Consider the following 213,830-nt stretch of genomic DNA (forward strand, 5'->3'; position numbering starts at 1 on the left):
CTATTTTTTTCCTCTTCTCCAGTCGCTAAATTATCCGTCACCCGACGTGAAGCACGATAATCCATGTTGACAAATAAATTCCGATAGAAAGAAGCATTCTCTCCAGTTAGCACTTCGACAATCATTTTGGAGAAATAGACATCCATGGCTTCGATTAAATCACCATTTTCCGCAATAATTTGTTTCTCTAAATCTCGTTCACTATTTTTTCTTAATGTCGCAAAGTAATAAAAATACAAATCTTCTTTGTTCTCAAAATATTGATAAAAGCTACCGCGAGGAATTTCCGCTAATTTAACAATATTTGCAATTGACGCTTCTTGTAAAGAATGGCGCGAAAATTCAATTTGCGCAGCATCTAATAAGCGTTGTTGCTTTTCTTCTGGCAAATGAAAAAACGTATTCGTAGGCATATTTGTGTTCCTCCCTTTTATGACACATTGTCATATGACACCATGTCATTATAGCACTCTCTATTCAGAATGCAAGTTTTTTACAAAAAAAATCAAGCACCTAGCAAGACAAAATTGATGTTAGATTCTGTCTCACCAGTTGCTTGATTAATAATAGTGTTTGATGCATTCTTGTAACAAGCCAGCGACCTCTTTTATAGGTCCATTGGCATCTATTCGTTGATAATTAGGATATTGTTCCAATTGGTTTTTGATAAGAATTTCTTGATCATAAAGGTTTAAACGTTCTTCAATAATTTTAGGATCAGATTCTCGTTGTTTTAAACGTTGATAAATATTTTCTTTTGAAACGTCAAAAAAAACTGGAATGACGGACTCGCCGAAACGCTCAAAGACCGCTTGAAAGCCTGGAAAAGTTAACGCATTATAGGCTGGATGCTCTTTCGTTGTTTCAACGATGGCAGCTACACCGACACCGTAATAGTTTCCATGGTAAAAATCATACTCCACTAACTGATTGGTTTCAATCAAGGCTTGAAAACTTGCTTTTGTTTCAAAATAGTAATCCACGCCATCCACTTCATCCAATCGTTTTTTCCTCGTAGTATGCGAGATAACTTTATAGTTTTTCGGAAAAACCTTACTTGTAATTGCGGTCTTGCCAGAACCACTCGGACCCATAATAACAAAAAATGGATGTTGTAATTGCTTAATCATTAGAAACGCTCCTCTCAGTTGTTTCTATTATAACGTATTGTGCACTATTTTGAAAAATTGACAAAAAAGAGCTTGGGCCAAAAATCACTTTGGATTTTTGGCCCAAGCTTAAAAATTAATAAACGGCGGGAACAGAAGCAACAACCTACTACGCTTATCTTGTTTTGTTTAATTACAATAACTAGTCTAAGTTTTGTCCATTAGTTTCGATAACTTGTTTGTACCAATTAAACGATTTTTTTTCATAACGGTTTTTAGTACCATTTCCTTCATCGTCTAAATCAACGTAAATAAACCCATACCGTTTACTCATTTCACCTGTGGAAGCACTGACTAAATCGATACAGCCCCACGGCGTATAGCCCATTAAATCGACGCCGTCTGCAACTGCTTCTGCCATTGCTTCAATATGACGACGTAAATAATCAATCCGATAGTCGTCTGCCACATAGAAATTTTCGTCTACTTTATCAATTGCACCTAAGCCGTTTTCCACAATAAATAAAGGTTTTTGATAACGATTATATAATTCATTTAGGGCAATTCGTAACCCTTCGGGATCAATTTGCCAACCCCATTCACTTGCTTCTAAGAAGGGATTTTTAACGCCGCCTAAAAGATTCCCATTTGCTGTATCGTTGGTAGTACCAGTAACATCGACAGCAGTCGACATATAATAACTAAAGCCAATGTAATCCACTGGGTATTCTTTTAATAATTCTAAATCTCCTTCTTCAATAACTAAGTCTTTCACAGCATATTTTTGATACATGCGTTCTGCGTATGCTGGATATTCACCACGAACTTGAACATCTGTACAATAATAATTAAACTCTTGGTTTTCAATCATTGTAGCAACTTGATTGACTGGATTCGAATCAATGCCATACGTTGTTGCATAAATAATCATACATCCAATTTGTAATTCTGGATTTAATTCATGGCCAATTTTTACAGCTTTACTACTTGCAACAAATTGATTATGCCATGCTTGGAAAATGTTTTGATAATCATTGGCTCCATTGCTTTTCACCAATCCTTGACTAAGTGCTGGGAAATGGAAAGCTGAATTAATTTCATTGAATGTCATCCAATAGTTAACTTTTTGGTGGTAACGTGTTAAAACAGTTTCCGCAAAACGTTCATAAAAGTCAACTAATTGACGATTTTTCCACCCGCCGTATTCTTTCGCTAAATGCAGTGGCATTTCATAATGAGAAATCGTAATTACTGGTTCAATGTTATAGCTTAAACATTCATCGATAACCGCATCATAAAATTTCAAGCCGGCTTCATTCGGTTGTGTTTCATCTCCTTGTGGAAAAATACGCGACCACGCAATTGAAAATCGATAACATTTGAAGCCCATTTTAGCAAACAACGCAATGTCCTCTTTAAAGCGATCATAGTGATCAATTCCTGTATGATTAGGGTAGCGATATTTCGTTTCGTCAATCGTCCAATCAAACGCTTCATCTCCTAAAATAGCGAAACGTTGTTTTCCTCCAGGCATCGCATCTGCCACAGATAACCCTTTACCATCGGCTAAGTAAGCCCCTTCTAATTGATTGGCTGCGGTTGCACCGCCCCATAAAAATCCTTTTGGAAATTTTGTCGTTGTTGTCATACTTGTTCCTCCTCCAATTGTCTTTTATTTAATAATGGCTAAAAAGTCTTCACCATGTAACACGTCTGTTTGGTTCATATCCAAAACATCTAAATAATCATTCGTATTCGTTACCACAATCGGTGTAACTACTGGATAACCAGCTTCTTTAATGGCAGCAATATCAAAAGTAACCAGCAAATCTCCTTTTTTAACAGAATCACCTTGTTTCACTGATAATTCAAAGCCTTTACCATCTAATTCGACCGTATCCATGCCAATATGCATTAATAATTCAACGCCCTCTGTTGTCGTCAAGCCAACAGCATGTCCTGTCGGAAATAATGTGGTGATTTCACCATCTGCGGGTGCATACAGTTTGCCTTCAGTCGGCTCAATTGCAACACCTTTTCCTAAAGCACCTGAAGCAAAAACAGGGTCTTGTACTTTTTCTAGCGGTAAAATTTCACCTTGAAGTGGACTTGCTAAAATAATTTTGTCTTCTTGATTCGTTTTTACAGGTGCCACCATCTTATCAGTTGCTGTTTTTTCAGTTACTGTTTCTGGATTAGGTTGATCTTCAAAACGTAAGACAAACGTTAAGACAAACGCAATGATAAAGGCAATTCCGGCACCAATTGCACCAGTAATCATCGGTGCAGTATCTTTTGTCTCTGCAGGAATAAACCCAGGTAAGCTCAACATACTAACCAAGCCAAACGTAAAGTTTTTCACGTGATTCATAGCCACAAATGCACCACCGATACCGCCACCAATACAAGCTGCAATAAATGGTTTTTTCAATGGTAAAGTCACACCATATACAGTTGGTTCAGTAATTCCAAAAATAGTTGTAATGCTTGAAGACAAAGCCAAACCTTTTAATTTCACATTTTTTGTTAGGAAAAAGACAGCTAAAGCAGCCCCGCCTTGTGCAATAACGGCTGGTAATAACATTGGTACCATCGTATCGCCACCTTGTGTTAAGTTTAACATCATAATTGGTACAAAGCCCCAATGCATACCAAACATTACCAAGACTTGCCACAACGAACCCATTAATAACCCTGCGATAATTGGACTAAAAGCGTAAATTGCGTTGTATCCTTGTCCCAACCAATCGCCGATGACCGTCCCGATAGGACCAATAGCTAAGAAGGTAACAGGTGCCATAATAAGGAAAACAGCTAACGGAACGCAGATAATTTGTAGAAAACTCGGAATTACTTTTTTGAAGAAACGTTCTACATAACTTTGTGCAAAAACAGCCAAAATAATTGGTAAAACCGAAGAAGTATAGCCACTTGGCCCAATAATCACTGGAAGACCAGCAAAGCTAATTGTTTTGCCTGCTAAAGCAGTAATGCTGGGATGAACTAAGGCCATCGCCAAAGCAACCGCTAAAAAGGGATTAGTATTGAATTTTTTAGCAGCCGTAAACGCTAACATAATTGGTAAGAAAGTAAATAAGCCATCTGCAATCGAAAAGAGAACAAGATATACGCCTGAAGTGTCAGCTAACCAGCCCATAGTTACAGCTAATGTTAAGAAGCCTTTTAGAACCCCAGCGCCGGCCATTGCACCTAAAAACGGTGTAAAAATAGAAGAAATAATATCAATTAAACGGTTAAAGATATTTCCGCCACTTTCTTTTTCTCTATTATCAGAATCATTACCTAGTCCACTGTTGGCCATCAAATCCTTATAGACATCACTAACGTGACTGCCAATAACCACTTGATATTGTCCTGCACTTTGAACTACCTGAATAACATCTGGGTCAGCATTCAATGCAGCAGTATCTGCTTTATTTTCATCTTTTAATTTAAAACGTAAGCGTGTAGCACAGTGAACAACACTATTAACGTTGCCTTCGCCCCCAACAGCTTTTAACACACGTGCTGCAATTTCTTGATTTTTACTCATCTCTAGATCCTCATTTCCATTAATTTTTAATATCAAAAAAACCTACATTGAAAAAGAGCCAGATCCTTCTCTTCACAGCTGCGCAGTCTGCGAAAATCGTTATCGGTTTTTTCAATCTAGGTTTTGCCTGCATTATCAGTAACAATCCGCGATTATTGGTTGTTATGCTTTTTTATCATTGACCACTCTTTGGATATGAATGGTTAAATAAATCATTTCCGCTTGATCAATTGGTCGATCATAGCTTTTTAATAAATACTCATTAATACGTTGGACCGCTTGAAACGCCTTAGGATACTTTCCTTGGACCAAAGCAAAAAGAAATTCGTCCTCCTCATCATGCGCTTCTTGTTTTAAATAACGTTGCGCAAAATATTGAAGATGTGTAACAATTCGTTGATAGTTCAATGAATCTTCATCAAACACCTGTCCAAAGTAGCGACTAATAATCGTTAAAATATCACGAACCATCTTGGTTGCTTCCATGGTAACTTCCATATTGCCATTTCCTTGTTCAGCATTCACAATATGAAAAGCAATGAAGCCCGCTTCATTTTCTGAAAATTGAACCCCTAGCTTTTCAGCAATAATCGCTAATGCTTGCTTTGCGATTTCAAATTCTTTAGGATAAAATTTGCGTGTTTCGAATACAAGAGGATTCGGAATATCAATTCCTTCTTTGGCTCGAAGTAACGCATAGTGAATATGATCCGTTAAAGTTAAATAAATATTTGATGAAAGCTCAATCGCTAGCGTTGTTTCTGCTAAATCAACGATTTGTTTGACGACTTCTACTTCTTTGGTGGGGACGTCTTCAAACAGCTGCTGGAATTGCCCTGCCATAGCGGAGTCCTTTAACACGAATTCCTTTTCAACATAATCTGGATTGATCGTGTCTCCAATCTTCTTTTGAAAGGCTAAGCCGCGTCCCATATAAACAATTTCTTCGCCTTGCTCATTTCTTGAAAGCACGACATTATTATTTAAAACTTTTTCAATCCTCATGATGAATGCAACCTCACTTTTTTATAAAAAAAGCCCAGAATCCCTCCACTGATTGTGTTAATGGAAGACTCTGGTTTTGCCTGCAAAGCAGTAACAATCCTTATTTACAAAGTAATAATAGCATGCTTTTTTTTAATATGCAAGCCTTTCCAAAAAAATATTTTTATTTATTTTTTACTCTGTTGATCCATTTAAAAAAAAAGTTTACTAAAAGTAAAAAAAAGACTTGCTTTCTCTTACTTTTTATTAGTAAAATAGAGATGTTGAATTTTTAAACTATTTATTTTAAGGAGATTACACAATGTCAAAATTATTAGTTGTTAAAGCACATCCATTAACAAAAGAAGAATCACGCTCAGTTCGTGCGTTAGAAACATTTTTAGCTTCATACCGTGAAACAAATCCATCAGACGAAATCGAAATTTTAGATGTTTATGCCCCAGAAACAAACATGCCGGAAATCGATGAAGAATTATTATCTGCTTGGGGTGCACTTCGCGCTGGCGCAGCATTTGAAACATTAAGCGAAAACCAACAACAAAAAGTGGCTCGTTTTAATGAATTAACTGATCAATTTTTATCTGCAGACAAAGTAGTAATTGCTAATCCAATGTGGAACTTAAACGTACCGACACGCTTAAAAGCTTGGGTAGATACAATCAACGTTGCTGGAAAAACATTCCAATATACTGCAGAAGGACCAAAACCTCTAACAAGTGGTAAAAAAGCCTTACACATCCAATCAAATGGCGGCTTCTACGAAGGAAAAGATTTTGCTTCTCAATACATTAAAGCGATTCTAAACTTTATTGGCGTTGATCAAGTTGACGGATTATTCATCGAAGGAATCGATCATTTCCCTGATCGCGCGGAAGAACTTTTAAATACTGCCATGACCAAAGCAACTGAATACGGTAAAACATTCTAAATTTTCCGAGTGATTTACATCAAAAAGAGACAAGCAGTTCGTTCACTGCTTGTCTCTTTTGTTACGTAGATTCTTGTTGATCTGGCTTATCTTCATCATACAAACCGGAAACGATTTGGTACCACTCAAAAATGTGTGTAATTATCACCTTAGCTGCGGCATAAACAGGAATTCCTAAAATCACCCCGACAATCCCAAATAGTTTACCAGACGTTAATAAAACAACCAAAATGGTGACTGGATGAATGGATAACTGACTGCCTAGGACAAGTGGTGAAATAAACCGACCTTCGACCGTTTGCTCAATGGCAAAAACAATCAAGACTTTAATTAACAAAGCTGGCCCACTGACAATTCCTAAAAAGACTGCTGGAATCATGGCTAAAAATGACCCTAAATAAGGGATTAAATTTAAAAAGCCTGCTGCAATACCTAAAGTGACTGCATAATCTAAGCCAATGACAGAAAAACCAATCATAAACATAATTGCCACTGCGAAAGCGACAGTTAACTGTCCTCTAATATAAGAAGAGACTTGATCATTGACTTCTGCAAGAACTTTTAAGGTTGGTTTACGCATCTTCACTGGTAAAAACTTTATTAAATATGGCGCTAAGTTTTTGCCATCTTTCAGTAAATAAAATAGAATAAACGGCATCGTAATGATGGCGACAAAGATCGTAGCCACCGCCCCAAAGAAATTACCAATTCCTTGTACTGTGAACGTTGAGACGTTTTTAATGATGGTACCTAACGAGCTGACAACTTTATCGCCTGCCGCTTCAAGTTGTTCTCTAAATTGCGCGAAAAGTGGATCACTTAATATTTCCTGCGATTTTTGATCAATTGTATCAATATATTGAGGAAAATGATTCACAAAGCTGACAGATTGCTCACGAATTTTAGGAACGATTACAATACCACCCCAAATGAGTAGTGCCACAATTAAAATAAATAGGCCGATAATACTCCAGACACGTGAGATTTGTTTTTTCTCTAAATAATCGACAATCGGATTTAATAAATAATATAAAATCCCCGCCATAATTACTGGTAAGCCGACAACGCCAAAAAACTGCCAAACGGGCTTAAATAAATAAGAAACTTTCGTAAAAGTTAGAATAATTAACAGCACCAATAAGACAATCAGTAAGGCTGTTACTACTTGATTATTTAAAAACCAACGCCAAAACCAAGACAGGCGTTTATCAGTCGTTTGTTTTTTATCCATTGATTCACGCTCCATTTACTAAATAATCAATTGTTGTTCCAATGGTTATCTTTGGTAACTGATGGGGCGTTAAATAAACACCATTTCGGATAACATCATCCTCATCGGTTGGTGCATCAGCAAAGATTAAAGTGCTGTGAGCGATACTTTGCAAGTTACTATTGGCAAAAGAACCCACTTTTGTGATTGTATAGTTTGTATCGCCAATTTTCAGATGATCTCCTTCTGCCAAGGTAACTTGGTCTTTTTCTGGGAATGATTGAATAACTGCATGTTGCTTCAAGGTATCGGTAGCAGTTTCACCAAAAAGAATAATCATTTTTTCTGAATCATCGATTGCATGTTTGCCTATTTCTGTTACGGTTGCTTGCATCTTCCATACCACTCCTTCATTATCTTACTTCTATTATTATAGCATAGAATAAAATAGATATTCAGGAAAAAGAAAAGGCGATGAACAATCGTCAATTGACTTTTGTTCACCGCCTTAAAATAAGTTTTTATTTAAAGAAGTTCATAATATGAGTCCAAATTTTTTCATCAAAGACATCCATTGGATTCCCATTTCCAATCAAACCATAACCAATCATTGTTCCCACAACAAATAAGATAATGACTAACGAAATGACCACTAGAATTTTCAATAATGTTACTAAAATATAACGAAATGAACTCATACGTTTGACTCCTTTAGATTACTGTCGTTGCTTGTTTTTCTTCAATTTTTTCATCATTGACACGTTCAACGTTCGCGCCTAATTTTTGAAGTTTTTTATGGAACTCATAATAGCCACGATCTAAATATTTCAAATTAGAGACACGTGTAATGCCATTTGCACGTAACCCTACTAAAATCAATGCGGCAGCTGCCCGTAAATCAGTGGCTTCCACTGCTGCTCCTTGTAACTCGTTGCCACCATTAATAACGGCAATGTTGCCGTCAATTTTTAAGTCAGCGTTCATTCGACGCATTTCCTCTAAGTGTTGGTAACGATTTTCAAAGACTGTTTCTGTCACGATGCTTGTTCCTTCAGCAAACATTTGGATCGCTGTCATTTGCGCTTGCATGTCTGTTGGGAAACCAGGATGCGGCATTGTCTTAACATCTGTTGGTTTTAGATGTTTTGGTCCAATTACACGGATGCCGTTTTCTTCTTCTTCAATGATTGCACCCATTTCAGTTAATTTAGAAATTAGCGGACGATTATGTTCAGAAATTGCTTCTTCAATTAAAACATTGCCCTCAGTCATTGCTGCAGCTACCATGAACGTACCTGCTTCAATTCGATCTTGAACGATTGAATGCTCTACGGCATGTAATTTATCGACGCCTTCGATACGCATCGTTTCTGTTCCAGCACCGATAACATTGGCACCCATTTTGTTTAAAATGTTTGCTAAGTCAACGATTTCAGGTTCACGAGCAACGTTTTCAATGATGGTTGTTCCTTTCGCACGAACAGCAGCCATCATAATGTTTTGCGTAGCGCCGACACTTGGGAAGTCTAAGTAAATAGTGTTACCGATTAGTTCATCCGCAATTGCTTCAATGTAACCATTTTTTTGGATGATTTTTGCACCTAATGCTTGGAAGCCTTTTAAGTGTAAATCAATTGGTCGTTTTCCAATGGCACAGCCACCTGGCATTGCCACTTTGGCATGGCCATTACGAGCCAATAAAGGTCCCATTACAACGATAGAAGCACGCATTTTACTAACGTACTCATAGTTTGCTTCGATCCCTAAAGGTTGTGTTGCGTCTATTGTTACTTCATTCGCGTCTTCATCAAAATCAATGGCTACATTCAAATGCTTAATTACTTGATTCATTGTAAATACATCAGATAAAATTGGTACATTTTTTAAAGTAGTAACGCCTTCTTCAGCTAAAAGAGTAGCTGCTAAAATTGGTAAAACAGCGTTTTTGGCGCCTTCAATTTTTACAGTTCCTTCTAATTTTGTATTACCACCATGAACAATAATTTGTTCCATTTTGTTCCCCCCAAAAAAATGAGAATAGGTATTCCTATTCAAAATCTTTACTATTATACCATTATTCAACTAAAAATTGTACCTTTTTTTATTTTTCAATTTTTAAGGAAAATACACAATGAAAAGATTTCGACAAAGCGCAATCAATTCTAAAGCAAACGAGCTAACTGTGTATCCGATAGCGATGGCGAAAAATACCATCAACATTCTGATTTGCGGTGTAAATTGGGTTTTGAAAAATTGCTCAATACGCAATGATTGCAACGCCCAAAAACTTATGTAAATGAACATAAGATGACTAACGATTCGAACAATAGCATCTACTCCATAGTATTGCATAAGGAGCCTCCTTTTTTCTAACGTAGGAACATTTTATCACAAAATAATAAAAACCGATAATTAATCCACTTGAAATGCCAAAATTTGACACTATTTATTAAAAAATACGAAGAAATAGAGTTTAAGGCACCTGACTCAATAGCAAGCGCCTTAAACTCTACAAAAGTGACTGAATCCTTCAGCCTTTTTTACCCATGTTTCGATACGTTGATCCGGTTGATTGCACGATGCAAAGCAACAGTCGCACGACGTAGTTGATCGCGGTCGTCTTTTGCTTTGGCTTCTTCAATTAAACGTTCTGCTCGTTGTTTTGCTCGTTCAGCACGAGGTACATCGATATCTCGTTCACGTTCAGCACTATCGGCAATAATAGAAACGACATTATCACGGACTTCCATGATACCACCATTTACAGCTACCCAGTCAACATGTGTATCTGAATCGGTCCGTTTGATGCGGACTTCATCAATCGCTAGCGGAACGATGATTGGCGCATGTTTTGGTAAAATACCAATCTCACCATCTGTTGTTTTCGCCACAACGATTTTTGCATGGTGGTCATAAACTAGACCATTCGGCGTTACTACATTCACAGTAAGACTATCCATTGTGTTTGCCGCCTTTCTAGTAGTTTAATTGTTTCGCTTTTTCGATGGCATCTTCAATTTTACCGACACTACGGAAGGCTTCTTCTGGCAGATTGTCATGTTTACCTTCAAGAATTTCTTTAAAGCCACGAACTGTTTCCGCAACTGGTACATAAGAACCAGGTTGACCTGTAAATTGTTCAGCAACGTTAAAGTTTTGAGATAAGAAGAATTGAACACGGCGTGCGCGACCAACAAGTACTTTTTCGTCATCTGATAATTCGTCCATCCCTAAAATAGCGATGATATCTTGTAATTCACGGTAACGTTGTAAAATATGTTGCACTTCGGTAGCCACTTCGTAGTGTTCTTCTCCAACAATTTCAGGAGCCAAGGCACTAGAAGATGAAGCTAACGGATCTACCGCTGGATAAATCCCTTGTTCGGTTAATTTACGTTCCAAGTTAGTTGTTGCATCCAAATGGGCAAACGCTGTTGCTGGCGCTGGATCGGTATAGTCATCGGCTGGAACATAGATTGCTTGAATAGAGGTAATTGATCCTTTTTTCGTTGAAGTAATCCGTTCTTGTAATTGTCCCATTTCAGTCGCTAAGGTTGGTTGGTAACCTACGGCTGACGGCATCCGACCTAAAAGGGCAGAAACTTCTGAACCGGCTTGGGTGAAACGGAAAATGTTATCAATAAATAATAGCACGTCTTGTCCTTCCACATCACGGAAATATTCAGCAATCGTTAACCCAGTTAAGGCCACACGCATCCGTGCACCTGGTGGTTCGTTCATTTGACCAAAAACCATGGCTGTTTTTTCAATAACGCCTGAATCTTTCATTTCATAGTACAGGTCGTTCCCTTCACGTGTCCGTTCACCAACACCAGTAAAGACGGAAATCCCTCCATGTTCTTGGGCAATATTATGAATTAATTCTTGAATTAAGACGGTTTTACCAACACCGGCACCACCGAAAAGTCCGACTTTACCACCTTTTAGATAAGGCGCTAATAAGTCAATAACTTTAATCCCTGTTTCTAAAATTTCATTACTGGTACTTAATTCATCAAATGCTGGCGCTTTTTTATGAATCCCACTACGTTCAGCATCTGCAGGGAATGGCGCTTCTAAGTCAATTGTGTCTCCTAAAACGTTAAACACACGACCCAATGTATCTTTACCAACAGGAACTGAAATTGATTTTCCTGTATCGATAACTTCCATTCCACGTTGTAAACCATCTGTCGATTCCATGGCGATAGAACGAATCACTCCATCACCTAGTTCTAAAGCGACTTCAAGTACTACTTTTTGTTTTGCTTCGCCATTTTTATAAACGACTAAAGCGTTGTTAATATCGGGTAAGGATTGATCTAATGAAAATTCCACGTCAACAACGGGACCGATTACTTGAACAATCTTTCCTGAACTCATAATTTCTTTCCTCCAGTCTTCATAAAGTCACACGCTTTGAACGTTTTTATAAACGTTCAAACGTAAGACTAGATTATTCTAGTGCAGCTGCACCAGCAACAATTTCTGTAATTTCTTGGGTAATCGCCCCTTGACGAGCACGGTTATAAGAAATTGTTAAATCGCTAATAATATTTTGCGCATTGTCAGTGGCTGTTTTCATGGCGGTCATCCCAGCAGCATGTTCTGCTGTTTTCGCATCAATGATCGCCCCATAAATTAAGCTTTCTGCATATTGTGGTAATAATTGATCCAAGATTGCTTCAGGTGAAGGCTCTAAAAGATATTCTTGTTCGTAAGAGGTCGCCTCTGATGGATCTAAATCAGTAATTGGCAACATTTTTTCCACACGAAACTGACTCGTTAGTGAGTTAACGTGGTGATTATAACAAACATACAATTCATCAAACACTTCGTTTTGGTACATAGTCGTTGCCGTTGTCACAATCTTACGGACTTCTTCAAACGTTGGTTGATCCGTTAAGCCTCTTAGCTCATAGGAAACATCGATTCCGCGTGCTTTAAAGAAATCCGCCCCTGTACCACCAATAGCGATTAAGGCATATTCTTTATTAGAATCATGGTCTTCTTGAATCATACTCATGGTTTGTTTTAAGATTGAGCTATTGTAGCCACCAACTAACCCTTTGTCAGAAGTGATAACGATATAGCCTGTTTTTTTGACAGGTCGTTGTGCTAACATCACATGATAGTTCCCTTCACTAAGAGAAGATTGTTCTGTTTCACGTAATTCACTTAACTGAGCAGCTACTAAATGCGTAACGACACTACGAATTTTTGAAGAATATTCTTGAAAGCTTTTAGAGGCGCCTTCTGACTTGGTCAATTTGGCTGCAGAAACCATTTGCATCGCTTTGGTAATTTGGCTTGTCTTTTTTGTTGATGCAATGCGTTGTTTGATTTCGTTTAATGAAGCACCCAATGTCGCTCACCTCTCTTATGCGTTATCGATTTTTTCTAAAGCTTCTTTGGCTGAATCTCCGCTGTTGTTTGCCGCTGCAAACATTTCAGAAAACTCTGTAATCGCTGCATCTAATGCATCAGTATCTGGTAAGTCTTTCGTTGTACGAATGGTTTCCAATAAGTCTGCATGTTTGCCATCAAAATAATCGAATAAATCTTGTTCAAAGTGTAAAATTTTATCCACGCTCACGCTATCTAAAAAGCCGTGTGTTAACGCATATAAAATTAAGACTTGTTTTTCTACAGGCAGTGGCGCATGTAGTTTTTGTTTTAAAATTTCTACCGTACGACGACCACGGTTTAATTTAGCTTGTGTTGCCGCATCTAAATCAGAGCCAAATTGTGTAAAGGCTTCTAACTCACGGTAACTAGCTAAGTCTAAACGAAGCGTTCCGGCAACTTTTTTCATTGCTTTGATTTGCGCTGATCCTCCGACCCGAGAAACAGATAACCCAGCATCAACGGCTGGACGAGTGCCTGCATAGAACAAGTCGCTTTCTAAGAAAATTTGTCCATCAGTGATTGAAATAACGTTTGTTGGAATATAAGCAGAAATATCGCCTGCTTGTGTTTCAACGAATGGTAAGGCTGTCATTGAACCACCACCTAATTCATCACTTAATTTAGCTGCACGTTCTAACAAACGTGAGTGTAAATAGAAGACATCCCCTGGATAAGCTTCACGACCTGGTGGACGGCGTAATAGTAGAGAAAGTTCACGATAAGCCACGGCTTGTTTTGATAAGTCATCAAAAATAATTAAGACATGTTTGCCGTTATACATGAATTCTTCACCCATTGCAGTTCCTGCATATGGTGCAATGTAAAGTAATGGTGCTGGTTGTGAAGCCCCTGCAGTCACAACGATTGTATAATCTAAGGCACCAAATTTACGAAGTGTCTCTACTTGGTTACGAACAGTAGATTCTTTTTGACCAATCGCTACATAAATACAAATTACATCTTGTCCTTTTTGGTTAATAATTGTATCAATTGCAATCGATGTTTTCCCTGTTTTACGGTCTCCAATAACCAATTCCCGTTGTCCACGACCAATTGGTACTAGGGCATCAATGGCTTTTAAGCCAGTTTGCATTGGTTCAGCAACAGATTGACGTTGCATAACACCGGGAGCTGTTGCTTCCACAGGACGTGTTTTGTCTGTTTTAATTTCGCCTAAACCATCTAATGGTTGACCTAATGGATTAACAACACGGCCAATCAAAGCTTCCCCGACGGGTACTTCCATGATTTTGCCTGTGCGTTGTACTTTATCTCCTTCACGAATGGTTTCAAAATCGCCAAGGATAATAATCCCTACATCATTTGTTTCTAAGTTTTGTGCCATTCCGTATGAACCGTTTGAAAACTCAACAAGTTCTCCACTCATGGCATTTTCTAAACCGTGGGCGCGGGCAATTCCGTCACCGACGTAAGTGACTGTTCCAACTTCTTCAACAGCAAGCTGTTGTTGATAGTTTTCGATTTGTTCTTTAATCAAGGCACTGATTTCTTCTGCTTTGATAGCCATTCAATTCACCTCTTTGTAGTCCTAAAGATTATTTTAATAACTTCTGCTGCATATGTTCTAATTGTTTGCGGATGCTGCCATCGATTACTTGATGGTTTGCTTCAATAACCACTCCGCCGACAATTGACGGGTCAATTAAATTGACTAAATGCGCTTGTTCATACCCTAATAATTGGGCAGCTTTTTCTTCCATTGCTTGATGTTGTTCTTTTGATAAAGGAATGGCTGTTGTCACTGAACCCAAAATTAGTCCTTGGTGCTCATCATAACGTCGTTCATATTCATCAATCATCAAGAGCAGATCGTACATGCGACGATATTCGTAAACCACTCGCAAAAAGTTTTGCATCATTTCACTAAAACCTGTTACTAGTTTTTCCATGATGCTGTCTTTTTCATAAGGCTCTAAGCGATCATCACTTAAAATATCGCCAATACCAGGTACTTGGTGATAGACTTCGCGAAGCGTCAATAATTCTTGATAAATTGCTTCAGCTTGGTTCTTTTCAACTGCCAACTCAAACAAAGCCTTGCCGTAGCGTTTACCAACTGTATATTTATCTAGTTTCATTTGCTTTACCTAAACTTTCAATATAAGAATCAATCAATGCTTCATGTGCATCTGGTGTTAATTCTTTATTTAAAATTTTGGCTGCAATTTGAAGAGAAAGATCTGCCACTTCATTTTTTACTGAAGACAATGCTTCTTCACGTTCTTGAGAAATATCTGTCCGAGCTTTTTCGCGTAAGCGAGTAACTTCCGCAGTTGTTTCTTTTAATGTTTTTTGGCGAGTCTGTTCTCCACTTTCTTTCGCGTTTTTAATAATTTCAGCTGCTTCTGATCTGGAAGAAAGTAATTGTTGTTGACGTTCTTTTTCCATTTTCGCTGCTGCTACGCGAGATTGTTCTGCAGAGTCTAAATCGTTGGCAATTTTTTCTTCACGTTGTGTCAAAATATCTACGATTGCTCCCCATGCATATTTCTTTAATAAGAGCATCAAGATTAAAAATGCACCACTGACAACAATCATCGTGCCTAGTGTGGTACTAGGAGCCGTTTCACCGACTACCAATATAGTAAGTAGCATGAAGTCTCAACTTCCTTTCTTGCAAAAATCGATTTAGCTTCTTCAACTGCTTTATCACCAGCTATTGAAAAGGCTAAAGATAGAAGAAAGCAGTGACGGTCCCGATAATAATCAGCGTCCTGCCTCCATTTTATTGCTTATCTGAATAAAAGTAATAAAGAAACAACGACACCTAAAATTGGCACAGCTTCGATTAAAGCGACCCCGATAAACATTGTTGTTCTTAATTGACCAGACATTTCTGGTTGACGAGTCATTGACTCGATTGTTTTTGAAATAACTTGTCCGTTACCGATAGCGGCTCCGATAGCTGAACCGAAAATTGCAATTGCTGCTGCGATAAAATTTAATCCTTCCATTGTGTAAAATCCTCCTAAAAGATAATTTTTGTCCTTCGTATTTCTTGATTATTCTTCTGTTTCAATTTTGTGTGACATATAAACCATTGAAAGTGTCACAAAGATAAACGCTTGGATACATCCAATAAAGATTGAGAATGCTACCCAAATCATTTCTAGCGGAATTGCTAGTGGGATAACCCATAATCCAACGCTTGCTACGGTTCCAGCAATCAAGCCCAAGAGAACTTCGCCGGCAAAAATGTTTCCGTACAAACGCAAGCCTAATGTTAATAGATTCGTGAATTCTTCCATTAATTTTACCGGTAGTAAGAAACCAACGGGTCTTAAATAACTATTAACTAGATAGCCTTTAAAACCAAAGCGTTTCATACCAAAGAAGTGTGTTAAGACAATCATCATCATCGCTAACGTTAAGGTTACGATTGGATCGGCGGTTGGACTTTTCCAAACGCTGAGATCGTCGCCCACAACGATTTTTGTAACGAGACCCAAGATGTTTGAAACAAGCACAAACATGAACAGGGTAAACGCCATTAAATGAAAATTGCTCACTTCTTTACGAGGTAAATTGTCTGTAATGATTCCACGAATAAAATCTACTAACCATTCGATGACCGTTTGTTTGCCTTTAGGTCGTAGCTTCATATTTCTCGTACAAGCATAGACAAAGGCGAAAACAATGATACACGTCAACAGCACCATCAAAACAATGGTTCCATCAAACCAAATTGGTCCGATATTGAAGAGTAATTTCTTCTCTTCCAAATCAATTCACCTCTTTTCCAACAATCTTTCAGAAGTTTCATCCTACTCCTGAGTGATAATCCCTGGCAAAGCTATCGTACCACCACTTGTTGATAATTTACAAATAGTTTACTTTTAAAATTTCATGTGTTGAAAATTGGTTGGAAAACCTTTTCCATAAACCAATCTAATGCAGGGTGGTACTGCTTTCCGAAGCGATTAAAAAATGAATCATTTACATTCATTTACTCAACACTTACCAGATTTTACACCTAATCCGAAGAAAGGCAAGCAAATATGCGAAAAAGAATAAATTTACATTTTTAACGTCGGTTATTTTTTAATGTTCGGCTGATTTGTCGGTCAACTTCCTTACGTTTCAAGTCTTCACGCTTGTCGTACTGCTTTTTCCCTTTAGCTAAACCAATCAAAACTTTGGCATAGCCGTCTTTAATATAGACCTTCAAAGGTACTAATGTGATACCTGTATTTTTGGTTTCGCCGATTAACTTATTAATTTGTTTTTTGTGTAATAATAATTTTCTGGTACGTAATGGGTCATGATTAAAAATATTGCCCTGTTCATATGGACTAATATGAACATTATACAAAAAGGCTTCTCCGTTTCGAATTCGTGCAAAACCATCTTTTAAATTGATACGACCATTTCGAATAGATTTGATTTCTGTTCCTTGTAAAACAAGCCCAGCTTCAACCGTATCGATAATTGAATAATCATGTCTAGCTTTGCGGTTTTGTGCGATTAATTTTCCTTCCCCTTTTGGCATAAGCGACCTCCTCTACTTCTTCTTTTTCCCTTTTTTATTTTTTTGTTTCATTGCTTCTTTATAAAAAGGTTGTTTTTTGCCTTTGCCTTTTTTCTTATTTTTCTTTTTCTTACCATCAAATGATTCATCTTTTTTATTTCTTCGTTGATTATTTGAACGAGTTGAAGAATTGGCTTTACCTTTTTTACGTCCTTTTGGTCCTTCGACTGGTGCGACTTCCTCAGCTGAAATCAATTCAAAATCAACTTCTCTTGTTTCTGGATCAGCTTTTTCAACACGGATTTGAACTTTCTGACCAATTTTCAAAGTCATTCCCGTCCGTTCACCAACTAACGCCATATGATTTTCAATAAAGTGGAAATAATCTTGTTTTAAGTTGTTCACGTGAATCAAGCCTTCTATTGTATTAGGCAGTTCCACAAAGATACCAAATTTTGTGACTGAGCTGATAATCCCGTCATACGTTTCTCCCACTTTATCTACCATAAATTCGGCTTTCTTCATGGCGTCCACTTCACGCTCTGCATCAACTGCGCGACGTTCCATACTTGAACTATGATTGGCAATTTCTGGTAATGCTTCGTTCCATTTTTCTTGATTTTTTTCAGATTGATCTTGGCTATAGCTGCGAATCAAACGATGCACAATTAAATCTGGATAACGACGTATTGGTGAAGTGAAATGCGTATAATATTCAGCAGCCAACCCATAGTGTCCGTAGTTGTCTTCTGAGTATTTCGCTTGTTGCATACTTCTTAGCAACATCGTATTGATAACCACTTCTTCCGGCTTATTTTCAACTTGCTCTAAAACTTTTTGTAAATCTTTCGGTGAAATGTTTTCTTTTGTTCCTTTAACAAGAATGCCAAGTACTGCAGCAAAGTCAAAGAAACGTTGCATTTTTTCTTCTTTTGGTTGTTCATGAATCCGATAAATGAATGGCAGTTTTAAGTCATGATAATGACGCGCCACAGTTTCATTCGCTGCCAACATAAAGGATTCAATTAATCGTTCACCCACGCCACGCGTGCGTAAAAGAATATCTTGGGGATGACCATTTTCATCAACTAGGACTTTGGCTTCACGATCTTCAAAAGAAATCGCACCACGGCGCATACGCATCTCTTCTAATATATGGTGCAGCTCGCCCATCTCTTTAAACATGGGAACTAGCTCTTTGTAGCGTTCTAACGTTTCAGGTTTTTGCTCTTCTAAAATTTCATTGACTGCTGTATAGGTCATTCGCTCCGTTGTTTGGATTACACTTTGGAAAATTTCATGCGAAATAACCTCTCCTTCTGGTGTAATTTCCATCTCACAACTCATGGTTAAACGTGGAACATGTGGGTTTAGCGAACAAATCCCATTTGATAATCGCTGCGGAATCATTGGCACAACACGGTCTGTCAAATAGACACTTGTGCCACGTTCATACGCTTCCATATCCAATTGGCTTCCTTCAGTTACATAATAAGAAACATCTGCAATATGCACCCCTAAAAAGAAATTGCCATTTGCTAACTTTTGTACCGTTACTGCATCATCTAAATCTTTCGCATCTTCTCCATCAATCGTCACAATCAACTGATCACGTAAATCCCGACGACCGACTAAATCGCTTTCTGCAATAGTTTCTGGTACTTGGTCCGCTTCAGCCAAAACTTCGTCAGGAAATGCTGTGGGAATTCCATGAGCCACCACGATTGATAAAATATCCATTCCTGGATCATTTTTATGACCAATCACTTGTTTGACTAGTCCTTCCATACTCGTTGGATATTCTTGATCTGGATAATAGGTAATTTCAGCAATGACAATGCTACCATCTACTGGCTTAATCCCTTCAGGTGCAATTGATACAGTATACTGATTCAATTTCTTATCTTTGGGAATCATGTAGCCATACAGTCCCATTTCTGCCATTTCTTCTTCACTATATGCCACAAATTCTCCGACAACTTGGCTCACTGCTCGCTCTTTAATTTCTTTGACTTTACCTTCTGCGCCGCGATCTGAAAAAGGATCCGCATGTTGGATCACGTCGATTAAAACCGTGTCCCCATCCATTGCAAAGTTCGTTGCCTCTTTAGGAATGTAAACATCTGGTTCTTCAGGATCGATGGTTACAAAACCAAAGCCTCGTTCATTTGCACGAAACGTTCCTTCTATTAATAAGTCTTTCATTGGTAACAGGACTTTGCCTTTTTTGTTGAAACTAACTGACTTTTCTCGTTCCATTTGTGCAATGGTTTGCACTAAAATTTTAAAATCTGAACTTTTTTCTAAATTCAAGCCTTGTGCAATTTCTTCCATTGAAAAGCTTTTCTTTTTTTGGCTTTCCATGAAATGTAAAATTTGCTCTTTAATTGTTTGTTTTGTCATTATTTCTCCTCATTCCAAGGTAGTGTTGCTAAAAATTGCACCACATCTTGCTCTAATTGTTTGTGTTCTCCACTCACCGTAATGACATGTCCGCTGTTTGGGTACCATTGTAAGGTCACACGTGCTTGTGTTAGCGCTTGGGCCGTTTGATAGACGCCCATTGGCTCAATCATTTCATCTTTGCCAGCTTGCGCTAAGAAAAGAGGTGCGTGGATTTTGTTTAGTTTGTCAGCCGTCTGACTAGCAATCGTTTCAATCGCTCCTAATTGTTGTTTGACTCGTTGCTCAATCGATTGCAACCGGCTTTGTTGTTCCTCTGCAGGAACTTCTGCGATTTTCATCACATTTTCTGCGTATAATACGAAATTTTCTGGGACTTTATTTTCGACAGGGTAGATCGGTGAACAGAAAAATCCACCACCAATTAATCCTGTTAATTGTTCCGTTAATGCATGCATACTGAAAATCCCGCCCATTGATAAACCAAAAATGGCAATTTCTTGGTAACCTCTTTCTCTCAAAAAAGCGACTGCTTCTTGTGTATCTTGCCACCATTGTTCCGTTGTTTGATCTAAAATATCTTCAGGAACTAGCGTGCCGTGTCCTGAAAAATTAGGCGAATAGACAGTATAATTTTCTTTTTCTAAACGTCTGCTTAACATCCGTACATCATTACTGCTGCCAGAATAAGCGTGTAATAAAAGGACCGCCCGTTTTCCTTTTTCTGAAAATAACGGCTTCGGTAAATTGATTTTTTTTGCCACTTCGCTCACCTCAGCTTCATTCTATCATATTCTCAAAAGAAAACCTTCCGAAATGATAAGTTTCAAAGACTTTTTCAGAAAGAAAAAGAACAGAAAAATAAGTGTCCGCACTCATCTCTCTGTTCTAAACTTGTCATTTTAAAAGATTACGTACTTATTTTGAAGATAAGAACGCCAAAACAAATAATAAAATCATCCAAATTGCGCCAAGAACTGCTGTTGAGCGTTGCATAACAGCTTCAAAACCGCGCGCTTTTTGCTTCCCAAATAATTTATCTGCACCGCCAGTGAAGGCACTTGCTGCACTGTTTTGTTTGCTTGGTTGCATCATAACAGTAATGACGATTAAAACAGATAAAATGATGACCAACGTTAAGATTAGATTATACATGCGTTAATTCTCCTTTTTATACAAATATGCGAAATTCATCTACTTTAATGTAGCATATTTTATCTGTAAACACCAGTGAAATTTAATGTCTTTCCTTATTTGTCTCTAATAGCAACAGCCGCAAGTAGGAATCAGATTTCTACTTGCGGCTGTTGCTAACTTATTTTTTATTTTCTCAATACGTCTCCGTATTCAGGTTTAGTATCAAATTCTTTTTTGGCAAATGGACATAGCGGAATAATTTTTTTATGCTCTTTTCTCGCTTTTTCAACACCGGCTAAAACAAGTTTTTCAGCTAATTTTTGTCCACGATAAGTTGGATCAACAAACGTATGATCAATAATCATCATGCTTTCGCCAGCATCTGACCAAGTCATTTCACCAATTTCTTGGTTTTCATCGTTATATAGAGCAAAACGATTGTTTTCTTCTTTAATTTGCATATTCGTTCCCTGCTTTCCGAATATATTTTAGAGCACCACTTGGACATGAATCTACCACAATCATGTCATTTTCAACACTTCCGTTATCTGGAATAATCCATGGTTTCCGACCAACTTCAAAGACTTCTGGATTTCCACGAACACAATTACCAATATGTTCACAAATATCTTTATTATAAAAGATATCAATTCCTTCCCCAGTATATTTACGGTAGCCTTCTTTTAATAGTTGTTCTTCCGTGACTGGTTGCCCATCTATTTGGTTTCCTTTCATTGCACAATCTCTCCCCTGTAACTTATTAATATTAAAAACGTACCTTTATTTTACCACTAAGCTGGACATTCAGGCAATTAATTGTTCCACCTTACTTGCCAATTCGACGAGCTCGCAAAGCAGATAAGATTGACACAGTGTCCACCACTTCTTGTAGCATAGCCCCGATTAGCGCTGGAATAATCCCGGTACTAGCAATTAGCATTAGTAAAACGCAGATAAAAATTCCGATTAATACAGATTGTTTGGCAATTTTCATGGTATCTTGGGCAATTTCGACCGCTTGGCTGACTTTACTTAAGTCATCTTTTAAAATAACAACGTCAGCAGTTTCACTAGCCGCAGTAGCTCCATGAGCGCCCATAGCAATACCTACGTCTGCAGCAGCAAGCGAAGGTGCATCATTTACACCATCTCCTACCATGATGACTGGATGATTTTCTTTAGGCAATTCTTTTAGAATAGTTAATTTATCTTGTGGTAAACATTCCCCATGTACTTCGGTAATTCCTACTTCTGCAGCAATCGTTTCTGCGACGGATTCTTGATCCCCCGTCAGCATTAAAATTCGTTGAAGATGTAATTGGTGTAATTTTTCCATAGTCTCTTTTGCTTCTGGTCGTACTGTGTCTGTAAAAGTAATTCGGCCTAAATATGTGCCATTACGTGAAATATGAATGGTCGTTTTATCAATTTTTTCAGTTGTTTGAGACTCTTGTGTCACAAAATTCTTTTTACCTACCCGTATCTCAGCACCATCCACAAATGCCTTCACGCCAGCACCAGAAACTTCCGCTAGATCTGTAATATTTTTTAATGGGACATCTTGCTTTCTGGCATAAGCAACAATTGATCTAGCTAAAATGTGACTTGATTCTTGTTCCACGCTTGCTGCCAATCCCACTAATTCAGCAGCAGTTATTTCAGCATTGATTGGTTGGACTTGATCAACAGAAAGTTGTCCTTGCGTAATCGTGCCTGTTTTATCAAACGCAATCGTTTTTGCAGAAGCTAATTTTTCGACCATCGTTCCCGATTTAATAACGACCCCATGACGACTTGAACGACCCATCCCTGCCACTAAAGCAATTGGGGCAGATAGAATTAAAGGACACGGCGAAGCAACAACTAAGACTTCCGCAAAACGCGTCGGACTTTTTGAAACAAACCAAGCAACACCTGCAATTAGGTAGGCAACTAGTGTAAAAGGTACCGCATAGCGGTCTGCTAAACGTACAAAATGAGCTGGACGTGCCGCAGATTCTTTCACTAAGTTCACAATTGTTTGATATTGACTGTCGGCTACAGTTTTTTCAGCAACCATTTTCAAAGAGCCATCACCATTCACGGAACCCGACATTAATTCATCCCCAGGATTTTTTTCAATTGGTTTTGATTCTCCTGTTAATGAAGATTCATCGACTGTTGATGTCCCGGTTTTTACCAAGCCATCAACTGGAACTAGTTCCCCTGGTTTTACTACTAATTCATCGCCAACATTGATTTCCTCAACAGAAACATCTTCTAAATTTTCGCCATTCAAGCGATGAGCTTTTTGTGGCGAGTTATCCAATAATGACTTCAGCTCTTGGTTAGCTTTTCCAGCGGCATAGTCTTCTAATGAATCACCACCAGTCAACATAATTAAAATCATCAAACTGGCCCAGTATTCTCCCACAGCTAAGGTTGCAACGATAGCGGTAATCGCTAAAATATCGACACCATATTTTCCTTCACGTAAGGTTTGAATCATTTCCCAGAACATCATTAACGCCATTACAGAACCTGTTATTAAAATAATGCCATACGCCCAATTCGGCTGATGTAAAATAAATTCAAATAATAATGCCAAAACTCCTGTTATAATTGTAATCCCCAATTTTGTTACATGCTTCATCTCTTTTTCTCTCCCATCATTCACTTTACATTATTGAGCGTACCTTTTCTGTTTTGAAAAAGAAAGTGAAAACGCCTAAATGAAAACGACTTTCATTATCATAGGATAGTTGCTGTAGCAACGTTTACTTTCTGAAAAGTAGTTATGTAAAAAAAACACAGACCATCGTTCATTCGCCGATGGTCTGTGTTTTTATTTCCAAAAATCATCAAAAATTGTAATGGGTAAATGCCGTTTGTGTTGTCCTTTTTTATACCAGTTTTCAATTGTTTGTTGATCTGTTTCCGAGACTTTTTTGCCTTCCAAATAGTCATCAATGGCATCATACGTGACACCTAAGGCAACTTCATCTGCAACTAACGGTTTGTCATCTTCTAGATCAGCTGTTGGTATTTTTAGATACAAGGCTTCTGGTGCCCCAAGTTCTTTCAGCAAAGCTTTTCCTTGGCGCTTATTTAAACGAAATAACGGTAAAATATCCGCTCCGCCATCGCCATATTTGGTGAAGAAAGCTGTCACATTTTCGGCTGCGTGGTCTGTGCCAATTACTGCGCCAGCATTTTCGCCAGCTACTGCATATTGTGTAATCATACGTTGACGTGCTTTCATGTTTCCTTTATTAAAATCGCTAATTTGAACGCCAGCGTTTTCTAGCGAACCAACCATTGCATCCACTGCTGGTTTAATATCCACTCGTAAAGAAACATCTGGCTGGATAAAGGCTAGCGCGGCTTGTGCATCAGCTTCATCTGCTTGCTCACCGTAAGGAAGGCGAATCGCAATAAATTGATACGACATATCTCCTGTTTCTTCGCGCATTTCAGTCATCGCTAATTGTGCTAAGCGCCCAGCTAATGTTGAATCTTGTCCGCCACTAATTCCCAAGACAAAGGTTTTTAAAAAAGGATGTTTAGTTAAATAAGCTTTCAGAAAATCAATACTTTTACGAACTTCTTCTTTTGGATCAATTGTCGGTAAAACACCTAACTCTTGAATGATTTTTTCTTGAAGTGTTGTCATTTCTAGGCCTCCTTATTCACCGTTTCCGTTAAATGTTTAACGTCTTTACGCACTTTTTCCAATAAATTCATTTTGTGGTTCCAACAATCTGTTGAAAGGTCCACCGGATATTTCTGCGGATTCAAGTCCCGCTTGTATTCTTCCCAAAGTGAATCTAAATTTTCTTTTGCATATTGTTTAATTTCATCTAAAGTTGGTAATTCATACACACGTTTTCCTTCAACGAAAATATCTTGGAGTACTGGCCGTGCTTCAAAATCACGGACATACTTATTAATAAAGGTATGAACGGGATGGAACATATAAATTTCTTCTTCTTGGCGAGGATCTTCGTTCCAAAGTGTCACATAGTCCCCTTCTGACTTTTTATCAGATTTACGTGTAATGCGCCAGACTTGTTTTTTCCCTGGTGTTGTCACTTTTTCAGCATTGCTAGATAGTTTAATGGTATCTTTCATTTGACCATCTTCACCTTCAATTGAAACTAATTTAAACACCGCTCCTAAAGCCGGTTGATCATAGGCGGTAATCAGCTTGGTACCCACGCCCCATACATCAATTTTTGATTTTTGCATTTTTAGATTCAAAATCGTATTTTCATCTAAATCATTCGATGCATAAATTTTTGCTTCAGTAAAGCCAGCTTCGTCCAGTTGTTCACGAACTCGTTTAGAAATATAAGCCATATCGCCACTATCAATCCGCACACCTAGGAAATTAATTTTATCACCCATTTCTCGAGCTACTCGAATTGCGCTTGGCACTCCAGCTTTCAAAGTATCATACGTATCAACAAGGAAAACGCAATCCCGATGTGTTTTGGCATACGCCATGAATGCCTCATAATCATTTCCATACGACTGAACCAATGAATGGGCATGAGTCCCACTAACCGGAATACCAAAAATTTTACCAGCACGAACATTACTTGTCGCGTCCGCCCCACCAATATAGGCGGCTCTTGTGCCCCAAATGGCAGCATCTAATTCTTGTGCCCGGCGTGTTCCAAATTCCAATAAAGGATCATCGCCTATCACGGATTTAATTCGAGCCGCTTTTGTCGCAATTAATGTTTGGAAATTCACCATATTTAGCAAGGCAGTTTCTACCAATTGACATTGTGCCAAAGGACCTTCAATTTGAATTAACGGTTCGTTATTAAAAACCAAATCCCCTTCTAAAGCAGAGCGTACAGTACATTTAAATTCAAAATTTGCTAAATACGTCAAGAAATCTTCTGGATATTCTTCAACTTCTCGGAGATATGCAATATCAGATTCTGTAAACGTTAAATTTTCGAGATAATTGACTAAACGTTCTAAACCTGCAAAAATTGCGTAGCCATGATTAAAGGGCATCTCTCTAAAGTAACATTCAAAAACAGCATGTAAATCTGCTCTCCCTAATTCCCAGTATGTTTGCATCATATTGATTTGATACATATCTGTATGCAATGTCAAACTATCATCTGCATATGTATAGTCCATCGTTTTCTACCTCTATTCTTTGTATTAAAAACTTGTTTATATTATAACAAAAAAATTTTTTTTAGCCTAAAATCTGCTTAGACCTCTTTTTCTTTAAAAATGAAAAATTTACTGAAGAAATAATTTAAAATCACTACTACAACTTGTGTAATGATTTTCGCCCAAAACGATGAAAAATGAATGCCATCAATTAGGAGAATCATTAAACCCATATCAGCCACAAAAGATAAAATTCGGTACCAATAAAATAAGCCCATTTCTTTAAAAAAACCAGCTATGCTTTCATGCTTACTTGCGAATACCCAATATTTATTCGTGAAAAAGGCAAATAGAACAGATAAAAACCAACTAATTGTGTTACTTATCTTGTAATCCAACCCTAACACATTTTGACAAACAAAAAACACAACTAAGTTAACGACAGTCGTTGCACCACCAAAAAATAAATAAGCCAGTACTTCTCGGTATTTACGAAATAATTCTTTCAATTTTCACGCATCCTTTCAACTAATCATTTTATCAAACTTCGGCAAGAAAACCTATCTATTTTGTGTAAAGACACAATTCTCTTGCTAATTTTACTATTTATTAAGTATTTATGAAAAACATAGTAAGAGAAGAGGAGAAGTTCATCCATGGATGAACTTCTCCTCTTCTCTTCTCTTCGTCTAATAATATATGACTCCATCAACCAATAAGTTAAATCAGCATTAGTCCTTTAGCTTAGGAAGTGCTATCGTTTGTCCTTCGGTTAATACAGAATACGTTAAGTCATTTGTCTGCTTGAGGGCGGTTAAGGAATAGCCCGTTTTTTTTGCAATTTTTGCGAGTGTCTCTCCTCTTTTTACTTCATAATACTCAGTAGACTCTGTTTTTGAGTCATTCGCTTTACCATTTGATTGCTCTGCTGTTTTCAAAGCATTAGTCACCGATTTACTGATTATTAGTGATTGAAGTAACGCTTGTTCTTTCGGTTCTAGAGAAGTCGCCGCTGTATGCTGAGGAATCGTGATCTTTTGGCCAATATAAAACATTTCTTGAGTCTTTGAATTTTGCTTTAAAATGGCTGTTGCTGACACACCAAACGTCTGGCTAATGGTGGCGAGAGAATCTCCTTTGCTTACTTCATAGATGACTGCTTCTTTTTTTAGCTGTTCTTTGACTGCTTCCTTATCAAACGAAGGTTTCTTTTCTTCTGCCAAATTAGTCACTACTGGTTTCTTCTTTTCTTGATCGTATTCAGTTAATTGATAGGTTTCAATCAACGCGTTTAATTTTTTATCGTAATATGTATCCGTTGCATAACGACCTGTTAAAAATTTTGTTGCCTGCTGATAATCCGTCGTGTTTGCTTTCAAAACGCCGTGATAAAACGTCGGATTACCCGCCAGCCCATTGATAATTAATTTACTATAGTCTGTTAATGACTCTTTATAAGATGGATACTGACGAAAATCGGCATGAATGGTGGTCATCTTCCCTTTACCATCATCTTCTTGTGTGGGAAAGCTGACACTTTGACCTTGATAAGCGCCTTTAATGCCAAACAAATTATAATTAGGCGGCGCTGCTAACGCACTATTGCCCGAGCCACTTTCTAAAATAGCTTGAGCTATCATGACAGAAGCGTATAGATCATGTCGCTGACCAATAACTCGTGCTTCTTCACCGATTTTTCTAATAAACTCAGAAGTAGAAGCATTCTCTTGGACAACAAAATTTGCCTCGGCTTGTTGTTGAATTCCTGCTTGCTTTTCCTTTTCTTGACTATTGTCTACCTCTGAATGTACCAACGGCTCTTTGGTCTTTTCAGTTAATGTAGAATTTTGTGGTTCCTGATTATGAGGTGACTTCTCAGTGAGCGCTTTACGATCTTCAGATATTGGTTGATCATTTTGTAACGATTCGGTTGGTTTAGTACTAGCAATTGTCTTTTCTTGTGGCGGTAAACTATTTTCAGATTCTAATGGTTCCACATTATTTTCCTGATGGTCACTGCTGTCATTTTGTGTTGAACTTTCTTGTTGTTCAGACGAACTTATTATTGTTTCGTTCAGCGTTGAAGAAGTAAGGGTTCCTTGGTCTTGATTGGCTTGGTCCGCTCTTTTTTCTTCCAGCGATAGCTGTCGACTTTCGTCCCTCGTTTCGGTCTCTTCTTGAGCGATTAATGGTTCCGAATTGTAGTAACTGGCGCCCGCATAAATCCCTAAAATTCCAATACATACCAACTTCAAATATCTTGCCTTTCTTTTTTTCATCGCATTTCTCCTTCATTTACCTCTTTATTTCTGCTAATAACTGCTCTATCTGTTGGTACGTTCCTGTTGATTCATTCTTGATTGTCAGCATTTGTTCACAATAAGCTTGGTACTCTCTTGCCACTTGCTTCATGCGTGTTAAAGTTGCTAAACGTTGTTCCATTTCTTCATGAACTGTTGCAACTTGTTGTTTGGCTTGACTAATTGTTTCTTTTGCTTGACGTTTGGCTTCTAATAACACTTCGCCAATTTCTTTTTGAGAAAGCGTAACGGCTGTGTCTAAATTCTCTTCACTGGTCTGTCTCTGTTGCATCTTTTCTTCAGACAATTGTTTCTGTAAAGAAGTGATAGTTGTTTCTTTATCACTTAATGTTTCTTTAACATGTTTAAGTTGAACATCTTTTTCGACTACTTGTTTTTGTAATGCTTCCACTTCATTGGTTTGCATTAATAATTGCTCCGTTAGCTTTTTAATGGATTGCTGATATAGTTGATTTTCTTCTTCTAGTTTTTCAACAAAAGAAAATGACTCTTCTGACAGTTCAGTCGGCACTTGTTGCTGGACCTGTTTTACTTTTGCGGATTGCTCTTTTGCATAAACGAACTCGTCATCAAAGATTGCTTCTTCTGTTACCGTTGGTTGTGCTTTCATCGATTGTTCATTTTCAAAATCCGGCATCTTCTCATACTCCTCATCTTCATTGTTTTTGGTCAAAAATTGCCACATTTGTTTCTCCTCCTTCGTACCTTTTACACCGTTAACATATAGCCTTTTGAGCGAATTGTTTTGATATATTGTGGTTTGTTCACATCTTGTTCAATTTTTTTACGCAAATGGAAAATCACATTAGCGACACGATATTTTCGTTCATTCGCAGTATCTTTCCAGACATTTTTGTAGAGTTCTTCATATGTAATTGTTTGTCCTGCGTGTTTGTATAAATACTCTATTGTGAAAAATTCCAATTTTGTTAAAAGAATTTCTTCTCCACTTCCCAAGCAAACACTCAAATTTGGCGCAATTAAATACAATCTCTCAGAAAGATTCTTAGTAACTGTTTGTTCCTCGTTTGCAATAGCTAATTTAGGATAAAAACGTCTTTTTACACGTTGCAATAAATTACTCATGCTTAACATGCATTCTTGACGATCATAAGAATGATCAAAAACGCCATCTGCACCTAATTGTAAATAAATAATTCGATTGACTTTACTAATTACTTCTGTCCGAGAAAATAACCAAATCGGTAAATCTGACTGCTTGCGAATCGTCATTAATAACTCACAACAAGTATTTACTTGCTGGTGGTCAGTAACTTCAATCACTAATCCATCAATATGGTGCAAATGAAGAAGTATATTTGTTCCTTGGATGATCTGACATTCTACTTGATTACTAACAAACCAATTTTGACAGTATTCTTTTGTTTCAATTGTCAAAGGAACGACACCAATTGTATATTTTTCCATTTTCCCACCTCAATCTTCCTAATATTCCCCTTCAAAATATAATAATTTTTATTTATATTCTATTAATAAATAAAAATTACCAACTACTAGTTTTCAAAAAATGATTGTTATTACTAAATTTTATCGAATAAAAACAAGGCTGTCTAGCTAAAACGAAGCCTTTAAATTATCATCTTTTTTGTTAATTGAGTAAATATTTGAGAAAACACCATAAGCAAAGATATTATTTAGATTATTTATTCTTTATGTAAAAAAAAAGCTTACGATTTTTCAATCGTAAGCTTTTAGAATACTTTTTTATTTTTACATCATACCGCCCATGCCCATTGATGGATCCATCATAGGAGCTGGTGCAGCTGGTTCTGGTTTGTCTGCAACAACTGCTTCAGTTGTTAATAATAAAGCTGACACAGAAGCTGCATTTTGTAAGGCAGAACGAGTTACTTTTGTTGGGTCAACAATACCGGCTTCAACCATGTTTACCCATTCACCGTTAGCTGCATTGAATCCGATACCTAAGTCAACATTTTTTAGTTTGTCAACAATCACTGATCCTTCATAACCAGCATTTTCAGCGATTTGACGGATTGGTTCTTCTAATGCACGAACGACAATCTTGATCCCTGTTGCCACATCGCCTTCAGCTTCTAGCGCAGCGACTTTACCAATTACATTGACCAGTGCGGTACCACCACCAGAAACCATGCCTTCTTCTACAGCGGCACGTGTTGCGTTTAATGCATCTTCAATTCGTAATTTTAATTCTTTTAATTCTGTTTCAGTTGCAGCACCGACTTTAACGACAGCAACCCCACCAGCTAATTTAGCTAAACGTTCTTGTAATTTTTCACGATCAAAATCAGACGTTGTTTCGCCGATTTGGTTTTTAATTAAATGAACGCGGGCATCAATGGCTTCTTTTGAACCAGCACCTTCAACAATTGTTGTGTTATCTTTGTCGACAACTACTTTGCTAGCATTTCCTAAGTTTTCAATAGTTGTGTCTTTTAACTCTAACCCTAAGTCGTCAGTGATTACTGTACCACCTGTTAAAATAGCAATATCTTCAAGCATCGCTTTGCGGCGGTCACCAAATCCTGGCGCTTTTACTGCGACAACATTAAATGTACCACGGATTTTGTTCAATACTAATGTTGGTAGAGCTTCCCCATCAACATCATCCGCAATGATCAATAGTGGACGGCTTTGTTGTAGAATTTGTTCTAATAAAGGTAAGATATCTTGAATATTTGAGATTTTTTTGTCGGTAATTAAGATATATGGATTTTCTAAAACAGCTTCCATTTTATCGTTGTCAGTAACCATGTATTGAGATAAATAACCGCGGTCGAATTGCATTCCTTCAACCACATCTAATTCTGTTTCAATCCCTTTTGATTCTTCAATGGTAATTACGCCGTCGTTACCAACTTTTTCCATTGCATCGGCAATTAATTGGCCGACTTTTTCAGAACCTGATGAAACAGCAGCGACTTGTGCAATCGCTTCTTTTGAATCAACTACAGATGAAATATTGTGTAATTCTTCTACTGCTGTTTTTGTTGCTAATTCAATCCCACGACGAATACCTAATGGGTTAGCTCCAGCAGTTACGTTTTTTAAGCCTTCACGAACAATGGCTTGTGTCAAAACAGTCGCTGTTGTTGTTCCGTCACCAGCAATATCATTCGTTTTAGAAGCAACTTCTGAAACTAATTTTGCGCCCATGTTTTCAAAATGATCTTCTAATTCAATTTCCTTAGCAATTGTTACTCCATCGTTAGTAATCAATGGTGAACCAAATGATTTTTCTAAAACAACGTTACGACCTTTAGGGCCTAATGTCACTTTCACTGTATCTGCTAATACATCTACTCCGCGTAGCATTGCTGCACGTGCATCTTCTGCAAATTTAATCTCTTTTGCCATGATTTCTTCACCTCATAATTTTTTTCTTCTATTATATTATTCTGTAAAAGTTGTTTATTATTCAACAGTGGCAATAATGTCTTTGGCTGATACAATTAAGTATTCTACGCCTTCGTATTTCACTTCTGTTCCTGAATATTTTTCAAACATTACTGTGTCACCAATTTTTACTTCCATCGGAACTTTTGTGCCATTTTCAAGCACACGACCTTCACCTACTGCGATAACTTCACCTGTTTGTGGTTTTTCTTTTGCAACGGATGCAAGAACAATTCCTCCAACAGTTTTTTCTTCTTCTTTCGCGACTCTAATTACGACGCGATCGCCTAATGGTTTTAACACAATAAATCCCTCCAAATAAAAAGTTTTCGCTTATTTTAGCACTCGATACATAAGAGTGCTAACTCACACTATTTATAATACTCATTTCACTCTAAAAATGCAAGTCTTTTCTCTCTTTTTCTTGTCAATTATAAGATACGCATTTTTTATTGAGTATTCTTTTTTAATGGAATGTTTTTCCAATCCTTTAATTCATGGTAAAATAAATTGACTACGATTGGAGGCGAATAAAATGAAACAACGTTTACTTACAGCACTAATAGCAACCTTCGTTTATTTTGTGATAGCGAATTTAGGAAATCTTGTTTTCAGTGTCACAGAAGGAATTGTTTCGACACTTTGGGAATCTCTTTTCTTTTTCTTATTCGTTTTTCTTTTATTAGGATATCGCAATAATCGTAAAAAATAATTATAGAAAGGATTAACCATGACCTTAAGAAAATCAAGTTTATTTATTTTAGTCACATACATTATCGCTTTTTTCGGGCCGTTACTTTTTTCGGGTATTTCCCCCAATGCAGCGATTAATGTGACAACTGCTCTCTACATTATTGGCGCCCTTGTAATGATTGGCATCTTTTTAAAAACAACAGAACCTTCTCCTTTAGAGGAAACAGCAACCTTGAAATCACCTATTTTTATTTTTTTACTAGGTGTAAGTGGGATTTTCATTGCCATGCTGATTCAAGGGGTTACTTTTGCCATTGAAGTAGCCATCACAGGAGAACAAGCTACTTCTCAAAATACACAAGCTATTGTAGCGGTGATTTTGGCAAATCCTTTATTTATTTTGGCAACTACTATCGGTGGTCCGATTATGGAAGAATTCGTCTTTCGTTATGCATTTATCCATTTAATCCAGCCTTTTACAAATTTCTGGATTGCGGCTACTGTTAGTTCGGCGATTTTTTCACTCGCACATGCCGATGGTCACTTTTTTGTTTATTTCTTTATGGGATTTTTCTTTGCTCTTTTGTACAAGCAAACTGGAAAAATTTGGACCTCAATTATTGCCCATTGTGGCATGAATACGATTGTGATTATTGTTCAACTACTTTTGCATAATGGTACAATTCAATAAGAAAAGGGCCTTCGTCTAAACGACTAGGCCCTTTTCTTTTGCTTATTCTTCTTCGTCAATCAATTCGTTGTCATGATGTAAGAAATAAATTAATGTTTGTAATTCGTTGGTTAAGTCAACATTTTGAATTAATACTTCAGGTGGCGCTACTAAACGCGCAGCCGTAAAGTTTAGGATTCCTTTAACCCCTGCTTCGGCAAGTTTGTTCACAACTTCTTGCGCTTTGCGAGCTGGAATAGTTAAAATAGCTACTTCGATTTGTTGAACACGGATTTGTTCCATCATATCTTCCATTGGATAAACCGGAATACCGTCAACAATGCGTCCCACAATATCTTCATTCACATCAAATGCGCAACTTACACGAATACTGTTGCTTTGATGGAATTTGTACTTTAATAAAGCACTTCCTAAATTACCAACCCCGATTAATGCGACATTGGTTAACTCATCTTCATTCAATGTTTTTGCAAAAAAGTTCATTAAGTTTTCAACATCATAGCCGTACCCACGTTTACCTAATTCACCAAAATATGAAAAGTCACGACGAATAGTCGCACTGTCTACTTGTACCGCTTCACTTAATTCAGTTGATGAGACTTTATTTTTTCCTGTATCATGTAACATTCTTAAGTAGCGATAATATAAAGGAAGGCGTCGCGCCGTTGCTTTTGGAATAACTTGATCTTTCACAATTGGACCTCCAATACTTTCACTTAAATCTTATCCATTAACATAATAGCAGTTTTTCACAATAAAAAGCAATTCTATGGCTCAAAAATAGCATTTTTCTTCAAAAGTTTGTGATAAAAGGTATAAACCTTCACAAAGCATTTTTTGATACGTGCTATTTTAGCAGATTTTATGCTACACTAAGGGCAATGAATTTAGAAATGAGGACTACTGATGATTTTATTACAAGCAAATCAAGTTGCCCGGCATTTTGGCTCGGAAACATTGTTTGAAAACATACATTTAGAAATTGCAACAAAAAGTCGGATTGCCTTAGTTGGTCGTAATGGTGCTGGAAAATCGACTTTTTTAAAAATCATTGCAGGCATTGATGCTCCCGATAGCGGAACCATTGCCAAAAATAAAACCGCTACGTTAGGTTATTTAGCTCAAAATACCGGCTTAGAATCAGATAAAACCGTTTGGGAAGAAATGACAAAAGCCTTTGCTGACATCCTAGAAATGGAACAGCGTATGCGAGAATTAGAAACTAAAATTAGTGAAATGGAGCCAACCACTTCCGTTTATGAAGGAATTTTAAAAGAGTACGATCAATTGCAACATACGTTTTCTGAAAAAAATGGCTACGGCTATGAAAATGAAATTCGCTCAGTCCTTCACGGCTTTGGCTTTGATGAATCCTTTTACACGAAAGATATTCAAACCTTATCTGGTGGTCAAAAAACCCGGCTTGCATTAGCGAGAATGCTTTTACAAAAACCAGATATTTTAATTCTGGACGAGCCTACAAACCACTTAGATATCGAGACGCTTTCTTGGCTGGAATCTTATTTGCCAAGCTATGCCGGCGCCCTATTGATTGTTTCCCACGATCGTTATTTTTTAGATAAGGTAGTTAATGAAGTTTATGAACTGAGTCGCAAAAAAATGACTCACTACAAAGGAAACTATTCCAAATACTTAGAGTTAAAAGCAGAACAATTAGCCAGTGAATGGAAAGCGTATGAAAAGCAACAAGAAGAAATCAATAAGTTAGAAGATTTTGTTGCCAAAAATCTGGTTCGTGCATCTACAACGAAACGTGCACAAAGTCGCCGAAAAGTACTAGAAAAAATGGACCGTTTAGACCGACCTCAAGGAGATGAAAAATCGGCGCATTTTCTTTTCGATAGTGAAAAAGTCTCGGGAAATGTTGTTTTACAAGTCGAAGATGCCGCCATTGGTTACGACCAAGAACATATTTTATCCGAACCTATTCATTTGGATATTCGTCGCAAAGAAGCCATTGCCTTAGTCGGACCGAACGGAATTGGTAAATCTACTCTCTTGAAATCAATTATTGATCGCATTCCTTTCATTAAAGGAAGTAAAACTTTTGGCACCAATGTTTCTGTAGGTTACTATGACCAAGAGCAAGCCAATTTACATGGCAATAAAACGGTCTTAGCGGAATTATGGGATGAACACCCAACCACACCTGAAAAAGAGATTCGAAGTATTTTAGGCGGCTTTCTCTTCAGTGGAGACGATGTTGAAAAAACGATTCCTTTATTAAGCGGTGGCGAAAAAGCACGTGTGGCATTAGCAAAATTAGCGATGGATCGTGACAATTTCTTGATTCTCGATGAGCCAACCAACCACTTGGATATCGATAATAAAGAAGTTTTAGAAAATGCGCTGATTGATTATGAAGGAACCATCCTCTTCGTTTCCCATGACCGTTACTTTATCAATCGAATTGCAACAAAAGTTGTTGAGCTTTCTGAAAAGGGCAGCAAACTTTATTTAGGCGACTATGATTATTATTTAGAAAAGAAACAAGAGGAAGAAGAAATCGCTGCCCTCTTAGCTAATGAAGAAGCGGCGAAAAAACCCGAACCAGTTACAGCCAAAAATACCTTTTATCAAAACAAGGAGCAACAAAAATTACTCCGTACTTTGCAAAGAAAAATAACACAAGTCGAAGAAAATCTTGCTCAGTTAGATACGACAATTGCACAATTAGAAGCACAAATGAGTCAACCAGACATTCTAGAAAATCATGTTGAATTGCTGGCTTTAAACCAACAATTAGATGACGCTCGTCAGCAACAAGATGAACTACTTGAGCAATGGGAAAATTTCAGTTTAGAATTAGAAGAAATGGAAAATAACAATTAACGGAGGGATTCACTATGGCTTCCAAAAAAATCAGTTTAACGAAGCCCAAATATCAACAAATCGCCGTTGATGTTGCGGAAAAAATTGCAGAAGGCAAATTACATGTTGGAGATAAAATCCATGCCCGTTCCACCCTAGCTAACCAATACCAAGTGTCGCCAGAAACAGCTCGCAAAGCCATTATCGTTTTAGTCGATTTAGAAATCGTTAAAGCCAAACACGGCAGCGGCTTCTATGTGGCATCAAAAGAAAAAGCGCAGGACTTTGTGACACAATATCAAGACGTTCAAACGATTGCTGAAATTAAAGAAGAATTGCTAGATAGCGTAGCGAAACAAAAAGAAGAACTTACTCATTTTTCTAGCATTCTAGATACTCTTGTTGAACAAACAAAGCGTTTTGATTCTTTCAATCCAATGAATCCTTATTCATTAGTTTTAACAGAAGAAGCTGCTTATCTTGAGGCGACGATTAGCGAAATGAATTTTTGGCAAAACACTTCGGCAACGATTATCGCTATCAAACACAAAGAAGAGCTTTTGGTCTCACCTGGTCCATATGCAAAGATTTCGTTGAACGACACACTTTATTTTGTTGGACATGACGAATCAACCTTACAACGTGTCCAAAATTTCTTTTATCCTTAAACAAAAAAGTGACTACTTATCTTGCGGTAAATAGTCACTTTTTTTATTTATTATTTCTATTTTTCATAAAAAACCACTATAAAACCTAGTTAAAATACTGTTTTTCTTCATTTTCAGAAAGATTTTCATCTAATTTGACAAAGTGACAACTTTATAGTAGTCTGATGTAGTCACTTTTTTTAATGAGGAGGAACAATGATTTGCCAAAAGTAAAAGTAAATCACCTTACCAAGATTTTTGGTAAGAAAACCAAACCGGCACTTGAAATGATTCGTGCCAACAAAAGCAAAACAGAAATTTTAGAAAAAACGGGTGCCACAGTCGGTGTTTATGATGTAAATTTCGAAGTTGAAGAAGGCGAAATTTTCGTTATTATGGGGTTATCAGGAAGTGGGAAATCAACATTAATTCGTTTATTAAATCGTTTGATTGAACCAACTTCAGGAAATATTTATATTGATGGACAAGATATTTCTTCTTTAGATAAAGAAGGATTACGTGAAGTACGTCGAAATAAAATGAGCATGGTTTTCCAAAACTTTGGTCTTTTCCCCCATCGAACTATCTTAGAAAATACGGAATATGGTTTAGAAATTCGTGGTGTTCCTAAAGAAGAACGCCAAGCAAAAGCTGAAAAAGCCTTAGAAAATTCTAGCTTAATTGCTTTTAAAGACCAATTACCAAGTCAATTATCTGGTGGGATGCAACAACGTGTCGGCCTTGCTCGTGCCTTGGCTAACGATCCAGAAATTTTATTAATGGACGAAGCGTTCTCTGCTCTTGATCCGTTAATTCGTCGTGAAATGCAAGACGAACTATTAGATTTACAAGAAAATGTCAAAAAAACCATTATCTTTATCACACATGATTTGAATGAAGCTTTACGAATCGGCGACCGGATTGCCTTGATGAAAGATGGTCAAATTATGCAAATTGGGACTGGAGAAGAAATTTTAACCAACCCAGCCAACGAATATGTGCGAACCTTCGTGGAAGATGTGGATCGTTCAAAAGTCTTAACTGCCCAAAATATTATGGTACCTGCTTTAACTACTAACATTGAAATTGATGGCCCAACTGTTGCTTTAAAACGGATGCGTCAAGAAGAAGTGAGTATGTTACTTGCCGTGGATAAAAAACGCCAACTAAAAGGCGTGGTACGCGCAGAAAAAGCTTTAGAAGCGCGTAAAAACGGGACTTCTCTTGTAGAATGTGTGGATCCAGAAATTCAAACAATCGATAAAGATATGTTAGTGAATGATATTTTCCCACTGATTTATGATGCACAAACGCCTCTTGCCGTGACTGATAACGGCAAACTATTAGGCGTGGTCATCCGTGGTAGCGTACTTGAAGCACTTGCAGAAACAGAGGTGAACGAACATGAATAAGTATCAATTACCTGTCGCGTCTTGGGTTGAAAGTTTTACTGATTGGTTAACTTCAACATTTGCTGGATTATTCAGCTTTTTACAAACAATTGGTCAAAGTGTAATGGACAACATTACTGCCTTACTAACAGCCGTACCACCACTTGTGCTGATCGTGCTATTAACGATTGCTGCTTTCTTTATTTCTAATAAAAAAATTGGCTTAAGTTTATTCACATTTATCGGCTTAATGTTTATCTATAACCAAAACTTATGGAACGATTTAATGAGTACCGTTACGTTAGTTTTACTTTCTAGTGTTATTTCCATTATCATTGGTGTGCCACTAGGGATTTTAATGGCGAAAAGCGAAAAAGCCAAAAGTATCATTACACCGATTTTGGACTTCATGCAAACAATGCCTGGTTTCGTTTACTTGATTCCAGCCGTTGCATTCTTCGGAATTGGTATGGTTCCTGGGGTCTTCGCCTCTGTTATCTTCGCTTTACCACCAACTGTTCGCTTTACGAATTTAGGAATTCGCCAAGTACCAAATGAACTTGTTGAAGCAGCTGATTCTTACGGTAGTACTGGCTGGCAAAAATTATTCAAATTAGAATTACCTTTAGCCAAAAACACGATTATGGCTGGTGTTAACCAAACAACCATGCTAGCTCTATCAATGGTAGTTATTGCTTCAATGATTGGTGCGCCTGGATTAGGACGTGGCGTCCTTTCTGCTTTACAACGTGCGCAAGTCGGGAACGGTTTCGTAAATGGTGTGGCTTTAGTTATTTTAGCGATTATCATTGACCGTTTTACTCAACATTTAAATAATAAAAAAGCAGCCCCTAAAGCAGCTGGTGCCACCTCTAAAAAGAAAAAATACGGGATTATTGCAGCGGTTGTTGTAATTGTCGCTGGCTTAGTTGGTGCTTCAATTTTTACAACAACAAATGATAAGCAAATTTCCCTTTCTTATGTGGAATGGGATACCGAAGTAGCCTCCACACATGTTGTTGCCGAAGTCTTAAAAGATATGGGGTATGATGTTAAAACGACTCCTTTAGATAACGCAATTATGTGGGAATCTGTAGCTAAAGGTGAAACAGATGCCATGGTTGGTGCGTGGCTGCCAGGAACACACGCAGAGCAATATAAACAATATAAAGATAAATTAGACGACCTTGGTGAAAACCTTAAAGGCGCGAAGCTAGGAATTGTCGTCCCTTCTTATATGGATGTTGATTCTATCGAAGATTTATCTGATCAAGCTGGGAAAAAGATTACTGGAATTGAACCTGGTGCTGGTGTTGTTGCAGCAGCAGAGAAAACTAAAGAAGCTTATCCTAATTTGAAAGATTGGTCTGTTGAAACTTCTTCATCAGGTGCCATGACTGTCGCCTTAGGACAAGCAATTAAAAACAACGAAGACATCGTTATTACTGGCTGGTCTCCTCACTGGATGTTTGCAAAATATGATTTAAAATATTTAGCTGATCCAAAAGGCACTATGGGCGGCGAAGAAGCGATTCACACAATGGCTCGCCAAGGCCTAAAAGAAGATCAACCAGAAGCTTACAAAGTGTTAGATAATTTCCATTGGACAACTAAGGATATGGAATCTGTCATGTTAGAAATTAACGAAGGCAAAGACCCACAAGAAGCTGCACGTGATTGGGTTGATTCACATAAAGACCAAGTAGCAGAATGGAAAAAATAATTCTTAACAAATGACTTCCCCATCTATTAAAAGAGGGCGTTGAACAAATTGTTCAACGCCCTCTTTTTTCGCAAAAAAAACCACTCAGTTGGGTAGACTGAGTGGAAAGGAGTTATTTTTACTTGAGGAGTAAAAATGAAAAGTGTTTATGTTGGGTGTTTTGTTGGTATGCTTATATATTAACGAGAACCTGTGAATAATTTGTGACGAAAACCTTGGAAATTTGCTACGAATTACTTAAAAAAGTTTAAATGTGTCTCACCCTAGTTAATCGATACAGCGATTATTTCTTTTTAGCATTTTGGATGGCTTTAAATAATGTTGAAAATTGTCCTTTGAAAGACATCACATCATCAAAGATATCAACACCATCGTTTAACATTTTGACGGTCACCCAGCCAAGCGCTTCCGTAATTGCTACCGCAACTGAAGCATTGACCATGCCACCAGTCACAGTTCCGACAACAGGAATCACTTTTAGAATATTCCCGACTGCGCTCTTACCTAAACTAACCACTACTAATTCTTTGGTTAAACTTTTACCTAAACTTTCAGACCAAGACTGACCAAAAATTTTATGCAGCCGTGACATCATAGTTAATTGAACAGGTACCAGTAAAAAAGCATCCGAAAATGGAATTGGCGAAAACCCAATAATTGCTGCTGACAATGCAGCAAAATGAATCGTTTGATGACTTTTCTTTTTCACGTCAGGTGAAACACCAGCCAAAAATTCATCAAATACTTTGTCGAGTTGTGTTTGACTGTTCGTCACTAATTGTTCTGCTTTACCTTTAGAAGTTGCGAAAGCATTCATTATGGCCGTAGACGTTTTTTGTGGAAATTTTTTCAAGACATCTTGAAAAAAAGAACGAAATTCTGGGTCTTCGATTTCTTCATTCAATTGCTTAGTTTCTTGTTCTGCTAATTCTTGTTTTTCAATCTCTTCAAAAAGTTCTTGTTTCTTTTTGTTTTTATGTTTTTTTCTTCTCATCTCATTAACTCCCTTATCTATCAATATGTAGAAACAAAGTATAGCATAGCCCCTGATTGATTCTCTTTTAGATGATTTGAAAAGCCAGAACTTATCTGTTTTTTAAACAAATAGAAATGTTCCAGCTTTTCTCAAAAAATCAGCTATTTTGTTTGTTCTTCACCGCAATAGACCGTCAAGTGTTTAGGCAAAATTTCCAGCGTAATTGGCAAAGCAGCTCCTTCATCACCATCCACATTAGTGGTTAATTCTTCTTGGTTTTCTAAGGAGATTGTTCCTTCTTTAAAGGTTAGGTAAACTAAATTATCAGTGGACTGGTCGACACCTTTTAACAAATCTGGGACTGCTTTTACTGCATCCCACAATGATTGATCTTTTAAATAAACTAAATGAAGTTTGCCATCATCCACTTGGGCCTCTGGTAATAATGTTTCAAACCCACCGATTGAATTCGTTAAGCCAACTAAAACGGTACTACTTTCAATGGTTTGTTCTTTTTGATCCAAGCTTAAATGAAAAGGATACGTTTGAGCATTCGCTAAATGTTTGGCACCTGAAATAAAATAAGCGAGTTTTCCTAACTTCGTTTTTTGTTCAACGTCCACGTCGTTAATTGACTCTGGAATCGTCCCAATCGCAACGACATTCATAAAGTAGTCGTCATTGATTTTCCCCACGTCTAAAGCACTGGTTTTTTCTAAATCTAATTGTTGAATCGCCTCTTCAGGATCCATCGGTAAATTCAAGGCTCGCGCTAAATCGTTCACCGTTCCTAAAGGAAAAAAGCCAAATTTTGGGCGGTAAGCTTGTTCTGCCAACCCGCTAATTCCTTCATTAACGGTTCCATCTCCCCCCATTACGAAAACACTGTCGAAGTGACTTTCCGCAGCTTCACGGGCAAATTGTTCTGCATCGCCGCCTTTTTCTGTTTGTTTCACTACAACTTCATCAAATAACTGTTTTAATTTTTCTTCTGCTAACGTTTCAAATTCTTTGGCTTTTTCACCACCAGAACTGGGGTTAACAATTAAAACTGCTTTTTTCACTGGTACCACTCCTCATTGATATCTAAATCGTTTGATTCCTTACAATTATTATAAAAGATATTTTTGATTCTGGCGAAAAATATGCTGACACTTGCTTAACAAACAAGCATTCCTGCTCCTCACTACTTTTCAAAACGTTCTTTAAAGCAATAGGCAAAATAATAGAACAATTTCCAAAAATCTTGCCAAACTTTTGGATCCATCCCCGTCAATTCATGAATTCGTTTCAAGCGGTAATTCAATGTATTTCGATGGATATGTAATACTTGTGAGGTTTCATTGATGTTTAAGTTATGATTGGCGAAAAAAATAACGGTTTCATAGTATTCATCATAAATCGTCTGGATGGTTTCAAAAAAATCCAATTCAATATGAAAAGGAAAATTAAAAATTCCTTGAATGAAAAAATCTTCTGCTTGGTAAAACTTAGCCTTTTCTAATTGGAGAAACGATAGAAGTAAATACGTGTTTTGTGCCTCTTGGACCATTTGTTGAATCGTGGCTTTTTCCGAACTTATTACAAGGTATTCTGTTACTGGCTTTGTTATCTGAGGTGGTTCAGAAGTAATCACCAGATAACAATTTTCCCATTCAAATATTTCATGGCCAGGATAATAACTGGATAATAAGCGCTTGTCCTTGGTTAGTACACAATGATTCTGGTCATCTAATTGAAGGTTATATAGTTCCAACGCTTCAAATTTTAAGGCTTCTGAGTAAGCAGAATCAACATGCATTAAGTGCTGGATAAACTGATTTTTTTGTTTCTTCTTTTTTTCGCGTTCTTGTTGTGTATTTAATTCTTCTGTCAGTAAAAGAACAATCGAGCGCACAAGCTTGGTAAATTTGCGCACCTCGTCTGGTTCTCCTGAAATGCCTACGACACCTAAAATGTGATCATTCAAAATAATCGGTTCATTGGTGCCTTTTTTCTCTAAAGAAGTATCTTTATAAATTTCAATATTTTTCCGTTCATTGATGGCTCTTTCTGCACCACGATGGCGCTCCCCAATTCGAGCAGAATCTCCACTCGCAATAATTTTTCCTCGTTCATCCATAATATTGATGTTATAAGGAATATCCGCCATTAACTTTTCAACAATTTTATTTGCTTGGATTTTGTCTAATTTTAACATTGCTATCGCCAACTTTCTAAAAAGCGAGTAGCGTTTGGGACATAAGCCGCAATGACTTATGTCCCAAACGCTTAATTCTTCAGATCAACGACTGAACATTTTTATTTCAGCTTTCATTACTGATGATACCATGGCTAGTTCTTAGTCACAAGGCACCAGCTGTAATGTACGAGCAATATTTTCAACGGTTCTTTCTAAGTTAACTGGTCCATTTTTCAATGCTGCTTCCAATGGTTCGGCTTTGGCCAAAATTCCAAAAATAGCCGTCATCCCTTCTTCATAGAGGACATCCACATCTTTGCCGATATAGCCAGCACAAGCGAAAACCGGTTTTTGATACTTCTTGGCCAAACGTGAGACGCCATAAGGGGCTTTGCCGAATTTTGTTTGAAAATCCATCCCCCCTTCACCAGTAAAGACATAATCAGCAGCTTTTATTTTTTCTTCTAATTGATTCACTTCTACGACAATATCAATCCCTGGGCGTAACTGAGCTTTTGTGAATGCTAGTAACCCTGCACCCAAACCACCAGCAGCTCCTGCGCCTGGCATCATCTCAACATCAATACCGACCTCTTTTTTGATAATCGCTGCATAATGGGCTAAGTTTTTATCTAATTGAGCCACCATTTCTTCTGTCGCACCTTTTTGCGGACCAAAGACATGAGACGCCCCTGTTGGCCCTGTTAGTGGGTTATTCACATCACTTGCTACTAGAACTTCGGTAGCAAAAATACGTTGATCAAACTGTGTTAAATCGATCTGCGCCAGTTTATCTAATGCACCACCGCCACGTGTCAATTCTTGCCCTTCCTTGTCTAACAAACGCGCACCAAGTGCCTGAATCATACCTGCACCCCCATCATTTGTCACGCTACCACCAATGCCGATAATGATTTTTTTTGCCCCATGATTGAGCGCATGTTGAATCATTTCTCCTGTACCATAAGTAGAAGTGATCAAGGGATTACGTTCTGCTGCTTTGACCAATTCAATTCCGTTGGCTTTCGCCATTTCAATGACCACCGTTTCTTGGTCACCTAATAAGCCGTAATAGGTTTCAACGATTTGATCAGGAAGCGGTCCTGCCACACGCACTGGTACTCTTGTGCCTCCTGTTGCATCCACTAAGGAATCCACCGTTCCTTCCCCGCCGTCTGCCATCGGGACGTGTTGAATGTCTGCATCTTTAAATACAGCTAAAATCCCTTTTTCCATTGCCAGACAGGCTTCTTTTGCACTCATACTTTCTTTAAATGAGTCTGGAGCCAAAACAAATTTTTTCGTCATCTTTTCGCGCCTACTTTCCAACTAGTTTAAAATAAAGCCATATAAAATGGTTGCAACAATCGTCATTATCCCACCGACACACATTTCATAAGGAATCACTCGAATTCTTTCTTTAATCGTCATATTCATACTTTGTGCCGTAATATGGAAATAATTGCCTTGAGGAACACTATCAATCACAGTTGCCCCAGTATGCACCATGACTGCTGCTGAAAGTGAAGATGTGCCCATATCTAAAATCGCTGGTCCAAAAGAACCTGTCGCTAAAATAACCGCTGTGGATGTTGAACCAACTGCTAAGCCCATTAAAATACCAGAAATCGGTGCCAAGAAGGTTCCAGAAATTCCCATAACAGAAATTAAGTGGACAATTTGTGTTGATAAATCAGAAACAGAAATTAATCCAGCAATTGCACCCGCACCAATTAAAATTAAAACGGTATCGGTTACTCTCTTCAAGCCAGAAGACGCATAAAAGGCCAGTTGTTTTGTTTGCCCAATCGCAATTGTCCCAACAACTGAGGCGAACGGCAAAATATACAGAGCATCAATATTCAAACTTTTGATGAAAGAAATATTTAAAACGGCGCCAATCGGATTAAGTAATAATAAGACAATCGCTAACACTGGCGCAATTAACGCCTTTTTCAAAGGTAATAATTCTTTTGTTTGTTCCTCTACAAGATCCGTTTCTTTGACCATTGATCCTTTGCTTCTCATGATATTTGCAAGAACGACAGCTGTAATTAAGCCAAATACGGCTGGAATAAAACCAGCAATCATAACGTCACTTAAAGGTAAATTAAAGCCGTTCGCCGCTGCAATAGTATTTGGATTAGGCGAAATAATATTGCCCGCTTTGCCGCCACCTGATAAGGCAATCAATAATGATAACTTACTGATACCCGTACTTTTCCCAACGGATAGAGCAATCGGGGCAACAATCAACACTGCAACAGGAATGAATACGCCCACAGCTGTAATTACCATTGTAGATAATGCCAAAGATAAAATAGCTTTTTTCTCGCCAAGCTTTTGTACAATGGCGTTGGCAATTGATTCTGCCGCACCAGATTCCATCATCACACCCGCCAACATGCCGGCTGCTAAGACACGGATTGCGGTTCCCATAATACTTTGTGTTCCGTTTAATAGAACAGCGACTGTATCTGACAGGGAAGCGCCTCCAATAAGACAACCAACAATTGCACCAAAAAACAAGGAATACACAGGATTAAATTTTTTCAAAATTAATACTATCGCTACAACTAATCCTAAAATTGCAGCAACCCAAGATATTGTAATATCTGGCATTCAAAATCAGCTCCTTAAATTGTTTACGCTTTCATTCTATCAAAGTCCTTTCTTTTTAAAATTGTAAATTTAACAGGATTTATTGTTCAAATGCACAAAAAAACCGTTCTTAAAGAACAGTTTTTTGAAATCTTTTTCTATCTTTCTCAATAATGACCACCAAGCCAACGAACAAAAGAACACTCACAATTAACAATACTGCCGTTTTATTATATCCATGAAATAGCGCTTCGCCTCCACATGCGTAAAGTATTGAGGAAGGAATTACACCAATGAATATCGCGGCTATTAAATTTTTTAATGGCAACTGCATAGTATCTGCAGCAAAATTAATCACAGAAGAAGGAATAATTGGAATCATGTAGCCCACCATAATCCCAATTTTTGGATGCTTCATCCGTCGAATGGACTGGACCCAATGATTGGTCTCCGTTTTTTTATCTAAAAATTTTATATGATGCATCAAAAAGATTGCAATTAAATTTCCCAAACTATTCCCTAAAACGTTAATGAGTGTGCCGCTGAAGGGACCAAAACTCAATCCTGCAATCACACCAATTACCGAGGTTGGAATCCCTGGTACTGCACACATGATCGCGGTCAAAAAAACTAACAACAGCGCTGCTGAAAAACCATGTGAACGAATTCGCTCTAATAATTGTGTCTTACTGGCTTTAGGATTCAAAAATAATTGAATATCTGTTTGATATTCTAGATACAAACGGTAACCTACCAGTAGGATTAAAATAAGCCCGCTACTGATTAGTAGTATTCGGATTGTTTTCCTTTTCATTTTCTTTGCTCCTTTTATGCTTTATACAAAGTGTAGCACAGGTTTCTTCGTGCCTCAATTAGAAGCTTGTATGAATAAAAGCCGCCCCTAAAAGTTAGACTAAAAATCTAACTTTTAGGGGCGATTCGAAAGTTATGAAGGTACTTTTTTTATTTCCGATACATCTTAAACTCCAAGAACAGATCGTTATAAATTCCTAAGTATTCTTGACCTAAATCTTGGTAAACTTCTAAATGTTTGATGGTTTCATCATCTGGATAAAATTGTTTATCTTCGGCAACTTCTTTTGGTAATAGTTTTTTAGCTTCTTTATTTGGTGTGGAATAACCAATATATTCTGCGTTTTGTGCTGCATTTTCTGGTCGTAACATAAAGTTCATAAATGCATAGGCGCCGTCTTTATTTTTGGCTGTCTTAGGCATCACAATGTTATCAAACCAGAGATTAGAGCCTTCACTGGGAATCACATAATGTAGATGTTCATTGTTTTCTAGCATTTCAGCAGCTTCACCAGAGAAAGTTACAGCAACTGCACTTTCTTCATTAGCCATGTACATTTTGATTTCATCGGCAACAATTGCTTTGACATTGTTCGTTAATCGGTTTAACTTATCGGTAGCCTGACGTAATTGTTGGTCGTTTTTACTGTTTAACGAATAGCCTAAACTATTCAAAGATAATCCTAACACTTCGCGAGCGCCATCAATCAGCATGACATTATTTTTTAATTCCGGGCGCCATAAATCATCCCAATGTTGGATCTGACGGCCGTCAATAAATTTATCATTATAAATAATCCCCAACGTGCCCCAGAAGTATGGAACGGAAAACTTATTTTTGGGATCGAAGGATTGATCTAAAAAGCGTGCATCAATGTTTTCTAAGCCTTTTAATTTGCTGTGATCAAGTGGTAAAAGCATCTTCGCTTTCATCATTTTTTGAATCATATATTCAGAAGGAATGGCAATATCATAGGCTGTACCACCTTGCTGAATTTTTGTATACATAGCTTCATTAGAATCAAAGGTTTCGTAATTGACTTTATAACCTGTTTCTCTTTCAAATTTCTTAATCAAGGCCGGATCTATATAGTCCCCCCAATTGTAAATGGTCAAGGTATCTGCTCCTGCCATGCCACTTGCTTTCTCCAATTGGCGCACGCCAAAAAACAAGATGACAATAATAGCGATAATTCCAATAAAAAGTGACTGTAATTTTTTCATTTTAACTTGGCCACCTCACTTTGTTCCCGACGCATTTTCTTTAAACGTTTTGGCGTATTGTCTTTACTGATAAAGTAATAACCGACAACTAGAATCATTGAGAATAGGAATACTAACGCACTTAAGGCATTGATTTCTAAACTAATTCCCTGACGTGCTCGTGAATAAATTTCAACAGATAATGTTGAAAAACCATTGCCTGTCACAAAGAATGTTACGGCAAAATCGTCCAACGAATAAGTAAAGGCCATAAAGTAGCCAGCAATAATTCCTGGCGCTAAAAAAGGCAAAATAATATTTTTAATCACTTGAACATTATTGGCCCCTAAATCCCGTGCCGCATCTACCATAGAATCGTTCATCTCTTGTAGTTTTGGTAAAACCATTAAAACAACAATTGGAATACTAAAGGCAATATGCGACAATAATACACTTGTAAAACCTAAACTGATAAACCCTACTGCCGTGAAGAAAATTAAGAAACTGGCTCCAATAATAACATCTGGTGAAACGAGTAAAATGTTATTAAAGCTAAGCAACGTGTTCCGGTTTTTACGACGTTTTGTATAATAAATCCCCATCGCACCAAATGTTCCAATGATGGTTGCTATTAAAGCCGATAAGAAAGCTAGCAAAAACGTATTCAGAACAATGGTTAACAAGCGTGTGTCTTCGAAAACGTTCCGATAATTATCTAACGTAAAACCAGTAAACTGATTCATCGTTTGCGTGTCGTTAAACGAATAAAAAATCAAATAAAAGATTGGTGCGTACAGTAGCGCAAAGACAACGAATAAATACACATAAGACCATTTAAACTTTTTCTTTTGCATTATTTGCCACGCCCTTTCTTCTTCTCACCCGTCAGCAACATCACAATAAACATGGCAACAATTAAAATCACACCAATTGTTGAACCCATGCCCCAGTTTTGCGTTACTAAGAAGTGTTCCTCAATCGCCGTTCCCAACGTAATCACCCGATTGCCGCCAATTAAACGCGTTAACATAAAGAGCGAGAGCGAAGGAATAAAGACAGCTTGAACGCCACTTTTCACACCGTTTAGGGAGAGAGGAAAAATGACACGGCGGAATGTTTCCGCACTGCTAGCTCCTAAGTCCCGACTAGCACTAATCAATGAAGGATTCATCTCTTCTAAGGCATTAAAAATCGGCATAATCATAAATGGAATTTCAATATACGTTGCGACAAATAAAAAACTGAAATCTGTAAACAGAATCTGGTGCGTACCCAAACCCATAAAACTCATAAACTGATTGATACTCCCATGAATACTGAAAATCCCAATAAAGGCATAAGCTTTTAATAATAAATTCACCCACGTTGGTAAAATAACAAGCATTAACCACAACTGTTTATGCTTGAGCTTTGTCAAAAAATAAGCCGTAGGATAACTTACCAATAACGTAAAAATGGTAATCAGAAAAGCATACCAAACCGAATTAATGGTCATACTTAAATACGTTCCTGATGTAAAATACGTTTGGTAATTCGCCAAAGTAAACTGGCCATTCATATCGAAAAATGATTGATAAATAATCATTAGCACTGGCGCAATGACGAATAAAAGTAACCACATTACATAGGGAATCGAATAAATTCGACGCATTGTTTTCATTTTATTTTCCCCTTTCGTTTACTCGTCGTAACTTTCTAAACGGGCATCAAAGTCTTCTTCTGATTCATTGAAGCGCATCACGTGAATATCTTCTGGCTCAAAAGAGAGACCTACTTGAGCACCTTCTTTGGCTTTTCGAGTGGAATGCACCATCCATTCGTTTCCTTGTTCATCAAAACAAATAATTTCATAATGAACGCCGCGGAATAACTGTGTATCCACCGTTACGGTTAGCTTGCCTTTTTCAAGCGTGGTAATCGTTAAGTCTTCTGGACGTAAAACGACTTCTACAGGTTCATTTTTCCGCATGCCGCCATCGACACATTCAAACTTTTTTCCCACAAATGAAACTAAATTATCTTCCAGCATCACGCCATCCACAATATTACTTTCCCCTACAAAGTCAGCAACAAAGTGATTAATCGGTTCATCATAAATATCGACTGGTGTGCCACTTTGCACGATATGACCTTTATTCATGACAAAAATTTCATCGCTCATCGCTAATGCTTCTTCTTGATCATGGGTCACAAAAATAAAAGTAATTCCTAAACGTTGTTGTAAATCACGTAGTTCATATTGCATCGCTGTGCGTAATTTCAAATCTAAAGCGGATAACGGCTCATCTAAAAGCAATACTTTTGGCTCATTGACAATCGCTCGTGCAATTGCGACCCGCTGACGTTGGCCCCCAGACATTTCACTAATTTCACGTGTTTCGTAGCCGGGTAATTGAACCAAACGTAATGCCTCTTTCACTTTTTTTTCAATTTCTGCTTTGGATAGTTTTTTGATTTTTAAACCAAACGCAACATTATCAAAAACATTCATGTGAGGAAACAAAGCATAATCCTGAAACACGGTATTGACTTGGCGTTTATTGGCAGGTACATCATTTATTCTTTTACCATCAAAATAAACATCGCCAGAAGTCACGTCATTGAATCCCGCAATAATACGCAAAATCGTTGTTTTGCCACATCCTGAAGGTCCTAATAACGTATAAAATTTTCCTTCTTCAATTTCAAAGCTGACATTTTTTAATACTGGTTCATCGTCAAATTGTTTGACAACATTTTCAAATGAAATCACATGGTTTCTCACTGGATAAACTCCTCCATTTCGTCCTTTATAAATACGATTCTGTCGCCACAATTAACGCACGACTTTTTCCTCGACCATTGTTGCTAATTTGGTGAGGTTCTGTTGCTTGGTAATACATGGTTTGACCTTTTTTAGCAATATACGTGGCTTCCCCTAATGTCAAACGAATGGAGCCATCAATCACATAAATAAATGTTTCTGATAGAGAAGGTTCAAACGTTTTGTATTCGCCATTTTTATCAAAAGTAATAATGACAGGTTCCATTTCTTTTTCATTTGAGGCTGGAATTAACCATTTTAGTTCATAGCCATGTTCTTCATCATAATAGAGGGTACTTTCTTCTTCATTGTAGACAATTTTCTGTTCAAGCGGTTGCTGACTAAAAAACTGCTCTGGCGTCACGCCTAGTACTTCTAAAATTGAGAAAAATGTTTCCATTGATGGTGAGCTTAAATCCCGCTCCAATTGGGAAATATAGCCTTTGGATAAATCCGTTCTTTCGCCTAATTCTTCTTGTGTTAAATTTTTCTGAATGCGTAAATTTCTCAACTTCTCACCAATTTCCATGGCACACCTCGTTTCTATTTTCAGCTAATCTTTTCAACAAAAGTTTTGTAATACTAAACTTACAGTTTAGTTTTACCTTTTTTAGTATACGAACTTTTTGAAAAATTTCAACCATTTTTCTTTATTTTTCTAGTCTAATTGTCACACAATCTTTCTTTTCTGTATAACTTACTGTTTATAAGAAGAAAAATGATACGAAAAAATCAGAATATGATAAAATAAGACGAGTTGCTTTTTTACATAATTGGAAGGAGAGTTTTTATATGAATTCATTTCAAGCATTTACGTTAAGAGAACAAGATACATCTGTTATTGGTCAACTAGAAACCATTACTTTAGACGATTTATCAGAAGGCACTGTAGTAATCAAAGCAGCCTACTCCTCAGTTAACTTTAAAGACTCTTTAGCTTCAAAAAAAGACGGCGGTGTGATTCGCAATTATCCAATGATTCCAGGAATTGATGTCAGTGGCACTGTTGTCACATCGGAAGATCCTCGTTTCAAAGAAGGCGATAAAGTGATCGTAACAGGCTATCAATTAGGGGTTAGTCATACTGGTGGTTATTCTGAATATGTGCGTGTTCCTGGCGATTGGGTAGTTCCACTTCCTGAAAAAATGAGTCTCAAAGAAGCAATGATTTTCGGAACTGCTGGCTTTACGGCCGGATTATCTGTCACAGCTTTAGAAGACGATGGCTTACGCGACGACAAAGAAGCCCCCATTATTGTAACTGGTGCGACAGGCGGTGTTGCGACATTGTCTATTGCGATGTTGCATCAATTAGGCTACACTTCAATCACTGCATTAACTAGAAAGCCAGATTCTTTTGAGCTTTTAAAAGAGTTAGGTGTTAGTGAATGCTTATTAGTAGAAGATTTCTTAGCAACTCCTGTTAAAGCATTAATGAAACAGCGTTTTGCTTTTGCAATTGATACCACTGGTGGGGAAATTACTTCTGCTGTTTTACCACAACTTCGTTATGATGGCCGTTCAGCCATTTGTGGCCGCGCTGCTGGAATTACATTAGAGACAACCGTTTTACCCTTTATTTTACGGGGCGTTCATTTATTGGGCATTGATTCGGTTAATGTTGGTATGGACAAACGAAAAATAGTTTGGCAACGTCTTGCCACTGATTTAGACATCACTGAAAAAGCTGTGTATCAAGAGATTACTTTAGAAGAACTTCCCCCTGTTTTTGAAGCATTACAAGCAGGCCAACATATTGGACGGACCATTGTCCGAATTTCTTAAGGAGGCGTTTTGATTATGGATGTTTTAGTTACTGCTGGTGGAACGTCAGAACCGATTGATAATGTTCGTTCGATTACCAATCATTCTTCTGGCGGACTAGGAAAAGCAATTGCTGAAAGTTTTTTAGCTGCTGGACACACCGTAACCTACGTAACAACCAAACATGCATTACGTCCAACCCAACAATTGGACTTATCAATTAAAGAAATAGAAACAACGGTTGAATTAGCTACTACGTTAGAACAACTCTTTGCTGAAAAGCAATTTGATGCGATTGTTCACGCAATGGCAGTCAGTGATTTTACGACGGAAACCGCGCAAACGGAAGAACAATTTATTGATTCTTTTGCTCAACAATTAAGCGAACAAACATTGCCAAAGACCAAAGAAGCCTTGGTAACTATCGTTCAAAACACATTGAATCAGATTGCTGATATTCCTCAAACAGCAACAAAAATTTCATCTGATACGGACCGATTATTAATTTTTCTAAAGAAAAATCCTAAAGTCATCCAAATGATTCGTGACAAGCAACCCCAAACTGTTTTAGTGGGCTTTAAATTACTTGTCGACGTTTCACAAGAAGAACTTGTCCAGGTTGCACAAGCCGCTTTGGTTAAAAATCGGTGTGACTTTGTCTTAGCCAATGACTTGATGAACGTTCATGAAACAGAACACGAAGGATTATTAATTAACGAAACGGGCATTGTCCAAGAAGCTTGTTCAAAACAAGGGATTGGTTCAATGATCGTTAAAAATGTTGAAAAGAAATGGAGAGAACAACAATGAAAACTATTTTATTAGGCGTCTCTGGCAGCATTTCTGCATATAAAGCAGCAGATATTACAAGTCAACTAGCTAAGCTTGGCTACAATGTGGAAATTTTAATGACTAAAAGCAGCACAGCGTTCATCACTCCGCTGACGTTACAATCACTTTCTAAGAATCCAGTGCATACGGATGTCATGATGGAAATTGATCCCAGTAAAATTAATCACATTGAGTTAGCTAAAAAAGCGGATTTATTTTTAGTAGCACCTGCTTCGGCCAATACAATTGGGAAATTAGCCCATGGGATTGCCGACGACTTATTATCAACAGTTGCTTTGGCACTTTATCCTGAAACACCAAAAATTATTGCGCCCGCGATGAATACGTATATGTACCAAAACCCCATTGTCCAACGAAATATTGGCATTTTAAAAGAAGTCGGCTATCAAGAAATAATCCCACGTGAAGCTCTATTAGCTTGTGGCGATTATGGTCGTGGCGCACTTGCCACTGTTGAAGATATCCTTCAAACAGTGATGAAAATTTTAGCATCTGATAACAAGGAGTAATTTATGAATAACACGAAAAAATTTACGTTAACAGCAATGTTCTTAGCTATCTTACTTTTACTGGCTTTAACCCCGCTAGGATTTATCACATTAGGTCCTTTAAATTCGACCACGATGCATATTCCTGTAATTATTGGTTCCATTGTTTTAGGGCCAAAAATCGGTAGTATGTTGGGCGGCACATTTGGGATCATTAGCTTAATTAAAAATACGACAGCACCAACACCTTTGTCGTTTGTTTTTTCTCCATTTATTCCTGTGATTGGTACCGATCACGGTAGTTGGAAGGCTCTTTTAATTGTGCTCATTCCGCGGATTTTAATTGGGGTCGTTCCTTATTTCGCTTACAAATGGCTAAATAAATTAACGAAGGAAAAAGCGCAACCTGTCTCCTTATTTGTGGCTGGTGTTTTAGGCTCAGCAACGAATACCATTTTAGTCATGAACATGATTTATTTTCTTTTTAATTCAGCTTATGCTGAAATTATTGGTAAAGCTGGAACTGCTGTTTACCTAGCTATTATTGCGACGATTTTCAGTTCTGGTGTGCCAGAAGCTCTTGTTGCTGGTGTAGCTGCTTCAGCAATTGCTAGCGTTTTGCTTCGCTTAATGAAACGGAATGCAACGCAAAAACTATAGAAAAAAACACAGGGACTAAAAATCAAGTTTGATTTTTAGTCCCTGTGTTTTTTATTTATTTTTTTTGTTTTCGTAATTTATAGGCATATTCACTGGCTTTAAATAATAATTTATTAACCGGTAAATCGAATTCCCCAATAAATTCATTAATCGTTGGGTTGAAGTTCGCTTTAAACTTAATTAAGCCATCATTTAAACTACCTTCTAAGCCGCCCATATTACAGCTTTCGCAGCCACGGTTAAAACATTCTTGAATGGCATCTCGCCAAGTCACATATGTTGGCATGTAGCGTTTATAACGATCATCTAAGCCAGCATAAAGGATTTCACTTGTTGGACCAAATGTCACAGCCAAGGCGCCAGCAACCGTGACGATTTCACCAGCTTCTGCGATATTTTCTTCTAATTCTTTTAGTTCCCGAGTCAAGGAAGCATCTAATTCTTCTAAATTATGGCGCTTTTTCACTTGATTTTCTTTCAAATTACTCAAGTCTTTTTGATTTTTGTCATAGCGTTGTCGCGTGCTATCTAAGCGTTCCTTTAAATTGACTTGCGCCAGCATAATAAAGGAGTCTTCTGGGTAAATGTTCAACAGCTTCTTAAAGTAATCACTATTCCGCAAAGAAATATGTTGGCGTTCCATGGTTGATTGAATGACTTTTTCAAATTCATCAACAAAGTCAACATGCCCTTGCTGCACAACGACCCCTTTTTTTTCAGCTGTTTTAATCATTTTCTTGGTACTTTTTGACAATTGTTCCTCACTAAAATCTTCACGATAAATATTCGCTTGGAAGCGGGGCTGGATGGTGGCCCCCATATCCATTGTCAGTCCTTGATATTTGGCCCCTGCTTTTTTCAAGGTCTCAATAATAGCTGTCGCTTCAGCATGCGGTTGATGTTCTTCTCCCAAATGAAAATCTTGATAGTGAACCGCTGGATCCATTTTTATAAATAAAGCTCGTTTTTTCTTGCCAAATTTTTTCAATTCAGCCATAAAGTAGCTGACCAAACGTTCATTTGTATAGTCCATTACTGGACCTCTTGGTGTATATAACATCGTAAAACCGGCTGGTAATGGTTTGATTAAAACTAAACTTGATGCGACTAATGTATCCTTTTCATAAACCCCAACAATTTCAGAACCCCAGTTATCCTTGACTTTTGCCCATGAAGATGACTGTAGTAAATTACATAATGGGTGATTTTTAACAAATGTATCGTGTACTTCTGCCGGAATACCGATTTTAAATGTGTACATGTTCAAACTCCTCTGCTGTGACTTTCCAATAGTCCGTTTATCTTACACTATCATAGTGTATTCCAACAGACTAGTAAAGTTTTACATGAAAATTTTTAGAAAAAATGTAGATCTTATTCTTTATGTAAAAAAGACGAGGTAGAAACAGTTCATTCTATCACTTAGTTCACTAATAGCAACGACACTTTTCTTCACTGCCATTCAAAGGATGAATCATTTCTATCCACATCTTTTCAATTAAATACGTGTTTCAAATTTTAATGACTTGTTGATAAAATACATGATTGGTGCTGAAATCGTCATAATAATCGCTTCACTTAATGCTAACCAACCATAAGTTGTCCAAAATGCTTGACCGCCACTTGGTACTAGCATAAAGGCAATAAAAAACATACTTACAGTAAAAAATAGACTATTTAGACACATTCTAACAGGAATACTTGGTACCTTTTTTTGTAAAAAAGCTGTTAAGCTCAACGCAAATAATGTTTGCGCTCCACCAAACAGAGCATCCATTACACCGAAACCAAAAAATAAGTTAAAAAAGATAACGCCGCCTAAAACACCCCACATCAATTTGCGATTGAAAACGACTAGGTGATTCAAACTTTCTGAAATTCTAAATTGAATCATACCAGAAGAAACTGGCCGAACCAATAAAGAGAGGACAATATATAAGCCCATAATGATACCATTGGCTAAGACTGTTCTTAGCTTTCGATTGGCTTGAAACGAATTTTGCATACTTTTTCCTTCTTTCTCCGAGTTTTTTTACAAGGGATGGTTGATGAACCTTGGTTACAATTGCAACAGTTCACATTCTAATATGGAACGTCAAAATAGTCAATGAAAGCCCTGTTTTACTTTGCACTTATTTGCAGTTTTCACCTCTCATGCATTGTTTCGTGCCTTTTTCTAGTCATTTTTTACTTTTTTAAGCAATCTTTATTCGCAGAAGTTCCTCCCTCTGGTATAATGGACAATAGCGATTCAAAGGAGGAGCTCAATGAACATTCACTACTATCTTATTATCAACGAGCAGGCAAGTAGCGGCAATGGCCGAAAAGTCGCTAGAAAAGTGATTCAACAACTTAAGCAACAAGAACTTAAATATACGGCTCTTTACACTGATTACGCTGGACATGAAAAAGAATTGACGAAGGAACTTGCAGAAACAACTTTACTTCCTTGGTCTGAAGACTTAGACGTTTCAACTTTTCCAATCCTAGTCGTGCTAGGCGGCGATGGCACACTACATAATGTCATTAATTCATTACTTCCATATGATTCAGCTATTCCTTTAAGCTATATTCCATGCGGCTCTGGAAATGATTTTGCACGAGGGGTGGGATTATCAAGAAATATTGATAAAGCATTGCATCAAATCCTGCGCACCAGACGACCAAAAGAAATTCAAACAATTCATTATGTAGAAGCCAACCAAGAAGAAATCGGCTTAGCCACCAATAATGTTGGCTTAGGGTTAGATGCGGCAATCGTGGAAAAAACCAACGAATCGTCATCAAAAAAAGCCTTAAATAAATTTAAGCTTGGCTCGCTTTCCTATATTTCTTCAATCATTCATGTCTTTTTTAAACAAAAAGGCTTTCCAATTTTAGTTGAAATGAATGGTAAACAATACACATTTAATCGTGCTTTCCTATGTACGGTCACAAATCATCCTTATTTTGGCGGGGGTGTATCAATTATGCCGACGGCCAATCCTCGCAAAGCAGTCGTGGATTTAGTTGTCGTGGAACGAATCAATATTTTTAAAATTTTGTGGCTTATTTTCCTATTGCTTCGTCAAAAACAAGGGAAATCTAAGCATTTTCATCATTTTCAATCAAGTAAAATTCGAATTGTTTCGACGATTCCACAAACCATTCACGCAGATGGCGAGATTTTAGGCAAACGAAGTATTGATATGGTTTATACCACACAAAAACGTTTGTTTTGGTTTTAACTAAGTCCCTTAAGGTTGAAAAAGAGTGCCATAAGTCAAAACGACTTATGGCACTCTTTCCTTTTCTCACAGAAATTGATAAGGCGTCGTATCCTTCATTCCAATCATTGGATCAATAGCATTTGTTTGAATAATTTCGACTGTTAGTCGTGGTTCTTTTGGTAATGGTTCTTCGACAACTTTTGTCGCTTTATTTGCTGTTTCTGGGGTTGACTCTTCCCCTTCATCAGCAAATAGTGAAACTTCTTGTACCGTTGTGTCAACTAATTGCTCGTCTGTTTCTTTGATCTGATCGGCTTTCGTTGATTGCTGTTCAGTTTCATAAGAGACAGCTTTTGTTTCCTTTTCAGTAAATGGATGGTCTGCCGTTAAACCTTCTTCATAGGCTTCTAACTGAGTTCTAGTCGTTAAGGTCATTTGTTCTGCGTTCACGATTCGTTCTTTTAGCATCGTCATGCGACTAGCCGATTCGTTTTTGACACATGTTTCAAAAGCAGAAACCTCACCTAATAGAATTAATAATTCTTTACTACGTGTCACTGCTGTATACAACAAATTTCGTTGCAGCATTCGGCTATACTGATGAACCATTGGCAGTAACACCATGCGGAATTCACTACCTTGCGCTTTATGAATCGAACAACAATACGATAGCGTAATTTTATTCCATTCATTTCTTTTATACGTTACTTCATTATTATCAAACTGTAAAACCAACTCGTCCACTTTGTCCTCTGAGTCTTTGGCTAAAGTAATTCCGACGATTTCTCCCATATCTCCATTGAACACATTTAATTCTGGCGTATTGACTAGTTGCAAAACTTTGTCCCCAATCCGATAGACGGTGTCATTCCATTTGACTTCTTTTTTCTTACCATCATTTGGATTGAAGATTTCTTGCATCATCTTATTCAAGGCATCAATGCCAGCTGCGCCACGATACATTGGCGCTAAAACTTGGATATCTTGTGGCGTAAACCCTTTTGCTTTTGCCTTTGTGACGATTTGTCGAATGTATTCTTCAATATGACCAATATCACTTGCAAAGAACGAGCGATCCTTTTGATTTTTTTGAAAATCAGCAGGCAACTTTCCTTCTTTAATTTCATGGGCAAGAGGAATAATACTTGAACCGTCTCCTTGACGATAAATTTCGTTTAGCTCACATTTGGGAATTTCGTTAATTTGCAATAAGTCATGTAAGACTTGACCTGGACCGACAGACGGTAGCTGATCCTTATCACCAACAAAAATCACTTGCATGTTTGTCGGAATAGCTTTTAATAACGTATTGGCTAACCAAGTATCCACCATGGACATTTCATCTACAATTAGCAAACCACCTTCTAATTCTTTGGCGGTTAAACTCGGATTTTTTTCACGACCTGTCAAGCCTAACAAACGGTGGATGGTACTTGCAGGTAAACCTGTCGTTTCGTTCATACGTTTCGCTGCTCGCCCAGTTGGCGCCGCTAGCAAGATTGGAAACATCTCCTGCGTATAGTCTTTGAGATCTAATGAAAGACCATTTAGTTCCGCAAACAACGAGACAATCCCATTAATAACAGTTGTTTTCCCTGTTCCGGGCCCTCCAGTTAAAATAAATAACGGCGATTTAATCGCTTCTTCAATCGCTGCTTGTTGCGAGTCGCCATACTGAATATTTAAACGTTTCTCAATCATTCGGATATTTTTTTGGACTTCTTCTTCCTCATAATGAATTTCTTTTTTACGAGAAAGTAAACGCTGAATCGAAGTACCAATGCCCCATTCAGAAAAATAGAGACTGTTCTCAAAAAGTTTAGTCTCTTCTTGTTGGATTTTTCCATGTTCGACTAACGTAATGATTTCATTGGCTACTTGATCAGGTGAGATTTCCACTGGGCGACTTGCTTCCAAGGTCCGAATCGCTTCTTCTAACAAAACATCTGCTTGAACATACGTATTGCCTGAGCGAATGGAGTGCTCAAACACTTCATGTAAAATCGCCGCTCGAATTCGAACAGCAGAATCCGCCTGAATGCCGATTTGTTCAGCAATATTGTCCGCTCGTTTAAATCCGACTCCCTCAATATCTTCAACTAACTGATAAGGATTTTCTTGAATCACAGAAAGGGTTTCTTCTTGATAGGTTTGATAAATTGAAAAAGCTAACTGACTACCGAAGCCGTATCGATTTAGTCCCACAATCACTTGCTCCATCCCGTGATTCAAGCGAATTGTTTCGACGATTACTTGACGTTTTTTTTCATTTAAAACAGTAACTTCTTCCAAAACACTCGGATCATCAATAATTCGGTCAATCGCACTTTCCCCTAATACTTCAACAATTTTTTCAGCAGTTCGTTTACCAATGCCAGGAAATTTGTCACTTGATAAATAGTTAACCACCCCACTAGCCGAAGTCGGTCTTTCTTGCTGATAACTATCCACCTGAAACTGTCTGCCATAACGAGGATGGTCCACAAAATGACCAAAGAAACGATAGGGTTCCTCTTCTTGAACTTGGCCAAAACTTCCAGTTACTACAATTTCTTTTTCTAAATAATCTGTATTTGTATCGGTCACATTTACAAGAACGACTTTATAAAAATTACTGGGATTTTCAAAAAAGATTGCTTGTACAGTCCCAACAATAAAGGCTTTTTCTTCGTCCTCACCAAAAAGTGTTACCACTACAAGCCCTCCTTTCTGTTGTGCGCTTATTGTGCTTTTTCTTTAGCTAAAAAAGACGTATCATTCCATAACGTTAAGTCGTACGGCATGTTCCTTGATGCCTCTTTGGTTTCAAGGATTGAAAGGCTATTGTTTAACAGCCCGCCCATTGTCCGTAATTCTGATAATGGTTTACCAGCCATCGCTTGGATTGCCGCCGTCAGCGCTGCTCCGTGTCCGACAAATAGAACTGGACCTTCGTGTTGCTTCGCCGCTTCAGCAACTGTATCTGAAATCCGTTGAATCGCTTGCTCGATTGGTTCACCATCAAAAATTGTTGGATCATACAAATCTAAACGATGCCGTAAATGATCTAATTCTTCTCCATAAAAATTACGCATTTCTTCAATATATTGTCCTTCTAGACGACCTAAACCTAATTCTTTTAAGGTATCTGTATAAACAATTTCAACTGGATGATTCAATTCTTGTTGAATTCCCCGCGCAGTATTTTTGGCACGTAATAGCGGACTAGAATAAATTTTTTCAAACGGAATATCTTGTAAATATTGGCCTAATTGTTTAATTTCGTCATAACTAGTTGGTAATAACGGCGAATCTCCTGTCATTCCTTGAAATCGTTTCTGTTGATTCCATTCAGTTTTTCCATGTCGTGTAAAATATAATTTCATGTAACTTCTCCAAACTTCTTTATCTCTTCATATGTCTTTCTAGTTTATCACTTCCCTGCGAAAATATCCATGGAAGTTTCTAGTAATCCAAGCAAAATAAGCCTAGAACAAAAATCTAAATTGTTTTTTGTTCTAGGCTCGGAAATTGGGCAACAGTAAAAATAAAACCACTTTCTCCTGACATTTTTGAAAAAAAGCGCTACTGTCTTAACTTTTTTTAATCTAATTTATCATTTTCATAATGATGCGTCAGTTCTAAGTTCGGAAAATTTTGCTGACGTAAGGCTTCATAAACAATTAGTGCAGCAGTGTTAGAAAGATTCAGTGAGCGCACATGTTCATCATTCATAGGAATTCGGATACACTTTTCTTCGTTTTCTCGCATAAACGTTTCTGGTAAGCCCGTTGTTTCTTTTCCAAAAAGGAAATAATGGTCCTCGCCATCATTATAATTGACCTCGCTGTATGTTTGGTGAGCAAATTTGGTTACTAAATGCAAGTGTTTGCCTGCCACATGGGCTAAAAAGGCAGCCAAATCTTTATGATACGTAATATTTACATCATTCCAATAATCTAATCCGGCACGTTTTAAGTGTTTATCATCTGTTGAAAATCCTAAAGGTTCAATTAAATGCAACGGTGTATTCGTCGCTGCACATGTCCGTGCAATATTTCCAGTATTTGCTGGAATTTGTGGTTCAAATAAAACAATATGGTTCGTCAACTATCTTCAGCTCCTCAAATATCAATCGTGTTCATTTTAGCATAAATTCAAAATAAATAGCGCCCACAATACTTATTTTCAAAAAAAAACCGCATGACGCGATGATGTCAGGCGGCAGCTATTCTAACCAATAAAAAAAACGTACCGTCTCGGTGTCTAGCACGGCGAGTCGTTACGTTAGTGAAGGTCTCTTCACTAACTTTTATCAGAACAGGACCCTGATAAAAACCAATGAAAAAACAACTTGTAAGTAATATAACACCAATGTCACTTTATTGCAAGACTTTTTTAGGATTTTCTTCACAAAAAAGTCTATCTTTTACGACCTACTAACAAGCGGACGTCAATCGTGACTTTTTCCAATGGTCGCTGTTGTAGCTCGGCTTTAACTTCTTGAGAAACTTGCCACTCTAATGGCGACATTTCTAATAAATCCAACCGTCTTTCCTCGGAAATGTCAAAGCAATAAGTTATTCGTTCATCTACTTCCACAGCTAATTCCTCGGCAAAACGTTGGACTACTTTTTGATTGGAATAACTTTGTTTCTTTTCGTCATTGGGATAAAAAGCCGCTCGTAATTCCTTTAAGTAATTCTCTTCAGGAATAATTTTAATCACAGTCCCGTCAGCTTTTAGTACTCGCCGAAATTCTTGATAATGTGAAGGAGAAAAAATATTCAAAATCGTATCAAGCCCTTCATTCGCAAATGGCAAATTCGTTAAATCCGCCACACACCAAAACGCATCAATTGGCTGATTACTTGCTAAATAGATTCCTTCCTTTGATAAATCAAACCCGATTTTCAGTCCAGATAAGCCTGCTTGACTTAACTCAGCTAGAAAACTCCCTTCACCACAACCAACATCGACTACTGTTTTATTTTGAGGAAGATAGTGCATAATTTTGTTTAAAACAGGCGCGTACATGCCACTTTGAATCATTTTTCCTCGAGAAGTAAACATTTTTTTATTATATTCTGTCTGAACGCTATGATTTAGAAAGTATAGCGTGCCTTTCTTGGATAAATCAAATTGATGCCTCTGTTGACAAATCAGACCAACCCCTTCTAAATGCATTGGTTCATGACAAGTTGGACAGCGAAAAACGGCTGCTTCTTTTTTTAATAATTGTTGTGCTCGTTCAATTTTCTTTAACATTTAAAACTCCTTACGTTCATCAAATGAACATTTTCTCTTATAAAAAGTTGCACTCTTTTTTTCAGGGCTATGGTAGTAAGCAGAATTATGGTACAATGCCTGTGAAGAAAAAGCAAGGAGCGATAAGAAATGATTAAAGAATTCTGTGCCGAAAATTTCACTAAGATTCCCCAAGCCATTCAAAAAGGTGCGAATCGCATCGAATTATGCGATAACTTAGCCGTGGGTGGAACGACGCCAAGTACTGGTGTTATTGAAGAAGTCTTAGCATACGCTGGCGAACATTCTGTACCAGTGATGACAATCATTCGTCCTCGTGGCGGCAATTTTGTCTATAATGATATTGAATTAAAAATTATGCATACCGATTTAATCGAAGCAAAGAAATTAGGAACCGACGGCATTGTTATTGGCTGTTTAACTGAGGACGGTTGGTTAGATGAAGAAGCTTTGGACTTATTCATTGAAACGGCTGAAGGCTTGCAAATCACTTTCCATATGGCTTTTGATGCCTTGTCGAAAGAAAATCAATTTAAGGCGATCGACTGGTTAGCTGAGCGTGGTGTGACGCGTATTTTAACTCATGGCGGGCCAGCTGGTACCCCTATCGAAGACAACTTTGATCATTTAAAAGAATTAATTGTCTACGCAGATCAACGGATTCTTATTTTACCAGGTGGCGGTATTTCCACAGAAAACGTTCAAACTGTGATGGACACTTTAAAAGTCACAGAAGTCCATGGCACAAAAATTGTTTAATTTCTTGTATCTAAAAAAGTGAGGTAGCCGTCGTATTAACGGCTATCTCACTTTTTTGATTTAAAGCAAACCAACGAATCCTTTTACCTCAGTCTCATGATAAATAAGTGCAATTTTTTAAACAAAATAACGCATAAACATGCTGGCAATATTGAAATAAATTAATACACTGGTTAAATCACTTAAGGTAGTAATAAACGGGCCACTGGCAACTGCGGGATCAAACCCTAATTTATCCATTAACATTGGGATTAAACTCCCTGCTAAATTCGCCACAGTAATTGCACAGAGCATTGCCATCCCAATCACAAATCCAAGCGGAAGATTATGTTGCCACACGCCAACCACAATCATAATGGTTAAACCTGTCACAGCCCCCGTCACTAGTCCCGTGAGCACTTCACTTAAGATTAAGCGACCAAAATTACTATCCTTTTCATCTTTCATAGCCAAACGGCGTACCGCGACCGCCAATGATTGTGTTCCGGCATTGCCGGCTGTTCCGGTAATTAAAGAAATAAAAACGGCTAAAATACTCGCTTCGCTAACTAACGACTCATAATTACTGATTAACGAGGCCGTAGACATCCCTAAAAACAGCAGCGTAATTAACCAAGGTAATCGTTTAGAAGCGGCTTTTAAGGGGTTCTCACTAACTTCCTCAACGTCGACCCCGGCTAAACCAGAGTAGTCGCTAGCGGCTTCATCATCGATAACATCAATAATATCATCAACTGTTACAATCCCCAACAAATGATCATCATAATCTGTAACTGGCACAGCTAAGAAGTCATAGTCACGAATTGTTTGCGCGACATCTTCTTGGTCATCGCCAACATGAACTGAAATAACCCGTTCATTCAAAATATCAGCAATCAAGGTATCATCATCATTAACAATTAAATCCCGCAACGAAATAACGCCGACTAAATGATTTTCTTGGTCGACTACGTAAACGTAATAGATTGTTTCCGCCATGTCCGCTTGATTCTTTAAGACGTACATCGCAGAACGCACTGTTTGATTCGCCACAATCGAAACAAATTCGGTGGTCATAATCGCCCCAGCAGTTTCATCTTCGTAATGAAGTAACTCTTTAATTTCGCCTGCTTCTTCACTACTTAACAAACTAAGATATTTCGCCTTTTGACTCTTATCTAACATATTTAGTAAATCCACCGCATTATCGGTATACATCTCAGCTAACATATCGGCTGCATAACTTGGGCGCATTTCAGCTAAATAATCTTTCATATTCTCATTATCTTCTTCGATAACATCAAACATATCCGCTAGTTCTTTCGGAGATAGGTAATTGTATAAATGTTGTCGGTCTTTTTCATCTAACGATTGGTAAAATTGTCCTTGTTCATAAATGTGTAACGCTAAAAATAGCTCACGAAATTCGTTCATTTGTTGATTTTTTAGCGTTTCTAAAAGAAGGGCAAATTGCTCTTCCATTTCTTGGCCTTCATTCATCTTACACTTTCCCCTCCTGCCTCTTTATTATTATAACGTATCATCTACACTTTTCATATCCTCCGCTAGTGGGGAAATCAGATGAACCGTTTCTTTGGTAAAAGGATGAGTAAAAATTAGTTCCATGCAATGCAACGCTTGCCGCTCAATTCCTTGATCCATCTTTCCATGATACATCTCATCCCCTAACAATGAACAGCCAATTGCTTCAAAATGTACCCGAATTTGATGTGTTCGTCCTGTATGGAGCTGAATGCGCACAGCTGCTGCTTGGGCTCCTCTTTTTGCGAGCCAATATTCTGTACTAGCAAATTGACCTGTTTCGATAACTTGGCGTTTTAATAAAGAGGACAAGTCGCGCCCAATTGGCTTTTCAATCAATTGATGCTCGTTTAACTGCTCAATCGCTCCACCAACAAGGGCATAATAAATTTTTGTCACCTTTTTTTCTCGTAATTCTTGGTCAATTAAAGCATGAGCAAAGCCGTGTTTCGCAAATAACATCAGCCCAGAAGTATCTCGATCTAAACGAGTCACGACATGAATAACTTGATTCACGTAATTTTGACGCTTGTAATAGCCCTTAACACGATTCGCCATCGTTCCTGAAGGATGATACTGAGCAGGTATCGAGGCAATGCCAGCAGGCTTATTAACTACTAAAAAATGATCATCTTCAAACACAATTTCAATCGGTTCATCATCTGTTAATAATGTCTCATGTTCCGCTTCATCTGGAATCGTCATTTTAACGACATCGCCAGTTTGTAAAGGATAGATGGCATTTTGAACGGTCCCATTCACTTGAATTTTACCACCCTGAAATTTCACCTTTGCTAATAACCCTTTTGAAACACCTTGTTCCTTAAAAAAATATTTCACTTGTTGTGTTGTTTCTTTGTCATATGTCCATTGAAATTCCATCGTTTAATTAATCCTCACCAATAAAGGCATCTTTCACTCGATGCCAAAAATGCATGTGCCGATAAGAGGCAAAATGAATCCGTTCGTCTGCAATTCGATAGCAGACAGAAGCGATATTTTCTTGATAAATATCTAATTGGTCCACCGTGACAAAATAATCATCACTTTCCTGTAATTTAATCTCCAGCCACTCCGTATGTGCGATTACAATCGGTGACCCCAATGTTCGAAAGACACGATTGTTTAAGGAGGCGATTTCGGTTAACTGAAACGCATTAATGCTAGGATGCAAAACAGCCCCACCAATACTTTTATTATACGCAGTCGAGCCGGTTGGGGTCGAAATCGACAACCCATCACCACGAAATCGTTCAAACAGTTCGTCTTTAATAAACACATCGCCCACCATCGTCCGGTTTCCTCGTTTAATTGTCGATTCATTTAATGCTAAAAAATGTTTATCTGGTTTCCCATTTCTAAACCGAATCCGCACATCTAATAATGGATAACTCGTACTTTTTTCACGATGAATACACAAACTCTCAACTAGTTCTTTTAATTCATAATCACGCCAATCTGTATAGAAACCCAAGTGTCCGGTATGTACACCTAAGAAACTTACTTCGTTTAACAGATGATTAAATCGATGAAAAGCGGAAAGAAGCGTACCATCTCCGCCGACTGAAATCACAAGTTCAGGTTGACGATTGTCTATTTGAATTTGATTTTGCTCTAATAGTGTTGTCAGTTGTTTTGTGACTTGTTTCGATTTTTCTTCCGAGTTATGAACAATCGCCACTTTCATAAACAGACTCCTTTACTGATTTTCTGGTGTTTCGTTTTTAATTTGCTTATAGTATTCGTTTTCTAGCAATCCACGGCCATGAGAGAAGTAATGTTGTGCTTCTTGAATTTCTTCACGAATAGATGACATTTCTTCATCTAATAAATAGGCTGCCTCTGCCGCTCGCTGAAGGCGTTCTTTCATTTCTTCAGGAAAGACACCTTGATATTTATAATTCAAAGAATGTTCAATCGTTGCCCAAAAATTCATGGAGAGTGTCCGAATTTGGATTTCGGCCAAAATAATCTTTTCCCCGGTGACTAATTGCACAGGATATTCCACCACCACATGGTACGAACGATAGCCACTTTCTTTTTTATTTTCAATGTAGTCCCGTTCTTCCACAATTTTTAAGTCTTTACGATTTCTTAAAAGTGCGACTACCTGGTAAATGTCTTCCACAAATTGGCACATAATCCGCAAACCGGCAATGTCTTGCATTTCTTCTTCAATCCGATTTAAAGGAATATGCCGAATAGCCGTCTTTGTCAAAATACTATCTACTGGTTTCACACGTCCTGTAACGAATTCAATTGGTATGTGTTTATCTTGCTCCCGAAATTGTTTACGAATACCTCGTAGTTTTACTTTTAATTCGCTGACCGCCTGTTCATATGGCGCTAAAAACAGCTCCCACTCTCGTTCCATGGTAGATCCCTCAATTTCCTTGAATTTCATTCACTGATTATTTTACCACAGTCCTCCCTAAAATAGGGTGTTATTCGCTATTTGATTTCCAAACGCCTTTCATTAGAAAAATTTTTCACAGAGAAGACCACTTTTCTTGACGGAAACCTATATAATATGTGAAAATTGGAGTGATTTAAGAAAGAGAGAGAACCCCATGAGTGAGCACTTAGAAATTGAATTTAAAACATTAGTTAGTCCGCAAGATTTCAAACGATTAATCGACCATTTTGCTATTCAAAAAACGGACTTTTTTACGCAAACAAATCATTATTTTGATACGGACGATTTTCAATTAAAAGCACAACGAATGGGCTTAAGAATTCGCGTATTAGCAGATCGTGGTGAGTTAACCTTAAAAGTTCCTGTGCCAGAAGGATTATTAGAAATCAATGACCCTTTATCGCTTGAGACGGCGAACCACTTTATCAAAAGGAATCACCTCCCTACTGAGGGGGCTGTGGCGAAGAAATTACAAGAATTAGGTATTGAAATCGCCTCGATCCATTTAATTGGTTCATTAAAAACAGCACGTGCAGAAAAACAAATTCCTCAAGGACTACTTGCGTTAGACGAAAGTTGGTATAACCAACAGCACGATTTTGAATTAGAGTTAGAAGTTACTGAAGCTGAAAGCGGCAAGCAAGCGTTTCAAACATTAATGGCTGATTTGAACATTCCCATTACGCTTGCACCTAACAAGATTCAACGCATGATGCGGACCACTGCCCCTTAGTATTCGAAGCACTGACGTTCTGGCACCTGTATTTGAAAAAGCATGGCATTGGAGGAAGTATGAATGGTTGAAATTTATTTGTTCGTCAATCCTTTAGGCGGCGTCTGTTTAGAAATTGAAAAAGAAATTATACAATTGTCTGTTAACGACAAGAAGAAAATACAATTGCGCTTTATTCCTTTATTAAACATGAAAACGATCAATGAATTTTTAAGTCGTCAACATATTCCGATTAATGACATTAAACGACGGAATCGAATTTTTGAAGATTTATACTCAGCCGCTCTTGACTATAAAGCAGCACAGTTACAAGGCCGAAAAAAAGGCCGACAATTGTTGATTGGCTTACAAAAAGCAGTAGCTGAAGACGGTCTAGCTTACTCTCCTGAGTTATCAGAAGAACTACTTCTAGCGGCCGGCGGGGATATTGATATGTATCGTAAAGACCGACAATCCGATTTTGTCAAAGAATCTTTCCAAACCGACCAAAAAGTTGCTCGAGAAATGGGGATTAAACAACATCCTACCGCAGTCGTTTACAACTATACTTGCGAGAACGATTTCGGCATTTTAGTCGAAAATTTTGAAAACATGGATGAAATTAAACAACTTTGTCGTGTCCATCCACATAACGAACCGTTGCTGGACCAAGGTGACGCAACCTTTGAATTTAAACGTCGCTCCAATTATCATTTTCCAAATGGACATTTACATTTATTATAAAAAAGATGCTGCGAGAAAAGCGGTTAACTGATTATCTTAAGAGTTAAAAAGTGGGCTATAAGTCATTTCGACTTATAGCCCACTTTTTTTTGTCTATAATTTTTCAACCAAAGCTTCTAATTCCGTTAAACGTTCTTCAAAAACTTTCATTGCATCTTCGATATACGCGGCTTGTGTCATATCCACGCCCGCTTTTTTCATCACTTCAATTGGGAAGTCACTACTTCCTGCTTTCAAGTAGTTAAGGTACTTCTCTAAAGCTCCTTCTTCTCCAGCTAAAATATGTTTAGACAATGCCGAAGCGGCTGAGAAGCCAGTTGCATATTGATAAACATAGTAATTGTAATAAAAATGTGGAATTCTCGCCCATTCGTAACTGATTTCTTCGTCTCTAACTACTTCTGGTCCATAATATTTAGCATTGAGCTCGCCATAATACTCACTCAAATATTCACTTGTTAATGGCGTGCCTTTAGCATCTTCCGTGTGAATAAAATGTTCAAATTCCGCAAATTGGGTTTGACGGAAAATGGTTCCCTTAAAGCCGTCTAAATAGTGATTTAAGACATACGCACGTACTTTAGGATCTGTTTCTGTTTGTAATAAATATTCTGTTAAAATATTTTCATTTGTGGTTGAAGCAATCTCAGCTAAGAAAATTGAATAGTCGCCATAAACATACGGCTGATTATTTCTTGTATAGTAACTATGAACACTATGGCCCATCTCATGGACTAATGTAAATAGTTGATCCAAACTATCATGCCAATTCATTAAAATGTATGGGGCTGTGTCATAAGCTCCTGAAGAATATGCGCCACTTCGTTTTCCTTGATTTTCAATCACATCAATCCAGCGACTTGAAAAAGCTTCTTTAACAATAGATAAATAGTCTTCACCTAGTGGTTTTAAAGCCTCAATTGCTTTTTCTTTTGCTTCTTCATAGCTGTAACGAATTGGTGCTTCACCTAGCAAAGGCGCATACAAGTCGTACATGTGTAATTCTTCTACGTTTAATAATTTTTTTCTTAATTTTACATAACGATGTAGCAAAGGTAAATGTTTATTTACTACAGCTACTAATGTTTCGTGAACACTTTCAGGGATATGATTACTTGCTAAAGATGCTGCCCGAGCAGAATCATAATTTCTAATTTTTGCTTTATAATTATGCGTTTTAACATGTGCACCTAAAGTTGAGGCTAAGGTATTTCTAAATTGTTTGTACACTTTGTACAACCCTTTAAATGCTGCTTCACGAACAGATGGATCGACACTTTCCATTAACTGACCATAAACGCCATGAGAAAGTTGAATCGTTTCGCCTTCAGCATTTTGCACAGTTGGAAATTCTAAGTCTGCATTATTTAAAATTGAAAATGTATTACTTGAGGCACCAAAAATTTCACTAGCCCCCGCCAGTAAAGCTTCTTGTTCCATCGATAAAACATGGGGACGTTCATCTAAAATATTTTGAATATAGTGACGATAAACAGCTAATTTGGGCTGCTCTTCAAAATATCCCCAGATTTGTTCATCACTTAATGTTAAAACCTCTGGGTCAAACCAAGAAACAGCTTCACTAACTTGTGCATATAAAGAACTAGCTCTGGCATATAAAGCTTGGTAAGCTGTATTTGTAGTGTCTTGATCATTTTTTAAATGAGAATAGACATATAATGTTTCCACTTTTCGATAGACATCTAAAACGTATTCTAACGCAGCTAGAAAAGCTTCTGCACCATTCCCTAAGGTTCCTTTAAATGATTCTGCTTGATTTAGCTCTTCTGTCAACTGATTATACGCAACATCAAAAGCAGCATCATCTTTAAAAATTTTGGTTAAATCCCAAGTTAATGGAGTTGGAACTTCATCACGTGTTGGTAATTGTTTAATTTCGCTCATAGTTTACTCTCCTTTAAGAAACGTTTTACTCATTATACTATCATAATTTAACACGTGTGACTAAAAAAATGTTGTTTTTTCACTTTTTTTAGCCAATGAATGAGCTTTTCAGGATCTTCTCTTAGGAAAATACTAGTTATTAGGTACTTATTGTTTACTTTAATTAACACATAACATTCTTGTAACCAGCTCAATAAGCTATTCCCCACGATTTTAAAAAGCTTTTTTAAGCCAATATTCGGTAGTGGCTGCCAAACAAAGTTCCCTTCTTCCAAAAAAACAGCTTCCAAGATACGCCATAGTTCCTGTTTGGTCACTAGACGCCCTTCTTTGGTTTTTAGTGCTTCCCAAACAAGCATTTTTAAATGAATATCTTCTTCAGAAGAAGGTATTAGCTTCAATCCAGGATAGTAAAACCAAGGAGGTAACTGGAGAAGGTGACAACCTTTCGTGTATAAAAAGCTTTGTGTTCTAAGCAACTGAGCATTTCTGTAACCAAGTTGTTGCGTCAATTTTTGATAATAATCATGCATCAATTGGCCAGTGTGCCGTCTATCTGGCAGTAAATTTAAATTAGCGGTCGGTAGTCGGAAGATTTCTAGTAATTGTTTTTCGTAAAAATCCCATGATTGTTTTCTTCTATAAAATTGTTGACATTGACTCTCTTCAATATGACAAAGTAATTCTATTCGTTCTTGCTTCTTATTGGCCGACCATAAATAAAATCCCAAGGACTCCGAAAAGTAAAGGAATTGTTTCGTTAATTGCGTGAGCTTGTCTTTAGGCACTAATCGTTCACCTAAAATCCAAACAACTTGATAGCCATGAGTTTGATAAGTCTCCGTCCGTTCTACCAAACGTTTAATTGGCAATGGACTACATTGAATTTCAATGGCTATCTTCCCAATGAGTAAATCTGGGCGTTGCTTCAAGGTGGGTAAGTATGCCTCAACTTGAAAGGACAGCTTTTCGCGTAAACACTTTTCCGCAAAAAGCTGCTTCAAGCGGAGGTGTTCTTCTGTTTCAGCTTCTGCTTCGTACCAACAACTATTCTTTTTACGATGAGCAAAATGGGGTATTTTAATGGGGCCTGCCTTCAAAATGACCGATTGATGACACATTGGACACACAAAAGCTTGTTCGCTTCGTATCTGTGTTAATTCATCAATCGAGCAATCGATTAAAGAAAATAATTCTTGGTTGTCTGCCGTTAAAGCTGTTAACATGATTTTCACCTCTCATAAATAAACTACGCAAAGTTTCTTAATTTTCATCAAAAAAAAAGCAAAAACTCGAAAGTTTTTGCTTTTTTGCTTAATCATTAAAGTAATAACGTGTTAATTCCAATGCACTGCGTTCCATAATACAAGTGCCATATTCGACTAAAGTATCCTGAGTGACAGTTGTTTTATGAGCAAATTCTAAAATCTGTGCAATTTCATTGTCAACATTTGTTTTTTCTAATTCATCGGTTAAGAACAAAACTTGTAAGTAATAACGATCGTTGTAAGTGTATAAGTTAGTCAAAACAGATTGCATGAAGACTTCTTTGGATAATTGGATCATCGCTTCAAAATTATCTAATTCAAAGATTACATTTCTGTTTGTTTCATCTGTGGCTTCCATCTCATCAAGTTCATCGGCGGCTGCTTTGTCTGCTTCAATTTGTTTGCGAATTAATTCGCTAACATCTGCATTGACTTCGCTCAGACCTTCTAAGGAAGACAAGTCGTCCATAGCGACATTTTTACTAATAAACAGTTCTAAACCATCATTTTTAGGCAAGACTTGGAAAGTGACTGCTTCACTACCTTGGAATTCATCTTCGACATCAACTTCTTCTAAAATACTATAAAAGAAATTTTCAACATCTTTGTGGTTTCCTAGTAAGTCAAGAAAAGTAATCCCTCTATCCGCCAGGTCTTCGTTGCCAATTAACACACGAATCGTATTTTCATTAATATGTTCCATTTCCATAGCGCTACACCTCTCTTTGCTTCAATCAGGAAACTTCTTACGTTCATTGTAGCGAAAACTACACAAAAGTAAAGTGGAAAGTCTATAAATCCTCGAAAACTAGCGAACGTTTTATAAACTTTGAACTTTTTTAACGATTGGTTTTTCGCTCCTTCTACCTCTTCATCTTAACGCAGTCTCTCCAAAAAAGATACTATTTTTCCTTGACCACGTTCTGCCAAATCAAATGAATACAAGTTCTAAATATGTATTAAAAAGCCAGAGATAAAAATCCCTGGCCCTAAATTCATATGAATCGTTCTTTATTACAATTAACAAATAAAGAACAAAATTTTATATTTTTTATAAACCTGCCATTAATTGTGCTTGGCGCAATTCCAGTTGTCGAACATCTCTTGGTAAGAATCGACGAATTTCATCTTCGTTAAAACCGACTTGTAATCTTTTCTCATCAATCATAATTGGCCGACGCAACAATCCAGGGTTTTCTTGAACCAACTCTAATAAATCTTGAAGTGGAAGCTCGTCCAAATCCATATTTAATTTTTGGAAAACTTTAGAGCGAGTAGAGATAATCTCTTCTGTTCCATCTTCTGTCATGATTAAAATTGCTTTTAATTCCTCAATATTTAAAGGTTCAGAAAAAATATTTCTTTCTTTAAAAGGAATTTCGTGCTCTTGCAACCAGGCTCTAGCCTTACGACATGACGTGCAACTTGGGGAAGTATAAAGTGTCAACATTGTGCATCACTCCTTTTCGCGAATCATCGCGTTTCTGAAACAGGGAACTGTACTGTTCCTCTATTTAAAACCAGTATACCTAATTTCTAATAAAAATACTAGGGGTTTTTAAACATTTTTTATTAACTTTGTTTATTTTTCCTTCATTACATCCGTGTAAAATTAGGGTTAATTTTTATGAAATTTTATGGATATTCGTTATGATTCTGTAAAAAAGTAATACAGTTTTCTATTTTTATGGTTGCTGTTATAATTTACTTCTCTTGGTGATTTTTCAAGAAGTTCCCATGTATTTTTTTCTAATAAAATGTATAATAGAACTATTCACTATCTTAAGTCTAAAGTCAGGTGGTTATTTAATGAAAACAATTTTTTCTGGTATTCAGCCCAGTGGTACTCCGACAATCGGAAATTACATTGGTGCAATGAAACAATTTATCGAATTACAAAATGAATACAATTGTTATTTTTGTATTGTGGATGAACATGCCATTACCGTTCCCCAAGAACCGCAAAAGCTACGCCAACAAATTCGTAGCTTAGCAGCTCTTTACCTAGCGGTTGGTTTAGACCCACAAAAAGCAACAATTTTCATACAGTCTGAAGTGAGTGCCCATGCAGAAGCTGGTTGGATCATTCAGTGCAATACTTCTATTGGTGAGTTAGAGCGAATGACACAATTTAAAGATAAATCGCAAAAAAATGGTCGTGCTGGCGTAAGCGCTGGTCTTTTAACATACCCTCCATTAATGGTTGGTGATATCGTGTTGTACAACGCTGACTTAGTGCCAGTCGGAGATGATCAAAAACAACACTTAGAATTAACACGTGATTTTGTGGAACGCTTCAACAAACGTTACGCCCAAAAAAATCAAGAAATTTTAACGATGCCTGAAGTAAAAATCGCTGAGCAAGGTAGTCGAATTATGAGCTTACAAGAACCAACGAAAAAGATGAGTAAGTCCGATACAAATGTGAAGGGCTTTATTTCAATGCTTGATGAGCCAGCAGTGATTCGCAAAAAAATCCGCTCTGCTGTAACTGATTCAACTGGTGTAATTGAATATAATAAAGAAGAAAAGCCTGGTATTACTAACTTACTAAATATTTATTCTGCTGCGACAGGTCAAACTGTTGAGGAACTTGTTCAAGCATACGAAGGCAAAGGCTATGGAGACTTCAAAGCAGATTTAGCAGAAGCAGTAGTTGCCTTATTAGAACCTATTCAAGTGCGCTACCAAGAGCTTCTAGCTTCAGAAGAATTAGATATGATTTTAGATGAGGGCGCAGAAAACGCTCGCCTGGTAGCCAACAAAACACTTCAACGAATGAAAAATGCTGTTGGTTTGGGAAGAAAAGTTCGGCGCTAACTAAACATAATAAAAACCCGCGAAGTTTTATTCGCGGGTTTTTTTATGTTCTAAATTGAGCATCGTACAGCCGACGATAGTGACCTCTTTGCGCGTACAAAGTTTCATGTGTTCCATCTTCTAAAATTCCTTGGTCACTCACTACGATTATTCGATCAGCATGTTTAATCGTTGCCAGTCTGTGGGCAATAATTAATGTTGTTCGCCCGTCAGCTAACGAGTTTAATGACTCTTGAATCACTTGCTCTGTTTCTGTATCTAATGCAGAAGTCGCTTCATCTAGAATTAAAATCGGCGGGTTCTTCAAGAACATTCGCGCAATTGCCACTCGTTGCTTTTGACCACCCGATAATTTCACGCCACGTTCGCCAATAATTGTGTCCAAGCCATCTGGCATTAGCTGAATTACATGTTCTAAATGTGCTAATTTCACCGCTTGTTGAATGTCTATTTCTGTAGCATTTAAATTCCCATAAGCAATATTTTCTCGTAATGTTCCAGGGAATAAAAACACATCTTGTTGAACAATTCCAATTTGCTTACGTAATGAAGCCAAGGTCATTTGCTGGATATTTCTACCGTCAATCGTAATTTCACCACTACTCACTTCATAAAAACGAGGCAACAGATTGCACAAGGTCGTTTTTCCTGAACCACTTTGTCCAACGAAAGCAACGGTTTCACCAGGTTGAATTTTTAAATTGATATGGTCTAAAACTTTTGTGCCATCTTCATAAGCAAATGAAACATCTTTATAGGCAATCGTTCCTTCTAAATGTGAAACAGCAACAGCTCCTGGCAAATCTTTGATGGACGGTTGTTTGTCCATTTCTTCCGTAAAACGTTTAAAGCCAGCAAATCCTTTGGGATAACTTTCAATCATATTGTTGACTTTTTCAATCGGCCGAATAAAAATATTGGCTAATAAAATAAATCCTACAAACTGACCTTCTGTAATTTCTCCTTTAATTGTATAATACGCACCAAAAATTAATGAAAATAAATTTATCAGACGAATTAATAAGTAATTATAGGCGGAACTGACACCCATCACTTTATAAAAATATAATTTCGATTTTCGATACATTCGATTTAAATAATTAAACTGTTTTCGTTCAAATGGTTCATTTGCAAAAGATTGCGTGACACGTATTCCACTTACTGACGCTTCAATCCCAGCATTAAATTCACCTAAATTATCGTAAATATCCGTATTCGCTTTTGTCATTTTTTTATTAAAATAGCCTAGCGCAATCGTGATAAATGGCAATAAAATAAACGTAGCGATGGCTAATTTCACGTGAATGGTTAACATTAATAAAAAAGAACCTGCTAACGTCATAATCGTAATAAAGACGTCTTCTGGACCATGATGCGCCACTTCCGAAATTTCAAAAAGATCAGTGGTCAAACGGCTCATTAATTTCCCTGTTTTTTGATTATCATAATACTCAAACGGTTGTGTTTGCAGATGTTGATATAATTCTTCACGCATATCTGTTTCAATATTCACGCCTAACATATGACCAAAATAAACCACAATAAATTGTAAAAACGTATTGATTATATAAAATGCAAATAAGCCCGCACTAGCTAATGCAATGAGGCGAAAATCTCCTTTTGGCATAATCTTATCAATTACTTGGTTGACTGCTACTGGAAAAGCCAACTCTAACAGCCCCGCAAAAACGGCACACCCAAAATCCAAAATAAATAATCGACGATACGGCCGATAATACCCAAAAAAACGCTTTAACATAACTCCCTAACTCTCCCCCTTCATTCTCATTCATTATACGGAAAAAGACTGTCTCTTGCAAAATTCTAACTTATATCAGAACATGTGTTATTTAAGTAACTTTGACTCAAAATCATTTTCACAAACTTTTCATTATCAGAATATTTTTTCATTTATCGTTTCCATTTTTTCGGTAAAAATAACTATAATTGTCTTTTCCCACAAGGCTTTGATTTCTGTACAAAACCTTGAAATACAGTGAAAAATACTCTATTTATTTGTGAAAATATCGGCTACAATATAACATATGAAAAGTTTTGTAAAAAAGTTAAGAGGTGCACTTGTTAAATGAGAACCATTGTTTTTGATGTTGATGACACGCTGTACGATCAGCAACAACCCTTTCGAAATGCGATGACTAAAATTTTCCCAAACGTTGCGACAGAGGATATGCATGAATTGTATCTTCGTTTTAGACACCACAGCGATGAAACGTTTCCGAAAGTTTTAGCCAATGAATGGTCCCTAGATTTCATGCGGTTTTTCCGGATGAATGAAACATTAAAGGATCTAAACTATCCAGGAATTTCACAAGAAGAAGGAAAAATTTTCCAACAAGTTTATGAAGAAGAATTGGATAATATTACGATGCATCCAGAAGTTACTAAGCTTCTTGATACTTTACAAGAGAAAGAAATTCCGATGGGGATTATTACAAATGGTCCAACAGACCATCAATTTAAAAAAGTTAAACAATTGAATCTTGAAAAATGGGTTCCAAGCCAAAATATCATTATTTCTCAAAGTACGGGTTTTCAAAAACCTGAAAAGGAAATTTTTGATTTAGCCTGTAATCAATTTTGTATGGAACCTGAACATACTTTATATGTTGGTGATAGTTATGACAATGATATTGTAGGCGCACGTAATGGTGGCTGGCATTCTCTTTGGTTTAACCACCGCTCTCGTGAACTACCAAGTTGCCAACCTGCATCACACCTTGCAGAAGTCACTTGTTTCACCGAACTTTGTCCGACTGTGGAGAAATTATTTAATCTTTAAAAAAAAGCCGCTCTTCAAATTGAAGAACGGCTTTTTTTTATTTATTTTTTTGTTTTTTCAGACGTAAAATGATGAACAGGCAGATTATCAGTAAAAGGATCAATAAACCGATTAAGAGATAAATAAGTTTAGATTCCGTTTTTTTGACGGTTACATCTTTCTCATTAAATGTTTCTGCTTCCTCTTTTGAGATTGTAAATTCTTTCGTAAATTGCCATTTTTTTCCTGAGCCTTCCACAGTCATTGCCAATACATACGTCCCAGCTTCCATTTCATTTTCTTCATAAGGAATAGGGAAATTAAAAATTGAATTGGGCGCCATTTGCATATCTTCTTGTTCTTTCTCTAAAATAACGTTATTTGTTTTCTTATTTTTAACATTTGCCGTTACTTTCATTGATTGAAGATAGGCTGCTTCATGGTTTAACAGTGTTGCAGAAATAACACTGCGCGCATTTCTTTGTGTCGGTTCAACTTTCTCTAAAGACAATTCTGGTTGTACAACTGTTTCATTTTCTCGAAGTAAAACAGCTACTGTATAGGCATAGCGATTTTCAATTGCTAAGCCGTTTGTATTTTCTTTTTGCTTGTCTTTCGTTTCATCGACTTTTTCACTAAACGTGATCCCGCCCGCTAGTTGCCCTGAAAACTCTTCTTTAGGCATCTTCACTCGCAATTCAACTACTTTTTCACTTTTAGCAGGCAATTCAACACTCTCACCGCCGTCTTTCAGTTGAATGATTTCTGATAAATCTGCTGGTGCAGATTTATCTAATGCTGTCAACGACTCGCCATATTCAATCACTCCGTTGCTGTTTGTTGTGGCCGACTTCACACTAACATCAATCACTAAATTTTCATCTGTACTATTGGCCGCTCGAACTTTCAAAATTTGTTCTTGGTCTGGTTTCATCATTAAATCAAAATATGTTTTTGTTTTATCTATTTGGTTTTCTGGAATTTCTGTTTCAACACTAAATCGTAATTCTGCTGCTGAGGTTTCAATCCCAAAAGCAAAGAAATAAAAACTTAGGATCATCAGAATAAAATATCTATTTTTCATTTCGCTCTACACTCCATTTCTATGTAAAGGAGAAAGGCTGAGTTCCCCTCTTCCTTTCTCCAAAAAGGTTCTTTTTATACTGGCGTATTAGCTAATGTCCAAGTAATTGTTGTTTTGTAGGCATCATTTAATTTAACTGATTTACCTGGCACTTTTAATTGAACATCTTTCATTACTTGACGGCCGTCAACTTCAGCAATTGAACTAGCATTGCCGTATAAGTATGACCATTTCCCAGCACCTTGATCTGTTGCAGCTACCATCACGTTATGACTTTCACCCACTGTACCAAAAGTTACGCTCGCTAAACTTGTTGGTGCAGCGCTTTGTCCTGCTGTCACAGCTGAAGCATTTTGAAAGACAATTTCAGTTCCTTCAAGTGTCTGACCTTTTGTAGCAGAAGTAAATGCAGAATTTTGTTTTGCAGATAAAGTCCAGCCTTCTAAAGTTCCACGATTATCTGTAATTTGAGCAAATAATGGACCCGTTTTTTCAACATTATTTTTATCTTTTAAAACTTGTGCTGATGCAAAATAGATTTCATCTTTTGTGCTGATGATATTTTCACCAAAGTTTAAACTTGAAGCATAGTCCAAGGTTAAGGGGCCTGTAGAACCTTCATCAACTGGTTTGTCAGGATTTACTGGGTCGATAGGTGTCACAGGATCTTTGCCGTCTTTGTCTTCTGGATCCACTACAGGATTTTTGCTGTTGGGATCTTTTTCATCTGGTGCTTTAAATTTTACAATAGCATCTGTGTCGCGATTAGCCACTTCCTCTGCTTGAACTGGTAGTGTGCCTACCGCGATGGTTGCTAAAATTAAGCTGCTTGCGATGGTCATTTTTTTCATGTTAGTGCTCCTTCTCTTCTATTGTTATAGTTTCAATAATTATACGCTTGGTAAATCAGCGATTGTCCATGTTAAAACAGTTTTGTATTGAACAGCATCTTTTGGTGTTGCTCCTGGTACAGTTAATGTGATCGCTGTATTTTTATCTACGCTTTCACCGTCAACTTCCACTTTTTCAATCCCACCGAACGCACTAAGCCAAGTTCCAGAACCTTGACCTTCAGCGGCAGACATCACATTTGATGAATCACCAGCTACTAAAGTTACTTCATGCGCAGTTGGTGTGACTGCTTTGGAATTAGACACTGCTTTGTTTTGACTTAATTTAATTTCTGAACCGTCTAAAACTTTATTTAATGTTTCTTTTGTCGCTGTTAATTGTGTTTCTTGTTTAACTGTTAAGGCCCAACCGGCATTCGTTCCGCGTTTGTCGGAAATTTGTACATAATTTGGTTTAGGATTAGTCAAATCAGGACCAGAACCGTCTGCCAAGAAAAAGTATTGTGGATTTGCATAATATTTTTCATCTTTATTTGAAATTTTATTTTTGCCAAAGTCTAAACTAGAAGCATAATCGATACTTAGTGGACCAGTTGTTCCTTCATTTGGCTTATTGCCTGTGTCTGGTGTCGTTGGGTCAAAGGGTTCAACAGGTTTTTCGGTATCTGGATTCACTGGATCGACTGGTTTGTTGATAGAGGTATCCGGCGTAAATTCTACGATGGCATTTGATTCATAGTTTTTTTCTTCTGCATTCACTTCTGGTGCAATAGCCACGCCTAAAGTGATAGCGGGGATTGTTGATAAGATAATTTTTTTCATTTTATTGTTCCTTCTTTCTTTTTTTTAAAATAAAACTAGCCATAAAGATGACTATTATTCCGAGATAATTAAACATTTGTTGCTGTTTAGTACCAGTTCGAGGTAAGAAGCCTGAGCCTTTTTGATCAACCGTTTTACTTGTTGAATGCTTCAATGATTCTCCACTCACTGCTGGTATTGCTTCCGACTGCTTGGAGAAACGCTGTGGTATCTTACCATCTGGTTTTTCTTTGTTGGCTGGTGGCTCATACTCGCCATAAAAAGAAACTTCTGCATTTGTCGGATAGGCATTTGTTTCAGCAAATACATCAACTGATGAAATCAATCCTAATAGCAATACACCGCTAACTATTTTTTTGATAAGACTCACCCCCTATTTTGCACTGCCATCAGGTACGTCCATCAAGTGCCAAGTTAGTTTTGCTTCGTATTCTTCTGCTTTGGCCGTCCCTCCAGGAACAGATAATAACAACTCTTGGTCATTTTCTTTCCATTGATCAGAAATATTTGTTTCTTGATGTCCATTGACTTGGTTGTGAACAAGAATCGATTGGCCTTCTGGAATGTCCTGTAAGCGATGGTTGGTTCTAAATTTTAAAATATTCGGCAACGTAGCACCTGATTCAGATTTGAAATCAGAAGTAACGGTTAGTGCAAGCGACCAATTATTCCCTGTTTGACGAGTATCCCGTATCACTAATGGTTGATCCATGGAAACAATTGGATATTGGGTCGTGCTACTAGCGATTTGCAGCTCATTCCCAAAGGAAATCGCTGTGGGTACCGTTTTGAACCTGACAGAGCCAACCACAGTGACTGTTAGCGCTAATTCATCAATCTTGTAGCCTTTATCATAGACTTCCACGACCAACTGCTGTTTTCCATAAGTTAGTTCTGGTAATAACAAGGCTTTTTCCTTAAATGTTTTAGAATTAGTGGTTGTTTCATCTGCTAATTTCTGGATTTCTTGGCCCTCTTTTTTGACAATAAATTGTAATCTATTCCCAGCATCGACATCTTGCCAATAAAAAGGCAGGGCTGTTTTTTGAAAGTCATCAATATCGATTGTTTTTTCCATCGACTTTTCTATACGCTCTTTTGACCAAGATAGTTTCGTTTCACTTAAGAAAACTTCTTTGACAGGTTGAACGACTGTTCCAGAAAAGTTCCCTAAGTATGCTTTATCTGTTGATTCCCAGATATAAGAAACGCCTTCATGAGCTTTGGGTAAATTCCATTCAAACAGTCCTTTTGTGGCATCGTAACTTCCATAAGGGCTAATCGTCAGCGGTGGAAATAGTTGACCATCACGAGATACCACCTTATTTTTTAATTGCAGTGGTTTCCCAGCAATATAATCGACAGAAGATAAGATAATCATTTGATTAGATACATCTAGCCCTGTAATGGCCGTTAAGCCTTTTAACGGACTGATATCTGAAATTTGATTTTCTCCCACATCTAAAACTGTTAGATTGAGTGTTTTCTCTAACGGTGCCAAGGAAGAAATTTGATTGTTTCTTGCATACAGTACACGCAGATTAGGAACAGTGCTTAAAGCTTCCAGACTAGCAATCGTTTGATTCATAATACTCAACTCTTCTAGACGTGGCTTATTCGCCAAGGGCGCAATTGTTTTTAATTGATTATTTTCCACATAAAGACGGAGTAGGTTATTTGCTTCCGTAAGCCCATCTAAAGTAGCAATCTGATTATTGGCAGCCCAAATGGTTTCTAAATTACGAAGAGAACGAAGCGGGTCGAAGGAAGTCACTCGATTATTCGGCGTGATTTTTGACGGATGATCTGTCGTATTTTGGATACTTAAATTTTTTAAAGCAGCCATTCCTTCAAGTCCATTTAATGTCGTTAATTGATTGTTCTCAACATACAAGCCTTCTAAATTAATTAATCCTGCTTGACCTAACGGACTAAGATCAGCTATTTTATTGTTTCTCATATATAAAAAACGTAATAGCTTAAATTCACCTTTAGCAAAAGGACTCAAATCTGTTACATTGAGTGAATCTTGAAAAGATAATTCTTCTAAGTTTCTTAGGTATTGAACTCCTTCCACATTAGAAACAACGACATTTTCTAAAATAACTTTATTCAGTTTATCCAATTCTGCTTGGGTGACAGTATTAGAGGTCCGAGATTTGCTTAACTGTTTTCTGATATTTTCCGCAAAGGCTGGATCAGGAAATAGTGTACTGATAGGCGTCGCTTTATCTAAGACAGCACCTGCGTATAATTGGGGCATCATCAGTTGTGCTTCCGTTATCACTAGTGCTTCATTTGGCGGCTCTTCACTTGTTTCAACAGTCGTTAACTCTTCTGATTGGGGAATCTCCGAACTACTGGTTGCTGAATTTTGCTCTTCTGCCGATGAAGTTTCTGGAATCTTTTCTTCTGAAACAGATGAAACATTTTCTTCACTGGAGGATGCGATTGTTTCGGTCGTTTCGGCGAAAGTTGTTACAGGAAGTAGCAAACTATTAGCCAAAAGTAAGGCACTAACTGCGGAGATGCACATTTTTTTCATAAACTTCACCTCCTGATATTTTCTTAATTATAGTGAATATCAACTGAAAATGGGTTCAATTACGACAAACTGTCCAAATTAATTTGTATAGACAAGACAAAGAGCGCCAAATAGGGTTTTCTACCCCTATTTGGCGCTCTTTGTCGCTAAACACAACCAGAATGTATTATGACAAATTCTCAATTATGCCTAGTTTTCTTTTATTTCTTTTAAACTATCCTCTATTTTTTCCAATTGCCCAGCAAAAAATTCTTGTTTGGCTTTTGGTAAAAACAATGTGATAGATAAAAGGATTTGTTCTTTAAAGATTGACCAATCTGCGAATATTTCTTCATTGGTTAAAATCATTTCTATTTTTTCTGCTATTTTTTTCCAGAGGATCATTCGCCAGTTATTTTCACCCACTTCATATTCTTTAAACATGCTTAATACATGAAGAATATGGGGAACATTTTGGCTGACAATCGCCGCAAATAAAAAATCAATAATTACTTGCTCGATAATTTCTAGCGAGCGAATATCAATAATTTCCCGCTCATTGACAGATTGTAGTACACGAAAAAGTAACGAAGTTGGAAACGGCTGCAAGCCAACGTTTTTTTGTAATGCTAAAAATTTCAAATTAAAAATAGTATACACATCGGCATTAATTAATCGTTCCAGAATCTGATTTTCTAATGCAATAAATTCCTCTTTTGTCACAACCGTTTGAGGGTTAAAAAGATATTCCAACGCCAACATCGAATACATTACTTCTTGCTTTCCTAAAGCAAAAGACGATTTATCATAATACGCCCGATAATCTGCAACGATTCGACTACTTTCTTGAAAATTTTTACTAAAGATTGCTTGATTAAACTGCTCCTTAGCTAAAACTGTTTTGGACATTGGCGTTAATTTTTCTGTCATTTCCATCGGCGAAATAGACAAGATTTCGACAATAATGGCTAAATCCGAAATACGCAATTCACTATTTCCTTGGACAAAGCGTTGATAACTTCGACTAGAAACACCATTTTCATCAAAGACACGCAGAGGAATATTTTTTCCTTTACGAATCCGTTCAATTTCTTCACCTAGCGGCCGATATTCCATATATTCTTTTTGTTTCAAACGAATTACTCCATTTCTCTTTAAATAAGGTAGCAACTAAGTTGAACGGCTATTCTCCAATGCTTAAAATTGTGCGAATATCTTCTTCCGTCATTTTCGCTAATTGCTCTTCATTTCCTTGAATCACTTTTTGGAACAGCTCGCGTTTTTCTTGCTGTAAGGAATTCATTTTTTCTTCAACCGTTCCTTCTGCAATCATCCGCCACACTTCAACAACCTTTTTTTGTCCCATGCGGTGCGCCCGACCAGCCGCTTGTTCTTCGACTGCGGGATTCCACCATAAATCGTATAAAATAACTGTATCTGCACCAGTTAAATTTAGTCCGGTTCCCCCTGCTTTCAATGAAATTAAGAAGACATCTTTTTCTCCTTCATTGAAGGCATTCGCCATCGTTAACCGATCTTGAGGCTTCGTACTTCCTCGTAAATAAAACGTCTCTAAGCCTAATTCATTCAATTCTTTTTCTAAGATAGAAAGCATGCTTGTGAACTGAGAAAATAATAGGACACGACGATTGTTTTCTTTGGCAGCCACTAAAAAGTCTTTGACTTGTTCCACTTTGCCAGAACCTCCCGTGTAATCCTCAATAAACAAACGCGGATCGCAACAGATTTGTCGTAAACGGGTCAAGCCTGCTAAAATACTCATGCGATTTTTCTTGAAGGTCGCCTGATCCATTTGACTAACATCTGCTTGCATTTGTTTTAGATAGGCCAAATAAACCGTTTTTTGTTCTTCTGTTAAGACACTGTACATATTATTTTCAATTTTTTCTGGTAAGTCTGCGAGCACCGTTTTCTTGTCTCGTCGTAAAATGAATGGTTGAATCATTTTGGCAATTTCTTCCGGCTTAATTTCTCGAAAGGCTTTTTTGCCTGGGAACAATCCCGGTAAGATCATTTGGAAAATTGACCACAGTTCATCTAAATTATTTTCAATTGGTGTGCCACTTAATGCAAAACGTTGTGGTACTTTTAAACTTTTTAAGGCTTGCGCCGTTTTAGTCCCACTATTTTTAACCATTTGGGCCTCATCTAAAATCAAATAGCCGACACGCATTTCCTGATAAAGCTGAACATCTTGTCGCATACTTGCATAAGAAGTAATCAGAATATCTTCGGTGCTATTTTGTAAAAGCGCTGCTCGTTCTTGGCGGTTGCCAGAAACCACTTGAACATTTAAGGTTGGCGCAAAACGTTTGACTTCGGCTAACCAGTTATAGGTTAAACTTGCAGGAGCGACAATCAAAGCTGTCCCTTTCAAGCGCTCTTCTTCTTTTTCCGAAAGTAAATAGGTAATGGTTTGCAGTGTCTTCCCTAAACCCATTTCATCAGCTAAAATACCGCCAAATTGATAATGGCTAAGCATTTTCAGCCATTTATAACCTGTTTCTTGGTAATGGCGTAACGTTGCTTGTAAGGTTTTGGGGACTTGCGCTTCAAAGTTTTCTGGATGCGTTAAATCCGTGACCATTTTTTTAAAGGAATCTGAAAAATGTGCCCGCTCGTTGTCTTCTAATAAACTTTCGATCATGAGGCCTTGGTTTTTGGGCACATGAATGACATTGTCTTCTTGATGCATATTTTTTCGCAGCTTCGTTAAAATTGCACTTGTATGGAAAAATTCCTCTGAGTCAAAAGCAAGAATTTCACCACTTTTTAACGTATAAAAAGCATCATTACGTAGCAGACTAGTCAATACTGCATCGATTTCGGTTTCATCAATGCCAGTGACATCAAACCGAATATCCAACCAAGAATCCCCTTCCGCAACTTCAATCGTTGGTTGATGATGCTGGGCATCTAAATACAATTCCCGTAATTTCCGTCCCATCCGAACTTCTCCTAATTGACGGAAAGCTGGTACTTCGGCTTTAAAGAAATAATACAAGGACTCCCCAGCAGGTAAGACTTTTTCAAAGCCTGTGGTTGTTTGCTGATAGGCAAACTGTTGAAATTGCTGCTTAATTGCTGTTTCTTTTGCTTTATCTCGAACGATTTCTTGATTGACTTCAGGTAATTGAGCATATTTCGGGTTTGTCGAGAAAATGACTTCTCCATAGTGATAGTCAATTCGAGCATTAATCCGACCTTTAATTTTCTTAAAAATAAAGACTGCTTTTAAAGGATGATGGACGACTAGTTCTTCAACTGATTCTTCAACAGACACTCGACCAATTTTTTCCAATAATGGTAACACTTCACTAAATAAATCAGAAACTGTTTCTTTTTCATAAATAATTGACGGCTCTTCCAAGCGTTTCATTAATTGAAGTAACGTGGTGTAGATGGCTTCCTGCTCTTCTGTTAGTAAATAAACCGTTTGATCCGCAATCGCCCAGTGATAGTGGGCTAGAAACGTTGTAATAGGATTCTGAATAGTTAATTTGAAGCTTTGTTCCTCGGTTTTTTGCACTGTAAACGTAAGTGGCAAACTGGTTTCTTTGAACGTTAGATAGCGATACTTATGAGTTTGATTGGTTAATATAAACTGACCCGTTCGATTCATTTTTTCAACTAACGATTGACTGCGATCAATTGGTAATAATAGATAACGTTTGTCGATTTTCCCTTTAACTTGAATACCGTTTGCACCTAATAATTGGCTGGTATGATAAATTGCCGCAAGTTCTGTTAAAATTTCTTGAATCTCCATTGAAAAAGAATCATGTAGCAAAGTAAATTGGTGTTGTTTATTCACCATAAAAGTCATTTCCTTTTCATATGCTTGTAAAAAATCACCAATATTTTTCACAATATATGTTTTAGGTTTGGTTCCTTCTAAACCAATTTTTAAAGAAAGACCAATCGTTGATAATTCTGGATAGTAATTATTCGTTTCGATCACATCTAAATGAAATTCTAAACGTAAAGGCTGCAAGGGAACTTCGGCAGAAGCTTTGCTTAATTTGGCAAAGCCTTTGGTAAACATTTCAGCTGTTGATCGATTTGTTTTCTCAAAATTGACTGTTTGATTCGCTTGAATAATTCTTGACACGCCTCGTTGTTTCAGTGCCAGTTCAACTGCCACTGTATGCTTGCAATAGCCATGTTCCATCCAATATTGACATTCACAAACATCTTGTTCTTTGGCGGTACCATCCAATTCAACAAGATAAAGTTCTTCCCCTAAAACCTCAGACAACCAGATCCTTTTTTCTGGATTTTGAACGATAGATAAGACCCGGCCTTCTTGCATATATTCGCGCCCTTGTTCAACGATTCGCTCTGGAATACTCCATTTCATCGACTCACCTCCTCTTCTACTAAGCTAGCTGATAGTGAACGGTACTTTGACCATTCCCATTGCTTTTTATTTGTAATTGTTGTGGAATTCGTGCTTTTAATTCGCCAATATGACTAATAATCCCAATCATGCGGCCTTCATTTTCAATCGTTTCTAACGCCTCCATTGCCATTTCCAATGCTTCTTCATCTAAGGAACCAAAGCCTTCATCAATAAACAACGCATCAATTAAGACTCCGCCTGCTTGTTCTTGAATCACTTCTGCTAAAGAAAGTGCCAAAGCTAACGCTGCTATAAAACTTTCTCCGCCTGATAACGTGTGAGCGCTGCGTACCGTCCCTGAATTGTCATCATAAATATTGATTTCTAGCCCCGTTTGATTCCGATAACTGCCTGCTTCGTGATTCAATTCAAATTGATAACGACTATTGGTCAGGCGGTCTAAACGCTGATTAGCGACTGTCAGCACTCTTTCTAAATACGTTTGTAACATATACCGTTCAAAACTAATTTTTTTAGGATTATTGCCATTCACCGTATCTGCCAACTGCTGTAGTGCAGCAATTTCCTCAAACTTGTCTTCAATTGTTGTTCTTTGCGCATTAATTTCTTGAACCAACTGTTGGTTATTCAGCATTTTTTCATGCAGTTGATAGTATTTTTTTTCTTGTTCTTCAATTTGTTGTGTTATTTGTTCAATTTCTGTGGTGATTAAAGATAATTCTGGGAACGTATCACTAGATAATTTTTTCTCAATTTCAGCGAGTTGGATAGTCAGTTGGGTTTGCTCTTGTTCAAATAAAGCAATTTGTTCTTGCTGACTTTCTAGTGTCGGTACCTCTTTCAACCACTCCCTCAATTGGTCCTCTGTCACGCCTTGTTCCGTTAAAACTGCCTTTAACTGACTCTCAAGTTGTGCGACTGTTTGTTGAAGTGTTTGTTGTTCTTTCTCCAAATGCGTCAACGTACTTTCAAGGATCATTTCTTCTTTCTTCAAGGTTTCTCCTTGTGTCGTCACGTTTTCTTTTTGACGTTCAAATGCAGAGAGTTCTTCTTGAAGCAAAGTTTGTTGTTTGGTCATTTCTTCGTATGTGACGGTTGCATCCAATAATTGGCTAGCAATCATTTGCTGCTGGATAGTGATTCTTTCCAGACTTTGTTGCATTGTTTCTACTTGTTGTCGGAGCACTTCAAAGCGTTGGGAATTTTCAGCTACTTGTTCTTCTAGTTCCGCTAGATGGTCCTTTTCGACTGAAATTTCCGTTAGTTTTTGTGCTATTTGTTGTTTTTCTTTAGCTAATTGCGACTCAACTTCCGCAATTTCTGCAGGTGTTACTTGTGAAAAAGTTAGTCCTGTTAACGGCAACTGCAAGTCAGCAAACTGCGCTGCTAATTGTTCTTGTTCCTCAGTATATGCAGCTTCCTGTTCTTGTAATTGGCTTTCTTTCTGTTGCTTTTCCGCCCCTAATGCAGAGAGCGTTTCAGTAAATCGTTGAACCGTTTTTTCAACTTCCGTTAATTCCCGTTCCGCTTGATCAATCTCTTCTAAGGAAACTTCTTGATGAGTTTGTTGTTTTGGATGTTCTAAAGAGCCACAAACTGGGCAAGATTCCCCCTCTTCAAGTAACAAGCTTAATCGTTGGATTTGTAAAGAGGCCCATTGACTTTTCTTTGTCTGCAACTTCGCTTCTTCGGCGCTTTTTTGTTGCTGTTCAACAGCAAACCGTTGTGTCAGCTCGTGCAATTCCCCTTGGTTTTGACTAATTTTTTGCCAAGCTTTTTGATTTTTTTGCCAACGTTCTACAAAATTTTGCCAATGATCTGCTACACTAGAACATTCAAAATTTGCTTTTTCAAGTGTTCCTTCTTGTTCAATAAATTGTTTGGCTGTCGCCACTTTATCCGCTAATGTTGTTTTTTCCTGTTGGCAAGATTCATACTCTTTTTGAATGGCTTGATAATTGGCTTGTTCTGCTATTTGTTGTTGGGCTAACTGTTCATATTCTTGGTATTGTGGTAATTGACGTTGAATCGTTTGAAGACGTTCTTGTTTTTCAGCAATCAATGGTTGTTGTTCTTCCAACTCACTCATGATTGCTTGCCAATCTGTCAATGCTTGTTGCGTTTCCATAAGAGCTTGTTGTTTGGACTTTGTTTCTTGCTCTTTTTGTTGTTTTTCGCTTCGTTTTTCAAAGACTTTTTCAGCTAAAGATTGCTGTTTTTGGCTCCATTTTAATTGCTGAATCTGTTCCTTTAGCCGCTCAATGACGGTTTCCTGTTCAGCTTGTTTTGCTTTCTTTTCCAGTAATTCTTCTTTTTGCTGTTGCAAGTTTTGTCGTTCTTCAATAGCATAACGAACTTGCTCTTTTGCTTGTTTGGCTTGTTTTAAGGTTGCAATTTGTTCTCTTTCAACTAATAGTTGTTGCTGAGCCTCTTGTTGTTGGCTTTCTAATAATTGAAGTTTTTCAAAAAGTGTCATTGTCGGTTCAGGTTCTTCTGACCAATGCAACTGTTCTGTTTTCAGTTCAATTTTTTGCTGGGTTTCTTGAATCTCTTGATTGGCAATTTTTAAGCGTTCTTTTAAATTTTCGCTGAACAACTGATACAATTCTGTTCCGAATAAATTACGCAAAACCTTTTCTTTTTCATCACTTTTAGCAATTAAAAAAGTCCGAAACTCTCCTTGTGGTAACAATACAATTTGAGCAAATTGATTGGCATTCAAATGCAATAATTCTTGAATGAGTTCGTCCACTTCGCGTCTTTTAGAATAGGCTCGTAGTTCTTTCCCTTGAGCATCTTTGACAATTAAAGAAATTTTGGCACTTTGTTTACGGACTCCTGTGCCACGTTTTTTAAAAAGTTCTTGTTCGGGAAGGCGGTTCAGTTCATAGAGATACTCGTTATGTTTAAAAAGCAAAGTAACTTCAGTGGCTTCTGAGGGGTCAGCAAATGTGGAACGCATTTCTTTGCCTAAACGTAATTTCCCAGAACTTTCACCAAACAAAGCATAGCTCATTCCATCAAAAATCGTTGTTTTCCCAGACCCTGTTTTTCCACTAATTAGAAAAAGTGAAGAATCTTCAAACTTCGTAAAATCAATGGTTTCATTAATATACGGTCCGAAGTTTTTCAATGTTAAAGATAATGGTTTCATCCTGTTACTTCCCTCTTTCTAATTGATTAAGTGTACTCAGTTCTTCTTGGACCCATTGTGCTTGTTGTTCTGTCAAGGCCTCTCCTGTCACATCGTTAAAAAAGTCATGCAGATGTTCTTCTGGTGAACGTTGTTCTATTTGTACCACTTTTTTCTGATTTCCGTTGCTTGTTTCTCGACCATTCAAACGTTCCAGCCCAATAATTTTGGGGTAAATTTTTCGCAATTGATTCATCATGTTGGGAATGATCGCTCGGTCAGTTAATTGGACATGTAAATAATTTTCCCGATTCACTTCTTGATAAAAAGCGGGATCCGTTAACTGCTGAAACGAGCCCGTCAATTGTTGAATGTCTCGCAATGGTTTCAAAGCACGGAATTGAAAATGAACTTCAGCTTCTGTTTCAACAAGCCAAACACCCTTTTCTTGTGTCATTTCTGATAAAGAAAATTTTACAGGCGAGCCACTGTATCGAGCATTAGGTGCCTGCAACGCATTTTTTCCATGTAAGTGGCCCAACGCGACGTAATCAAAAGGCTCTAACAAAGCCGTCGGTACAACATCCAAACCACCCACTGTTAATTTTGTTTCAGAATCAGTTTTTTCACTGCCAGCGACAAAAAAATGACTAACTAACACCTGTTTTTTGTTGGGAAGAAAAGATTCCTGCATTTTCGCGACAACTTTTTCCATCGCCGCCTGAATCGTTCGAATCGTTTCATCTTCAAAATATAAGCGAGCCGCAATCGGTTCAAAATAAGGCAACAAATAAAATTGGGTATTGTCGATTTCAATTGGTTGAAAGGCTTGTTCTAAACGCGTATTCAAATGAAATTGCGTTTGGTTAAACCAAGGGCCTCCTGTTTCTAAACGAGTGCTGCTATCATGGTTTCCCGAAATAGCTAACACGGGTAAATGCTCTTTGAGATTCATTTGAATCATCATTTCATTAAAAATCTCGACTGCTTCAACCGCTGGAACAGAGCGATCATACAAATCTCCAGCGATCACAACAGCATCCACTTGCTCTTCTTTCGCAATTGCTAAGATTTGTTTAAAGGCTTCCCTTTGTTCTGCCAATAAATCAAAACCATGTAATTTTTTGCCAATATGCCAATCTGCTGTATGTAAAAATTTCATTTTTTCACCGCCTAAAAAAGTCCTTCTTATTATTATAACAAATTTCTGGTATTTTTTAAGAAAATCGGACAGAAGAATTAGATTTTTAACAAACTTTTTTCTTAACACAAGAAAAAAGACAGGGAGCATCATCTTTTGATGAGACTACCTGCCAGTAACATTCCTATTTTGTAGCGGTTTGTTTTATTCTTTTTCTGTTGATTCATATTTAAAAGTTGGATCAATTTCTTTATCTAACTGATCAAATGCTTCTTGCATCCGACGTTCCACTTCAGCTAAACCGTCTTTATCCATTTTTTTAATATCGCTAATATCGATTGGCTCCCCAAAACGAACCGTTACTTTTTTACGTTTAAACAACTCTTTTAAAGTTAACGGACCTTGATAAACAGATGGCACGATAGGTACTCGCCCCATTTTAGCAATCAAGGCTACCCCACCTTTTAATTCTGAGGAATGACGCGTGCCACTGGGGAACATAATCAAACTTAAATCAGAATTTTTTAAAATTTTGACAGGTGTTTTAATCGCGCTGGGACCGGGCTTCTCACGATCCACCGGAAACGCATTCGCATGTTTTAAAATGAAACGTAAAACAGGATTTTTAAACAACTCTTTTTTTGCCATAAAGCTAAACTTCTTAGGACTGCCAGCAACAGCTAAATACAGCGGTTCCCACCATGTTCGATGCGGCGCAACTAAGACATAGTTTTGGTCTTTTGGTAATTTTTCTTTATTTTCATAATGTGCATTTCCATTAATCACAAATAAAATGACGCGAACCACGCCACGCATAAATGTAAAAAACATAATTTTCTTCCTTTCTTCTCTCCGCTTTCTAGTATGCCGAAAGCTCTACCTTTTGACAAGCTTTTTTTACGTCTATCAATTAGAGAAATAACATGTTCCTACTAATCTAGGGAACAGATTTTGTCATACGGGTTTAAAAGTAGTATAATACATGAACAATCAGATGAAAAGTTGGAGGTTCTTAATCTATGTTATTATCCGGCGAACGGATTGATCAATTATATGCGGATGATATTAAAATTATTCAAAGCAAAGAAGTCTTTTCTTTTTCCATTGATGCAGTCTTATTGGCTAATTTTCCGCAACTACCAAAAAAAGGCAAGATTGTCGATTTGTGTGCTGGCAATGGCGCGGTCGGCCTCTTCGTTAGTCGGAAAACAGCTGCAAAGATCGACCAAATCGAATTACAACCTCGTTTGGCAGATATGGGTCAACGAAGTATTCTATTAAATAAATTGGAAAAACAAGTAACGATGTATGAACGTGATTTAAAACAAGCGACAGAAGTCATCAAAAAAGATTCTGTGGATTTAGTACTATGTAATCCCCCATACTTTAAAGAACGACCAACTAGCCAAAAAAATCCAAACCCGCACTTAGCGATTGCCCGTCATGAAATTCACACGTCTCTTCAAGAAGTGGTCACTGTGTCGGCGGATTTATTAAAAACAAATGGTCGCCTCGCAATGGTTCATCGTCCTGATCGTTTCCTGGATATTTTACATGCCATGGAAAACGCCAATATTGCGCCGAAAAAAGCTCGGTTTGTTTATCCGAAGCCAGGCAAAGAAGCCAATGTTTTACTAATTGAAGGCATTAAGCAAGGCAAAAAAGACGGTTTTCGTGTGTTACCACCTCTTTTTACATACAATGAAAAGAACGAATACGAAGCAGAAATGAAGGCTATGCTGTATGGAGAATAAGAAATCCCATTATTTTTATGTTTTACTTTGCCAAGATGGTTCCTTTTACGGTGGCTATACAACTGAGCCAGAACGTCGATTAACCGAACATAATAGCGGAACTGGTGCAAAATATACACGGTTAGCCAAACGACGGCCAGTCAAAATGATTCATACAGAGAAATTTGAAACACGTAGCGCGGCCACTAAAGCCGAAGCCGCCTTTAAAAAATTAACGCGCAAACAAAAAGAGCAGTATTTAAAAACCTTTCATTAAATGACAACAAGCAAAAAGAAACAGCCATCATTTCATTGATGAAATGATGGCTGTTTCTTTCTCTTTTTAAACTAAGTTCTCGACAAAATGAATAACCATTTCGGCTGATTTTTTCCCAGCTTCATCGATGAATTCGTCAAAGCTTTGAGTTGCTTCGCCATCTGCTGTATCACTCATTGCCCGTACAACTAAGAATGGAATATTGAACTGTGAAGCCGCTTGGCCAATTGCTGCGCCTTCCATTTCGCAAGCTAAGGCTTCAGGAAACTCTTTCTTAATTTTGGCGATTTTCTCAGCGCTATCCACAAAAGTATCTCCAGTAACAATCAATCCTTTACGAATAGCTAAACCAGTTTTTTCAGCAGCTTTCGCAATTTCCATCCGCAAGTATTCACTTGTTTCAAAATACAAAGGTACACCACCAGGCAATTGTCCATAGGCATAACCAAAACCAGTGACATCAACATCAAAGTAAGCTAATTTGTCTGCAATGACTAAATCGCCGACTTTTAGTCCTTCACCGATACCACCAGCAGAACCGGTATTAATCACCATATTTACGCCATATTGATGAATCAATAAAGTCGTGGTCACAGCTGAGGCCACTTTACCAATTCCTGAACGAACCACAATCACCTCATGTCTTCCTAACGAACCAGAAACAAATAAAGCGCCTGCTCGTTCCCATGACATCGTGTCTGTCAATTTTTCTTTTAGAATTTTGACCTCTTGATCCATTGCTCCAATAATTCCAATTTTCATAGTGATTCCTCTTTTCTATAAATTCAAAACGATATATGCCACAACGGCTAATAAAATCGCTACAATAATAATTGCCTTGTTTAACCAAGTACTCCGTTCTCGACGCTTCGAGTATTCTCCTACTCGTGACTTGTTGATCGGTTTTTGTTTTTTCTTTTCTTTACGATAAAACGTCGAAATTTCTTTTTCTTTTCGCTTATACGCTTTTTCCACCAGCTTCTGCTCTTCTTGCTGACGACGTTCCGCTTCTTTTTCTTCTGCTTCTCTGCGTTTGCGAAGCTCTGTCCGAGTGACTAACGGACCTTTGCTCATTGCGTGTCCTCCTTAAACTGTCTCTGCAGTAAATACAATTCCCAGTATTGTATAGCAAAAAGTGTTTTGGCATCACAAATCGTGCCCTTTGCCACTTCTGCTTTGGCTTCAGCTATTGTTAGCTCGTAAAGTTCCAAGATTTCATCTTCATCTTGAGGACGCGGATTTTCGACTTTCTGCAAATCCGTTGCCAAATAGAGAGCCAATTTTTCGTTAGCAAATCCTGGTGACAGATACATTGAATTTATGTAGGTAAGCTGACCTGCACGATACCCAGTTTCTTCTTCCAATTCCCGCATAGCCGTCGTTTCCAGTTGATTTTCTTCTCCAGGATCAATTTTTCCCGCTGGAATTTCTAAAATCACTTGTTCCAAGGGTTTTCTAAATTGTTTAACTAAGACTATTTTTCCTTCTGCGGTTAACGGAATCATAGCTACTGCGCCTGAATGAAAAACCAATTCGCGTTTAGCTGTGCCGCCTGTCGGTAAAGCCACGTCATCCAAAAAAACATCAATAATCTTTCCTTTAAAAATTTCTCGACGTTGAAGTGTTTTTTCTTCGAAGTCCTCATAATTTAACATATCTTTCACCAACCTTTCTTGTTTATCATACCCTAAAATGATAAAAATCGCACCCCTTCTTCTCTAGTTAAACCCTTTTCAAAGAAAAAAATTTATTGCTTTAGAAAAAAATTACATTTTCGAAAAAAAATAGACATAAAAAATTCACAACTTCCTTGTATTATTTAAGCATACCAACAAACAACCCTAACAAAACACTTTTTCATTTTTAACTCCTTTCCCGTCCTACCCCCAATTAGGACGGGTCTTTTTTTGCGTTTTATACTTTTTTTCTTAGGATTTCACTAAATCATAAAATACATCTTCCGCTGTATGTCTTTTCTCTCACAGAGTATGCTAAAATAACTATTGTAACGAGAGCTGACTCTTTCGAGGATTAGATAGATAGGAGGAACTATATAAATGAACAAATTAAATACAAAATTACTGATTGGCTATATTCTTTTAGGAGCCTTAATCATTGCTGTCGCTAGAGAATATGGCTTCTTCGCTTTTGTGATTCTGGTAGGCTTTTTAGTATTCGTTCTCTATCGAAAAAAGAAAAATGCCGCCGACAAGAGCGATCAAATGCCTTACTTAACGAAAGATAAAGAAGCCCATTATCGTGAGTTGGGGTTATCTCCACAAGAAATTGATTTTTTCAGAAGTACAATGAGCACAGCCAAAAAACAAATCATACAATTACAAGAAAACATGAATCGTTCAACTAAATTACGGGCGATTGACTTACGTAATGATACAACGAAGGTTTCTAAAGCTCTGTTTAAAGAGTTAGTGAAAGAACCTAAAAAGTTACACTTAGCCAATCACTTTCTCTACACACATTTACCAAATATCGTTGACTTAACAAGTAAACATTTAGAAATCGAACAACATGAAGTAAAAAACAAACAAACGTATGAAAAATTAGAAGAAAGCGCACAAATCATTGACCAATTGTCAAAATTAGTTAAAAATGATTATGAGGAAATCGTTTCCGATGACTTAGACGATTTAGATGTCGAAATGTCGATCGCTAAAAGCAGCTTGTCGAAAAAAGCTGCAACTGAGGAATCACCTCAAGTAAACGAAGACCAGCAATAATCATTAGGGAGGAAAAAAAATGACTGAGCAACAACCCAAAGAAACAACATCTGTAACCAATACATTGGACGATTTATTAAATAATCCATTTTCATCAATGGATGAACTAACACCAACGCAACAAAATGAACTATCTGAGTTAAAAGAACAGCAAGCAGCTCCTCGTTTAATTGATAAATTACCACAAGAACGTCAAGCCCAAGCAAAAGAGTTAGCTTCAAAAATTGACGTTCAAGATTCACAAGCAGTAATTACCTATGGTTCAAATGCCCAAATCAAACTTGGCGAATTTTCGCAAGCGATGTTAAACCACGTTCAAGCACAAGACATTGGTCCTGTTGGTGATTCACTGACCGATCTAATGTTTCGTTTAAATGAAGCCAATCCCAATGAATTACGTGCTGGCGAAGGCAACTTTATTCAAAAAATGTTAGGTAAAGTCAAACAATCCGTTTACGAAATTACCGCCAAATATCAAAAAATTGGTGCGCAAATTGACAAAATTGCTGTCAAATTAACCCATGAAAAAGATGGTCTTTTAAAAGATAATGCCATGTTAGATCAATTGTATCAAAAAAATAAAGATTATTTTGATGCCTTAAACATCTATATTGCCGCTGGGGAATTAAAAGCAGAAGAACTACGGACGCAAATTATTCCTGAAGCCATGAAAAAAGCGGAAGAATCTGGGGATCAAATGGATGTCCAAATTGTTAATGATTATAACCAATTCCTAGACCGTTTAGAAAAAAGAACCCATGATTTACGCTTGGCTCGTCAAATTACGATTCAACAAGCCCCACAAATTCGTTTAATCCAAAATACTAACCAAGCTTTGGCTGAGAAAATTCAATCATCGGTGAATACAGCGATTCCGTTATGGAAAAACCAAGTAGTCATCGCCTTGACCTTACTCCGTCAAAAAGATGCTGTGACTGCTCAACGTCAAGTCTCTGAAACCACCAATGACTTACTGAAGAAAAATTCAGAAATGCTAAAAATTTCTGCAATTGAAACAGCAAAAGAAAACGAACGTGGCCTAGTCGATATTGAAACATTACAAAAAACACAAAATGATTTAATTGAAACTATCCAAGAAACATTACGTATTCAACAAGAAGGAAAAGAAAAACGCCAAGCTGCCGAAATCGAACTTGGCCATATGGAAGAAGATTTGAAAAATAAATTATTAGAATTAACACAATAAACAACGTTTAGAACAAACTTCTTATAGTACAAGCCCGGGACAAAAATCAAAAGTGATTTTTGTCCCAGGCTTGCTTTTCTTTTTACGCTTGAATATTGTATTTCAGCCACTTAATGATACAATAAAAGAAAACCATGTTTCTTTTTGAAAGGAGGAGCAATTGTGCCACAATTTGCTTCTAAAGCCGAAGAAAAAAATTATTATGAACGCCAAGCTAGCTTAGCAGAGTTTTTAACTTGGTATCATCAACAAGAATTACCTGAATATGAAAAACCCTCTTTAACCGTTGATATGGTTCTTCTTTGTTACAACAAGGAAGCCGATCAATTGAAAGTCTTACTGATTCAACGTAAAGGTCACCCCTTTAGAAACTCATGGGCGCTTCCTGGCGGTTTTGTTAATCGTAACGAATCTACTGAAGATAGTGTTTTAAGAGAAACAAAAGAGGAAACTGGTGTGGTGATTTCTCAAGAAAATATTGAACAATTACACAGCTTTAGTCGCCCAGATCGTGATCCTCGTGGCTGGGTCGTGACAGTCAGCTATTTAGCTTTTATTGGTGAAGAACCTTTAATTGCTGGCGACGATGCCAAAGAAGTCCACTGGTTCAATCTTGAACGGCATGGTCAACACATCACGTTATCTCATGAAGATGTGGAAATTACTTTAGACTTGAAAACAGCGGCCTCTCTTGGTAAAGATACATTAGCCTTCGACCATAGTGAAATTATAATTAAGGCGTTTAATCGTGTTGTTGATAAAATGGAACATGAACCGCAAGTGCTTCAAGTCTTAGGAAAAGATTTCACCATTACGGAAGCCCGTAAAGTTTTTGCGAAGTTCCTCGGCGTTGATTATCGTAGCATTGACCATTCAAATTTTAAAAAAGCCATGACACAATATTTTGAAGAGTTAGGTGAACGTCCCGTTGGCATTGGCCGCCCTTCAAAAATTTACCAATTGAAAACAACAACAGGTTTCTAAGAGGAGGGAATATTTTTTGACTGTTTACTTAAGAAAAGCAGAACCTTCTGATTTGCCTGACATCCTTGCTATCATTGAAGATGGACGCCGCACCTTACAAAAAAGTGGCATTCCCCAATGGCAAAACGGCGATGGCCCGAATCAAGAAATTTTAGCAAAAGATATCGACCAGCAAACTTGCTATATTTTAATGGTTGAGGATGCCTTGGCAGGCGTTGGTGTTTTATGTTCGGAGATTGATCCTGCTTATGAAGCGATTTTTAATGGTTCTTGGCAACCTCATTCTCAAACTACGTATACGGCAATTCATCGTGTTGCTCTAAAAAGTTCCTTTCAAGGTCAAGGACTGGCTTTGGTGCTTTTGCGCTCACTGGTTACAGCCGCTCGTTTGCAAGGTGCTACTGATATTCGAATCGATACACATCCACAAAATCTCGCTATGCAGCACCTGATTAAAAAAGCTGGCTTTGTTTATCAAGGTGACGTGATTTTAGATGTTAACGATGGCGAACGTTATGCTTATCAGATGATATTGAAATAAAAAAGTTAGGGATAACTGCCAGATTGACAGCTATCCCTAACTTTTTACATCTTATGAACACTATGAGCGCTTTGAATGCCCTCACAGGCTTCTTTACAAGCTTGATTAATTAATAAATAAGAGGATTCTTTTTGGCGGATTCCTAATTGATATTTCAATTCATCTGTCACTTGGCAAGATTCACTTAATGCCTCTAACCAGAAAAATACTCCTTCTTTATACGTATCTAATCCTTCTAGCAAGATTTTCGTTGCTTCTTTATCATAATACGGCTCTAAATTTTTACGAAACATCATTTCTTCTGTAAAAAAACGATTCACATTATTTCGGCAAAACATATAAGTGTCACGGCCTCTCCGATGTGCAGCCTGATTACAACCGTATTCTTGAACTTCTTTAGAGATGGCTTTGAAAATTTCGTTGTATACTTCAATTCTTTGCATAATTGACAAAATGGTATCTGTATAACTAAACATAACTCCTTGCTCCCTTCCCCTTCTAAGTAACAAAAATTTGCTTGTTACTTTCATTATAAAGGGAATGTTGGGTTTATATCAAATGATACGCTGTTTCCTTGCTAAAATCCTTCGTTTTTTCCTTAGAAGAATAATAAGTAAGCGGATTATTTAATCTGTTATGTTCGGATTTTCTACACTTGGAAAATAAATTATTTTATAAAGCCATTTTCCGTTTTAACTGATGGCAACGGGCCGGTCTGTGTATTGCCAGGAACACCAATATACGTATTGCCGTTGATGGAAGTCATTTCGTTTTCCTCAGCTGCTTCATCTTGAACGGTATAATCACTTTGATATAAAAATTCACCGTTCGTATGGAAGACATAGCCGTCTTGATCTCGTTCATCTGGCTTTTCTAAATTTAAAGACACACGTAATTGATGACGGACATTTTCAATACTATCTGGATATAGTTCAACCATACTGCGCCCTTCATTACTAAAAGTGCGCCAGTCAAAAGAAAGCTGTTGTTTATCATAATTGGTCCAAGTCAAACCTTCTTTGACTAAATGAGTCAATTCATTGGAATCCACATCAGTTTGAATGTTTCCATTTAACGAATCAATAATGTCCATTATTTTCATGATTGATTGACCAGATTTCAACTTGTCTTCAACTGCTTGAATAATTTCTTGTTGTCGGAATCCACGCATAATATCGTTATCGCTATGTCTTTCACGAGCATAAGATAAAGCTTTCGTACCATCTAAATGCTGTTTCCCTGCATCAAAATGAATGGATCCTGGCCCGTCTTTGGTGACACCATCAAACGCCTGCTTGACATTGACATCTATGCCACCAACCGCATCAATTAACTTAATAAAAGATAAAAAGTTAAACACAACGTAATGATTGATTGGAATATTCAATAATTTCTCAACTGTGTTAACAGAAGCTGTTGGTCCATCGTAGGTATAGGCAGCTTCAATTCGTTGCATCCCTTGGTAATTTTTCGCATCAATTTGAACAAAACTATCCCGTGGCAAACTTAAATAGGTTATTTTCTTCGTCTTGTTATTCACGGTAATCACCATCATAGCATCAGTCCTAGTTGTGCCTAATTTCCGTTCAATTGTATTGTCTAGCCCCATAATCAAAAACGATTGACTATCTTTATTTTGCGCTTCATTATAATCATTTTTTATGGGAACATAGCCTTTATCAATTGTTTTCTTTAAATAGCTACCCGCTACAGCAAAGTATGCTGAGCCGACTGTGACAAAAAACAAAATGATGACTAAACTAATTAAGCTGATTTTTCGCTTCCTACTCATTGGCTGTACTTCCTCTCTCTTGAAAAGTCTCCACCATCATTACTACTCCTCTAAGCAGACAAGAGACAAGTCTATCTTACCAGTCCCTTTCAAAACTAAACATAGCAGAATTTATATAGGGGTATAACCTAGAGGAAACAAAAAAGAGGGGCTTGTTTGTTAAAAAGCCTCTCTTTTTTGTTATTTTTTTTCGTGTTCTTTTTTGAACAATTCCACCATTTTTTGCTGTGGTTTTGGAAAAACATACTCTGAAAATTGTTGTGCTGCCACCCACCGCTGCGACTCTAGTGTGGCTAATTCGCCTGTATTTCGGCCATAAAAGACTAAGATATGCCATTTTAAATGACTGAAAATATGAACGACTTCGCCTAAGGCACGTTTTTGCCAGACAACTGTTTCATAGTCCGTAAAAAAGTTGACAGGTTCTTCAGCGACCAAAGGCTCTGTTACAGGCTCTAACTCTAAAGTTAATTGTTTTTCCGTTTCTGCTGGTTGCGCCAGTTTTTGCAATTGTTGAAATTGTTTTTTGCTAATTTCTTCAATCGGAAACAGCCACATATTGGCTAACAAACCGGTTTCAGGGCGTTGTTCTAATAAAAATTCTTGCTTTTTATTTTCAATAATAGTGCCGACATAATACACATCTTTCGGCTTAACTTTTTTTGATTTGACTGGATAAGCGGTCATTTTATCTGCCTGATAGGCCGCACAATATTGCTGAAGCGGACAGCTTTCACACTTAGGTGAAGTTGGGGTGCAGACGGCTGAGCCTAGATCCATTAAGGCTTGATTAAAATCCCCTGGACGCTCACGATCGATGATTTTAAGCATCGCCGCTTCAAATACTTTACGACTACTCGCTTTTGCAATATCTGCATCAATTTCAAATAAACGGCTCACTACCCGCATGACGTTACCGTCAATTGCTGGTTCGGGGAGATTAAAGGCAATACTGCCAATCGCACCAGCCGTATAGGGGCCGATTCCTTTTAAACTCCGAATATCTTCGATTGTGTCAGGCATTTTCCCACCAAATTCTGAAACAATCTGTTGCGCTGCCACTTTTAAATTACGCGCTCGTGAATAGTAGCCTAACCCTTCCCAAGCTTTCAACAACTTATCATCTGGCGCTTCCGCTAAATCTTGAATCGTCGGAAACCATTCCATAAATCGATAAAAATAATCAATGACTGTATCTACGCGAGTTTGTTGTAGCATAATTTCAGAAATCCAAATACGATATGCATCTGTATTCGCTCGCCAAGGTAAATTGCGTTTTTCTCGTTCATACCAAGCTAAAAAATCTTCCTGGAATGAACTAACTTTTTCGGGACTCCACGCCTCCCAAGGCTCTTTATTCGTCATGTTCTACTTCCTTTTCGCTAATAAATTGCTGAATCAAATCATAGTCAAACCCTTTTTGAAATAAGCTTTGTTTGACTTTTTGGACTTTTTTAGAAAAATCAAATCGCTGATTGGCACGCCATAAACGTTCGCCTTCCTTGTCTAACGCTTGTTGTTCTTGTTCTTCGTCCTTTTCAAAAGCTAAAGATTCCAAAGCTAGATCAATGATTTCATTTGTAAAGCCCTTTTGCATCAGATGCAGACGCGTTTTCTGAAGTGCATCTTTAAAACTTTTAGTTCGATAGCGTTTCATGGCTTTTTCTGCAGTTGCTGTGGCAACATTAAGCTGTTCATCTAACGTATAAAAGGTCAAGCCATGCTGAATATCTTCTTCACTAATGCCTTTTTGCTTTAATTGTTGTGCCACATTTCGTGGTCCTTTATCACTGGTTCGCATAGCTGTCCGTACGTAACTTTCACTAAAAATTGCATCATCCAACAACCGCAGCTCTTCTAAACGTTGAACGATTTTTACTCGATCTTCAGGTTCAATTTCTTTCTCTTTTAAATAAGTAAAAATCTCTTTCTTTGAACGTAATTGATAGCTTAAATAATTCATCGCCATTTGTAACCCGACATCATAAGAACTGGCTTTTTTTATTTCTTCTATTAAAGTATCTGATAACTCTTGGCCTTTTAGCAGACGCTGCCGTACTAAAATATCTTCCGAGACACGCAGTTTTTCGCCTGAAGATAGCCAAAGTAGATAAAATTCACCTTTATCTTTACTAATTCGTGTGATTGTTGTCATCTTATTCTCCTGCCCCTCTAAATCAGAACATATATTCTACTATACCATAGAATCCTTGGAAGCCAAATAAATAAAAATGTGCTAAAATGGGAGGAAGTGAAAAATGTAAGATGACTAAAGGATGAAAGAATATGACCCAACAACTAGTAAAAAAAGGCCAACAAATTTCTTTAAAAATTAAACGATTAGGAATTAATGGCGAAGGTATCGGCTATTATAAAAAATTAATTATTTTCGTTCCTGGGGCGCTACCGAAAGAAGAAGTGACTGCCACGATCACAAATGTTACACCCAAATTTGCTGAAGGAACCCTTCAATCTGTCAAAAAAGCTGCTAAAGATCGCGTGGTCCCTCCTTGTCCTGTCTATGAAACATGTGGCGGCTGCCAACTACAACATTTAGCCTACAAAGCACAATTAGACTTTAAAAAAGATTTATTAAAGCAGGCGCTTAACAAATTTAAGCCAGTCAATTATCAAAACTATGAACTACGAAAAACAATTGGGATGGAGAATCCTTGGAATTATCGAAATAAAGCCCAATTCCAATTACGCCAAATCGATGGCCAAGTAGAAGCTGGTCTCTATCAAGCTGATTCACATCAATTAGTACCGATTGATAACTGTTTGGTCCAACAGCCTGCGACAACCAAGGTGATGAATACATTAGTTGATTTATTGAATGACTTTCAATTACCAATTTATGATGAACGTAAAAATAGTGGTATCTTTCGAACATTAATGGTTCGAGTGGGCATCCAAACTGGCGAAGTCCAAGTAGTGTTCATTACACAATCGAAGAAATTTCCACAAAAAGAAAAAATGGTTCGCGCAATTAATGAACAATTACCAGAAGTTGTTTCTATTATGCAAAATGTCCAAAATAAAAAAACCTCTCTAGTAATGGGTGATGATACCCTTCACTTATGGGGCAAAGAAAGCATTGAAGAACACATTAACGACGTTGTCTTTGATTTATCGCCGCGAGCATTTTTCCAATTGAATCCAGAACAAACGGAAGTTTTATATAATGAAGGAATCAAGGCCTTAGATTTACAACCAAACGAAACTGTTGTTGATGCTTATTGTGGCGTCGGGACCATTGGCTTAAGTTTAGCGAAACAAGCGCATCAAGTTCGTGGTATGGATACCATTCCCGCCGCAATTGACGATGCTAGATTCAATGCAAAACGACTTGGTGTTACGAACACACATTATGCTGTTGGAACAGCTGAAGACTTATTACCTAAATGGTTCAAAGAAGGCTTTAAACCTGATGCCATTGTAGTTGATCCCCCACGGACTGGTTTGGATCGTAAATTATTAACGGCCCTTTTGAAACAACCACCTAAGAAAATGGTGTATATTTCTTGTAATGTATCCACGTTAGCACGTGATTTAGTTCAATTAGCCAAAGTATATCAAGTAGACTATTTACAATCTGTTGATATGTTTCCACAAACCGCTCGTTGTGAAGTTGTCGTAAAATTAACGAGAAAATAAAAAAAGGAGCGTGGGACAAAAATCACTTTGGATTTTTGCTCCACGCTCAAAAACTGATAAACGGCGGGAACAGAACCAACACTACGCGTTGCTCCGATCTCAACAACTTCTAAGAGCTAAAGCTCTAAGAGTTGAAGGTCCTTCGGAAATAAGCCGAAATTGTTGAGAATCACGAAGAACGTAGTGATTCGATGATGAACAATACCTACTTGGTCTCCAAAAATTAAAAAGCAATTTTCGGAAATTTCTTCTTATTTCTCGGAGCTAAACGGTTCTGTCCCGACCTCCTTTAACTAATTAAACAATTATTTACTTAATTAGCTATTTTTTCGTCCGAAGAAGAATGAAACCACAGCAACTAAAATTACTGCCCCAATAATTGATGGCACAATTGCCATACCTGCTACGTGAGGACCCCAGCTACCTAAGATTTTTTCTCCGATAAATGAACCAACTAAACCGGCAACGATATTCGCAATCCAACCCATTGATTGACCTTTGCTTGTAAGTGCGCCAGCGATAGCACCGATAACAGCACCAACGATTAAAACCCATAAAGTATGCATAAAATAATTCCTCCTAAATGCTTTATCTAGCGAATAATTCGCTATGTTACTATTATGGACTACTTTTATTAGATAACAAAATAGTTTGCTTGTTTCCATGAAAAAAAAGCAATAATTTCTGATAATTTCATTAAAAAAACTCAGAACAGGAGACCGAAGTGCACTGTTCTGAGCTTTTATTTAAGAAATTGTTGGTCGTTTTACTCGTTCATGTGCGACATCCGCTGCTTGAATCTCTTTATTATTAAAAGGTGTTAAGCGGAATGCCAATTGGAATTCTTCAAACGTAGTCCGGTATTTTTCTAATTGCCACTGGCCACAAGAGTAGCTACCTAGGGCGTTTTGTTTGTAATCGATATTTAAAACAACATACTCACTTTCTTGTAATTCATTGGTATGCTTAGCAACATCTAGCGCTTGTTCTTCAAAATAAGAAACACTAAAATTATATGAATCAGCCGCTGTTGCTACTACCCCTTGGCCGCGATCATCCGTGAATGCGGACCATTTAGTCGCCATGTGGTTACCATTGGCTTGTGGAACAACATAATTAGTGAACATTTCCGTCACTGTAGCATCATAAACGCCAAGTAAACCAGCTTCTTGTGAATCTACATAGTTTTCTCTCGGCCCTTTACCGAAATATTTTACTTCTGATAGAGACTTGTCTAAATGGAGAGTCACACCCAAACGTGGTAACATATCTGGCGCATTTTCAATTTTACCAGCAGGACTACCTTTTAAGTCGAAGAAAATTTCGCCATTTGGTGCAATTAAATACTGATAGGTACATTGATAATGCCAAGCACTGTTAGTCGTTCCGTTAATTGTTTTTACGATGACTTGGATAAAATCATCAACTTTTTTCCACTCAAAAGAACGGACAATTTCATGCTCTAAATGTAAGAAATATTTCTTCTTCATTTCATCAATAATTTCCATATCATTACTGATTGGTGCCCGCCAAAATGTAAATTTCGGCCCTTTATGCAATAATTTTTTACCATCTCGTGTCACATTCGTTAAGGCGCCCTTCACTTTATCAAAATTAATTGAAAAGTTTGGTCCTTCAATGTATAAATGAGGGCCAATTTCCTTTGCCATCATCGTGCCAACTGGTGTGATCTCGATCCCTGGCGTTGCAATTGGCAATTCAAACTGTGCGGTAGCTAATTCATGACCAGCAGATGCATAGGCGGTCGTTTCTTTCAATTGATATGAAAGAGTTAAATAATAGGCGGCTCCTGCCTTTTTAGGAAAATCTAAATGATAAGGTAAGTGCAGTCTTCCTTCTTCTCTAGCAGCAATTGCTGGCACTGCTACTGTCCCTGATTGAATTACTGTTTGATCTTCAGTAATTGTATAAACCAGCTTAAAGATAGCCAAGTTTTCAAAGTCAAACCGACTCAATAATGAGAATTCACCTGACAGAACGTCAATAACGCTAGTTGTAATGGGTTCAATGACTTTTTTGTATTCATACAAGCTAGGAGATGGCGTACGGTCAGGCATCAACATCCCGTCAATACAAAAATCTTTGTTACTTGGATCATCGCCGAAATCGCCGCCATAACGATAATAAACTTCACCGTTATCTGTTACAGATTCAATGCCATGGTCAAACCATTCCCAAATAAAGCCACCTTGTAATTTATCATGAGCATAAAATAGCTCTTGGTATTCTTTTAAATTCCCAGGGCCATTCCCCATCGCATGACAATATTCACATAAAATATGCGGTTTTTTTGAATTTTCAATAATCGTATTCATCAGTAATTCTCTAGTTGGGTGTTCCAACCACGTATACATTGTAGAATAGACATCCGTGACCTCTGCCTCAAAATCACCTTCATAATGAACCAAACGTGTTGGATCCATTTCTTTGGCAATACGGGCCATTTCAATAAAGTTATGACCAAACGCAGATTCATTTCCTAACGACCAAAAGAGAATTGATGGATGGTTTTTATCCCGTTGAATCATCCGTACCATCCGAGAAACATAAGCCGTTTCCCATTCTGGATCGTTGCTAATCCAATCATATTCTCCGGTTAATTCAAAGCCGTGACATTCCAAATCAGTTTCATCAATCACATACATTCCATATTCATCGCATAAATCATAGAAATAAGCAGATGCTGGATAATGACTGGTTCGAATGGCATTAATATTAAATTGTTTCATTAAACGAATATCTTTTTCAATTTCTTCACGACTAACCACTCGACCATTTTTCGGATTATAATCATGACGATTCATTCCTTTTAGTTTAATGGCCACACCATTGACTAAGAAAGTCTCACCAGATACATGAATATTTCTAAAACCAACTTTTTGCGGAATAACTTCGACGACTTCCCCTTCAGAAAAAACAGTGATAAATAGTTGATACAAGTATGGTTTTTCAGCTGACCAAGCAGTGACAGACGGTAAACTTGCTGAAAATTCAACCTTACCTTGATTTCCTGCGACAGTCTCTTTAAGAACCGTTTTTCCCTGCTGATCCATCAACTCCAATTGAACTTGTTGTCCTTTGTCTTGCCAAAATTTACCCGTAATTGCCAAGTGGCCATTTTGATACGAATCATCTAAATCGGAAATAATAAAGAAATCTTCCAGCCCATTTTCTGGTACACCGAGTAATTCAACATCACGAAAAATACCACTTAACCACCACATATCTTGATCCTCTAAATACGTACCATCTGACCATTGATAGACTCGCACTGTTAAATCATTTGTTTCACCAATTTTAGCGTAAGGCGTAATGTCAAATTCTGCTTCATTTCGTGCACCTTTACTGTAGCCAACTTCATGGCCGTTCACCCAAACATGATAAGCTGAATCTACGCCACAAAAACGTAAAATGATTTTTTTATCGTGAAATGTTTCATCTATAGCAAATGTCCGTTTGTAAATACCTGTTGGGTTTTCCGTTGGTACATACGGCGGATTAATGGGAAAATTGTACCATAAATCAGAGTAATGCATTTTGCCATATCCTTGGACTTGCCAATTTCCAGGAACAGTGATTTGATCCATTTGGCTTGTATCAAAGTCCGTCGCAAAAAAGTTTTCTGGGCTGTATTCTGGCGCTTCTAAAAAGAGAAAATGCCAGCGTCCGTTTAAATTTTTGTATGCTTGTGTATATTTATTTTCATTTAATAACGCTGTTTCTTTCGAAGGAAAGCTCGAAAAATGTGCTCGTCCAGGCAACCGATTAATACTATCTACTTTATAATTTTCCCAAGTCTTCATAATCCATTTCTCCTTTACCAACTTCATTTTTTTCTTTTGTTTCATATCGTTTCCAACAAATCCAAGCAAAGCCCATAAAGACAATTAACCCAATGATGTTATACGCCAACATGCCCAGTGGACTAGCGGTTCCTTTCGGTAACGTGCCATTGATTTCTTCCATGATTAATTTTGGATCCGGCACAGTTGACATAAAGAATACAAAGATAAAAATGGCTAATAAGAAAATTCCCGCAATTAAGCCAAAGGTTCGATTACCAAAGCGGAAACTTCTCGGCATTGTTTCTTTTTTCCAACGAAGCCCAATATAGGCGATTAACAAGAACAAGACAGGCACTAATGACGTAGAAGCTGTCATATTAATTAACGTTTCTAAAAAGCTATCCATATTTCCAATTCCTAATGCTGGAATGGCAACTAAAATCGTCACAATAATTCCTTGAACTAACAAAGCATTGGTTGGATTTCCCTCTTCGTTCGTTTTCACTAGCCACTTACCGAAGACCCCATCAGGAATTTCTGAGAAAAATACTTTAACTGGTGCTGCCGTCCACAGAGCCAAAGAACCAAGACTTCCGACAAATAAGATAATTCCTACTAAGCGCACCATCATTGCTGCGGGAATATGGAAATACGTACCTAAAATTTTAAAGATATCGAAAATACCATTTGAAAAGTTTCCTTTTAAGACATCCGTTGGCACTACCAAACCTACAGCAACGGCACCAAGAATATACATGATACCGACCGCAATCGTTGCACCAATCATCGTGCGGACAAACGTTTTATTGCCGCCTTTAACATCCTTAATATATACACCGATACTTTCACCACCGCCAACAGCTTGTAAAATCCACGCCATCGTCATGAAAAAAGTCCAATTAAAAGTTGGCATAATTGACGTCGTGGTAAACTCTTGTGCTGGCTCATTGCCAAAACCAAACACGACGACAAAGGCTAAAACCACAAAAGCTACGCCCATAAATAAACGAGCACCACCCGCTAAGCTAGTCACTTTCGAAATCCACGAAACACCTTTAATACAAACCCATGTCATTAACCAAAATAACAGGATAGAAATCACTGCAATTATTTTAGTACTATGGTTTCCTTGAAAAACGTTTTGACCTAAAAAAGCGTATGAACCATAAATCAATGTATTCGGTAGCAATGAACAGAAGAAAAACAAGTTGACAAAGAAATACGACCAAGCGCCTAAAAATGCCCATTTAGGTCCTAGCACAGATTCCAACCAACTGTGAACACCTGATTCATTTTCAGAATTAGCAGAAGCAAATTCTGCAATCATTAGAATAAATGGTAAAAAGTAAAAAATAGAGCCGAATAAATAGCCTGGAATAGTTGCTAGGCCAATCTGAATACTGTTGTTAACAATGCTGGGAAAGGCAAAAACCGCTGAAAAAGTCATGAGCATCAATGCGACAGAACCTAATCGTTCCCGTGAATGTGTTGCCATTTTACTACATCCTCTCTTTATCAAATTAATTAGTACTCACACATTGTAAAACGCTTACAGTTTTTTAAAAATAAAAAATGTTGCCTATTTCTTGTAAAGATGTTGACTTTTAGAAAGCCTTTACATACTCTTATAAAGAGGTGATAGCATGCAAAATGTTTTTACAAATAATGTCAGCATCCTGATTAATGATCAACCTATTAGCCAAGAATTTCATCTTTATGAAGCTGGCTATGAAAAATGCCGTCCGACAAAACCAACTGAGTTTGCCCCCATTAATTATTGGGTTTTGCATTATTGTAGCGATGGTGAAGGCTATCTTTCAACACCCTTTATGGAAAAACAACACATTACCGCTGGCGATTTGTTTATGATTCCAGCCAATTGTCGCAATATTTATTATCCTAATCGGCAAAATCCTTGGACCTATCATTGGGTTGGTTTTGTTGGAGATCTTTCGTCTCAGTATTTAGAAAAAATAGGCCTGACTACCGAAAATTGTATTTTAAAAGGAACTGTTGATAAGAAATTAGAAAGTTTATTTAAAAATATTTACCAAGAAGCGAAGAAACATAATCATTTTGGCAGTTTAAGTGAAAGCTTTCAATTGTTGAATTATCTAGAGCATCATTCCGTTACACAGCACGAAAATCAAAGCCAACAATTATTTAACCAAATTAAAATGGCTATTCACGAAAATTTTTCAAACAATCTTTCAATTAGTCAATTAGCTTCTGAGTATAACATTGATCGTAGCTATTTATTTAAGCTATTTCAGCGTTATGAACAAACAAATCCTAGTATTTATGTACAAAACTTAAAATTGCAAAAAGCCTGTTCTCTGTTAAGAAAAAGTTCCTTAACCATCACGGAAATCAGTTTTGAAGCAGGTTTTTCTTCACCTTCTTATTTTTCAAAATTTTTCTTCCAGAAAAAAGAGATGACACCTCGACAATATCGTCAACAGTTTTTGACTTAAAATAAATTGTTGCTTATCTGTAGTTAAAGAAAAAAACAATTTATTTAATAATTTTCAAATTTAGGTAGTTCTTATAATTTATCTATTTTATAATTAATTAGGGTTTTATTATAGGTGGGAGTGTGATATATAGACTAATCAAAATCAATAAATAATTTACAAGTTTTAGCAAATAAACAATATTGGAGAGAAAGTGGTAGATGATTGTATTGTTGTTAATTTGTCAAAGTAGACAATTAAATTTTATAGATATTTTACTAGCGGTAGTTGTTTTAGCAAAAGACAACTACCGTTTGCTATAAAAAAAGAACCCTTGCAACACAAGGGTTCTCGAACATTCAAAAGTTGAATGAATTATTTTACTGTTACTGAAGCGCCAACTTCTTCTAAAGCAGCTTTTAAAGCTTCTGCTTCTTCTTTAGAAACAGCTTCTTTAACTGGTGCAGGAGCGCCATCAACTACAGCTTTAGCTTCTTTCAAGCCTAAGCCAGTTGCTTCACGAACTGCTTTGATAACTTTAACTTTTTGATCGCCAGCTGCTGTTAATTCAACAGTGAATTCAGTTTGTTCTTCTGCTGCTCCACCTGCTGCTGGTCCAGCTACTGCTACAGGAGCTGCTGCTGATACGTCAAATTTTTCTTCGATAGCTTTAACTAATTCGCTTAGTTCTAAGATAGTTGCTGTTTCTAACTCAGCAACGATGTTTTCAATGTTTAATGCCATTTTGAATTTCCTCCATTTAAATTAAAATTGTTTGTTTTTTATTTGTTTGAATTAGACTGCAATTAAGCAACTTCTTCGTTTTTCTCTGCCACTGCTTTGACAGCGTAAGCCACGTTGCGGACTGGCGCTTGTAATACAGATAATAGCATAGATAGTAAACCTTCGCGGTTTGGTAGTTTTGCCAACGCAGTAATTTGTTCCACTGAAGAAACTTTTCCTTCGATGACGCCACCTTTGATTTCTAATGCTTTTGCATCTTTAGCAAATTCGTCGATGATTTTAGCTGGCGCTACTACATCGTCGTTGCTGAATGCGACAGCAGTTGGGCCTGTAAAGACTTCGTCTAAGCCGTCTAAACCAACTTTTTTAGCTGCACGAGAAAGGATTGAGTTTTTGATGACTTTCATTTCTACGCCTGCATCACGTAATTGTTTACGTAAGTTAGTGACTTCTTCAACTGTTAAACCACGGTAGTCCACGATTACAACTGATGCTGCTGATTCAAATTTCTCAGCGGCTGCTTGAACTAGGGTTTCTTTTTTAGCGATTGCTGCTTCACTCATTTATTTCACCTCCTGATTTTGATGGTGGAGTTGGACTTGGTTTACGTTATGTAAAGTAGAAGAATCAAATGAAACTTCGCTCACTTCGTTCGCCAAGTATTGTTTTACATCGGCTTTTTTTCAAAAAGTCGTGTAAAACAACAAAACTCCATGCCACCGTAGACATAGAGGGACCGAATTGTATATAACTCAACAATTGTCCTCGGTAGGAAATTAAGACTTGCGTCACCTACTGTCTTCGGTACAGTTAATTATTAACCTCACTCACTTTACCATAGGGTAAGTGAGTGAGTCAAGAATTTTTTAATTATTTTCTTTCAAATTAGAAAGAAGCTTGGTCAACGTGGATTCCAGGTCCAAATGTTGTTGTTACTGAAATGTTTTTGATGTATTGACCTTTAGCAGTTGATGGTTTAGCTTTCAATAATACGTCGTTAATTGTGTTGAAGTTTTCAACCAATTTTTCGTTATCAAATGAAACTTTACCGATTGGTACGTGGATGTTACCAGCTTTGTCAACGCGGTAAGTTACTTTACCAGCTTTAACTTCTTCAACAGCTTTTGTAACGTCCATTGTTACAGTACCAGTTTTAGGGTTTGGCATTAAACCTTTTGGTCCTAAGACACGGCCTAATTTACCAACTGTAGCCATCATGTCAGGAGTCGCAACAACTACGTCAAAGTCGAACCATCCACCTTGGATTTTTGCAACCATGTCGTCGTCGCCTACGAAATCTGCACCAGCAGCTTCAGCTTCTTTAGCTTTTTCGCCTTTAGCGAATACTAAAACAGTTTGTGTTTTACCAGTTCCGTTTGGAAGCACAACTGCTCCACGGATTTGTTGGTCTGCTTTTTTAGGGTCAACGTTCAATTTGTAAGCAACTTCAACTGTTGCGTCAAATTTCGCGATGTTTGTATCTTTTGCTAAAGCTACTGCTTCTTCAACTGAGTAAGCTTTTGTAGCATCAACTTTTTTCAATGCTTCTTGCATTTTTTTGCTCTTTTTAGCCATTTTGTTTCCTCCTTGATTGTGGTTATAACGGTTGTACCTCCCACGTCTTTCATATCTTTAAATATGAAACGAACTGAGAAGCTACTTCTTTGAGTAAGTGTGGAATAAAAATTATTCTACGATGATACCCATGCTTCGTGCAGTTCCTGCAACCATGCGCATTGCTGCTTCAACGTCAGCGGCGTTTAGGTCTGCCATTTTAAGTTCAGCGATTTCTTTCACTTGATCGCTTGAAACTGTTGCAACTTTAGTTTTGTTTGGTTCACCTGAACCTTTTTCGATTTTTGCAGCTTTTTTCAATAAGACTGCAGCAGGTGGTGTTTTAGTAATGAATGTAAATGAACGATCTTCATATACAGAGATTACTACTGGAATAATTAAGCCTGCTTGGTCAGCTGTACGAGCATTGAATTCTTTAGTGAATCCCATGATGTTGATACCTGCTTGACCTAACGCTGGACCTACTGGTGGAGCTGGTGTTGCTTTCCCCGCAGGAATTTGTAATTTAACGATTTTTTCTACTTTTTTAGCCACGAAAATACCTCCTTAAGTTCTCGTGCGTGGTTAATGGGGTTGAGATTTCCCCTCCCACTCAACGTACATTTAAAACATACCCTATTACTATACAGGATTCCCTTTACTTTTTCAAGATGTTTTTATGATTTCAAGACAATTTTTTTATCCGTTATTTTCTTCATGAAATGCGCATCATGCTCAATCACTAGCATTGCAGGCTTCACAGATAAGATTAGCGCTTCTAATTGTTGATGATTAAACACATCCAAGTAATTAAGGGGTTCATCCCAAATATAAAGCTCTGCTGATTGAGACAATGATTTGGCTACTTCGACTTTTTTCCGTTGCCCCATACTCATTTGTTCAATTCGATTAGTGAAAACGGCACGCTCCATCCCAAGTTTTCGTAAGTTATTTAAAAATTGGGTGTAATCTAACTGATTTTTCTCTGCAAATTCGGATAAAGTTCCTTGATTGTCTTCATAATCTTGGCGCACATAAGAAATGGTTAATTGGTGAGCCAAAGTGGCTTCGCCTTCTGAATCCCCAGAAAAATTATCCAATAAATACTGAATTAAGCTCGATTTTCCTGAGCCATTTTTCCCTGTTATTCCAACAATTTCTCCCGCGTTTATTGAAAAAGAAAGTGGCGCAAATAGCCAATTTTTCTCGTAGCCTAGACGAAGCTCTTCCACCGTCAATAATGTTTTGTGATGCGTTGGCTGATAATCCATTGACAAAGGATCAATATACTCAAGATCTTTTAATAGTTTTTCTTTTTCTGCTAATTGTGTTTCGGCGCGTTGTTGAATATGTTTCGAGCGCTTCATTACGCGCGCTGCCCGGGCACCAATGGCTCCTGTATCAAAAATCGCCCCGCTCCCTTTTTCCTTAGCGTTGCCGTACTTATCACCTTCACGGTTCATCGACCATTCCGCTTTTTTACGAGCGGTTTCTTTCAAGCGATTGACTTCTTTTTTGATTTTTTCATTTTCTGCTAGTTCAAAAGCATCTCTTAATTTTTTTTGCTCTTCATAAATAGAAAAATTCCCTTGATACAGCGTCAATTGACTTTTTTCAATCGCCAAAATATGATCAACCACTTCATCAACAAATGCCCGATCGTGGCTGACTAAAATAAACCCGTGTTTCTTTTTCTTCAAATATTCAGCCACTTGTTGTCTGCCAGCTAGATCTAAGTGATTTGTTGGCTCGTCAATTAAAGGAAAGGCATTTTCTTCAATAAAAAGAAGACCTAATAAAACTTTCGTCTTTTCGCCGCCTGATAAAGAAGAAAAGGGCCGCCATAAAACTTCAGGATCAACGTTTAAAAGCGTTAATTCTCGTTCTAATTCCCACTGTTCAAAAGAAGTCACCTCTTGTAAGACATAATAAGTGAGCTGTTGTTCTTCTGCAACTGTTTGTGGAAAATAGACGAAATCGACTTGATGAAGAATCTCTCCTTGGTAATCCAACTGCTTTTGTAACAATCTTAATAAGGTTGTTTTCCCACGGCCATTGCGGCCAATCAATCCTAATTTCCAATTGGTATCCATCGTGATATTTGCCTGATCAAAAAGCAATACTTCTTGATTATCATAGGCAAAAGATAGTTGTTTTAGTTCAATTTTCGACATAAATATACCTCCATAAAGCAAAATTGATGCAGCTTTACGGAAATCAGCGGCATCAATCCAAGGTATACAAAAAGACCCGTGGCTGAATTCTTTAAGCTAATTTCCGAAAATCCGCACACTCCACCCGTTATATTCAGGCAAAGTTATACAGTTTCTCTAAAAAATTAACTTAAATTTTCAACGCACGAATCCCTCTTTTCGTCTTTTATTATCTAGAATTTAGCATCTCTTCACTGATTTGTCAACGAAGGCCCCTTGCTTTCATTCTGATAAAAATTTAAATTATTCGCTAAAACACAAGCGATTGCCTAGTTCCCCGCCATTTTTTGTGTTAGACTTCCAATGAAAACATATTCTAATGAAGAAGGTGCTGAAATGGAAGAGTTACGCTTTAATAGTGTTTTTGATATTATCGGACCTGTTATGATTGGTCCAAGCAGTTCTCATACAGCTGGAGCGGCAAGAATTGGAAAAGTGGTTCGCAGTATTTTTGGACAGCAACCTGATAGCGTTGACATTTATTTATATGAGTCTTTTGCTAAAACTTATCGTGGTCACGGAACAGATATCGCCTTAGTTGGCGGCCTTTTAGGTATGGAACCAGATGATGAGCAACTAGCCAATTCTTTGGAAATTGCTTATGAACAAGGAATGGAAGTTTGTTTTATTCCTAAAAGTGAAAAAGCAGACCACCCTAATTCCGTTAAAATTGTGGTTTCTTCTGGCGACCGAAAACTATCTGTGACAGGAATTTCAATTGGTGGTGGAAACATTCAAATTTCTGAATTAAATGGCTTCAAATTGTCTTTAAGTATGGGCACGCCAACATTTATCGTTGTTCATCAAGATGTTCCTGGCATGATTGCTAAGGTGACCAACATCCTTTCAGCTAGCGATATCAATATTAGTACAATGACCGTTACCCGAGAATCTAAAGGGGAAAAAGCGATTATGATTATTGAAGTTGATCAAGCCGAAGTCGGTGACATTGTCATGCAATTAGCTGAAATCCCTCATATATATAGCGTTAACTATTTTGACTAAATGAACGTAAAGGAGTAATACGATGTTTTATTCAATTGAAGATTTGGTAGCTCAAGCGAAAGATTACCCTTCTGTGAGCGAATTAATGATTGCAACAGAAATGGCTCATGGCGGGTATTCTCGTGAACGAATTATTGAAACAATGGAAAAAAATCTAGCCGTTATGAAACAATCCGTCGCTGAAGGAATCGCTGGTGTTACCTCAGTAACAGGGCTAACTGGTGGCGATGCAACCCGCTTAAATGATTACATACATTCAGGCAACTTTTTAAGCGGTGAGACCATTTTACAAGCCGTGCGAAATGCGATTGCTGTTAATGAGGTTAATGCAAAAATGGGCTTGATTTGTGCTACACCAACCGCAGGCAGTGCCGGAGTAGTTTCTGGCGTCTTGTTGGCAGTTATTGATCGCTTAAAGTTAACGCATCAGCAACAATTGGATTTTCTATTTACCGCTGGGGCTTTTGGCTTAGTGATTGCCAATAATGCCTCAATCAGTGGTGCCGAAGGTGGTTGTCAAGCTGAAGTCGGTTCTGCTAGTGCAATGGCAAGTGCCGCTTTAGTTGCGGCTTCTGGCGGTACGCCTGATCAATCTGCTCAAGCTGTGGCCATTACGATAAAAAATATGATGGGCCTCATTTGTGATCCTGTTGCGGGACTTGTTGAAGTCCCTTGCGTGAAGCGAAATGCATTAGGTTCTTCTCAAGCCTTCATCTCAGCTGACATGGCTTTAGCGGGGATTCGAAGTGTCATTCCACCAGATGAAGTCATCCACGCAATGTACCAAGTGGGTCGCCAAATGCCACAAATTTTCAAGGAAACCGCTGAAGGCGGTCTTGCGGTGACACCAACTGCACAACGTTTAAGCAAAGAAATTCTAGAGAAACAAAAATAGAAATAACTATAGCAAGAAGCTTACAGAAAAAAACGTCCATTCGTTTTTTCCGTAAGCTTCTTCTTTAATCACTTGTTCCGCCTAAACCAACCACAGCGACAATTCCATTCATGACATCTTTCATCGTTTCACCTACAAATGAAACGGTTCTACCATCAATGCGTTTAATCATTGGTAACATTTCAATACGATCTGCTTGTGCTGTCGTCACACATTGCAATTTTACAGTTGCAGGTGTTTGCAAGGCATATCGGGGTAATTCTGACAACGCAAAGGAAGTTAACACCTGACTTGTAGTCGCTACGATAGCTTCCCGAACTTGTTGCATGGGTCTATTTTTGATTGCATAACGTCCCAGAGAGTCTTTGGTGGAAACAAAGGGAACTTCGGGCATCATTTTTTCTTGAAAAAGTTGTTCCTCTAAGCCTGATTCACCGATAATTAAACCAACAGGGACACCTAATTCGCTAGCGTAAGCTGCATTAATTGTCGTTTCATTCATCGCTAAGTCGTTTATTTTTAAATCATAAGCAACCCTAGCGCTATACCCATGATCCATATTCCCTTTTTGTTTACCAATACCGGCATGATAACCTAAGAAAAAGACCACATCATAGCTACTATCCAAGCCACTCATCATATAATCCATGCGAGGAAAGCCGCTCACTAAGGAAATTCGTTCATCCATTTCTGCCAAGCGCGCATAAGCTAAATTCAATCCACGGCTATGCGAATCGGCAATAGTAATTTCTGTAATTTGTTCATTTTTGGCACTCTTTTGAATCCCTTCAATCAACCAAGCCACATGTTGGTGATATAATTCTCGGAATAAAACGGTGTCCTCTTTTTCCATATCAAATGTCGCAATACCTGCTAATCCTTCAATATCGCATGACACATAAATCTTCATTTGTTCCACTCCTTTGACAATGGCTGAACCAGTGCTTGAATTTTGTCGGCGTCTAAATTTTTGATTAATTGAATGACTAATTCTTTCGCCGCTCGGTAATCTTGAAAGTCCACATAGCAATGGGGTGTGTGAGCGTAACGGACAGGAATTCCTACAACAATCGTCGGGGCTCCTTGAACTTGTGTAATCGCCATGCCATTGGTTCCACCACCACTTCGAACAGAAACTTGAACAGGAATTTTGTGTATTTTAGCAATCTCTAGTGCATACTCTTGAAATTCCGGATTCGTAATCATAGAAACATCAAAATAACGTAACATCGGTCCTTTTCCCATTGCTGATTGAATCATCTCTGGCGTTTCTGCCGTATCATCAGCCGGGCAGCCTTCGAAAACAATAGCTAAATCAGGATTGACTTGTTTTGCGGCAATAAGTGCTCCTCTTTCGCCAACTTCTTCTTGTGCAGTTACTGTCGCAACTAACTTGAATGGAAGTGTCTCTTCTTTCAACTCCTCCATGACGTCCACTAAGCAAGCACAGCCAATGCGACAATCAAAAGCTTTTCCTAAAAAAAGATCTGTCTGTTCGTTGTAACAACACGTCACATCTGGAATGACCGGTGCACCAAGATCGATTTTGTACGTTTCAATTACTTCTTCTTTTGAGGTAGCACCAATGTCGATCGTCAAATCAGCAATGGTTAACGGCCGCTGACGTTCCTCTGGTGTCATAAAATGAGGGGGTCGACTAGTAACTACGCCTGGCAGATAGGTGCCTTCCCGGTTACGAATCCGAACTTTTTGTGCAGAAATCGTATTAGGGACCCAGCCACCTAACGGAAGAAAACGCAACAAGCCGTTTTCTTTAATTGCTTGAATCATAAAACCCACTTCGTCACTATGAGCATCAAAAAGCACTACTGGACCTTCACTTAGATTATTTTTCTTCTCAAGATATAAATTTTTAATGGCATCTAGCCGTTGAATAGTAAAATCTGCAGTTGCGTGTTGAAGGATTCTAACGACTTCTGTTTCAAAGCCTGAAACACCATTAGCATTTGAAAGTTCCTGAATTAATTGAACAGCTTGACTTTTTTTCATTTTTTCCCAACCTTTACTTGTCACTGATAGAGACTGATTTGTAATAGCCTGAACCTAATGGACCATAGACTAAATTTTGGACAGAATCGGCCACTAAGCGTGCTTCTGTTAATTGATAAAGAGGAACTAGGGGTGCTTCTTCCGCAACCAATTGATCCGCTTTTTGTAATGTTTTCCAACGTTCTTCATATTTATTTGCATAAGTTACGTTTGCTTCTTGAAGCAACTGATCAAAGGTCTTATTAGACCATTTACCAAAATTATTGGAATTTTTTGATTGCAATAGGTTTAAGAAGTCGATTGGATCAGCATATACTGGCGTCCAGCCACCAACCACAATGTCGAAATCTCCGCTGCGACTTTTTTCTAAACGATTATTAAAAGGAACTGGCGAAACATTGACTGTTAAATTTTCTAAATTATCTGCTAAAGCTCCTTGAACATACTCACTGATTTTTTTAGCATTTTCTGTATCCGAACTTAAAATCGTTAGCTCCGCTTTTTCAATTCCTAATTCTTTTTTAGCCGTTTGCCATAATTCTTTCGCTTTTTCTGGTTCACTAGGATTTAAATCTCCTAATTCCTCTGCAAAATCTTTTTGCGTTTCTTGATTAGTGAAACCTGTTGGCACGAAGCCAAGTGCTTTTTTTGAGCCATCATTTAAAACATTTTTAGCTAAACGCTCAGAATTCAATGATAATGCTATTGCTCGACGTGCATTCTTATTTGCCAAAAGATCTTTTTGCGTATTTAATTGGATATAATACGTTCCAGGAATTTCACGAATTTTCAAAGCTGCATTGCCTTGTTCTTGTGCAACAATTTCTCCAGAAATTTTTACAACATCTAATTCTTTCCCTTCGAAAAGATTTTTCCCAGTATTGACTTCTTTAACTACTTGGACATCCACCTTATCTAGCGAAACATTCGCTTGATCCCAATAATTTTTATTCTTCACATAGGACCAAGTATTATTCGTGCCATCCCAACCTTCTAATGTGAAGGCGCCATTGTAAAGTGTTGACTCAGCTGATGTACCATAGTTTTTGCCCGTTTTTTCGACAAATGCTTCATTTAAAGGATAAAAAGCTGGTACCGCCAATAATTGTTGAAAATAACTCATAGGATAGCTTAGTTCTACTTCCAAGGTATGGTCATCAATGGCTGTTACTCCTAACTCTTCTTTAGATTTGCCACCGTCAACAATAGCACGATAATTTTTTAGCCCTTCAAAGTAATACGCTTGCGGGGAAGCTGTTTTTGGGTCCACTGTGCGCTTCCAAGAGTATTCAAAATCATTGGCTGTGATTGGCTCGCCGTTACTCCATTTTGCATCTTTTCGAATCGTAAAAGTATAGCTTAAACCATCATTGGAGGGCTGTACTTTTTCAGTTGCCAATGCTGGTTTCGCTTCTCCTTTTTCGTCAAAGGAGAAAAGTCCCTCCCCTACTTGACTCATTACATCTGCTGCGGTATTATCCATTGCCAACGACACGTCTGCCGTTGATAATTCCGAATCAATCCCGACCCGTAATACCTGTTGTTCTTGCTTTTTGGTTTCTTTCCCAACACTTCCACAGCCCGAGAGAAGTAGAACCATGATTGCTGCCAAAGACAGCCTTTGCTTTGTTGCCCTTTTCATAAAAACACCTCATTTTTTTATTTTTTGATACCTTTTTCCCATAAAATTATTTATAATCTGATAAAGGAGGTTTGCTCATGAACTTAGATTACTTAAAAGAAACGTATCATTTAACGAAAACAGAAAGTCAGATTTTGTATTATTTGGATCAACAAAGTACGAATGCGGCCGATTTGAGTATTCGGGAAGTTGCCAAACACTGCTTTTCTTCGCCTAGTTCCATCATTCGTTTAGCCAAAAAATTAAATTTATCAGGTTATAATGAACTTATTTACAAATTAAAAGAAGCCCATTTTTCTCAGCCAATCCCTTTTGAAACAGCGCCTTCATTTGAAACAACCAACGAGTTTTGTCGACTGCTTGCCAAACACAAGAGTCATTTATTTGTTATTTTAGGTCATGACTTTTCACGACATTTGGCGGCTTACATTAGTGAAGTTTTCAATTTTCATGGCATCCCCAGCATCACAACAGCCTATACTCATTCGATAAATAGTCAAAATAATCAGAATTTTCTTTTTATCATCCTTTCACATTCTGGTGAAGAAAAATACTTAAAAGAAACAGCTCTGCTTGCGAAAGAGAAAAAACATCCTATCATTTCTTTTGTTGGCGCCAAAAATTCAACTCTTGGTCGACTGGCAGATCTCGTTTTTTCAACTGACTCTTACAGCCCGTTTTCAACAAGTGTCGCTCAGCCACAAATGTTTTTTGGCCAAACATTAATCACCTTTGAAGCCTTGATTTGTGCTTATTTAAATCATGAGGATTACATTCCAATATCTCCTAAAAATAAATAATTTTATTTATTATAGCTGAAAAAAGCTATTTCGCTAGCCAAAGTATAGAAAAAGGCACATGTTCCATTTTTTATGGAACATGTGCCTTTTTGCTATTTTTTACTCGGCCATAGAAATTCGATTAGCAATTGATCTACTTCAGGATTTTCATGTAATTGACTATGTTGTGCATTTTCTCCTTTAATAATCTGGCTAGTGACTTGAGTTCCTCGCTGTCTTAGCAAGGCGTTGACTGCTAAGGCACTAGATAACGGTACCGTTCCATCACTTAAATCTGTTGAACTTAATTGACCACCAATTAATAAAATGGGCAGTTTTTCTGGAACAACATTAATCATCTCTTGATAATCCAAATAGCGGCTACTTTTTTCTGTGGGGCCGTTCTCTAGTTCCGTTTCGATGGTTTGCTGTTGACTCGTATCAATAAAATCATTGAAAGGTGCTCCAATGCTGACGAATTTTTCAATTTTAGGTAACGATGTGTCTTGCCCATAGGTTCCTAAATAACGTAAACCACTAACACCACCCATAGAGTGCCCGACAATATTGGCTTTGTTCACTTGATAATTTTTTTGTAAATAGAGTAATGTGTTTTTTATCCATTCTGTTTGATTCCATTCATTGTTTTTATTATCTTCAAATAGAACTTGAACACTGGGATTCGTCGCTTTGCCACTTAAAGCTCCTCGCTCTTTAACCACGGTCCCATCAGGTTTAACGAGTAGCACTAATTCTTGAGTTGTGGCACCTTGTTTCTCCAAGCGATGCAGTAACGAGCCAAACGAATTTTTAGTTCCTGCGTAACCATGAAAAAAAAGCGTTGGTGTTGTTGTGCGGTTTAACTCAACAGTTGCTTCTTTTGTGGCGGCTTGATTGTCATTCTTCGTGGTTGCCCCAATTTGGCAAGCACTTAATAATAGAACAAGACCCATTAGCAAAGAAAAATAACGATATTTTTGGGCATGTTTCATTTTTTTCATTCCTTTCTGCGATGAAATAAAAAAGGGCTTGGAAAAGAAGTCAGTTGACTGCTTTTCCAGACCCTACAATCTGTATCAATCAGCTGAACAATAGTTTGTCAGCTTGTTTATTAATCAATGTTATCGACTTGTTCAAAGTCTAATTCTGTACTTGTTTCACGACCAAACATATCGATGTTTACTTTTAATTTTTGTTTTTCTTCATCGATTTCTGTCACAACACCTTCAAGACCAGAAAAGGCACCTTCGATAATTTTCACTGTATCGCCTAGCGCTACTTCTAAGTCTGATTGACGGGTGCTCATGCCAATTGAACGTAAAATGTGGTTAATTTCTTCTTGTAATAAAGGAGCGGGTTTACTACCGGCACCATGTGAGCCTACAAAACCAGTTACGCCTGGCGTGTTACGAACAATATACCAAGAATCATCGGTCATAATCATTTCCACTAACACATAACCAGGGAAAGTTTTATGAACGATTTCTTTTTCTTTACCATTTTTGACTTCTTTTTCTGTTTCTTCTGGTACAACGACACGAAAAATATAATCGCCCATCCCCATGCTTTGTGCACGTGATTCAATGTTTGCTTTTACTTTATTTTCATAGCCTGAATAGGTGTGCAATACGTACCAATTTCTTTCAAAAGTTTCCATTACTGATTCGGCTCCTTTAAATGTTTTAGTTTATTTTTTTCGAGCAAATAAAAAAAGCTCAGTTTCCCGAAGCTTTTTCTCGAATACTATTATAGCACCCCTCGTCGGGAAATACTAGAATTAATTATTTTAAAATCCAGCCAAATGCCGTTTGGATAACAGTATCCATGATAAAGAACAATGCTGCAAATAAAATAGATGTTTCAATTACAACTAATGTATCTTTACGCAATTGTTTTTTTGTTGGCCAAGTTACTTGCTTCATCTCATCAGCAACGCTGCGGAAAAATTTCATGTTGATACCCTCCTCTAAATCTATTTCGTTTCTTTATGTAACGTGTATTGATTACAATATTTACAGAATTTATTGATTTCTAAGCGTTCGCCACGTTTACCTTCACTAACGGATTTAGAATAGTTGCGAGAGCCACAAACGGAACAAGCAAGAGCTGCTTTCTTTGTTGCCATGTTCTTCGACCTCCTCTATTCACAAATTTACTTCTTAACAGTACCATTATTCGAAAAAGTTGTCAAAGTTTAATTTACTTTTTAAAGAAGCGCTGTGCCGATTCTTACGTAATTTTTTACCATTATCGCGAATACGTGCTTGATTTCTTTTATAAAATATCTGATTTTTCTTTATTTTCTATTTATTTTAACAAAATTGCTTTTATTCTGAGGTCTCAGCTATTGTTTTCTGCTAAGTTATGATATGATAAATTTATTAAAAATGAACCCTTAGGAGGCCTGTTTATGTTATTAAAATCTGTAGTTATTAAAAAAGATAATTTAACAACCGTCAATGAATCTTGTACTCTAGAAGAAGCTCTTTCTATTTTAGAAGACTCAGGTTACCGTTGTGTCCCAATTTTAGACGAATCTGGAAAAATTTTCCGAGGAAATATTTATAAAATGCATATTTACCGCCATAAAGCAAACGGTGGCGATATGAGTTTACCTGTTACCTATTTGTTAAAAAATGCTACAAAATTTATTTATGTCAACACTTCATTTTTCAAGGTATTTTTTACTATTAAAGAACTGCCTTACATTGCTGTTTTAGATGAAAATAATTATTTTTACGGCATTTTAACACACAGCACCTTATTAAATATTTTAGCGCAATCTTGGAATGTAAAACAAGGGAGCTACGTTTTAACAATTGCTTCAGTTGGTCAACAAGGCGACTTAGCAGCCATTTCAAAAATCATTGCCAAATATAGCAGCATCGCCAGCTGTATTACATTGGATGTCGATAGTGAAGAATTTGTTCGTCGCACACTTATTACTTTACCAGCCGGCACAACTGCCGAAACGTGTACAGCCATTGTAGAACATTTAGAGCGGAAAAACTTTAAAGTTGTAGAATTGGAAAATTTAGAAGACGAGTAAAATTTACGACCTTTATCTTAGGATTTAAAGCTAGGGAGGCAAGTCAAAATGACTTGCCTCCCTAGCTTATTTTTTAGACTTCTTCACCAATAATTCGAACTTCCGTTTGCAATTCAACATCAAATTTTTCTTTAATCACTTCTTGGATATGTGCAATTAATTCCACATAATCTGTTGCGGTTGCATGATCGATGTTAACAATAAATCCCGCATGCTTTTCGGAAATTTGAGCACCGCCCCATTTTAAGCCTTGTAAGCCAGCGTCTTGGATTAATTTCCCTGTAAAATGACCAACAGGGCGTTTAAAGACACTGCCACAAGAGGGATACTCTAGCGGTTGCTTCAGTTCACGAAGTTCCGTTAATTCATCCATTTGGGCTTTAATTTCTGCATGATTCCCTTTTTCTAAAGCAAACGTAGCTTGCAAGACAATACAATGTAATTCTTGAATTTCACTATGACGATAACGGAAATTCAGGTCTTCTTTCGTCATTGTTTGGATAGTTCCATCTGCCAACAGCACTTCTGCAGATTGGAAAACATCTTTAATTTCCCCGCCGTATGCTCCAGCATTCATATAAACAGCACCACCGACACTTCCCGGAATGCCACAAGCAAATTCAAAACCAGTTAAATCAGCTGCTAAGGCTTCGTAGGTTGTATCAATCAGCTTGGCACCAGCATCCACAATCATGGTGGTACCGGCTACTTTGATTTCTTTCATTTCTGTTAGCATAATCACGACATCGCGAATACCGCCATCACGAACAATCAAGTTGCTAGCATTGCCTAATACTAACCATGAAAGTCCTTGTTCTCGGCAATACGCCACAATCTCTTCGACTTCTTTTTTTGTTTTGGGTAAGGCCAACACATCAGCTGGGCCGCCTGTTTTGGTAAAGGTTACGTTTTTTAATGGTTCATCTACTAATAAAGTAATTTCGTTTAATGTTTCTAACATAGCTTTAGTGTTCACGAAAGTTAGTCCTTTCTTTTCAAAATATCTGTCTTATTCTAGCATGATAGAAAGAAAGTTGCTAGTCCTCTTTAAAGAACATGCCGTTGTTGTTGGCGTAGCATTTCTTCACATAACGCATGACTTTCATAGACTTTTTCTTGTTTTAACTCTTGCTCTTGCGGTTTTTGAATAGCCTGAATGAAAGCAGTAACCATTTGGTAAAAACCTCTTTTTTCCAATGTTGGCGTCCAATCTCCCATCTCTTTTACTTGGTATTCTTCTTCTGTTTGGATGGTCAAATGCGTTAAATTTTCCAAGCGATAAGTACCTGTGGGGCTGGTGACTTCAAAAGTTTCTGTATTGGCCCCAGAGTGTAAATCCATGGAACAAACAATCGTTGTCTGTTCGGTTTCTAATTGTAAAATTGCTCGTTTTAAATGACCGTTTTCTTCCACTAATTTTGACTGCACCACGTGGAGCGGTCCTTCCGCTAAATAAACTGCGGTATCAACGACATGTAAAAATAAATCATACATCATAAAACTTGTTTCTCTCGTTGTATTGATGCGGTTCTTTTTAATAAAAATTGTTTGTTTTTCAGGAATATTTTTCAATACTTCCGTATAAGGGGCAAAACGACGATTGAAGCCAACCATCAGGCGCAGATTTTTGGCTGCTGCCAATGCTTGTAATTCTTTGACTTCAGCAAGCTCTTCACTTAAAGGTTTGTCCACAAAGACGTGAATACCAGCCTGTAATAATTGGCGAACGACTGCACCATGCACTTTTGTGGCTACATGGACAAAACAAGCATCAATCTTTGCTTCAATCAATTCTTCTATGGTCCCAACGGTTTCTGTAAAGCCATACTGATCAGCGATTTTTTGTCGTGTTTCTGGGTTTCTAGTTGCTAATACAAACTCTGCCAAGTGGCGGCATTCACTATAAGTTGGCAAATACGCTTTTTGTGCAATATTTCCTAAACCAATGACTCCAATTTTCATTCGTTTGTCCTCATTTCTGCTCTTTTTACTATTTTATCATAGACTACTTCTTTCCAAAAATCAGTCATTTTCTCTTTTTCTTTTCAAGTATTTAAAACTTCTTTAAAAAGTATTAGAATAGAAGAAAGTACCAAGCGACCTTTTCTTTGGTTCTGGTTTGCACTGAAACGAGCAAAAGCGTTTCTTATTTGAAAGGAGTTTCAACAATGAAATGTATTTCTTGGAATGTCAACGGCTTACGAGCGGTTGTTAAAAAGAATTTTATGGATGTTTTTAATGAATTAGATGCAGATTTTTTCTGTTTACAAGAAACAAAATTACAAGCTGGGCAAATTGATTTAGAACTTTCTGGCTATCATCAGTATTGGAATTACGCCGAAAAAAAAGGCTATTCTGGCACAGCAATTTTCGCTAAAGAAGAAGCATTAAGTGTTCGCTATGGCTTAGGTATCGAGGCTCACGATCAAGAAGGCCGCGTGATCACTTTAGAATATCCAGAATTTTTCATGGTCACTTGCTACACACCAAACTCACAAGCTGAACTAAAGCGTTTAGCTTATCGAATGACATGGGAAGATGCTTTTCGTGCCTATTTAAACGAATTAAATCAAGAAAAACCCGTAATTCTTTGCGGTGATTTAAACGTAGCTCATCAAAAGATTGATTTAAAAAATTGGAAAACCAATCAAAAAAATGCGGGGTTCACGCCTGAAGAACGGCAAAAATTTACTGAGTTGTTAGACAGTGGCTTCACTGATACATTCCGTTATTTTTATCCAGAAGCTGAAGGCATCTACTCATGGTGGAGTTATCGCTTTAACGCACGAAAAAATAACGCAGGATGGCGGATTGACTATTTCGTTGTGTCAGAATCCTTGAATGAACGTTTAGTCAGTGCTAAAATCCATACAGATATTCTTGGTAGTGATCATTGTCCAGTGGAAGTTGTACTTGATTTTTAAGTGTTACTCAACGCGTTGAAAGGAGTTTTTTTTAATGAACTTTTACGCTTTTGACTTTGAAACAGCTAGTTATGATAAACATAGTGCCTGTTCCATTGCAATTGTTAAAGTAGAAAATAGTCGGATTGTGGATGAATTTTACACGTTAATCAAACCAGAAACACCTTTTTTCTGGCGGAATACGCAAATTCACGGCATTCATGAATCAGATGTTGTCAATGCGCCCAAATTCCCTGAAGTATGGCAACAAATTCAGCATTGTTTTCAACCAAATCGGTTAGTGGTCGCTCACAATGCAAGTTTCGATTGTAGTGTTTTGGCTGGCTGTTTAGATTACTATGGCTTAGAACAACCTAATTACCTTTCTTTATGTACAGTCAAAACGAGTCGCAAACTGTTTCCTGAATTTCCTAATCATAAATTAAATACCGTTTGTGAAAACCTCAATATCACTTTAAATAATCATCATGATGCTTTAGAAGATAGCCGAGCTTGTGCCGAAATTCTTTTACAGCAAGAACAACGATTTGGGGTTGAACCTTTAAAAAAATTAGTATTGGTGAAATAATCCAGTTCTTGTTTCCAGCAAGGGCGTTATCTCTTTCAGTGGCTAGTTGGCAGGAGATAACGTCTTTTCTTTTACATAACTTTTCCTCTAGACCAAAAATTTTTCAGAAAGGACGCGATGATGTATTCGATTCTTTACTTATTCACAGACTCTCTCAAAAATGCGTGGCGCTCAAAAAACCAATTTAGTACGTTGATTCTTATCTTTATTATTAGTTTTCTGACTTTTTCTGCTCTATTATTGACTTTGTTGTTTTCTCGATGGCTTTCACAAATGATTCTTCTTGATAATTATGCAGTGATTCCTCCCTTGACAATTTTCAGAGGTTTGGCTGGAATCAGCGCTGGAACACTCTTTTTCTTCCTGATTAGTTATATTTGCCGAACTTTCTTCCTAACTTTTTTAGAGCAAAAAAACGACTTACTGATCTTAGCTCTTTTAGGTACGACAAAATTACAAATTTTAATTAGCTATGCCTTACAACCCATCTATTATTTGATTTTTGTTTTGCCTTTAGCTGCTTTTCTAGCTAATAAGCTCATTCAACAGTTTATCCATGATTTTTTCAGCGAGGTACCTGGTTTAATGCATATCGATAGCTACATGCAAGGTATCTTTTTACCACTAACAGGAAGCCTATTGTTCATTTGCTGTTGTGTCTTTTTAATTCTTTTTAGGAAACTCAATCGCCTAATCAAAAGAGATACTTGACTAACTATGCGAAAAAAGTGAGAAATACGTCATCTCGACGTATTTCTCACTTTTTTGAATGACTTAGGTTCTTTAGGTTAATTACTTTTTCCGCCTCTTTTAAGCCAAGGCTTCAATAATTTCGGTCATTGTTTTTGAACCAAAAATCATTTGTTCGCCATCAATCAGCATTGCTGGAACGCTCATAATTTTCTTTTCTTTTTTCAACTCTGGAAATAGACTAATGTCCACCATTTCTGCTTCCACATGAGGATTAATTGATGCAATACGTTGGCAAGCCGCCACGACATCGGGACAGAAATGACATGTTAGTGAAACAAAGATTTCTATTTTTCTTTTTGGCAATGCAAGTATGTTCTTTTGCAGACTTGCTTCTAACGGCTGCCCCTCGCTGCCGACATTATAAACCGCCAAAACCAACGAGTTTACTTCATGGCCACTAGGAATACCACTAAATTTAATTCCTGTATAGTTTCCTGCCGTATCTAAGAGCACAACGCTAGGCATTTTTTCAATCCCATACAGCAATTCTTTGGCTGGCTCAGTATCTTTCAAAATCGTTTCTAAAGTAATCTTCTGATCCAGACTTGCAAATTCTGTTAAGAATGACTGAAGTTCCAATGATTTTTCATCACTTGCATCCAAAAACTGAAGCAATGTCACTTTTTTGGTTAGTTTAGCGAAAATACCGCTTAATTGTTGGCGCATACTTTCTGGGAACCACTGATGCTTACCAGTAACTTTCGCTGGCTGTTTTTCTTTTGATTGCTGACTGCTTGTTTCAGGGGCAGATTGATTAGCTAATCGTTCAGTCATTCGCTTCGTTACAATCGGTTGGCCCGCCTGTGTTTTTTGTTCTGTCACGTAACGTTGCGCATGAGTGGCGGCAATTGCACCGTCTGCAACCGCCGTCACAATTTGACGTAATTCTTTTATTCGTAAATCTCCTGCTGCATAAACTCCAGAAATATTGGTTTCCATATTCTCAGTTGTTGGCACATACCCACGGTCTAAGGCAATTTTTCCTTCAAAAATTTCTGTACTTGGTTTATTTCCAGCAAAAACAAACAGACCAAATGTACTGTCTTTTGGTGCTTCATAAACCGTTTCTTCTCCCGTCTGGTTATTGACAAACACAGCTTTTCGGACAAAATCATCTCCCGTAATTTCTTTCACTTCTGTGTTATAAACAATCTTAATTTTCGGGTGATTTTTAGCCGCCTCCGCAGTTAATTTTGCACATGTAAAATCAGGTTCTCGGATAATCATCGTTACTAATTTACCGTAACGTGTCAAATAAACGGCCTCTTCCGCTGCTGCATAACCGCCACCAATCACAAAAATATCTAGGCCTTGGAAAAACTCCCCATCACAAGTAGAACAATAGGCCACGCCGCGTCCTGTAAATTCACTTTCACCAGGGAAACCAATTTTACGAGCAGAGGCCCCTGTCGCAATCAATACTGCATATGCTTGGTAGGTTTGACTCGCCGATTGAACAGTTTTTATCGTTTGACTAAAATCAACATCAATAATCTCGTCTTTTGTAAAAGCTACACCGAAGTCTTGTGCTTGAATGCGCATTTCTTCCATTAGTTCTGGACCTGTTGTGTGACGAATCGCTGGATAGTTCACAATTTCAGAAGTCGTCGTTACTTGTCCACCAATTTTGTCTTTTTCAATAATTAAGGTATCCATCATTGCGCGACCTGCATAGATACCTGCAGATAAAGCAGCTGAGCCGCCACCAATAATAATCAAATCGTAGATTTCTTCTGTCACTTGATTCTCCTCTTTCTTCTGTGTTTCAGAAAAAGAGCTGAACAAAACATTTTCTCTGTTTTATCCAACTCTTTGACCTCTATTTACAAAGCGAATTTAAATTTTACCAACTAAATCTAAGCTTGGCGCAATTGTTTCTTCTCCTGGTTGCCAATTGGCTGGACAAACTTTATCACCATGTTCTGCTACAAATTGAGAAGCTTCTAATTTACGAACAAGTTCTTCAGCATTACGACCAATACCCATGTCGTTGATTTCATAAGATTTGATGTCCCCTTCTGGACTCACAATAAATGAAGCACGGTAAGCCATTCCAGAAGCTTCATCTAAAACACCAAAGAAACGAGCAAGTTGACCGTTGGGATCGGCTAACATTGGATATTTAATTTTTCCAATCGTTTCTGTAGCATCAGCCCATGCTTTATGCACATAATGACTATCTTCTGAAACAGAGTAAACCTCACAATTTAATTCCTGTAAATGCGCATAATGCTCTTGCATATCCCCTAATTCCGTAGGACACACGAAAGAAAAATCAGCTGGATAAAAGAAGAAAATACTCCATTTTCCTAAAATATCTTCTGTTGATACTCGTGTAAATTCACCATCGTGATAGGCATCACATTCAAAGTCAAAAAGTTTTTGATTAATTAAATTCATTGTCGTTCCTCCTCTGTTTTTTTACTCTTTAAGGATAACAGTTTATAATTATTCCGTCAATAGAATAATTATAAACAAACGAGGTTTTATTAACACATAATACTGTCCTATTGAGAATTTTATGATTATCATTCTCAATTAGAAATAGTGAGATAACTTTTTAAATAACATAAAAAAGAAAGCGAATCATTAAAAGAACTTGCTTTTTAATGATTCGCTTTCTTTTTGTGAAGACATTCTTTAACTATCTAAAATAATCGTTTCTTTCTCTTTGGTAATTAAAATAACTCCATCACCAAGAGGAACTAAAGTAGAAGTTAAATCAGGGTGAGCCATGACTACATCTAAAAATTGGTTTAATTTACGATGAATCGCTCGATTTTTTTTCGGTACTTCCTCAGCAGGGTCTAAAATTGTCCCAGCTTGAAATACATCATCCACCATCAAAACGCCGCCAACTGGTAGCAACCGTAAACATTCAGGTAAAAATTCAATGTATTTTGATTTGGCACTATCCATAAAAATAAAGTCATAAGGTCCTTCCAACGTTGGTAGAATCTCAGCTGCTTGACCTTCTAAAAGAGTGACCTTTTCTTCTAAGTCTAGGCGTTGGTAGGTTTTCTTCGCTTTTTTTATCATTACGTCAAAACGATCAATCGTGGTCACGTGACCATCTTCACCAACAAATTGAGCCATCAAGCTTGAAGAAAAACCAATTGCTGCCCCGATTTCTAAAATATTTTTGGGCTTTAGTTGTCCTAGCAAAAATTGTAGAAAAACTACTGTTTCGTGTGGAATAATCGGCACCCCTGCTTCATTGGCTTCCGCCTCCACTGCACCTAATTCTCCGGGAAGTTTCTTTTGTTTTGTACGCATATACTCAACCAATTCTGGTTTAACGACTGGTCGATGCATCATTTCGTTTCTCATCACTTTCGCTCCTTTTCGTCCCTTTATTATACGAAGTCCTTGTTCCTCTGTAAAGGATTGAAATAGGATTCTTATTATTTGTTTGAAAATAACATGCACATTCTTAACTTCCTAGCTAAGTGCGGATTACTTCTTGTAAGCACATTTTTTCTTTGTTTCTGCTATTTTTTATTAAGTTTTAATTAGAAAACGTCAAAAAGTAGCCCTCAAGAACATACTTATTGATTTTTTCTCGTTATTTCTTATAAAAATACTTCTACATATGTTAATATTTTCCCTTAAATCACTATTAATTCTTGCTAATTCAAGCCCCAAAACAAGCCTATAACCTTGCTAAAATAAGAAACGTCAAATTTTACTACTTTGTCTGTAAAAATTTGATATCACAAAAGAAAGGAAATCTTGTATACTCTTTACAGATAGTGATTTATAGTGAAGCACATAACCAAATTCCCGGACTTGACTTGGTTCAAGTACATATGCAGGCGAGCTATTTGATAGTTCCCTGATAAAAATCGTTTCGACGATTTTGCACATAGCACTACCTTTCTAAAAGCTAAACATTATTTTTTAGCTAGAAAAAAGACAACCGTTTGAAACGGCTGTCTTTTTTTTTAATAAATTAACCCAAGCAAATCTTCTTTTTCGATATTTCCAAAGTATTTTTTAACGTCAATTTGATCAATGGCTTCTTCTAAAGAAGCTTTATCGTATTTCACGCCGGTTAAAATATCTTCAACATCTTTAATTTCACCAAGCCCAAAGAAGTCCCCAAAGATTTTAATTTCTTGAATGGCACCATCCGCCACATTCATTTTCATTTCAATTGAGCCAATTGGAAAACGATGGCGACGTTCTAAGTTAAATGCAGGTGATTTACCATAATTCCAATCCCAATTGCGATAGTATTGCTCTGAAATTTTGTTAATAGCCGCCCAGTCTTGATCAGTTAATTCATACGTTTTAACTTGGTCGATCGAATCTACGCCGAAAATTTTCAAAAGAATTTCTTGGCGGAATTCTTCCGTTGTCATCTCTTGTTTATCTTCAGATAAAAATGGTTTAATGTTTGTTACCCGTGAACGAACAGACTTGATACCTTTAGATTCGATTTTATCTTTCCGTACTTTCAATGTATTTACAACTTCATCAATATCACTATCAAACATTAAGGTTCCATGTGCAAACATGCGGCCGTTGGTAGCGTACATCGCATTTCCTGAAAACTTCATATCATTAATCACTAGGTCATTGCGCCCTTTTAATTCGGCACCTTCAACGCCTAAGTCGTGCAATGCTTGGATAATTGGTTGGGTAACTTTTGCGAAATCACGGAAAGAGTTGCCGTCATCTGGCATAATAAAACTAAAATTCAAATTACCATGATCATGATAAACGGCGCCGCCGCCACTTAAGCGACGAACAACATGAATGCCGTGCTCATCTACATATTCTTTGTTAATTTCTTCAATTGTATTTTGGTTACGGCCAATAATGATTGACGGCTCGTTAATGTAAAATAAAAGGATGGGCTCATCTAAAGGCATTTCTGTTAACAAATATGTTTCAATTGCTAAGTTCACTCGTGGGTCATTATTTTCATTCGGTACAAAAATCACAATCGGTTCTCTCCCTTGGTATAGTTACTTTTTTAAATCTCAACTGTTAAATCTGGTTGGGCTAATGTCACTGGAATTTCCGTTCCAGCATAGTTTTGCGCTTCTTCCCGTAGTTGTTCCAATGACCCATGCTGTGGTAAATGGGTCAACATCAATTGTTTGACTTGTGCTGCTTTGGCAATTTCACCCGCTTCTCTTGATGTAAAATGTGCATGATGTCGTTCATTACCTTCAAATAAGTACGTATCCGCTAAGAATAAATCAGCGTCTTTTGCAAAGTCTTCAAAACTTGCTAAGTAACCAGAGTCTCCTGTAAAGACAAAGACTTTGCCAGTCGCTTTTTCAACAATCCGCATCGCGTAACAAGTGACAGGATGAATCGTTTCCATGAAAGTAATTAAAAATGGTCCTACTGCCAACTCTTCTGCTTCAAAATACTCTTTCCCTTCGGAAACGTTAGGAAGCGTTAGTTCTTTGAAATGCATTTGATCTTGTGTATGGCCATATATTGGCAAAATAGGCGTCGGTTCCAGCGTTGGATAAAGCTGACGATAATATTGTAAAACACCTAAATCTGCGATATGGTCATGATGGTAATGCGACAGAATGACAGCATCTAATTTCAATGGATCTAGATAGTTTTCTAAACGCACTAATGTCGTACTGCCTGCATCAATAAGCAAATGAAAGCCTTCAGATTCTAACAAATAGGAACTCGTTCCTTCTCCTTTGTATGGATAAGCACCTAAACAGCCTAAGACAGTCAATTTCATGTGTGGACAACCTCCTTCAATACGATACTTCCATGTTACCATAAAATAACGGAAAAACGAGGTTAAAACGCTTAAATTTTCACAAAAAGACCAAAGAAAAAACCTGAACCCTTTGTCGAGATAACGAAGGATTCAAGCTTCTTTTTTATTCTTCGGCTAAACCTTTTTCTTCTAAGGCAGTTTGATAAAAACTAGCTAACGCTACATAGTTATAAGGAATCACCCATAATAGACCGATACCAATAGCTAAAAAGCCCACAATATACCAACCAATAAAAGAAAATTGTAAACATAAATATTGCCAAAAACGATTTTTCATTAAATATAACGCCTGTTTCAATGCCATCATAATTGGCAGTTCTGGATTATCAAAACGTAGCCACACAGCAAATTGAAAAACGCCACTCACAAATAAACCAATTAAAAAGATTAAGATAGTGGCAACGCCAAATGCTAGGAAAAAGGAAAAATCATTTAAGAAAAAGGCTTGGATTTCCTCTGGTGTAACTGTATTAAACATCAATTTGAAATACAAGGTTGTCCCTGCCCCAAATAAAATTGGTAACAAAAATAACAAACCAATTACACGTTCAAGTACTTTTTGAAGTAGGTTGACCACAAATAGCGGACCATAATATTTTCCTTGAAAAACACTCATTAAAATATTGACCCGCACCTTTTCACCACGCAACACCTTCAAGGCTGCGTAATATAGCGCATAACTTAACGCGAATAAAACAAAAATTTGCAGTAATACTGCGGCAAAACTACTTTGAAAAACTTGATTTTCACCAGAAAATAAATTTTGCACAATCGATGTTAAGAAGCTCTGTAAAACCACTCCTAAGAAAGTTAACCAAGCCATGATCCCCCATTGCCCATCAAGAGCTCTGCGAGCATTGGCACGATGTTGCGAATTTGTTACTAAACTTTTCATTCATTCCATCCTTTCTGAAACTAATAACTAGTCAATTTAGCGACTGTTTCTTTATCTAGACGTTTCACCACTTCTGTGACTAATTTGACTGTGTTGAAATAATCATCTTCATGAATAACTGAGGTATGTGAATGCAGATATCTAACAGGCACCGTGATGGCTAATGATGGAATCCCGTTGCGCGTTAAATGCATGCGGCCAGCATCCGTACCTCCCCCTGTAATCACTGTATATTGGAAGGGAATGTTATTTTCTTCCGCCACTTGAATAACAAAATCACGTAATTTTTTATGCGGAATCATCGATGCATCATAAATCAAAATTTGTGGTCCTTCACCTAAAACAGAGTCGGCTTCTTTAGGTGTCATTCCTGGTGTGTCACCAGCTGTTCCTGTGTCTAAAGCAAACGCTATGTCTGGATTCACAAGATGCGTACTTGTTTGCGCACCGCGTAGCCCCACTTCTTCTTGCACATCACTGCCTGCAAATAAAATATTGGGGTGCCCTGCTGTCGCTAAATTTTCTAAAACTTTTAATGAAACGGCCGTACCAATTCGGTTATCCCACGCTTTTGCCAATAAAAATTTTGTATCATTCATGCGACGATAGTCAATATATGGTGTCACCATATCTCCTGGATGAATCCCCCATTCTGCAACTTGTTGATCGCTACTTGCACCAATATCAATAAACATATCTGCAATCTCATAGGGTTTGTTACGAACTTCCGCTGTTAACACATGCGGTGGTTTAGACCCAATGACACCATGGTAAACCTTACCAGTCGTGGTTTTAATCTGAACTTGTTGGGCCAACATCACTTGCCCCCACCAACCGCCAACGGTTTGAAATTTTAAAAAGCCTTTTTCTGTGATTTGGGTAACCATGAAACCGACTTCATCCATATGCCCAGAAATGTAGACTTTTGGTCCTTCTTTATCACCAACATTTTTTGCAATAATACTGCCAAGGCCATCATATAAAAATTTATCCGCATACGGTGCTGCATACTTTTTAAATAACGAACGTACTTCGTCTTCATTCCCAGCAATCCCTTTAGCACTTGTTAAATCAATTAACATTTTTTCTTCTTTTGCATCCATAAAAATAACTCCCCTCAAAAACCAATTTTATCCATTATACCACGAACTAAAAAAATACTTACAAAAAATAAATTGAGCAACGTTCTCCACTAAAAATAAACGAAAAAACAGCCTGCACGCTCGTTATTCAACGGCAGGTACAGGCTATTTTCATTGTTACGAAGCGCTTCTAGTCCGCTTCAGATAATTGGTACTTGATCCATCTTGCCTTCTTAAAATTGAGGTAAGACTAATGGATTTTGTTGTTGCCAATCTGTCTGATAAAAACGATCATCAATTTGATACGCTAACTTTTTAGGCGCAGGTTGTTTCATAAATTCATCTACTTGACGATCAACAGCGAGCCAACCACGCCAACCTAAATGAATCGTGTCCGCCATAAAGTAACGTTCATTACTACATGTTGAGAAGTCAGCAATGTTAGTAAAGCCTTGCTCTTGAAGTTGATATTTCAGCTTGCGTGCTACTTGTTGCAACATATCTTGTGACAAGCCCGTATAGTCCGACCAACGTTTGTTAACAGGTGGGATTACAAATAAAACATCGACATTTTTTTCTGCTAACTGTTCTAACGCAGCTTGGAAATCACCATATTCTGGAGAAAAACGATAATCCCATTTCTTTTGTGAATGAGCTAATTTCGGTAAAACTGGTTTAATCCGTTGGCGATAAAAACCGTTACTAATTTCAAATTTATTATTATTAATGGCTTTTGCCGCAATTTTTCCAGCTAGCTGATCTAATTCATTAAAATTATAAGTAGCAGGTAATTGTTTCATATCTTTTTCAACAATTGGTTCTCTGCTAACCATGCCAATTTGGCTAAACAATTCATCTTCACGATTCAAGAAACGGAGATTCATTATAAAATAATCTCGTTGAGAGCGTTGGGGAAGTTGCCCTGCCTGCAGATTTGCCAAAGTTTCCATTAAGACTTTGTCTTTTTGAACAACTGGAAATTTGGTCAAACGTTGTGCTAGATATTGGTCACCGCTGGTTAATTCGGTTAAATTAGCTAACCATTGATAGGTTTGTAATTGTGAATAGTGTGCACCAAAACTATCATTAGGTACACCCTTTTTGACAAACCATTGCGGAGATAAAATAAAGACCGCTTTCTTATTGGCAATCGCATCGCCCATCGAATGAATGACCATTGCTTGGGTTAATGACTGTGTGCCCGCTTCTCCTAGTAAAAACGGTCGGTAGTTCCGTTGATACTTTTCAGAGAGCACACTAGGGTGGAAAGCACTAAATCGACTTAATTCAGAAGAGCCAAAAAAAGGAACATATTTACCAGAAGCCACTGCTTTGTTTTTAATCACATTGCCTTTTAAAACGTTCGGTGCCATTGACGTTGATGCTTCCTTCAACGTTTTTTCGGAAGTTAAATTGATTCTGAACGGTGCAAAAAAGAACACTGCAACCAAGACCGCTGAACAAAGCACTGGACCTAAGATTCTGATTAGTCGTTTTTTTCTAGACATTATTGTAAAGCTTCCACTTGTTGAATGATTTGTTTTGGTGTTCCCCATACTTCACGGTCAAAGTCTGATACAGGAACTTGGATTCCTAATTGTCCTTCAATTTCTACTAATAATTGAACCGTCGCTAAAGAGTCCAATAATCCTTCTTCAAATAATTGAATGTCTTGATTGTTCACAACTTCGTCTGTTCCTGTAATATCTTCTAAAATGTTTAATACTGTTTCTTGAATGTTCATTATAAATTGCCCCTTTATATTTTTATTTTTATTTATTTAAACCATAGTTTGTCTAAAAATCCTGAGAAAATCAGGAAGCTGACACAAACCGCTTGGAAAGTTAAAAAGACTGCAAATGCATGTGTAAATTTGTTTGATGGTATCTTGTCTTTATGTTTTTTCTTAAAACGTAGCCAAGCATCTGTTACACAAATTAGTGTTGCATGGTAGAGCCCATAAGCGATGTAGAACCACGTTAATCCATGCCAAATGCCCATAATTAAGAACAACGCAAAGTAACCAATATTAGAAGTCACAATCCGACTCTTAAAGACTTTCTTTTTCATTAAGAAAAACATTAAGCGCATGTAAATGTAATCACGGAACCAAAAAGATAAGGTCATGTGCCAACGATTCCAGAATTCTTTAATATTCCAACTTAGGAACGGTTTGTTAAAGTTCATTGGTGTATCATAGCCCATTAAATAACTTGTGCCAACGGCCAGTAAACTATAGCCTGCGAAATCAAAGAATAGATACAAACTGTAATTATACATATAGCCGACTGTCCACCAGGATAAACCACCTTGTGCCAAGGCCATTTTTTCCACATGTGGTAAAAAGACACCACCAAGATAATGACTGATAATAAACTTATATAAAAATCCTAGAAATAAATAAAAAATTCCTTTTTCTAAAAAGTCTAAATATTTCTCCGCACTCGGCGGGTTTTTCAAATCTTTTTCAAAGCGCCGATAACGATCGATGGGTCCTGAAGAAATAGTCGGGAAAAACAAGAGAAACTGAATGTAACGAAACGGATGATATTCTTTCATTACGCCATCCCGTAAATCCATGACCACTTGGACCGCTTTAAAGGTTAAATAAGAAATCCCTAAAAAGCCAAGTAAGGTTGTTTTGCCTGTCATGAAGGGAGAAACTTTCACCCAAACAAGCGGTAATATAGCTAAAAAGACAGCCAGATAAAAGACCCAACCTGCATTTTTATTTTTTCGATAAGCCGCATAGCCCCACGTTAGTAACGTCTGATAAATAACATATACAATCAGAGCGACTCCTTGTTGCCAAAATTCGCCACCAAAACTGATATATAGAAAGACCAGTGTCACGAGTGTTTGGTACCAAGACCAACGTGTCCCTTTAATGGCTAAAGTTAAAATCATCGGCAACAAGGCCGCAATTAGCAGAACAAAGTAATACGGCGCATTATAGGGAATCATATGAGGAAAATTCATCATGTGGCATTCACCTCATTCATCAACCCTTTCCGATCAATTTTGCCATTACTTGTCAAAGGTAATTGTTCAACATATACAAATTTTTGCGGAATCATATAGTCCATTGTCAACGTGGCTAATTCTTGTTTAATTGCCTTAGTTAATTGAAAATCACTTGAAAATTCATGTGCTTGCGGAACGACATAGGCAATTAATTGTTGGACTTTATTTCCTTGATATTTCGGCACAACGACTGCTTGTTTCACGTAGGAAACATTCGTTAAGTGATGATCCACTTCTTCTAACTCAATGCGGTAGCCATGCAATTTAATTTGAAAATCTAAGCGTCCCTCATACTGCAATAGGTTATCGACTAACTTTCCAGCATCGCCTGTGCGATAAGCTGGTACGCCATCTAATTGGAAAAAAGCTTCAGCTGTTTTCGCAGGATTATTTAGATAGCCTTTGGAAACACTTGGTCCAGCAATGACGATTTCACCAATTTCACCTGCAGGTAATTTTGACATGCCTTCCATAATATAAATTTGCGTATCCTCTTTCACATACCCGATTGGTAAACGTTGAACACTTTTTAAAACTTCTTGAGTGATTTCAATGGCACTAATCGCTACAGTCGCTTCTGTCGGCCCATACGTATTATAAATATGCGCAGTTGGGAAACGAGCGGCTAATTTCTCAGCTGTTGGTTTTGGTAATTCTTCTCCACAGAATAAAAACGTGCGCAGTGCTGGTAGATGTTCACCATCGAAGCTTGGTTCCATTAGACACAATTCAATAAAGGACGGTGTTGAAACCCAGACGTCGATTGTTAATTGTGGCAAACGCGTAAATAATTGTTTAAAATCGTTAATGATTTCATTGGGTAACGGAGTTAATGAGCCGCCTAACGCCAATGCGGGATAAATAGACATCACCGATAAATCAAACGAATAAGGTGCCTGTGCTAAAAAGCGGGCCCCTTCTTCTAAACCAAAATCTTGCAACAACCAATTCGTAAAGCTAACTAAATTATCATGGCTGATTTGCACACCCTTTGGTACGCCAGTTGTCCCTGAAGTGAAAATGATATAGTAATTACTTGCTCCTGTGACAGGCGTCAACGCAGGCGCATGCCGAGGTGCATGCATCATCATTTCTGTTAATTCTTCCGCCGTAATTACTGGCACTTCGGTGGCTAACTCAGGCCATTCATGCACAGCAATCACTGCGGTTGGTTTGGCTACGTTTAGAATTAGTTCAATGCGTTCTTTTGGTGTATGTGCATCAATGGGGATATAGCTAAAACCAGCTTTCGATGCGCCTAAAAAACTCACAATCATTTCAAAATCTAATTCTCCGTATACGACAATCGCTGACTTGTCCGTTTTCAGCTCAGCTAAATAAGCGGCTAGATTGTCTGACTTTTCTTTTAACTCTCCATACGTAGAGACTTTTTCTTCGGTTAAATAAACAGGACGTTGGGGTTCTTTACGTGCCCATTCATCAATCGTTTGAATCATATTAATTACTTTTTCCATGTATAGCCGCCTCCTTAAAACTCGTTATAAATGAAGGTTCCTCCATTGATATTCTTGTAATGATAAAGATAAATTAATGCAATGACAATGAAAGAATAAAATAACGTTTTACCGATGAATTTAAGACTTTCGTTATTGAGAATTTTCTGAAAAGTTGTTTTCATTATCATTCACCTCCTAAGGTTAATCGCTATCCATTATTTTATGCTATATTTCAGCAAAGTCCATTGAAATTTCTTACAATTTAATAAAAAAACTAACAATTTCGTCACTTCTTAAATTTTCATGATTTTCATAAACGGAACTCTCATAATTTTTTCGCATAAAGAAACTGTAAAAACCGCTTCACAACGGCTTTTACAGTTTTTTAAAAATTGATGTGTCGAATCATCCGCGCATAAATGGCAGACGTTAAAATATAAAAAATTAGATAAACAATTATTAAGATTCCACAAGAAAGATATACTAACAAATATCCTGGACTCTTAATAAATTGGCTTAGCAAATAAATGGCAAAGGTAGTATGCAAAATCCCAATGACCATCGGCGGAAAGAAAATCAAACTATTCTGTCGATAAATTTGCTTAGTTATCGCTTTACTAGAAACACCCATCCGTTTTAAAGTCACGTAATCTTGACGCTCACTTACAGCTGAAAACAGTTGTCGTAACATCAAAATACTGCCCGTAATAAACAACGCTAAAATTGCCACAAACATGGAGACATATAAAGTCAAGCCGTTAATTTTTCGTTCATAGCGTAAAGAGGCGTAGCGATCATTCATATTTAGCCGCCAAGTTTCTGTGACATCATCTTGCGTATTCTTTACCTCTTCGTTAGGCATTTGTTTGGCAAAACCACTCAACTGCTGGTTATTTTTTTCATACTTATACAAAATTGGCGCTTGCCATTCTGTGGCAATCTGTTTATTTACGGCTTCATAAAGTTTTTCACGGCTTTTCGTGTCAACATTTACGGCGTTAATCTGATACTGAATGGAATTTTTTGTCACTTTCTGATAAAGGGCATCGGAAACGACAATCGTTGGTAAGGAATATTGTAATAAAAAATTGCCTAGATAGTTAGGCAGCACTTGTTGCAATTGTGCCTTCTCCCCTTCAACAAATTGCAGTTTCGATTCATAACGAGACATACCACTTAAAATATTGGTAAAGCTATCCATATAGATAACACTTTGGTCATTTTTTAAATGTAAATCGTTTAAATAAGGATTAATTTTTTGATAGTTGCGGTAATTTGAGAAGGATAAAACATTAACTGCTTCAATCGTTTCTTGTTCCTCTTGCGCTTGACCAATTCGCAAACTGCGTTCAATTCCAGTAATTTTATAAGAAAGTGTCACTTCATTTTTTATTTTGGTGTCCTTCGCTTCATCGAGAACTTTCTTCAATTTAGGATAGCTTTCCTGTGAAACTAAAAAGTCCACGGGGCCATCACTGTTGACCGTGTGCATACTAATCGTATACACAAAAACCATCACGCCGATCCCACTCAAGGCTGTCGCAATTAACAAGGTCAAACCAGTGAGTGTTTTGCTACTTTTAAATAAGTAGCGTTTGGCATTGCCTAAAGTAATCATACGTAAATCTTGGTAATACCATTTTTTTCTATGATTAAATAAGCGAATGATAAAATACATGGTATAACGGAAAAATAAATAAGTTCCCACCACACAGAGACCCAAAATGATAAAAGGCGTCAATGTAATAATCATCGGAATCGAGATATCCAATGAATCATTTAATTGTTTATACACAATACCTGTCGCTAAATTCCGAAAATCAAACGCAATAAAATAACCAGCCAGTAAACAAATAGGTCCTAAAATACCTAGAAACTGCCGCCGTTTCGTTAAACGACTATAATTAATTTGACCAATTTTTTCTTGGTGCATAAGCTGCGACAATGGATAACGATAAATCATCCAAATACTTCTTAAGCAGACAATCAAAATCATAAATGCAAAAGCTACACCGGTTTCAATAACGGAACGCCAAGAAATATAGAAGAAACTGGGGACTTCTAAAAACATAACTTTGGCTAAAATCATTGAAAACAACTTGGTGAAAATCACTCCTAAAATAATTCCATTAATTAGTGAAACAAAGCCTAAAACTAAATTTTCTACTAAAAAAATTAGTGAAACTTGGCTCTTTCTCAAGCCAATTAATCGATACAAGCCAATTTCTTGGCTACGTTTTCCTATAAAAAAACGATTTGCTGCCAACATAAAGCCCAAAATAATAATGGTGACTAAGGTACTACCAAGTCCTAAAGATCGCTTAATTTCGATATCACGGCCTGCACCTGCGACAAGAGGCTGGTTGTAAGCAATCGCACGGAAACAATAATAAACGACCGCTGCAAAAGTCATACTAATGTAATAAACCAGATAGTTAGGTACATGAGCTTTTAAATTTTTTAATGATAGTTTAAAAATCATTTGCGCGCCCGCCTCCACCAATCGTTGCTTGCATATCTATCACACGATTAAAAAATTCCTTACGTGATCCTTGACGAACAACTTCTGAGAAAATCGCACCGTCTTTAATGAATAAGATGCGATTGCAAAAACTGGCCGTGTACGGGTCATGTGTCACCATCAAAATTGTGGCATCATCATGCAGATTAATTTCAGCTAAATATTTCAACAATTCTGTTGCTGATTTTGAATCCAGTGAGCCAGTTGGTTCATCTGCAAAAATAATTTTAGGGTTCGTAATCAAAGCACGAGCAGCTGCTACCCGTTGTTTTTGTCCCACAGATATCTCTGGTGGATAAGCAGATAAAAGCTCCTGAATCCCCAAAATCGAAGTCACATGTAACAAACGTTTATCCATTTCTTCTAATGAAACTTTTTCTACAGCTAAAGGCAACAGAATATTGTCCTTCACATTTAACGTATCAATTAGGTTAAACGATTGAAAAATAAACCCCATTTCGTTTCTCCGAAAATCACTTAATTGATTATCTCGCATTTTTAAAATATCTTGTCCGGCGATGCGCACGATTCCTGCGGTTGGCAAAATAATCGAGGATAAGACATTCAACAGTGTCGATTTCCCAGCACCGCTGGGACCCATAATCCCCACAAATTCGCCTTCATCAACGGTAAACGAAATATTATCTAATACTTCTGTTTTATTATTTAAACGACCATATGTCTTGCTGACATGGTTTACTTCTACAATTTTTTTCATTTTTCTCGCTCCAACGTTTTGTTATTACTCTTATTTTACCAAGAAAAAATCTGAATGAACATCGTTTTATCTTACAATATCGTTCGGTAGTCAAAGAATAATTGGCATTTCGTGAATAAATCCGCAAACAATTATTATTTAATAATTGTTATTTTTTAGTGTTGCTTTTAGCAATTTGGCAAAAAACTCTTTGCTGTTTTTTAATTTTGACAAAGAATTTTTTTCACACAAAAAAATTTGCTCAATCCTTTTCTTCATTTGTTTTCATATTTTTTCAAAACAGCACAAGCACAATATATAGTGTTTGTCTAGTGATATTTTACTAAAAATACGCAATATATCGATTGAATTTAGCCGACCTTTGTATTAGGATAGTTACTAACGAGATATAAGGAGCTGGATAAAATGATGAAGATTACTGATGAAAAAGCCGAGGATGTTAATCTCTCAACAATTAAAGTCGTCAAACGGGATGGTCGTTTAGTGACTTTCGATGATCAAAAAATATACGACGCTTTGATCAAAGCTGAACAAAAAATACATGACCAAGTCACTCCTTTGACACATCAAAAAGTCCAATCGATTGTTGCCGATGTCAATCGAGAAATTGCCGAACGTTTTACCAATAACGTAAAAATTTATGAAATTCAAAATATTGTGGAACATACTCTGCTATCCAACAACGAATATGCCTTAGCCGAAGAATACATTCATTACAGAACCCAACGTGATTTTGAGCGTAGTAAAGCAACTGATATTAATGTATCTATCGGCAAATTAATTAATAAAGATCAGACTGTCGTGAACGAAAATGCCAACAAAGACAGTGACGTTTTTAATACGCAACGTGATCTAACCGCTGGGATTGTTGGAAAATCAATTGGTTTAAAGATGTTGCCTTCACACGTGGCTAATGCCCATCAAAAAGGCGACATTCATTACCACGATTTAGATTATCATCCATATACGCCCATGACAAACTGCTGTTTAATTGATTTTAAAGGCATGCTAAACAATGGCTTTAAAATTGGGAACGCTGATGTCGAATCACCAAAATCAATTCAAACGGCCACTGCACAAATTTCTCAAATTATTGCCAATGTAGCTTCCAGTCAATATGGTGGTTGCTCTGCCGATCGGATTGATGAATTATTAGCGCCTTTTGCGGAACGTAATTATGAAAAACATTTAGCAGATGCGCAAGAATGGATTGAAGGAGAAGAACGCCAAAAAGCATTCGCTCGGAAGAAAACGAAAAAAGATATTTTTGATGCCATGCAAAGTCTTGAGTATGAAATTAATACCTTATTTACTTCCAATGGACAAACCCCTTTTACTTCTCTGGGATTTGGTTTAGGTACCAACTGGTTTGAACGAGAAATTCAACGGGCGATTTTACAAATCCGAATTAATGGTTTAGGGATTGAAAAACGAACAGCTATTTTCCCAAAACTGATTTTCACAATTAAGCGCGGCGTCAATGCGCAACCTACTGATCCAAACTACGATATTAAACAGCTGGCACTGGAATGCGCAACGAAACGCATGTATCCTGATGTTTTAAACTATGATAAAATCGTTGAACTAACAGGTAGTTTTAAGGTACCAATGGGCTGTCGTTCCTTTTTACAAGGCTGGAAAGACGAACAAGGTGAAGAAGTAAATGTTGGCCGAATGAATTTAGGCGTTGTGACCTTGAACTTACCAAGAATCGCTTTAGAAGCGCAAGGAAGTCAAGAAAAGTTCTGGCAAATTTTAAATGAACGTTTAGCGATCGTTAAAGATGCTTTGGTTTATCGGGTTGAACGTGTTAAAGAAGCTAAACCAGCGAATGCACCGATTTTATACATGTATGGTGCATTTGGAAAACGTTTAGCTACACAGGATGCCGTAGATGAACTGTTTAAAAACAAACGTGCCACGGTTTCGCTTGGCTATATTGGCTTGTATGAAGTGGCTTCTGCCTTTTACGGCGGTGCTTGGGAGGACAATCAAGAGGCCAAAAACTTTACACTGGATATTTTAAAAGAACTGAAAAAAAATGCCGATAACTGGGGCAACGAATACGGCTATCATTTTAGTGTCTACTCTACACCGAGCGAAAGCTTGACTGACCGTTTTTGCCGTTTAGATACTGAAAAATTTGGCATCGTCGAAAATATTACAGATAAAGAATATTACACAAATAGTTTCCATTATGATGTACGCAAAAATCCAACGCCTTTTGAAAAACTTGATTTTGAAAAGGATTATCCAAAATATTGTTCTGGTGGTTTTATCCACTACTGTGAATACCCCATGTTACAGCAAAATCCCAAAGCACTTGAAGCTGTCTGGGATTACGCTTATGACAAAGTTGGCTATTTAGGAACCAATACGCCAATTGATCATTGTTATGCCTGTGGTTTTGAAGGGGACTTCCATCCAACTGAACGTGGCTTTGAATGTCCAGAATGTGGCAATCATGATCCTAAGACTTGTGATGTCGTTAAACGGACTTGTGGTTATTTAGGTAACCCGCAAGCTCGCCCAATGGTACATGGTCGTCACAAAGAAATTTCCTCTCGTGTGAAACATTTAAAAAATTAAACTCGATTATTCTATAGAAAGAAGTTTTGCTGATGCGTAATCCGAAACCACAAGAATGGAAAACCGAAGACTACAGCCAAAAAAAGATTGCCGATTACAAAGCGTTCAACTTTGTTGATGGCGAAGGTGTACGCAATAGTTTATATGTGAGCGGCTGTCTCTTTGCTTGTGAAGGTTGTTTTAACAAAGCTGTCCAAAATTTCAATTACGGTACGCCGTTTACAGAATCTTTAATGAATCAAATTATTGAAGATTTGTCCCATGACTATGTCCAAGGTTTGACTCTTTTGGGTGGTGAACCTTTTCTGAATACAGATGTTTGTCTTAGTGTAGTCAAACGTGTGCGGGAAACATTTGGCTCAGCCAAAGATATCTGGTCTTGGTCTGGGTATACCTTTGAAGAACTACTTTTAGAAACGCCTGATAAGCTTGAACTACTCCATTCAATTGACATTTTAGTTGATGGGCGCTTTGAACTGGCAAAACGTAATTTAAATTTACAATTTCGTGGCAGTAGTAATCAACGGATTATTGATGTACCCAAATCACTTGCTGCTGGCAAAGCTGTTATTTGGGAAAAATGTCATGACGCCGAAACGTCTTATGAACAAATCAAAAAATCAATTTAAAAAAGTTAGCCCTTTAGCCATCTCTTGAGGATGTGTCTAAAGGGCTAACTTTTTTCCCATAAAGGTAAAACAATGTTTTCATACGCTAGTGGATCTAAATTCGTTAAAGTAATGCCTAATAAACGGATTCCTTGTTCTAAACCTAAAATATCTTCCCAAATTAAATTCGCTTGATAGAAAAGTTCTTCTTTTTTAGAAATATATTCAGGTAATGTCACACGTTTCGTAATCGTCGTATAGTCAGTATAACGAACTTTCAGGACTACTGTTTTGCCATGTTTTTGCACTCGTTGCAACGCACGCTCAACCCCTGCTGCTAATTGTCTCAATTGAGCCGTAACCTGCTCTTCCGTCGTTAAAGGGGTGCCGTAAGTATGTTCCTTGCCTACCGACTTACGATCTCTAGTCACTTGAACTGGCGCATCATGGATACCACGGACTTTACGATACAATGAATAACCCATTTTACCGAATAACCGAATCAACGTCATCTCATCTTGCTTGTATAAATCTGCTCCAGTAAAAATCCCTAGTTCATGCATTTTGGGCACTGTTTTTTTCCCGATTCCATGGAAATCTTCAATCGGTAATGCTTTCAAAAAATCTTCGGCCTCTTCTGGTAAGACAACCGTCAGGCCCTTTGGTTTCTGAAAATCTGATGCTAACTTGGCTAAAAACTTATTGTAACTAACACCTGCCGAGCAAGTTAACTGCAATTCATGCCAAATATCATATTGGATCATTTTCGCAATTTTAATAGCCGACTTACTGTTGACCTTATTTTCAGTTACATCTAAATACGCTTCGTCAATAGATACCGGTTCAATCACATCTGTATAGCGGCGAAAAATTTCACGGATTTCTTGAGAAATTTCACTATATTTCTGATAATTACCTGGCTTAAAAATGGCACTTGGACATAGTTCATACGCCTTTTGAGCACTCATAGCCGAGTGAATACCGTACTGTCGAGCAATATAATTCGCTGTGGTCACCACTCCTTTGCCCCCAGTATCACTTGGATGGCGCGCAATAACTAACGGATGTCCTACTAGCTCTGGATGATCTCGTTCTTCAACTGAAGCAAAAAACGCGTCCATATCTATATGTATAATTTTTCTCGACGTATCTTTTTTTAAGGGAAAACGTAATTCGCTCATCATTTTGATTCGCCTCCTCCCTCCATTATATACGAACGTCCGTTCTTTTTCAAATTGAAACTTCTTTATTTCAACCAGAAAAAGCTGAAAATCCGTGAAGTTATAAACACAGATTTCCAGCTTTTTAATTAAACGACCAATTGTTTTTGTTGATTATAGTAGCCTTTATAGGCAAGATAAGTTGCAATCACTGAACCAATACTTGTTGCTGATAGCAACATAAAAGTCACCATAATCTGATATTTTATCGCATGGACAGGATCAACGCCCGCAAAAATTAAGCCTGACATCATCCCAGGTAAACTAACAATTCCGACAGTTTTGGCAGAATCAATCGTCGGCGCCATCCCGGTTTTCACACTTTGTTGGATGATTGGTAAAGAGGCGAGTTTGATAGTTGCACCTAATGCTAGTTTCTCCATTACCGCTTGCCGTTGGTTTTGAAAAAGAGTATCTAAATTGCGATAGCATAAACCAATTGCCACCATCGAATTGCTGGCAATCATCCCACTGATAGGAATGATTTGAGAAGGAATAAATTTAATAGAACCAGAAAAAATCAAAATACCAATGGTAATTCCTGTACTACAACCAATTGCAATGAAAGAAATCAAAAAGCCCTTTTGTAATTGCTGGCTGCGTTTTTTTGCATTAAAGGCTGCGTTGGAAACAATCACCAAAACCATGATGAGCGTTAAAATAAGGTTATTGACTTGAAAAACATATTTTAATAAATAGCCGACTGCGACTAATTGAATGACTGCTCGAATCACACTAATAATAATATCTTTGGTAAAACCTAATTTTTCTTTAGTACTAATAATTAATGCGACCACCACTAGCATGGCTGAAAAAAATAAGGATAAATTATTAACTGCTAAATCCATCTGTCGGCGCCACCTTTCCTGCTACAATACGAATCACTTGCTGTGCTTGCTGAATTTCTTCGGTATCATGCGTGACACGAACCAGCGTGACTCCTTGCTCTTTGTTTAATTGGTTTAACAATTGATTGACAATCTGTTTGCTTTCTTCATCTAATCCCGTTGTAACTTCGTCTAATAATAAAACATCTGGTACAAAAATAATGTTTCGTAGCAAAGCAACCCGTTGTCGCTCACCACCAGAGAGTTCGGCTATTTTCTTTTCAAGATAAGCAGCGGGCAATTTCACTTGTTGGAGTAATGCCACGACTTTTTCCTGATTAAACGCTTCTTGTCTGACGGTAAATGGAAATAACAAATTATCATACACGGTTTCACCAAATAAAGTTGGCTGCTGAAAACAATAAGAAACCTTTTGGCGGTATGTTTCGATTGGCATTGTAGTAATTGGCGCTTCTTGATAAAAAATTTCGCCTTCTGTAGGACTTAATAATGAAGATAAAATTTTTAAAAATGTACTTTTCCCGCTACCTGAAGGACCAACAATTGTTGTATTGCTACCTGTTTCAAATGACAAATCAATATCAGAAAGAATGCTACGACCATTTACTTGATAAGACACGCCTTCTGCTCGCAATAAATTACTCATGTTTCTCTCCTTTTTTAAATGGAATGATATTCTTTATATACTTCTTGTTTTTTTACATTTCTCAATTTGGCCACTTCTTTGATTGCCTCTTTTGAACTCCGTCCCTCTTCCTCCATTAAAACTTGTACATGTTCCTTGAGGGAAATAGCCGGCATTGCTGCTATTGTCTCTTTCTCACCAGTAAATCCGCTAACTAATAAACAACACTCGCCTTTTAGCGTATTTTCTGCTAAATATTCTGTTAGTTCTCCTAAGGTACCTCGTAAATACTCTTCGTGAAGTTTCGTTAATTCCCGACAAATCACAGCGGGGCGTTCTTGACCATAGACTTCAGCAAACGTTGCTACCGTTTTAGCAATCCGATAGGGGGACTCATAAAAAATCTGTGTCGGCCGTTCTTCTTTTAATGCTGATAACACGTCTTTCTGTTCTTTTTTCTTTCTTGGTAAAAAACCATAAAACGTAAATGGCTGTGGTAAAAGACCCGAGGCAATCAAGGCGGTCATTCCTGCCGTAGGTCCTGGCAAGGCAATCACTGCCAGTTCTTCTTCAAGACATGCTGTAACCAATTCATGACCAGGATCACTAATTGAAGGCATACCTGCATCGCTAACTTGGGCAATCGTTTCACCACTCAGCAATCGTGTAATCAGTTGAGGAATTCGCTCTTTGTAATTATGTTCGTGTAAACTAATTTGTGGTGTTGTAATCTCAAAATGATTTAGCAATTTTTGTGTGTTTCTTGTGTCCTCACTAGCAATCACCGTTGCTTCTTTCAATATGTTTAAACAACGAATACTCATATCTTCTAAATTGCCGATCGGTGTTGGGACAAGATACAATTTTCCTTTTGTTGTTTGCTTATCAAAACTTTTTTGTTTTTGCATAGCGCATCCCTCATTTTCCTTTTTCGTTCTATAAATAGATAAAGGTTTGATTTGACAATCGATTGACTGTCAAACCAAACCTTTCCTTTTTATTTGCAGTGTTCCACTAGACTTAACGCGTACGTTCCCCATAAATAACATCAAGACAAAAGGCACATTCTTCATCATTTTCACGTCTTGAACCATATAAAATATTGCAGACATGGAAGCCCTCTTCATAAAGTTTTTCCAAATTCATACGTGATTTTGATAGCTCTTGTTTTTCAGTTTCAGTTGTATTTCCTGCTAACTTATTCAGTTCTTGGAGATGCTCCCGTAAGCGTTGGTTTTCGATTTCCAACGTGGTATTTTTTTCTACCAACTCATGGAGTGCTGCTTTAATTTCTCTTAATTGTGTCACTGAACTGTCTAAATCAGTTTCCAACGAATTTAATCCATCATAGAGCGAACGTTTATCCATTTTGATCACCTTTTTCAGCAGCAACTTTCGCAGTAGCTTCTTTGATTTCTTCGTAATCATAATCCGCTGCGATTTCACGACCATGCAGACGAACTTTGACAATCCGACTTAATAGATTCAACCCGACGACTTTGCCTTTGCCATCTGGTGTTATTACTTCTTTTCCATAATCTGGTAATTCTTTTTTAGCGGCTTCATATTCGTCGTTTTCGTATTTCAAACAACACATTAAGCGGCCACATAATCCCGAAATTTTGACAGGATTTAAAGATAACCCTTGATCTTTAGCCATTTTGATTGAAACTGGCATAAAATCTCCTAGAAATGTTGAGCAACACAGTTGTCTGCCACAAGGGCCAATGCCACCTAATATTTTCGCTTCGTCTCGGACACCAATTTGACGTAACTCAATTCGCGTCCGGAAAATAGCCGCTAAGTCTTTGACTAATTCACGAAAATCAATTCGCCCATCTGCCGTAAAGTAAAAAATCATTTTGCTACGATCGAAGGTATATTCTACTCGCACTAATTTCATTTTTAAGTCATGAGCTCGAATTTTTTCATTGGCAATGCTTTTGGCAGCTTCTGCATCAGCCAAATTTTTTTGTTCTTTTTCTAAATCATTGGCTGTTGCTTTATTTAAAATGGGTTTTAGGTCCTCTGGTAAATCGTCTGAATCGACTGTTTTTTTAGGAATAGCAACAGTAGCTAATTGTTTTGACTGTTGAGATTCAACGAGTACTTTCTCATTATAAATATACTCAGATTTTCCAGGAGCAAAATAATAGATATGACCGGCTTCACGGAAGCGAACTCCTACTACTTCTACCATTTTATTCCTCCTAATCTAGTTCAAGTGAACGTTGCTTCAATCGGTTAAGGAACTTGCTGAAACAACTAAGTTCCTACTATATTATGAAACTGAATGCCACTTGGCACTTTTTTCCTTTATGATTTAGGGTGAATCATTTGGATAACTAATTGTTCACAAACATTTTGCCAACTAACATTGGCAGTCCATTTTTGGCGTGCTTTCAAAATTAGCGCCAGCCGTTCCGCCTGCTCTTCCGTTATTTTTTTGGCTTGCTGTGTCGCAACACTTTCTTCCAATAATTGACGGTAATAAACCATGAGCAAGTCAAAGCTAAGCGCTTGTTGTTCTTTTTCCTTAAATACTTTGACCATTTTCTTCTGAACGTAGATAAATGCCTGTAAATCATTACTTTTTAGATAATTAAACCATTGCAAAATGATTTCCCTAGCTTCATTAAACCATTCATCTTGAGAGATTTCAACTGCTTTCTCAAAACTATTTGTCAGCTCAGCTAAAAGGGTTGCAGTCTTTTCACCAATCCCCTGTTTGATTAAGCGATCAATTAATGTTTTTTTGACTAATGGTTGAAAATGTAAGGTTTGGCATCGTGATTGAATCGTTGGTAAAATTCGAGAAAGCGAAGTGGTTTCTAAAATAGCTAAAATTTGTCCTTCTGGCTCTTCTAAAAATTTTAAGAGACTATTGGCTGCGCCGGTACTCATTTTATCTGCTTCTTGAATTAAGAAAACTTTTTTAGCAGTCTCGACCCCACTTTTAGAAAACTCCGCTTTTAATTCACGGATTTGGTTCACTTTGATGGTTTGCCCATCTGGCGCAATTCTTAAAACATCTGGATGTTCATTTTCATTAATCCGCACACAATTATGGCATTCGTTACAAGGCTGTTGATTTACTAAATTCGTACAAAAGACATGTTTCGCCATCCATAAGCCAAATTCTTGTTTTCCAGTTCCTGTATCTCCTTCAAAAAGATAAGCATGGGCAAGACGACCATGCTCAAAACTTTTTTGGAGTTGCTTGTACAGCAAAGGTTGCATTTGCTGTAGCTGTTGTGCTTCATTCATCTTAATATTGATGGAATCCTTCAACTGGTAAGACGAAGCAAGTAGCGCCGCCTACTTCAACTTCCACAGGATAAGGAATTTGGCCATCCATTGTGATATCTAAAGTCACAGGTGTTGAAACATATTGTTTTCTTGATTGACATGTTTCTTTAATTAAAGCTAATGTTTCGTCGACACGTTCATCATCAATCCCAATAATAAATGTGCTGTTTCCCGCTTTTAAGAATCCACCTGTTGAGGATAATTTTGTAGCACGAATATTGGCATCAATAAATTCGTTGGCTAATCGGTTACTATCTTTGTCTTGTACAATGGCTAAAATAATCTTCATGGTCTACACCTTCCTATAATTAAAAGTTTTCTGGATAACGTTCAATAATCGCCTGATACGTTGCTTCTACGACAAGTTCTAAACTCATCCGTGCATCAATCTTTTTGATACGTTGTGGATTTTCTTCTGCTAATTTCAAATATTCATGACGAACACGTTGATGAAATTCTAACCCTTCTGAATCTAAGCGATCAATTTGCTGTGTTCGATTTTCTTGAATCCGCCGTAAGCCAGTATCTGAGTCAACGTCTAAATAAATTGTAAAATCTGGTGAGACACCTTCTGTCGCAAACGCATTAATTGAAGCAATGGGGGCAATCCCAATTCTACGCCCAGCGCCTTGGTAGGCTAATGAGCTGTCAACAAAACGATCACATAGGACTAAATGACCCGCTTCCAAAGCTGGCAAGATTTTTTCCACTAAATGTTGACGACGAGCAGCTGCGTAAAGTAAAGCTTCTGTTCGCTCATCCATTCTGTCATTTCTTGGATCTAAAATAACTGTTCGAATCTTTTCGGCAATCGGTATGCCGCCTGGTTCTCTTGTAGTGACAATTTTTCGTTTTGACTCTTTAGCTAATCTTTCAGAAACTTCCTTCAAAACACTGGTTTTACCAGCACCATCTGGACCTTCAAATGTGATAAAAATACCCTGCACGTGCGAAAACTCCAATCAATTTTTACTTGTATCTATTATACTTCATCTTGCTCTATCAGTCTAATTGAAATCCTTATGTCCTATTTAAAGTGATGCATCCGCTGAAAAAAAGAAACTGAAAAAGAAGTACGGAAAAGCTTGAACTGCGACATTTTCTCACAGAAACGACCTACTTCGATTTCAACTTCTTTTTCCAACGATGTTTCTTTTAAATTTCTCGACGCCCTTCGACTGCTTTTAGCAAGGTTATTTCGTCTGCATATTCAATATCGCTGCCGACAGACAAGCCGTGTGCCAAACGAGTAACGGTGATTCCAGCTGGTTTAATGAGCCGTGATAAATACATCGCCGTCGCTTCTCCTTCAGTGGTAGCGTTGGTTGCTATAATGACCTCTTTCACTTCATCATCGTGCAATCGTTTGATCAAAGAGGCAATATTAATATCTTCTGGTCCTGTTCCTTCCATCGGTGAAAGCACCCCGTGGAGTACGTGATACAAGCCTTGATATTCACGCATTTTTTCCATTGCCATAACGTCTTTTGGTTCTTCCACTACTAAAATAATACTACGGTCACGATTTTTATCTTGGCAAATTTCACAAGGATCTTCTTCAGTAATATTTCCGCAAATACTACAGAAATGGAGATCTCTCTTGACACTAATTAGCGCTTTTGCAAAAGCATTAGCATCTTCTTCTTTCATATCAATTGTATAAAAAGCAAGCCGTGTCGCTGTTTTTTGACCAATTCCTGGTAATTTCATATAACTTTCAATCAATTTTGCAATCGGTTCTGGATAATTCATGAGGCTTCTACAGTCCTTTCTTAGCAAGGCGTTTCTGTTATTACTGAGCGAGTTACAACAGATTTTGCGTCACTGAATATCTTATCACGCCCTGTCAAAAAAGCAACTGACAATTACTGCTTTCTAATACAAAAACAAGTCGTTAGTTACGAGCACTAAACGACTTGTTTTTGTATTAACCAATCCAGGTTTCGTGTGTATAGGCCATTTCCCAAAAAGCGTATTCCATCTCACTGCTGATAACAAAAGCGGTGATCATAGCTGCTTGTTCTTGTGGTGAACTTTCTTCATATAATTGGTCTAACAGTTGACGTTCCTCTTGGACGTGTTGGTACGCTTCCTCCCCAGCATAGGTTTCAATCCAACGTTGGTACAGTGGTTCTGGTGAGTGTTGTTTGACTAACTGTGCACCAATTTCTTGATAGAGCCAAGAACAAGGCAACATACTTGCTGCGGCCGTCTTAGGCGTTCCTTCAATAAGTTGGCGATACATATGAGAAACATAGTGATACGCGGTTGGTGCAATCGGTGTCGCTGCAACTTCTTCTTCCGTAATCGCTAGTTCTTCAAAAAAAGTTTCACGAATAGCTAATTCGCCCAACGCGAGATTTTCCGCATTTGTTAAGAGTAATTTTTTCAATCGAGGTTGTTGCGTTTGTGCCGCAATCAAGCGATAAAGTTGACTAAAATGTTTTAAATAGTAATGATCTTGAATTAAATAGTAGCGAAAAATCATTGGACTCAAGGTTCCTTCATGTAACTCTGTGATAAAAGGATGCTGAAAACTCCCTTGCCAAGAAGCTTGCGCTTGTTCTTTGGCTTGTTCTGTAAATGTCATAGGTTTCTCCTTTACGTTAGAAAAATAAACAAATTGGTAAAAATGATGATCAAAATAGCAAGCCCAAGACTGACTTTTGCTGACACAAAATGCTCTTTTCGACTTCTAGTGGCTCCTTCTTCATAGCCATGGGCAGACATTGCTTCCGTATATTTATCTCGCCAAGAAACAGCAACGAGCAGTGTTTTAACATAAAGCATCGGCGACCAAAAATGAAACGTTTTGCCACGGAGTAGGCTTGCTTCTTTTAAATCATTAATTTCTCTTTTCACTTCCGGTAAGGCGTGAACCACCACTAAAATTCCATAAACAAAGTTTGGTGCTAGCCCCTTTTGTTCCAATAACAACAATAATTCTTCAAAATCAACGCCTACAGCAAAAGCTAGTCCTAAACCGGCAAAGGCATACGTTCGACTAAACAAAAGCCAGGCTTGTTGACTACTCGTACCATGCAAATAAATAGACCAAAACGTCCCGATTGCTGGTAAAAGTGGCAAGAAAAATAACCAAAGCAGTAAGCGGGATTTTCGCTGGCCTATTAAAAAAATGACACAACCCATAAAAACCGCCAAATTTGCTAAAATTGACTGAGAAAAAGATAATTCAAAGGTCAAAATAAGAATCAAAGAAGCATAAATTGCTGCATTTGTTTGCTTTATTTGCATGTGGTTCCCTCCTGCCAGATAATCAGTTGTTGCTGCAGCAATTCTATTCGGTAATTGCTCACGCCAGAGAGAGGTTCTAGCCGATGCGTGACGATTAGAAAATCTTGTTGCGCACTTTTTTCTTTGATCCATTCAACAAAATAATTGCATGCTCGCTCATCTAATCCAGCAAAAGGTTCATCTAAAAGTAAACAGTCCAAATCTAAGCTCAGCAAACTAATTAATTGCACCATCTTTTTTTGCCCTTCACTTAGTTGAAAAACACTGTGCTCTAGTTTTTCTTTTAAACCTAAAAAAGTTAAGGCTTCCTCTTGTTTTCTTCTTTTTTCTGCTGTCATGTTCTGACCAAACAAAAGCTCTTCTCGTAAAGTCAACGTGACAAACTGACGATTGGCTTGTTGCACCGCTAATGTCATGTGTTGATACAATTTTTTTGAAGCCCGCAAGCGGCGGCCTGCCAAGAACATTTTCCCTTGATATTTTTGTCTCTGAACGATGGCTTTTAATAAGGTGGATTTTCCCGCCCCATTTGGCCCCGTCAACGTGGTAATTCCTTTAAACAAAAGCGCTTCTTTTTCTTCAAGTAGCACTCGTTTTCCCTGAGACAAACGAAAATTTTTCAATTGGAGCATTGGTTGTTTTACCACAGAAGTTGTAAGCTGAAATGTCTGCGGTTTTGTTTTGATAAACGTCAACGGTTGTTTTTCAAACTGGCCGTTTTTCAACGTGACGACTTGGTCCACAACATCAGCGTAATCGTTGAAATCGTGGTCGCACACCAAAATCGTTTTGCCTGCTTGATGGAGTCTTGCTAAAATTTGAATAAATTGTTTTCGAGAGGTTGGATCAATACTTGCAAAAGGTTCATCTAATAAAAGAATATCTGGGTTCATTGCTAGCAGAACTGTCAACGCCGCTTTTTGTTTTTCACCACCAGATAACGTCGCTAATTCTCGTGTGAATAAGGTTTGAGTCTGAACAAGTTGAAGCGCTGTTTGGATTTTTCGGTTCATTTCTTCAGGCGAGATTCCTAAATTTTCTAAAGCAAAAATCAGTTCTCGTTCCAAGGTTTTCATTGTAAATTGTTGACTGGGGTTTTGAAACAGCATGCCAATTTTTTGCGTCTTTTCACGAGTTGATAATTGTCGGCGTTCCATTCCTTCAATCAAAATTTCTCCTTGGTAATCAAGCGGAGCAAATCCGGCAATCAATCGTAAGAGCGTTGATTTTCCACTACCACTATCGCCAATTAATAAGGAAAACGTTCCTTGAGGAATTGCTAAATTTGTCTTTTCAAACAAGGGTTGTTCTCGTGAAAAGGACACAGCTTTTAATTGGATACTATTCATTTTGCCTTCACAGCTAACCCTTGCGCAGACTGATACATTCGTAAAATAACCTTCGTTAAGAAAATACCAAAGAAACAAATAGAAACGAATCGAACGCTAATTAAAGCAATGTTCATCCCCAGACCGTAATTGCCATAACCAAACTTAAAGTATTCATACACATAACTAAAAATAGTCGTCCCAATCGCACTATAAAATAACGTTAGTGTATCGTACCGTTTGTAGCGTGTCACAAAAAAGCCACTTTCACTACCTAGGCCTTGAATCACACCAGAAATTAATACACTAGGTCCGAAATACGAACCATAAAGCATTTCTGCCAAAGCGGCTAAAACTTCCGCCAAAACAGCACTTCCCGCTCGTGGAATCAGCATCGCTGCAATTGGTGCCACCATGGTCCACATTCCAAATAAAAGCTCATTGGCAAATGGACTCAGGCCTAATGGTAACAGCGCAGCATTCAATAACGCATAGAGGAACCCTGCCCCCATAAAAACACCGCCAAACAAAAAGGCTAAAAAAGCGAGTAAGACGACTTGTTGCAATGACCATTTTTTCAATAAAAAAACTCCTTTCTCTTAACAAAAAGCAAAAGGAGTGACTTAAATAAACCCTGATAAAAGAAAACACACTCATCCTAGGACAGAATGAGTGCGTGAAAAATCAAAGTAAATCGGCATTTCCCTGCGACAGTACTAACTGCATCAGGTTCAATGGGTATCATCTCAGCCATAACAGCACCCCAAATGTTTTTTATTAAAATGTACTTTTACTATAGCATAGAATAACTATAAAAACTAGTCTTGGCACTTTTTTTCTTTCATCAAAAGCTGAAGAAATCAAACAATTTTGTAAGATAACTGTTAGGCAAATAAATGGTTGGTTTTTCTGGACTTTGTTATATTGTTCTTTATGAAAGAGAGGCGTTTATACTATGGGTAAAACATTAACTGGCTTTCATTTGAAAGTCATTGGGGTTATTTCAATGGTCTTTGACCATCTATTGCAATTTTTTAGTTTTTTAGGCGTGCCTGGTTGGTTCGGATGGATTGGACGAATTGCTGCACCTATTTTCTTATTTGAAAGTTCTGAAGGCTTCATTCACACAAGCAATCGGCGAAAATACATGTTCCGGTTATTGTTAGGCTTCTGGATTATGGGGATTCTGAACGGCATTTTAAATGCGTATTTTTCAACAGGTGGCTTAATTATCAATAATATTTTTGGGACGTTATTTTTAGGTACGGTCTACATGCAGTCTATGGACTATTTTAAACAAAAACAAATTGGTAAAGGGCTTCTTTGGTTTATTGTGCCTTTATTAATCAGTGCTCTACCTCTCGTTGTTTTTAGTTCTCCAGACATATTAAGCAACCCTGCTATCTTAATTGGTTTCCAACTTTTCAATCTGATTGTGCCATCACTAATGATGACAGAAGGTGGGTTTTTATTTGTTCTCTTGGCCGTGGCTTTTTATTTATTCCATGGCAAAAAGTGGTTACAAATTTCAGCAATTGGCGTTGTTGCGTTGATTTCAGCAGCCAGCTATAATTTCCAAGAACTATTCGGGGTGAACCACCAATGGATGATGATTTTAGCAGCGATTCCAATTGTTCTTTATAATGGTGAAAAAGGCCGTGGCATGCGGAATTTCTTTTATATTTTCTATCCAGCTCACATTGCTATTTTTGCAATTATTAGTTTCTTCATGCAACGTTAATTATTTTCTGCTTGACGATTGCCTAAAAACTGTTTACAATGCAACATGTAAACAAATCGTACAGATAACACGCAAGTTGCGTGTCGAGAGAGAGGCGGTTTCTATTCTTATAGAAACTGCTTCTATTTTTTTACGAAAAAATGAAAACTATAGAGGTGATTAAATGGAACAAAAAAACGTACGATTATTCCCTGCCGTTTTAGCGACAGGAATTATGTCTTTTGCTGGCGTATTAATTGAAACAGCAATGAATGTAACCTTTCCGACATTAACAAAGGAATTTGGTGTTTCCACCGGTACCGTGCAGTGGGTGACAACGATTTATTTATTAGTTATTTCTATCATGGTGCCCTTATCCAATTATTTATTAAAAACCTATTCGTTAAGACGCTTATTTATTGTTGCGAATCTTTTCTTTTTGATTGGTTTAGCGATTGATGTCTATTCGCCATCTTTCAGTATCTTGTTATTAGGCCGACTCTTCCAAGGGGCTAGCACTGGGATTGCTTTGCCACTGATGTTTCATATTATTTTGAACTTTACCCCGCTGGAAAAACGGGGAACGATGATGGGGGTAGGCACATTGACCACTTCAATTGCTCCAGCCATTGGTCCAACGTATGGTGGAATTTTAACATCTTCCCTATCTTGGCACGCCATCTTTTTATTCTTAATTCCTGTTTTACTGCTTTCTTTGTTTATGGGATTATCTGCTATTCCAGAAATACCTGTTAAAAAAACCACCACTCTTGATTTGGTTAGTTTAATTGGTATTGCCCTGTTATTTAGTGGTTTGTTGATGTTTTTAAGTAAAATTGGTACATTGTTTGGCTGGCTTTCACTTCTGGCAGCCGTTATTGGCTTTGTTATTTTTTATAAACGAGCAACGACCGCTGAACAGCCACTAGTACGTTTGACAATTTTAAAAAATCCCGCCTTTGTTTTATTTTTATGTGGCTTTTTAGTTTGTCAATTCTTATTGTTAGGTATTTCCTTTGTCTTACCAAACTTTGTTCAAATCGTCCTTGGAAAAAATGCGTTTGTAGCTGGGCTAGTCATGCTGCCAGGTGCTACAGTTGGGGCCATTTTGGCACCACTTTCTGGACGAGTGTTGGATCAATACGGCGCTAAAAAACCTATATTATTTGGCTTAAGTTTGGCGACAATCGGTTGGCTAGCTTTAACAATTTTACTAGAGATGCCTGTTTTATTAGGATTCGTCGCTGGACATGTTACCTATATGATTGGTCTAGGTTTTGCATACAGTAATATGATGACGACTGGTATGAGCTTGTTAGAGGAGAAAGATTTTGGCGACGGCAATACGTTATTTAATACACTTCAACAATTTTCTGGCGCTATTGCGACGGCCATTGTAGCGACGATTATTAATATCGCTCAAGACCACGCAGATAATTTTGCTCAGGGGACAACGATGGGCTCACTCATTTCTCTGATTTTCTTGCTAACCTTATTAGTGATTGTTTTGATTGCTTGCTGGAATTATTTCCGCAAAAAAGCTTAAAAAAAAGCAGCTGGTCAGTTCCATAGTGACCAGCTGCTTTTTTTAGTTTTCTAAAGATAGTTGTTTTTTTATGCTTCTTGCTTCCGAATATAAAGTACGAACAAGACAGCAATTAGCACGATAAAACCACCAAAAATCGGTGTATATGTTACTGATAAATGATCTGTGACCATCCCACCTGTCATTGAGCCAACGGTAATCCCAATATTAAAGGCTGCAATATTAAAAGCTGAGGCCAAAGTGATATCTTCTGGAACATACTTTTCCGCTAATTCTACAACATATAGTTGTAAACCAGGTACATTCATAAAGGCAAATAGACCCAACATCAAACTTCCTAATAAGCCTAGAAGACTGTTATCCATTAAAACAGTAATGAATAAAAAGACTAAGGACAGAATTAATAAGCTAAACATTTTTACTAACGAATCTAAAGGTTTTTTATTTGCCCAGTGACCACCTACTGTATTGCCAATTGCGACCATTACGCCATAAACAACTAAAATAATCACTACCGCATTGGCTGAAAAGCCTAAATTTTCCAATAACGGTGACAAGTACGTATATGCAGCAAACGTTCCACCATAACCAAAAGCAGTAATTAGAAAAGAGAAAACGAGGGGTTTGTTCGTAAAAATCCGCGTGATTCCTTTTAAGTCAACCTTCCCTGGTATCGGTAAATTTTTGGGAACTAAAAAATAACTAGCAATCAGTCCCACCAAGCCAATACTGGCTATAAAAAGAAAGGACATATGCCAAGCTGTTTGTTGCCCAATAAACGTCCCTAAAGGTACGCCAGTCACTGTTGCAACCGTTAACCCCGTAAACATAATAGCAATGGCACTGGCTCGACGTGATGGCGGCACAACATCTGCGGCGATGACAGTCGAAACAGACATGAAAATGCCATGCGCCAATGCAGAAAGTATCCGCCCTACTAATAAAATAATAAACGTTGGCGCAAACGCAGCAATTAAATTCCCACTAATGAAAAGAAGCATAATCCCCAGCATTAATGAGCGACGATTCCATTTTCCTGTCAAAATTGTTAATAACGGCGCCCCAATCGTCACACCTAAAGCGTACAAAGAAACAGTCAAACCTGCTTGGGAAAGACTAATATGAAAACTTTTAACAATCATTGGTAATAAACCCACACTAATAAATTCTGTTGAACCGATTGCGAAAGCATTGATAGCTAATGCAAAGAGCGTTAAATTTGGTGAAATTTTCTTTTCCATTCTCTTCCTCCTAAAAAACATTTGAATTTCAACAAAAATTACTATATACTAAGATTGAAATTTTGATAAGTACCTACTTTTTTGTATCATAGGTACCTTTTAGTAACTTTTGTTTATTATCAACCTATTAAGGAGGAATGTTTTTTGGAAACTCGTACATATGCGATTGGTGTCGAAGCAACGATGGATGTTATTGGCGGTAAATGGAAACCAATTATTCTGTGTAATTTACGGCACGGCGCCATGCGCCCCAGCGATTTAAAACGCGGTATTACTGGCATTAGTCAAAAAATGCTGACACAACAATTACGGGAACTCGAAGAAGACAACATTATCGAGCGGAAAGTTTACAACCAAGTTCCACCAAAAGTCGAATATTATTTAAGCGATTATGGTCAAAGCCTCTCTGCTGTCTTAGATAACTTATGTAATTGGGGAGAATCCCACGTGGCTCATTTGCAAGAACAAGGCCAAGAAATTTATTTAAAATGTGAAGATTAGTGAACAAAACGTTTATAAACTATATCAAAAAAGAGCTTTAAGCTATTTAAGAGCCTGGGGAAAAATCTAAAATGATTTTTCCCCAGGCTCTTCTTATGCTTTAATAACTTGAATATCTTGCGTTAATTGGGCCCAATGATTAGTAGGTCCGTGACCATGTCCAACAGAAATTGCTTGGCTAATGGCCCCTTGTATAAACTGTTTGCCAATCACAATCGCCGCTTCTAACGGCGTACCTTTTGCTAATTCGGCTGCGATACACGCTGAAAAAGTATCTCCTGTTCCATGAGTATTTTTCGTTACAATTCGTGGTGCACTTAGCCAAAAGCTCGAACCGTCTTCCATTAACACATAATCAGCCGCTTGTTGATTTGTGCTATGTCCGCCTTTCATAATAATATTTTTTGTGCCCAATTGCTGTAATTTTTTTGCTGCGGTCTGCATTTCTTGTTCTGTCTTGATGGTCGTCTCTAGTAAAACTTCCGCTTCTGGTAAATTAGGTGTCACGACCGTTGCTAATGGCAACAGTTGCTCTTTAATTGTTTGAACTGCCTCGGCTTCTAACAAATGATGTCCACCTTTAGCCACCATTACAGGATCGACAATCAACGGACCAAAATCAACTTTCTGCAAATTGCGAACAACAGCTTCGACACGCTCACTATCTGCTAACATCCCCGTTTTCGCTGCCCCAATTTTAAAATCAGCCGCCAGTGATTGAAATTGTGCATCAATAAATGAACTAGGAATCGGTAAGCTATCTTGCACGCCATACGTATTTTGTGCCGTCAATGCAATGACAATATTTAAGCCAAATGCCTGCCGTGCTTGAAATGTTTTTAAATCTGCTTGCATGCCAGCTCCCCCACCAGAATCAGAACCAGCAATCGTGACTACTTGTGGGGTCAAATTATATTCGGTCATTTTCTCGCCTCCAACATTCGCTCCGTTACACGCATCAACCCTTGAACTTTCTCGGTTATCTGTTCAGCCAGCATAATTTCACTGACCAGTGAAACACCAGCCACTCCCGTTCCCATAAGTTGTTCTATATTTTCTTCTTTGATTCCACCAATCGCTACAACAGGAATCGTGACTGCTGCGGCAATTTCAGAAAGTGTCTGCAAAGAAGTTAACGGACTGTCCTTAGTCGTTGTGGGGAAAATTGCGCCCACGCCTAAATAATCGGCGCCCTCGTTTTCCGCTTCAACTCCTCGTGCCACCGTTTTGGCTGAAACACCTACGATTTTTGTGGACCCAACCAGTTTTCGCACAAGAGCAACCGGTAATTCATCATCCCCTATATGCACACCTGCCGCATCCACTGCCAAGCAAATATCGACACGATCATTAATAATCAACGGAATCTGATACGCATCTGTTACCGCTTTAACTTTCACTGCTAATTCGTAAAAGCGCCGTGTTGACACTTCCTTTTCACGCAGTTGGACCAATGTCACTCCACTGCGACAAGCAGTTTCAATTCGTTTTAAAAATTCAGTATCACTAAAATCATACCGGCCTGTCACCAAATAAACTTTCAATTGCTCTCTCATAGCACTCGTCCTTTCACCGCCTCAAACCAATCCTTCTCCTTCATTAAAAGAGATAACTGATTTAACGTATTTTGGCGAAAATCGGCCAGCCCTTGGCTCTTAGTCTTGGCTTTTTCTCCGCAAAGATTAAAATAGCTCACTGCGGCTACTGCCGCAGTCATTGGCGCGTTGCCTTCACCTAATAAAGCGGCAACTAACGCGCCGACTAAATCGCCCGTGCCAGTGAAACAATCCAACTCAGGAACGCCATTTTGTAAGACAATCACTTGCTCTTGACTAACCAAAACATCTTGAATCCCTGTTGCTAAAAATACCGTCTGGGGAAACTTTTGCGTTTGTTCACGTAAAGCCTGAATCAGTTCCTCAATTGCTTCTTCACTTTGATCCAAAGGGCTGCCATCTACTCCTCGACCATGACTCACCAACTGGCAAAAAGTCCGCATTTCTGAAAGATTCCCTTTCACAACGGTTGGCTGATTGTGCACCAGCTTTTCCCCGACTTCATTGCGAATATCACTAGCGCCATAACCAACTAAATCGACTACGGTCGGTTTATTCACTTGCCGAGCATAATCACTAGCTGCTAACAAGCTCTGCTCTCGTTCTTGTGATAAATGGCCTAAATTCAAAACCAAGGCACTGGTTTGCTGAAACAACTGCGGAAATTCCCGGGGATCATCTGCCATAATAGGCTTAGCATCAATATAAAGTAATGCATTCGCCATAGACTCACACGTAATTTCATTCGTAATGCACTGAATTAATGGTGCCGTTGTCAGTGGAAAAATCGTTTCAAACTTAACGCTTGTTTTCATAAAAGTACCCTCCCAAAAATAATTCCTGTGTTTGTTTAAATACCCGAGTTTCTTTCAGTTTTACTAAGACAAGCCAAGCAATCACTGAACCAATCAGTGTGGCACCAATAAATCGTGGTGTATAAATGAACCAATAAAAATTCTGCTTACTGCCAGTAAACCAAACCATTACAGGATAGGACAATAACGAGCCAATGATGCCTGTCCCAAAAATTTCTCCTAGCATCGACCAGCCTAATTTTTGTCCCCATTGATAAAATAAACCAGCAAAAAACGCGCCAAAGACGGCACCTGTTAACGCTAATGGCGGAATACCTAAGAACGTCATACGGATTAAGCCGCAGACAAGTGCCATGAGCGTTCCGTAAAGAGGACCTAATAAAACTCCGGCAATAATGTTCATGACACTGGACATAGGGGCCATTCCCTCAATTCTCATTAACGGCGATAATACGACGTCCATCGCAATCATTAAAGCTAGTAACGTAACTCTGTGGATTCGATTTTTTTCCACGTAAAAAAACTCCTTTCTGCGAGAAGCAAAAGGAGGCGCGACTGAAAAAGACAGAAAAACCCAACCACAAATAAACGTAGTTGGGTGCAATAATCGGTCAAAATTTCAAGACATTTCCCTGCGCCAGTCCTAACTGTTTCAGGTTCCATGGGTATAATCTCAGCTAATAGCACCCCAAATGTTTCTCTTCAATTGGCTTTAGTATAGCATAGTTTTTTGGAAGCGACTACTAAAATTGCCAAAGAGTTTTCCCACAAAAACAGAAAAAACGTCATGCCCAAAAAGTTCGATTTTTTGGGCATGACGTTTTTCATACTTTCGTTTGTCTTATTTTTTAGAATCCTGGCATTCCTTTGGTGTATTTACCTAAAGTTGCTTCGGTTTCTTTTTCAATTTTTACTAACGCGTCGTTGACAGCCATAATGACTAAATCTTGTAACATATCAACGTCTTCAGGATCAACCACGTCTTCTTTAATGGTCAAATCTTTCATTGTGCGATCACCAGTAAATGTCGCTGTCACAAGTTGATTGGTGGCTTCACCGATAAATTCTTTTTCATTTAGCGCTTCCTGCGCTTTGGCCATTTCTTTTTGCATTTTTTGTACTTGTTTCATCATGCCTTGCATGTTGCCCATTCCTCGCATCATAATTCCTCGACTCCTTCGTATTAATCATCTAGTACTTCGACAAGCTCTTCACCAAACATAGCGATTGCTTCATCTACTACTGGATTTTCTTGTGAATGTTCATTTGTTACAGGCGGTTCGTCCGCTAGACGAGCCATTTCATTTTCAGGTTCAGAATGATTCAAACTGCCCTGATTTTGGTTAATAAAACTTTGTCTTAGTTTTGGCCAGCTTTCTCTAGTAATACAGACCATCTCTGGTGTATAGTCCATCAAACGGCTTAAATTATTATTGAAAGCTAACTGCATCTCTTCATCGTCTGTTGCACGAGCACAAACAATCTCATAGTCAAATGCCACCACGATGCCCTTAGGACTCGCTGCGACAGGTTCACTAGCCTTTAGCATCGCTCGTTGAGTCACAGATAATGTTTGCAGTAAGTCTTCCCAGACATTTTTCACATTCATTAAATGTGTTCTAGTCGCTTCGTTTAAGACTTGATATACCCGTTCTGTGGGTACACGGAACGAACTTTTTGGCGCTTGTGGTCGTGCTTGTTGACGTGGCGCATCTGCTTCTTTGGCAGCTACACCGTGTTTCTTTAATTCAGCCAGTTCTTTCTTCAGTTGCCCGATTTGATTTTGTAAATCTGCTAATTCTGGATTTCCCTCTGCACTACCATCTTGATTAGCTGTTTCTGGCGTGTTGTGTTTATTGGGTTGCACCGTTTTAGCTAATTTGACAGTGGCTACTTCCAGATAGATATTCGCATTGTTGGTAAAGCGGATCTCATTTTGTGTGTCACTTAAAATTTGGATTAGTTGGTAGATTTTTTCAGCAGGTGTTTGTGTAGCTAGTTCCTTAAATGCTTCTGTCAAAGTTCCTGCTTTTTCTGCTAATAACTTCGGTGCTTGCTGATACATCAGCAAATCTCGACAATATAATAACAAATCTTCTAAGAAACGGCGCGCTTCTTTGCCTTCGCCTAAAATACTTTCCAAGCCTTCTAATGCTCGTTCAACATCACCGGCGACACAACACTGAATATAATGATCCATCATTTCATAGGTTAGGCTGCCTGTCACTTGCATTGCATCTTCCAGTGTTACTTTTTCATCACTAAATGAAATCGTTTGATCCAAGATACTCAAGGCATCTCGCATCCCACCTTCCGCAGCACGCCCAATCACATAAAGGGCTTGTTCCTCATAATCGAGAGCCATTTCCTGCATGATATGGGCCATATGATCGACGATATCTTGCGTACTAATTCGCTTAAAATCAAAGCGTTGCGTCCGTGAGATAATCGTTAACGGAATCTTGTGTGGTTCAGTCGTTGCTAAGATAAAAATAACATTTTGTGGCGGTTCTTCCAAGGTTTTTAAAAGTGCATTGAACGCGCCTGTTGATAGCATATGAACTTCATCAATAATATAAACTTTGTACTCGGCTTGTGTCGGTGCATACTTTGCTTTATCACGAATATCACGGATTTCTTCCACGCCATTATTACTCGCCGCATCAATTTCAATGACATCATTTAAACGACCTTCCGTAATGGCTACACAGGTTTCACAAACATTACAAGGTTCACCATCTTGACTATGTTTACAGTTAATCGCTTTAGCGAAAATTTTTGCGGCACTGGTTTTACCTGTACCACGAGGGCCAGTAAATAAATAGGCATGAGATGTTTTCTTTTGCACTATCGCATTTTTCAGTGTCTGAGTAATTGCTTTTTGTCCTACTACGTCATCGAAACGTTGTGAACGCCAGACCCGATAAAGTGCTTGATAAGCCATTTTTTACCCTCCCTTATTTTTCATTCTTATCTATTATACGTGATTTTTAGTCATTCGGCATCTTTTTTCTTTTAATGAGTCACTGGCGCAACCATTGCTAAAAAAGCCGCTTTTCCTTCACTTGTTTCTGCAAACGCACTGGCTTCTTTTAATCGCTGTTGATACGCTGAAGCGACAGTTTCAAGTGCCTGCGTTTTCTGATTGCTCCAAGTCGTTAAACCTTGGACTTCTGCTAACGTTAACGAAGGCTTTGCTTGAGGTCGACTAAAAATTAAGTCCATGACATATAAAAGTTCTTTTCGTCGGGCAACGATTTGTATCTCATCCGTTGGCAGTTTCAGCGTTTGCCATTGCTCAAAAATATCATTTGCGGCTTGGGCAACTTCTGACGCATTCGGTCCCTCTAGGCGAAATGTTGCAACTGGCCAATTCACCATTCCTGCGTTGATTAAAGGATAGTTAGCTAACTCAACATATTCTGAAATGCTCGCTTCGGCTAATGGAAATTGTTGCAAACCCGTTTGATAATAGACATGCTCATTTTGTTCAAAGACAGCATCAATCCCAGCAAAATAATGAGGAAAGACCTCAACAATTTTCAACAATTGCTGAAAAGTCTTAACTGAACGTTTCGCTGCCTGATGTTTTTCAAACGCAATCACACCTTGTTGCTGATATTGTGCCTGTTTTACAAAGGAAAACCCCCAGCTTTCGCCATCTAAGTTCATTCGAATCACTCGATGGTTCGTAGTCGCAGGAAATTGCTGACTTCCCTGGTAGCCTTCTGTTGCCATGCACCATTCACAGCGGGGATAGTTTTGTGCAGAGAGCGTTGCTTTTGGCGCCTCACTGTGGACCTTATTTGCTAAAAAATCACCATAGACTGTTGAAAAAACAACAGGTTTTTCCTGTTCAATGACCGTACCGTTTTTTTGACAAAGTTGGTAAAAATACTCGGTAGCCTCTTGTGGCTCTTTAGCATAATGTTGTGCAAAAAAAGCATTAACCACAGAAGGTGGCGGTGTTAACAAATCCATCAATTGCACCATGAACTGTTCTTTTTGTTGCTCTGTTTTTACAAGTTGGTTGGCACTCGCAATTTGACACAATTGTTCCGCCAAATCAGCGGCGGGTGTTGCCACAGGCCGTATGTCTACTTCGCCTAATTCTTGTTCACCAATCATTGATAATAAACGGTTCTGAAGATATAAGCGATCCAATTCCATCCAACCACCTGCTTGAATAGCAAGTGTGGTAAAATCGGCAATCATTTGACTCGTGGTCATCGATTCATTCCTCCTATTACTTTTCTTGATATCCATGTGGATGAGCTTGGTGCCATTGCCAAGCGGTGGCGATAATGTCCTTGACCTCAGTTACTTCTGGTTGCCAGCCTAAAACTCGTTTGGCTTTTTCACTAGAAGCAATTAATGTACTAGGATCCCCTGCTCGGCGTGGCGCGATTGTCGCAGGGATTTCTTGACCTGTTACTTCGCGAGCAGCATCTAACATTTCTTTAACAGAATAGCCGTTGTTGCTACCCAGGTTAAAGACGTCACTTTCGCCGCCATTTTTCAAGTATTCTAAAGCCAAAATATGTGCTGCAATCAAGTCTTCAATATAAACATAATCTCGAATGCACGTGCCATCTGGTGTATCATAATCATCCCCAAAAATACTTAGCTCTGCTCGTTGGCCTAATGCCACTTGTAAAATAATTGGCACAATATGCGTTTCTGGCGTGTGATCCTCACCAATTGAGGCATCTTTTTTTGCTCCCGCAACATTAAAATAACGCAAAGCAACATATTTCATTCCATAAGCGTTGTCGCACCATTTCATGATTTTTTCCATCATTAATTTACTTTCCCCATACGGGTTTTTAGGATTCGTTGGGGTTTCTTCTGTAATAGGCATTGCTTTTGGTTCGCCATAAGTGGCCGCTGTGGAAGAAAAAACAATGTGTTTCACTCCGAATTCTTGCATAACTTCCAAGGCAATTTGAGTGCCGTGAACATTGTTATTGAAATACATTAACGGTTGCTCCACGGATTCTCCTACTAAAGAATTGGCCGCAAAGTGCAACACCCCTTCAATTGATTCCTTTTCAAAGACACTACGTAAAAAAGCTTTATCACGAATATCGCCTTCATAGAAAGTCGCTTGTTCATGAACTGCTGAACGATGCCCCGTTAATAAATTATCAACAACCACAACGGCATATCCTTTTGAAATTAATTGATCAACGGCATGTGAGCCGATGTAGCCTGCGCCACCTAATACTAAAATAGACATAAATACGCTCCTTTTACTCCCTAATTTCTTTTTCTATTGTACCATTAAATAAGGTTTACTTCTGAATTATTTCATTTTGTAAACAGGATTTAATTTGGCCATTTCTCCTTATTCATTTTTCCTATAAAAATACAGAAAAGACTTGGTAAATTTTAACAAATCTCTAAATTAGTCGTAGAGTTTATGAAAAATCATTGTAACTATTGGATTTTTTTGCTTTTTTCCGTCATAATAGAAACAAATACAATTTGAAAGAAGGAATGAACGATGAAAAAATTTGTATCAGGTATGTTAGTCGGTACTGCTATCACAGTTGCTGCTTTAGCCGGTGTGGCTACAACTATTAAAAAAACAGTCATTGATCCAATTGAAGAAAAAGAAGATATGATTGAAGAAAACCGTAAAAAAGCGATGCGTAAACGTATTGCACGTTAAAAAATAGCTGTGACGTTGAGATAAAAAATCTAACGCCAAGAAATCAACAGAAGCGCTTCTGGCTCTGTTGATTCTCTTAAGCATAACAAGTGGTCATCCATCGCTTTGATGGATGACCACTTGTTATGCTTTCTTTTTTACCAAAGGAGCTGACTATTTTTCTTAACTATTAAAAATAGTAGCAGCAATCCGATCCATATCGCGCATATTCCAAGGATCCACACCAGGACGAGCTGCAGCGGCTGTTAACCAATGAATACCTTCTGTTGGAATACCACAACTAAAAAGGCCTGTCGCCACCTGTCCATCTTTTGTGATGACTTGATTCGTGGCAGGCACAATCAAGAGTGCACCTGTTTTGACTATTTGACCATCGGCTAATGCTAGTTGATGGAGCGTAGCTAGCTTATCGGCTAACAACTGCCTCGTTAAAGGATTCAAACTTTTTTCATTATTGACTTTGGGAATGCGCGCTTCAATTAAAAAGTGACTATTATACCGATTTTCCGGAAACAAATTAGCATAAGTAATAAATTGACCCGCTTTCATTTCGACACGCATTTCTGGCCCCAGAATCGTGACTAATCCCAGTTCAACTAACGCCTGTAGCTCTTCTGTTCTTTCAACAGAAGGTCCCACTGACAAAAAGGTATTCAACGGGGTAAACCAATGCCACAACCACTTTTGACTCTCGTCATTCGTTAATAACCCTTCATCCAAAACAAAGCGAATCTGATCTCTTAAATCTTTTAAACTGTCTAAAGCAGTGGTCAAAGGACCGCTAAGATTGCCTTTCTCTGCTTCTTGAATATCCCATTTTAAATACTCTAGTAAAAACGAACGAAAACTTTCATGAGTGGTTTTCTTTGTTTCAGGATGTTCTAACGCTTGCCAATCAAACCAATCTTGTTTTTCAAAGTGGGCTAGGCTTTCCGGCGCTCCCTTGGTTTGAATAAACAGCTGTTGAAAGGCCTCTTTAGAAAGATGCGGATATTTTTCTTCGATTAAGCAAGTGTAATACACATATTCCACTTCTTTTTTTAAATACCCAAAAAACTCTGCGCCTGTAACCTGTCCTTTTTTACGACATTCAGCTAAATACGTTTCGGTTAAAAAAACAGGCTGATAGGCTTCCCCGTAGCCTTTTTGATTAATCCCTCGAGGATGAGAAGGAAAACCGCGACCAGAACCAGCAATAATAATAGGCTCTCTTCCAGAAGTTTCATAACGTAAACGGCCATTTTGACGAGAAAAAACACCCCCGCGGCCAATCGTCAAGGCAGATAAATAGTCAAAAAATGCCAAACCTAAGCCTTTTAACACAACGGGTTGTTTTGCAGGTATATTGGCAAGTGCCAATAAAGCATCCGCCGCATTTTTAGGAGAAGAATAAAACAAACGATGCTCCTTGGCGTAGTCCGCCAGCTCTTGTTCAACAGTCGTTAATTCATTTTCTTGGTGACCCAAAGCTAAAATTACTTTGTCTGCCGTAAACTCAATGGATTGAGTATACACATAATAGTTATCCTCTCCTGCCCGCACAGCAGTTACTGGCTCTTTAAAAAACGTCAGCGATGTTTGTTCGTTACACCTCGTGGCTAAATACGTATAAAACCATTTTTGGTACATGCCATAAAAAGCCCTCGAGCAGTGATCATTCGGTCCAAGGCGATGACATTCTTTCAACAACTCAAGATAATTATAGGGTTGTTGCTGTTGAATGTACTGCGCAGCTTCTGTTTGGGTCCATTCATAGAGAGTGGGGCCCTTGACAATTGGTCCTTCGCCACTAAAAGATTCATCTGTAAATAAAGTGACTTGACTAATCACGGTGTTCATTAATAAATAATTAGGTTGCTCTGCTCGCCAAATTTTCCCACCTGGACCGTATGGATCAAACAACGTGAGCTGAACATTTATTTCCGTTTTACGAGCCCATTCAATGACTCGTTCTGCAGCTGATAAGCCTCTGGGTCCAGCACCTACAATTGCAATTTTCATCCAATCACCTACTCTATTTTTCTAATAATTCTTTTAAGACAACCGCTTGATTATGCACTGTATCTTTCGCCCCATAGACCAGCGTGACTACTGGCTGATTTTTTACAATCGTCTGTAACTGCTTAAACGCTGTGGCAGTTGGCTCATGTTTCAATTCTTCTTGGTATTTTTGTTTAAACTCGGGATATTTATTTACTTCATGATTAAACCATTTCCGTAGCTCTGTACTTGGGGCCACTTCTTTGAGCCATTCATCTAACTTTTCAGATTCCTTGGATTTTCCTCGTGGCCAAATACGGTCAACTAAAACACGGTAGCCATCTTGCTCTGTCGGTGCTTCATATGCTCGCTTGATTTGAATCATCTGCCTTCACCTCTTCTCTTTATTGTAGCTCAAAAAGTGAGGACTGACAAAAAGCAACATCTCTATTAAGCTTTCCTATACAAAAAGAGTTGGTCTCAATGAAGACCAACTCTTTTTGTTATTAACTATTTCTCTTTTTCACTTTCCCAGTCCAGCCATCATAGCCGCCTTTTAAAATATAAATATCAGTATAGCCATTTTTGCGTAATAAATTAGCTGCTCGGATACTTAAAGCTTTCTTCTGATCATAAAGATAAACAGGTTGATCCTTACGAAGAGAACCAATTGTTGTTTTTAACATGCTGTATGGCATGCTGCGCGCCCCTAAAATATGCCCAGCATCAAATGTATCTTTCTCACGAACATCAATCACTTGTGCTTTACGCATTGTTTCTTTAAATTCTTCTTCCGTCAGCATTTTTGCTGAACGTTTCACCATAATTTTCAAATATAATTCATTGAATACCATCGCTAGTACAATAACTAGCAAAATGCCATTGATTACCCATAAAATACTCATTCTAAAAAGCCCTCTCTATTTCTCTTTTGAAAATTGTAATGCTAGTGAAGCGGCACCAATGACGCCGGCCTCATTACCTAGCTCTGCTAATTTGATTTTTGTACTATTTCGAACTTGCGGGAAGGTAAATTCTTGGAAATATTTTTCGACACGACTACGTAAAAATTCTCCTGCTGCAGAAACACCTCCACCGATAACCACGCTATCTGGATTTAACGTGTTGCCTAAGTTTCCTGTGGCTAAGCCTAAATAGAAGCAAACACGATCCACAACCATTAAAGCAAAATGATCGCCTTTTTCGGCAAATTCAAAAACGTCTTTACTTGAAACATCCTGTCCATCATCAATCGCTTGTTTCAGTTCAGAGTCACCTGCAAACTCTTCTGATAAATGACGTGCAACACGAACGACACCAGTGGCACTAGAAACAGTTTCTAAACAGCCACGTTTCCCACAGGTACAGTCAAAGCCGTTAGGATCAACCGTCACATGCCCAACTTCACCAGCGCAGCCAGCAACACCGTGGAGCAATTCTCCCGCTGCAACAATGCCTCCGCCGACACCTGTTCCTAAAGTAATAAAAATCACGTCGGGATTGTTTTCCCCCGCGCCTTTCCAACGCTCACCTAAAGCGGCAACATTGGCATCATTATCTAAGGCAAACGGAATTCCTAAAGCAGATTCGATTTGTTCTTTGACAGGCTGTACAGTCGTCCAGTTTAAATTATAGGCACCTACAACAGTTCCTTTTTCAATGTCGACACTTCCTGGTGTTCCCATACCAATTCCCACAAAATCTTCTTTTTTCATATTATAAAGATCTATACGGTGACGAATACTTTCAATAATTGATGGCACAATATGCTTGCCATCTTCTAAAATATTCGTTTCAATACTCCATTTTTGTTGAACAACGCCATCGGTTGTTAAAATAGCAAATTTGATGGTCGTTCCACCTAAATCAATCCCAATAATCTTCTTATCCATTTAGTCGATTCCTTTCTGCTTCCCTCTAGATTCTTCTATTCGATGCTCTCTTTGCAAAATATGCCGGGCCTGTAAATACGTATCTCGGTCTACCAATTGACCTTCATACAATTTTTTTAATTCAATCATCATTAACTCAATATCATAAATCCGTGCACCGACATAAATATACATCCCAAACTGTTTAAAAAGTTGTTGTACATCATATAACGTTTCCATACGAAAACACTTCCTTATTATACAGGTAAACCGTATTTTTTAAAACCCAATAACAGACAAATTACGACAAGAAAAATAAAAATTAACGTGGCCATAATTCGCTCGTGCTTATTAAATGCTTCTTCACGATTTGGAACAGCAAAAGCCGTCGCTACTAATAGTCCACCAATTAGACCGCCAACATGACCCATCATATCTACAGAGCTACTAAACAAGTTAAATAACAAATTAATCACAATAAACATTGAATAGCGTTGCACCATATACATAATCGCTGGATTGTCTCTAAAATGGCGTCCTAAAATAACAAATGCGCCGAACAAACCAAAAAGCGCTGTACTAGCACCCGCTGAGACACTGTTGGGTGTCCCAAAGGCAAAACTGGCGATATTTCCAGCAATCCCACTCAATAAATAAATTCCCAAATAGCGCCAATGCCCATAAATTGCCTCAACCTGTGCGCCGATATAATAAAGAGTAACCATATTCAAAATAATATGCATAAATCCAATGTGAAGAAACATTGGCGTGATAAACCGCCAGTATTCATGATTTTGAGCTACCAGTGGACGAACCATTGCTCCCCAATTAACTAAGTTTAAAATATTTTCTGATCCTCCAGTTAATTCCAATCCAAGGAAAACAATGATTGAAATACCTAAAAGGGCATACGTAATGAACGGCTGATTTTTTAGCCGTTTCAATTTCATTTCTGTTTGATAATTCATTCCATTCCTCCTATTGTATAAATAATTGTTCGATTGGCTGATCAAACGCTTCTGGTTGCCATTGCTCATGGAGTTGTTCACTAAAAACTAAACTACATGAATGGCCCGAAAAATGTTCCAAATAACGATCATAAAAACCACCGCCGAAGCCTATTCGATAGCCAGCACGATTGAAAACAATCCCTGGCACAATCAATAAATCAATCGCTGTAGCTGTTATTTCTGCCGCTGTTAACGGAGGTTCTTCCACGCCAAATGCACTGGTATCATAAACCGTCTCTGGAAAGACTTGATAAAAGTGCATTTTGCCTCCTTTAAATGTTCGCGGCACCGCCACTTGCTTGCCCTCTTGCATGGCCCGTTCGAAAATTGGCTGTGTTGATAATTCTAGCGGTAACGACCGAATCATTCCGATTGTTTGTGCTTGTTGCCATTGCTGACTAGCAAACAACTGTTCATAGAGACTTGATTCTTTATGTTGTTTAATTTCTGGATGTTGTTTTAGCCATTCCAGGGCAGTTAAGCCCACTTTTCTCAACTTGTTTTTCTCCATGTACACCTTCAACCCCTTTTCTGTTAAGTTTATAGAAAGTGTTCTTAAAAAACAAGCTGATTCCCCTTTTCTCTTTGAAAAATCCCGTTATTTTTCTAACGTTTTTGACGCTTCTTTAAAAAAGTCAACAACCAAATCCATTGTTTCTCCTTTCACTAAATGCCGCTCACCGATTTCCGTTATAAATTGCGTATTTCTCGCATACGTTTTCCCAGACACTAATTGTTCAAAATCAGCCATGTCTTCATAGGGAATTTTTTCATCTTCCGTTCCATGCCAAAACAGCATCGGTCGTTCTTGTAGTCTTTCTGGCGTTTGTGATAAATCGTATTGATGCACCCAACTTAGCAACAGTGGCAAGTCTTTAGGTACAAAAATAGCAAATTCTTTCGCCCGTTGAATCACTCGCTGAATATAGCGCGCCGGATAGGGTGTTCCCATTAAGCAAGCAGCAGCTTGAATCTCAGGATGTTGGGTCATAAGAGCGCTAGTAGTAATACCGCCCATGGATACACCACCTACGCCAATCCAATTTTCTTTAATCAACCCTAATTTATGAAAATGATGGATAATTACTGGAAATTCAATTAAATTATATTGAATGCTACTCCAAAATGTAATCGAAGGAATCGTGGAAATAGGTCCTGTTTTTCTTTCTCCATGGTTCATGGCATCTGGTAAAATGACCCGAAACCCCTCGTGTGCTAATTTTCTTGCTTGTGTTAAAGATAATTCTTTAGCTGATTGCCAACCATGATAGTAAACAATTAAAGGTAATGCTTCGTTTTTTTGCTCTTCTGTTGTCACTTCTAATGCTGGAATTTTTGCTATGTAGCGATGTCTAATACTGATTTTCATTCATGATTCCTCCATTATAAAATATCTTCTCTTATTTTACCGTTTTTTGATAAAACCTGCTCTTTATATGATTTATCAAAAAAATCACAAAATATGCGAATTCGCATTTTCCTATTTTATTACTTTCCGTTATAATCATTTTATTAAATACAAAGGGGTGTTTTTATGGTTAAAATTGAGGAAAAAGGTAAAGTAACATTTGGACAAGCTTTTAAAGATTATTTTCGTGGATATGTTGATTTTAAAGGTCGGACCACACGTGCTGGTTATTGGTGGATGACATTGGTATTAAGCATTTTAGCACTTATTTTTTATATTGTCATTGTCGGCAAAGCCGTGTCAGCAATTTTAGCAGCTGAATATTTTGAAACCTATGATTTTGGAAACTTATTACCGTTAATGCTTTTTGCACTTGTTTTATGGTTAGCTTTATTATTACCAACGTGGGCAATGTGTGTACGTCGTTATCGTGATGCTGGGATGACAGGTTGGGGCGTGCTTGTTTTATATCTACTTTCTATTGCCTGTAGCTATACACAAGTTTTCTCTGTTATGTCAACACTGAAATATGATGTTCAAACAGATACTGTGATAACAGGTGGCAGTCCCGTCTTCTTATTTTTCACTCTTGTGATTAGTCTGTTTTTCTTCTTACTAACAGTCTTACCGACAGATAAACTAACAACAACTAGCCAAAATAGCGTCTTACGCTTCTTCTTCCGTTACAAAGAAGTGAAGTAAGGAAAAGTTTTAAGCCTTTCTTTTAAAAGAAGGGCTTTTTTCTTATTTTAAAATCTTTATGATAAAATAAGAACTAGTCTAGCTAAAAAAATGGAAGGAGAAAATATGGCTACTTTTAAACGGATTCTGAATCTAGAAAATTATATTTTTACTTTTTTTATTTTATTTGTCTTTTACGGCGCAATTAACTCTCCCTATTCGCTGGTAAAAATTCTTTGGGAAAAGCCTAAGCACTTGCTTGTTTTACTTCCTCTATTAATTATTCTATTGTTGATTATTTATAAAAACAAAAAATTTCTTTACACTAAGATTCAAGCGCTCTGGCACTTAATAAAAACCCATGATCGTGTGGTTATTATTGGTAGTTTGATCAGTTTATTTTTACTACAACTTTTACTCCTGACGCAGATTACTGTGCCGATTGGCTGGGATGTTTTTGACAACTTTCATAGTATTACCACTGAAAATAGGGATTATTCAAAAATCGTACTTTCTTTAAACCCCAATAACGAATTTTTCTTTTTCATGATGTATTACCTTAATAAATTTTTGCGTTTCATTGATGTAACAGGGAGCTGGAGCAATACTTGGTTTAGTTGGCAAGTGGTTAATTGCTTGTTTATTAATAGCAGTTTATTTCTCTTTTATCATGCCTCTAAGCGTGTCTTTAATCCATTAACGGCCTTCGTTGCTTACAGTTTATTTTTTCTTTCTTTCGGATTGTCTCCATGGTTACTCACGCCTTATACAGATACGGCCGTCTTATTGTTCATCAACCTAGTCTTTTTTGCATATAGCCTTTTTGACCAAGTTTCCCCTCCCTTCGTAAAATATTGTTTATTACTGTTTATTGGGATTGGCCTAGCTTGGTGTTTTTTAATGAAACCTTCGTCTATTATCTTTTTTATTGCATTTAGTTGTATCAAAGTGCTGCAACTTCTTTTAGTAAATCGGAACAAACAGTCTATCGTAAAATTAACCGTGGTTGCTCTCTTTTTACTGACTGGTTTCGCCAGCGCATATTATAGTTTTCAATTTTTTGTGGAAAAACAAACGATTACGGAAATCGATCAAGAACAAGCCAAACCTTGGACACTTTTTGTAATGATGGGTTTGACTGGAACTGGCGGTTACAATGATGCAGATACACAAGCAGTAAATCAGTTGCCTACACAAGAAGCCAAAAAAGCTTATACCATAAAAATGATTCAAGACCGTTTAAAAAATAAAGGATTCTTCGGTTATCTCCGTTTTCTGGCTCAAAAAAATCGTCATAATACTGCCAATGGTGATTTTGACTGGGGTTGGGATGGCGGTGATTTAATTCCAGAAACACCTTCTAAAAATCGTTGGCAAGAACACTTGCGGTCACTGTATTATCCGCAAAATCAAAAAAGTAACTATCTACGAATTTATATGCATTTTTTCTATTTACTCACATTACTAGGTCTATTGTTCAGTATCCCTCTAAAAGATTCAAAAAATAACTACGCGATTTTAAAATTAGCTTTCATTGGAGCTATTCTGTATTTATTGCTCTTTGAAGGCGGCCGCTCTCGCTATCTAATCCAGTTTATGCCGTTTTGGTACTTGTTATCAGCGAGTGGTTGGCTGGGGTTGAGAGAGATTCGAAGATACAAAAAAACAGTAAAATAGAAAAGAGGATTGAGTTAAAAATGAAAAAAAGTTTACTGGGGTTGATTGTTTTTTTATCCTTACTGACCCTTACTTCTTGCAGAAATAAAGTGACCACAAAAGAGCTAATGGCAAACGAGTGGGCCGTAAACTCCAACGTTGATGAAGTAGTAATGATTGTATCATTCAGCGAAGATACCGCTACTTTCAAAATCAATACAGATGAACACACATCAACTGCAAAAAATGAGTTGGAAAAAGCAGGCGAAGAATTAGGTAAACAAATTGCAAATAAAATAGAATACAAAGTCAAATACCATCTAAAAAACAATCAAATTCGTTGGGAAAATGAAGGAAAAGAAGTAGCTTACAAGATAAAAAAAGAAAAGCAAAATCTACTTTTCACTCCTACTAAGACAAACAATTCTGATAACCAAACAAAACTAGTTTTGAAACCTTACACAAAGAAAAGTATTGATTCTTCTACTCAAAAAGATAAAACGGAAGAAACCAGCTCTAATTATCAAAACGTCTCATCTGAAACAAACCAATCTACCTCTTCATCTACTACTAAAGAACCGCTACCACAAGTTAGCTTAGCTGATTTTATAGGCGGTTGGGGTATTCCTCAAAGTGATAACTTATTTTTTATAAATGCTGACGGAACACTCACTAGCATAACTCAATCGAATGTTCCTCTTCAAAATGTAAGTTTTTCTGTGGATGAGAATGGTAATCAAACAATGACGTTTCTTTTGAATAATACGCCCCGAACAGTAACGAAAAATAATGATGGTACTTTAACTGTTAATGGACAAATATACACTTATCTAGGTAATATTACGTTGGAACAATTAATTGAAAGAAATAATCAAACTCAACAAGTTTTTGAACAATCTGAACAGCAACCACCACAAAACTCTGATTCTAGTGAACAAATACAAAATTCTAAATCAGACCAACCTATATACGATACGGTACGAAGTGGTGAAGGTGGGCGACAGTTAGCCGAAAGAAATGGTTTAACCTTAGAAGAATTATTAGCATTAAATCCAGGCATTGAAACTTCTGTTTTTTATCCTGGTCAGTCATTACGAATTAAATAGAAATTTAGGTATACTAATAGATAATAGTCTATAAAAGTAGAACTGGACTATCTACCATTTACTTTGGGATACCAGTTGATGGTAATCAGTTTGACGAAGTGGAACTAGACCTTGTACCTACTGGCTCAGCAAAAATTGCGACATTTGATATAGCAGTTGGGCATTGATTAACAGCATGCATATAATTTGATAATATGAAATATAAACAAAAATGTCTAAGGAGCCTAACATTCTTTCAAGAAAGAATGTTAGGCTCCTTTTATTCAGACAATTTCAGCCACTCTTTGCGATTGCAATAGGACATAGTTTTTACAAAGACAAAATGATAAAGCAAACCGTAAGCTAGCCCCAACATATTTAACAAAATTCTTAAGTAAAGACTTGTTTCTAGCCCAAATATCATAGAAGCTGCCATGATAGCACCAACACAATTAAAAATCGTTTTACTTTTATAAGATGTGCATAAGCCTAAACAAAGTCCTCCTAAAATACCAAGTAGGTTCGTTGGTATATAAAATAACAAGATAGCCGATACTAGAGAACCAATAACGACCCCTATTATTCGTTCTTTGGCTCGTTCAGACAATTTAAACGTATTATACCCAGAAAATAATGACGAACTAGCAAATGTTGCCCACATAAAGCGGTCAATCTGAAGGTGCGTTCCTATAAAAAGTAATAAGCTAATGCCTAAAGCGTAATAACCAAACCAAATATTTCTTTGATTAAAAAAACCATTTTCTGTAACCATCTGTATAAAAGTAATCTCTTGATCCAATTTTTTATGTTTCACATGATAAACAAAAGCTAAAAGTAGATAAGCAAACACTAATACAAAGAAAGTTTGTTCTAATTGCTGAAACGATTGATAGTGAACCGTGCCAACTAAATATAAGTAGGAGAACGTATACAAGCCAGGATTACCCATTTTAGGGTTTTTACCAGTTAAGAAAAACAATGCCAGCAAGCAGATAAAATGAAGACCCCATTGTAAAAATGATACAGAAATCAGTGAAATTAGTGGACTAACACCTAGAATTGTTAACACGATTCCTAAACTAAGCAAGGCCTGTTTTTCCCTGTAGCCATATGAGACGAAACGGATACTCAACAGCAAACAAAATAATACAATTGAAAAAGGCGCTACAGCTTTTCCAAAGAAAAAAGTAATCGTCGACACCCATAAAATCGCAAACGAAACTAATAAAATATCTCTTATTAACAAGGCGCGCCAAAAATATCTCCGCTGTTTTTTAGTGTCCGCTTGATGAATTTTTTGTTTTAAAATAAATGGATCTAACTGCAATAATTGATAAAAAGTCACCTAAAATCATCTCCTAAAAATCGACTCTTCTCAATTCATTATTCCAACTTTTCCTTCTATGAAATCATAAGAAAAGTAGTTGTGACGAACATTTTACTACAACTTTTTTTCTGAATCAATACATGCTTTATTTCTTATTCCAATACCTCTCCCGATACGATTTGCTTACTTCATAAAAAATAAGCCTAGAAAAAATCAAAACGATTAATTCTAGACTCAAACTTAAATAACTGTTGAACAAAAGCTAGCGCTTTTTTACATAAACTTTTCCAACAGATCCATTTCTTTTTCTAATTCTTTTTCATCATACTTGTCATACTTACCAGCTTCTTGTGCAATTTTTTTAATCTCATGAATGGCTTTTTTTTCAACAATCCATCTCTTCATACTATGTTTTTTTGTATCCTCATCTAGCGAGCCCAACTCTTCTAAACTTGCATCCAATTTGTTCAAAACGTCAGCAATTTTTACTAATGCTTGCGCTTCTTTTTCTTCATAGTTTGACATAATAGACACCTCTTCTTAAGTATTTTTCTACTTTAAGTGTACGTCTCTGTCGTTTTATTTGCAACTAATAACTCAACTGCTTCTCAGTACGGAGGATAAGGGATTCGAACCCTTGCACGATGTTACTCGCCTAACGGTTTTCGAGACCGTCCCCTTCAGCCAAACTTGGGTAATCCTCCCTCTACATTCCATCTACAAATGAACATGTAATGAATCAAAAGATAAAAAGCCTAGACCCTTACACAACAAGGATTCTAGGCTCTATCTAACTAAATTATTTAGTTTCACGGTGTAAAGTAACTTTTCTTTCACGTGGGCAATATTTTTGTTTTTCTAAACGATCAGGATTGTTACGTTTATTTTTATTTGTTAAGTAGTTACGTTCTTTACAAGAAGTACACTCTAAAGTGATGTTTACGCGCATGTTTTCCCCTCCTACTAATAATTGATCTTTCCAAGAGATTTCTTAGACTTGAATATCATACCATTTTTTTTGTCATTTGACTACCCTTTTGGGCAAATTTGTAAAGTAGTTCTACTTTACAAATTTTATTTTTTGTACATTTCCATATACGCTTCTAAAACTTCTTTGGCAATCGTTTGATTTGGTTTGGAAGATTCATCATTTAAGTGTGGTAAAACAACGCTAATTGCAATTTCAGGATTTTCGTACGGCGCATAAGCCACCAAGTTACTATTAACCGTTGTATGGTTTACTCCATTAGCATCTGTTGCTTGCGTTTCGGCGGTCCCTGTTTTAGCAGCAATCGAAAACTTGTCTGATTTTAAACCACGTGCAGTTGTAAAAGGACTAGTTCCATTTACTACATTATAGAAACCTTGTTGAAGAATTCCTATCTGGTCTTCAGAAATATTCACCTTATTCAAAACTTTTGGTTCAATTTCTTTTAAAATTTTTCCTAAAGCTCCATTTTCATCATTGCCATAGATTCCTTCTACCACATGGGGTTGCACGCGGATACCATTATTTGCGACAGTGGAAACGTACTGTGCTAATTGTAACGCGCTATAGGTATCATATTGCCCAAAAGATAGGTCAAGAAGATTACCACCTTGTGGCGCAGAAGACGAATCCTTAAAGTCCTTGTTTTGAATTCCTGTTGTTTCTCCTGGTATATCAATTCCAGTTTTCGTTCCCATACCATATTCTGCAAAAGCTTTTCTTAATTCTTTAAAGACAGTGTCATCTCCTACTTCATAAGGGAAAATCATATTGGGATAATAATTCACACCCATCATTTTAAAGACTAATTTCATCATATAAGCATTCGAAGAATATTCTAACGCTTGCTCCGCAGTTAATTGCATGGTTGTTCCGCCAGAAGCATTCCACCAAGAAGCTTTTGGATTACTACCTGCTAGTAAAATAGCTTCATCTGTTAAAACGTCATTGCCTTTAATGACGCCTGTTTCATAACCAGCTGTTAAAGTACCTGCTTTCACAACTGATCCAGGAACTTCAGAATTCAAAATAGGTGCTAAAGGATTAGGTGTGACTTCTCCAGTTGCTAAATCATGATGAAATCCGGACATCGCTAAAATAGCACCTGTTTGAGGGTTCATAGCAACGACATATGCATTTTCTGAGTATGGTCCAATGGTTTTGACTATTTGTGAATAGTTTCGTTGTAAAATTTCATCAACTTTGTTTTGGAAATTTGAATCAATCGTTAATTTTAAGTTGGAGCCTTTTTCCCCTTTGGAAATTGGGGTTTGTGAAACAATCTTTCCGTTATTGTCTAAAACGACTTCTGATTTTGCTTTTTTACCTTGTAGTACGTCTTCATATTGTTTTTCTAAATAGCTAGTCCCGACACGGTCATTTCGTGCATAGCCTTTTTTCAAATATTCATCGACTTCTTCGGCTGGCAATCCTTGTTTTTCAGTTGAAACGGTGCCCAACAGGCTACGTAATGCGCCACTTTGAGAATAATCACGCGTCCAATCAGTCCCTGTTGAAACACCAGATATTTCCGCTGTGTGTTCACCAATTGTCGCAATTTCACCTTCTGTTACCCCTTCATTCTTGATGAAGACCGTGTTCATTTGTGACGCTGCATTCATTCGTTTAAAAATCGTTACTGCTTGTAAGGTTCGGTCATCAAACGCAATTTCTTCAGGGGTGACTTTTTCAACTGCTTTGGCATATAATGTGCCTTCGTCCGTAATTTTGTTGCCTTTTTCATCTTCTTTATCTTGATCGGTTAAACGGGCTTGGGCTGCTTTTAAATTTTCAGGATTCGCTAACCAATAATCTTTTTTGTCACGATCCGTTAAGTTTGGATCAACTGGAACGTTAATAAGTTCGTTAACTTTATTCGCAATCGGTAAAATATCTTTTCCTTCAATATTTTTTCCTCGTGTGTAAGTGATTGCTAAATTGGCTTTGTTAGAAACCAAGACTTTTCCTTGTGAATCATAAATTTGTCCTCGAGGGGATGGTGTCGTGATTTGTAGTGAAGAATTGGCAGTGATTTTTTTGTTAAACTCTTCTCCTTCTACAATCTGTAAATATCCTAAACGGACAATTAATGAAACAAATAAAGTGAATATCACAAAAAATAATAAGTTCAATCGAAAAGGAATATGTGGCTTTCTACCTCGTTGACTCTTTGCTGCGGCATCTGTTTTTTTTATTTTATCTATAAATGAGTTTTTCTTCATACCTCTAGTCCCTTCACTAAAAAGTTTCGCATTCTCATTGTAACAAAAAATAGTCAAAAAATCAGGATTATTCCCAGCTCTAAGGAAATATTTAATTATTTTGTTTTTGAAAAAAGTCAAAAGGACTTCTGAATTCAGAAGTCCTTTTGACTTTTTCCCTTTTTTTAACGGCTGTAATTGTGAACTTCAGCAGCCATGCTGTCAATGAAAATTGATAAATCTTCGACAGACGTTTCTTTGCTTCCATAACGACGGACGTTCACCGTTGCATCTTCCATTTCTTTGTCCCCGACCACTAATTGATAAGGTACTTTTTGTGTTTGAGAGGCCCGAATTTTGTAGCCCATTTTTTCGTTACGATCATCGACTTCAACACGTAAGCCTTGTGCTTGTAAACGTTCTTTGATTTCATAAGCATACTCAGAATGCGCTTCTACAGAAACTGGGATAATAGTTGCTTGAATTGGTGCTAACCAAGTAGGGAAAGCGCCTTTGTAAACTTCTGTTAAGTAAGCCACAAATCGTTCCATTGTTGAGACAATACCACGGTGGATAACAACTGGGCGATGTGTATTTTCACCATCTTCGCCAACATAAGTTAAGTCAAAACGTTCTGGTAATAAGAAGTCTAATTGGATGGTTGATAATGTTTCTTCCATTCCTAAAGCTGTTTTTACTTGAACATCTAACTTCGGACCGTAAAAGGCAGCTTCGCCTTCTGCTTCAAAGTAATCTAATTCTAATTCATCCATGGCAGCTTTTAACATCGCTTGCGCTTTTTCCCACATCGCATCATCATCAAAATATTTGTCTGTATTATTTGGATCACGATAGCTTAAGCGGAAACGATAATCCGTAATGTTAAAGTCAGCATAGACTGCCACCATTAACTCCAAAGTACGTTTAAATTCGTCTTTAATTTGGTCAGGACGAACAAAAGTATGGCCATCGTTTAAAGTCATTTCACGAACGCGTTGTAACCCTGATAATGCGCCAGATTTTTCATAGCGGTGCATCATCCCTAATTCAGCGATTCGAATTGGCAATTCGCGGTAACTATGAATGTCATTTTTATAAACCATCATATGGTGTGGACAGTTCATTGGACGTAATACTAGCATTTCGCCATCGCCCATATCCATTGGTGGGAACATATCTTCATGGTAATGATCCCAGTGACCAGATGTTTTGTATAATTCCACATCTGCCATAATTGGTGTATACACATGTTGGTAACCTAAGCTAATTTCTTTGTCCACAATATAACGTTCAATTGTACGACGAATGGTTGCGCCTTTTGGTAACCAGAAAGGTAACCCTGAACCAACTTCTTGTGAAACCATAAATAAATCTAATTCTTTTCCTAATTTACGGTGGTCACGTTCTTTGGCTTCCTCGCGCATTTTGATAAATTCTTTTAAATCTTTTTTATCGAAAAAGGCAGTGCCGTAAATCCGTTGCATCATATGATTGTCAGAGTTTCCGCGCCAATAAGCACCAGCTACTGAAAGTAGTTTAAAGACTTGAATCCGTCCTGTTGAAGGGACGTGAACACCACGACATAAATCAACAAAATCGCCTTGATCATAGACAGTGATGATTTCATCTTCTGGTAAATCTGTAATTAATTCAACTTTGTAAGGATCATCAGCAAATAATTCTAACGCTTCTGTACGTGAGATTTCTTTACGAACGATTGGGTTATTTTCCTTCACAATTTTCATCATTTCGGCTTCAATTGCAGGTAAATCTTCCGCTGTCACAGGGGATTCCCCATTATCTGTATCATAGTAGAACCCAGAATCAATCGCAGGACCTACGCCAAATTTAATGTTAGGGAAAAGACGACGTAAGGCATTAGCCATTAAATGAGCTGATGAATGACGTAAAATTCCTAAAGCATCTTCATGATCAGGTGTCACGATTTCAAGCGAACCATCTTCTACGATAGGACGATCTAAATCGATTAAAACACCATTGAATTTACCAGCTAAAGCTTTTTTGGCTAAACTGTTGCTAATACTTTTAGCAACATCAAATGTTGTAACCCCAGAATCAAACGGTTTAACAGCGCCATCTGGAAAAGTAATGTGAATAGACATAATAAAATTCTCTCCTTTTAATTTTTTTGATTTGAAGCGTTTCATTGTGTTCCTGTTTTTCACAATGAAACGAAACAGCCACCTGTTCCCCTTGTTAAAAAACAAAAAGTCCTAGTATTCTAACGAATACTAGGACGAAAATATCGTGGTTCCACCTAATTTTGAACACAAATAATCTGTGTTCCTCTAGCGTGTTAACGGTGCGACCGCCTTTGTTTCAACAAAGGTTTCGAAAGTGGTCATCCCTTGTGCCAATCTGGAAAATTTTCAGCCAAGATTTTCCTCTCTAATAGATCGCGGGCAAGTTCAGTTGTCTTTCTCATCAATCATTTATGCACTTATTTAACCACTTATTTTCAGAAAAAGCAAGTGATTCAACAGAAATTCTCTGAAAACTTATTTTTTCCATTCGCCGCCTTGTGCATAGCGGTCTTTTTTCAATTCATTGACAATCACATGGATATTCTCTTTTGGTGCACCAGCGTTTTTTGACACAGCTTCTGTAATATCTTTGACCATATTAGTTAACTGTTCTTCTGTGCGGCCTTCAATTAATTCTACATGTACAAATGGCATCTTCGTTCCCCCAATTTAAATTGCTTGTTCTGTTTGTATCATAGAGCGGGTTATGACGCTTGTCAATAAAAAATTGGGGACGTCAGTCGTTACGCTGACGTCTCCAATTTTTACTTTTCAGATACACAGCTGGACCAAAGTACGGTCTTGCCTAATATCTCTTTTTATACTTCTTCGCCGTAATCTACAGGTTTATCAAATTCACCTGGTGCATCATCATAGATATGTCCATAAATAATTACCGGCATTCCGTCATAGGATACATCAAAGATTTTTGAAACTTCTGTTCCTGGCGTATTGATACAGCCATTACTACCAGCATCGGTTTTAAAGGCTTCTTTATCGCCATACTTATCCAATTTATGGTCGGAGTCATGAATCCCGATTTGTGTGACAACGCCCCCTTGACTTAATAACGGCATCCAATATTTTACTGGCACACTGTATCGAGAACCATCAAGCATTTGACCTTCTAAATTCACATCGGTTGTCCGATATAAAATTGTATGGAATCCTGGTACTGTTGCGGTTCCTTTGTTATATCTGCCAGTAATGACATCCGTGGTGACTATTTTTTTGCCATCAATGAAACAATACATTTTTTGATCTTTTAAATCAATTTCAATGTAATTATTGGCAATTTTACTATTTTCTTTGGTATCACCAACCAACGGAGCAGTGATTGCATTCGTTTGTTCTTGGCTATTCAGCGCGTTTACTAGTAGTTCTTGCGTTTTGGCCCCATCAATCGACCAGCCATAACTTCCGTTGTTTTTAAAACGACGTGTCGTGCCGTGAACATCTGTAAATAAAACTGGTTGATTAGCAGAACCATATGTTGTTTCTAATTGTGTCACCCAAGTAGTTAGTTTTTCTTTGTTGATTGTACCATCATCATTCAGCACGTTTTGAATTTGTGTTTTATCAAAGGCTACTTTTTCACCATTAATATCAACTGTAATTGTTTTATTTAACTTGTTATTGAGCGTTGTCAATGTTGCCTTTAACGTTTGATCCTCTTTTGTAATTTCAGGGGCTTTATAAAAATCTTTGGCGTTGTATTGATAGTTGCCTTTTCCCGCTTCAACATCCGCAATAATCTGCTGGTTTAAGCGCTGTGTGTCCACTACTGTGCCTTGTTCTTCGGGAACAATTTCAAAAATGCCATTGCCTCGACGGATACTCGCATTTTTGCTTGGTTTCCCCTCTGGAAAACTTAAAGTCGCTAATTTAGCTTCTAGTTCTTTTTTGAATGCCTCGTTTAACGGTAGCTTCACCTTGCTACTGTGTAAATGGTCTTTTAAAAATTTTTGATCCAATTGGTATTTTTTAGGAAGTTGAATTTTTTCTTCTTTTGTCCCCGTTTGAACCACAACTTCTTCGGTTTGATTAACTTGCGCTAATTTTTCTTCTGCAGCATTTACATTTAACCAGCCTACAGAAACTCCATTTACTTTTGTGGTTGGTAAAAAGTGACTTTGAAAATAAACATAGCTGCCCCCAGCAACCAGAGCTAGTCCAACCAAAGAAGTAATAATTACTTTCTTTTTATTATTTTTTCCTGATTTTTGACGACGTGTATTACGCATTTGCATTTCTTCTTTTTTCATTTGTTCATCCTTTATATCAATAATTTTAGGTTTATTTCTTAGAGACTAGGCAACAAACAACTGCGGTGATCTACAATCAAAAAAGGTTCCCTTTCTCTCGCAGATTAATTTTTTCAATTATACACTATTTTTACGTTGTTTTCAGCTTATTTTCCTTGTAAATCCTTTAATCTTAAAGAATTTGTATACTCTGTGACTTTTTTTGCTTCTTGTAAATGATACGTAAACTGGGCCATTTTAGCAAAATCCTGAGCGACGACGTCAAAAAAGGCTTGTGTCTTTATTAAGCTGTTCCAACAAGCTTCTTTACTAGAAAAATCCAGCAACGATGCTAATTGATCCATCGTGTCAGGAGTGACATAATTTTTCAGATACTTAAATTGTTTCCCAACAGAAATTGGCTCCGGTTCCTGCCAAGCCGCTTGCCAAGAAAGCAAGCGCAACAGTTCCTGCTGACAATATTCATAGAGATGTGTGACAGCGTAAAATAGTTCATTCCGACAAAGCCCCTTAACTACATACGTACTAACCCACCAAAATTCATTGCAACAATCGTTAAACTGCTGCTGATTCGGAACTGTTACTGTATAATTTTTATCAGATGCTACAGGTAAAGGCGGCAAACTTTCATCTTTGTCTAACAAGATAATTGCTAAAGAATCGCCTTCATGCCAATTATCTTTTTCTGCGAGAGGACACAACGTTAAATCGATACGTTGACCATCTTCAAATAACATTAAAAATGTTTCCCGCGTCTTCGGTTCTGTGGGAAATAAGGTCATTTCCTTGGGACGTTGCATAATTAATGGTTGACCAAATTTTGCTGTCCACGTTGCTGTTTCAAAAAACTCAGCACATGGTTCTACAATATAAACAATGTCGAAATCTTGAAAACTATCTTTTGGCGCTTTCACATTCGTGCGAGAACCCACCATTCCCACGGCTCGAATGTGTTCTTCTTGTTTTGCTACATCCATAATAAGTTGAAACATTTCTTCTTCTGTACGCATTCACTCGCTCCCTCTCTTCAAAAGTTTCTATTAAAACATAGATTTTTTTATAAGTCTTTTGTTTTCTATCGCTTTTTCTATGGTACTTCGTATACACTAACATTACAAGGAGGGATGTTTCATGCATTGGTTAAAAATAACAAGTTTATCCATTGTCAGTTTTGGCTTTTGTATTCTTTTGATTTTAGGTCTACTTATTTTTACTGGCAAAAATACGCAACCCACCGATAAACCAGATGCTATTTTAATTTTAGGGGCCCGTGTTTTAGGGACGTCTAAAGAAACCGCACTGCCCAGCCGTGTTTTGCAAGCTCGGTTAGATGTGGCTATCCCCTATATTAAACAACACCCCGAGACACCCGTTATTGTTAGCGGAGGGCAAGGAGCAGATGAGCCGGCTACGGAAGCCGCGGTTATGAAACAATACTTGCTAAATAAAGGTGTTCCAGAAAAACAGATTCTCTTAGAAAATCGTGCCACACGCACCAAAGAAAATATTGTCAATTCACAAAAACTCCTTTCTTTTAAACGGCTAGTGATTGTTACTAGTGACTTTCACATGTATCGCTCGCAACTTTTAGCCAAGCGAGCAGGCATCTCAAATGTTTCAGGCATCACTGCGGCTTCTTCTTTTCCAAAAGATATCAAAAATTTTGGTCGAGAGCTGCTTTCTTTAGGCTATGCCTTACTCTTTGATTGGTAAAAGAGCGTCCTTCGCAAGACCATTTTGCGAAGGACGCTTTTATATTCTGTGGATTTGCTCACTTTTGTTCTCTTCTTCTTGTGTTTAAATTATAAAAATGATAACATATCTTTGTTAGCGCTTACAAATAATATTTATTTTATAGGAGGAGAAAGTTATGGGGCATCAATTGAGCACTCATTTTTTTAACAAGAAAACAGGGATTATTTCAACTTTTTTAAGTTTGATACTTTTAGTCGGTGGTTTACTGTTTGCACTACCTGCATTTGAAGTACAAGCAGCATCAACTGTTACACCTAAAACAGTCATGTATGTAGAAGTAAACAACCACGATTTTAACAATGTGGGAAAATATACTTTAGCTGGAACCAATCAACCTGCTTTTGATATGGGGATTATTTTTGCAGCCAATATTAATTATGACACGGTCAATAAAAAACCTTACTTATATCTAAATGAACGGGTCCAACAAACTTTAAACGAAGCTGAAACACAAATTCGTCCAGTTCAAGCACGCGGCACTAAAGTCCTATTGTCTATTTTAGGCAACCATGAAGGTGCTGGCTTTGCTAATTTCCCAACTTACGAAAGTGCGGATGCCTTTGCAGCTCAATTAGAACAAGTCGTTAATACGTATCATTTAGATGGTATTGATTTTGATGATGAGTATGCTGAATACGGAAAAAATGGGACGCCTCAACCAAATAATTCTTCGTTCATTTGGTTACTTCAAGCCTTAAGAAATCGCTTAGGCAATGATAAATTAATTACTTTTTATAATATTGGACCAGCGGCTGCGAACTCTTCAGCTAATCCTCAAATGAGTTCTTTAATTGATTATGCTTGGAACCCTTATTATAGTACCTGGAATCCGCCACAAATTGCGGGGATGCCTGCTTCTCGTTTAGGTGCTTCTGCCGTTGAAGTTGGTGTCAATCAAAATCTAGCTGCGCAATATGCTAAACGTACAAAAGCGGAGCAATATGGTATTTATCTAATGTATAACCTCCCAGGAAAAGATTCATCTGCGTATATCTCGGCGGCGACACAAGAACTTTATGGTCGAAAAACGAACTATTCACCAACTGTTCCAACACCTTAATTATTATCTCGTGTCTACAAGCGCCAACATGTAAAGAGTTAAAAGCCAGCTTACTACAAGCTGGCTTTTTGGTATCTTGAGCGAATCGTTTTGAACATAAAAAAGACCCGCCCTTTGGGTAAGGACGGGAAAGGAGTTAAAAATGAAAAAGTGTTTTGTGTTGTTAAGGTTGTTTGTTGATATGCTTATATCTTACAAACTAAATGTGAAGATTTTGTGATCATTTCATTCTTATTTTGCTACTTTTATAGGAATTAAATAGATTGCCACGAGACTATCTTTAGTTGCCTCGTGCATCCGTTATTCTGACTGCTCCTTGTGGTGATACTCTGTAAAAACCGACAGTCCCTGTCCCTCCATTTGCAACCATCTGTTTCGATTGGGCTCTAAAAAAGAAGTCATTTCCATTCATACCCAAAAATCCAAGGTTCGTATCATTATTTTCTGCATCAGTCAGTGTCTTTCTAATATATGTCTCTGCTTTTTCTTGTGTATCGATGATTTTTGCCTCTTCATTTTGGTCTTGATTTTCCTCTTCAGAAGAACGATAGTAATACTCTTCCGCAGGATAATTTCCACTATCTTGAGTAATTAACAATCGCGGTTTCGTCTTATCCGATTGGTCGCCGTTAGGATTTTCAACACCAATTTTATATAATAATAACGCAGCACCAGTAGGCCCCCACCTAATACTTAAGCTTGTAATTGGTCGCGACTCATCAGTAGGTGAATCCTTCGTAATCATTCCTCCGGTATTTGTACTACCATCAGGATGAATGATCAAACTCTCTCCTTTACCATTTTTCCATGTTCCAACTAAAGTAGTAAAATCGCCAGCATTAATCGCTGTAGTATCTAAATCAGCTACAGTTAGCTGACTGTTGTCTTCATCAGCTGTGGACTCTTCATTTTTCACTGATTCGTTAGACTCGACACTGTGGCTCGCTTGTTCGTTTGTCTTATCAATTGTTTCACTGGTTTTTTCATTCGTCTCTTCAACTTTAGAGGATGCCTCCGTTGAAGCGGTTACTTTCTTTTCTTTTGGTTCCCGACAAGCAGTTAATGATAAAACCGCTAGCCCGACAAAAAACGCTAACATTCCCTTTTTCACGCCTATTCACCCCGTTCAATGATCTATCTTACTAGACTATTGTACTATTAATTCAACTGTTTAGACAAATATTTATGGAACAGACAAAAGTTGAACCTGTCATTGAATGCTTTGTGTCACATGGACTTATCAATCAACTTTCTTTTTTCTATATATTATATGAAAAAAAGTGAGCCATCAGTCAAAATGACCGATGGCTCACTTTCTAAATCTTAAAACAAACGAACAAATGGATTATTCAGGTAAATCTACATTATGATGAACTTTTTGAACATCTTCTAAATCTTCTAAAACGTCTAACATTTTTTCAAAGTTCGCCAAATCGTCGCCTTCTAATGTTACTTCGTTTTGTGGAACCATTTCTAACTCAGTAACCGTGAATTCTTCAATGCCTTTTTCTTTTAACGCTTCTTGTGCATGGTGGAAATCTTCTGGTTCTGTGTAAACGATAATTTGACCGTCTTCTTCAACAACATCGCGAACATCAATGTCTTTTTCCATTAAGTATTCTAAAATTTCATCCGCATCGTCACCAGCAAAGCCAATGATACCTGTATTATCAAACATGTAGGAAACAGCACCGCTGACACCCATGTTTCCGCCGTTTTTACCAAATGCGGCCCGCACATCTGCTGCTGTTCGGTTCACGTTGTTTGTTAAAGCATCAACAATGACCATTGAACCATTTGGCCCAAATCCTTCATAGCGTAATTCAGAATATTGTTCATCTGCTGAACCTTTTGCTTTTTCAATAGCGCGATCAATAATATGTTTTGGTACATTATATGTTTTGGCGCGTTCGATTACAAACCGTAATTTTTGGTTTGCATGAGGATCAGGGTCTCCTGACTTCGCTGCTACGTAAATTTCAATCCCGAATTTTGCATAAACACGGCTATTGTTTGCGTCTTTGGCAGCTTTTTTCTCTTTAATATTTGCCCATTTACGGCCCATATTCTCACTTCGCTTTCTCTGATTTGTTGTTAGTATCTTATCCCTTGTTTATTATACTGGGGAAACTGATTTTTGTTAAGTATTTTTTAGGTATCTGGCGAAAATCGTAAGGGAAACCGACCAAAATTTTGTTCTTTTAAAGAAGAATCTCCCATCTGGTATAGTTGATTGGCGCGAATATCTAACGAAAGCATTGCGCGGTTTTCTTTAGATACTTTGGAAATTACCGGCAATTGAATCTGTGCTTTGGTTTCTTTTAGATAAGCTTGTCCCTTTGGCGTAAATCCTAGCACATGGAGATAACTGTTTTGCCAAACAGTTTCAACTTCTTCTTTGGTCATATTTAACAATATATAGGTTGCTAATCGTTGCAATCTTGTCCAAGTATAACGCTTCGTCTTCATACGTTCCATTAATTCGTGAAAAGAACCTGCTGCTTGGATTTGATCTTTTAGTCGATATTCAAGTCCTTCCGTCATTTGGTAAATGGCTTGTAACTCTTCTAACGAGGATTGAACAATTTTATACTTTAGGAAGGGCCAGTAGTTTTCCCATGAAATCATTGCTTGTGTTTGTAAATGTTGTGCGGTTATAGAAGGAACCGTTGGCAGCACTTGCGTTATTTCTTGTTGAAAAACACTTTGCCTAATCGCCGTGGCGCTAGCAACTTTCCCAGAAATCGTTGCATCATGAAAGCCCGCTTGTTTTCTAGCAATTGGGTAGAGCGTCATCGGGGTTGGATACGTGGCATTTTCCTTTGCATAACTCATCCCCAAAATATGATTAGGCGAAGAAAAATCGAACCTGCTTTCAGGATATACTTGACGAAAAACAGCAGTCATTTTTTGTGGATAACTCAATTGTTTGTCTGTCAATGCGTGGAACGTTTGATCAATTAAGGATTGATTTTCTTGGACAAACTGGCCGAAAGCCGCATAATCAATTGCGCTTGTACTATCTGTTCCAAAACATAAGCTCTCACATTGCAACGCCTGCAATAACTTTATACCGCCTTTGGCAAAGTAATCCGCAGACTGTACCGACCAAGCTGTCGGCAATTCAATGACTAAATCCACACCATTTTGCAAAGCTTCTTCTGCTCTGGCCCACTTATCTAGTAAGGCTGGTTCTCCTCTTTGTAAAAAATTTCCACTCATTATAGCAATCACTACTTCAGCTCCGCTTTGTTGGCGAGCTTGTTGGGCATGATAGCGATGTCCATTATGAAAGGGATTATATTCCACGATAATGCCACAGGCTTTCACTCTAGCCACCTCCGTTATAAAAAAATGGACTTATCAGCAAAGAGACAAACGTTTTTAAGCGCTGTCCCAAGCTCATAAGCCAAATATTATTAATCTCTTTGACAAACAAAGAACCAGCGTTCACTTGTTTCAGTTGGTGCTTCATCTGTAAAGTCTGCATAAACTTTGACGTTCATGAAACCAGCACTTTCTAACATTCGTAAATAGTTATCTAACGAATAGGTTCGTTCTTGATGCAATTCATCATACCGAACAAAGTGCTCATCTGTTTCCTGTTCTTTCACAAAAAATGTTAAGAAATGTTCGATGCTGTGTTCTTTTTCACCAGCGTAACTATCCCATAGAAAAGCAAATTCTTCTGTTTGATAATGATAGCTATATTCTGGAAAAACTGAATCAATTTTGTAAGTAGAATGAACATCAAAAATGAACGTTCCTTCCTCTTCTAACGCTTGATAAACTTCATCGAACACTTGTTGTACTTCTTGGCGATTAGCCATATAGCACAGTGAATCAGAAAAACAAGTGATGGCTTGGTATTGTCCCACTTCAGATAAATCTAGCATATTTCCCTGAACAAATTGAACTGGCACTTCTTCTTCAAAGGCCCGTTCACTAGCAATCATCAACATTTCTTCTGATAAGTCTAAGGCCGTCACATCGTAACCACTTTTCGCGAAATCAACTGCTAAAGCGCCTGTACCACAAGCCATTTCAAGAATTTGTTGGGTTCCTTGTGGGAGATGACGATTGGAAAAATCCAACCATTTTTGGTATAGGCTTTCGTCCATCACTTCGTCATAGACGAAAGCAAACGTTTCATAGGCCATTTTAGTCGACCCAAGCGCTTAGATCAATCATTGGGGCATCTGACCATAATTTTTCTAAGTTGTAAAAGGCACGTTCTGAAGATTGGAATACATGGACAATAACATCGCCTAAATCGATTAAAATCCATTTTCCGCCTTCTTTACCTTCCACACGTTTGACTTCTACTTGATTTTTGGCTTCTTGTTCGTTAATTTCATCAACAATCGCATTGATTTGACGTTCACTATTGGCTTGGCAAATTAAAAAATAATCTGCTAATAATGAAATCTCTCTTACGTCTAATGCGACAATTTCTTCTGCTCGTTTTGAATCTGCTGCTTTGACAGCAATTTCTAAAATTTTCTGGCTATCTATGATAGTTCCCTCCTAGTAATTCTTTCTTCTTTTATTTTTGATTAACGACCCATTGATTGTAGGTCTCTAACGTTTTTGGATAAATTTTATGTTCTTGTTCAATCAAATGTAACAAGGTATGTTTCGTTTCATAAGCAACCGCTGCATCTAAGTCAACAAGGGCAATTTCACGGGCTTCTTTCACACCTGGAAAATCACGTCCTGGTTCAATGTAATCTGCGACATAAATAATTTTATCTAGCAAGCTCATCTTAGCAGCCCCAGTTGTATGCACACGAATTGCCTGCAAGATTTCTTCGTCATCAATGGCTAATTCCCGTTGAACAATATCCGCCCCAACTAAGCCATGCCAAATTTCATTGCCATAGTTTAATAAAGCCAAATCAAAACCATCTCGGCGAATAATCAACTCGAATTCATCGTTTGGACGTTCTTTGGCGTAATCATGCGTCAAAGCAGCAATACTGGCTTTCGCTTCATCGGCACCATATTTCGCTGCCAAGGCCACAGCTGTTTCCTCGACTCCTAACACATGGCGAAAACGACGTTCACTCATTTGCATTTGAACTTTTTGCATTAATAATTCACGTTGTGCAGCATCATAATTTGTTATCCAGCTCATCTTGATACAGTCCCTTCTCTTGAATATAGTTTATCACATTCTCTGGAAGAAGATAGCGTGTTGAGCAACCACTTTTGACTTTTTGTCTAATCAAAGTGGAACTAATCGCCATCTGCGGAACATCGACCCAAATAATTGGATAGGTAGATTCCGTTGGATAATTAGGACGCCGAATGCCGACAAATTGAACTAAATGGAGTAAGTCATCAATCCGATGCCATTTGGGCAAGTATTCCACCATATCTCCACCAATTATAAAATAATAATCAGTATCTGGATTGGCTTCTTTTAAGGCTTTCATTGTATCATACGTGTAACTTTTGCCTTTGCGAATTAATTCAATTGGCTCAATATCTAAGCAGGGATTATCAGCCACCGCTAGTTCTAACATTGCTAACCGATGTTCGCTGCTAATTGTTTTCTTTTCGTCTACATGTGGTGGTAAGTACGTAGGCATTAAGTAAACTTTGTCCAAACCTAGTTGATTTTGAACTTGATCGGCCATGACAAGATGTGCTAAATGAACGGGATTAAAATTACCACCTAACAAGCCGACTTGCTTTCTTGTTTGAAAACGTAACGGTTCCTCTTGCAAGAGAACGTCCGCTCCTTGACGCGCTTGTCTTTTTTCTCCCATTGTTCATCCCTCCAATATTAAATCTCTTTGACTGCTGCTGAAATTTTTTGATATTTTTCTTTACTTGATGGCTTGAATAAGACCAACACGCGACCAATAATTTGTACCACATCGCAATGAATGGCTGCTGTTAGTTCTTCTGCAACCTCTTCTGCTACTTCATCTGTATTTTGTAATAACGTAATTTTAATCAATTCACGTTTTTCCAACGCTTCATCAATTTGTGTAATCATTGCGTCATTCAAACCACCTTTGCCTACTTGAAAAATAGGTTGTAAATGGTGTGCCTGACTACGTAAATAACGTTTTTGTTTTCCTCTAAGTTTCAAATTGTTTGCCTTCTCTCTAAAATTTAAATTAATGCTTTTCTACGTAAAACATCGACACCTTTAGGCGCCCAACCAGCGACTACACCAGGTTCTGTGACAGTAATCCAACCTAGACCAGCAAACACAATATCCGTTTTTTCTTTCACGGAAAATTCAAAGCGCACTAATTCAGGAAACTCAGCGACTTCATCGGCACGTGGGGGCTGCAATAAGCCACCAACATGTTTTTCATAAAAAGCATCGGCGGTTGCTGTTTTTGTTCGGTGTAAATTTAAGTCATTGGAAACGTAGGCAATGAAGGAACTTTTAGCACCTTGGACATAATCAAAGCGAGCCAAGCCACCTAAAAACAAGGTTTGTTCAGCATTTAATTGGTAAACTTTCGGTTTGATTTCTTTTTGCGGTGCAATAATTTTCAAGTCTTTTTTACCTAGGTAATGTGCCATTTGATGACGGTGAATAATTCCGGGCGTATCGATTAAGAAGTGGCCATCGTCTAATGGAATTTCAATTTTATCTAGCGTTGTTCCAGGAAATTGTGATGTCGTAATCACATCTTGAACACCCACTGTTTGTTGAATGATTTGATTGATTAATGTTGATTTTCCAACATTGGTCACACCTACGACATAAACGTCTCGGCCTTCACGATATTTTTCGATTGTATCTAATAACTCTTGCATTTCTTGTGGTTTCTTGCCACTTGTTAGTAAAACATCAACAGGGCGTAATCCTGCTTCATGGGCCCGTTCTCTCATCCATTGAACCATTTTAGGTTTTTTTAATGATTTAGGCAAAATATCCACTTTATTACCAACTAACAACACAGGATTATCTCCGATAAAACGATGTAGTCCTGGAATAAGAGAGCCATTAAAGTCAAAAATATCCACTACGTTCACAATCAGTGCATCTTCTGTTCCTAAACCATTCAATAAACGTAAAAAGTCATCATCTGTTAATTGGACATCTTGAATGTCATTATAATGTCTTAAGCGAAAACAACGTTGGCAATAAACTTCCCCTGTTTCCATTCCTTTTTCGAAAGCTGTTTTTGGTGTATAGCCTAATTCATGAGGATTTTCCGTTTGGATAATCGCACCACAGCCAATACAATGAATTGCCTCTGTCATTCTAATCCGCCTCTCCATGTCATTTCTGGATGTTTTTTTGATAAGTATTTCATAATTTTCCGTTCAAAGAACCGATTGATTCTAGTATTCCAGCCATCTGTATCGACAATCGGTTGAACTAAAACATTGCGTATACCCGCTGCGTTAGCTCCCCGAATATCTGTCATAATCTGATCGCCGACCATTAACATTTCAGATGGCTTCAAGCCTAATTTTTTTTCTGCTAATTTGAAGCCACGTGCGGTTGGTTTCAAGGCACGTGCTACATAATCTAAGTCAAACTTTTCAACAACGCGTTTAATCCGGCTGTCTTTGTTGTTTGAAACAACGAGGACAGTAATTCCTGCATTTTTCATTTCTAATAACCAAGTTTTTAATTCTTCTGTTCCATCGGGATTATTCCAAGCAATTAAAGTATTATCTAAGTCAGTTAGTACTGCCTTAATCCCCAGTTTTTTTAATTGTGCGGGGGTAATTTTATAAATCGCATCAATCATCCATGTCGGTTTATATTTTGAAAACATCGTGACTCCTCTCACTGACACTATGTAGTTTCTTCGATTTTAAGAGACTGAAACATAACTAAACAATTATGCTTCAGTCTCTACCTATTGTATTATACTGCATTTTGCTGAAAATTTCTATAAAGGACGGTCGTTCCTTGTAAAAGAACAAGTAAAATAAAAGAAAAAATAAAAAAAGCCACCCATCAACCCCTGAAAAGTTCGTTGATGAGTAGTAACTTCTAATATTTGCGAAAACGTTGGTATCTTTTTTCTAGTAACGTTTCCGTATCTAATTTAGCTAATTCAGTTAATTTTGAAATAAACGCTTTTTGTAACATGCGATTAATTTTTGCTTGTTCCAGAGGCTGACCGTTCATAACTTCTGGAATTACTTTATCTACAATAGCTAATTCCTTCAGCTCTGTCGCTGTGATTTTCATCAATTCTGCTGCTTCTTTCGCACGACTGCCATCTTTCCACAAAATAGAGGCGAAACCTTCTGGCGAAAGAACCGCATAAATCGTGTGTTCCAACATCCAAACTTCATCTGCGACTGCTAAAGCCAAAGCACCACCACTACCGCCCTCACCAATGATGACTGAAATGATTGGCACTTTCAAATCAGACATTTCTAACAAGTTTTGCGCAATGGCTTCCCCTTCTCCTCGCTCTTCGGCACCAATTCCACAATAGGCACCAGCAGTGTTCACAAAGGTAATGACTGGGCGGTTAAATTTTTCCGCTTGTTTCATTAAACGTAACGCTTTGCGATACCCTTCAGGATTAGGTGAACCAAAATTACGTTCAATATTTTCTGGTAGATTTCGACCTTTTTGGATACCTATCACCGTAACTGGTTTCCCTTGCAAAGTAGCAACACCACCGACTACAGCTAAATCATCGGCAAAGTAACGATCCCCATGAAATTCTAAAAAGTCCTCAAAAATTGCTTCTATATATTCTAAAGTTGTCAAACGATCTTGGGCTCTTGCCAAGGTAACAACATCATTGGCTGTTTTCTTTTCCATGTTAGCGCCACCCTTCCAAAGAATGTAAACGTAACAAGTCGCTCAATCGTTGACGCAAAAGATTTCTTGGCACAATCTGATCTACAAAACCATGTTCTAAAAGAAACTCGGCCTTTTGAAAATCATCTGGCAACTCTTGACGAATCGTTTGTTCAATTACACGGCGGCCAGCAAAACCGATTAAACTCTGAGGCTCTGCCAAAATAATATCTCCATCCATCGCAAAACTTGCGGTAACACCGCCAGTCGTTGGATCAGTCAATACCGTAAGATACAGCAGCCCTGCTTTGTTATGCCGTTGCAAAGCGGCCGAAATTTTCGCCATTTGCATCAATGAAAAAATTCCTTCTTGCATACGGGCACCACCAGATGCAGTGAAAATCACTACTGGTAAATGCTTTTCTGTCGCCCGCTCAAACAAGCGTGTGATTTTTTCACCAACAATCGTTCCCATACTGCCCATGATAAAATTAGCGTCCATGATTCCAATTGCAACAGCTTGTCCTTCAATTGTTGCTTCTCCCGTTAAGACAGCTTCATCTAGCCCAGTTTTTTCTTGCATTTTTTCAATTTTTTCAAGATAACCAGGAAAATTTAGTGGATCTTTTGTCACTAATTCACTGTCCCAATTGTGGAAACTTTTTTCATCAACGGTTATCGCTAATCGTTCCCATGCACCAATCCGAAAACTATAGCCACAATGCGGACAGATTTTTTCTGCACCCATTTCTTTTGTATACAGTGTTCGCTTACAAGAAGGGCATTTTGCCCACATATTATCTGGAACAGAAGGCTTCTTTGATGCATCATTTGCATCAGCACGATTTGGATTAATGCGAATGTAATTTTTCTTTTTAAATAATGCCATTTGCTTACTCCTCGTATTTTAGCGGCAAGAGCTCAGCTCCTTTCAAAAGATCACTGATCTTTCCAAGCAAGAGAGCTCTTGCGGCGTTCTTTCTTTAATGATTGCTTTCTGGCTCCCAATTTGGTAGAAATGTTTCTTGTAAAAAGCTTGTGTCATAGTCACCTGTCAAAACATTGTCATGTGTAATTAAATCCAATTGGAATTCGGCATTCGTAATAATACCTTCTGTTACAATTTCATTTAAAGCCCTTTGCATTTTCATCAAGGCATCAAAACGATTTTCACCATGTACGATGACTTTTGCAATCATTGAATCATAATAAGGCGGAATTGAATACCCTGAATACATAGCGCTGTCTACACGCAAGCCCATTCCACCACTAGGCAACAAGAGATTTTGAATTTTACCTGGTGAAGGAGCAAAATTAAAGGCAGGATTTTCAGCGTTAATTCGGCACTCAATCGCATGCCCAGTCATGGTAACATCCTCTTGGGTATAGCCTAAAGGTTCACCTGAAGCAATTTCTAATTGTGCTTTGACTAAATCAATCCCTGTTACCATTTCCGTAACTGGATGTTCGACTTGGATGCGGGTATTCATTTCCATGAAATAAAAGTCGCCAGCTGGATCCATCAAAAATTCAATGGTTCCGGCATTTTCATAATGCACAGCTTGTGCCGCTCGAACGGCCGTTTCGCCTAACATCTGACGCTTTTCTTCAGAAATAGCAATCGATGGTGATTCTTCTAACACTTTTTGATTATTTCTTTGTAGTGAGCAATCACGTTCTCCTAAGTGAATCACATGCCCATATTGATCACCTAAAATTTGCACTTCGATATGACGTGCTGGATAAATAATTTTTTCTAAATACATATCATCATTACCAAATGCGGCTTTGGCTTCTTGCTGCGCTGAAGTAAAGTGTTTCGGTAACTCTTCTTTTGAAAGAACTTTTCGGATTCCTTTTCCGCCACCACCAGCAGCTGCCTTTAACATCACTGGGTAACCAATTTCTTCAGCAATCGTCAACGCTTCTTCGACAGAATCAATGACGCCATCACTCCCAGGAATAACAGGTACCTTGGCTTTTTGCATCAGTTGACGTGCGTTTATTTTATTGCCCATTGCATCAATCGTTTCTGCTTTAGGACCGATAAAAGTAATGTTACATTCTTCGCACATTGAAGCAAATTGACTATTTTCAGATAAGAAACCAAACCCTGGATGAATCGCTTCAGCATTGGTAACAATCGCTGCACTTAAAACAGCTTGAACATTTAAATAAGAATCAGTTGCTTTCGCCGGTCCAATACAAATGGCTTCATCTGCTAACTGTGTGTGTAACGCTTCTTGATCCGCTTCAGAGTAAACAGCAACTGTTTGAACGCCTAATTCGCGACAGGCACGAATAATACGAACAGCGATTTCTCCGCGGTTTGCGATTAATACTTTCGAAAACATTTTTCACCTATCCAATCATAAAGGTTAATTCAGCCTCGGCAACTTTTTTTCCATTAACTTTTGCCACACCTTTACCCATTCCAGCAGAAGCGCGGACTTTTAAAAGTTCAACCTCTAAAATTAATGTGTCGCCTGGTGTTACCTTTTGTCTAAATTTTGCTTTATCTAATCCACCAAAGTATGCCGTTTTCCCTTTGAATTCAGGCATTGAAAGTAATGCCACGGCGCCTGCTTGAGCCAACGATTCAATAATTAAAACTCCTGGCAAAACAGGATTCCCAGGAAAATGACCTTGAAAAACTTGCTCATTAACCGTTACATTCTTTTTCGCTACAACGCGTTCCCCGGGAATGACTTCTTCAACACTATCTAATAATAAAAAGGGATAGCGATGTGGTAAAATTTCTTGAATTTCTGTAATTGTTAATTTCATGTTTTATTCTCCTTTAGCAACTCGGAATAGCGGCTGACCAAATTCAACCACATCTTCATTGTTGACTAACACTTCCGTAATCACACCGTCAACTGTCGCCGTAATTTCATTCATTAATTTCATCGCTTCAACGATACACACAACGTCACCCGTTTTAACAGTGTCTCCTACTTTGACAAAGTTCTCTTTATCTGGTGCTGGTTGTAAATAAACGATTCCTACAATGGGTGACGTAATTTCTTCTGTCTTTTCATTGGCTGTCGGTGTATTGGTTGGCGTTTCTTCAACGACAGAAACTGTTTCAACAGGCGCTGACACACCACTAGCGGCTACTGATGTTTCTTGTGGTTGCGCTACTGGTTCTACGGCACTTCGTCCAGAAACTGTATTTTTATTCATATATAATTCAAACGAGCCTTCTCGTAAATCGAATTCGGTTAAAGTTGATTGATCAAATTGTGTTAATAGTGCTTTTACTTCTTCTAACTGCATGTTAATCCTCCCAGCGTTTTAAGCAAATAACTGCATTGTGGCCACCAAAGCCTAGCGAGTTACTTAAAGCATAATCAAATTTATGCTCTTTGCTTTCGTTTAAAACAACGTTCACCGTAATTGCTTCATCTTGATTTTCCACATTAATGGTTGGCGGAATAAATTGATGTTGTAAAGCATTTAGGGTAGCAATTCCTTCAATTCCACCAGCGGCGCCTAAGAGATGTCCCGTCATACTCTTCGTACTACTTACATACGCCGTTTTTGCGGCATCACCTAAAGCCAATTCAATTGCTTTAGATTCTGCACTGTCATTGGCTTGTGTGCTTGTTCCATGGGCGTTAATATAGCCAATTTTTTCTGGAGAAATCCCAGCTTCTTCCATTGCTAGTACCATGGCTTTCGCTGCCCCGCTCCCATCTGGTGTTGGTGATGTCATATGATAGGCATCGCAATTAGCACCATAGCCAACCACTTCACCTAAAATAGTTGCGCCTCGTTCTAGAGCATGATCTAATGATTCTAAAATAAAGACACCCGCTCCTTCTCCCATCACAAATCCACTACGTTCTTTATCAAAGGGAATTGAGGCTTTTTCTGGGTCAGTCGCCTTTGTTAAAGCGGTCAAGGAAGCAAATCCTGAAATACCGATTTCTGTAATAGGCGCTTCTGCTCCACCGGCAATAATGACATCGGAGTAGCCATGTTTGATATTGCGGAACGCTTCCCCAATTGAATGAGTTGCACTAGCACAAGCCGTCACTGTTGAAGTACAAATTCCTTTGGCACCAACACGTAAAGCAATATTTCCCGCCACCATGTTTCCAATCGCCATTGGAATAAATAACGGTGCCACACGTTCAGGTCCTTTGTCGTGCATCCGAATTACTTGATTTTGAATTGTTTCCAAACCACCAATCCCGGAACCCACCATGACGCCAAACCGATCCACATCTAGTTGACTGGTATCCAAGCCACTCATAACCATTGCTTCTAAGGCCGCATAAATGCCAAATAACGAAAACTTATCCATGCGTTTGCCATCTTTTTTAACAAAATATTTTTCCATTGGAAAGTCTTTCACTTCAGCTGCTAAGGTGACACCTGTTTCACTAACATCAAATTTACTAATCGGTCCGATACCATTTTTCCCTGTTTTCAAACTTTCTAAAAAAGTCTCAGGTTCATTGCCAATCGGCGAGGTGACACCGTAACCGGTAATAACTACTCGATTCATCCTTTTGACTCCTTTCGTTTATCCGTGCATGACTAAGCCGCCATCAACATTCACGACTTGCCCAGTAATATAGGGACTTTTAGCTAAGAATATCGCTGTAGCTGCGACATCTTCGACTTGCCCAAACGTTTGTAAGGGAATTTGTGCATTCATTTGTGTTTTAACTTTTTCTGATAAAACATCCGTCATTTCTGTTTGGATAAACCCTGGTGCAATCGCATTGCAGGTAATACCGCGCGGCGCAACTTCTCGTGCCACCGATTTAGTAAAACCAACGACACCGGCTTTACTCGCAGCGTAGTTTGCTTGACCAACATTTCCCATTAAACCAGAAACGCTAGCCATATTAATAATCCGACCACTTCGTTGTTTCATCATACGTTTAACCGCTTGTTGGGTCATGTTAAAAGTTCCTACCAAGTTAATATCTAAACAGGCATTAAAATCCTCTTTTGTCATTCGTAATAATAATTTATCATTCGTAATCCCAGCGTTATTCACCAGAATATCAATCGAGCCTAATTGGTCAACGGTTGCTTGAATCATCTCACCTGCTGCATCAAAATCGGAAATATCTCCAGAAAGGCCAATACATTTTACCCCAAAGGCTTCAATTTCTTGTCGTTGTTCTGGCGTAATCTCACTCCGACCGTTTAAAACAATATTGGCGCCCTCTTTCGCAAAAGCCAACGCAACTGCTTTGCCAATCCCACGAGTGCTTCCAGTAATAAATACGTTTTTCCCTGTTAATTCCATTTTTTACCTCCCAGTAAGTGCTGTTAACGTTTCTGTTAATGTTGCAACATCTTCCACACGGTGCATTTCAATTGTTTTGTCAATTTTTTTAACAAAACCAGTTAATGTTTTCCCTGGACCAACTTCAATCATCGTTCCCACGTTCATAGCCTTCATCGTTTCGATACTGTCTTCAAAACGTACCGCAGACATGACTTGCTCTTCCAATAACGCTTGAATTGCCTCTTGGGGCATAATTTCGGCAGTCGTATTACTAATGACAGGAATTTGCATCGTTTGAAAGTTCAATTTTGCTAAATCCTGAGCCAATTTTTTTGATGCTGGTTGTAACAGCGCCGTATGGAAAGGGCCACTCACATTTAACGGAATCATTCGTTTCACACCAGCTTCTTTGAGAAGTGTCATCGCTTGATCAACAGCAGCAACCTCACCACCAATCACGATTTGTTGTGGTGTATTATAATTTGCTGGAGCCACAATTCCGAAAGCACTGGCTTCTTGACAGGCTTTTTCAATTACTTCACGCTCAGCATTCATGACAGCAACCATTTTGCCAGTTCCTTGTGGTGCTGCTTCTGTCATGTACTGACCGCGCTTTTGGACCAAGGCCACTGCTTCTGAAAAGCGCAAAGCCCCGCTGGCAACCAAAGCACTGTATTCCCCTAAGCTTAAACCCGCTACGACATCAGGCGTTAGTCCTTTTTGTTGCAAAAGACGGTAAAATGCGACACTGACTGTTAAAATAGCAGGTTGCGTATATTCTGTTTCATTTAAACGTTCATTTTCAGTAAAACAAAGTTCTGCCATCTCATAACCTAAGATATGACTTGCTTCATCGAAAGTTTCCCGAACAATCGCTTCTTGGTGATATAATTCTTCACCCATCCCTTGATACTGGGCTCCTTGTCCACTAAATAAAATCGCTGTTTTCATACGACACCTCATTTTTTGTTAAAATTATTCACTTAGCCCCAACGCTGATTCATCTTATGTACAATCGCTTTGCATTCAGACATGAGTGAATCAATGATTTCTTGGGCTGTTTCTTCTTTTTTTATTAACCCGGCAATTTGTCCCGCCATGACGGAACCGTAATCCATATCCCCGTCAACGACAGCTTTGCGCAAAGCGCCCTGACCAATTTTTTCAAACATTTCTAAATCAGGCACTTCTTTTTGGAGTTCTTGCTTTTCTAATTGATTATATTGAGCGGTTAATTTATTTTTTAAAGTACGCACTGGATGGCCAAAATGTTGGCAGGTAATTACTGCATCTAAATCACGTGCCTTTAAAACTTTCTGTTTATAATCTGGATGAACGTTGCATTCTTTGGCAATTAAAAAACGTGTGCCTAACTGGACTGCTTCAGCACCTAACATAAAGGCCGCAGCCATACCACGACCATCACCAATCCCACCTGCTGCAATCACAGGAATTGACACAGCGTCAACGATTTGCGGTAAGCCACTCATAGTGGTTAACTTGCCAATATGTCCACCAGCTTCCATTCCTTCAAAAATGACAGCATCGGCACCAATTTTTTCCATTCTTTTTGCTAAAGCAACTGAAGGAACTACTGGGATTACTTTAATGTTATGTTCTTTAAAACGAGCCATGTATTTGGCTGGATTGCCTGCACCTGTCGTTACGACAGGAACCTGTTCTTCACAAACCAAATCGACAATTTCATCGGCAAAAGGTGAAAGTAACATGATATTGACACCAAAGGGTTGCTCCGTTAATTCTTTAACTTTTTTAATTTCTTTTTTTACGACTTCTTTTGGGGCATTGCCGCCAGCAATAATCCCTAATCCACCAGCGTTTGACACGGCACTTGCTAATGAAGCATCGGCTACCCAAGCCATACCGCCTTGAAAAATGGGATAATTGATTCCAAGCAACTCACATAACTGTTGATTCATTGATTTTATACGTCCTTTAGTTCTAAGATAAGTACACTTCATTCAAGTAAAAAAGGATTTTTCCGGCTTATTTACTTGTTTTTTTAGGGACTGGGTCATTTAGCAATTAAATGTCCCAGCCCCCTATTTTCATGTATTAGTTTGCTTGTTGTTTTTCTACATATGTTACTAAATCTTGAACGGTTTGGATGCCATCTTCTGTTTCGATTTTCACATCAAATTCATCTTCGATTTCGTTAATGATTTGGAATAAATCTAAGCTATCCGCATCTAATTCTTCTTGAATGTTTGTAGTTAATTGTACCTCTTCAGCATCTTTTCCTAATTCTTCTACGATAATTGCTTGAATTTTTTCAAATACCATGTGTATATTCCTCCAAAATAGTCATTTTCTTCATTTATATGTGAACAGTTTTTTACAGCGTTAGGAGCAGTGAGCCCCATGTTAAGCCGCCGCCAAATCCTGTTAGCACCACGCGTTGTTGGGAACCTAAAATTAAGGTCCCATTTTCAACTGCTTCATCCAACAAAATAGGAATACTAGCAGCTGAGGTATTGCCATATTTATCCATATTCGTTAAAAACTTCTCGCGGGAAATCTTCGTCTTACGTGCAATTTTATCGATAATGCGCACATTTGCTTGATGTAGTAGAAGATAATCCACGGTTTCGTCCGTCACGAGTGATAAAATATTTTGTGAAACATCTTTAATCGCAAAATCAAAAATACTACGTCCTTCCATCTGTAGCGTCTTACTAGCCTGCTCATGCCCCTGATAAAAAGGACTTTCGTTGATCGTGTAGCCTGACGTTAAAGCCGCCCACCGTTGTCCATCTGCTTGTAATTTTTCATTTAGAAAATGCGGTGTCTCAGCCTCTTCAATCAAGACGCCGGCAGCCCCATCACCGAAAAGCACCGCTGTGGAGCGATCGGTCCAATCCAACATTTTGGAAAATGTTTCGCCACCAATTACTAGACCTGTTTGATAACGACCACTTAAGACTAGTTTTTCTGCCATGCTTAAGGCATAGACAAAACCAGAACACGCTGCACTGATGTCAAAAGCAAAGGCCTCAGTGGCGCCAATTGCGCCTTGCACTTGGCAAGCAACAGAAGGCATATTGAAATCTGGTGTCACTGTTGCAACTAAAATAAAGTCAATCTCACTTGCTTGCTTTCCAGATTTTTCCAATAACTGTTTTGCGACTTGATGACATAAATCAGACGTATTTTCTTGCGTAACGATGCGACGTTCACTAATGCCTGTTCGCGAATGTATCCATTCATCAGAGGTATCCATCATTTCACTCAGTTGGTGATTCGTGACACAATTCTCTGGAACATAACGGCTTGTACAACTAATTCGTGCATAATTCTTCATGGGGATCCTCACTTTTTATTTGTATTCTTGCAAGAAATCATGAAGATTTTTTAGTGCTCTTAACAGCGCTTGTTCTTCTTCTTGCTCCATGCCTTTCAAAATGTTTTTAACCATTTCACGATGAAAATGCTGATGGACTCTAAAAAGTAATTTTCCCTTTTTGGTTAAGCCAAGCTTTACTACACGTCGATCATCTTCACTACGCAAACGTTCAACATAGCCTTTTTTAACTAAGTTGTTAATCGCTACAGTAAGTGTTCCGACGGTAATTGACAGTTCCTTGGCTACTTCTGAAGACGTTTTTTTCTTGTACATACCAATTGCTTCGATTGTGTGCATCTCCGTAATGGATAAATCATTAAATTGTGATTTTTTCAATTCAGATTCTTCAATCGTTAAGATGTCATTAAAGACACTGACTAAGTAATCGTTGACTGTTTCTAAATTAGGTTCCATTCTGTGCACCATCCATATACTTTGATTATCAAAACATTTGATGTTCAAACTATATCGTAAATAAGCAAAGAATGCAAGAGAATTTTCTATATTTTTAATGAAATATTCTTCAAATATTTCAAAAAAGGCGCATTTTCAAGGGACGAGGCTTTTAAAAAAAGGATCAATTACTTTGATACCCAAACTATTTTCACAGAAAAAGGAAAGAAGTGCAACTAAAAAGCATCACTGGCACTCCCCTGATTGAGAAGTGCCAGTGATTTTTGTTATATAATTCTTAAACTCCCACTAAGCTATTGCTACAACTTGACTGGATAATACGAGAAGAGAGTGAACCAGAAGCTTTGGTGCTTCTACTCCACTCCCTTATTAAAATGTAGGACGATTAATTATTGAATTAAGTCGTAAATTTCCATTGCTACAATATCGATGTTATCGAATTGATAGCTTTGGTGCGTATCAGATTCTGTTAATTCAAATGTTTCTGTTGATTTATCAAAACTTACAATACATTTCTCTACGCCTTCACGTTCAAAGCGGCGTACTTGTACTTCATTATCTGCTGCTTCGATCATTGCTTCCAGTCTCTTAATAATCGCCACAAGTTGTGAATGTTTCATCAGTGGGCCTCCTTTTGCAAACTAGTTCTGTACCATTGTAACAAAACATTGCCTAACTTGCATGATTTTTCGTCATTTTTTTTGATTTTTTTGTTGTTCTTTAATTTTTATTCGTTGGTTGCTTGCCATCTGTCCACCAAAGCTTAATTAAGGCCTGTGTGCCATCATTTTCAAACCCTTTATCTGCAAGGCTTTCATATAATTCTGTCGCTTTTTGCGTCGCTGGCAATGGAAGGTCAAGTTTTTTTGCTTCATCTAACGCAATCTTTAAATCTTTGATAAAATGTTTAACAAAAAAGCCTGGCGTATAATCTTCTTTTAAAATACGCGGTCCATAATTACTTAATGACCAGTTCGCAGCACTACCACCACCGACTGTTTCCAGAACTTTTTCTAAAGTTAATCCTGTCGCATTTGCATAAACGAGCATTTCAGTCAACCCGGTCATTGTGCCTGCAATCATTAACTGATTCGCCATCTTAGTGTGTTGCCCTTTTCCAGCTGAGCCGTGTAGCATAAACGTTTTACCAAATGTTTTGAAAATTGGTAAGACGGTGTCATAACTTTCTTGATCACCACCAACCATAATTGTTAAAGTACCATTTTTAGCACCTAAGTCACCACCAGAAACTGGCGCATCCAACGCATGAGCACCCACTTCTGCTGCTTTTTTGGCAATCTTTTCAGCCAAGGTCGGCGTACTTGTGGTTAAATCTACTACTATTTTACCTGTAAGATCTGCTTGAAAAATCCCTGTTTCATTAAAATACACGCCTTCAACATCTGAAGGAAAGCCAACCATTGTAAAAATGATATCACTCGCTTCCGCAATTGCTTTTGGCGTATCATACCAAACTGCTCCTTCAGCAACTAAATCATCTGTTTTACTTTTTGTTCGATTGTAAACATTGACAGATAAATTGTTTTTCATCATGTTACGAATAATTGATTTCCCCATGACACCCGTTCCAATAAAGCCGATTTTAGACATAGTAGCTTCCTCCGTTCTTAAAATAAAAAACTTTCCTCCTTCAGTATAAACGAAGGAGGAAAGTTTTGCAGTTTATTTTCTTAAAGATGTAAATTTTACTTTAATTTTTTTTATTGAGTCCGCATTTTCTTTTTCCATTTGAAGTTGATCAAAGTAAATCAATGTGTCTTGATAAAATTCAATCATTTTGTTGCCAAAGTTTGTAGAAGAAATTTCAAATAATTTTTCATCTAAAATAGTTTGGTCCATTTTAATATTTGCTTGTATATAGTCAATCAATGTTGGGGCAAAATCACTGTCTGTCTTAAAAGTTTTGCCTAAGCTTTCATGATCAAATAAATTATTTAAATAGGCGTTCCCTTCTGCAACACATTGAACGCCAGCAGCCATCGCTTCTGTATAAGTTAAGCCTTGTGTTTCTGACGTTGAGGCGCTGACAAAATAGTCAGCAGCTTTATAATAAATAGCGACTTCTTCATTTGGCACTTCACCCGTAAATTGAACGTATTCACTGACTTCTAGTTCTTCTGCTAATTCTTTTAAATCCTCTAGATAGGGACCATTTCCAACTATTACTAAACGAGTTTGTGGTAATTTTTCAATAATTTGTGGTAATCCTTGAATAATTGCTTGAATATTTTTTTCATAAGAAATTCGACTTAACGATAACAACATAATCTGTTGCTCTTCAATACCTAGTTGTTGACGCATTCCAGCGATCATTTCCTCAGTAATATCGGGACGTAAAAACTTATCAATTTCGATCCCTGTTGGAATAATTCTCATTGGTGCAGTCACTCCATAATCCCGTAATTTTTCAATTACACGTTCACTGGGACAAACAACACCTGTCGTATGATTTGTAAACACTCTTGAAAAGAATTTAACATGTGATGGACGGACAACTTTTCCTTTAGCAATATAATGTAAGTAATCTTCATACATTGTATGATACGTATGGATGACAGGGATTTTCATTTTTTTCCCAACCATTTTCCCTAAAATACCCGCACCAAATTCAGTATGTGTATGAATTAAATCTAATTCCAATTCTTTGGCAATTAAATAGGCGTACCACATACCGCGAACCACTACTCGGCGATCTTTAAAAGACACGAATGGCACACTAGGCATCCGTATGACATCTTCTTCAAAATCAGTCGCGTTAGGATCGGTTGTCGTAAAAATATACACTTCATGGCCGTGCTTTTCTAATTCATCTTTTAAGGTCTTAATAGAAGTCGCTACCCCACTCACTTGCGGGAAATACGTATCAGTAAAAAAACCAATTTTCACTCTCATTACCTCCATTTCATCTAACAATAACTGCCTTCAATATTTGTTAAGATAAGACTGTTTCGTAGACTTCTTTTAACTCGTAACCAATTTGCTTGATACTTCTTTGCTCTGCTACTTGATAGCCTGCTTCTCTAGTGCTAGGTATTTTCCCTTCTAATAAGCCTTCAATATATTTTTTAAATTCTTCAATAGAATGACCCATATAACAATTTTCATTAGCTACTAGCCAGCCTTGATAAACTGGAATATCACGCACTAAAACTTGTTGCTGACTAGCTAATGCTTCTAAAACAACAATTCCTTCCGTTTCTTCACGAGAAGGGAAAAAGAAGAGATTCGCTGCCGCATAGGCCCCTTCGATGACATCTCCTTTAATATAACCTGGGAAAATAACATTTTCTGGATGATCTTCTTTAACTAATTGTCGGATATTTTTTGGGATAGAATACATTGGTGTATCACCAAACCAAAT

At 37.7% G+C, this 213,830-nt stretch carries 216 protein-coding genes, 1 tRNA gene, 2 riboswitches and 1 other annotated feature (2 of these 220 cut by a window edge); of the genes, 43 read left to right on the forward strand and 174 right to left on the reverse strand.

What is annotated here, in order from left to right; genetic code table 11:
- From IGK27_RS09920 to licT, 5 genes are all read right to left on the reverse strand, one after another.
- Positions 1 to 413, reverse strand: the 5' portion of a protein-coding gene (locus tag IGK27_RS09920) for a TetR/AcrR family transcriptional regulator (RefSeq protein ID WP_010821042.1). Its footprint begins 265 nt before the window's first position; the window shows 413 of its 678 coding nt (coding positions 1–413); it begins with the start codon at positions 411 to 413; its stop codon lies off the left edge, out of view.
- Positions 414 to 560: 147 nt separating this feature from the next.
- Complete coding sequence (locus IGK27_RS09925) at positions 561 to 1,130, reverse strand: guanylate kinase (RefSeq protein WP_002387147.1); 570 nt, start codon at positions 1,128 to 1,130, stop codon at positions 561 to 563.
- A 181-nt stretch (positions 1,131 to 1,311) separates the two neighbouring features.
- Entirely contained in the window at positions 1,312 to 2,757 is a 1,446-nt protein-coding gene (locus tag IGK27_RS09930) for a glycoside hydrolase family 1 protein (RefSeq protein WP_002362575.1), read from the reverse strand.
- A gap of 24 nt (positions 2,758 to 2,781) precedes the next feature.
- Complete coding sequence (locus IGK27_RS09935) at positions 2,782 to 4,662, reverse strand: beta-glucoside-specific PTS transporter subunit IIABC (RefSeq protein ID WP_002374233.1); 1,881 nt, start codon at positions 4,660 to 4,662, stop codon at positions 2,782 to 2,784.
- 162 nt (positions 4,663 to 4,824) lie between these two features.
- Complete coding sequence (gene licT / locus IGK27_RS09940; RefSeq protein WP_002359608.1) at positions 4,825 to 5,667, reverse strand: BglG family transcription antiterminator LicT; 843 nt, start codon at positions 5,665 to 5,667, stop codon at positions 4,825 to 4,827.
- 301 nt (positions 5,668 to 5,968) lie between these two features.
- Here licT and IGK27_RS09945 point away from each other — a divergent pair, with 301 nt between their 5' ends.
- Positions 5,969 to 6,595: an FMN-dependent NADH-azoreductase gene (locus tag IGK27_RS09945; protein ID WP_002367152.1), complete on the forward strand. Its 627-nt coding sequence runs from the start codon at positions 5,969 to 5,971 to the stop codon at positions 6,593 to 6,595.
- A gap of 61 nt (positions 6,596 to 6,656) precedes the next feature.
- On the opposite strand, the gene IGK27_RS09950 is transcribed toward IGK27_RS09945, so the two are convergent.
- The 28 genes from IGK27_RS09950 to groES all read right to left on the reverse strand — a co-directional run bounded on the left by IGK27_RS09950 (position 6,657) and on the right by groES (position 32,381).
- The gene (locus tag IGK27_RS09950) at positions 6,657 to 7,826 is read right to left on the reverse strand and encodes an AI-2E family transporter (RefSeq protein ID WP_002388381.1); all 1,170 of its coding nucleotides are present in this window, start codon (positions 7,824 to 7,826) and stop codon (positions 6,657 to 6,659) included.
- 4 nt (positions 7,827 to 7,830) lie between these two features.
- A complete protein-coding gene (locus IGK27_RS09955; protein ID WP_002356567.1) occupies positions 7,831 to 8,199 on the reverse strand; it encodes a PTS glucitol/sorbitol transporter subunit IIA in 369 nt (122 codons plus the stop codon).
- Between the two features lie 127 nt (positions 8,200 to 8,326).
- Entirely contained in the window at positions 8,327 to 8,503 is a 177-nt protein-coding gene (locus IGK27_RS09960; protein ID WP_002356564.1) for a DNA-directed RNA polymerase subunit beta, read from the reverse strand.
- A gap of 13 nt (positions 8,504 to 8,516) precedes the next feature.
- Positions 8,517 to 9,818: a UDP-N-acetylglucosamine 1-carboxyvinyltransferase gene (gene murA / locus IGK27_RS09965; protein WP_002356562.1), complete on the reverse strand. Its 1,302-nt coding sequence runs from the start codon at positions 9,816 to 9,818 to the stop codon at positions 8,517 to 8,519.
- Positions 9,819 to 9,920: 102 nt separating this feature from the next.
- Positions 9,921 to 10,157 (reverse strand): DUF1146 family protein, encoded by a 237-nt coding sequence (locus IGK27_RS09970; protein WP_002356560.1) that lies wholly within the window; start codon positions 10,155 to 10,157, stop codon positions 9,921 to 9,923.
- A 188-nt stretch (positions 10,158 to 10,345) separates the two neighbouring features.
- The gene (locus IGK27_RS09975; RefSeq protein ID WP_002356559.1) at positions 10,346 to 10,765 is read right to left on the reverse strand and encodes a F0F1 ATP synthase subunit epsilon; all 420 of its coding nucleotides are present in this window, start codon (positions 10,763 to 10,765) and stop codon (positions 10,346 to 10,348) included.
- A 16-nt stretch (positions 10,766 to 10,781) separates the two neighbouring features.
- On the reverse strand, positions 10,782 to 12,188 hold the full coding sequence (gene atpD / locus IGK27_RS09980; RefSeq protein ID WP_002356558.1) for a F0F1 ATP synthase subunit beta: 1,407 nt from the start codon (positions 12,186 to 12,188) through the stop codon (positions 10,782 to 10,784).
- 73 nt (positions 12,189 to 12,261) lie between these two features.
- Complete coding sequence (locus tag IGK27_RS09985) at positions 12,262 to 13,170, reverse strand: F0F1 ATP synthase subunit gamma (RefSeq protein ID WP_002359606.1); 909 nt, start codon at positions 13,168 to 13,170, stop codon at positions 12,262 to 12,264.
- A gap of 15 nt (positions 13,171 to 13,185) precedes the next feature.
- Complete coding sequence (atpA, locus tag IGK27_RS09990; RefSeq protein WP_002356555.1) at positions 13,186 to 14,742, reverse strand: F0F1 ATP synthase subunit alpha; 1,557 nt, start codon at positions 14,740 to 14,742, stop codon at positions 13,186 to 13,188.
- Positions 14,743 to 14,770: 28 nt separating this feature from the next.
- On the reverse strand, positions 14,771 to 15,313 hold the full coding sequence (atpH, locus tag IGK27_RS09995) for an ATP synthase F1 subunit delta (protein ID WP_002356554.1): 543 nt from the start codon (positions 15,311 to 15,313) through the stop codon (positions 14,771 to 14,773).
- Positions 15,300 to 15,830, reverse strand: a complete 531-nt coding sequence (gene atpF, locus IGK27_RS10000; protein WP_002362573.1) for a F0F1 ATP synthase subunit B — start codon at positions 15,828 to 15,830, stop codon at positions 15,300 to 15,302. Before atpF ends, atpH begins: the two co-directional genes overlap by 14 nt.
- A gap of 137 nt (positions 15,831 to 15,967) precedes the next feature.
- Positions 15,968 to 16,189: an ATP synthase F0 subunit C gene (atpE, locus tag IGK27_RS10005; RefSeq protein WP_002356552.1), complete on the reverse strand. Its 222-nt coding sequence runs from the start codon at positions 16,187 to 16,189 to the stop codon at positions 15,968 to 15,970.
- Between the two features lie 48 nt (positions 16,190 to 16,237).
- The gene (atpB, locus tag IGK27_RS10010; RefSeq protein ID WP_002356551.1) at positions 16,238 to 16,957 is read right to left on the reverse strand and encodes a F0F1 ATP synthase subunit A; all 720 of its coding nucleotides are present in this window, start codon (positions 16,955 to 16,957) and stop codon (positions 16,238 to 16,240) included.
- 302 nt (positions 16,958 to 17,259) lie between these two features.
- Positions 17,260 to 17,724: an SsrA-binding protein SmpB gene (gene smpB / locus IGK27_RS10015; protein WP_002356550.1), complete on the reverse strand. Its 465-nt coding sequence runs from the start codon at positions 17,722 to 17,724 to the stop codon at positions 17,260 to 17,262.
- Between the two features lie 12 nt (positions 17,725 to 17,736).
- The gene (gene rnr / locus IGK27_RS10020) at positions 17,737 to 20,106 is read right to left on the reverse strand and encodes a ribonuclease R (protein WP_002356549.1); all 2,370 of its coding nucleotides are present in this window, start codon (positions 20,104 to 20,106) and stop codon (positions 17,737 to 17,739) included.
- Positions 20,106 to 20,879 (reverse strand): alpha/beta hydrolase, encoded by a 774-nt coding sequence (locus tag IGK27_RS10025; RefSeq protein ID WP_002384145.1) that lies wholly within the window; start codon positions 20,877 to 20,879, stop codon positions 20,106 to 20,108. Before IGK27_RS10025 ends, rnr begins: the two co-directional genes overlap by 1 nt.
- Positions 20,880 to 21,024: 145 nt before the next feature.
- Positions 21,025 to 21,261: a preprotein translocase subunit SecG gene (secG, locus tag IGK27_RS10030; protein WP_002356546.1), complete on the reverse strand. Its 237-nt coding sequence runs from the start codon at positions 21,259 to 21,261 to the stop codon at positions 21,025 to 21,027.
- A gap of 167 nt (positions 21,262 to 21,428) precedes the next feature.
- Positions 21,429 to 21,704, reverse strand: coding sequence for a GNAT family N-acetyltransferase (locus tag IGK27_RS10035; RefSeq protein ID WP_002356545.1), 276 nt, complete (start codon positions 21,702 to 21,704; stop codon positions 21,429 to 21,431).
- On the reverse strand, positions 21,694 to 21,978 hold the full coding sequence (locus IGK27_RS10040; protein ID WP_002356543.1) for a (4Fe-4S)-binding protein: 285 nt from the start codon (positions 21,976 to 21,978) through the stop codon (positions 21,694 to 21,696). Before IGK27_RS10040 ends, IGK27_RS10035 begins: the two co-directional genes overlap by 11 nt.
- Positions 21,979 to 22,069: 91 nt before the next feature.
- Entirely contained in the window at positions 22,070 to 23,899 is a 1,830-nt protein-coding gene (locus IGK27_RS10045; protein ID WP_002380658.1) for a heavy metal translocating P-type ATPase, read from the reverse strand.
- Positions 23,900 to 24,067: 168 nt separating this feature from the next.
- Positions 24,068 to 24,895, reverse strand: a complete 828-nt coding sequence (gene nadE / locus IGK27_RS10050; RefSeq protein WP_002356540.1) for an ammonia-dependent NAD(+) synthetase — start codon at positions 24,893 to 24,895, stop codon at positions 24,068 to 24,070.
- 2 nt (positions 24,896 to 24,897) lie between these two features.
- A complete protein-coding gene (locus tag IGK27_RS10055; protein ID WP_002356538.1) occupies positions 24,898 to 26,382 on the reverse strand; it encodes a nicotinate phosphoribosyltransferase in 1,485 nt (494 codons plus the stop codon).
- Between the two features lie 77 nt (positions 26,383 to 26,459).
- The gene (locus IGK27_RS10060) at positions 26,460 to 26,870 is read right to left on the reverse strand and encodes a GtrA family protein (RefSeq protein ID WP_033626568.1); all 411 of its coding nucleotides are present in this window, start codon (positions 26,868 to 26,870) and stop codon (positions 26,460 to 26,462) included.
- A 222-nt stretch (positions 26,871 to 27,092) separates the two neighbouring features.
- Entirely contained in the window at positions 27,093 to 28,640 is a 1,548-nt protein-coding gene (locus IGK27_RS10065; protein WP_033626567.1) for a glucosaminidase domain-containing protein, read from the reverse strand.
- Between the two features lie 16 nt (positions 28,641 to 28,656).
- Positions 28,657 to 29,367: a hypothetical protein gene (locus IGK27_RS10070; RefSeq protein WP_002400944.1), complete on the reverse strand. Its 711-nt coding sequence runs from the start codon at positions 29,365 to 29,367 to the stop codon at positions 28,657 to 28,659.
- Between the two features lie 23 nt (positions 29,368 to 29,390).
- Positions 29,391 to 30,110: a response regulator transcription factor gene (locus tag IGK27_RS10075; protein WP_002356534.1), complete on the reverse strand. Its 720-nt coding sequence runs from the start codon at positions 30,108 to 30,110 to the stop codon at positions 29,391 to 29,393.
- A gap of 303 nt (positions 30,111 to 30,413) precedes the next feature.
- Positions 30,414 to 32,039 (reverse strand): chaperonin GroEL, encoded by a 1,626-nt coding sequence (gene groL, locus IGK27_RS10080; RefSeq protein ID WP_002362559.1) that lies wholly within the window; start codon positions 32,037 to 32,039, stop codon positions 30,414 to 30,416.
- Between the two features lie 57 nt (positions 32,040 to 32,096).
- Complete coding sequence (groES, locus tag IGK27_RS10085) at positions 32,097 to 32,381, reverse strand: co-chaperone GroES (protein WP_002356531.1); 285 nt, start codon at positions 32,379 to 32,381, stop codon at positions 32,097 to 32,099.
- 232 nt (positions 32,382 to 32,613) lie between these two features.
- Here groES and IGK27_RS10090 point away from each other — a divergent pair, with 232 nt between their 5' ends.
- Both IGK27_RS10090 and IGK27_RS10095 read left to right on the forward strand, forming a co-directional pair.
- On the forward strand, positions 32,614 to 32,790 hold the full coding sequence (locus IGK27_RS10090; protein WP_002356530.1) for a hypothetical protein: 177 nt from the start codon (positions 32,614 to 32,616) through the stop codon (positions 32,788 to 32,790).
- Positions 32,791 to 32,808: 18 nt separating this feature from the next.
- On the forward strand, positions 32,809 to 33,462 hold the full coding sequence (locus IGK27_RS10095; protein WP_002362272.1) for a CPBP family intramembrane glutamic endopeptidase: 654 nt from the start codon (positions 32,809 to 32,811) through the stop codon (positions 33,460 to 33,462).
- Between the two features lie 42 nt (positions 33,463 to 33,504).
- On the opposite strand, the gene IGK27_RS10100 is transcribed toward IGK27_RS10095, so the two are convergent.
- The gene (locus tag IGK27_RS10100; RefSeq protein ID WP_002356528.1) at positions 33,505 to 34,155 is read right to left on the reverse strand and encodes a redox-sensing transcriptional repressor Rex; all 651 of its coding nucleotides are present in this window, start codon (positions 34,153 to 34,155) and stop codon (positions 33,505 to 33,507) included.
- Positions 34,156 to 34,368: 213 nt separating this feature from the next.
- Here IGK27_RS10100 and IGK27_RS10105 point away from each other — a divergent pair, with 213 nt between their 5' ends.
- From IGK27_RS10105 to IGK27_RS10120, 4 genes are all read left to right on the forward strand, one after another.
- Positions 34,369 to 36,315: an ABC-F family ATP-binding cassette domain-containing protein gene (locus IGK27_RS10105; RefSeq protein WP_002365037.1), complete on the forward strand. Its 1,947-nt coding sequence runs from the start codon at positions 34,369 to 34,371 to the stop codon at positions 36,313 to 36,315.
- A 14-nt stretch (positions 36,316 to 36,329) separates the two neighbouring features.
- Complete coding sequence (locus IGK27_RS10110) at positions 36,330 to 36,962, forward strand: GntR family transcriptional regulator (protein ID WP_002356525.1); 633 nt, start codon at positions 36,330 to 36,332, stop codon at positions 36,960 to 36,962.
- Positions 36,963 to 37,162: 200 nt separating this feature from the next.
- Positions 37,163 to 38,353, forward strand: a complete 1,191-nt coding sequence (locus IGK27_RS10115; RefSeq protein WP_002388977.1) for a quaternary amine ABC transporter ATP-binding protein — start codon at positions 37,163 to 37,165, stop codon at positions 38,351 to 38,353.
- A complete protein-coding gene (locus tag IGK27_RS10120) occupies positions 38,346 to 40,055 on the forward strand; it encodes an ABC transporter permease/substrate binding protein (RefSeq protein WP_002356521.1) in 1,710 nt (569 codons plus the stop codon). Before IGK27_RS10115 ends, IGK27_RS10120 begins: the two co-directional genes overlap by 8 nt.
- A gap of 283 nt (positions 40,056 to 40,338) precedes the next feature.
- On the opposite strand, the gene IGK27_RS10125 is transcribed toward IGK27_RS10120, so the two are convergent.
- The 11 genes from IGK27_RS10125 to IGK27_RS10175 all read right to left on the reverse strand — a co-directional run bounded on the left by IGK27_RS10125 (position 40,339) and on the right by IGK27_RS10175 (position 51,162).
- Positions 40,339 to 41,073: a YcjF family protein gene (locus IGK27_RS10125; protein ID WP_002384134.1), complete on the reverse strand. Its 735-nt coding sequence runs from the start codon at positions 41,071 to 41,073 to the stop codon at positions 40,339 to 40,341.
- Positions 41,074 to 41,192: 119 nt separating this feature from the next.
- The gene (locus IGK27_RS10130; protein WP_010713166.1) at positions 41,193 to 42,095 is read right to left on the reverse strand and encodes a diacylglycerol/lipid kinase family protein; all 903 of its coding nucleotides are present in this window, start codon (positions 42,093 to 42,095) and stop codon (positions 41,193 to 41,195) included.
- A gap of 122 nt (positions 42,096 to 42,217) precedes the next feature.
- A complete protein-coding gene (locus IGK27_RS10135) occupies positions 42,218 to 43,231 on the reverse strand; it encodes a CdaR family transcriptional regulator (protein ID WP_002374210.1) in 1,014 nt (337 codons plus the stop codon).
- Between the two features lie 141 nt (positions 43,232 to 43,372).
- Positions 43,373 to 44,521 carry a glycerate kinase gene (locus IGK27_RS10140; protein WP_002356517.1) on the reverse strand — a complete coding sequence of 383 codons (1,149 nt, stop codon included), beginning with the start codon at positions 44,519 to 44,521 and terminating at the stop codon, positions 43,373 to 43,375.
- A 21-nt stretch (positions 44,522 to 44,542) separates the two neighbouring features.
- Positions 44,543 to 45,835, reverse strand: a complete 1,293-nt coding sequence (locus IGK27_RS10145; protein WP_033626566.1) for a GntP family permease — start codon at positions 45,833 to 45,835, stop codon at positions 44,543 to 44,545.
- A gap of 109 nt (positions 45,836 to 45,944) precedes the next feature.
- Entirely contained in the window at positions 45,945 to 46,628 is a 684-nt protein-coding gene (locus IGK27_RS10150; protein ID WP_010823099.1) for a TVP38/TMEM64 family protein, read from the reverse strand.
- A gap of 149 nt (positions 46,629 to 46,777) precedes the next feature.
- A complete protein-coding gene (locus tag IGK27_RS10155) occupies positions 46,778 to 47,851 on the reverse strand; it encodes an ABC transporter substrate-binding protein (protein ID WP_002394111.1) in 1,074 nt (357 codons plus the stop codon).
- Positions 47,848 to 48,684: an ABC transporter permease gene (locus IGK27_RS10160; RefSeq protein ID WP_002356512.1), complete on the reverse strand. Its 837-nt coding sequence runs from the start codon at positions 48,682 to 48,684 to the stop codon at positions 47,848 to 47,850. Before IGK27_RS10160 ends, IGK27_RS10155 begins: the two co-directional genes overlap by 4 nt.
- Entirely contained in the window at positions 48,684 to 49,490 is an 807-nt protein-coding gene (locus IGK27_RS10165) for an ABC transporter permease (protein WP_002356510.1), read from the reverse strand. The genes IGK27_RS10160 and IGK27_RS10165 overlap by 1 nt, the downstream gene beginning before the upstream one ends.
- A gap of 18 nt (positions 49,491 to 49,508) precedes the next feature.
- Positions 49,509 to 50,594 (reverse strand): ABC transporter ATP-binding protein, encoded by a 1,086-nt coding sequence (locus IGK27_RS10170; RefSeq protein WP_002356508.1) that lies wholly within the window; start codon positions 50,592 to 50,594, stop codon positions 49,509 to 49,511.
- Positions 50,595 to 50,619: 25 nt separating this feature from the next.
- Positions 50,620 to 51,162: a helix-turn-helix domain-containing protein gene (locus tag IGK27_RS10175; RefSeq protein WP_002356507.1), complete on the reverse strand. Its 543-nt coding sequence runs from the start codon at positions 51,160 to 51,162 to the stop codon at positions 50,620 to 50,622.
- A gap of 263 nt (positions 51,163 to 51,425) precedes the next feature.
- On the opposite strand from IGK27_RS10175, the gene IGK27_RS10180 reads away from it, so the two are divergent.
- Genes IGK27_RS10180 through IGK27_RS10195 form a run of 4 tightly spaced genes read left to right on the forward strand, consistent with a single transcriptional unit; the run spans position 51,426 to position 54,397 of the window.
- Positions 51,426 to 52,418 (forward strand): YhdH/YhfP family quinone oxidoreductase, encoded by a 993-nt coding sequence (locus IGK27_RS10180; RefSeq protein WP_002356506.1) that lies wholly within the window; start codon positions 51,426 to 51,428, stop codon positions 52,416 to 52,418.
- A 15-nt stretch (positions 52,419 to 52,433) separates the two neighbouring features.
- Positions 52,434 to 53,207 (forward strand): phosphopantothenate--cysteine ligase, encoded by a 774-nt coding sequence (gene coaB, locus IGK27_RS10185; RefSeq protein ID WP_002359575.1) that lies wholly within the window; start codon positions 52,434 to 52,436, stop codon positions 53,205 to 53,207.
- Positions 53,204 to 53,758, forward strand: a complete 555-nt coding sequence (gene coaC / locus IGK27_RS10190; RefSeq protein ID WP_002359573.1) for a phosphopantothenoylcysteine decarboxylase — start codon at positions 53,204 to 53,206, stop codon at positions 53,756 to 53,758. The genes coaB and coaC overlap by 4 nt, the downstream gene beginning before the upstream one ends.
- 3 nt (positions 53,759 to 53,761) lie before the next feature.
- Positions 53,762 to 54,397 carry an ECF transporter S component gene (locus IGK27_RS10195; protein WP_002356501.1) on the forward strand — a complete coding sequence of 212 codons (636 nt, stop codon included), beginning with the start codon at positions 53,762 to 53,764 and terminating at the stop codon, positions 54,395 to 54,397.
- A 55-nt stretch (positions 54,398 to 54,452) separates the two neighbouring features.
- Here the strand turns inward: IGK27_RS10195 and IGK27_RS10200 are convergent, their stop codons facing one another.
- Positions 54,453 to 55,658, reverse strand: coding sequence for an aminoacyltransferase (locus tag IGK27_RS10200; RefSeq protein ID WP_002385715.1), 1,206 nt, complete (start codon positions 55,656 to 55,658; stop codon positions 54,453 to 54,455).
- A gap of 237 nt (positions 55,659 to 55,895) precedes the next feature.
- Positions 55,896 to 56,402, reverse strand: coding sequence for a QueT transporter family protein (locus IGK27_RS10205; RefSeq protein WP_002356499.1), 507 nt, complete (start codon positions 56,400 to 56,402; stop codon positions 55,896 to 55,898).
- Positions 56,403 to 56,664: 262 nt separating this feature from the next.
- On the opposite strand from IGK27_RS10205, the gene IGK27_RS10210 reads away from it, so the two are divergent.
- Positions 56,665 to 57,624, forward strand: coding sequence for a diacylglycerol/lipid kinase family protein (locus tag IGK27_RS10210; RefSeq protein WP_002356498.1), 960 nt, complete (start codon positions 56,665 to 56,667; stop codon positions 57,622 to 57,624).
- Between the two features lie 66 nt (positions 57,625 to 57,690).
- Here IGK27_RS10210 and recD2 read toward each other — a convergent pair whose 3' ends face one another.
- The 4 genes from recD2 to IGK27_RS10230 form a co-directional block, all read right to left on the reverse strand.
- Entirely contained in the window at positions 57,691 to 60,300 is a 2,610-nt protein-coding gene (recD2, locus tag IGK27_RS10215; RefSeq protein ID WP_002394113.1) for an SF1B family DNA helicase RecD2, read from the reverse strand.
- A gap of 26 nt (positions 60,301 to 60,326) precedes the next feature.
- A complete protein-coding gene (locus IGK27_RS10220) occupies positions 60,327 to 60,971 on the reverse strand; it encodes a histidine phosphatase family protein (protein ID WP_002394115.1) in 645 nt (214 codons plus the stop codon).
- A gap of 217 nt (positions 60,972 to 61,188) precedes the next feature.
- A complete protein-coding gene (trmL, locus tag IGK27_RS10225; protein WP_002356493.1) occupies positions 61,189 to 61,695 on the reverse strand; it encodes a tRNA (uridine(34)/cytosine(34)/5-carboxymethylaminomethyluridine(34)-2'-O)-methyltransferase TrmL in 507 nt (168 codons plus the stop codon).
- A 312-nt stretch (positions 61,696 to 62,007) separates the two neighbouring features.
- Positions 62,008 to 62,853 carry a methyltransferase domain-containing protein gene (locus IGK27_RS10230; RefSeq protein WP_002356491.1) on the reverse strand — a complete coding sequence of 282 codons (846 nt, stop codon included), beginning with the start codon at positions 62,851 to 62,853 and terminating at the stop codon, positions 62,008 to 62,010.
- 129 nt (positions 62,854 to 62,982) lie between these two features.
- Between IGK27_RS10230 and cutC the strand changes: the two genes are divergently transcribed.
- A complete protein-coding gene (gene cutC / locus IGK27_RS10235; protein WP_002356490.1) occupies positions 62,983 to 63,612 on the forward strand; it encodes a copper homeostasis protein CutC in 630 nt (209 codons plus the stop codon).
- Between the two features lie 117 nt (positions 63,613 to 63,729).
- Here cutC and mgtE read toward each other — a convergent pair whose 3' ends face one another.
- From mgtE to IGK27_RS10255, 4 genes are read right to left on the reverse strand one after another with little or no spacing between them, the layout of a single operon-like run.
- Positions 63,730 to 65,091 (reverse strand): magnesium transporter, encoded by a 1,362-nt coding sequence (gene mgtE / locus IGK27_RS10240; protein WP_002362548.1) that lies wholly within the window; start codon positions 65,089 to 65,091, stop codon positions 63,730 to 63,732.
- A gap of 30 nt (positions 65,092 to 65,121) precedes the next feature.
- A complete protein-coding gene (locus IGK27_RS10245; RefSeq protein WP_430596414.1) occupies positions 65,122 to 66,015 on the reverse strand; it encodes an RluA family pseudouridine synthase in 894 nt (297 codons plus the stop codon).
- A gap of 7 nt (positions 66,016 to 66,022) precedes the next feature.
- Entirely contained in the window at positions 66,023 to 66,820 is a 798-nt protein-coding gene (locus IGK27_RS10250) for an NAD kinase (protein WP_033626565.1), read from the reverse strand.
- A gap of 12 nt (positions 66,821 to 66,832) precedes the next feature.
- Complete coding sequence (locus tag IGK27_RS10255) at positions 66,833 to 67,507, reverse strand: GTP pyrophosphokinase (protein ID WP_002356484.1); 675 nt, start codon at positions 67,505 to 67,507, stop codon at positions 66,833 to 66,835.
- A gap of 196 nt (positions 67,508 to 67,703) precedes the next feature.
- On the opposite strand from IGK27_RS10255, the gene IGK27_RS10260 reads away from it, so the two are divergent.
- Both IGK27_RS10260 and IGK27_RS10265 read left to right on the forward strand, forming a co-directional pair.
- Positions 67,704 to 68,282 carry a CYTH domain-containing protein gene (locus IGK27_RS10260; RefSeq protein ID WP_002380670.1) on the forward strand — a complete coding sequence of 193 codons (579 nt, stop codon included), beginning with the start codon at positions 67,704 to 67,706 and terminating at the stop codon, positions 68,280 to 68,282.
- A gap of 63 nt (positions 68,283 to 68,345) precedes the next feature.
- Entirely contained in the window at positions 68,346 to 69,005 is a 660-nt protein-coding gene (locus tag IGK27_RS10265) for a ClpXP adapter SpxH family protein (protein ID WP_002356482.1), read from the forward strand.
- Between the two features lie 93 nt (positions 69,006 to 69,098).
- On the opposite strand, the gene pepF is transcribed toward IGK27_RS10265, so the two are convergent.
- The 4 genes from pepF to spxA form a co-directional block, all read right to left on the reverse strand.
- Entirely contained in the window at positions 69,099 to 70,910 is a 1,812-nt protein-coding gene (gene pepF / locus IGK27_RS10270; RefSeq protein WP_002380671.1) for an oligoendopeptidase F, read from the reverse strand.
- A 47-nt stretch (positions 70,911 to 70,957) separates the two neighbouring features.
- Positions 70,958 to 72,136, reverse strand: coding sequence for a competence protein CoiA (locus IGK27_RS10275; RefSeq protein WP_033626564.1), 1,179 nt, complete (start codon positions 72,134 to 72,136; stop codon positions 70,958 to 70,960).
- An 88-nt stretch (positions 72,137 to 72,224) separates the two neighbouring features.
- A complete protein-coding gene (locus IGK27_RS10280) occupies positions 72,225 to 72,887 on the reverse strand; it encodes an adaptor protein MecA (RefSeq protein WP_002356478.1) in 663 nt (220 codons plus the stop codon).
- Between the two features lie 342 nt (positions 72,888 to 73,229).
- Complete coding sequence (spxA, locus tag IGK27_RS10285; RefSeq protein WP_002356477.1) at positions 73,230 to 73,628, reverse strand: transcriptional regulator SpxA; 399 nt, start codon at positions 73,626 to 73,628, stop codon at positions 73,230 to 73,232.
- A gap of 359 nt (positions 73,629 to 73,987) precedes the next feature.
- On the opposite strand from spxA, the gene trpS reads away from it, so the two are divergent.
- Positions 73,988 to 74,998 (forward strand): tryptophan--tRNA ligase, encoded by a 1,011-nt coding sequence (gene trpS / locus IGK27_RS10290; RefSeq protein ID WP_002356476.1) that lies wholly within the window; start codon positions 73,988 to 73,990, stop codon positions 74,996 to 74,998.
- 43 nt (positions 74,999 to 75,041) lie between these two features.
- Here trpS and IGK27_RS10295 read toward each other — a convergent pair whose 3' ends face one another.
- A complete protein-coding gene (locus IGK27_RS10295; protein WP_033626563.1) occupies positions 75,042 to 76,757 on the reverse strand; it encodes an ABC transporter ATP-binding protein in 1,716 nt (571 codons plus the stop codon).
- Between the two features lie 327 nt (positions 76,758 to 77,084).
- Between IGK27_RS10295 and IGK27_RS10300 the strand changes: the two genes are divergently transcribed.
- Positions 77,085 to 77,798: an HAD family hydrolase gene (locus IGK27_RS10300; protein WP_002356474.1), complete on the forward strand. Its 714-nt coding sequence runs from the start codon at positions 77,085 to 77,087 to the stop codon at positions 77,796 to 77,798.
- Between the two features lie 37 nt (positions 77,799 to 77,835).
- Here IGK27_RS10300 and elrE read toward each other — a convergent pair whose 3' ends face one another.
- The 10 genes from elrE to IGK27_RS10350 form a co-directional block, all read right to left on the reverse strand.
- Complete coding sequence (gene elrE / locus IGK27_RS10305; RefSeq protein WP_002395477.1) at positions 77,836 to 78,861, reverse strand: transmembrane protein ElrE; 1,026 nt, start codon at positions 78,859 to 78,861, stop codon at positions 77,836 to 77,838.
- A 74-nt stretch (positions 78,862 to 78,935) separates the two neighbouring features.
- On the reverse strand, positions 78,936 to 79,712 hold the full coding sequence (elrD, locus tag IGK27_RS10310) for a WxL domain-containing protein ElrD (RefSeq protein WP_002362542.1): 777 nt from the start codon (positions 79,710 to 79,712) through the stop codon (positions 78,936 to 78,938).
- Positions 79,713 to 79,751: 39 nt separating this feature from the next.
- Positions 79,752 to 80,534, reverse strand: coding sequence for a WxL domain-containing protein ElrC (gene elrC, locus IGK27_RS10315; RefSeq protein WP_002362540.1), 783 nt, complete (start codon positions 80,532 to 80,534; stop codon positions 79,752 to 79,754).
- A gap of 1 nt (position 80,535) precedes the next feature.
- Positions 80,536 to 80,904, reverse strand: coding sequence for an LPXTG anchor domain-containing protein ElrB (gene elrB, locus IGK27_RS10320; RefSeq protein ID WP_033626562.1), 369 nt, complete (start codon positions 80,902 to 80,904; stop codon positions 80,536 to 80,538).
- Positions 80,905 to 80,907: 3 nt separating this feature from the next.
- Positions 80,908 to 83,079, reverse strand: coding sequence for an enterococcal leucine-rich protein ElrA (elrA, locus tag IGK27_RS10325; protein ID WP_010709864.1), 2,172 nt, complete (start codon positions 83,077 to 83,079; stop codon positions 80,908 to 80,910).
- A gap of 189 nt (positions 83,080 to 83,268) precedes the next feature.
- Positions 83,269 to 84,174: an Rgg family transcriptional regulator ElrR gene (gene elrR, locus IGK27_RS10330; RefSeq protein WP_033626575.1), complete on the reverse strand. Its 906-nt coding sequence runs from the start codon at positions 84,172 to 84,174 to the stop codon at positions 83,269 to 83,271.
- Positions 84,175 to 84,241: 67 nt separating this feature from the next.
- Positions 84,242 to 87,439, reverse strand: a complete 3,198-nt coding sequence (locus tag IGK27_RS10335; RefSeq protein WP_002397074.1) for a DEAD/DEAH box helicase — start codon at positions 87,437 to 87,439, stop codon at positions 84,242 to 84,244.
- 19 nt (positions 87,440 to 87,458) lie between these two features.
- Positions 87,459 to 90,596, reverse strand: a complete 3,138-nt coding sequence (locus tag IGK27_RS10340) for an SbcC/MukB-like Walker B domain-containing protein (RefSeq protein ID WP_033626561.1) — start codon at positions 90,594 to 90,596, stop codon at positions 87,459 to 87,461.
- A gap of 4 nt (positions 90,597 to 90,600) precedes the next feature.
- On the reverse strand, positions 90,601 to 91,869 hold the full coding sequence (locus IGK27_RS10345; RefSeq protein ID WP_174089851.1) for an exonuclease SbcCD subunit D: 1,269 nt from the start codon (positions 91,867 to 91,869) through the stop codon (positions 90,601 to 90,603).
- Between the two features lie 51 nt (positions 91,870 to 91,920).
- A complete protein-coding gene (locus tag IGK27_RS10350) occupies positions 91,921 to 92,547 on the reverse strand; it encodes a lysophospholipid acyltransferase family protein (RefSeq protein WP_002356461.1) in 627 nt (208 codons plus the stop codon).
- A 188-nt stretch (positions 92,548 to 92,735) separates the two neighbouring features.
- Here IGK27_RS10350 and IGK27_RS10355 point away from each other — a divergent pair, with 188 nt between their 5' ends.
- Positions 92,736 to 93,470, forward strand: a complete 735-nt coding sequence (locus tag IGK27_RS10355) for a tRNA1(Val) (adenine(37)-N6)-methyltransferase (RefSeq protein ID WP_002374085.1) — start codon at positions 92,736 to 92,738, stop codon at positions 93,468 to 93,470.
- Positions 93,460 to 93,726, forward strand: coding sequence for a GIY-YIG nuclease family protein (locus tag IGK27_RS10360; protein WP_002356455.1), 267 nt, complete (start codon positions 93,460 to 93,462; stop codon positions 93,724 to 93,726). Before IGK27_RS10355 ends, IGK27_RS10360 begins: the two co-directional genes overlap by 11 nt.
- Before the next feature lie 66 nt (positions 93,727 to 93,792).
- Here the strand turns inward: IGK27_RS10360 and IGK27_RS10365 are convergent, their stop codons facing one another.
- The 3 genes from IGK27_RS10365 to IGK27_RS10375 are packed head-to-tail and all read right to left on the reverse strand — an operon-like array spanning position 93,793 to position 95,381.
- Positions 93,793 to 94,488, reverse strand: coding sequence for a 5'-methylthioadenosine/adenosylhomocysteine nucleosidase (locus tag IGK27_RS10365; RefSeq protein WP_002356454.1), 696 nt, complete (start codon positions 94,486 to 94,488; stop codon positions 93,793 to 93,795).
- 15 nt (positions 94,489 to 94,503) lie between these two features.
- Positions 94,504 to 94,800, reverse strand: coding sequence for a cell wall synthase accessory phosphoprotein MacP (gene macP / locus IGK27_RS10370; protein WP_033626559.1), 297 nt, complete (start codon positions 94,798 to 94,800; stop codon positions 94,504 to 94,506).
- On the reverse strand, positions 94,797 to 95,381 hold the full coding sequence (locus IGK27_RS10375; RefSeq protein ID WP_002356449.1) for an NUDIX hydrolase: 585 nt from the start codon (positions 95,379 to 95,381) through the stop codon (positions 94,797 to 94,799). Before IGK27_RS10375 ends, macP begins: the two co-directional genes overlap by 4 nt.
- Positions 95,382 to 95,783: 402 nt before the next feature.
- Here IGK27_RS10375 and IGK27_RS10380 point away from each other — a divergent pair, with 402 nt between their 5' ends.
- The 4 genes from IGK27_RS10380 (at position 95,784) to IGK27_RS10395 (ending at position 99,196) form a co-directional block, all read left to right on the forward strand.
- Positions 95,784 to 96,464 (forward strand): 5-bromo-4-chloroindolyl phosphate hydrolysis family protein, encoded by a 681-nt coding sequence (locus tag IGK27_RS10380; RefSeq protein ID WP_033626558.1) that lies wholly within the window; start codon positions 95,784 to 95,786, stop codon positions 96,462 to 96,464.
- A 19-nt stretch (positions 96,465 to 96,483) separates the two neighbouring features.
- On the forward strand, positions 96,484 to 97,671 hold the full coding sequence (locus IGK27_RS10385) for a toxic anion resistance protein (protein ID WP_002374082.1): 1,188 nt from the start codon (positions 96,484 to 96,486) through the stop codon (positions 97,669 to 97,671).
- Positions 97,672 to 97,815: 144 nt separating this feature from the next.
- The gene (locus IGK27_RS10390) at positions 97,816 to 98,655 is read left to right on the forward strand and encodes an NUDIX domain-containing protein (RefSeq protein ID WP_002384084.1); all 840 of its coding nucleotides are present in this window, start codon (positions 97,816 to 97,818) and stop codon (positions 98,653 to 98,655) included.
- A 16-nt stretch (positions 98,656 to 98,671) separates the two neighbouring features.
- On the forward strand, positions 98,672 to 99,196 hold the full coding sequence (locus tag IGK27_RS10395) for a GNAT family N-acetyltransferase (protein ID WP_002362532.1): 525 nt from the start codon (positions 98,672 to 98,674) through the stop codon (positions 99,194 to 99,196).
- Between the two features lie 44 nt (positions 99,197 to 99,240).
- On the opposite strand, the gene IGK27_RS10400 is transcribed toward IGK27_RS10395, so the two are convergent.
- The 4 genes from IGK27_RS10400 to recX form a co-directional block, all read right to left on the reverse strand.
- On the reverse strand, positions 99,241 to 99,726 hold the full coding sequence (locus tag IGK27_RS10400) for a hypothetical protein (RefSeq protein ID WP_002356444.1): 486 nt from the start codon (positions 99,724 to 99,726) through the stop codon (positions 99,241 to 99,243).
- 137 nt (positions 99,727 to 99,863) lie between these two features.
- On the reverse strand, positions 99,864 to 100,988 hold the full coding sequence (locus IGK27_RS10405) for an LCP family protein (RefSeq protein ID WP_002374081.1): 1,125 nt from the start codon (positions 100,986 to 100,988) through the stop codon (positions 99,864 to 99,866).
- A gap of 180 nt (positions 100,989 to 101,168) precedes the next feature.
- Positions 101,169 to 102,353, reverse strand: coding sequence for an A/G-specific adenine glycosylase (gene mutY, locus IGK27_RS10410; protein ID WP_002397070.1), 1,185 nt, complete (start codon positions 102,351 to 102,353; stop codon positions 101,169 to 101,171).
- Positions 102,343 to 103,143, reverse strand: a complete 801-nt coding sequence (gene recX / locus IGK27_RS10415) for a recombination regulator RecX (protein WP_002381424.1) — start codon at positions 103,141 to 103,143, stop codon at positions 102,343 to 102,345. The genes mutY and recX overlap by 11 nt, the downstream gene beginning before the upstream one ends.
- Before the next feature lie 131 nt (positions 103,144 to 103,274).
- On the opposite strand from recX, the gene rlmD reads away from it, so the two are divergent.
- Entirely contained in the window at positions 103,275 to 104,645 is a 1,371-nt protein-coding gene (rlmD, locus tag IGK27_RS10420; protein ID WP_002367195.1) for a 23S rRNA (uracil(1939)-C(5))-methyltransferase RlmD, read from the forward strand.
- Between the two features lie 317 nt (positions 104,646 to 104,962).
- Here rlmD and IGK27_RS10425 read toward each other — a convergent pair whose 3' ends face one another.
- From IGK27_RS10425 to IGK27_RS10435, 3 genes are all read right to left on the reverse strand, one after another.
- Complete coding sequence (locus IGK27_RS10425; protein WP_002356434.1) at positions 104,963 to 105,211, reverse strand: GlsB/YeaQ/YmgE family stress response membrane protein; 249 nt, start codon at positions 105,209 to 105,211, stop codon at positions 104,963 to 104,965.
- Between the two features lie 180 nt (positions 105,212 to 105,391).
- A complete protein-coding gene (gene ebgA / locus IGK27_RS10430) occupies positions 105,392 to 108,514 on the reverse strand; it encodes a beta-galactosidase subunit alpha (RefSeq protein ID WP_161972039.1) in 3,123 nt (1,040 codons plus the stop codon).
- A complete protein-coding gene (locus IGK27_RS10435; protein WP_002359464.1) occupies positions 108,447 to 109,946 on the reverse strand; it encodes an amino acid permease in 1,500 nt (499 codons plus the stop codon). Before IGK27_RS10435 ends, ebgA begins: the two co-directional genes overlap by 68 nt.
- A 148-nt stretch (positions 109,947 to 110,094) precedes the next feature.
- On the opposite strand from IGK27_RS10435, the gene IGK27_RS10440 reads away from it, so the two are divergent.
- Positions 110,095 to 110,925, forward strand: a complete 831-nt coding sequence (locus tag IGK27_RS10440; protein WP_002359463.1) for an AraC family transcriptional regulator — start codon at positions 110,095 to 110,097, stop codon at positions 110,923 to 110,925.
- Positions 110,926 to 111,279: 354 nt separating this feature from the next.
- On the opposite strand, the gene rplL is transcribed toward IGK27_RS10440, so the two are convergent.
- From rplL to lsa(A), 5 genes are all read right to left on the reverse strand, one after another.
- Complete coding sequence (rplL, locus tag IGK27_RS10445; RefSeq protein ID WP_002356427.1) at positions 111,280 to 111,648, reverse strand: 50S ribosomal protein L7/L12; 369 nt, start codon at positions 111,646 to 111,648, stop codon at positions 111,280 to 111,282.
- A 62-nt stretch (positions 111,649 to 111,710) separates the two neighbouring features.
- Positions 111,711 to 112,211, reverse strand: a complete 501-nt coding sequence (gene rplJ, locus IGK27_RS10450) for a 50S ribosomal protein L10 (RefSeq protein ID WP_002356426.1) — start codon at positions 112,209 to 112,211, stop codon at positions 111,711 to 111,713.
- A 130-nt stretch (positions 112,212 to 112,341) separates the two neighbouring features.
- Positions 112,342 to 112,471: a sequence feature (ribosomal protein L10 leader region), on the reverse strand.
- Positions 112,472 to 112,533: 62 nt separating this feature from the next.
- Complete coding sequence (gene rplA, locus IGK27_RS10455; RefSeq protein ID WP_002356425.1) at positions 112,534 to 113,223, reverse strand: 50S ribosomal protein L1; 690 nt, start codon at positions 113,221 to 113,223, stop codon at positions 112,534 to 112,536.
- 111 nt (positions 113,224 to 113,334) lie between these two features.
- On the reverse strand, positions 113,335 to 113,757 hold the full coding sequence (gene rplK / locus IGK27_RS10460) for a 50S ribosomal protein L11 (RefSeq protein WP_002356424.1): 423 nt from the start codon (positions 113,755 to 113,757) through the stop codon (positions 113,335 to 113,337).
- A 122-nt stretch (positions 113,758 to 113,879) separates the two neighbouring features.
- Positions 113,880 to 115,376: an ABC-F type ribosomal protection protein Lsa(A) gene (lsa(A), locus tag IGK27_RS10465; RefSeq protein WP_002398829.1), complete on the reverse strand. Its 1,497-nt coding sequence runs from the start codon at positions 115,374 to 115,376 to the stop codon at positions 113,880 to 113,882.
- A 375-nt stretch (positions 115,377 to 115,751) separates the two neighbouring features.
- Here lsa(A) and sdaAB point away from each other — a divergent pair, with 375 nt between their 5' ends.
- Together sdaAB and sdaAA are read left to right on the forward strand one after the other, a co-directional pair.
- A complete protein-coding gene (gene sdaAB / locus IGK27_RS10470) occupies positions 115,752 to 116,420 on the forward strand; it encodes an L-serine ammonia-lyase, iron-sulfur-dependent subunit beta (protein WP_002414070.1) in 669 nt (222 codons plus the stop codon).
- 22 nt (positions 116,421 to 116,442) lie between these two features.
- Positions 116,443 to 117,315 (forward strand): L-serine ammonia-lyase, iron-sulfur-dependent, subunit alpha, encoded by an 873-nt coding sequence (gene sdaAA, locus IGK27_RS10475; RefSeq protein WP_002362308.1) that lies wholly within the window; start codon positions 116,443 to 116,445, stop codon positions 117,313 to 117,315.
- A 64-nt stretch (positions 117,316 to 117,379) separates the two neighbouring features.
- Here sdaAA and IGK27_RS10480 read toward each other — a convergent pair whose 3' ends face one another.
- Genes IGK27_RS10480 through IGK27_RS10490 form a run of 3 tightly spaced genes read right to left on the reverse strand, consistent with a single transcriptional unit; the run spans position 117,380 to position 120,967 of the window.
- A complete protein-coding gene (locus tag IGK27_RS10480; RefSeq protein WP_033626668.1) occupies positions 117,380 to 118,225 on the reverse strand; it encodes a M55 family metallopeptidase in 846 nt (281 codons plus the stop codon).
- Complete coding sequence (locus tag IGK27_RS10485; RefSeq protein ID WP_033626667.1) at positions 118,222 to 119,325, reverse strand: M42 family metallopeptidase; 1,104 nt, start codon at positions 119,323 to 119,325, stop codon at positions 118,222 to 118,224. Before IGK27_RS10485 ends, IGK27_RS10480 begins: the two co-directional genes overlap by 4 nt.
- 13 nt (positions 119,326 to 119,338) lie before the next feature.
- Positions 119,339 to 120,967 (reverse strand): peptide ABC transporter substrate-binding protein, encoded by a 1,629-nt coding sequence (locus tag IGK27_RS10490; RefSeq protein WP_002362523.1) that lies wholly within the window; start codon positions 120,965 to 120,967, stop codon positions 119,339 to 119,341.
- A 77-nt stretch (positions 120,968 to 121,044) separates the two neighbouring features.
- On the opposite strand from IGK27_RS10490, the gene IGK27_RS10495 reads away from it, so the two are divergent.
- On the forward strand, positions 121,045 to 121,767 hold the full coding sequence (locus tag IGK27_RS10495) for a MurR/RpiR family transcriptional regulator (protein WP_002362313.1): 723 nt from the start codon (positions 121,045 to 121,047) through the stop codon (positions 121,765 to 121,767).
- 92 nt (positions 121,768 to 121,859) lie between these two features.
- On the opposite strand, the gene IGK27_RS10500 is transcribed toward IGK27_RS10495, so the two are convergent.
- From IGK27_RS10500 to rpmG (IGK27_RS10515), 4 genes are all read right to left on the reverse strand, one after another.
- On the reverse strand, positions 121,860 to 122,747 hold the full coding sequence (locus IGK27_RS10500) for an alpha/beta hydrolase (RefSeq protein WP_033626666.1): 888 nt from the start codon (positions 122,745 to 122,747) through the stop codon (positions 121,860 to 121,862).
- Between the two features lie 110 nt (positions 122,748 to 122,857).
- Positions 122,858 to 123,403 (reverse strand): transcription termination/antitermination protein NusG, encoded by a 546-nt coding sequence (gene nusG, locus IGK27_RS10505; RefSeq protein ID WP_002384070.1) that lies wholly within the window; start codon positions 123,401 to 123,403, stop codon positions 122,858 to 122,860.
- Positions 123,404 to 123,527: 124 nt separating this feature from the next.
- The gene (gene secE, locus IGK27_RS10510) at positions 123,528 to 123,698 is read right to left on the reverse strand and encodes a preprotein translocase subunit SecE (RefSeq protein ID WP_002356409.1); all 171 of its coding nucleotides are present in this window, start codon (positions 123,696 to 123,698) and stop codon (positions 123,528 to 123,530) included.
- Between the two features lie 20 nt (positions 123,699 to 123,718).
- Positions 123,719 to 123,871, reverse strand: a complete 153-nt coding sequence (gene rpmG, locus IGK27_RS10515) for a 50S ribosomal protein L33 (RefSeq protein ID WP_002356408.1) — start codon at positions 123,869 to 123,871, stop codon at positions 123,719 to 123,721.
- Positions 123,872 to 124,156: 285 nt separating this feature from the next.
- Here rpmG (IGK27_RS10515) and cbpA point away from each other — a divergent pair, with 285 nt between their 5' ends.
- Positions 124,157 to 124,795, forward strand: a complete 639-nt coding sequence (gene cbpA / locus IGK27_RS10520; RefSeq protein WP_002365057.1) for a cyclic di-AMP binding protein CbpA — start codon at positions 124,157 to 124,159, stop codon at positions 124,793 to 124,795.
- Between the two features lie 73 nt (positions 124,796 to 124,868).
- On the opposite strand, the gene murB is transcribed toward cbpA, so the two are convergent.
- Together murB and IGK27_RS10530 are read right to left on the reverse strand one after the other, a co-directional pair.
- Complete coding sequence (murB, locus tag IGK27_RS10525; protein WP_002387193.1) at positions 124,869 to 125,756, reverse strand: UDP-N-acetylmuramate dehydrogenase; 888 nt, start codon at positions 125,754 to 125,756, stop codon at positions 124,869 to 124,871.
- A gap of 86 nt (positions 125,757 to 125,842) precedes the next feature.
- Positions 125,843 to 126,757: a Gfo/Idh/MocA family protein gene (locus tag IGK27_RS10530; RefSeq protein WP_002359452.1), complete on the reverse strand. Its 915-nt coding sequence runs from the start codon at positions 126,755 to 126,757 to the stop codon at positions 125,843 to 125,845.
- 206 nt (positions 126,758 to 126,963) lie between these two features.
- Here IGK27_RS10530 and IGK27_RS10535 point away from each other — a divergent pair, with 206 nt between their 5' ends.
- The 3 genes from IGK27_RS10535 to IGK27_RS10545 all read left to right on the forward strand — a co-directional run bounded on the left by IGK27_RS10535 (position 126,964) and on the right by IGK27_RS10545 (position 128,998).
- Entirely contained in the window at positions 126,964 to 127,719 is a 756-nt protein-coding gene (locus IGK27_RS10535) for an exodeoxyribonuclease III (RefSeq protein WP_033626665.1), read from the forward strand.
- A gap of 34 nt (positions 127,720 to 127,753) precedes the next feature.
- On the forward strand, positions 127,754 to 128,287 hold the full coding sequence (locus IGK27_RS10540; protein ID WP_002356400.1) for a 3'-5' exonuclease: 534 nt from the start codon (positions 127,754 to 127,756) through the stop codon (positions 128,285 to 128,287).
- A gap of 120 nt (positions 128,288 to 128,407) precedes the next feature.
- Positions 128,408 to 128,998: a hypothetical protein gene (locus IGK27_RS10545; RefSeq protein WP_002378638.1), complete on the forward strand. Its 591-nt coding sequence runs from the start codon at positions 128,408 to 128,410 to the stop codon at positions 128,996 to 128,998.
- A gap of 99 nt (positions 128,999 to 129,097) precedes the next feature.
- Here IGK27_RS10545 and IGK27_RS10550 read toward each other — a convergent pair whose 3' ends face one another.
- The 14 genes from IGK27_RS10550 to IGK27_RS10615 all read right to left on the reverse strand — a co-directional run bounded on the left by IGK27_RS10550 (position 129,098) and on the right by IGK27_RS10615 (position 144,501).
- Positions 129,098 to 130,780 (reverse strand): FAD-dependent oxidoreductase, encoded by a 1,683-nt coding sequence (locus IGK27_RS10550; protein WP_033626664.1) that lies wholly within the window; start codon positions 130,778 to 130,780, stop codon positions 129,098 to 129,100.
- Positions 130,781 to 130,876: 96 nt separating this feature from the next.
- On the reverse strand, positions 130,877 to 131,440 hold the full coding sequence (ahpC, locus tag IGK27_RS10555; RefSeq protein ID WP_002367212.1) for an alkyl hydroperoxide reductase subunit C: 564 nt from the start codon (positions 131,438 to 131,440) through the stop codon (positions 130,877 to 130,879).
- 240 nt (positions 131,441 to 131,680) lie between these two features.
- The gene (locus IGK27_RS10560) at positions 131,681 to 132,370 is read right to left on the reverse strand and encodes an O-methyltransferase (protein WP_002381418.1); all 690 of its coding nucleotides are present in this window, start codon (positions 132,368 to 132,370) and stop codon (positions 131,681 to 131,683) included.
- Positions 132,371 to 132,984: 614 nt separating this feature from the next.
- Positions 132,985 to 133,989 (reverse strand): lipoate--protein ligase, encoded by a 1,005-nt coding sequence (locus IGK27_RS10565; RefSeq protein WP_002356394.1) that lies wholly within the window; start codon positions 133,987 to 133,989, stop codon positions 132,985 to 132,987.
- Positions 133,990 to 134,021: 32 nt separating this feature from the next.
- Complete coding sequence (locus tag IGK27_RS10570) at positions 134,022 to 134,762, reverse strand: MBL fold metallo-hydrolase (protein ID WP_002356393.1); 741 nt, start codon at positions 134,760 to 134,762, stop codon at positions 134,022 to 134,024.
- A 145-nt stretch (positions 134,763 to 134,907) separates the two neighbouring features.
- The gene (locus IGK27_RS10575) at positions 134,908 to 135,699 is read right to left on the reverse strand and encodes a DUF975 family protein (RefSeq protein ID WP_002365061.1); all 792 of its coding nucleotides are present in this window, start codon (positions 135,697 to 135,699) and stop codon (positions 134,908 to 134,910) included.
- Positions 135,700 to 135,719: 20 nt separating this feature from the next.
- Positions 135,720 to 136,802 carry a M42 family metallopeptidase gene (locus IGK27_RS10580; RefSeq protein ID WP_002362323.1) on the reverse strand — a complete coding sequence of 361 codons (1,083 nt, stop codon included), beginning with the start codon at positions 136,800 to 136,802 and terminating at the stop codon, positions 135,720 to 135,722.
- A 212-nt stretch (positions 136,803 to 137,014) separates the two neighbouring features.
- Positions 137,015 to 138,289 carry a D-alanyl-lipoteichoic acid biosynthesis protein DltD gene (gene dltD / locus IGK27_RS10585; protein WP_002359447.1) on the reverse strand — a complete coding sequence of 425 codons (1,275 nt, stop codon included), beginning with the start codon at positions 138,287 to 138,289 and terminating at the stop codon, positions 137,015 to 137,017.
- The gene (gene dltC, locus IGK27_RS10590; protein ID WP_002356389.1) at positions 138,289 to 138,525 is read right to left on the reverse strand and encodes a D-alanine--poly(phosphoribitol) ligase subunit DltC; all 237 of its coding nucleotides are present in this window, start codon (positions 138,523 to 138,525) and stop codon (positions 138,289 to 138,291) included. Before dltC ends, dltD begins: the two co-directional genes overlap by 1 nt.
- A 32-nt stretch (positions 138,526 to 138,557) precedes the next feature.
- The gene (dltB, locus tag IGK27_RS10595; RefSeq protein WP_010776061.1) at positions 138,558 to 139,763 is read right to left on the reverse strand and encodes a D-alanyl-lipoteichoic acid biosynthesis protein DltB; all 1,206 of its coding nucleotides are present in this window, start codon (positions 139,761 to 139,763) and stop codon (positions 138,558 to 138,560) included.
- Positions 139,760 to 141,280 carry a D-alanine--poly(phosphoribitol) ligase subunit DltA gene (gene dltA / locus IGK27_RS10600; protein ID WP_002368807.1) on the reverse strand — a complete coding sequence of 507 codons (1,521 nt, stop codon included), beginning with the start codon at positions 141,278 to 141,280 and terminating at the stop codon, positions 139,760 to 139,762. The genes dltB and dltA overlap by 4 nt, the downstream gene beginning before the upstream one ends.
- Positions 141,281 to 141,294: 14 nt before the next feature.
- Positions 141,295 to 141,444: a teichoic acid D-Ala incorporation-associated protein DltX gene (locus tag IGK27_RS10605; protein ID WP_002356384.1), complete on the reverse strand. Its 150-nt coding sequence runs from the start codon at positions 141,442 to 141,444 to the stop codon at positions 141,295 to 141,297.
- A gap of 203 nt (positions 141,445 to 141,647) precedes the next feature.
- Positions 141,648 to 143,744 (reverse strand): ABC transporter permease, encoded by a 2,097-nt coding sequence (locus IGK27_RS10610; protein WP_033626663.1) that lies wholly within the window; start codon positions 143,742 to 143,744, stop codon positions 141,648 to 141,650.
- Entirely contained in the window at positions 143,734 to 144,501 is a 768-nt protein-coding gene (locus IGK27_RS10615) for an ABC transporter ATP-binding protein (RefSeq protein WP_002356382.1), read from the reverse strand. Before IGK27_RS10615 ends, IGK27_RS10610 begins: the two co-directional genes overlap by 11 nt.
- A 405-nt stretch (positions 144,502 to 144,906) precedes the next feature.
- Between IGK27_RS10615 and nrdD the strand changes: the two genes are divergently transcribed.
- Together nrdD and nrdG are read left to right on the forward strand one after the other, a co-directional pair.
- The gene (gene nrdD, locus IGK27_RS10620) at positions 144,907 to 147,090 is read left to right on the forward strand and encodes an anaerobic ribonucleoside-triphosphate reductase (protein ID WP_002385686.1); all 2,184 of its coding nucleotides are present in this window, start codon (positions 144,907 to 144,909) and stop codon (positions 147,088 to 147,090) included.
- 32 nt (positions 147,091 to 147,122) lie between these two features.
- The gene (gene nrdG / locus IGK27_RS10625; RefSeq protein ID WP_002356379.1) at positions 147,123 to 147,719 is read left to right on the forward strand and encodes an anaerobic ribonucleoside-triphosphate reductase activating protein; all 597 of its coding nucleotides are present in this window, start codon (positions 147,123 to 147,125) and stop codon (positions 147,717 to 147,719) included.
- 44 nt (positions 147,720 to 147,763) lie between these two features.
- Here nrdG and dinB read toward each other — a convergent pair whose 3' ends face one another.
- The 14 genes from dinB to IGK27_RS10695 form a co-directional block, all read right to left on the reverse strand.
- On the reverse strand, positions 147,764 to 148,879 hold the full coding sequence (dinB, locus tag IGK27_RS10630; RefSeq protein WP_023894966.1) for a DNA polymerase IV: 1,116 nt from the start codon (positions 148,877 to 148,879) through the stop codon (positions 147,764 to 147,766).
- Positions 148,880 to 149,007: 128 nt separating this feature from the next.
- Positions 149,008 to 149,766, reverse strand: a complete 759-nt coding sequence (locus IGK27_RS10635) for an ABC transporter permease (protein WP_002356377.1) — start codon at positions 149,764 to 149,766, stop codon at positions 149,008 to 149,010.
- Positions 149,750 to 150,412: an ABC transporter ATP-binding protein gene (locus IGK27_RS10640; protein ID WP_002356375.1), complete on the reverse strand. Its 663-nt coding sequence runs from the start codon at positions 150,410 to 150,412 to the stop codon at positions 149,750 to 149,752. The genes IGK27_RS10635 and IGK27_RS10640 overlap by 17 nt, the downstream gene beginning before the upstream one ends.
- Positions 150,413 to 150,426: 14 nt before the next feature.
- The gene (gene rsmI, locus IGK27_RS10645) at positions 150,427 to 151,299 is read right to left on the reverse strand and encodes a 16S rRNA (cytidine(1402)-2'-O)-methyltransferase (protein WP_002356373.1); all 873 of its coding nucleotides are present in this window, start codon (positions 151,297 to 151,299) and stop codon (positions 150,427 to 150,429) included.
- A 112-nt stretch (positions 151,300 to 151,411) separates the two neighbouring features.
- Positions 151,412 to 151,759 (reverse strand): DNA replication initiation control protein YabA, encoded by a 348-nt coding sequence (locus IGK27_RS10650; RefSeq protein WP_002356372.1) that lies wholly within the window; start codon positions 151,757 to 151,759, stop codon positions 151,412 to 151,414.
- On the reverse strand, positions 151,752 to 152,591 hold the full coding sequence (locus tag IGK27_RS10655) for a PSP1 domain-containing protein (protein ID WP_002356371.1): 840 nt from the start codon (positions 152,589 to 152,591) through the stop codon (positions 151,752 to 151,754). The genes IGK27_RS10650 and IGK27_RS10655 overlap by 8 nt, the downstream gene beginning before the upstream one ends.
- A gap of 116 nt (positions 152,592 to 152,707) precedes the next feature.
- Positions 152,708 to 153,658, reverse strand: coding sequence for a DNA polymerase III subunit delta' (gene holB / locus IGK27_RS10660; protein WP_002389791.1), 951 nt, complete (start codon positions 153,656 to 153,658; stop codon positions 152,708 to 152,710).
- Position 153,659: 1 nt separating this feature from the next.
- Positions 153,660 to 153,989, reverse strand: coding sequence for a cyclic-di-AMP receptor (locus IGK27_RS10665; protein ID WP_002356367.1), 330 nt, complete (start codon positions 153,987 to 153,989; stop codon positions 153,660 to 153,662).
- A gap of 19 nt (positions 153,990 to 154,008) precedes the next feature.
- Positions 154,009 to 154,647 carry a dTMP kinase gene (tmk, locus tag IGK27_RS10670; protein ID WP_002356366.1) on the reverse strand — a complete coding sequence of 213 codons (639 nt, stop codon included), beginning with the start codon at positions 154,645 to 154,647 and terminating at the stop codon, positions 154,009 to 154,011.
- Between the two features lie 208 nt (positions 154,648 to 154,855).
- On the reverse strand, positions 154,856 to 155,452 hold the full coding sequence (gene recR / locus IGK27_RS10675; RefSeq protein WP_002356363.1) for a recombination mediator RecR: 597 nt from the start codon (positions 155,450 to 155,452) through the stop codon (positions 154,856 to 154,858).
- Between the two features lie 175 nt (positions 155,453 to 155,627).
- On the reverse strand, positions 155,628 to 156,290 hold the full coding sequence (gene tenA, locus IGK27_RS10680; protein WP_002372337.1) for a thiaminase II: 663 nt from the start codon (positions 156,288 to 156,290) through the stop codon (positions 155,628 to 155,630).
- An 11-nt stretch (positions 156,291 to 156,301) separates the two neighbouring features.
- A complete protein-coding gene (locus IGK27_RS10685) occupies positions 156,302 to 156,955 on the reverse strand; it encodes a CbiQ family ECF transporter T component (RefSeq protein ID WP_002362491.1) in 654 nt (217 codons plus the stop codon).
- Positions 156,946 to 158,304 carry an ABC transporter ATP-binding protein gene (locus IGK27_RS10690; protein WP_002378643.1) on the reverse strand — a complete coding sequence of 453 codons (1,359 nt, stop codon included), beginning with the start codon at positions 158,302 to 158,304 and terminating at the stop codon, positions 156,946 to 156,948. The genes IGK27_RS10685 and IGK27_RS10690 overlap by 10 nt, the downstream gene beginning before the upstream one ends.
- A complete protein-coding gene (locus IGK27_RS10695) occupies positions 158,301 to 158,864 on the reverse strand; it encodes an ECF transporter S component (protein WP_002359429.1) in 564 nt (187 codons plus the stop codon). The genes IGK27_RS10690 and IGK27_RS10695 overlap by 4 nt, the downstream gene beginning before the upstream one ends.
- Before the next feature lie 104 nt (positions 158,865 to 158,968).
- Positions 158,969 to 159,059: riboswitch (TPP riboswitch) on the reverse strand.
- Between the two features lie 179 nt (positions 159,060 to 159,238).
- Between IGK27_RS10695 and IGK27_RS10700 the strand changes: the two genes are divergently transcribed.
- Complete coding sequence (locus IGK27_RS10700; protein ID WP_002362333.1) at positions 159,239 to 160,024, forward strand: TraX family protein; 786 nt, start codon at positions 159,239 to 159,241, stop codon at positions 160,022 to 160,024.
- Positions 160,025 to 160,187: 163 nt separating this feature from the next.
- Complete coding sequence (locus tag IGK27_RS10705; protein WP_002362334.1) at positions 160,188 to 161,549, forward strand: MFS transporter; 1,362 nt, start codon at positions 160,188 to 160,190, stop codon at positions 161,547 to 161,549.
- 68 nt (positions 161,550 to 161,617) lie between these two features.
- On the opposite strand, the gene IGK27_RS10710 is transcribed toward IGK27_RS10705, so the two are convergent.
- Positions 161,618 to 162,790 (reverse strand): MFS transporter, encoded by a 1,173-nt coding sequence (locus IGK27_RS10710; protein WP_002378645.1) that lies wholly within the window; start codon positions 162,788 to 162,790, stop codon positions 161,618 to 161,620.
- A gap of 144 nt (positions 162,791 to 162,934) precedes the next feature.
- Here IGK27_RS10710 and IGK27_RS10715 point away from each other — a divergent pair, with 144 nt between their 5' ends.
- Positions 162,935 to 163,291, forward strand: coding sequence for a winged helix-turn-helix transcriptional regulator (locus IGK27_RS10715; RefSeq protein WP_002356348.1), 357 nt, complete (start codon positions 162,935 to 162,937; stop codon positions 163,289 to 163,291).
- Between the two features lie 93 nt (positions 163,292 to 163,384).
- Here IGK27_RS10715 and thiD read toward each other — a convergent pair whose 3' ends face one another.
- From thiD to galE, 8 genes are all read right to left on the reverse strand, one after another.
- Positions 163,385 to 164,215 carry a bifunctional hydroxymethylpyrimidine kinase/phosphomethylpyrimidine kinase gene (gene thiD, locus IGK27_RS10720; RefSeq protein WP_002362487.1) on the reverse strand — a complete coding sequence of 277 codons (831 nt, stop codon included), beginning with the start codon at positions 164,213 to 164,215 and terminating at the stop codon, positions 163,385 to 163,387.
- Positions 164,212 to 164,847: a thiamine phosphate synthase gene (gene thiE, locus IGK27_RS10725; protein WP_002368794.1), complete on the reverse strand. Its 636-nt coding sequence runs from the start codon at positions 164,845 to 164,847 to the stop codon at positions 164,212 to 164,214. Before thiE ends, thiD begins: the two co-directional genes overlap by 4 nt.
- Complete coding sequence (locus tag IGK27_RS10730; RefSeq protein WP_002378646.1) at positions 164,844 to 165,662, reverse strand: hydroxyethylthiazole kinase; 819 nt, start codon at positions 165,660 to 165,662, stop codon at positions 164,844 to 164,846. The genes thiE and IGK27_RS10730 overlap by 4 nt, the downstream gene beginning before the upstream one ends.
- Positions 165,646 to 166,134: an energy coupling factor transporter S component ThiW gene (gene thiW / locus IGK27_RS10735; protein WP_002356342.1), complete on the reverse strand. Its 489-nt coding sequence runs from the start codon at positions 166,132 to 166,134 to the stop codon at positions 165,646 to 165,648. Before thiW ends, IGK27_RS10730 begins: the two co-directional genes overlap by 17 nt.
- A 140-nt stretch (positions 166,135 to 166,274) precedes the next feature.
- Positions 166,275 to 166,363, reverse strand: a riboswitch (TPP riboswitch).
- 147 nt (positions 166,364 to 166,510) lie between these two features.
- Entirely contained in the window at positions 166,511 to 166,825 is a 315-nt protein-coding gene (locus IGK27_RS10740; protein WP_002382484.1) for a YbaB/EbfC family nucleoid-associated protein, read from the reverse strand.
- Positions 166,826 to 166,845: 20 nt separating this feature from the next.
- Positions 166,846 to 168,606, reverse strand: coding sequence for a DNA polymerase III subunit gamma/tau (gene dnaX / locus IGK27_RS10745; protein WP_002356340.1), 1,761 nt, complete (start codon positions 168,604 to 168,606; stop codon positions 166,846 to 166,848).
- Between the two features lie 71 nt (positions 168,607 to 168,677).
- The gene (locus tag IGK27_RS10750) at positions 168,678 to 169,928 is read right to left on the reverse strand and encodes a UDP-glucose--hexose-1-phosphate uridylyltransferase (protein ID WP_002378648.1); all 1,251 of its coding nucleotides are present in this window, start codon (positions 169,926 to 169,928) and stop codon (positions 168,678 to 168,680) included.
- The gene (galE, locus tag IGK27_RS10755) at positions 169,909 to 170,901 is read right to left on the reverse strand and encodes a UDP-glucose 4-epimerase GalE (RefSeq protein ID WP_002378649.1); all 993 of its coding nucleotides are present in this window, start codon (positions 170,899 to 170,901) and stop codon (positions 169,909 to 169,911) included. Before galE ends, IGK27_RS10750 begins: the two co-directional genes overlap by 20 nt.
- Before the next feature lie 267 nt (positions 170,902 to 171,168).
- On the opposite strand from galE, the gene IGK27_RS10760 reads away from it, so the two are divergent.
- Positions 171,169 to 171,336 carry a DUF3042 family protein gene (locus IGK27_RS10760; protein WP_002356337.1) on the forward strand — a complete coding sequence of 56 codons (168 nt, stop codon included), beginning with the start codon at positions 171,169 to 171,171 and terminating at the stop codon, positions 171,334 to 171,336.
- A 162-nt stretch (positions 171,337 to 171,498) separates the two neighbouring features.
- Here the strand turns inward: IGK27_RS10760 and IGK27_RS10765 are convergent, their stop codons facing one another.
- The 8 genes from IGK27_RS10765 to IGK27_RS10800 all read right to left on the reverse strand — a co-directional run bounded on the left by IGK27_RS10765 (position 171,499) and on the right by IGK27_RS10800 (position 177,566).
- Positions 171,499 to 173,337: an FAD/NAD(P)-binding protein gene (locus IGK27_RS10765; RefSeq protein WP_002378650.1), complete on the reverse strand. Its 1,839-nt coding sequence runs from the start codon at positions 173,335 to 173,337 to the stop codon at positions 171,499 to 171,501.
- 13 nt (positions 173,338 to 173,350) lie between these two features.
- Complete coding sequence (locus IGK27_RS10770; RefSeq protein WP_002365077.1) at positions 173,351 to 173,701, reverse strand: DUF488 domain-containing protein; 351 nt, start codon at positions 173,699 to 173,701, stop codon at positions 173,351 to 173,353.
- A 121-nt stretch (positions 173,702 to 173,822) separates the two neighbouring features.
- Positions 173,823 to 174,221, reverse strand: a complete 399-nt coding sequence (locus IGK27_RS10775; protein ID WP_002356334.1) for a rhodanese-like domain-containing protein — start codon at positions 174,219 to 174,221, stop codon at positions 173,823 to 173,825.
- A gap of 15 nt (positions 174,222 to 174,236) precedes the next feature.
- Entirely contained in the window at positions 174,237 to 175,208 is a 972-nt protein-coding gene (locus tag IGK27_RS10780) for an ROK family glucokinase (protein ID WP_002356333.1), read from the reverse strand.
- On the reverse strand, positions 175,209 to 175,427 hold the full coding sequence (locus tag IGK27_RS10785; protein ID WP_002356332.1) for a YqgQ family protein: 219 nt from the start codon (positions 175,425 to 175,427) through the stop codon (positions 175,209 to 175,211).
- Between the two features lie 17 nt (positions 175,428 to 175,444).
- Entirely contained in the window at positions 175,445 to 176,155 is a 711-nt protein-coding gene (locus IGK27_RS10790) for a rhomboid family intramembrane serine protease (protein ID WP_002362481.1), read from the reverse strand.
- 10 nt (positions 176,156 to 176,165) lie between these two features.
- Entirely contained in the window at positions 176,166 to 176,708 is a 543-nt protein-coding gene (locus tag IGK27_RS10795) for a 5-formyltetrahydrofolate cyclo-ligase (RefSeq protein ID WP_002394065.1), read from the reverse strand.
- Between the two features lie 87 nt (positions 176,709 to 176,795).
- A complete protein-coding gene (locus tag IGK27_RS10800) occupies positions 176,796 to 177,566 on the reverse strand; it encodes an alpha/beta fold hydrolase (RefSeq protein WP_002356329.1) in 771 nt (256 codons plus the stop codon).
- A 165-nt stretch (positions 177,567 to 177,731) separates the two neighbouring features.
- Between IGK27_RS10800 and IGK27_RS10805 the strand changes: the two genes are divergently transcribed.
- From IGK27_RS10805 to IGK27_RS10815, 3 genes are all read left to right on the forward strand, one after another.
- Positions 177,732 to 178,307 (forward strand): DUF805 domain-containing protein, encoded by a 576-nt coding sequence (locus IGK27_RS10805; protein WP_002378653.1) that lies wholly within the window; start codon positions 177,732 to 177,734, stop codon positions 178,305 to 178,307.
- 90 nt (positions 178,308 to 178,397) lie between these two features.
- Positions 178,398 to 179,963 (forward strand): membrane protein, encoded by a 1,566-nt coding sequence (locus IGK27_RS10810; RefSeq protein ID WP_002401669.1) that lies wholly within the window; start codon positions 178,398 to 178,400, stop codon positions 179,961 to 179,963.
- A gap of 353 nt (positions 179,964 to 180,316) precedes the next feature.
- Complete coding sequence (locus IGK27_RS10815) at positions 180,317 to 181,048, forward strand: DUF4950 domain-containing protein (RefSeq protein ID WP_410497184.1); 732 nt, start codon at positions 180,317 to 180,319, stop codon at positions 181,046 to 181,048.
- 259 nt (positions 181,049 to 181,307) lie between these two features.
- Here IGK27_RS10815 and IGK27_RS10820 read toward each other — a convergent pair whose 3' ends face one another.
- The 9 genes from IGK27_RS10820 to IGK27_RS10860 all read right to left on the reverse strand — a co-directional run bounded on the left by IGK27_RS10820 (position 181,308) and on the right by IGK27_RS10860 (position 190,862).
- A complete protein-coding gene (locus tag IGK27_RS10820; protein WP_002378657.1) occupies positions 181,308 to 182,372 on the reverse strand; it encodes an FUSC family protein in 1,065 nt (354 codons plus the stop codon).
- 255 nt (positions 182,373 to 182,627) lie between these two features.
- Positions 182,628 to 182,879 carry a hypothetical protein gene (locus IGK27_RS10825; protein ID WP_002401667.1) on the reverse strand — a complete coding sequence of 84 codons (252 nt, stop codon included), beginning with the start codon at positions 182,877 to 182,879 and terminating at the stop codon, positions 182,628 to 182,630.
- Between the two features lie 89 nt (positions 182,880 to 182,968).
- Positions 182,969 to 183,058: transfer RNA gene (locus IGK27_RS10830), tRNA-Ser, on the reverse strand.
- A gap of 95 nt (positions 183,059 to 183,153) precedes the next feature.
- Entirely contained in the window at positions 183,154 to 183,303 is a 150-nt protein-coding gene (gene rpmG, locus IGK27_RS10835; RefSeq protein ID WP_002356321.1) for a 50S ribosomal protein L33, read from the reverse strand.
- 125 nt (positions 183,304 to 183,428) lie between these two features.
- Positions 183,429 to 185,564: a peptidoglycan D,D-transpeptidase FtsI family protein gene (locus IGK27_RS10840; protein WP_002359399.1), complete on the reverse strand. Its 2,136-nt coding sequence runs from the start codon at positions 185,562 to 185,564 to the stop codon at positions 183,429 to 183,431.
- A 164-nt stretch (positions 185,565 to 185,728) separates the two neighbouring features.
- The gene (gene thrS, locus IGK27_RS10845; RefSeq protein WP_033626287.1) at positions 185,729 to 187,666 is read right to left on the reverse strand and encodes a threonine--tRNA ligase; all 1,938 of its coding nucleotides are present in this window, start codon (positions 187,664 to 187,666) and stop codon (positions 185,729 to 185,731) included.
- Between the two features lie 396 nt (positions 187,667 to 188,062).
- On the reverse strand, positions 188,063 to 188,242 hold the full coding sequence (locus IGK27_RS10850; RefSeq protein ID WP_002356318.1) for a 2-hydroxymuconate tautomerase: 180 nt from the start codon (positions 188,240 to 188,242) through the stop codon (positions 188,063 to 188,065).
- A 164-nt stretch (positions 188,243 to 188,406) separates the two neighbouring features.
- On the reverse strand, positions 188,407 to 189,852 hold the full coding sequence (locus IGK27_RS10855; protein WP_010823942.1) for a L,D-transpeptidase family protein: 1,446 nt from the start codon (positions 189,850 to 189,852) through the stop codon (positions 188,407 to 188,409).
- Between the two features lie 146 nt (positions 189,853 to 189,998).
- Complete coding sequence (locus tag IGK27_RS10860) at positions 189,999 to 190,862, reverse strand: aminoglycoside 6-adenylyltransferase (RefSeq protein ID WP_010830658.1); 864 nt, start codon at positions 190,860 to 190,862, stop codon at positions 189,999 to 190,001.
- A 121-nt stretch (positions 190,863 to 190,983) separates the two neighbouring features.
- On the opposite strand from IGK27_RS10860, the gene IGK27_RS10865 reads away from it, so the two are divergent.
- Complete coding sequence (locus IGK27_RS10865; RefSeq protein ID WP_002359392.1) at positions 190,984 to 191,565, forward strand: YdcF family protein; 582 nt, start codon at positions 190,984 to 190,986, stop codon at positions 191,563 to 191,565.
- A gap of 157 nt (positions 191,566 to 191,722) precedes the next feature.
- Entirely contained in the window at positions 191,723 to 192,667 is a 945-nt protein-coding gene (locus IGK27_RS10870; RefSeq protein WP_002382461.1) for an endo-beta-N-acetylglucosaminidase, read from the forward strand.
- 280 nt (positions 192,668 to 192,947) lie between these two features.
- Here the strand turns inward: IGK27_RS10870 and IGK27_RS10875 are convergent, their stop codons facing one another.
- From IGK27_RS10875 to bgsA, 26 genes are all read right to left on the reverse strand, one after another.
- Positions 192,948 to 193,778, reverse strand: a complete 831-nt coding sequence (locus tag IGK27_RS10875) for a DUF6287 domain-containing protein (RefSeq protein ID WP_025191607.1) — start codon at positions 193,776 to 193,778, stop codon at positions 192,948 to 192,950.
- A 234-nt stretch (positions 193,779 to 194,012) separates the two neighbouring features.
- On the reverse strand, positions 194,013 to 194,732 hold the full coding sequence (locus IGK27_RS10880; RefSeq protein WP_002356305.1) for a YebC/PmpR family DNA-binding transcriptional regulator: 720 nt from the start codon (positions 194,730 to 194,732) through the stop codon (positions 194,013 to 194,015).
- 86 nt (positions 194,733 to 194,818) lie between these two features.
- Complete coding sequence (locus IGK27_RS10885; protein WP_002419391.1) at positions 194,819 to 196,006, reverse strand: nucleotidyltransferase; 1,188 nt, start codon at positions 196,004 to 196,006, stop codon at positions 194,819 to 194,821.
- An 80-nt stretch (positions 196,007 to 196,086) separates the two neighbouring features.
- Positions 196,087 to 196,827, reverse strand: a complete 741-nt coding sequence (locus tag IGK27_RS10890) for a class I SAM-dependent DNA methyltransferase (protein WP_002356302.1) — start codon at positions 196,825 to 196,827, stop codon at positions 196,087 to 196,089.
- A 1-nt stretch (position 196,828) separates the two neighbouring features.
- Positions 196,829 to 197,167 carry a ribosome silencing factor gene (gene rsfS, locus IGK27_RS10895; RefSeq protein WP_033606598.1) on the reverse strand — a complete coding sequence of 113 codons (339 nt, stop codon included), beginning with the start codon at positions 197,165 to 197,167 and terminating at the stop codon, positions 196,829 to 196,831.
- A gap of 46 nt (positions 197,168 to 197,213) precedes the next feature.
- Positions 197,214 to 197,804: a bis(5'-nucleosyl)-tetraphosphatase (symmetrical) YqeK gene (gene yqeK, locus IGK27_RS10900; RefSeq protein WP_002356300.1), complete on the reverse strand. Its 591-nt coding sequence runs from the start codon at positions 197,802 to 197,804 to the stop codon at positions 197,214 to 197,216.
- Positions 197,782 to 198,441, reverse strand: a complete 660-nt coding sequence (locus IGK27_RS10905; RefSeq protein ID WP_002365150.1) for a nicotinate-nucleotide adenylyltransferase — start codon at positions 198,439 to 198,441, stop codon at positions 197,782 to 197,784. The genes yqeK and IGK27_RS10905 overlap by 23 nt, the downstream gene beginning before the upstream one ends.
- Before the next feature lie 17 nt (positions 198,442 to 198,458).
- The gene (gene yhbY / locus IGK27_RS10910) at positions 198,459 to 198,770 is read right to left on the reverse strand and encodes a ribosome assembly RNA-binding protein YhbY (RefSeq protein ID WP_002356298.1); all 312 of its coding nucleotides are present in this window, start codon (positions 198,768 to 198,770) and stop codon (positions 198,459 to 198,461) included.
- 23 nt (positions 198,771 to 198,793) lie between these two features.
- A complete protein-coding gene (yqeH, locus tag IGK27_RS10915; RefSeq protein ID WP_002381381.1) occupies positions 198,794 to 199,903 on the reverse strand; it encodes a ribosome biogenesis GTPase YqeH in 1,110 nt (369 codons plus the stop codon).
- The gene (locus IGK27_RS10920; protein ID WP_002356296.1) at positions 199,900 to 200,427 is read right to left on the reverse strand and encodes a YqeG family HAD IIIA-type phosphatase; all 528 of its coding nucleotides are present in this window, start codon (positions 200,425 to 200,427) and stop codon (positions 199,900 to 199,902) included. Before IGK27_RS10920 ends, yqeH begins: the two co-directional genes overlap by 4 nt.
- Positions 200,428 to 200,648: 221 nt before the next feature.
- Complete coding sequence (locus tag IGK27_RS10925) at positions 200,649 to 201,437, reverse strand: acetyl-CoA carboxylase carboxyl transferase subunit alpha (protein ID WP_002367302.1); 789 nt, start codon at positions 201,435 to 201,437, stop codon at positions 200,649 to 200,651.
- Position 201,438: 1 nt separating this feature from the next.
- The gene (gene accD, locus IGK27_RS10930) at positions 201,439 to 202,305 is read right to left on the reverse strand and encodes an acetyl-CoA carboxylase, carboxyltransferase subunit beta (protein WP_002356293.1); all 867 of its coding nucleotides are present in this window, start codon (positions 202,303 to 202,305) and stop codon (positions 201,439 to 201,441) included.
- Between the two features lie 94 nt (positions 202,306 to 202,399).
- Positions 202,400 to 203,770 carry an acetyl-CoA carboxylase biotin carboxylase subunit gene (locus tag IGK27_RS10935; RefSeq protein WP_002367303.1) on the reverse strand — a complete coding sequence of 457 codons (1,371 nt, stop codon included), beginning with the start codon at positions 203,768 to 203,770 and terminating at the stop codon, positions 202,400 to 202,402.
- 7 nt (positions 203,771 to 203,777) lie between these two features.
- Complete coding sequence (gene fabZ, locus IGK27_RS10940) at positions 203,778 to 204,203, reverse strand: 3-hydroxyacyl-ACP dehydratase FabZ (RefSeq protein WP_002356286.1); 426 nt, start codon at positions 204,201 to 204,203, stop codon at positions 203,778 to 203,780.
- 3 nt (positions 204,204 to 204,206) lie between these two features.
- On the reverse strand, positions 204,207 to 204,695 hold the full coding sequence (gene accB, locus IGK27_RS10945) for an acetyl-CoA carboxylase biotin carboxyl carrier protein (RefSeq protein ID WP_002362368.1): 489 nt from the start codon (positions 204,693 to 204,695) through the stop codon (positions 204,207 to 204,209).
- Between the two features lies 1 nt (position 204,696).
- Positions 204,697 to 205,932, reverse strand: coding sequence for a beta-ketoacyl-ACP synthase II (gene fabF, locus IGK27_RS10950; protein ID WP_002413621.1), 1,236 nt, complete (start codon positions 205,930 to 205,932; stop codon positions 204,697 to 204,699).
- An 18-nt stretch (positions 205,933 to 205,950) separates the two neighbouring features.
- On the reverse strand, positions 205,951 to 206,688 hold the full coding sequence (gene fabG, locus IGK27_RS10955; RefSeq protein WP_002356283.1) for a 3-oxoacyl-[acyl-carrier-protein] reductase: 738 nt from the start codon (positions 206,686 to 206,688) through the stop codon (positions 205,951 to 205,953).
- Positions 206,689 to 206,691: 3 nt separating this feature from the next.
- Positions 206,692 to 207,621 (reverse strand): ACP S-malonyltransferase, encoded by a 930-nt coding sequence (gene fabD / locus IGK27_RS10960; protein ID WP_010819607.1) that lies wholly within the window; start codon positions 207,619 to 207,621, stop codon positions 206,692 to 206,694.
- Positions 207,622 to 207,653: 32 nt separating this feature from the next.
- Positions 207,654 to 208,610 (reverse strand): enoyl-[acyl-carrier-protein] reductase FabK, encoded by a 957-nt coding sequence (fabK, locus tag IGK27_RS10965; protein ID WP_002356279.1) that lies wholly within the window; start codon positions 208,608 to 208,610, stop codon positions 207,654 to 207,656.
- A gap of 136 nt (positions 208,611 to 208,746) precedes the next feature.
- Positions 208,747 to 208,974 (reverse strand): acyl carrier protein, encoded by a 228-nt coding sequence (locus IGK27_RS10970; RefSeq protein WP_002356278.1) that lies wholly within the window; start codon positions 208,972 to 208,974, stop codon positions 208,747 to 208,749.
- A gap of 52 nt (positions 208,975 to 209,026) precedes the next feature.
- Entirely contained in the window at positions 209,027 to 209,992 is a 966-nt protein-coding gene (locus IGK27_RS10975) for a beta-ketoacyl-ACP synthase III (protein WP_002356277.1), read from the reverse strand.
- 15 nt (positions 209,993 to 210,007) lie between these two features.
- The gene (fabT, locus tag IGK27_RS10980) at positions 210,008 to 210,448 is read right to left on the reverse strand and encodes a fatty acid biosynthesis transcriptional regulator FabT (RefSeq protein ID WP_002362455.1); all 441 of its coding nucleotides are present in this window, start codon (positions 210,446 to 210,448) and stop codon (positions 210,008 to 210,010) included.
- Between the two features lie 389 nt (positions 210,449 to 210,837).
- Complete coding sequence (locus tag IGK27_RS10985; protein WP_002379802.1) at positions 210,838 to 211,068, reverse strand: YkuJ family protein; 231 nt, start codon at positions 211,066 to 211,068, stop codon at positions 210,838 to 210,840.
- Positions 211,069 to 211,168: 100 nt separating this feature from the next.
- Positions 211,169 to 212,059 (reverse strand): NAD(P)-dependent oxidoreductase, encoded by an 891-nt coding sequence (locus IGK27_RS10990; RefSeq protein WP_002356274.1) that lies wholly within the window; start codon positions 212,057 to 212,059, stop codon positions 211,169 to 211,171.
- A 72-nt stretch (positions 212,060 to 212,131) separates the two neighbouring features.
- A complete protein-coding gene (gene bgsB / locus IGK27_RS10995; protein ID WP_002389260.1) occupies positions 212,132 to 213,355 on the reverse strand; it encodes a cell wall glycolipid biosynthesis glucosyltransferase BgsB in 1,224 nt (407 codons plus the stop codon).
- Between the two features lie 46 nt (positions 213,356 to 213,401).
- Positions 213,402 to 213,830, reverse strand: partial view of a cell wall glycolipid biosynthesis glucosyltransferase BgsA gene (gene bgsA, locus IGK27_RS11000; protein ID WP_002356269.1) — the final stretch only. The gene runs 576 nt beyond the window's last position; only the last 429 of its 1,005 coding nucleotides appear in the window; its start codon lies beyond the right edge, outside the window — the gene reads right to left on this strand; it ends in the stop codon at positions 213,402 to 213,404.

The sequence above is a fragment of the Enterococcus sp. DIV0236 genome (assembly GCF_050558525.1).
In the GTDB taxonomy this organism is placed as follows: Bacteria; Bacillota; Bacilli; order Lactobacillales; family Enterococcaceae; genus Enterococcus; species Enterococcus faecalis.

Excerpts from the sequence above, each read along its gene's own strand:
- IGK27_RS10265 (WP_002356482.1), top strand. The coding sequence starts at position 68,346 with ATGGTTGAAATTTATTTGTTCGTCAATCCTTTAGGCGGCGTCTGTTTA.
- IGK27_RS10095 (WP_002362272.1), top strand. The coding sequence starts at position 32,809 with ATGACCTTAAGAAAATCAAGTTTATTTATTTTAGTCACATACATTATC.
- IGK27_RS10740 (WP_002382484.1), bottom strand. The coding sequence starts at position 166,825 with ATGATGCGAGGAATGGGCAACATGCAAGGCATGATGAAACAAGTACAA.
- rplL (WP_002356427.1), bottom strand. The coding sequence starts at position 111,648 with ATGGCATTAAACATTGAAAACATCGTTGCTGAGTTAGAAACAGCAACT.
- IGK27_RS10560 (WP_002381418.1), bottom strand. The coding sequence starts at position 132,370 with ATGAGAAACGAAATGATGCATCGACCAGTCGTTAAACCAGAATTGGTT.
- coaC (WP_002359573.1), top strand. The coding sequence starts at position 53,204 with ATGAAAACTATTTTATTAGGCGTCTCTGGCAGCATTTCTGCATATAAA.
- nrdD (WP_002385686.1), top strand. The coding sequence starts at position 144,907 with ATGATGAAGATTACTGATGAAAAAGCCGAGGATGTTAATCTCTCAACA.
- IGK27_RS10340 (WP_033626561.1), bottom strand. The coding sequence starts at position 90,596 with ATGAAACCATTATCTTTAACATTGAAAAACTTCGGACCGTATATTAAT.
- IGK27_RS10610 (WP_033626663.1), bottom strand. The coding sequence starts at position 143,744 with ATGATTTTTAAACTATCATTAAAAAATTTAAAAGCTCATGTACCTAAC.
- IGK27_RS10985 (WP_002379802.1), bottom strand. The coding sequence starts at position 211,068 with ATGAAACATTCACAACTTGTGGCGATTATTAAGAGACTGGAAGCAATG.
- dinB (WP_023894966.1), bottom strand. The coding sequence starts at position 148,879 with ATGAGCGAATTACGTTTTCCCTTAAAAAAAGATACGTCGAGAAAAATT.
- IGK27_RS10150 (WP_010823099.1), bottom strand. The coding sequence starts at position 46,628 with ATGAAAAGGAAAACAATCCGAATACTACTAATCAGTAGCGGGCTTATT.
- IGK27_RS10275 (WP_033626564.1), bottom strand. The coding sequence starts at position 72,136 with ATGTTAACAGCTTTAACGGCAGACAACCAAGAATTATTTTCTTTAATC.
- IGK27_RS10795 (WP_002394065.1), bottom strand. The coding sequence starts at position 176,708 with ATGGAGAAAAACAAGTTGAGAAAAGTGGGCTTAACTGCCCTGGAATGG.
- IGK27_RS10765 (WP_002378650.1), bottom strand. The coding sequence starts at position 173,337 with ATGAAAATTGCAATTGTAGGTGCTGGACCCAGAGGCTTATCAGCTGCA.
- holB (WP_002389791.1), bottom strand. The coding sequence starts at position 153,658 with ATGAATGAAGCACAACAGCTACAGCAAATGCAACCTTTGCTGTACAAG.
- IGK27_RS10535 (WP_033626665.1), top strand. The coding sequence starts at position 126,964 with ATGAAATGTATTTCTTGGAATGTCAACGGCTTACGAGCGGTTGTTAAA.
- fabF (WP_002413621.1), bottom strand. The coding sequence starts at position 205,932 with ATGAATCGAGTAGTTATTACCGGTTACGGTGTCACCTCGCCGATTGGC.
- fabG (WP_002356283.1), bottom strand. The coding sequence starts at position 206,688 with ATGGAATTAACAGGGAAAAACGTATTTATTACTGGAAGCACTCGTGGG.
- IGK27_RS09950 (WP_002388381.1), bottom strand. The coding sequence starts at position 7,826 with ATGGATAAAAAACAAACGACTGATAAACGCCTGTCTTGGTTTTGGCGT.
- accD (WP_002356293.1), bottom strand. The coding sequence starts at position 202,305 with ATGGCATTATTTAAAAAGAAAAATTACATTCGCATTAATCCAAATCGT.
- IGK27_RS10970 (WP_002356278.1), bottom strand. The coding sequence starts at position 208,974 with ATGGTATTTGAAAAAATTCAAGCAATTATCGTAGAAGAATTAGGAAAA.
- nrdG (WP_002356379.1), top strand. The coding sequence starts at position 147,123 with ATGCGTAATCCGAAACCACAAGAATGGAAAACCGAAGACTACAGCCAA.
- fabK (WP_002356279.1), bottom strand. The coding sequence starts at position 208,610 with ATGAATCAACAGTTATGTGAGTTGCTTGGAATCAATTATCCCATTTTT.
- elrR (WP_033626575.1), bottom strand. The coding sequence starts at position 84,174 with ATGGAATATCGGCCGCTAGGTGAAGAAATTGAACGGATTCGTAAAGGA.
- IGK27_RS10890 (WP_002356302.1), bottom strand. The coding sequence starts at position 196,827 with ATGGCCTATGAAACGTTTGCTTTCGTCTATGACGAAGTGATGGACGAA.
- IGK27_RS10110 (WP_002356525.1), top strand. The coding sequence starts at position 36,330 with ATGGCTTCCAAAAAAATCAGTTTAACGAAGCCCAAATATCAACAAATC.
- rlmD (WP_002367195.1), top strand. The coding sequence starts at position 103,275 with ATGACCCAACAACTAGTAAAAAAAGGCCAACAAATTTCTTTAAAAATT.
- IGK27_RS10355 (WP_002374085.1), top strand. The coding sequence starts at position 92,736 with ATGTTATTATCCGGCGAACGGATTGATCAATTATATGCGGATGATATT.
- murA (WP_002356562.1), bottom strand. The coding sequence starts at position 9,818 with ATGGAACAAATTATTGTTCATGGTGGTAATACAAAATTAGAAGGAACT.
- atpE (WP_002356552.1), bottom strand. The coding sequence starts at position 16,189 with ATGGAAGGATTAAATTTTATCGCAGCAGCAATTGCAATTTTCGGTTCA.
- IGK27_RS09975 (WP_002356559.1), bottom strand. The coding sequence starts at position 10,765 with ATGGATAGTCTTACTGTGAATGTAGTAACGCCGAATGGTCTAGTTTAT.
- recR (WP_002356363.1), bottom strand. The coding sequence starts at position 155,452 with ATGAATTATCCAGAACCGATTGCAAAATTGATTGAAAGTTATATGAAA.
- IGK27_RS10245 (WP_430596414.1), bottom strand. The coding sequence starts at position 66,015 with ATGGAATTTCAATGGACATATGACAAAGAAACAACACAACAAGTGAAA.
- thrS (WP_033626287.1), bottom strand. The coding sequence starts at position 187,666 with ATGTCTATTCACATTACTTTTCCAGATGGCGCTGTTAAACCGTTTGAT.
- IGK27_RS10135 (WP_002374210.1), bottom strand. The coding sequence starts at position 43,231 with ATGTTAAAATTAGACAAAATCCAAGCAAATAAAATTGTTGAAAAGTTA.
- spxA (WP_002356477.1), bottom strand. The coding sequence starts at position 73,628 with ATGTTGACACTTTATACTTCCCCAAGTTGCACGTCATGTCGTAAGGCT.
- IGK27_RS10140 (WP_002356517.1), bottom strand. The coding sequence starts at position 44,521 with ATGACGAAAAAATTTGTTTTGGCTCCAGACTCATTTAAAGAAAGTATG.
- IGK27_RS10230 (WP_002356491.1), bottom strand. The coding sequence starts at position 62,853 with ATGTTAAAGAAAATTGAACGAGCACAACAATTATTAAAAAAAGAAGCA.
- tenA (WP_002372337.1), bottom strand. The coding sequence starts at position 156,290 with ATGACATTTACAGAACAAGCCAAAGAACAAGCGCAAGCTTCTTGGCAA.
- IGK27_RS10805 (WP_002378653.1), top strand. The coding sequence starts at position 177,732 with ATGGTTAAAATTGAGGAAAAAGGTAAAGTAACATTTGGACAAGCTTTT.
- IGK27_RS10425 (WP_002356434.1), bottom strand. The coding sequence starts at position 105,211 with ATGCATACTTTATGGGTTTTAATCGTTGGTGCTGTTATCGGTGCTATC.
- recX (WP_002381424.1), bottom strand. The coding sequence starts at position 103,143 with ATGACAACAATCACACGAATTAGTAAAGATAAAGGTGAATTTTATCTA.
- IGK27_RS10205 (WP_002356499.1), bottom strand. The coding sequence starts at position 56,402 with ATGCAAAATTCGTTTCAAGCCAATCGAAAGCTAAGAACAGTCTTAGCC.
- IGK27_RS10120 (WP_002356521.1), top strand. The coding sequence starts at position 38,346 with ATGAATAAGTATCAATTACCTGTCGCGTCTTGGGTTGAAAGTTTTACT.
- IGK27_RS10300 (WP_002356474.1), top strand. The coding sequence starts at position 77,085 with ATGAGAACCATTGTTTTTGATGTTGATGACACGCTGTACGATCAGCAA.
- IGK27_RS10440 (WP_002359463.1), top strand. The coding sequence starts at position 110,095 with ATGCAAAATGTTTTTACAAATAATGTCAGCATCCTGATTAATGATCAA.
- IGK27_RS10220 (WP_002394115.1), bottom strand. The coding sequence starts at position 60,971 with ATGAAATTATATTTTACACGACATGGAAAAACTGAATGGAATCAACAG.
- IGK27_RS10495 (WP_002362313.1), top strand. The coding sequence starts at position 121,045 with ATGAACTTAGATTACTTAAAAGAAACGTATCATTTAACGAAAACAGAA.
- IGK27_RS10280 (WP_002356478.1), bottom strand. The coding sequence starts at position 72,887 with ATGGAAATGGAACATATTAATGAAAATACGATTCGTGTGTTAATTGGC.
- sdaAB (WP_002414070.1), top strand. The coding sequence starts at position 115,752 with ATGGAAGAGTTACGCTTTAATAGTGTTTTTGATATTATCGGACCTGTT.
- IGK27_RS09970 (WP_002356560.1), bottom strand. The coding sequence starts at position 10,157 with ATGCAATACTATGGAGTAGATGCTATTGTTCGAATCGTTAGTCATCTT.
- yqeH (WP_002381381.1), bottom strand. The coding sequence starts at position 199,903 with ATGACAGAGGCAATTCATTGTATTGGCTGTGGTGCGATTATCCAAACG.
- IGK27_RS10090 (WP_002356530.1), top strand. The coding sequence starts at position 32,614 with ATGAAACAACGTTTACTTACAGCACTAATAGCAACCTTCGTTTATTTT.
- rsmI (WP_002356373.1), bottom strand. The coding sequence starts at position 151,299 with ATGCAAAAACAAAAAAGTTTTGATAAGCAAACAACAAAAGGAAAATTG.
- atpD (WP_002356558.1), bottom strand. The coding sequence starts at position 12,188 with ATGAGTTCAGGAAAGATTGTTCAAGTAATCGGTCCCGTTGTTGACGTG.
- IGK27_RS10920 (WP_002356296.1), bottom strand. The coding sequence starts at position 200,427 with ATGTTTTCAAAATATAAACCGACATGGATGATTGATGCGATTTATAAA.
- cbpA (WP_002365057.1), top strand. The coding sequence starts at position 124,157 with ATGTTATTAAAATCTGTAGTTATTAAAAAAGATAATTTAACAACCGTC.
- IGK27_RS10145 (WP_033626566.1), bottom strand. The coding sequence starts at position 45,835 with ATGCCAGATATTACAATATCTTGGGTTGCTGCAATTTTAGGATTAGTT.
- IGK27_RS10605 (WP_002356384.1), bottom strand. The coding sequence starts at position 141,444 with ATGAAAACAACTTTTCAGAAAATTCTCAATAACGAAAGTCTTAAATTC.
- IGK27_RS10865 (WP_002359392.1), top strand. The coding sequence starts at position 190,984 with ATGCATTGGTTAAAAATAACAAGTTTATCCATTGTCAGTTTTGGCTTT.
- atpA (WP_002356555.1), bottom strand. The coding sequence starts at position 14,742 with ATGGCTATCAAAGCAGAAGAAATCAGTGCCTTGATTAAAGAACAAATC.
- IGK27_RS10690 (WP_002378643.1), bottom strand. The coding sequence starts at position 158,304 with ATGAATAGTATCCAATTAAAAGCTGTGTCCTTTTCACGAGAACAACCC.
- thiE (WP_002368794.1), bottom strand. The coding sequence starts at position 164,847 with ATGAGAGAGCAATTGAAAGTTTATTTGGTGACAGGCCGGTATGATTTT.
- galE (WP_002378649.1), bottom strand. The coding sequence starts at position 170,901 with ATGTCTATTTTAGTATTAGGTGGCGCAGGCTACATCGGCTCACATGCC.
- ahpC (WP_002367212.1), bottom strand. The coding sequence starts at position 131,440 with ATGAATTTAATTAATCAAAAACTTTTTGACTTTGAATGTGATGCCTAT.
- dltB (WP_010776061.1), bottom strand. The coding sequence starts at position 139,763 with ATGATGAATTTTCCTCATATGATTCCCTATAATGCGCCGTATTACTTT.
- IGK27_RS10400 (WP_002356444.1), bottom strand. The coding sequence starts at position 99,726 with ATGAAAGTAACAAGCAAATTTTTGTTACTTAGAAGGGGAAGGGAGCAA.
- IGK27_RS10380 (WP_033626558.1), top strand. The coding sequence starts at position 95,784 with ATGAACAAATTAAATACAAAATTACTGATTGGCTATATTCTTTTAGGA.
- IGK27_RS09955 (WP_002356567.1), bottom strand. The coding sequence starts at position 8,199 with ATGCAAGCAACCGTAACAGAAATAGGCAAACATGCAATCGATGATTCA.
- IGK27_RS10800 (WP_002356329.1), bottom strand. The coding sequence starts at position 177,566 with ATGAAAATCAGTATTAGACATCGCTACATAGCAAAAATTCCAGCATTA.
- IGK27_RS10385 (WP_002374082.1), top strand. The coding sequence starts at position 96,484 with ATGACTGAGCAACAACCCAAAGAAACAACATCTGTAACCAATACATTG.
- IGK27_RS10825 (WP_002401667.1), bottom strand. The coding sequence starts at position 182,879 with ATGTCAAACTATGAAGAAAAAGAAGCGCAAGCATTAGTAAAAATTGCT.
- IGK27_RS10880 (WP_002356305.1), bottom strand. The coding sequence starts at position 194,732 with ATGGGCCGTAAATGGGCAAATATTAAAGAGAAAAAAGCTGCCAAAGAC.
- IGK27_RS10055 (WP_002356538.1), bottom strand. The coding sequence starts at position 26,382 with ATGGACTATACATATGCAGATGATAGTTTGACATTGCATACAGATATG.
- licT (WP_002359608.1), bottom strand. The coding sequence starts at position 5,667 with ATGAGGATTGAAAAAGTTTTAAATAATAATGTCGTGCTTTCAAGAAAT.
- IGK27_RS09960 (WP_002356564.1), bottom strand. The coding sequence starts at position 8,503 with ATGAGTTCATTTCGTTATATTTTAGTAACATTATTGAAAATTCTAGTG.
- IGK27_RS10075 (WP_002356534.1), bottom strand. The coding sequence starts at position 30,110 with ATGGAAAAATATACAATTGGTGTCGTTCCTTTGACAATTGAAACAAAA.
- IGK27_RS10705 (WP_002362334.1), top strand. The coding sequence starts at position 160,188 with ATGGAACAAAAAAACGTACGATTATTCCCTGCCGTTTTAGCGACAGGA.
- coaB (WP_002359575.1), top strand. The coding sequence starts at position 52,434 with ATGGATGTTTTAGTTACTGCTGGTGGAACGTCAGAACCGATTGATAAT.
- rpmG (WP_002356321.1), bottom strand. The coding sequence starts at position 183,303 with ATGCGCGTAAACATCACTTTAGAGTGTACTTCTTGTAAAGAACGTAAC.
- IGK27_RS09935 (WP_002374233.1), bottom strand. The coding sequence starts at position 4,662 with ATGAGTAAAAATCAAGAAATTGCAGCACGTGTGTTAAAAGCTGTTGGG.
- IGK27_RS10780 (WP_002356333.1), bottom strand. The coding sequence starts at position 175,208 with ATGGATAAGAAGATTATTGGGATTGATTTAGGTGGAACGACCATCAAA.
- mgtE (WP_002362548.1), bottom strand. The coding sequence starts at position 65,091 with ATGAATGAAGGCCAAGAAATGGAAGAGCAATTTGCCCTTCTTTTAGAA.
- IGK27_RS10250 (WP_033626565.1), bottom strand. The coding sequence starts at position 66,820 with ATGAAAGTGGCGATTGTTCATAACTCGGAAGAAAAATCGAAACAAGTC.
- IGK27_RS10490 (WP_002362523.1), bottom strand. The coding sequence starts at position 120,967 with ATGAAAAGGGCAACAAAGCAAAGGCTGTCTTTGGCAGCAATCATGGTT.
- IGK27_RS10035 (WP_002356545.1), bottom strand. The coding sequence starts at position 21,704 with ATGCAAATTAAAGAAGAAAACAATCGTTTTGCTCTATATAACGATGAA.
- rnr (WP_002356549.1), bottom strand. The coding sequence starts at position 20,106 with ATGACAAAACAAACAATTAAAGAGCAAATTTTACATTTCATGGAAAGC.
- IGK27_RS10785 (WP_002356332.1), bottom strand. The coding sequence starts at position 175,427 with ATGGAAACGTTATATGATGTACAACAACTTTTTAAACAGTTTGGGATG.
- IGK27_RS10750 (WP_002378648.1), bottom strand. The coding sequence starts at position 169,928 with ATGGATATCAAGAAAAGTAATAGGAGGAATGAATCGATGACCACGAGT.
- pepF (WP_002380671.1), bottom strand. The coding sequence starts at position 70,910 with ATGAGCGAAATTAAACAATTACCAACACGTGATGAAGTTCCAACTCCA.
- IGK27_RS10855 (WP_010823942.1), bottom strand. The coding sequence starts at position 189,852 with ATGAAAAAAGAAGAAATGCAAATGCGTAATACACGTCGTCAAAAATCA.
- dltD (WP_002359447.1), bottom strand. The coding sequence starts at position 138,289 with ATGTCTAGAAAAAAACGACTAATCAGAATCTTAGGTCCAGTGCTTTGT.
- IGK27_RS10405 (WP_002374081.1), bottom strand. The coding sequence starts at position 100,988 with ATGAGTAGGAAGCGAAAAATCAGCTTAATTAGTTTAGTCATCATTTTG.
- IGK27_RS10200 (WP_002385715.1), bottom strand. The coding sequence starts at position 55,658 with ATGTACACATTTAAAATCGGTATTCCGGCAGAAGTACACGATACATTT.
- IGK27_RS10575 (WP_002365061.1), bottom strand. The coding sequence starts at position 135,699 with ATGAAAAGTTTAGTAACAAATTCGCAACATCGTGCCAATGCTCGCAGA.
- IGK27_RS10335 (WP_002397074.1), bottom strand. The coding sequence starts at position 87,439 with ATGAAATGGAGTATTCCAGAGCGAATCGTTGAACAAGGGCGCGAATAT.
- trpS (WP_002356476.1), top strand. The coding sequence starts at position 73,988 with ATGAAAACAATTTTTTCTGGTATTCAGCCCAGTGGTACTCCGACAATC.
- IGK27_RS10925 (WP_002367302.1), bottom strand. The coding sequence starts at position 201,437 with ATGGAAAAGAAAACAGCCAATGATGTTGTTACCTTGGCAAGAGCCCAA.
- IGK27_RS10255 (WP_002356484.1), bottom strand. The coding sequence starts at position 67,507 with ATGGAACGAGAGTGGGAGCTGTTTTTAGCGCCATATGAACAGGCGGTC.
- IGK27_RS10210 (WP_002356498.1), top strand. The coding sequence starts at position 56,665 with ATGAACATTCACTACTATCTTATTATCAACGAGCAGGCAAGTAGCGGC.
- IGK27_RS10175 (WP_002356507.1), bottom strand. The coding sequence starts at position 51,162 with ATGGAAATTGGTGAGAAGTTGAGAAATTTACGCATTCAGAAAAATTTA.
- IGK27_RS10710 (WP_002378645.1), bottom strand. The coding sequence starts at position 162,790 with ATGGAAAAGAAAATTTCACCAAATTTAACGCTCTTTGCATTAGCTATC.
- IGK27_RS10570 (WP_002356393.1), bottom strand. The coding sequence starts at position 134,762 with ATGAAATTGACTGTCTTAGGCTGTTTAGGTGCTTATCCATACAAAGGA.
- murB (WP_002387193.1), bottom strand. The coding sequence starts at position 125,756 with ATGTTAGAAACATTAAACGAAATTACTTTATTAGTAGATGAACCATTA.
- secE (WP_002356409.1), bottom strand. The coding sequence starts at position 123,698 with ATGAAATTTTTCCGCAGCGTTGCTGATGAGATGAAGCAAGTAACTTGG.
- IGK27_RS10360 (WP_002356455.1), top strand. The coding sequence starts at position 93,460 with ATGGAGAATAAGAAATCCCATTATTTTTATGTTTTACTTTGCCAAGAT.
- smpB (WP_002356550.1), bottom strand. The coding sequence starts at position 17,724 with ATGCCAAAAGGGGAAGGAAAATTAATCGCACAAAACCGCAAAGCTAGA.
- IGK27_RS10770 (WP_002365077.1), bottom strand. The coding sequence starts at position 173,701 with ATGATTCAAATCAAGCGAGCATATGAAGCACCGACAGAGCAAGATGGC.
- IGK27_RS10070 (WP_002400944.1), bottom strand. The coding sequence starts at position 29,367 with ATGTGGCAATTTTTGACCAAAAACAATGAAGATGAGGAGTATGAGAAG.
- IGK27_RS10295 (WP_033626563.1), bottom strand. The coding sequence starts at position 76,757 with ATGTTAAAGCGTTTTTTTGGGTATTATCGGCCGTATCGTCGATTATTT.
- IGK27_RS10840 (WP_002359399.1), bottom strand. The coding sequence starts at position 185,564 with ATGAAGAAAAACTCATTTATAGATAAAATAAAAAAAACAGATGCCGCA.
- IGK27_RS10260 (WP_002380670.1), top strand. The coding sequence starts at position 67,704 with ATGAGTGAGCACTTAGAAATTGAATTTAAAACATTAGTTAGTCCGCAA.
- nadE (WP_002356540.1), bottom strand. The coding sequence starts at position 24,895 with ATGACAACACTTCAAGAAAAAATCATTCAAGAGTTAGGTGTTTTACCG.
- IGK27_RS10435 (WP_002359464.1), bottom strand. The coding sequence starts at position 109,946 with ATGGCAACACATTCACGGGAACGATTAGGTTCTGTCGCATTGATGCTC.
- thiD (WP_002362487.1), bottom strand. The coding sequence starts at position 164,215 with ATGACCGAATATAATTTGACCCCACAAGTAGTCACGATTGCTGGTTCT.
- IGK27_RS10345 (WP_174089851.1), bottom strand. The coding sequence starts at position 91,869 with ATGATGCTCCCTGTCTTTTTTCTTGTGTTAAGAAAAAAGTTTGTTAAA.
- IGK27_RS10870 (WP_002382461.1), top strand. The coding sequence starts at position 191,723 with ATGGGGCATCAATTGAGCACTCATTTTTTTAACAAGAAAACAGGGATT.
- IGK27_RS10905 (WP_002365150.1), bottom strand. The coding sequence starts at position 198,441 with ATGGGAGAAAAAAGACAAGCGCGTCAAGGAGCGGACGTTCTCTTGCAA.
- IGK27_RS10375 (WP_002356449.1), bottom strand. The coding sequence starts at position 95,381 with ATGTTAAATTATGAGGACTTCGAAGAAAAAACACTTCAACGTCGAGAA.
- elrC (WP_002362540.1), bottom strand. The coding sequence starts at position 80,534 with ATGAAAAAAATTATCTTATCAACAATCCCCGCTATCACTTTAGGCGTG.
- IGK27_RS10685 (WP_002362491.1), bottom strand. The coding sequence starts at position 156,955 with ATGCAAATAAAGCAAACAAATGCAGCAATTTATGCTTCTTTGATTCTT.
- nusG (WP_002384070.1), bottom strand. The coding sequence starts at position 123,403 with ATGGAAACTTTTGAAAGAAATTGGTACGTATTGCACACCTATTCAGGC.
- secG (WP_002356546.1), bottom strand. The coding sequence starts at position 21,261 with ATGTATAATCTAATCTTAACGTTGGTCATCATTTTATCTGTTTTAATC.
- IGK27_RS10040 (WP_002356543.1), bottom strand. The coding sequence starts at position 21,978 with ATGAAAGGAAACCAAATAGATGGGCAACCAGTCACGGAAGAACAACTA.
- IGK27_RS10350 (WP_002356461.1), bottom strand. The coding sequence starts at position 92,547 with ATGTTTTTTACATTTATGCGTGGCGTGGTTCGCGTCATTTTATTTGTG.
- rpmG (WP_002356408.1), bottom strand. The coding sequence starts at position 123,871 with ATGGCAACAAAGAAAGCAGCTCTTGCTTGTTCCGTTTGTGGCTCTCGC.
- IGK27_RS10580 (WP_002362323.1), bottom strand. The coding sequence starts at position 136,802 with ATGGATGCAAAAGAAGAAAAAATGTTAATTGATTTAACAAGTGCTAAA.
- dltC (WP_002356389.1), bottom strand. The coding sequence starts at position 138,525 with ATGAACATTCAAGAAACAGTATTAAACATTTTAGAAGATATTACAGGA.
- IGK27_RS10155 (WP_002394111.1), bottom strand. The coding sequence starts at position 47,851 with ATGAAAAAATTACAGTCACTTTTTATTGGAATTATCGCTATTATTGTC.
- atpF (WP_002362573.1), bottom strand. The coding sequence starts at position 15,830 with ATGCTACTTACTATATTGGTAGTCGGTGAAACGGCTCCTAGTACCACA.
- IGK27_RS10990 (WP_002356274.1), bottom strand. The coding sequence starts at position 212,059 with ATGTCTAAAATCGGCTTTATTGGAACGGGTGTCATGGGGAAATCAATT.
- IGK27_RS10065 (WP_033626567.1), bottom strand. The coding sequence starts at position 28,640 with ATGAAAAAAAGAAAGGCAAGATATTTGAAGTTGGTATGTATTGGAATT.
- fabZ (WP_002356286.1), bottom strand. The coding sequence starts at position 204,203 with ATGAAATTAACAATTACAGAAATTCAAGAAATTTTACCACATCGCTAT.
- IGK27_RS10700 (WP_002362333.1), top strand. The coding sequence starts at position 159,239 with ATGGGTAAAACATTAACTGGCTTTCATTTGAAAGTCATTGGGGTTATT.
- IGK27_RS10730 (WP_002378646.1), bottom strand. The coding sequence starts at position 165,662 with ATGAAAACAAGCGTTAAGTTTGAAACGATTTTTCCACTGACAACGGCA.
- IGK27_RS10485 (WP_033626667.1), bottom strand. The coding sequence starts at position 119,325 with ATGAAAAAAAGTCAAGCTGTTCAATTAATTCAGGAACTTTCAAATGCT.
- IGK27_RS10195 (WP_002356501.1), top strand. The coding sequence starts at position 53,762 with ATGAATAACACGAAAAAATTTACGTTAACAGCAATGTTCTTAGCTATC.
- IGK27_RS10760 (WP_002356337.1), top strand. The coding sequence starts at position 171,169 with ATGAAAAAATTTGTATCAGGTATGTTAGTCGGTACTGCTATCACAGTT.
- elrE (WP_002395477.1), bottom strand. The coding sequence starts at position 78,861 with ATGAAAAATAGATATTTTATTCTGATGATCCTAAGTTTTTATTTCTTT.
- thiW (WP_002356342.1), bottom strand. The coding sequence starts at position 166,134 with ATGATTGCGATGGACGTCGTATTATCGCCGTTAATGAGAATTGAGGGA.
- yqeK (WP_002356300.1), bottom strand. The coding sequence starts at position 197,804 with ATGAGCTGGATAACAAATTATGATGCTGCACAACGTGAATTATTAATG.
- IGK27_RS10935 (WP_002367303.1), bottom strand. The coding sequence starts at position 203,770 with ATGTTTTCGAAAGTATTAATCGCAAACCGCGGAGAAATCGCTGTTCGT.
- IGK27_RS10665 (WP_002356367.1), bottom strand. The coding sequence starts at position 153,989 with ATGAAGATTATTTTAGCCATTGTACAAGACAAAGATAGTAACCGATTA.
- rplA (WP_002356425.1), bottom strand. The coding sequence starts at position 113,223 with ATGGCTAAAAAGAGCAAAAAAATGCAAGAAGCATTGAAAAAAGTTGAT.
- IGK27_RS10775 (WP_002356334.1), bottom strand. The coding sequence starts at position 174,221 with ATGAGTATTTTATGGGTAATCAATGGCATTTTGCTAGTTATTGTACTA.
- IGK27_RS10105 (WP_002365037.1), top strand. The coding sequence starts at position 34,369 with ATGATTTTATTACAAGCAAATCAAGTTGCCCGGCATTTTGGCTCGGAA.
- rplJ (WP_002356426.1), bottom strand. The coding sequence starts at position 112,211 with ATGAGTGAAGCAGCAATCGCTAAAAAAGAAACCCTAGTTCAAGCAGCC.
- IGK27_RS09925 (WP_002387147.1), bottom strand. The coding sequence starts at position 1,130 with ATGATTAAGCAATTACAACATCCATTTTTTGTTATTATGGGTCCGAGT.
- elrD (WP_002362542.1), bottom strand. The coding sequence starts at position 79,712 with ATGAAAAAAATGACCATCGCAAGCAGCTTAATTTTAGCAACCATCGCG.
- IGK27_RS10860 (WP_010830658.1), bottom strand. The coding sequence starts at position 190,862 with ATGCGTACAGAAGAAGAAATGTTTCAACTTATTATGGATGTAGCAAAA.
- IGK27_RS10635 (WP_002356377.1), bottom strand. The coding sequence starts at position 149,766 with ATGGATTTAGCAGTTAATAATTTATCCTTATTTTTTTCAGCCATGCTA.
- IGK27_RS10365 (WP_002356454.1), bottom strand. The coding sequence starts at position 94,488 with ATGAAAATTGGAATTATTGGAGCAATGGATCAAGAGGTCAAAATTCTA.
- cutC (WP_002356490.1), top strand. The coding sequence starts at position 62,983 with ATGATTAAAGAATTCTGTGCCGAAAATTTCACTAAGATTCCCCAAGCC.
- atpH (WP_002356554.1), bottom strand. The coding sequence starts at position 15,313 with ATGAAACTAGATAAATATACAGTTGGTAAACGCTACGGCAAGGCTTTG.
- IGK27_RS10540 (WP_002356400.1), top strand. The coding sequence starts at position 127,754 with ATGAACTTTTACGCTTTTGACTTTGAAACAGCTAGTTATGATAAACAT.
- fabD (WP_010819607.1), bottom strand. The coding sequence starts at position 207,621 with ATGAAAACAGCGATTTTATTTAGTGGACAAGGAGCCCAGTATCAAGGG.
- IGK27_RS10500 (WP_033626666.1), bottom strand. The coding sequence starts at position 122,747 with ATGAAAAAAATGAAACATGCCCAAAAATATCGTTATTTTTCTTTGCTA.
- mutY (WP_002397070.1), bottom strand. The coding sequence starts at position 102,353 with ATGACGAATAAAGAGCCTTGGGAGGCGTGGAGTCCCGAAAAAGTTAGT.
- IGK27_RS10655 (WP_002356371.1), bottom strand. The coding sequence starts at position 152,591 with ATGGTAGAAGTAGTAGGAGTTCGCTTCCGTGAAGCCGGTCATATCTAT.
- dltA (WP_002368807.1), bottom strand. The coding sequence starts at position 141,280 with ATGGAAAAAGTAATTAATATGATTCAAACGATTGATGAATGGGCACGT.
- IGK27_RS10530 (WP_002359452.1), bottom strand. The coding sequence starts at position 126,757 with ATGAAAATTGGAGTCATTGGTTTAGGAAATATTGCACAAAAAGCGTAT.
- IGK27_RS10650 (WP_002356372.1), bottom strand. The coding sequence starts at position 151,759 with ATGGATAAACGTTCGCTCTATGATGGATTAAATTCGTTGGAAACTGAT.
- IGK27_RS10165 (WP_002356510.1), bottom strand. The coding sequence starts at position 49,490 with ATGAAAACAATGCGTCGAATTTATTCGATTCCCTATGTAATGTGGTTA.
- IGK27_RS10160 (WP_002356512.1), bottom strand. The coding sequence starts at position 48,684 with ATGCAAAAGAAAAAGTTTAAATGGTCTTATGTGTATTTATTCGTTGTC.
- IGK27_RS10810 (WP_002401669.1), top strand. The coding sequence starts at position 178,398 with ATGGAAGGAGAAAATATGGCTACTTTTAAACGGATTCTGAATCTAGAA.
- IGK27_RS10975 (WP_002356277.1), bottom strand. The coding sequence starts at position 209,992 with ATGAAGAATTATGCACGAATTAGTTGTACAAGCCGTTATGTTCCAGAG.
- dnaX (WP_002356340.1), bottom strand. The coding sequence starts at position 168,606 with ATGGCTTATCAAGCACTTTATCGGGTCTGGCGTTCACAACGTTTCGAT.
- IGK27_RS10640 (WP_002356375.1), bottom strand. The coding sequence starts at position 150,412 with ATGAGTAATTTATTGCGAGCAGAAGGCGTGTCTTATCAAGTAAATGGT.
- IGK27_RS10545 (WP_002378638.1), top strand. The coding sequence starts at position 128,408 with ATGTATTCGATTCTTTACTTATTCACAGACTCTCTCAAAAATGCGTGG.
- fabT (WP_002362455.1), bottom strand. The coding sequence starts at position 210,448 with ATGGAACCTAATTTAGAAACAGTCAACGATTACTTAGTCAGTGTCTTT.
- accB (WP_002362368.1), bottom strand. The coding sequence starts at position 204,695 with ATGCAGTTAGAAGAAGTAAAAGCACTATTAACACAATTTGATCAATCA.
- IGK27_RS10180 (WP_002356506.1), top strand. The coding sequence starts at position 51,426 with ATGAATTCATTTCAAGCATTTACGTTAAGAGAACAAGATACATCTGTT.
- macP (WP_033626559.1), bottom strand. The coding sequence starts at position 94,800 with ATGAGCAAAGGTCCGTTAGTCACTCGGACAGAGCTTCGCAAACGCAGA.
- IGK27_RS10615 (WP_002356382.1), bottom strand. The coding sequence starts at position 144,501 with ATGAAAAAAATTGTAGAAGTAAACCATGTCAGCAAGACATATGGTCGT.
- IGK27_RS10790 (WP_002362481.1), bottom strand. The coding sequence starts at position 176,155 with ATGAATTATCAAACAGAAATGAAATTGAAACGGCTAAAAAATCAGCCG.
- elrA (WP_010709864.1), bottom strand. The coding sequence starts at position 83,079 with ATGAAAAAAATGTGCATCTCCGCAGTTAGTGCCTTACTTTTGGCTAAT.
- IGK27_RS10850 (WP_002356318.1), bottom strand. The coding sequence starts at position 188,242 with ATGCCATTTGTACATGTAGAATTAATTGAAGGCCGCACAGAAGAACAG.
- sdaAA (WP_002362308.1), top strand. The coding sequence starts at position 116,443 with ATGTTTTATTCAATTGAAGATTTGGTAGCTCAAGCGAAAGATTACCCT.
- ebgA (WP_161972039.1), bottom strand. The coding sequence starts at position 108,514 with ATGAAACAAAAGAAAAAAATGAAGTTGGTAAAGGAGAAATGGATTATG.
- IGK27_RS10480 (WP_033626668.1), bottom strand. The coding sequence starts at position 118,225 with ATGAAGATTTATGTGTCATGCGATATTGAAGGATTAGCAGGTATTGCG.
- IGK27_RS09945 (WP_002367152.1), top strand. The coding sequence starts at position 5,969 with ATGTCAAAATTATTAGTTGTTAAAGCACATCCATTAACAAAAGAAGAA.
- IGK27_RS09930 (WP_002362575.1), bottom strand. The coding sequence starts at position 2,757 with ATGACAACAACGACAAAATTTCCAAAAGGATTTTTATGGGGCGGTGCA.
- groL (WP_002362559.1), bottom strand. The coding sequence starts at position 32,039 with ATGGCAAAAGAGATTAAATTTGCAGAAGATGCACGTGCAGCAATGCTA.